The sequence below is a fragment of the Rhizobium sp. C104 genome (genome assembly GCF_022354505.1).
GTDB classification, from domain to species: Bacteria; Pseudomonadota; Alphaproteobacteria; order Rhizobiales; family Rhizobiaceae; genus Rhizobium; species Rhizobium redzepovicii.
The window spans coordinates 1,137,033-1,367,718 of sequence record NZ_CP092348.1 but is presented as its reverse complement, the minus strand read 5'-3'; the positions used below and the strand labels follow the sequence as shown (position 1 = coordinate 1,367,718).

The following is a 230,686-nucleotide window of genomic DNA, read 5'->3' as shown; positions in this document are numbered from 1 at the left end:
GGGCTGCCTGGCGCCGCATCGCGTGCAGAAGGCAAAACCACTTTGAATATCGAAACCGCAGCCGGCGCACTCCATCGCACCCGTCCCACGAAAGGCCAGATATGCGACGGGTATCCCGGTCGCAACCGACGGGCCTTAACAGAAACAAGCATGAACCTGCTACGTGAGGCCCGCAAGCAGGATTTCAGTTGGGGTGAAGGATCATCAGTCCGATAGCGCTCATAAACGCCAGCGCGAGCATCGACAGCACCCCGGCCAGCAGCACGCGCCCGCCGGAGGCAAGTACCGTCCGCATGTTCACCGACAGGCCAAGGGCAGCCATCGAGACGAGGGTGAGCACGGACGAGGATTCCCTCGCCACCGTTGCGGCTTGCGGCGGGATGAGATCGAAGCTCCGCAAGCCCATCATCGCCAAGAAACCGACAATGAACCACGGCAGAAGATGTGCAAGCGAGATTTGGGTGGGATGCTCCGCATCCCTCTTGAGTTGCAGCAGCAGCACGACCGGACCAAGCATCAGGACCCGCATGAGCTTCACGATGGTGCCGACCTGTACGCTGACGGCGCCGACAGGCGTGGTCGCTGCAAGCACCTGCGGAACCGCGTAGACGGTCATGCCGGCAAGAACGCCATATTGCCATTCCGTGAGATGTGTTACCGCAAAAAGCGGCGGCAGCACCAGGACGACGACTATTCCGAGCGCCGCCGTGAAGGCGATCGACGATGCAACGTCGTTCGCGCGGGCGCCGATTACTGGTGCTGCGGCAACGATCGCAGAATTCCCGCAAATGGAATTGCCGCAGGCGACAAGAGTTGCCAGCTGGTCGTGAAGGCCAAGCATCCTGCAGATCCCATAACTTGTCACCAGCGAGAGAAGCACTGTTCCCATGACGATCACGATCATGGTGGTGCCGGCCGCGGCGACGGTCGCTATGCTGACGGATGCGCCGAGTAGCAGGATGGCAAATTCCAGAAGGACCTTGCTCGAAAAGGCGATCCCTGCATGAAAACGGGCCGGCAGGCCCACGAAGGTCTGCAGCATCGTGCCCAGGAGGATGGCGAAGACCAGCCCATCGATGATTTCGAAGCCGATGACGGCTTTCTCCATAGAAACCATGCCCCACGCCAAGATGGTTATCGCGACGGAGGCGGCGATGCCGGGAAGGATTTCCAACAATCTCGAGGAAGGCGACATGAAATATCCAAAAGAAATTCTATTTGTAGGATAGTCCTCCGTTTTGTGCTCATCCATCGAATAATTATTGACATTTCATTCGGTGTAAGAGAACGATTTTCGATGACGTTCGAGCAGCTTTCGATCTTTGTGGCAGTGGCCGAGCGGCAGCATCTCACGCAGGCGGCTTCCGCTCTTCGACTGACACCCTCCGCAGTCAGCGCGTCCGTCAAGGCGCTGGAGACGTTCTATTGCGTGAAGCTCTTCGACCGGGTTGGCCGCGGCATTCAATTGACCAGGGAAGGGGCCGTCCTTTTGCGCGAGGCCAAGGAGACGCTGGCAAGAGTCAAAGCAACCGAGGCGGTTCTCGCCGAGCTTGGCAGGCTGAAGACCGGTACGCTCGACATCCATGCCAGTCAGACCATCGCCAACTATTGGCTGCCCTCGCGGCTCCTCGGCTTCTCCCACGCTTATCCGGGCATCGATATCGATCTGACGATCGGCAACACGATGACCGTGGCTGCGGCGGTCAAACAGGGCGACGCGGAACTGGGATTCATCGAAGGCATGGTCGACGAACCCACGCTTTCGAACTCCATGATCGCCAGCGACAGGCTGGTTCTTGTCGTCGGATCCGAAAACCGCGACGATATTGAAGCAGGGGACCTCGGCCGCCTCAAATGGATCATGCGGGAAGCGGGTTCCGGAACACGTTCGGTGCTCGAACAGTCGCTGCGCGAGCTTCACATCGATCCTTCCAAGCTCGACGTCTCGCTGGTGCTTCCCTCGAACGAAGCGGTATTGTCGGCCGTGAGAAGCTGCGGCTGTGTCACGGCGCTCTCCGAGGTGATCGTCATGCCCTTCGTCGAGAATGGCCAGTTGCGAATGCTCGAGGTCGAGCTTCCGCCGCGACGGTTCACCTTGCTCAGACATAAGGAGCGCCATCGAACTGCGCCCGCACGAGAATTCGAGGCATTCTGCCGTGCCCACGCCTGATATGCCGGATTCCGTGGACAGCAGCCGTTAGAGCGATAACTTCGAGAGCTCTAAACTCGAGAGCGATGTGGCGGTCGTTGGATCGCCTCCCGCTGTGATGGCGATCGTCGAGGCAGGGGACTGCCCTGAACCCACGGCATTGCCATTCGGATTGACGATCGCTCCGCTGGGCCATCAGCAGATCGATCGACTGACGAAACTGCGGCCCGGTGCCTACCATGGAGGCTTCAGGAGCTTGTCCGCCGCCCTTGAGCGGGCTCTCGCGGCTGCGTCTGAACCGGATGATTTTAATCCGATCCGGCCTCAAATCATCCGATTCTAGGCTGGTGTGATTTCGCGCATCAGCCTGCTTTCGTCAGTCCCTTGTGCTTCACGCGGCAAAATTCGATCAGCTGCTCCGACGTCATTGGCCGCGCCAGAGCATAGCCTTGCAGCAAATGGCAACCGAGATCTTTTAAGATCTTCGCGTGCTCCATTGTCTCGACGCCCTCGGCAACGATGTCGATGTTCTGTGACCGGCCGATTTCGATAATGGAGGAAACCAGGCGGCGTTGAGACGGAGAGGCTATGATCGGCTTGATAATTTCGCGGTCGATCTTAAGTCGTCGCGGCTCAAACCGAAGCAGACTGATGATGCTGGCATGTTCCGTGCCGAAATCGTCGATCTCGATTTCAATGCCGAGCGCTTTGATTGCCGGAATGACCTCGTTGAGGGCAGGCTGAAGCTCGTCGAAGGAAATTGTCTCGAGCAGCTCGAAACAGAGGCGACCCCTCGCTGCGGGAAGCCCGGACAGTTCGGCGAGCAAATTTGCCTGCGCCAGTCGGCGCGCCGATATATTGACGGAGACACGCGGGATCTGCATTCCCAGGCTGTCCCATCTCGTCAGCTCGAACAGGGCCTTGTGCAGGATCAGCCTATCCATATCGCCGCTACGCCCCAGCCTTTCCGCGGCGCCGAGAAAATTGTTCGGGCCGAGCAGACCTTTTCGCGGGTGATCCCAGCGGGCGAGGGCCTCGACGCCTGATATAGCCAGCGTATCCGCATGGAATTGCGGCTGGAAGAATGCAACGAGCTCATCGCGGTCGAGCGCCAGATTGAACTCATCCGCCAATTCTTTTGAATGGATTGCGGCGCTGCGAAGCTCTTCGGTGAAAATGGCCGCGCGGCCGCGCCCTGCCTTCTTCGCTTCGTAGAGGGCCAAATCGGCATTGAGAAGCAACTGGCCGAGATCCCGCCCGGAGGCATGTTCAGTCTCCCAGGCGACACCGACGCTTGCTCCGACCACATACTCCGCCCCATCGATGAGGAGGGGCTGCTGGAGCGTGGCGACGATCTGCTTGGCCAATTCGGCTGCCTCAGGCTCGGGGTTGGCGCTCCACCTGGCGAAAATGAACTCGTCCCCACCGATCCGAGCCGCGACGTCGGTTGGGCCGGTCAAATCGGCGAGGCGCGAAGCGGTTGTTTGAAGGACCATGTCACCGCCGGCATGCCCTTTCGTATCGTTGATCTCTTTAAATCGGTCGAGGTCGATATGAATGAGGATCAGACAGTCTTCGCCATCGGGTCTCTGTGGTTGCGAGATCATCTGGTCGACGAACCGTCGGTTAGCCAGCCCCGTCAGGGCGTCGCGCAACGACAGATATTCCAGACGTTGCCGCGCTCGAACGAGCTTCTTCTTGTGAAGGCGAAGCTTCTCGATCGTTCGTTGGCGTGATTTGGTCAGGAAGCCGATCCAAATGATCGGCGCAACGACACAGAGGCCCAACAAGCTCGCATAAAACTCAAAAACGCCGATTCCGTTATTTTGGCCCCATCCGTGCTTGGGCACGGCGCCGAAAGTCCACCGGCCATAAGCCATGTCAACGGATGTCGCGACCGGCTGCTTCGAAAAGGTTTCCAGACTTCCGAGGAAAACCTGTTTCGGCGAATTTGGCTCCGGCACGGTACTGATGGCAATCTCAAGCTCGGTCGATCCAAGGCCGCTATCACTATAGAGCCTTGGGATATCAATAATTCCGGAGAGCAGCCCCCAAAAGATCTGGCTGTTTCCGTCATCGATATAGATCGGACATCTGACGACGAAAGCGGTTCCGCCTTGGACGAGTTCCACTGGCCCTGTCAGAACGATATTGTGGGTGTTGCGCGCCAGCATCGCGGCAGCCCGTTGCTTGTCATTCTTTCGGTAATCGAGCCCGATGGCCTTTTCGTTTCCTTTCTCAGGATAAACCCATTTGACCACCATGTCGGGCGCCGCAGCGAAACTGCGCAATTGTGAAATCGGGCTGCAGGATCTGCGCGGCGAGTTTGGAAAATCCGTTCTGGCCCATTGCCGGGTCGACTGCGATGCCAGCCGCCAGACCTTGCAGCAGCTTCACATTGCTATTGAGGTTCGTCTGAAGCCGAGATGATATTGTGGCAAGCTCGCCCGCAACAATCGAGCGCTCCTCTGCCAGCGATCGCTCCAGCCGCCAGTTCGTTGCGACCCAGACGACAATAACTGCAATAACCGCCGCAAATAGTGCCGGAGCAAATGCGGTTGCATGGCTGGCTGCGGAGGCAGCAAGGCCACGGAGTATCTTTGGATTTCTTCGAAACTTCATTAGTTTGCCGGCGCGGATGGACACAGATGCATCCTCGCACAGTTTCTTTAAGGCAACGCTAAACCGGCTAGCCTGCGAGAAAAGCCGATCCGGTAGCGCGTCAAGACATCGTTTTGGTTGGAACGTTGGTCTGCCACGGCACGATGGCCTGGCACAATCTGACTGGCTGCTCCTGGTTGCTGGGCAGATCGGGCAGGTGAGGGTGCACACATCGGCTTCAGCTTCCTAAGTTTCTATTCTCATGATCCTGGTGGATGGATATCCGCTTTATGCTCCAGCGTTTGAACGGGACCTCAGCGTGCTTCCAAAAATCGAATTGCTTGCCGACATTGACGTCGCTGGTCGCTGAACGACCTAGTGAACGAGTGATACCCGGCTGAGCACGCAGAAATGACTGCGGAACCTTGGACGATGCAGCGAGAGCTTCGCGAAGAAATTCGCCGTCCCGTGTGCTAGCTCGGATCGCTGCGCGACCATCGCGACGGGCTCGACATTCTACAGGACGAAACCTCCTGTAAGACGCCGCTATGGGAGGCTTGCCTCCAGCTTTGTTCTCAGGGATTGCCAGACAGCTGGCTTGTCATCTCGTCTCCCACGTAATCGAAAACGCGGGGAGTGTGCCATTCAAACTTTACAGAAACAGGACACTTCAACTTTGCGGCCACACAAAAATCGCATAAGACAGATTATGGAACAACAGAATGCCTTTTTATTACAATGGCATATAGCGTCGCCACTCTCGCCGAGCTTGTCTTGTGCTCTGCGCAGTTACTCCTGAAGTGTTGGGATCACTTTTGCCGGTCTTTGTAGCTCCGTAGCGGCGGCGGAAGCTGCTGCATCGGCCGTCCCGCTGGAAACATGAACCGTCGGAGTTGCAAACTGGATCCCTTTTTCCGCGAATGTCTTCTTGAGCATGGCCAGTGCCTTTCGGCGAACGCCGAATTGCTCGCCGGGTTTGGCCATGAACTTCAGGCGGATCTGCACACCGTAATCGGCCATCTGCTCGATCCCTTGCATTTTCAAGGGCTCGATGATGTTGGGCCCGAGTTCGGGATCGTCCAGCAGCTCGACGCCAATGCGCTTGATGGTCTTGCGGACCTCCTCAAGGTCGCTGTCATAGTTCAGGGTCAGCGTAATGATATCGATCACCCAGTCGCGGCTCAGGTTCTGCACCGCGCCGAGTTCGCCGAAAGGAACGATGGTGACCGGACCGCGGTGGTGCCGAAGGCGGATCGATCGCAGCGAGAAACCTTCGACTGTCCCTTTATATTTTGCCGCCTGAATATACTCACCGATGCGAAAGGCATCGTCGAACAGATAGAAGACGCCTGAGATGATATCCTTGACGAGCGTTTGCGCGCCGAAGCCGACGGCGATGCCGACGACACCGGCGCCGGCCAGCAACGGTCCGATCTGAATGCCGACGGCATCCAGGATCATCAGGAAGCCGACAGCGCCGATCGCCAGAAACAGCACGTTGCGAAGGATCGGAAGCAGGGTATTTAACCGCTGGCGCCGGCGCGCTTCGGGTCCGTCCAGATGCCCCGCCTCCGCACTTCGCGACGCCACCGCCATCTGACTGTCGATCAGCGTGCTTGCGAGCTTCCAGATGACGTCGGTCACCAGCAGCACGATAACGATGCGGATGCCTGCACGGATCAAACGGGTGGTCACCGTTTCGGCAGCGGCAAGGTCACTGAGATTGACATTCCAAGCGCGGGCAATCAGCAGCGCGGCGACCACGATCAGGCCGTTCCGGAGCGTTTGCATGATGACGACGGACCATCCGACGATAGCCGGATCTTCGACGGCGTGTTCGCCGCCGGATCGTACGATGCGACCGATGACATCACGCGCCACGGAAACGGTAAGCGGCAGAAGCGTCAGGACGATCAACGTCCAGAATACTCCGCGCAGCCCGGACACCCATAACAGCCACGATAATACGATGCTCGCGCTGAAGCCGACGCAGACTAACCGGTTCACCGGCGGCCCGTCGGAACGGAAATGCCGCAGCCAAATCATCGTAATCAGCGTGATCGAAACGACACCGAGCCACGCGGCGGTAAAGAGATCGACCAGGATGGGCGAAGCCCCGATGGTCTGGAACACTTCGATGATCGCCCAGCCGGCCGCCAGCACGGCGACGATTGCGAGAAGCCAGTAATACCAGAACCAGGCAAGCGAGGTGACAAGCGTCAGAAGCCGCATATGCGGCAGCCGGGCGCCGGGCGCAATCACGATGCGGCCGACAAGCACGCCAAGGCGCACCATCAGCGCCGCTGATAGCAGAATGAGCGCGATATCGCGAAACACGGCAGGCCAGGGAAAGAGGATAAAGGCGCCGAGGCTGCCGATGAGATAACCGACCAACGCGAGAAGGCCCATTGAAAGCCGGGCCGCATGGAGCTTGATCCGCTGCCGGACGGTGTCGGCAGGCGCGGTCAACACAAAATGAAGCAGCCCTCGCCCGGACCACCAGGCAAGGCGCTGCGCAGCGAATCCGCCTGCAATGAAGAGTGTCACCGCCAGGATCAGTCCGACAGCATCGATGCGATCATCCGTTTGGAAGACCCGGATCGCCGTTTGAACCTGTCCCGGAAGCGTTGGGACTGCATCGACGAGCGTGAGCAACCTTTGGCGTAGATCCTGCAATGCGGTGGCAATCGACGGCGGTGCCACCTCTTGCGGGGCCGCTGCCGGCTGCGCCGGTTCCTGAGTGCCGGGAACGATCCGGTTGACCAGCGCGCGTCCGGCATCATCGTTGGGCAATTCGATGATAACCCGGATCGGTGCCGAGGAATTGGTCGGTTCGGCCGCTGGGGCGACGGTTACGCTCGCGAACACAAGCGTCGAAAATACCACCGTCAAGAATATCGACACTCTACCAAAAAAATGACGGTCGTCATTGATGCGCATATAGCCCTGGTCCCCAAGAAGCTGGCGTTGTTTCTAGCAACTTCGGACGTTGTGAAGCGTTGCGTAATCGACGTCAATCGACGACCTGTCTGGCGGGCGTAAAGCTCGCCGTGCCGCCGCCCCTGAAAACACGCCGGTCGGTTAACGGCGGTTGCTCATGATCGCACCGTTTTGAACCCTGCCCTGATCTCCTGACTGAAGAGTTCCGGCTCCTCCCAGGCCGCGAAGTGGCCGCCCGTGGGCGCGCGGTTATAGTAGACCAGCTTCGGATAGGCCTTCGACAACCAGTGCTTTGGCGGTTTGTAGACCTCTCCGGGGAATATGGTGACGGCGACCGGCACTTTGACCTCCGTGAGCTTTGCGCCCGCCATGGCGTTTTCGAAATAGATGCGGCCACTCGAGGGGCCGGTGTTCGTCAGCCAGTACAGCGTGATATTGTCGAGGATGACATCCTTGCCAAGCGCCTGTTCCGGATCGCCTCGGGTGAACACCCAGTCGGCGATCTTGTCGTAAAGCCAGGCGGCAAGGCCAACTGGCGAATCCGCAATGCCGTAACCGACTGTCTCCGGACGTGTGCTCATGATCGCGGCATAGCCGAAGCCGTTGTTGAGGAAGTTCCGCGCCTCATCGAAGACGACCTTCTCGTCCGCAGACAGATTGTCGGGAGCCGGCCCTCCATTTTTAAGAGCCTGGGCTGCATCCGATGGGAACGTCGTGGCCCGCTCGATCCTGTTGACATGGATGGCGAGCAGCCCATCGGGTGCCTGGCGACCCAGGGCGTCGCTGATGATGGCGCCCCAGTCGCCGCCTTGCGCGACATAGCGGTCATAGTCGAGCCGTTTCATCAGCACGTCCCAGGCAGCCGCTATCCGCTGCGGGTTCCAACCCGTCGTCGACGGCTTCCCGGAGAAACCGAATCCCGGGATCGAAGGGATCACCAGGTGGAAGGCATCCTCGGCCGTACCGCCATGCGCCGTCGGGTCCGTGAGCGGCCCGATGACATCGAGCAGTTCGAACACCGAACCCGGCCAGCCATGGGTCATGATCAGCGGCAGCGCGTTTTCATGACGGGAACGGACATGGATGAAATGGATGTCCACACCGTCGATATTGGTGAGAAAATGCGGAAAGGCATTCAGCCTGCTCTCTGCCTTGCGCCAGTCGTAGGAGGCCTGCCAGTAGGCCACCAGCTCCTTCAGCCTGTCGGGCTCAACACCCTGCGAACGATCCGTGACGGTTTCACCGTCGGGCCATCGGGTTTCGGCAAGTCGCCGCCTGAGGTCCGTCAGCGCTGCCTCGGGGATCTCGGCCTTGAACGGTCGGATCTCTCCGATGGTTGCGCCGATGACGTCGGCGGCTTCCGACACCAGCGGAAGCAGAACGGCGGATAAGCCGGCCGCGGCACCCGATGACAGCAGCGTGCGTCGCGATAGAAGCCTTTGGTTCAAAGAGGTCAGCAGTGCCATGACGTGTGTCCTTTCATGACAATGAGAGTCAACGGACAGGTTCGGCAAGGGGTGCCATTGGTGACCGCATAGGGTTCAATGTGATGTCAGTCATATCAGTTCTTCCTTATGTTGTCGCCGCTGCGCTCCGCCATCCCCCGCGAGCTGTCTCAAATCGGCGGCTGGTGATTATTTGGGTGGCGCGACGCAGGGCCGGCACCCGGAGAAACTGAGAGGCAGCCTCTCGTTGGAAACTCAGCCTTGGCCAGCGCCGTCACAGCGACCACGATCAAGAGGCTGCCTCTCAATTTTTCCAGCTACTGCGCGGTGACGGCGTGGCTACTTATGGACCTGTCGTTCAGGAAAGGAACTCACATGTCCGAAGACAAAACCGAAAATAGGGCTGCATCGGCCGCAGCCACGCCATCCCTCCCCGTCGGAAAAATCTTCGCGTCCGCTGAAGCCCAGCACGGTGACGTTGATTTCATCAAGGTCGACGAGATGCTCACGCTGAGGAGAATGATTGTTCGCGCGCCGGCGCCAAAAGGCACCGTGCTTTTCCTGCACGGGTTTCCGGAAACGCTGTTGGTCTGGAGGGACATTGCGAGCACGCTTGCTCGCGACTACGACGTCCACGCCTTTGATTGGCCGGGCTACGGCCAGTCGTCGCGCCCCGCGTTGCAATGGTTTTCCTATGCGCCCCAGGACTACGCGGCGGTGTTGAAGGCCTATATCGAGACGGCAGGCATCGACCGTTCGAACCTCGTGATCTATGCGACCGATATTGCCGCCCTCCCCGTTTTGCTGCTTGCTCTCGATGAGCCGGCGATCGCCAGGCGGATCATCGTCGGAGACTTCGCGCCATTCGACCGGCCGCAATACATGTGGGAGAACCTGCAGAATCTCAAAGCCGAGCCGACGGCCTCGCCGACCCGCGCCTATATGAACAAGACAAGCGACGAGATCCTTCAGAACGTGCACAGGCGCGGCCTGTCGCCGGCGGAACAATTCGATCTGCCGACCGACGTTCAGCAGGACTTGGTCCGTTCGTGGAACTTGGGCGGAATGACGTCGGCGGACGCCTTTGCCCATTACTACGCTCATTTCACGCGCGACCAGAACGTCCTCGAGGCCAACCTTGACCGGTTGAAGACGCCGGTCAAAGTCATCTGGGGCGAAAAGGACCTCTACATCAACAAGGAAATGGGCATCGAATTCGCCGCCAGGATCGGTGTTGAAATCAATATCCTGCCGGGTATCGGCCACTTTCCCCATCTGCAGAATGCGAAACAGACGGTTGAAGAAATCCGCGCATCATTCGGATAATGTTTTATTATCGTCGTTCTGATAGCGCGCGCAACCGGGGTAGAGCCCAGTCGACAAACGCGCGTACCTTCAGCGCCAGAATCCCCTGGCGAGCGTAAACGATATGAATAGGCTGCGGCGGTCCATCGAAATCCCGCAGGATGGGCACCAGCGCGCCCGACGCCAGCTGGTCGGGAACCTGGTAGTCGAAGAGCCGCGCGATCCCCGCTCCGCCGACGGCCGCCGCGACGCAGTTCGCCGCGGTATTCACTTCCAGCCGGTTGCGAGGCATCGCCTCGATCGGCTTTCCCTCAACGTCGAATGTCCAGAAGAATGCCGGCTTGTTGAAGAAGATCCCGTCGCGATCGACGAGATCGCCTGGGCGCTGAGGTTCGCCATGCCGCGCGAGATAGGCAGGGCTCGCGCAGGTCAGCAGGCGGAATTCGCCGGTTTTGACCGCATGGAGGGAACTGTCGGCAAGGTCGCCGAGACGGATCGCGATATCCACCAGCTCGGACACAAGATCAACCGTGCGGTCGAGCGACAGGAGCTTCAGCGACACCTCCGGATATTTGTCCATGAAGCTCAGCGCGACGGGCAGCACATACCGGCTCCCATATTCGATCGGCATCGTGATCGTGAGCGCGCCTCTGGGCGTCTGGTATTCGCCCGACGCCCTTCGCTCCGCCTCATCGAGATCCGCAATGATCTTTCGGGCGGCGTCGACATAGTCGCGGCCGGCGTCGGTGAGCTGAAGATTGCGGCTGGTGCGGACGATGAGGTTTGCGCCGAGATGGCGTTCAAGCTCGGCCACCTTGCGGCTGACGCTGGGCAAAGGCGCGTTCAGCCGCCTGCTGCCGGCCGAGATGCTTCCGGCGTCGACAACGGCCAGCAATATGCGCATCGCTTCGAGACGATCCATTGGCACCCGACCGTAAGATATCGCTTCTGCTCATCATCGGCCGGCAGACTATGACGTTGCCCAGAACCGCAGGCAATCCTAATCCAGCAGCCTGCGTATGGCCATGATCCCCTTTGCAGCATCCGACCAGGATTGACGCCAGATCAAAACGCCGACGCTGAGGATGGCTGCGACAATGAAGGGGATCGGCCCGATGAACCAGAAGGCGGCAGCGACGGTGAAGTAGTAGGATCGGACGCCGACGCTGAACGAGCGAAGAGCCGGGTTCAAGACCAGAGTGAGCGCGTTTGTCCAGCTGACGATGTCCCTGTCTTCATCGCGCGACGGACTCGCCCCGATCGCCGCAAGGCAATAGTTGATCTGTCGGACCGCCCATATGAAATCGGACAGGCCGCGCAGCAGCGTCGCCATGATCAGGAGCACCTTGCACTGGAAGAACCAGGCGGGATCCTGCGCCGCAAACAGCGCGATCAGCCCGCCGCCCGATCCATAATTCGGCTCCATGAACAGCGCACCGCTGAGCCCGACGATGACGATGAGGTTGGCAGATCCGAAGAAGGATGCCGAATTGATCGTATGCCCGAGGATCGCCGCGTCGCCGATGAAGTTATTGTCTCGGGTCAGCACCTCGCGCATCCAGGCCGCGCGAATGCGCACCATGTCGACGGAAAGGCTGTCGTTTCGCCGCGGCCACCCTATTGCCATCAAAGGCTCGAGTGCCACCCAGACGAGAAGGAAGAATACGATCGCCGCGACGTTCAAAAAATCCATGGTGTCCCCCGAATTGAATGGCGTTTTTCCGAACACTACGTCGAGCGAACGGCGGCTCCAAGCGTCAATCGCCGTCCGCGGCTTCCTTTGGTGCGCAAGGGCGGGAGGCCGCTACCGGCTGCGCGTCGCGAGCTTGTACGGCGGTCTCAAGCCGCATGCACGAGCAAGATTGGAAACGTCGATATTGCGTCCCATTGAAAGGCGACTAAGATTGGGTGTCACCAGCCGCGTGACGTGGTCAACCGGCAGGTCAGACTTGGGGATACGGGAATGGACCTTGCCGAAGAGCCTGGCATCTTCACGTGGGACTTGGCGACCGACACGGTTTACGCGGATTCGGCACTAGCGAACCTCTTTGGGCTTGATCCGGAGCAGACCATCGCGGGGCTGCCGATCATAAAATATCTCGACAGGATTCATCCGGACGACAAGCCATCCGTGGCCAAGGCGATTTCAGAACTCGGTGGTGACAGGAGATCCCTACCGCCATGACTATCGGGTATTTGATCGAAGCGGACAAATCGTAGCCGTGGCCGCCTTCGGCCGCTGCTTCAGGGATGCAGCCGGAAACCCATCGCACTATGCGGGCATCGTCTTTCGGACGAATGATCAAAGCCAGCAAGACGAATTGTCTGCGCATTGCAGCGCGGCGCTCAAAATTGCGAGGTCATCCGGGCTGCAGGCGACGGCCGACGCGCTTGAGGCGATTCTGAAAGAGCTTGCGACGCCGATGGCTTCCGGCATCGCGCCGCTTCATTGATTTTCTTCGACGCATCGAGCGACGCGCCTGCCCTTGTGCAGCGATTTCAAAGCTCGCCGGTCAACGCCATCTCGCCTCGGAGAGATGACTGGGAAATCCGGCAAGCATGACCCCCAGCGGCACATTTCGAACCAGCCTGGCTGCAATGAAGGTTGCGCAGATCGCTGCGGCAAGCTTCGCCCAGGGATAGCTGCCAAGTTGGACATGGGCGTTTGCATCAACCGATGTGGCCTTTGCCTTCAGCGCCGCCTCCGCGTCCTCGCGCAGCATGCCTATCCGAGCCTTCAGCAGCCTGAGTTCCTGCTGCAGGCCGCTCAAATCTTCGTCGACTTTTTCACGCGTGCTTACAACGGCGGCATCGGCAAAAGGCGGTTCACCTTCGGCGATCAGTTCATCGGGGTCAGGAAGGCGGCCGTCGCGATTGATGGATGATTGCATGGACATATCCTCAAATAAAGAAGCGGGATGAGATGAAGGCCCGGCATCGCGGCCGCGCCTTCCAATGCAGGTCAGAGGATCAGTGGTCGCGCCGGAAACCCTGGCTTTGCTGCGATCCGCCCTGCGACTGGTTCTGCGATTGGCGATTGGCATCGTCCGACGGCGTGGGGGCGCTATAAGTGTAGGCACGCACCTTGGCGCTTCCATGCACGGTGTCGCGCGTCGCTACGGGGCGCGTATCGTCGAATGCACTCTCGGACACGGCGAGGTCTTCCGATGCTTTGCCGCCGGAGGGTTTGCCGGCAAAACCGGTATTGGACGCGCCTTGTTGCCTGTCTTCCAGCGACCAGAGGTCCGCCCGCTCGTCCATGTCTATGCTGCCCTCGTCGTCCAGAATATCGTGGACGGTCTCATAGAGCGCGTCATCGATATCGTTGACCTGAACGAGGAAGCCGCCTCGCCGCAACCCCTCTGCGTAGACCGCACGATCCTCGTCGGGAAAGAAGAAGTCGGCCAGCGCGTCGAAGAAGCCGCCGCGGTCGTCGCTCATGGCGCCGGCGGTTTTTTCGTCCGCCTCGTAGCCTGGCATCAACCTTATTCTCGCAACCGGCACGCCCGCGTCTTCAAGACGGGAGACGGCGGATTCGGCTTGCGATCGGTTGTCGAAAAATGCGGTGAGGCTGCTGCCCCCTGTCGGGCCGGAGAAGGCTGGATTGGTATCGTGGTAAATGCTGCTCACGGGAAATCTCCTCTCGATGCATAGACCCACGCCGCGGATCCGGCGGCTGGTTTCCTGATCAGAAAAACAGGTGGGCGAATGGAATGTTCCAAGCCAATGCGTGGGCAGGCGATAGCGGCTTCAGTCGCACCGGCCGCCCCCCACATTGGCGGCTCACCGATATCAAAATGAGGAACGGTTTGGCATCGAGGATCGTTGTCCCGCGCCACCGCAATTCAAGGCGCTCTAGCGGTTGACGTCAAACCGTCGAGACGCTAGCACGGCTTTTGACGCATTGGGGATATTTCATATGGACATCTTTACGGCAGCCGGTCTAACGGCTTTGCTGCAGGTCATTGCTATCGACCTCGTTCTTGCCGGCGACAACGCCGTGGTTATCGGTCTCGCTGCTGCCGGGCTTGAGGCCACGCAGCGCCGAAAGGCGATCATCGTCGGCATAGCAGCCGCGACCGTCCTGCGTATTCTCTTTGCCAGCGTTGCCGTCTATCTCTTGGCGATCGTCGGCCTGCTGCTGGCCGGCGGACTTCTGCTCCTCTGGGTCTGCTGGAAGATGTGGCGCGAGCTTCGCGCCGGCCATGGCGACAACCATGACGCGGCGGGCGCCGAGGGGGCGCCGAAAAAGACCTTTTTCCAGGCGGCGACCCAGATCGTCATTGCCGACGTCTCCATGTCGCTCGACAACGTGCTCGCCGTTGCCGGGGCGGCGCGCGAACACCCAAGCGTGCTGATCATCGGCCTTGCCCTGTCGATCGCGCTGATGGGCATCGCCGCCAATCTGATCGCCCGGTTGCTCAACAACCATCGCTGGATCGCCTATGTCGGCTTGCTGATCATCCTCTACGTTTCGCTCGACATGATCTATCGCGGCGCCGTCGAGATTATGCCCTACATGCAGTGATTTCAGGCTCGATTGTCTTTGTGGTCAGGCTTAAGCCCCGATCCTGACTTCGGTTTCGAAACTCATCTGATCATAGGCCGGGACCACATGGTCCGGCGTCTCGGCCATCACAACGTCATAATCGAGCGGCGTGTGCATATGGGTGAGGATCGCCCGTCTCGGCTTTAGCCGGCCAATCCAGTCGAGCGACTGTTCCAGCGACAAATGGCTCGGATGGTAGGTATATTGCAGCGCGTCGATGATCAGCACGTCGAGATTTTGAAGCTTGTCGACGGTCTGGGGCGGGAAGTCGCTGATATCACTGCAATAGGCCACATCGCCGATCCGAAAGCCGAGCGAGTGGATATCGCCATGCTGCTGAATATGCGGATGAAACCGTATCTTGCCGCCGGGGCCGCGGACTTCGACGGGTTCGTCGAGGTTTTCGATGACAACCGGCAGCACGATGGGCGGATAGTTGCTGCCCGGCGGCGTTTCCAGGCAATAGCCGAAGGCTTCGCGCAGCCTGTCCATCGTATATTGGTCGGCAAAGATCGGCACCCGCCGGCGCGTATTGTGAAAATAGCCGCGCAGATCGTCGATGCCATGAATATGGTCCGCGTGCGGATGGCTGTAGAGCACGGCATCGACATGGTCGGCCCCTGCCCTGATCATCTGCTCGCGAAAATCCGGTCCGGTATCGATAACGACGGTGGTGACACCGCCATCCGGCGCAAATTGCTGCACCATGAAAGCGGCGCGTGTGCGCCGGTTCTTCGGATTGTCTGGATTGCAGGCGCCCCAGTCGCCGGTAATGCGTGGCACGCCGGGTGACGACGAACAGCCGAGAATGGTGAAGCGCCGCCGGTAGAGCACCCTCTCAGATCCTCGGCATTTTCGAAAACAGCCGGAAAGCGTTCTCCGTCGTGATCCGTGCGACCTCCGCGTAGGAGAGGCCGATCGTCTCGGCGAGCACCTCGGCCGTGTTGACGACATAGGACGGTTCGTTGCGCTTGCCGCGCCAGCGCTTCGGCGCCAGATACGGCGCATCCGTTTCAACGAGCAGCCGATCCTGCGGGATCGTCTTGGCGATCTCGCGCAGCTCTTCCGATTTCGGGAAGGTCAGGATGCCCGAAAAGGAGACATAGCCGCCGAGTTCGACGCCGATGCGCGCCAGTTCCGGACCTGCCGAGAAGCAGTGCAGGATGAAGGGGAAAGCCCCCTTCCCCGTTTCCTCGGTCAGGATCGCGGCCATGTCCTCATCGGCGCTACGGCTGTGGATGACGAGTGGCAGCTGTGTGGCCCGCGCCGCCGCGATATGGCGGCGAAAACCGGTCTGCTGGTCCTCGGGCTTCTGCGTATCGTAGAAATAATCGAGGCCCGCCTCACCGATCGCCACCACCTTCTCATGGGCGTTGGCAAGGCGCACCAGCTCTTCCGTCTGGATATCCAGCTCTTCGTCGGCATTGTTCGGATGCGTGCCGACCGAGCAGAACACCGAAGGATATTTCTCGGTGATAGCAAGCAGCCGGTCGAGCTTGCGCACCCGCGTCGAAATCGTCACCATCTGCTTGACGCCCGCCTGATGGGCGCGCGTAACGATCTCGTCGCGCTCCGCCTCGAAGTCGGCGAAATCCAGATGGCAATGCGTATCGATCAGCACAGCCTTAAGCCTCCGGAGCCACGTAGCGCGGGAAGACCGGCGCTGGCGCTTCGAGCGGCGTTCCGGCAACCAGACGGCCGGATTCGCCAAGAGCAGCAAAATCGCGCTTGTCTGCAGGTGCCGCGACCAGATCGAGCAGCTTGACCGATGATTGAGGCATGAAGGGCTGCAGCAGGATGGCGATCTGGCGCACGACTTCCGCGGTGACGTAAAGCACAGTGCCCATCCGCGCCGGATCGGTTTTCTTCAGTGCCCAGGGCGCCTGGCCGGCGAAATAACGGTCGGTCTCGGACACGACCGCGATGATCGAGGCAAGCGCCCGGTGGATCTGCTGCTTGCCCATGTCCTCGCGTGTGGAGGCATGCAGCGCGTCGGCCTGTGCCAGCATCGCCTTGTCCTCGTCGGTTAGCGGCCCGCATTCCGGGATCTTGCCGTCGCAGTTCTTGACGATCATCGACAGCGAGCGGCTGGCGAGGTTGCCGATGCCGTTGGCAAGATCGGAGTTGATGCGGATGCCGATCGCCTCTTCGCTATAGCTGCCGTCCTGGCCGAAGGAGACTTCGCGTAGGAAGAAGTAGCGCACCTGGTCAAGGCCGAAATGGTTCACCAGGTTGACAGGATCGACGACATTGCCGAGCGACTTCGACATTTTCTCGCCCTTGTTGAGCAGGAAGCCATGGGCGAAGACCCGCTTCGGCAGCGGCAGCTTTGCCGACATCAGGAAGGCCGGCCAGTAGACGGCATGGAAGCGAATGATGTCCTTGCCGATGATGTGCACATCGGCCGGCCAGTATTTCGCCCGCGTGCCGTTCCTGTCCTCGATATAGCCTGTGGCGGTGATGTAGTTGGTCAGCGCGTCGACCCAGACATACATGACATGGGCGGGATCGTTCGGCACCTTGATGCCCCAGTCAAAGGTCGTGCGCGAGACTGAGAGATCCTTGAGGCCCGATTTGACGAAGGAGATCACCTCGTTGCGGCGCTCGGCCGGGCCGATGAAATCGGGGTTCGCCTCGTAATGGGCGAGCAGCTTCTCCTGGTATTCGGAGAGCTTGAAGAAATAGCTCGCCTCCTCCACCCATTCGACGGGCGTGCCCTGCGGGCCGTAGCGCACGCCGTCGGCGCGCAGTCTCCGTCTCGTTTTCCTGGTAATAGGCCTCGTCGCGCACCGAATACCAGCCGGCATAGCTATCCTTGTAGATGTCGCCATTCTCGGCCATCAGGTTCCAGATGTTGCGCGACGTCTCGTGATGGCGTTCCTGCGTGGTGCGGATGAAGTCGTCATTCGAAGCGTTGAGCAGCTTGGCCATCGCCTGGAATTCACCGGAGTTGCGGTCGGCAAGCGCCTGAGCGGTAATCCCCTCGGCGCGCGCCGTCTGCTGCATCTTCTGGCCGTGTTCGTCTGTGCCGGTCAGGAAGAACACGTCCCTGCCATCCAGGCGCTGGTAGCGCGCCATCGCATCCGTCGCGATCAGCTCATAGGCATGGCCGATATGCGGCTTGCCGTTGGGATAGGAAATCGCGGTGGTGATGTAGAAGGGTGTCTTGTCTGTCATGGCGGCCAATGTCCGGCTTACTCTATAAAAATGGTCAGCCGCTCTTAGCGCATGTCACCGTCAAGCGAAACATCAAGTTTTGCCGCCGCCAATGATTTCCGGGACGCGGGCAGCGGTGAACTTGACTCCGCTTCTGCCGCAATCTACCCGTCATGGAAAAGAGGGCGAGGCAGAACGAAGTGCCAGTTTTCATCTATCCGGTTTGTCGTGGCCGCGCGCCGTCGGAGGCGCTTGATTGACGTTCGAGCCTCTCTATTCACTTTCGGGCTTGTTTGTCGGCGCGCTCGTCGGAATCACCGGCGTTGGCGGCGGTTCACTGATGACACCGCTGCTGGTGCTGCTCTTCGGCGTCCATCCTGCGACCGCCGTCGGCACCGATCTTCTCTATGCGGCGATCACCAAGACTGCCGGCACCGCCGTCCACGGCATGCACGGGCGCGTCAATTGGAAGATCGTCGGCAGTCTCGCAATCGGCAGCGTGCCGGCCGCCCTGCTGATGCTCTGGCTGCTGGCAGGCGTCGATCGCAAAAGCATCGGTGTCACCAATACCATCACCACGGCGCTCGGCTGGCTTCTTGTCATGACCGCGATCATGCTGGTCTTCCGAGGTCCGATACTCGAGCTGGCACGCCGCGCCATCGGCGACCGCACGCCGCCGCAGCCGAGAACCATCCTTGCCCTCACCGTCATTCTCGGATTCCTGCTCGGCGTCCTCGTCACCCTGACCTCTGTCGGTGCCGGCGCGCTGGGTGTGACGATCCTGCTCGTCCTTTATCCCAGGCTCGATGTGCGCGAGATCGTCGGTTCCGATATCGTCCATGCGGTCCCGCTGACCCTGATCGGCGGCACGGGCTACTGGCTGATCGGCGAAATCGACTGGCCGATGCTGTTTGCCCTGCTGATCGGTTCCATCCCGGGCATTATCATCGGCAGCCTCCTGGCGCCGAAGCTGCACGAGCGCACCATCCGCATCGTCCTTGCCGCGACACTCGCCGTCGTCGCCGTCAAGCTGCTGACCGGCTGATCGGAGAACCAGGACGGAACTAGAGACCCGGCTGCTTGATATCGGCGAGAATGCCGATGATCGTCTGTTTGCGGTCGAGGTTATAGGCATCCGAAATGGTCAGCCGTTCGGTGATTTCGGAATAAAGCCGTGCCAGCCGCTCTGCAGCCGCGATCTGCCCCTCGCCTGCCGCTGCGCGTGCCCGGTTCATGATGTCGTCGCCGACATGGCTGACGAAGAAATCGAAGATCGTGTCACTTTCTTTGCCCGAAAGCGCATCGGCCAGCCGATGCATCGCCTTACGGGCCGTCGGCCCTTCGGCCGACAGCATCTCCTCATAGGCGGCAATGATCTCGCCGCCGCCGTAATTCAGCAGTTTCAGCGCCTCGCCGACGCTGCCCTTGGCGGCCGAAAGCACCGCCGCGCCCTCTCCCGATATGCCGAGATGGGCAAGCGCGGCTATGAGCGCATCGTCTGCAAGCGGTGCCAGTTTCAGCGGCAGGCAGCGCGAGCGGATCGTCGGCAGCAATCGTCCCGGCGCATGCGAGAGCACCAGGAACAAGGCCCGCTTCGGCGGTTCTTCCAGGATCTTCAGGATGGCGTTGGCCGCATTGCGGTTCATGTCGTCGGCCGGGTCGATGATGACGATCCGCCAATTGCCAGTGCCTGATGTCTGCGAGAAAAATTTGCCGGCGCGGCGCACCTCGTCGACGGTGATCGCCGACTTTACCTTGCCGGTCTTTTCATCCACCGGCCGGGCGAGATGCAGAAGGTTGTGCGAGGCGCCGGAGGTGATCTGCCGGCTGACGGACGAGGCAGGATCCGGATCGCCGATCGTCTCCGGCGCAGTGGCAGGATCGGGATAGGAGAGTACGTGATTGGCGAAGCGGAAAGCGAGCGTCGCTTTGCCGATGCCCTCAGGCCCCTCTATCAGGATGGCGTGGTGGCCCTTGCCGGACCGATAGGATTGCGCCAGGAAGGCCTCCGCCTCCTCATGGCCGAACAGCCTGGTATTTTCCCCGGCCAGATGGCGCCGTCGAGCAGTCCAGGCCTTTCTTCACTCATAACGGGCTTCACTCATGATGTGCGGCTTCCGGCATGCGCGCACGGCCTGCAGGCGACATGAGCTGCCGGACGATCGCCACGATCTCGGCGGCGATCGCCTCCTCGCTCTGCATGGCGTTGATCACGTGACAGCGCTCCGGCTCGCGGGCGGCGATATCGAGAAAGGCTTCGCGCCTTTTCTCGTGGGTTTCGAGCCGCTCTTTCTCGAAGCGATCGGGAGCGTCGGCGGCGGCGCGTTTCTGCGCCCGCTCCAGCCCGATCTTGGCGGGGATATCGAGGATCACGGTACAATCCGGCATGACGCCGTTAATGGCGATGCGCTGCAGCGTCTCGATGAAATCGGGCTCGAGATTGCCGGTGACGCCCTGGTAGACGCGGGAGGAATCCATGAAACGGTCGCAGAGCACGATCTTGCCGGCAGCCAGTGCGGGGCGAATCACCTCTTCGACATGGTCGTTGCGCGCCGCCGCAAACAGGATAGCCTCCATCCGCGTGCCAAAGGCCTCGGCGGCCCCCGACAGGAGCACGTGGCGCACGGCCTCGGCGCCCGGCGATCCGCCCGGTTCCCGCGTCACCAGCACATCGTGACCGTCGCCCTTCAGCGCCTCGGCGAGGCGGCGGATCTGCGTGGATTTCCCAGCGCCTTCCCCGCCCTCAAACGTAACGAACAATCCCGTACCGGATGACAATGACAACTTCCCGCATTCCAGGCGCCGCACGCGCCTTGCTTCTTCTATCTATCCGAAGACAGCAGGAAGGAAAACCTTTCGACGCGGCGACATATTCACCTTTCCCGGCAAATTGCATCGGAAAGCCGGCGTTCAGCCCGGCGCGGACTTGTCCCACAGCCAGGAGAAGAAAAGCGATTCGCCGAGTTCCAACATGGCGTCAACAGCCCGGCTGCTGAGCGAGCCTTCGCCGACTCCCTGCACTGTATAGAGCGACACTTCCCTGAGCAGCCGGCTGCCCGCGAAAATCCTGAGTGTGCCTGCCTGGGTGTCCGGCGTCACCGGTGCCGTCAGCGGCCAGCGATAAATGATGCGCGCCGACAGCCGGTCGGGATTGCTGATCGGAATATAGACGCTGACCGGCGCCTTGGCTACGAGATCGACGGTGCGCGCCGTGCCGCCATAGACGCTGGCAGCGCCGATCACTTCGTTCTCGGCGAAGATCTGCCGGTTCTCGAAGGCCGTCAGCCCCCATTCGAGCACCCGCTTGGCCTCCTCCGTCCGCTCCTTGTCGGAAGCAATGCCGGCAAGCGCCAGAAACAGCCGTCTGCCGTCCCGCTCAACCGACGCGACGATCGAATAACCCTCGCCCTCGGTAAAGCCGGTTGCCAGCCCGTCGGCGCCGAGATCGAGCCCGAGTAGCGGATTGCGGTTGCGCTGGAAGATCTTGTTCCACTCGAAATCCGGCTGCGCAAAATAGGGGTAGAGGTTCGGATAGGACTTTTGCAGGGCCGTGGCGAGCGTCACCATCTCGCGCGCCGTCACTTTGCTCTTTCCATCGGGAAGACCGGTGGAATTGCCGAACTCGGCTTTTTCCATGCCGAGCTCACGAGCGCGCCGCGTCATCGACTCGGCAAATTGCTGCTCGCTGCCAGCCATGCCTTCGGCGAGGATAATGCAACTGTCATTGGCGCCCTGGATGGCGATCCCCTTGATCAAGTCCTCGACGCGCACGCGCGATTTGAGGCTGGCAAACATCGTTGCCGTCCTCGACGGCGCGCCGCCGGTTCTCCAGGCATATTCGGAAACGGGATATGCGGTATCGAAGGTAATCTGACCCTTCGTCAACGCGTCGAAGACGAGATCCATCGTCATCAGCTTGGCGAGCGAAGCGGGCGAAAAGCCCTGGTCCTCGTTCTTGGCGAGAAGCACCGTGCCGGTGGCGGCCTCGATCATATAGGCCTGCGCCGCCTTGGTGGCGAAACCAGCGGCCCCGCTATCGGCCGCAAGCGCTCCGGTGGTCAACGGGATGAGGCATGCAAGAGCAATTCCAGCAAAAGTCCGTAGCGGTTTTGCGTCCGGAATTGCGGTGAAACAAAGGCGAAGCACAAGCTTCAGCATCAGGCGCTTCCATCGATCGAGCGGCGTGTCGTCAGGAGGTTAGAGTGAGAGGAAATCCGATGCAATCGCCGCGCTCAGCGGGCGGCGAATTTGGCCTGATGACGCTTGGCCGAGGCCAAGATGGACTCCTGCGTCAGCCCGTCATTGCGCGCCATCACCGCGTCAAAGGCGAGATCAACGGTCACCGTCTTCACGTCGTCGTTCTGGTAGCCCAGCGCGAGGGAGCCGAGCGGCCGTTCATAGGGCATAGGACCGATCTCCGGCAGCACGACCATCTGGTCGAAGGCCTGCGAGGCATTGTTGGCGGACGGTACCTGCGGCGCGACCAAGACATGGGCGCCGGGAGCAACAGCGGGCGCCGTATTATAGCGGGCGCTCGGTGTCGAGCCGGCATAGGAAGTCGCCGACATCGGTACCGGCACGTTGGCCGGCGTCTCGTAATCTTCCGAACTCTGCAGCTGGTCGCGGGTGATCTTGCGGCTGTTGGAGGCGACCATCACGCCGGTTGCGATCTGGCCTTCCGGATTGACGCCGGGAATACGGCTGCCCTTCGGCACGTAGGAAGCCATCAGATAGGGCATGTCGTGGCCGTCCATGCGGGCGCGGCCGACATATTGCACGCGCACCTTGCCGGTGCCGCTGTGCTGCAGATCCAGCATGTCAGCCGTCTTGTTCGACAGGTCGATGATGCGACCTTCATGATAGGGGCCGCGATCGTTGACGCGCACGATGACGGAGGAACCGCTTTCGAGATTGGTGACGCGCGCATAGCTCGGCAACGGGAAGGTCGGATGCGCGGCGGAAAGATGCATCTGGTCGTAGACTTCGCCGTTCGCCGTCAGGCGCCCATGAAAGGCCGAGCCATACCAGGAGGCGACGCCGACCTTGTTATAGGCGAAGTCTTCTTTCGGATAATACCACTTGCCCTTCACCTCGTAAGGATTGCCGACGATGTAGCGGCCGCCGCCCTTCGGGATATTATTGCCTGTGGCGACCCGTGGGCTCGCCTTCACGCCATATTCGGATTCGGAGAAATATTCTTTGCCGTGGCCTTTCTTCTTCGGCACGGCCTGGGTCGTGCCGCACGCCGCAACCGTCGCACACATCGCCGATACCGCCAGCCACCGTGCTGTCGTTGCGAAAGACGCCGCCCCGTATCCCAATTTCATATGTCCCACGCCGCTCAAAGATCGTTATGGTTAAGGAACTTTGCCCCATACTGGGCCAATACGCCTTATCCCCGCCCGCCTAACGAGGGTTTAATCTTGCGAAGTTCGTGGCAAATTTACGAACGATTTCGCAGCGATAGTCATAATTCTAGTGATTATGGTTTACAAATCGCTAATGCGAGCCCTGTCCCCCTGCCCTGCCACTGCCGCAAAGAAGCCTGAAATTCCCGTGCCGATGCGGGGCATATAGTAAACATCCGGCCGCTTCAGACGCCCGAAAAGCTCCATATTGAAACGCCGCCGGCACGGCTCCATCGCCGATCTGCCTCGATCCTCTCCGGGAACGAAATGTCCGCGAAAGGCTTTGAAGGTTATGCCTGTGGAGGATCACTATGAACGATGAAACCATAACGCAGCTCGACACTGTGAGCCGGCAGCTGAATGTTCGGGCGCGTGCGCTTTCCCAGCTGGATCAAGAGAGCGACATCGCAATGCTGATGTCGGCACTTGCGGTGACGATGGAAGCGGTTCGCTCTCTCTGCGAGGATATGAACCAGCTCAATGGTCCGAAAGGCCTCGGATCAGACGGAGGCTAGATCTCATGTCTCCGACATAAGTTTCAAAGAGCTTGCCCGGGAACGAGTTACGCGCCGACCCGCAAATTCCCGCCGGCCTGCGAAGCTCGTCAACACTAAAGAACAGCGATTGCCTCCGTCGCATTGTCCCGCAGCGTTCACCGAAAAGTAGATTTTAGCCGCTATTCCGGCCCCGCTTCTCATCTCATATCGGGTTCCGGCAATGGATCTTGCGACAGTCCTTCTTCTACACAAGTCTTCCTTCATCGTCGGAGCAATCTGCTTCTTCTACGTGAGATGGCGCTCTGGAGCGACGCCAGGGCTTGGCGTACTCGCCGTCGGTTTTTCCTTGCTCGCGATCGCCTCGACGCTGGCAGGTTTGGATGAGCGTCTTCACATGTCCAATAATGCCAGGACACTCTGGAGTTTTTCGCTTGGTGCCAATGGTTACGGGCTGATGGCGGTGGGTCTTTTTGGCCTCAGCCGGCGTCACAGCTCCCTTCGAGACTGGTGGCCGATGCTCCTGCCTGTCACCCTGACGCTTAGTGCGGCGATCACGCCGTGGTATGTGGACAATGGGCTCAGAGCATCCGTGTTCAACGGCAACGCCGCCCTTCTGCTGGCCTTGTCGGGGTTAGTGATCGCCCGCGACTTCTTTCAGGAGCGCCTTACTGCGCGGTTCGGTCTTTCCGTGGCTATTTTTGTCGCGACATCTCTCTCAGCTTTGGTCGTGGTCGGTTTCATCTTTCCGAACGATGCGCCTCTTCCCCCGCGCTACGCATTCTTTTTGCTGATTATCTGTCATTTCGCGGTGGCTCTGTTCGTGCTCGTGCTCGTACAGGAAAGAGCCGAAGAGAAGCTTACCAGACTTGCGAATACCGACATGCTGACCGGCGTTCCCAATCGGCAGCATTTCTTCAGCTCACTTCCCAAAAGCCTCGGGCCCGGAGACGCATTCGTCCTGATCGATATCGACTTTTTCAAGAGCGTGAACGATCGCTTCGGACACGACAAAGGCGATATTGTTCTCGTAAGTGTTGCTCGGACGATTGCTGACAGCATACCCCGGTCCAGCGTCTTTGGTCGGCTGGGCGGCGAGGAGTTCAGCCTCTTCCTTCGCGGCGAAACCGAAGCCTCTGCTTTCGCACTCGCGGAGCAGATACGTGAGGCGGTCAACGCCTTGAGTCTCGTCTTCGACGGAAAACAGGTCTCCCCGACCGTCAGCGCAGGTGTGGCGCTGTGGGAAGCGGGCCTCACGGAACTAGACGTCCAGAAGCGTGCGGATCAGGCGCTTTACAGCGCCAAAAATAACGGTCGCAACAGGGTGGAGTTGTTCACCGGCATGGAGTTGGTCAATAGCACCCCTGCACTGGAACTGCGATCGGCCCGCGCAGGCTGACAAACACCGGAGACTCGGTCACGCTCAGACTGACTGGCACGCCATAACGGAATGCCGGCAAATGCTGCAGAGCACGTTGACGCTGCTATCAAAGCTGCTAAAACCCAGCCATCGAGTGATTGGGGCGCAAACCGGCAGTAACTGCCGGTTGGAAGAAGTCAATGGAATGTGGTTTCTCAACCTTTCAATCAGATGGAAGAGTGTCCGAGTGGTTTAAGGAACCGGTCTTGAAAACCGGCGTGCGGGAAACCGTACCGTGGGTTCGAATCCCACCTCTTCCGCCAGCAACCTGTTGAAAAGCGTGTGTATTTTTCCAAACCTTCCGAGGTGATATTCCAACTCGCTTGCCATACAGTCAACGAAGATCTGCAATAATGCTGCGGCATCCAGACGCGCTGTCGGACCCATCGATAGCGTATAGCTGATGGCGCACAACGGACCGACGGAAGCTTAACGATTTGGGCGGCGCCTTTACACGAATCGCGGTGCTTGTTGTAGTGCTGAAATGATGCCTCGCTTCATTTGCATATGTCTATTGGTGCCCTTCCTCGGCGGCTGCGTCTATAGGTACTATCCGGCTCCTCCGATAAAGCATATGCCCGCATATCCTTCGGGTTGCGTCGACTGCAACAAGGCATCGCGGCCGGAGGAGAAACCATGACAACGCCCGACAGGGTCGCCCTGTGGCTGCCCTTCTGCCTGGTGGGCGGCATCTGTGGCTGGAGTTGGTATTGGTATGTCAGATCGATCATCTTCTATTATAAAAATGGCTTCGATTTCAGCGAAGATTTCGGACCCCAATTTTCGGAATTCCCTGATGATGATCGCTTTACTGCGAAGCCGAAAGAAAAATTCTTGATAGCTTGGCCCGTTTTCGTCGTTGTTAGCACAGCCAATTTGATCCCAATTACTTTAGGTCTGCTGGGGATCCTCAATTGAGGGCGGTAACCGCGCTGGGCGGACTATTCTGCCTCATAACCGCCGGACTATCAGTGTCGCGCAACCGTTTAGATGACGTGTGCCGCAACTTGCCGTCATGCGTCCACGCCCGACAGTCGGTTTCAGCAACAGGGCGCGGATCGACTAGGACCGCGTTTTGCAATCGACAGCAGGCTTGCGATGATCAGCTTTCCATCTTCTCCCGGCGTCCATTCGCGGAACGCTCGTTAAAGCCGGTTCCCACTCCCCGAGAAAGACGAGCTCGTTTCCTTTGCGCGCTGCGAGCAGCATGCCGCCGAATGATTCTGCAGACTAAGTGCGCGAGGCCGACACGCTCATTGTCACGAAGCCCGGCCGCCTCGCCCGTTCGACTGTCGATCTCCTTGCCATCAGCGATCTGTTGAGCCTCGCCCGTATTGCTGCACAGCAATCGCGATGGGGACTGAAGCCACAGCCGCTCACGAAAGCAGCGAATAGATCCAGACGCCAACAGAACCCCAAAAGATAGCCGGCATCACTATCATCCCCAAAATGATGATCTTGGTCACACTAAAAGCTCCGAAATTCGACTCATTCCGCAAAGCTATTGCAACGATCGAAGGTTGGTATGGGGCACGAAGTCCGGGACCGATCGGACCTTGGTCTGAGTTCTACGGCTGAATGCATAATCCCCTGGAGGAGAGCTTACTCGATAGATCCGGTTAGAGCGCTGCGGTTGCGGTTCATGCTCCTGCGGAACTGGTTCGCCGCCGGTAGGTCCCGGCCGCGATGGTCAACGCGATGGCGATCAATGCGGCTGCGACGCCGAAGGTGATCTGCATACCTGAATGAACGGCCTCGGGCCGTGCCGCGGCGATCTCTGAGCTCCCCGATCCATACGCGAACACGGCCCCCATGACGGATGCGCCGGTAATCAGCCCGAGATTGCGCGACAGGTTGAGCACGCCGGAGATGACGCCGCGCTGGTCGGGCTGCACATCCGCCACGACGGCCGTGTTGTTGGCCGCCTGGAACAACTGATAGCCTGATGTCAGCAGAGCGATTCCGGCGATGTAGCCGGCAATTCCGGGCAGCACGGCGAGAGCGATGGAACCGATGGCCATGGCGACGAGCCCTGCAGCAACCACGAAGGGCGTGTCCAGGCGATCGACCAGGCGACCGGCCGGGACACCGCTGAGGATCGAGATCACCGGACCGATCGACATGACGGTGCCAACCAGCGCCTCGTTGAGCCCGAGCGTACGGGAGAGATAGAAGGGCGCGACCACCAGCGTCGCCATCATCACAGTCGAGACGAGCCCGTTCATCGCCAGGCTGGCGGTGCGCACGCGGTCGCGGAACACCGCCAGCTGGATCAGCGGCGATGCCGTTCTCGCCTCGGCGAAGACGAAGAGACCGGCGCCGAAACCGGCAATGAGCAGCAGGGCGAGGTTCAACAGGCCAAAGCTGCCATGCCCGATCGTCATCGCCAGCGCATAGGCCGAAAGCGTCAAGGCAAGCAGCAGCGTGCCCACCATGTCGAAGCCGGCCCGATCCTTCTTCCTTCCGCCGATATCGTCCGGCAGATGGCGATAGGCGAGAACGAAGGTCGCCAAGCCGAGCGGCACGTTGACGAGGAAGATCGCCGGCCAACCGAAACAGGCGATCAGCAGACCGCCGAGCGAGGGCCCAAGAGCGGTGCCGATCGCCGACATCGTTCCGAGCAGCCCCATGGCGCTGCCGGTCCTCGTCTTCGGCACCGTTTCACCGACAAAGGCCATGGTCAGCGCCATCATGATTGCCGCGCCCAGACCCTGCAGCGCGCGCGCCGCGATCATCAGCCACAGCGTCGGCGCGAGGCTGCAGAGGACCGAGGCCAGAGTGAAGAGCAGGATGCCGGTGAGCAGCAGCCGTCGCCGGCCGGTGACATCGCCGAGCCGCCCGACGCTGACGATCAAAGTAGTAATGGCAAGGAGATAGGCGAGCACGATCCACTGGACATCCTGGAAGGCGGCGTCGAACCCCCGCGCCAGGCTCGGCAGGCCGACATTGGCGATGCTGGTGCCGAGCGATGGCAGCAGAATCGAGAGGGAAAGGCTGGCGAGTGCCCAGCGGACGGAATAGGGGCGTTCGGCGGCGGCCTCGCCGCGCTCTGTAATGATCGGTTTCACCGTAGACTCCGTTTTTCTCGCTCCGGAAAGGGAGCCGCCGGCAAACATAGTCCTCCGCGCGGTATGGCGGAACGCGCAGCATTTGCATTCTATTCGTGCGTTGGACGCCATATGAAGCTGTGTTATATCGGATGCATGTCGACACCCGATTTCAACCTGCTCGTCACCCTGGATGTGCTGCTCGTCGAGGGCAGCGTTGCCCGCGCCGCCCACAGGCTGCGGCTCAGCCCGTCGGCCATGAGCCGGGCGCTGGCGCGACTGCGCGAGACGACGGGCGATCCGCTGCTGGTGCGCGCCGGCCGCGGCCTCGTCCCCACGCCCCGAGCGCTCGAACTGCGCGAGCGGGTCGGCCGGATCGTCGAGGAAGCGCAAGCGGTGCTGCGCCCTGCCGAGGCGCTTGATCTCACACGGTTGGTCCGGACGTTCACGCTGCGCATCAGCGAAGGTTTCGCCGAGACCTTCGGACCCGATCTGATCGCCCGCCTCGGTGGTGAAGCGCCGGGCGTGCGGCTGCGCTTCGTGCAGAAACCGGATAAGGACAGCGCCCCGTTGCGCGACGGAACCGTCGACCTGGAAACCGGCGTCGTCGGCGAAACGATGGGGCCGGAGCTGCGGGCGCAGGCCTTGTTCCGCGACCGTTTCGTCGGCGTGGTGAGGATAGGGCATCCGCTCTGCCAGGGCGAGATCACGCCCGCCCGATATGTAGCCGGCCGGCACATCACCGTCTCGCGGCGCGGGCTCGACAAGGGACCGATCGATGAAGCTCTTGATGCGCTCGGGCTCGAACGCCAGATTGCCACCATCGTCGGCGGTTTTTCCACGGCGCTGGCGCTCGCCCGCGCCTCGGATCTGATCGCCTGTGTTCCGGAACGGCACACAGGCGCATTGCGCCGGGAAATGCACAGTTTTCCCTTGCCCGTTCCGATCCCCGAGATCACGCTTTCCTTGCTCTGGCATCCGAGGATGGATGCCGATCCGGGCCATCGCTGGCTGCGCGGCTGCGTTCGGGATGCCTGCGCGGCGACGTGATCGACTGGCGACGGAGCACCGCGGGCAGACGATCGATCCGTTCGTGATAGTTGACTATCCCATGTCGACGTGATTACCCGCCGAAGATCATTGAACGAATTTATCAGGCGGGAACATCATGGCCGACGACATCATCATAAAGGATAGTAACGGAAGCCAGCTTCATGACGGCGATTCCGTGACGCTGATCAAGGACCTCAAGGTCAAGGGAACTTCCGAGACGCTGAAGCGTGGAACATTGGTCAAGGGCATTCGCCTGACCGACAATCCCGGCGAGATCGAATGCAACACCAAGCAGGTCAAGGGTCTGGTGTTGAAAACGGAATTCCTCAAGAAGGCATAGGATCGGCCTTATCAGCCGCTTCCTGCGGCACTTCCTCGGTGATCACCTCGAAGCGGCAAAGCACTGCCGGCCCGAAGGCTGTCGACATTGCGACGTCGGTGGCGTCGCGGCCGGTCCCCATGAGGATCCTGCCGATGCGCGGTGTGTTGTGGCGGGCATCGACCGTATGCCAGTGGCCGCCGAGAAAGACCTCGAACCAGGCGCTGAAATCCATCGGATTGGGATCGATCGGAACGCCGATATCGCCGAGATAGCCGGTGCAATATCGGGCTGGAATATTCATGCATCGGCAAAGCGCGATGGCGAGATGGGCAAAGTCGCGGCAGACACCTGCCTTGTCGACGAAGCCGCCATGCGCGGTCCGCAGCAGGTCGGCCTTCAGGTAGTCGAAGGTGATGTGGTCGTGGACGAAATCGCAGATCGCCTGGACACGCGCCCAGCCAAGCGGCGTCGATGAAAAGGTTGCCCAGGCGAAATCGGCAAGCCTGTCGGTGTCGCAATAGCGGCTGCCGAGCAGGAAGACGAGCACCTCGTCCGGCAGGTCGTTGATCGCGTGCTGGACGGCATCGTCGGGAACGACGTCGGGCTGGCCGCTGTCGTAAATCTCGAACTCGGTGGAAATCGTCGTCACTCCAGCCGGGGCGACGATCCGGCTGCAGGCATTGCCGAAACCGTCGGTATATTCCCAGGCCTCGATCGGCCGGTCGAAATCCAGCACCTGCTCGCTGAGAAGATCGGCGCGGCGGGAAGGATGAATGTTGAGGGCGAGCAGCATCGGCGTCGGCTGTATGCATTCATAGCCCAGATGAAACCCGGCGCGTATTTTCATGGTGGCGTCCTCGCATCCCGCCCAGATGGCGTGACTATGCAACGTCGATCGTGCTGCCCGGTTCCCGCAGCCGCGACCGTCGCCGCGCTCAAATCGAGGATTACTTGGTGGTGACGTTGACCTGCACCGTCATGCTGTCGAAATCCGTCCCATCGCCATCATAGCTGCCGCTTAACGGGACGGCCTGGCGCGGATCGCGGGCGACGGCGACGCGAATGAGATCGCGGTTGCCGACGATCCCGTTGGTCGGATCGAACTCCGCCCAGCCGGCGCCGGGAAGGTAAACCTGGCACCATGCATGGGTGGAGCCGCCGCCGAGCACGGTGGAGCCGTCCCGGTCGGGAACATAGACATAGCCCGTCACAAACCGCGCGGCGAGGCCGAGGACGCGTGCGGCTTCCATCATCAGCAGCGCGAAATCCCTGCAGGTGCCGGAGCGAAGCTGCAAAGTCTGCAGCGGCGTCTGCGTTCCGTGCTCCATCCGGCGGGCATAAGCGAAGCTTTCGCGAATGGCGTAACAGAGCGTCATCAGCATATGCCCGGTTTCCGTCGGACGCCCCTGGCGGACGAACTGGCGCGCCCAGCGTCCGACCTCGTCGTTGGGGTCGGGATAATGGCGCTGCATCGCCGGCGTCAGATCGGCAATCTCGTCCTTGTCGTAGGAGAATGGATAGGTCAGCGCCTGATCGTCGACCTTGAGATCGAGGGCAACCTGGGGCGTATGATCGAGCGTGATCCAGGTTTCGAAACGAAGCTCGGACGCCGGCCTCGAAATATCGATGAGCGCCACGCAATTGCCGAAAACATCGTGGATCCAGCGCACATGGCTTTCCTCGGGATATATCGCCAACGACGCTTCGATCAGCCGCTGGTCGAAACTGTCGCGCGGCCGGAACATCAAGCGATGCTCGCCGAAATCGACATCCCTGACGTAACGATAGGACGTGATGTGGCGGACGGAGAAAATCGTCATAGGCCGGCTATCCTCCGCGTGAGGCGCGCCCTGCCCGCTTCCTGCTTATCCCGATTTCTTGTCATATAAGCACATTCGAAAGATTGCTATTCTGCATCAACCGATCGACGGCAGAGCCCGTCCAACCTAAGAGGATAAAATGCATATCATCTGGGACGTTCTGACGCTTATGCTGACAATCGGCTCGCTCTATGGCGGTCGCGAATACCGGATTATTCGTGCCCGTGCCCGCGCCCAGAACTGGGGCAACTTCTGATCCGATTCCGAAGCCTGATCGTATAGGCTGCTGCTGGAACGGTGGCGGATACGTCGAATGACGTAAAGCCAAGCGCTTAAGGAAGTGCATTATTAGCAGAGACGGCGTCTATCCGTCCATTCCTCCTGTTATTGCCAGCCCGCCTCACCCCAGGCGGGCTTTTTTCGCCGTGATTCTTTTCCCGCGCCATACTTCTTGGCGCCCGCCTTACTTCTTGGCGCCTGCGGAAAGCACCCGATGTGTCGCATTGTCCATGGCGTGGCTCGCCTCCTGTCCATCCTTCTTCAGCCCGTATGCGGTGTTGCCGCAGCCGGAAAGTGTGAGCAGGTAAATGCAGGCGAAGGCGATTGCAGTTTTTGTCATCAAGTTTTCCCCGGATGGAATGGCGATCAGGGAAAGATGATGCAATCCCCGGCAAAATCAATCCGCGGGCGTTTAGCGCGAACCGCATCGGGAACTCAATGGCGCCACCGGCGTTTATGGAAGCCATCCAACCGGGGTTCACGACATGGATTATCAGATTGCCTTCGCCGCGACCGTTGCGACAGCCTCCTTCCTCGTCTTCATGCTCGTCGTCCACCGGACATAGAGGTTGCTGCCGCCAGTCAGCTTCCGCAAACCGCCGAGCGCGATGGACCCGGATCCTTGCGCGCGCACTCTCAAATGACAGACAAGCAACATTTCAATTTCTGCAAGTATTTCAGCATTCGCCAATGTAATACATTTTAGTTAAATGCCATACTTAACTATTCATTAATAATATACTTGCGCGTCGTCCGCTTCCGCTTATGCTTTATGCAAAGGGGGAGAGGAACAATGTTTACCAAAAGCCTGATCATGCCGTTAGGTTTCGCGATGATTGCCATTGCCGGCCTGTTGTTCCAGATTGCTTCATACGCCTTGCACTCCCCTGTTACCGTGCTGCAGCCGTAAGTCACATAAGTCGCTGAAGCGGCAGGCAATCTCGTAACTGGGAGTGGAACTTCCTTTCGTTTCGTGCATTCTGTGACTCGTTTTGCCAGGAGGGAGATAACCATGGAAAACGCAGGCGTGGGTTGGATTGCAGCCATTATCATCGGTGGCATCGCCGGATGGCTGGCGGAAAAGGTCATGAGCAGCAATATGGGTTTGCTCATGAACATATTGCTCGGCATCGTCGGCGCTATCGTTGCCAACTGGATCCTTGGTCTGTTGCACATCCAGCCGCTGGCCGGTTGGCTGGGTTATCTGATCACCGGCTTCGTCGGTGCCTGCATTCTGATTTTCGTCGGCCGCGTCATCCGTCGCTGATTGCCGCAGACATAGTTAAAAGCCGGGCGCTTCGCGTCCGGCTTTTCTCTGTCTCGAATTGTCTTTCAGCGGCGGCTCAACAGGCCGAAAACATAGGCGATGCCTGCCGTCACCGCGAGCGCCATGAGCGGTTCTTCACGAACCTTGTCGCGCAGTTGCTCCGTCATCAACGACGCCTCGTCGGTAACCGCCGACTTTGCCCCCTGCCCGAGCGCGACCACGCTTTCCGTCAGCCGGGAGAGATCGTTGCGAAGGGCTGCGACCTGCGCCGACAGGTCGTCTGCTGCCATATCAGCCTTGACGCGTGCAGCGGTGGATTCGGCGGAAGCGGTTTTCAATTCAGCCATGGTCTGCTCCTGTTGCATGGGATGCCGCTTCAACGAAATGGCGGCCCGAAAGGTTCCGCCGCAGCCGATCTTTTGTTGGCCGCAGGGCCGCCACGCGGCCACCGCCGCCCGGCGCAGCTTTTCGCGCGACAAACTCTTCATTTCCTGTCGGGTTTGTTCTAAGGAACGTCGAATGTCCGCCCGCGCGCGGCTCAATGATACTGCGAGGTTTGCGTTTCTATGTTCCATATCCTGAGAAGAGCCGCTCAGACCTGGGTCGCCAAGCTGCTGATGCTTCTGCTGGTCGCGTCGTTCGGCATCTGGGGCGTCTCCCGGTCGCTGATTACCGGCAGCAACAGCACCACGGTCGTGACCGTCGGCGATCAGCATGTGGACGTCAACGAATTCCACCTCGCCTACCAGCGCCAGGTGGCAAGTCTCGGCCAGCAGTTCGGCACGCGTCTCACTCCGGAACAGGCTCGCGCTTTCGGCGTCGAGCAGCAGGTGCTTTCCCAGCTCGTCGCCGGCGCCTCGCTCGACCAGCTCGCCGAAGACATGAACCTCGGCCTGTCCGAAGATCGCCTCGCCCAGCTGATCGCCGACGATCCGGCTTTCAAGGCTGTCAACGGCAAATTTGACCGAGAACTCTTCATCTCGCGCCTGCGCAACGCCAATATCCGCCAGGACGATTACATCAAGGAGCGCAGCAAGGTCGCTGTCCGCAGCCAGGTCGTCGATGCCATCTCGAACGGCTTCACCGCGCCGAAGACGCTGGTCGACGCTCTGAAGCTCTATGGCAATGAAAGCCGCAGCATCGACTATCTGCTGCTCACCAACGCCAATATCGAGCCGATCAAGGCGCCTGCCGACGACGTGCTGGCGACGTGGTTCGATGGCGTCAAGCAGCGCTACCAGGCGCCTGAATACCGCAAGCTCGTCTATCTCTCGCTGCAGCCCGCCGATATCGCCGACGCCGCGACCGTCACCGACGACCAGATCCACGAAGCCTTCGACAAGAGCAAGGATACCTACCGCACGCCGGAAAGCCGCACAATCGAACAGCTGACCTTCACCAGCAAGGATCTTGCCGCTGCCGCCGAAACCGCACTGAAGAGCGGCACTAGCTTCGATCAGCTGGTCTCCGACCAGGGCAAGACGGCAAGCGACGTGCTGCTCGGCGAATTCACCAAGGACAAGGTTCCCGACCAGGCCGTTGCCGATGCGGCCTTCGCCGTTTCGAAGGACGGCGGCACGACACCTGTCGTCGAGGGCTCCTTCGGCTCCGTCATCCTTCGCATCACCAACATCAAGCCGGAAACCACCAAGAATTTCGACGAGGTGAAGGAAGACATCCGCAAGCAGCTGGCGCTTTCCAACGCTTCGCAGGAAGTGATCAACGTTCATGACCGCATCGAGGATTTGCGCGCCGGCGGCGCCACGCTTGAGGATATTGCCGGCCAGCTGAAGCTCAAGGCCGTGACCGTCGACGCCGTCGATATGACCGGCGCCGACAAGGACGGCAAAGAGGTCAAGGATATTCCCGTCAAGCAGCAATTGCTCGGCGAAGCCTTCAAGACCGAGGTCGGCGTCGATGCGCCGCCGCTGCCGATTGGCAATGACGGCTATGTCTGGTTCAACGTCCGCGAAATTACCCCGACCCGCGAGCGCCCGGTCGCCGAAGTGCGCGAAAAGGCGGTCGAAGACTGGACGGCGGAACAGCAGAAGGCCGAACTTGCCAAGAAGGCCGAGGCGTTGAAGGCCGAAGCCGCCAAGGGCACCGCGCTTGCCGATATTGCAACGCCGCTCGGCATCGCCGTCGAAAGCAAGAGCGGCCTCACCCGCGCCACCGATGATCCGGTGCTTGGCCGCGCCGGCGTCACCGCCGCCTTCTCCGGCCCCGTCGATGCGGTCGCGAGTGCCGTCGGCGCCGATCCGTCGACGCAGATCCTGATGAAGGTCACCGAGGTCAACAGCGAGCCGACTAGCGACGCGCTGAACAACCGCGATGCCCAGATCACCGCCATGGCCAACGCCGCCGGCGACGATATTCTCGATCAGATGGTCAACGTGCTGCAGACGCAGTACGGCGCGCAGATCAACCAGACGCTCGCCGAGCAGGCGACGCTTCGTTAGGAGGCCCTATGACCGATCTGAAGCCGTTCCTGGCCAAGGCCGCAAGCCGCGAGCCGCTGACGCGTGACGAGGCCCGCGCCGCCTTCGACATCCTGATGTCCGGCCAGGCGACGCCCTCGCAGATCGGCGGCTTCCTGATGGCGCTGCGTGTGCGCGGTGAAACCGTCGACGAGATCGTCGGCGCCGTCACCGCGATGCGCTCGAAGATGCTGACCGTCGAAGCGCCGGCCGATGCGATCGACATTGTCGGCACCGGCGGCGATGCCAGCGGCACCTACAATATCTCGACGCTGGCGGCGCTCATCGTCGCCGGCGCCGGAGTCCCCGTCGCAAAACACGGCAACCGGGCGCTGAGCTCGAAATCGGGCGCGGCGGACAATCTCGCCGCACTCGGCGTCAAGCTCGATGTCGGCCCTGAGATCATCTCTCGCTGCATCGCCGAGGCCGGCGTCGGCTTCATGTTCGCGCAGCTTCATCATTCCGCCATGCGCCATGTCGGCCCCTCAAGGGTCGAGCTCGGCACGCGGACGATCTTCAACCTGCTCGGGCCGCTCTCCAATCCGGCCGGCGTTCGCCGCCAACTGCTCGGCGTCTTCTCGCCGCAATGGCTGGTGCCGCTTGCCGAAGTCATGCGCGATCTCGGCTCCGAATGCGTCTGGGTCGTCCATGGCGACGGCCTCGACGAGATCACTACCACCGGCGTCACACAAGTGGCGGCACTCGAAGACGGCAAGATCCGCACCTTCGAGCTTTCGCCCGCCGATTTCGGCGTCAGCCCTTGCGTGCTTGCGGATATCAAGGGCGGTGACGGTGTCGCCAACGCCGCGGCCCTTCGCGAGGTGCTCGGCGGCGCCAAGAATGCCTATCGCGATGTCTCGCTCGCCAATGCCGCCGCCTCGCTCGTCATCGCCGGCAAGGTCGAGACGATCCGCGACGGCATGACGCTGGCCACGCAGTCGCTGGATAGTGGCTCCACCGCGCTCGCCCTCGACAAACTCATCGCCGTTTCCAACGATATCGACTAGGATTGCCCGATGACCGATATCCTGAAGAAGATCGAACTCTACAAGCGCGAAGAGATCGCCGTTGCCAAGGCGACAGTGTCGCTTGCCGATCTGAAGGCGATGCAGACCGGCCAGTCCGCCCCGCGCGGCTTCCACAAGGCGCTCATTGCCAAGCGTGATGCCGGCCGCTTCGGCCTGATCGCCGAAATCAAGAAGGCAAGCCCCTCGAAGGGCCTCATTCGCCCGGATTTCGATCCACCGTCGCTGGCCAGCGCCTATGAGGCCGGCGGTGCCGCCTGCCTTTCGGTGCTGACCGACAGTCCGAGTTTCCAGGGCGCGCCGGAATTTCTGACAGCCGCCCGTGCTGCCTGCGCGCTGCCGGCGCTGCGCAAGGATTTCATGTTCGAGACCTATCAGGTGCACGAGGCCCGCGCCTGGGGCGCCGATTGCATCCTCTTGATCATGGCCTCGCTGTCCGACGATGAAGCCGAACGCCTGCAGGACGAGGCCTTCGCCCTCGGCATGGACGTGCTGGTCGAAGTCCACGACGCAGAGGAGATGGAGCGGGCGCTGAAACTCTCCTCGCCGCTCATCGGCATCAACAACCGCAATCTGCGTACTTTCGAGGTCAGCCTCACCGTCAGCGAGGCGCTTGCCCCCATGGTGCCTGATGACCGGCTCCTGGTTGGCGAAAGCGGCATCTTCACCCATGCCGATTGCCAGCGCCTGCAGGCCGTCGACATCAATACCTTCCTTGTCGGGGAGAGCCTGATGCGCAAGGAGGACGTCGCCGCCGCCACCCGCGCACTGCTCTTCGGCGAAGCCGCCATCGCGGCCGAATGATATGAGCGGCGCAAAGCCCGGTCTGACCCATATCGGTGCCTCCGGCGAGGCACATATGGTCGATGTCTCCGATAAGGCCGAGACGGTGCGCATCGCCACTGCCGAGGGCCATGTGAAGATGGCGTCGGAAACGCTTGCTCTCATCGTCCAAGGAAATGCCAAGAAGGGTGATGTGATCGGCACGGCGCGCCTTGCCGGCATCATGGCGGCAAAACGCACCGCCGATCTCATCCCGCTCTGCCATCCGCTGATGCTGACGAAGGTCACGGTCGAGATCGAGGAAGATGCCGCCCTGCCCGGCCTGCGCGTTACGGCGACCGCCAAGCTGACCGGCAAGACCGGTGTGGAGATGGAGGCGCTGACCGCCGTCTCGGTCGCTTGTCTGACGATCTACGACATGGCCAAGGCCGCCGATAAGGCAATGGAGATCGGCGGCATCCGGCTTCTTGAAAAGTCCGGCGGAAAATCCGGCGATTTCCGTCATCCGGAGGCAAGATGAACCTTCTCCCGGTCGCCGACGCCCTGAACCGCTTGCTCTCTCGCGCAAAACCCACTGCTGCGTCCGAGACGCTGCCGCTCGCCGAGGCCGAAGGCCGCGTCCTGGCCGTCGATCTCAAGGCCGGGATAACCCAACCGCCCTTCAACGCCTCGGCCATGGATGGTTATGCGCTGCGCCGTGACGATGCGCCGGAGCCGGGCGCCGTGCTGAAGGTCATCGGCACATCTTCAGCCGGCCATGCCTTTGAAGGAAGCGTCGGCAAGGGCGAGACCGTCCGCATCTTCACCGGCGCGCCTGTTCCGTCGGGCGCCGACAGCGTCCTGCTGCAAGAGGATGCCGAGAAGATCGAGGGCGGCATCCGAACCAATTTCCCGGTGCGGAAGGGCCAGCACGTGCGTCCCCGCGGCCAGGATTTTGCCGAGGGCGAAGCGGTGCTGCCGGCTGGCACCGTGCTCGATTTCTCGCGGCTGACAGTCGCTGCCGGCATGAACCGGCCTGATGTCGAAGTGCTGCGGCGCCCGCTGATCGCCATCCTCGCGACCGGCGACGAACTGCTGCCGCCCGGAAGCACGCCCGGCCCTTCACAGATCATCGCATCCAATACGTTTGGTATTGCAGCCCTTGCCCGCAAAGCCGGCGCCGATGTGCTCGATCTCGGTATCGTGCCTGACGACAAGGCCAGGATCACCGCGGCGATCGACACGGCCCGGGATGCCGGGGTCGATGTGATCGTCACGCTCGGTGGCGCTTCGGTCGGCGACCATGATCTGGTGCAGGCCACGCTGATCGAAGCCGGCATGCAACTGGATTTCTGGCGCATCGCCATGCGTCCCGGCAAACCGCTGATGGTCGGCAGCTTCGGCGAGACCCATGTGCTCGGCCTGCCCGGCAATCCGGTCTCGAGCCTCGTCTGCTCGCTGCTTTTCCTGGAACCGCTGATCCGCAAACTCGCCTCCCTGCCGCCGGTGCAGCGCGAGACAACCGTCGAGGCGGCCACCCCGCTGCGCGCCAACGACCACCGTCAGGACTATATCCGGGCAAAACTGTCAAAATCCGCCGCCGGCCACTGGCTCGCCGAGCCTTTCGGCAAGCAGGATTCCTCGATGATGAAGGTCTTCGCCGCAGCCGATTGCCTCGTCATCCGCCCGCCACATGCGCCGGAGACTGCTGGCCGGAGCGCCCTGCCCGGTCATGCTGTTGCGGCCGGACCTTCTGGCCTGATATTACAGTGTAATTTATTTCCACGTTTGAGCGTATACCGCTTCTGCCTGATGATGAACGCGCAGGAGCCACGTTTGTAGGTGATGCCAATGTTATCTAGCTGCATGATGTCGGCTGTCGTCCTTCTCACGGCCTATTCGTCCGCCGTTGCGGCGGTAGAAGGAGGCCCCGCACTGGAGCCCCCTGCTAACACCAACGCTCCCTGGGCGATTGACTGGTTAAGCTCCGATTTGAAAGACGCAGCGACGCCAAGAACTCTGGTACTTTGCTCGGATCGTATGGACGAGCAGCTCAGACGATATCGGTCGCTGATTGAAAAACTCAGTGTGCTGAAAGGCCATACGATCCTGGATGGAAGCAAGCCTATGGCACGCAAGCAACAAGCCGGATCCATCGGTTACATCATCATCGCGCATCGGGGCAACGAGGACCTTGCCGTAAACAGTTGCGCTACGAACTACCCTGAAGTTCGAGCATTTGTGACCGATTTCATGGAAAAGGAGCTATTGGCTCAACAAAATGACGTTCAAGACCTGATACGACTTGGAATCTTGCCGAAGAGTGCAACGCCGCGTCAATGCTTTGGAAAAACCTATTATCCGCCAGAGGGGACAACGACTTGGCAGGCGGACGTTAACATCGACGGTTCCACCGATGATAGATGTCTCGACGAGTTCGTTCCGGTCACTTTCGGCATCAATCCCAATTACTGTAGTTCATCCGCTGCCTGCCGCTGATGCAAAAAAATAAAGGCCAGCCCGCAGGCATCGGCCACGCGGTCATTTGTCTGCTGACGATGAGGTAATGCGGGCAGCTAGGCTAAATGTTGATCTCGCCTTTCAGCTATTGCCGGAGAGCGAGAAGACGACCGCCTGCACAGCCTTGCCCCCCTTGCCCGCCCCGAAATCCGCAACCGCATGGGTGGCGATTCGCCTGAATTCGTCCTGCGGTAGGTAGGCCCGCTCGGGATCGCCGATCAGCACCTCGATGCCGCGCGCCTGGCAACGCCGCAGGAAGGCCATCACCCGCAAGGCTAGCCCTGGATCGTAGAACAGATCGCCGACAACGAGGAGGTCTGTCTCTGGCGGCGAATCCCCAATGATATCCGCGGCGACGGCAACGATGTTGACGCCGTTAGTCGCTGCGTTGAGGCCGATCGCGGCAATGGCATTAGCATCGATGTCGACCGCCGTCACCGTAGCTGCTCCGGCCTTTGCCGCCGCGATAGCGACGAGCCCGGAGCCGGCGCCGAGATCGAGGACACGGCGACCCACGACTATTTCCGGCCGGTCGAGCAGATGGCGGGCAAGCACGGCGCCGCCGGCCCAGGGATAGGCCCAGTAAGGCGGCGGATCGGCCTCTCTGCGGCCGGAAAGCCGCCAGAGCCCGCTCGCAGGCCCTGCCGTATGAAGGCAAATCTCCGGGATAGCGGGAACCGGTGATATCGGCAGGTTGGCCTTGATGAAGGCGGCCGGATCGGGATTCGGCATACCGGGGCGTTTCATCGGCATCTGCTCCTGCCGCCGAAGCTCAGTAGTTCTTCATGGCAAGGTGCGGCATCCCGCCGTCAAGAAATTCCGCGCCATAGGCAACGAAGCCAAAACGCTCGTAGAGCGGCAACTTGTCCGCCTGCGCTGTCAGATAGAAGCGGTTGTCGCGGGCAGCGCGATGCAGGTCCATCGCTTGCCCGATCATTGCGGCTGCAACGCCTTGGCCGCGCCATTGGCTTGCAACCGCAACCCGCCCGATCTTCACATGTTCCTCGGCGTAGATGATCCGCAACGTGCCGGAGACCTCGCCTGCCGTGACGGCAACGAGATGATGGGCGCTGAGATCGTCGGCATCGAATTCCTCGGCTTCGGGAACCTTCTGCTCATACACGAAAATAGCGCGCCGCAGCCGGAAGGCCTCATTGCAGAGCGTACTGAAAACCGGGACGCTGAGGATCGCCGTTTCCATCACCATCCTTGCCTCCCTCAGGGATACGGCCCAAAGCCCTCCGCCGGACCAGCGTAGGGCTGCCGGCATAATCAGCCGGGCTTCTTCTTCGAGAACTTAGCTTTTGGTCCGGCGCCGCCCTTACCCTCATATCTTGGGGCGTCGGATCTTGGGCCTTCGTATTTCGGCTTGTCGGACTTCGGGCCATCGAACGCGGGCTTGCCCGGCTTCTTGCTCCAGGGCTTGCTATCCCGTTTGTCCCCGCCGCTATTATCGGCCGCGGCATATCCGCCGCCCGGACCCTTGCCGAACTTGTTCTTCGGCCGCTCGCCGCGGAATGTGTCGTCCGGCCGCTCGTCGCGAGATGGCTTGCCGGCATAGGGTTTTGGCGCAGGCGCCCGGCTGAAATCCGGCGTGCCGGAGAGCTTGGTCACGCGGATGCCGCGTTCGAGCGCCTTGTTCGGGCCGATCGCCGCCAGGAAGCTTTCGGCGCTCGCTGCCGCGATCTCCACGAAGGTTTCCTCGGGCTGCATCTTGATCGCGCCGATTTCGCGCTTCGTGACATTGCCGTTGCGGCAGAGCATCGGGATCAGCCAGCGCGGCTCGGCATTCTGCTTGCGGCCGACCGAAACGGAGAACCAGACGCTGGCGCCGAAATCCTCGCGCGGTCCCTTCTGCGCCGGCTCGTAAGGCTCCGCATTGTCGCGACGCTTGCGGCTGCCCCCGTCCTGCACGGTGACCTCGATCAGGTCCTCCGGCGCCGAATGGTTAGTGCGGTAGAGACGCAGGAAGGCGGCGGCGAGCTTTTCGGCGCCGTGGCTGGAAAGCAGCTGCTGCACCAGCCCCTGTTCTTCCTCCTGCGGCGCTTCGCTGAAGATCGGATCGGCAAGCAGCCGTTCGTCGTCGCGCTCATTTACCTCTTCGGCCGACGGCGGCCGCGCCCAGGCGGCCGAAATGCCGGCATTCTCAAGCAGGCGCTCAGCCTTGCGCCGTGCATTCAGCGGCACGATCATGGCGCTGATGCCCTTGCGGCCGGCCCGGCCGGTGCGGCCGCTGCGGTGCAGCAGCGTGTCCGGATTGGTCGGCAGGTCGGCATGGATGACGAGATCGAGACCCGGCAGATCGATACCGCGAGCAGCGACGTCGGTCGCGATGCAGACGCGGGCGCGCCCGTCACGCATCGCCTGCAGCGCATGGGTGCGTTCATTCTGCGTCAGCTCGCCGGAAAGCGCTACGACGGAGAAATTGCGGTTGTTGAAGCGCGCGGTCAGATGATTGACGGCAGCGCGCGTCGAGCAGAAGACGATGGCGTTGGTCGCCTCGTAATAACGCAGCACGTTGATGATCGCATTCTCGCGGTCGCTCGGCGCCACCATCAGCGCGCGATATTCGATATCGACATGCTGTTTTGCCTCAGCCGCGGTGCTGATCCGCACGGCGTTGCGCTGATAGCTTTTGGCAAGCTTGGCGATCGCCGCCGGCACTGTTGCCGAAAACATCAGCGTCCGGCGCTCGTCCGGCGCCGAATCGAGAATGAATTCCAGATCTTCGCGGAAGCCGAGATCGAGCATCTCGTCGGCCTCGTCGAGCACGGCGGCCTTCAGTTCCGACATGTCGAGCGCCCTGCGGCGGATATGGTCGCAAAGACGGCCGGGCGTGCCGACGACGATATGGGCGCCGCGTTCGAGCGAGCGGCGCTCGCTGCGGATGTCCATGCCGCCGACACAGCTGGCGATCACCGCGCCGGTCATCTCATAGAGCCATTCGAGCTCCCGCTTCACCTGCAGGGCGAGTTCGCGCGTCGGGGCGATGACAAGCGCAAGCGGCGCGCCGGCATTGCCGAAGCGTTCCCCGCCCTCAAGCAGCGTCGGCGCCAGCGCCAGGCCGAAGGCGACGGTCTTGCCCGAACCGGTCTGGGCCGAGACCAGCGCGTCGGAGGCGGCGAGGTTGGGATCGAGCATCGCCTTCTGCACCGGGGTGAGTTCGGCGTAACCGCGCTTCTGCAACGCCTTGGCGATCGCCGGAACGACGCCGTTGAATTCTGTCATGAGTTCGATCTTTCGGAGCTGTCAGGCGCGAACTGCGCCATGGCCGGAGCCAGCCGGCGGGGTATTTGCGCCGTTCCTAGCCGCTCCGGCGGCGATTGTCAAAGCGTGCGGCTGCGCCACAGCCAGGTGTCGATATGGCTTGCCCGGCCGCGCAGCGCCGTTTCCAACGGACCCTCCATCCGGCCGACCTGCAGCAGCGCGCTGTCGTGGCCTGCCGCACGGACGATTTCGGCGCTCAGCGCCAGCTCGACGCCATGGAGGGCTGCCACCTCCATCAGCCGGCTGCCGACATTGATGGTGTCGCCCGCTGCCGTGATCTGCTGCCGATCGCCGGTGCCGAGCCGCGAAGCGACGATCGGCCCGCAATGGGCGCCGACCTTGAAGCCGATCTTCTTCTCGGCAAAGCCCGCATGCGCTTGAAGCCAGGCCCGGGTGCGCTCGCACAGGCTGACGGCGCAGGCAGCGGCGCGGGCGGCATCGTCATCGGCAGGCTCCGGCAGGCCGAACAGGATCATCGCCCCGTCGCCCATGAAGCTGGTGATGGCGCCGCCGTGAGCGCGTGCCTCCTCGTCGATCAGTTCGAAGAAGCCGCTGAGCACCTCGCTGACCTTGACCGGCCCAAGCTTTTCGCTGAGGCCGGTGAAACCCGAGAGATCGATGAAGATGACGGCCGCGTTCTGGCGCACCGGCTGGGCAAGGAAATTCGGATCCCGCGCCAGCCACTCGCCAAGGCCCGGCGCTTCGATGCGCTGCAGCCGCGCGCTCTGCTCGGCGAAATGGCGGGCGCGGCCGCGGTCGAGCCAGAGCTCGGCGGCACCGAAAATCAGCGCCGGCGGCAGCGCCGCGGCCATCGGCAGCGCCGCACTCAGCCAGTAGCCATGCGCAAAAGCCGACAGATTGAGCAGCGCCCAGACGATCAGCGTCAGCACGATGATGATATAGCCAGCCGCACTCCGCCGCCAGGCGATCAACGAGACGAACACCAGCGGCAATCCGACGGCCGTGGCGGCATCGATCAGCCTCATCCTGTGATCGCGCACCATGCCGTCGCCGGTGACGAGATGGGTGATCGCCGTCGACATCACCTCGACGCCGGGCATGACCGGATCGAACGGCGTCGGGAAGACGTCACCGCCGCCAGCGACCGTCGAGCCGATGACGACGATCCGTCCTGCGACCGCATCCGCCGAAAGCTTGCCGTCAAGCGCATCGGCGGCGCTGAAGGTGGCGATGCTGCCGCGCCCACCATAGAAGGTCACCGGCAGGCGCTGGCCGATATCGGTGGGAATGCGCAACGCGCCGAGCATGATGGCATCACGTTCGATGGTCGGATCGACGCCGAGCGCCACCGACGCGGCGCGCAGCGGAAAGGCCGGATCCAATCGGTCTGCGCCGCGCGAAATCAGCGGAATGAAGCGCGGCGTGCCGGTTTGGTCGGTTGCCACATTGACGATGCCAACGGCGGCTGCTTCGGCGAAGCGGGCAAGCGGCAGCAGCAGCTGGTTTGCCTCGGGGATAGCGGCAAGCGGATCGTTAGCACCATCGGTAACCTCTTGGCTGCTCCTGGCAAAGGTGGCCGCGGCCGCAATCACGCTTGGGACCTCTGCAAGGGCCGCCGTCAGCGCCGCATCGCCCTCCTCTGGCCCCGGATCGACGAGCAGAATGTCGAGCGCCAGCGCCTTCGGCTTCAAGGCGGTGATCGCGCTGACGAGGCGCGCAAGCGTTGCCCGGTCAAGCGGATAACCATAGGCGGCGGCGGTGCGGTCGTCGATCGCAACGATCGAGACGACGGGAGGCGGTGGCGTCGCCCCGATGACGACGCTGCGGATATCGGCAAGCGATGCCTCCATCCGATCGAGCAGGCCGCTTCCGCCGTTCAGATTGGCATAGCCGAGCGCGGCCCCCAAAAACCGGCGAGCAACAGCGCGATCACCGTTTGCAGGCGATGGTTCATGGATTATTGGCCGAGGCGGGCAAGAAGGGCGGCGGCGCGTGGCGCCGGCCAGCGACGCACGATGAGGGGGGCCGTTCCGCTGCTGACGTCGACGCCCTCGCCCGGCGACAGCACCACCGGATCGCCGGCCGGCCGGCGGACGGCGACGCTGCCTCTGACGACAAGCACCGAAGTCTTGCCACTGGCGACGTCGACAGCCCATTGGGTACCGCGCACGGCAGCGATCGCCTGCGGCGTCACTACCTGGAAACCGCCGACATGCTGACTGCTGTCGACATCGACGAGGATCGCCTTGCGCCGCAGCGATGCCGAATCGGGGCTGCCATCACGGTTGCGGTCGGCAAGGCGGAAGGAAGCACCCGCCTCCGCCGTGATCTTTACCCCGCCGGGACAAGTGAACACCTGGCGGGCGCTGGCGTCGCGCGCGATCGTGCAGCCGGCAGACTGCGCCAAGGCCGTTCCATGCGGAAAAAGGCCGACGGCAAGTGCGGCGGCAAGCAGGCTGCGAAAGGTCGTATGCATGGAAAGCCCCCATGACCGTGCGGACAATATTTTCGAAAGCGCCCGCCAACCGTCTTCTTCCATGTCGGCATGATAGCCGAATTCGGATATTTCTCTAACCAATTCTTAAGGGTTGATGGTGGTTTCGGGCGACGGCCCGGCATAACGGGCCCGCGGCCGGATCAATTCGCCGCTGTCGATCTGCTCCATCGCATGCGCCAGCCAGCCGGTGGAACGGGCAAGCGAGAACATGATGATCGGCGCCTCCCGCGGCAGATCGAAGGCAGCGGCCATCGCGGCAAGCACGAAATCGACGTTGACCTTCTCACCGACCATGTCCTCGCCAGTTTCCCGGATTTCGGCAAACGGCTGCGGCAGGAGAAAGTGCGAAAGCAGCGCCTGAGCCCTGATATCGCCATCCGGATAGAGCGGATGGCCAAAGGCCGACAGGCGATAGCCCTGGGCAAGCGTGCGGCGAACCGCCTGCTCCGCTCCAACAGCTGAAGCCGCCTCGATCAGGGCGTTGACGCCCTGCCAGGCGGCGCCATGCAGAGGTCCGGTCAGCGTCGCAAGGCCGGAAAGCACGGCGGCCGAGAGGGCAGCGCCCGCAGATGCCGTTACCCGTGCCGCGAAGGTCGAGGCGTTGAGTTCGTGATCGGCAAGCAGCACCAGCGCCCGGCGCAGGCAATCGGCGGCATTCGGCCGCTGCCAGCTTTCCGCAAGCCGAAGATGCAGCGGCCTATCCGAAGACCCTGGCGCCAGCGCATCGGCGACCGTGCAGAGCACTCCGCTTGCTTCTCGTCGCAGGGCTGCCTGCGAGCGGCCGAGCGACGGCAGATCCGATGTCACTCGCCCTGCCAGCGCTAGGAATGCAGCCTGAAGCGACGGAGCCGCATGTCCAGCCGCAGTGCGGGAAGCAAGTGCTTCCGCACCGTTCCAGAGCAGTGCCGCCGTCTGTTCGAGCGTCGCCGTCTCGGCGAAATCGGCGGCATCCCGCCCGCGATAGAAAAGCCGTCCGCCGATGATGGTGGAGATCGCCGAGGAGAGCACCGGGTCGCCCCAGCGGATCGTCTCGGCGGCAACCGTTTCGGCTTTACGCCGGCCGGCATGGCGTTCGGCGAGCCGCTGCACGTCGGCAGCCTGGTAGAGGCTGCGTCGTGGGTCGGCGGGATCGGGCTTGGCGCGGATGCGCCCGCGGCTGACATTGGCGTAGAGCGTCTGCGGCTTGGTCTTCAGCGCCTGCAGCGCCTCCTCGGCGGTCAGCCACGGCATTGGAGCCTCATGTTGATCAATAGCGTCAAGATTGACGTCAATGAAACTAGGCCGGATCATCCTGGCGGTAAAGGAGAAACAACATGAAAAATGGCTTGGAAGACGTCATTGCCGCCGAAACGCAGCTCTCGGATGTCGATGGCGAAGCGGGACGGCTGATCATCCGCGGCGTCTCGCTGGACCATCTCGTTGCAGACTGCAGCTATGAGGGTGTCGCCGCATTGCTGCTCGACGGGCTGATGGAGCGAAGCTTCGATCAAGCGCAATTGCGCGAGTGGTTGGCGAATGCGCGAACACGGGTTTTCGACCACGTCGAGGCCGCCGATGCCACCCTGCTGACGCTGCCGCCGGTTGATGCGATGCGGGCGCTGATCGCCCGGCTGCCCGACGGCGAGGATCTCGATACCGCGCTGAGCCTCTTGGCGGCGCCGGCGGTCTTCCTGCCGGCGGTTCTGCGCCTCCAGCGCGGTGAAAGACCGATCGCGCCCGACGCCTCACTGCCGCAAGCGACCGATATCCTGCGCATGCTGACCGGACAATTGCCGCGCAAGGAGCAGACGGCCGCACTCGACGCCTACCTCGTGACCATTTCGGATCACGGCCTCAACGCCTCGACCTTCGCATCGCGCGTCATTGCCTCGACGCAGGCCGGCCTCACCTCTTCAGTCCTAGCCGCGCTGAGCGCCCTGAAAGGGCCGTTGCATGGCGGTGCGCCCGGCCCGGTGCTCGACATGCTGGATTCCGTGGGAATTGCAGAGAATGCCGGCCAATGGCTCGGCGAAGCGCTCGATCGCGGTGAAAGACTTATGGGTTTCGGCCACCGCATCTACCGCGTCCGCGATCCGCGCGCCGATGCGCTGAAGGGCGCACTGAAGCCGCTGATATCAACCGGGCAGGTCGACCCCGCCCGCGGCGCGCTGGCGGAAGCGGTGGAAGCCGCCGCCTTGGCAATCCTGAAGGCGCGTAAGCCGAACCGACCGCTCGACGTCAATGTCGAGTTCTACACTGCGCTGCTGCTCGAAGCGCTCGGCTTCCCGCGTGACGCCTTCACTGGCGTCTTTGCGATCGGCCGCACGGTCGGGTGGTTGGCGCATGCCCGCGAACAGGCGCTCGACGGCCGGCTGATTCGCCCGCGCTCGGTCTATATCGGGCCGCTGCCGGCCGCAGCCTGACGATCAAACTCGGCGGCGGGGCATGCCCGGCCGCCACGCATCAACCGCCAACGAAAGCGGAGAGGTTGCCGAGCGTCAAACGGCAGCCTTCCTCATTGTCTTCAAGGCGAATGCCCGCCGGTATGTCGTCGCAGACCATCGTCACATCGGTGCCGCCATTCACAGGCGACAATGTTGTGCTGACCGTCATCTCGCCGGCAAAGCTGTCGTCGTCGGACTCGAAGGCCGTCGCCCAGACGATCCGTTCGTCGGGCACGAGCCGTGCGAAACGGCCCTCGAACCTGTCGGTCTTGTCGGATGTCTTGCCTGGCTGCGACGTCTCGTTATCGGGATAGACGAGTGACATGCTAAAGGCGCCGCCCTCCCTGCCCTCGAAGGCATGGACGATCCCCCGCATCGAGCCGGGCGGAAGCCAGGTGGCAACCGCCTCGGCATCCAGAAAGGCACGGTAGATACGCTCAGGCGGCGCGGCGATGAAGCGTGAAACGGTCGTGCTGCGTCGGGTGGCCATGCCGGCGATATAGAGCACCATAAGCACTTGCCCAGATCGCGCTTGAAATCGCGCGATCTGGATACCCATCATGGCTAGACGAGGCGGCTCTGTTCCGTCGCCGCTTCGATGAAGCTGGCAAACAGCGGATGCGGGTCGAGCGGCCGGCTCTTCAGTTCCGGGTGGTACTGCACGCCGATGAACCACGGGTGATCGGGATATTCGATCGTCTCCGGCAGCACGCCATCCGGCGACATGCCGGAGAAGACGAGGCCGCAGCTCTCGAGCCGGTCCTTATAGTCGACATTGACCTCGTAGCGGTGGCGATGACGCTCGGAAATGTCGGTCGAGCCGTAGATATCCGAGATCTTCGTGCCCTTCTTCAGCGCCGCCTTGTAGGCGCCGAGGCGCATCGTGCCGCCGAGATCGCCGGCTGCCGTGCGCTTCTGCAGTTCGTTGCCCTTGACCCATTCGGTCATCAGGCCGACCACCGGCTCCTTGGTCGCGCCGAATTCGGTCGAGGAGGCGCCGGACACGTCGGCGAGATTGCGCGCCGCCTCGATGACCGCCATCTGCATGCCGAAGCAGATGCCGAAATACGGCACCTTGCGCTCGCGGGCGAAGCGGGCTGCGTGGATCTTGCCTTCCGAACCGCGTTCGCCGAAGCCGCCGGGCACGAGGATGCCGTGGACCTTTTCGAGATAGGGCGCCGGATCTTCCTTTTCGAAGACCTCGGACTCGATCCATTCGAGCTTGACCTTGACACGATTGGCGATGCCGCCGTGATGCAGCGCCTCGATCAGCGATTTATAAGCGTCCTTGAGGCCGGTATATTTGCCGACGATCGCAATCGTCACCTCTCCCTCCGGCGTGCGGATGCGGTTGCAGACTTCTTCCCAGGGGTCGAGACGCGGCTTCGGCGCCGGCTCGATGCCGAAGGCTGCCAGCACTTCGTCATCAAGGCCTTCCTTGTGGTAGGCAATCGGCACGTCGTAGATATTGGCGACGTCGAGCGCCTGGATGACGGCCGACGGGCGCACGTTGCAGAATAGCGAAAGCTTGCGCCGCTCGGCTTCCGGAATTTCGCGGTCGGCGCGCACCAGCAGGATATCGGGATGAATGCCGAGCGCCTGCAATTCCTTGACCGAATGCTGGGTCGGCTTGGTCTTGAGTTCGCCGGCGGCCGGAATATAGGGCATCAGCGTCAGGTGGACGTAGACGGCGGTGCCGCGCGGCAGGTCATTGCCGAGCTGGCGGATCGCCTCCATGAACGGCATCGCCTCGATGTCGCCGACCGTGCCGCCGATCTCGCAGATGACGAAATCGTAGTCGTCATTGCCCTCGATAACGAAATCCTTGATCTCGTTGGTGACGTGCGGAATGACCTGCACCGTCGCGCCGAGATAGTCGCCGCGCCGTTCCTTGTCGATGATATTCTTGTAGATGCGGCCGGTGGTGATGTTGTCGGTCTTGGTCGCCGAACGCCCCGTGAAGCGTTCGTAGTGACCGAGATCGAGATCGGTTTCCGCGCCATCGTCGGTGACGAAGACCTCGCCGTGCTGGGTCGGGCTCATCGTGCCCGGGTCCACGTTCAGATAGGGGTCGAGCTTGCGAAGCCGAACCCGATATCCACGGGCCTGCAGCAACGCTCCGAGAGCCGCGGCCGCAATTCCTTTTCCGAGAGAGGAAACCACGCCGCCAGTGATGAATACGTATCGCGCCATGGGATTCACCGGATACCTTTTCAAAAACGATTCCACCAGCCCCAAAAATTCTTTTCCGGAACTTTCGGAGCGTGGCGCAGGAATCTGAACAAAAGAAAACCGGCAGACCCTGGGGCCTGCCGGCGGTTTATGTCGAAGCCCGGTTTACTGTCCCGTCGGGACGCCGGAAGGCTGAGCCGGCGCAGGCGTGGCCGGAGCTGCAGGCGCAGTCGTCGCCGGAGCGGTGGCAGCCGGAGCCTGAGTTGCCGGAGCAGTCGTTGCCGGCGCTTGAGCGGCGGGAGCCTGCGGTGCGGGCGTCGCCGCCCCGCTGCTCGGTACGCCGTTGCCGGTCGGCTGACTTGCCGGAGCCTGTGCGCCGCCGCCGAGCGAATCGAGAATGCCGTTGCCCTGGCCGCCTGTTGCCGGAATCCGGTCGAGAATATCGCTCGGACGGCCCTGGTAACGCGTCAGGATGCCGAGGCCGAGCGAGGTCAGGAAGAACAGGGTTGCAAGGATCGCGGTGGTGCGCGTCAGTGCATTGGCCGTGCCGCGGGCCGACATGAAGCCGGAACCGCCGCCGATGCCGAGGCCGCCGCCTTCAGAGCGCTGGATGAGCACGACGCCAACAAGGGCGAGCACGATCATGAGATGGATGACAATCAATACTGTCTGCATGGGTCCAGTCCTGCCCGCCTGGAGACGGACATAAGTAAGAATTCTGGCGGCTCTTTACATGAGGCTTTCATCTATTCCAAGCCCTTCGGCTCGGAATAAACCCGGGAATAAACCCAGGAATAAAAAATGCCTCAGGCGAGCAGCGCCTCATAGGCCCGGTAGATGGCGAGGAAGTCGGCCGCTTTCAAGCTCGCTCCGCCGATCAGCGCGCCGTCGACATTGGCGATGCCCATCAGTTCATGGGCATTGGCCGGCTTGACCGAGCCGCCATAGAGAAGACGCATCTTGCGGCCTTCATCGCCGAAGCGGGCCACAAGCTCTGCCCGCATGAAGGCATGCGCCTTTTCGACATCACCTGATGTCGGCGTCACACCGGTGCCGATCGCCCAGATCGGCTCGTAGGCGATAACGGTATTTTCGGCCGTCGCGCCATCGGGAACGGAGGCGGAAAGCTGGCGTTTGATAACGTCAAGCGCCTGGCCTGTCCGGCGTTCATCCGCCGTCTCGCCGATGCAGATGATCGCCGTCAGCTCTGCGGCGAAGGCCGCCTCCGCCTTGGCGCGCACCAGATGATCCGTTTCGGCATGGTCGGTGCGCCGCTCGGAATGGCCGACGATGACGTAGGTGCCGAAACAATCGGCAATCATCTCCGCCGAGATGTCGCCGGTATGCGCACCCGACGGATTCTGATGGCAGTCCTGAGCGCCAATCGCCAGCGGGCTGTCGGTGCACAGCGCCGTCGCCACGTAGAGCAGCGTCGCCGGCGGGCAGATCAGCGCTTCGACCTTGTCGGCCAGCGGCGAGCGAGCACCCTCGGCGATCGTCTTGATCTGATCCAGGGAGGCACGCATGCCATTCATTTTCCAGTTCCCCGCCACAAGCGGGCGCACATCAGGTGTCATGCTGGCCTTCCACAATCTGCTTATGCCTTGGGCAATATCAAAAGCTTGCAGCAAAGAAAAGCATCATGCCCTTGACGTAAGGGGAATCTCTGCGATCCCGCGCATATTTCTGCCGAATATCGTTCGCTATAGCGCCGCGCGTCTTTTGAGACACGCAAAGGTAGTATTTTGAATTCATGCATCGTGTTTCTAAAAATAGTCTCCGAATTTCCGACCGATGCGCTAGCCGGCAAGAATCCAGTTCACCACCCTGCGCCAGTCGATCATCCGGATCGGTGTCCCATGATTGCCGGTCTGAAACAGCGTGAAACGCGCCGGATATTTTGCCTTGTGCAGGCTTTCGAATAGCGCCTGCTGGTCGGAGGCGGCATAGACCGGGTCGCGGCTGCCATGGGCGAACCAGAGCGGCAGCTTTGCCTTGTAGAAGGCGCTCTTGATGAAATCCGGATCGGTGACCCCGCTCATGATCAGCATGCCCTTCAGCCGCTTGACGCTGTCGCCATCGCGCGCGATGCCCCAGCAGACCTGGCTGCCCATGGAGGCACAGGAAAGGATGATCGGCCGGCCGGGTGATTGCACGCTTGCATAGCGGATCAGGCCGGCGATCGCCGCAACGCCGCTGCTGTCGAAGCTCTTGACGGTCGGCGAATAATAAACGCCGCCATTGCCGGCAACGAGGTTCTTCAGCCGGTTGAAATTGCCGCCGAAGCTGTAGTCGTTGGCGCCGAGCCGCCGGTCGCCGTCGCGCCCATGGATGAAAATCACCGTGAAAGCAGCACTCTGAGCCGGTCCCACCCTGGTGACATCGAGCTTGATGCCGTCGAGAGACAGTGTTTCGTCCGCTTGAGCCTTGCGGATGCCGAGCGCCACATATTTCTGCTGCACCCGTTTTTGCGGGATCTGGTCGCGGCCGTTGATATCGCGCGTCTCGTCATAGTCGATGACCTCGGAGGCGCCGTCATCGCCCGTCTGCAGCACGGTCTGCTTCGAAAACAGATCGTCCTTGAAGGGCGCCAGCACATCGGCTGCCTGTACCGGGCCGACAGCGGACAGCATGGCCGCAGACAAGAAAAACGCCGCAATTGCGGTGATGATGGTGCAATGACTTGTGGACATTCGCATTCGGATGGTTCCTGAAGCCTGCCGCCGCTTGCCATTCCGCGCCCGGCAACGCAAATCATTTGGGAAAAACCCGCCAAAACAGGCGGTGTCGCGTATAGAGGTGCTTTCTGGCAAAATCTGCCTGATTCGCAAACGTGGCATGAAATGCGGTGATTTTGGGTCGGCGGCGGATGCCCGCCCAAGCCAGACCTAAGACAGGATGAAGATCTGAACGGCTCCATGGACGATAGCAACGACCTCTTTTCCGGAATACCCCTCTCTGAAAAACGCGAGGAGGCGCAGAAGCCTGCCGCTCCGGCCGAGCGGCCGCCGGTGACGGCTGCGCCCGTCGCCGCCGCAGCACCCCCTGCTGCTGGAGCCTCAGCGCGTCCGGCGCCCGCCGCCTCGAACTCGGATGATTACGGCGCCTCGTCGATCCGTGTCCTCGAAGGCCTCGAGCCGGTGCGCATGCGTCCTGGCATGTATATCGGCGGCACCGATGAAAAGGCGCTGCATCACCTGTTTGCCGAAGTCATCGACAATGCGATGGACGAGGCGGTCGCCGGGCACGCCAATTTCATCGAGGTCTATCTTGACCTCGAGGGTTATCTCACCGTCTCCGACAACGGCCGCGGCATCCCGGTCGAGAACCATCCGCAGGTGCCGGGCAAGTCGACGCTCGAAGTCATCATGACCAAACTGCATGCCGGCGGCAAATTCGACGGCAAGGCCTACGAGACCTCTGGCGGCCTGCACGGCGTCGGCGTTTCGGTCGTCAACGCGCTTTCCGACGACCTCGAGGTCGAGGTAGCGCGAAACCGCAAGCTCTACCGCCAGCGCTTCTCCCGCGGCCTGCCGCAGGGCGGTCTCGAAGAGTTGGGTGACGTTCACAACCGCCGCGGCACCCGCGTGCGCTTCCATCCCGACCCCCAGATCTTTGGGGATCACATGAAGTTCGATGCCGCCCGGGTCTTCCGCATGGCGCGCTCGAAAGCCTATCTGTTCGGCGGCGTCGAAATCCGCTGGAGCTGTGAGGCGGGCGTGCTGCCCGAAGGCTCCGAGGTCCCTGACAAGGCCGTCTTCCACTTCCCCGGCGGCCTGAAGGACTATCTCCAGGCGACGATGGGCAAGGAGTTCACCGTCACCCGCGAGATCTTTGCCGGCAAGACGGAGAAGGTGAGCGGCCACGGCTCGATGGAATGGGCGATCACCTGGTATGGTGGCGATCCGCAGGTGCATTCCTATTGCAACACCATCCCGACGACCGAAGGCGGCACACATGAAGCGGGGCTGCGCATCGCGCTGACCAAGGGCCTGAAGGCCTATGCCGAGCTGACGCAGAACAAGCGCGCCGCGCAGATCACCACCGACGACGTGATGATCTCGGCGGTCGGCATGCTGTCGGTCTTCATCCGCGAGCCGGAATTCGTCGGCCAGACCAAGGACAGGCTTGCGACCGTCGAGGCCCAGCGCATCGTCGAGAACGCGCTGCGCGATCCCTTCGACCATTACCTTGCCGACAATCCGAACGAGTCGGCCAAGCTGCTCGACTGGGTGATCGAGCGCGCCGAGGAACGCCTGCGCCGCCGCAAGGAAAAGGAAGTCAACCGCAAGACGGCGGTGCGCAAGCTGCGCCTGCCCGGCAAGCTTGCCGACTGCTCGCAGAACACCGCCGTGGGTGCCGAACTCTTCATCGTCGAGGGCGATTCGGCAGGCGGTTCGGCCAAGCAGGCGCGCAACCGCGCCAACCAGGCAATTCTGCCCCTGCGCGGCAAGATCCTCAACGTCGCCAGCGCCGGTCGCGAAAAGCTCGGCGCCAACCAGCAGCTTGCCGATCTGGTTCAGGCGCTCGGCTGCGGCACGCGCTCGAAATACCGCGACGAAGACCTGCGCTACGAGCGCATCATCGTCATGACCGATGCCGACGTCGACGGCGCCCACATCGCCTCGCTGCTCATCACCTTCTTCTATCAGGAGATGCCGGAGCTGGTGCGTGGCGGCCATCTCTTCCTCGCCGTGCCGCCGCTCTACAAAATCACCCAAGGGGCGAAATCCGCCTATGCCCGCGACGACAATCATCGCGCCGAGCTGATGCAGACGGAGTTCAAGGGCAAGGCCAAGGTCGAGATCAGCCGCTTCAAAGGTCTCGGCGAAATGATGCCCGCCCAGCTCAAGGAAACCACCATGGATCCGTCCAAGCGCACCCTGCTCAAGGTGCTGATCGACGAGGTGGATTTCGAAGGCACCCGCGCCGCCGTAGACGATCTGATGGGCACCAAGCCGGAAGCCCGCTTCCGCTTCATCCAGGAACGCGCGGCCTTCGCCGAGAACCTCGATATTTAAAGCATCTGCGGCCCGCGCCGAACTGGAGTAGAGATACCGTTCGGCGCGGCCGCCATTTTAGCATCTGCGATTTCACGGAACTGACGAAGAACCGTAACAACTCCGTAAAACAACCGGCGCATGAAGCGGTCGGCGTGCGGCCTCCCCTTGGGAAGAGCGGCAGCGCCGGTTCGAGCAATCGGCCTCGTCCCCGACAATATCGAGGCCACGTCGCTCGGCAAGGCCAAGGATGGAACCGACGTCTTCATTCTCGGCTCCGACAATAATTTCTCGGCCGCCCAGAAGACGCAGTTCTACGCTTTCAAGATTTTGCGCCGTCCGCAACAGTAAGATATCGGCTCTGACGGCCGAATAGCGACGCTTTGTATACGCTTTCATGGTGCGGACCTTGAAACCGCCGGGTTCATAGCCCATAACCAGAAGACAAGAATAAGAAGAGGCGCGCGTGGGTGTGTTCGACCGTCAGAAAAGCAATCATGAACCACGATGGCTCGGATCATCGGCGCCGACACGCACACCGCTGATTCCTTCCATTTCGGCGGCGCGCTGGCTGTTGGTTCTGATCGTCGCGGCCGGCGTTTACTTCTTCTACGGTTTCCTCGTGCCGGTGCTGGCAGCCCTGGTCATCGGTTTCGCCAGCTGGCCGCTCTACCGCAAGCTTCTTGCCCGCGTCGGCGGCAATACGACGGTCGCCGCGACGATCGCCATCATCATGATCGTCACTTTCCTGGTCATCCCGATCGGGCTTGCGGTCACCTATACGACGGGTGAAGTGCGTACCTGGGTTGCCTGGGCAATCCATGCCAACCGCTCCGGCGCCCCGACACCGGCCTGGATCGTCGCCCTGCCTTGGGCCGGCGCCTATCTCGATGAAGTCTGGACCAAATATATCGGCAGCCCCGGCGCCTTGGGCGAAGTGATACAGGCCGTCAGCGGCGCCAATATCGGCAATATCTACCGTGCCGTGCTTGCGGCCGGCGGCGGTGCATTCCACCTCCTGCTGACACTTCTCTTCATGCTGATCGCGCTGTTCTTCGTCTATCGCGACGGTTTTTCCTTCTCCAAGCAGATCGACATGCTCGGCGAGCGCATCCTGCCGAACCGCTGGGAGCGCATTTCCCGCGTCGTGCCGGCGACGATCAGTTCCACCGTCATGGGCATGACGCTGATTGCGATCGGCGAAGGCATCGTGCTTGGCGTGGCTTACTGGATCGCCGGCGTGCCGTCGCCCGTCACGCTCGGCGTGTTGACGGGCGTGATGGCGCTGATACCGGGCGGTGCGCCGCTTTCCTTCACGCTGGTCTCAATCTATCTCCTGGCAAGCGGCTCGCATGTCGCCGGCATCGGTCTTTTCGTCTGGGGAACGGTCGAGCTCTTCATCGTCGACAAGACGTTGCGGCCGAAGCTCGTCGGCGGTCCGATCAAGCTGCCCTTCCTGCCGACCTTCTTCGGCCTCGTCGGCGGCGTCAAGACGATGGGCTTCCTCGGCCTCTTCATCGGCCCGGTACTGATGGCGCTGATCGTCGCCATCTGGCGCGAATGGATCCACGAGGCCCGCAATGCCGATAAGGGCGAAACGGGACCGCAGATCCTTATCGACGAACAGGCGCCGCCGCCGTCGCCCGGAACGCCGAAAACGCTTCCCCGTATCGCTGAAGGCTGAACCGACCTTCGTAAACCGTCATCCCAGCCGCTTTTCCATAAACAGGCTGAGCGGATCCGACAGATAAGCGCCGAAGGCTTCGATGTCCTGGTAACCGTATTTGCGGTAGAGCGCGATCGCCTCGGGCTGGTAGATGCCGGTTTCGAGCCGGATCGCCGTCAGCCGCTTTTCGCTGGCGATCGTTTCAAGCGCATTCATCAGGCCGCTGGCGATCTTGAGCCCCCTCGCCTCGGGATCGACGAACATCCGCTTGATCTCCGCCGTGCCGTCGCCGGCCTCGACCAGCGCGCAGCAGCCGACGATCGCATCGCCGTTGCGCGCGACCAGGAAGCTTACCGAAGGCTTCTCGAGCAAGGAGAGGTCGACCAGATGGTTGCTCTCGGCGGGATAGAGCGACCCTGCATAGGCATCGGAAAGATCGAGAAGCCGGACGACGCCGTCCTGACGCGGCGGCTCCAGGGCGATGGTGACGGACATGCTCCCTCTTTCTGCTGGCGCAGCGCACAATTTTTCCCGACATGACCAAGAGTTAATGCCCCTGCCTTCATTCGGTTGGAATTGCGCCCTCTAAGACGATGACATGCTCAATAGCCAAGGAGGCAAAATATGCAAGCGGTGCTGATCGCGATGACCATTCTCGGTTGCGACGATTCCATCAGCCAGTGCAGCTATGTCGCGACGGTCGACAAACGCTGGGAGACGGTTGCCGCCTGCGATGCCGAAGCCGAACGTCGCCTGAAAACCTATGCCAATGTCAGCTATCCCTCGGTTATTGCAGTCTGCGAGGCGCCGAAAGCCATTGCTGCCACCGAACCGCCAAAGCCGGCGCCCGTGCCGCCGGCCGTTCCCGAAACGGCCGAACAGCACCCGCAGGGGCTGCGTGGCTTTGCCGACGACATTGCAGGAAAGGTCCGCGACCATCTGCCCACCGGCCGGAGCGTCAAGGACACGCTCGCCAAACCGGTGCATTTCGTCTCTGCCAGCTACTCCTGGGTCGTGACACGGCTGGCCGACTAAGCCGCCGCAAGCGCCGCATAGACACGAGCCGATTGCCGCTGTTCGGCGACCCCAAGCTTTTCCACCATGTCGAGCAGCTCGCCGACCGCGCCATGTGCGCCGTCATGATGGCGGAATTTTTCCAGAAGTCGGCCGCAGACAGTGCCGAGCACGCTGCCCGGCGCTCTTCTGGCGGCCTCACGCCACAGGAGCGTCGCCTCGACGAAGATTACGCTAATATCCCTGGGCAGGCCGGCGGATTCGTAGAGCGCACGCACCGCATGCATGCGCCCGGTTGCCAGGATCGAGCGCACCCGGCGCTCGCCGCAACCCGTCAGATCGACGATCGCGCCCGCGAAAAAATCGACCTTGCCGGCGCAGAGCGTATGCATGAGGAAGGACGGCGTCAGCTGGCCGTTGAGGCGCAGATGTTCGACGAGGTCGGGGATTTCGCGCGGCGCAATGTCGCCGGCGATCGAAACAATGGCAGCCTCGGTCGCCTCGCGGCTGATGCGCTGCAGCCGCTGCAGACCGATCGCCGCCTGGGCGAGCGGCAGGCCGACCAGTGCATTGCTGACATGCTGAGTGAGCAACTGGCGGGTATCGGCGGGAAGATCGCTGCGGTCGAGAAGCAGGTTGCGGATGTCGCAGCCGTCGCCGAGTCGCTCGGCGATACGTTTCAGGGATTGGCCGGAGATCACCGCGCCGTCGTTTTCGAGCAGGCAGAGCAGCTCTTCCTCGTCGCCGACTTCCGCAAGCGCTGCGGAAACCGGGCGCGTCACATGCGCCCTCGCCGCGATCAGCATGCGGGTGGCGCCGTTGCCGCGCGCGGCAAGATCGACGAGATCGGCATCGCTCAAAAGCGGCGAACAGGTCACCGCATGGCAGGCGACTTCGGGCTGGTCTTCGGCAAGCGAAAGAATCAGGCTGCGCGGCGCATCGGGCGACCAGGCTATCGCCTCGGCTAGTGCCAGCCGGACGCGCGGCGACGGATCGTCGAGCAGAAAGGTCATCGCCATCTCGGCTGCCGACCGCTCGTCTCCCGTCATCTCCGACTGCAGATAGGCCCGCCCGAGCGCGTTTGCGGCCCGGGCCCGGTCACCGGTTTTGGCCGTTTCGATCCACCGAAGGAAAGCTTCTATGATCACGCGACGCCCCAGCACTTGAACGCGATTCCCTTGCGTTTCATTCAATGCTGCGACCGTAGCGGCAAAAGGTTTAAGATTGGTTCACCATATTTCTTAAGCCTTTGTATGCCTTGCGACCGATCTAAACCTTCGGCAGATGCGGCCGGAACATCTCGAAAACATCGCTGCCTTCGCTGTAATCCATGTAACCCATGCGGGCCACAGGCCGGGCGATCGACATGTCGAGGCGGCCATTTCTGACGATCGTCTCGTCGATGCGGATACCGACCACCTCGCCGAAGACAAGGACGTTTTCCGACGGCGCGCCGGACAGCGTCTTCGGCTCCATGATCTCGGTGACCCTGCATTCGAGCACCGCGAAAGCCTCGCCGACATAGGGCGCGTCGATGAGTTCGGCCTGCTTCGCCGTCAGGCCGGCAAAGTCGAATTCGCTCTCGCCATAGGGCAGCGCCGCCGAGGAGAGGTTCATCTTCTCGGCGAGATCGCGACCGACGAAATTGCAGGTGAAGACGCCGGTCTCGGCCGCGTTGCGCTGGCTGTCCTTGCGTCCGGCGGATGAAAACATCACCAGCTTCGGCCGGTCGGCGACGGCATTGAAGAAGGAATAGGGGCAAGGTTGATCGAACCGTCCCTGCCCTTGCTGCCGATCCAGCCGATCGGGCGCGGCGACACGATCGCCTTGAATGGATCATGCGCCAGTCCGTGCCGGTTGTCGTCGGTGGTGTAAAACATCATTCCTCACCGCCGACCCAGGTCACGGTATCGGCAAGCTCCGGCCGCGGCCGCTCGATCGCCGGAAATGTCGTCGAGCCGATATGGATGAACCCCGCCACCTTTTCATCAGGCCCGACGCCGAGCAGCGGATAGGCGCGCTCGTCATAGGCGAACCACTCCGTCAGCCAGTTGGCGACATAACCGCTGGCATTGGCGGCGAGGATGACGTTGAGGCAGAGCGCGCCGGCCGACATCAGCTGCTCCCATTCGGGAATCTTGATATGCGGCCCCGCCTTGCTGACGACGGCGACCACCACCGGCGCGCGGGTGAAACGCGCGCGTTCCACCTGGATCATCTCTTCGGAAAGCTCAGGTTTCGTCTCGAGCGCCAAGGCCAGAAGTTCCTCACCGAGGCGAGCGCGCTCGCCTCCGCGATAAACGATGAAGCGCCAGGGCGCGATCTTGCCGTGATCGGGAACACGCGAGGCAAGACGCAGAATTTCCTCGATTTCGGCCTTTTCGGGGCCTGGTTCGCACATCTGGAAAGCGGGGATGGAGCGGCGTACGGCGAGGTAATCAATCAGCTTGATATCGGATTTCATGCGGGAGAAACTCTCATTTTTATGCTGCTGCAAAAGGCTGGGTCTTGAATTTGCCATCGCGTTGGTCTTGAAGTGGCCTTTGCGATTTCAGAAGTCAATCGGTTCACGAAACAGATGTTTGGCATTTCGCCTTTTGCACGCATCGGCCTTGCCATTGCCCTGACGATCCTGACGCCTCCAGGCGCCGGCGCTCAGGATGCCTTCAAGGAATTCAAACAGCTTGAATCGACGCCGAAGATGCCGAAGCTCGATGCCTTTATCGCGCCCGGCACGGCGCCTGAAGGGGTCAAACTGCGCGATGTGCCGATGGAAGCCAAGCTGACGGCGGACGGCACACCGGTCGAAGAAGGCCTCTCCTGGTATGTCTTCAGCCCGATCGCCGGAACCGACGGCAAACTGCCGCTGATCGCCAGCGCCAAGGGTGGACCCGCCGCCTTCCAGCTCGCGCCCGGCGATTATTTCGTCAACGTCTCCTTCGGCCGCGCCGGCGTCACCAAGAAACTGACAGTGCCCGCCGACGGCGAGGTCGACAAGCAGGTAATGGTGCTCGATGCCGGCGGCCTGCTGCTCAATGCCGTTTCCGGTACCGACGCTCGCATCCGCCCCGATCAGCTGAGTTTTTCGATCTATTCCTCGGAAGTGCGCGAGGACGGCGAGCGTGGCCTCGTCGTCGCCGATGTCTCGCCGAACACCGTCGTCCGCCTCAATGCCGGCACCTATCATATCGTTTCCGAATATGGCAGCGTCAACGCCGTCATCCGCGCCGACATCCAGGTCGAGGCCGGCAAGCTGACCGAAGCAACGATCCAGCATCGGGCCGCGCAGGTCACCTTCAAACTGGTCTCCGATGCCGGCGGCGAGGCGATCGCCGATACTGCATGGTCGATCCTGACGGCGGCCGGCGACAGCGTCGGCGAAAGCGTCAGCGCCTTCCCGACCATGGTCCTCGCCGAAGGCGGATATTCCGCCGTCGCCCGCAACAAGGACAAGATCTACCAGCGCGATTTCACCGTCGTCGCCGGCAGGAACACCGATGTCGAGGTTCTGATGAAGGACCAGCAGCCGCAGCCGCCGGTGAACGACGCGGCCCGCACGGTACAGCAAGTGCCTGTGGGAACACCGCCGCCGCCAGGCGTCCAGCCGGCTCCGGTGGCGCCGCTCCCTTCCTATGAACAGCTCGCGCCGCAGGGCGGCGACACCAGTCTCGATTGATTTACCGCGAGCGGTTTCGCCTTAGCCGGGAGCTTTGGGGCGCGCGCTTCGGCGGTGCCATCGAGAAGACGGCCTCATAGAGGCGGGCCAGCAGACCCTTGCGGTCGCCGCCGCTGTTCAGCGCTTCCCAGGTCCTCCGACAGCGCTGGTGGCGCTGTCGGATGGAGGCGTTTTCAGGCCGCCCTGGCTTTTTTTGCTTCGGCCTTGCGACGGACGTCTGGCGGCGTTGCTTCCAAGGCAAGGCTTTCGACGGCGGCGCCGAGCCCTATCGAAACCTGGTCCTGGCTGCCGAGACGGCGGATATTGACCGTGCGCTCCTCGGCTTCCTTCCTGCCGCAGACGATGATGACGGGCACCTTGGTGACCGAGTGTTCGCGGACCTTGTAGTTGATCTTCTCGTTGCGGAAATCGGTCTCGACGTTGAGACCGGCCTCGCGCAACGCCTCGGCCACTTCAAGCCCGTAAGCGTCGGCTTCCGAAGTGATTGTCGCGACCACCACCTGCAGTGGCGACACCCAGAGCGGCAGATGGCCGGCGAAGTTTTCGATCAGGATACCGAGGAAGCGTTCCATCGAGCCGCAGATGGCGCGATGGATCATCACCGGCTGCGTCTTTTCGGAGTTGCTGTCGATATAGAAGGCGCCGAAACGTTCCGGCAGATTGAAATCGACCTGCGTCGTTCCGCACTGCCATTCGCGGCCGATCGCATCCTTCAGTGTATATTCGAACTTCGGCCCGTAGAAGGCACCCTCGCCCGGCAGGATGCCAGTCTTGATGCGGCCCTCGGACTGAGCCTCGATCGTATTCAGCACGTCGGTCATGACGGCTTCCGCCCGATCCCAGAGGGCGTCGGAACCGACGCGCTTTTCCGGCCGGGTGGAAAGCTTGACGACGATTTCCTTAAAGCCGAAGTCCTCATAGACAGACAGGATGAGATCGTTGATCTTCAGGCATTCGGCAGCCATCTGCTCGTCCGTGCAGAAAATGTGCGCGTCGTCCTGCGTGAAGCCGCGCACGCGCATCAGCCCGTGCAACGCGCCCGAAGGCTCGTAGCGATGCACCAGCCCGAATTCGGCGAGGCGGATCGGCAGTTCGCGATAGGACTTCAGCCCATGTTTGAAGATCTGCACGTGGCCGGGGCAATTCATCGGCTTCAGTGCAAAGACGCGATTATCCGCTTCCTTGTCTTCCGGATGCGTCATCGCATGCGCCGATTTCACGGCGAACATGTTTTCCTGATACCAGCCCCAGTGACCCGAAGTTTCCCAAAGCGCGGTATCGAGCACCTGCGGCGCGTTGACTTCTTCGTAATCGACCGCGAGCCGGCGACGCATGTAGGAGACGAGCGACTGGAAGATTCGCCAACCCTTGCCATGCCAGAAGACGACGCCCGGGCCTTCTTCCTGGAAGTGAAACAGGTCCATCTCGCGGCCGAGCTTGCGGTGGTCACGCTTTTCGGCTTCCGCCAGCATGTGCAGATAGTTGTCGAGATCGGCCTGGTCGGCCCATGCCGTCCCGTAGATGCGTGACAACATGGCGTTGTTGCTGTCGCCGCGCCAATAGGCGCCGGCAACCTTCATCAGCTTGAAGGCCGTGCCGACCTGGCCGGTGGAGGCCATGTGCGGACCGCGGCAAAGATCGAACCAATCGCCCTGATTGTAGATCTTCAGATCCTGCCCTTCAGGGATCGCGTCGACGAGCTCTACCTTGTAGTTTTCGCCCTTGGCCGTAAAGACGTCCTTGGCCTTTTCGCGCGACCAGATCTGCTTGGTGAAGGGCGCGTTGCGGGCAATGATCTCCTTCATCTTCTTTTCGATCTTCGGCAGATCGTCGGGCGTGAAGGGTTCGTTCTTGGCGAAGTCGTAATAGAAGCCGTTTTCGATGACCGGGCCGATCGTCACCTGCGTGCCGGGCCAGAGCTCCTGCACCGCTTCGGCCATGACGTGCGCGGCATCATGCCGGATAAGCTCCAGCGCACGGCCGTCCTTGCGGGTGATGATCTCGATCTTGCCGTCGGTGACGGTATCGGAAAGGTCTTGCACGGTGCCGTCGAGTGCAATGGCGACCGCGCTCTTGGCGAGCGACTTGGAAATGGATTCGGCGACATCCCTGCCGGTCGCGCCAGCCGGGAAGCTGCGCACGGAACCATCGGGAAATGTCAGGGAAATGTTTTCAGACATCGAAATTCTCCTTGTCCAGTCCCGCCAACGAATGCGGGTGGTTGAAACGGAGCGCCTCCGCTCTTTGGAAGCGCTGCCGCCTGATACTCAGATTTGCCTTGGGAGTAAAGAAGCAGCAGGCCTACATGATCATTTGGGCGAGGCCGCAAACCGTGTTCCAGTTGCGCATCGTGCCGATGCCTATCCGCTTGGTCGTCAGCGCCGAAAGCAGCTTGGACTGGCTCGGCTTGCCGGCGAAATCGATCCAGAGATCGCCGCCGACGACGGCAATGCGCTGTCCCTCCGTCATCAGCGCTCTCAGCGCCTCCACCTTCTCCGGATCGACCGGCAGGCGCATCACCCGGACGATGACCTGGTCGCCGTTGCCGTCCCTGAAGGGATTGGTGCCGCAAAGCGCCATCCAGGTGCAGTCGCTGCGCACGATGATATCGACATGTTTGCCGAATTTCTCTTCGAACCCCTCTTCCAGCGCGACCTCGAGTTCGTGCGGCCTGACATCGTCGGCCTCGAAGACGAGATTACCCGTGGAAACCAGCGTGCGCGGTTCGCGATAGCCAAGATCTTTGGCGAGCGCGCGCAGATCTTCCATGATGACGCGCCGGTCGGGCGTCAGGACAATGCTGTGCAGGAGGGCAATGAAGGTGCTCATGCTCATCCTCTCTTGCGCCCGAGGGAGAAATAGCGCCACGGCATCCACCAGCGGAAGTCGTCGCCGAGTATCTCCGGCACCTGGTCGAGGCCGCTGGTGCCGCCTGGGCCGCAGCGGCCGACGCGAAACAGCGTCATCCAGCCGCCGGCCCACAATCCGTGGCGGGCGATCGACTCGTAGCCATATTCGGAGCAGGTCGGGATATGGCGGCAGGAATTGCCGACAAAGCCGGAAAACGTCAACTGGTAAAGGCGGATGAACCCCATGCCGAGCAGGCGGTCGGGAGTTCTTGCGGAACGGACCGGTATAATTGCGCGAAGCGCGTGCGATCTTTTCACGCGGCTTCTCGGGTCCGGCGGCACCACGGTCCTCCTCATCGCTGGCCTGCAGGGCGCAGAACTCGCACATCCAGTTACGCCTCGACAACCTCAGCCCGTTTCGCCTCGATCTGGCCGATCGCATCGACGACGGCATCGAAGGTCAGCATCGTCGAGGCATGGCGGGCCTTGTAGTCCCGCACCGGCAGCAGATAGCGCATGTCTTCGAACCGTCCATCGGGCCCTGCTCCATCCGCCTTCAACATGGCGAGCATATCCTGCCGAGCCTGGCGCAATTCACCCGATGTGGCGCCGACGACATGCCGCGCCATGATCGAGGACGAGGCCTGGCCAAGCGCGCAGGCCTTCACGTCATGGGCAAAACCGGTGACGGTGTCGCCATCCATCTTCAGCCAGATCCGCACCTTCGAGCCGCAAAGCTTCGAATAGGCCTGGGCGCTCGCATCGGCATCCGCCAAGGTGCCGGTCAACGGAATATTGCCGGCGAATTCGAGGATCTTGCTGTTGTAGATATCGTCCATGTTGGATTTCCGCTCCAAAATCGCTGCGGATCGGCCTCAATAAGGGCGGTTATTGTTGTTGAAACAAAAAACACACCGTGTCATCTGAGGATACTTACATACGATGGCCGTCTTCCTATATGTATGTCGTTCGAAGGCCATTAAAATGCAATGGCCTCGTGTAAGTTTGATTGGGAAACCGTGCCGGAGGGGTGTTGAATTCGCCTCGAAAGCCCCGGAGCCTGCCAAAGGTGCATGAATTCCCGCATGGGATTGACCAGTGGCGATTCCGACAGATCGGTCCGCGGTGCGGACCAGGAGACCATTGTTCATGGACGCCATCGTAAAGAACTTTCCGCAGACGAACCGCGACTCTGATCGCCCCTCCCAGCAGGAGGCGGAGGAAGCCGTTCGTGTCCTGCTGCGCTGGGCCGGTGAGAACCCGACGCGCGAAGGCCTGATCGAAACGCCGGCGCGTGTCGTCAAATCCTACCGCGAGCTTTTTTCCGGCTACGACATGGCGCCGGAAGACGTGCTCGGCCGCACCTTCGAAGAAGTCGCCGGCTACGACGATATGGTCCTCGTCAAGGACATTCCTTTCTTCTCGCATTGCGAACACCACATGGTGCCGATCATCGGCAAGGCTCACGTCGCCTACATGCCGGACGGTCGTGTGCTCGGCCTGTCGAAGATTGCCCGTGTCGTCGAGATCTATGGCCGCCGTCTGCAGACCCAGGAAACAATGACGGCGCAGATTGCCCGGGCGATCGACGATACGCTTAACCCGCGCGGTGTCGCGGTGATGATCGAGGCCGAACATATGTGCATGGCGATGCGCGGCGTTCAGAAGCAGGGCTCGACCACGTTGACGACCACCTTTACCGGAACGTTCAAGACCGAGCCGGCCGATCAGGCCCGTTTCATGACCATGGTGCGGAGCCGCTGAGACCGGCTCCCTCAGGAGGGCCGCGATGAGCCAATTGATCTTCAGTCAACCATCCGAGGACAAGTCGGCGCTGGAAGACGCCGGCGATTTCACGCCGCGTTTCGACGACCGTGGCTTGATCACCGCGATCGTCACCGACGCAGGCGACGGCGAGCTGCTGATGGTGGCGCACATGAACGCCCATGCGCTGGCGCTGACCATCCAGACCGGCACAGCCCATTATTTCAGCCGTTCGCGCGGCAAGATCTGGAAGAAGGGCGAGACCTCGGGCAATCTCCAGACGGTGAAGGAAATTCGCACCGATTGCGATCAGGACGCCATATGGCTGAAGGTCGAGGTCGCCGGCCATGACGCCACCTGTCACACCGGCCGCCGCTCCTGCTTCTATCGGACGATCACGCTTCGGGATGGAAAGCCGATGCTTGATATCGTCGACGACGAGCGTCATTTCGATCCGCAGGACGTTTACGGAAAATAGGCCGGGAAGATGGAGCCGGAATTTCCCGGGATCTGCTCCTTATTGCGCCAGAAATCGCCGCTATATACCATTTGGAAACTGATCGGGCACACTATCGGAAACCATGTGTTCTGCTGGGAGGGGAGAGCGCCATGCTGAGCTGGAATTTGCATCGTCAAAGCTCTGAAGGCGAGGGTTCCGGTTCTGGCATGTCGACCACACTCGAGACGATCCCGCCTCCCGCACCCGTCAAGAGAATCAAGATCGCGCTGGCGCTCGGCGGTGGAGCGGCCCGCGGCTGGGCCCATATCGGCGTGCTGCGCGCCCTCGACGAGGCAAAAATCGAGATCGGCATGATTGCCGGCACCTCGATCGGTGCGCTGGTCGGCGGCTGCTATCTCGCCGGCAAACTCGATGAACTCGAAAGTTTCGCCCGCTCGCTGACGATGCGCCGGATCGCCAGTCTCCTCGATCTCACCATCGGCGGCAGCGGCCTGTTCGGCGGCATGCGGCTGACAAAGCGCATGCAGGAACATCTTCGAAGGCCTGAACGTCGAGGATCTCGACCGGCCCTTCGTCGCCGTCGCCGCCGAGGTCAATACCGGCCATGAAGTCTGGATCGCCAATGGTTCGCTGATCACGGCGCTGCGCGCCTCCTATGCCCTGCCCGGGATTTTCGAGCCGGTGCGCAGCAATCACCGCACGCTGGTCGACGGCGCATTGGTCAACCCCGTCCCCGTCTCCGTCTGTCGCGCCTACGAGCAGCCGTTGGTCGTCGCCGTCAATCTCAATTACGATCTCTATGGCCGCTCGGCCGTCGTCCGGCACAATGCCAGCCTCTCGCCGCAGGAGGTGCAGAAGCAGGAAGAGGCGCCTTATGCCCGTCTCGGCATGACCGGCGTCATGGTGCAGGCTTTCAATATCATCCAGGACAGGATCGCCCGCGCCCGCCTGGCCGGCGACCCGCCGGATATTTCGCTGCAGCCGCGCCTAAGCTATATCGGCCTTTCCGAATTCCACCGCGCCGGCGAAGCGATCGAACGCGGCTACGAGGAAGCCAGAGCCAGGCTCCCCGAAATCAAGCGCATGCAGGAAGTCTACGCCAGCTCCCCTGATCGGCATCATCCGCAAGCCCGTAGCCGTTTCGCGGCGACGGCATCCCTCGAACGAGGACGAAAACCTCAGCCGGCGATATAGGCCTTGATCTCCTCGGCCTCGCGCTCGACTTCGGCGATGCGCGATTTCACCACGTCGCCGATCGAGATGATGCCGGCAAGCTTACCGTTGCTTTCCACCGGCACGTGGCGGAAACGGCGGCTGGTCATCAGTTCCATCAGTTCGTTGACGGTCGTCTCCTCGTGGCAGCGGTAGACCTTCGCGGTCATCACCTGACCCAGCGGCTGGTCGAGGCCGTCCTTGCCGTGTTTAGCGATCGCATGCACGAGGTCGCGCTCGGTGAACATGCCGGAAATCCGGTTCTCCATACCGACGACGACGATGGCGCCGATCTTCTTCTTGCTGAGGATGACGGCCGCCTCTGCGACGGTCGTGTTCGGCCCGGCGGTGACGACGTCCCTGCCCTTCAGGTCGAGGATTGCTTTGACTGACATTCGAACCTCCTATGTCCGTGAAACACTTGTCACAGGCACCCGCGGCGGTTTCTCCCCCAGCGCGGATAGGACAATCGTGCACCGCCCGGCTCAGGATTGCAACAGATCCTTCTCCGTTCCGGCAGGTTCTGCAATAGGCGGGCGCGATATCCGATCGAACAACGAAAACAGCAGGAAACCGAAGACGAAACCGCCGATATGCGCGTCCCAGGCAATGGGCTGGTCGCTGTCGCCGACAAGCGGGATGCCGACGGCGATCAGGGCGTTGCCGACCAGCCAGAGCAGCATGAAGATGACGACGGTGCGGCTCTGCAGCGCCTCGGCGATGGACAGCCGGGCATTGAGATGCGCAGGCAGCATCGGCCGCCGTTCGGCGGGAAAGGCGAATCGGCAGGCAGCCCCCATCAGCCCGGAGATGACGCCCGACGCGCCGATCAAAAGCGTCACATCCCCCCAGTTCAACACTGCGTGCAGGGCGGCGGAGGCGGCGGCTGAAAAGAGCCAGAAAAGCACGAATCGCAGCGTCCCGATGCGGCGCGCGACCGGCGCGCCGAAGGCCATCAACCAGAAGCCGTTGAAGACGATATGCTGGACGCTGCCATGCAGCAGTGAATAGGTAACCGGCGTCCAGAACAGCTCCGGCCCCTGCTGCGACAGCGGAATCACATAGCGGGCGGGCACGAAGCCGAAGGTGAAGAACAGCCAGCTCAGCGCATCATCGGAGAGCACGAGCTCTTGCGCCGCATAGATGACGACAATCAGGCAAAGGCTGAAGAACAGCGCCGGTGGAAGGTTGAAGACCGGCACGCGCGGCCGCTTTGCCGGCGGCTGGACCTCGGGAGGTTCGGGCGCCTTATGGGGCTCGGCCGTCTGCTCATTCATTTCAGTATCGCCTCGTTGAGGCCTCAGCCATACAGGAGCACCTGTCAAAAAAAAGCCGTCCGAAGTGCCGGACGGCATACCGGTGTCCAAGGAAAGACCTCGGCCCGGGCAGGTTGTGCTGAACTTCGAAAGTCGAAGCGATGGCCGGACAGTGCCACGGCAGGCACCGCACCTCAACCGAAACCCTTTCTTAACCTTAACCGCCGCGAGTTGGCATGAAATCCGCAAGGTTGAGCCTGTAGGGGCAATGAGTGCCCGAAAATGACCCGGAATGGGACAGGTTGGTGAAAAATGCGTGTGCAAACGACCATCGAAATTTTTGACTACTGGAACCGTATCCGCGGCGCAGCCGATGCGCCGCTGAAAGCGCAGATCGAACCCTCCGCTGTCCCGCATCTGCTCCAGAGCCTGTTCATTCTCGAGACCCGCGAGGAAGGCGATATCGGCTTCCGGCTCGCCGGCACCCGCATCTGCGATCTGTTCGGGCGGGATCTGCGCGGCGCACGCTTCTCCTCACTCTGGGCAAACGGCCAGCACGCCGACATCGAACGCACCGCGATGGGCGTCATGGACCATGTCCTGCCGGCCCTGTTCAACGCCACCGGCTACAGCACCGTCGGCCATCAGGCCTCCTTCGAGATCATCATGATGCCGCTGCGCTCGCCGGGCGGCGCCTGCGACCGGCTGCTCGGCGCAATCGCACCCACGGCGGCTGCGAGCTGGCTGGAGATCGTGCCGCTCGAATTCCTGGCTCTCGACCGCAGCCGTCTTCTGCCCGGCAAATTCGGCAACGCTGAAGCCGCCGAGCTGCGCCCCATCAACGAAATCGTCGCCGCCAAAAGCGCCGGTTTCGGGCAGGTCATGCGCCGCATGGTGTCGCAGCTGCTGACGAGTGCGGAGGCGCGCTGACAGTCCCGTTTCGGGACATCGGTCATACTCGTTTTCGGCTATATGAGAATGAGGCAAAACAACCTTCTGTTAATGGATTGCGGGTAATGATCGGTCTCTCAGATTTCATAAAGAAGCCTTTTGATGCACTCGTTCCAGCCAGCTCAGACGCAAAGACCTGCGCCGCGCCCTGAACAGGGCGTTTTTCAGCGTGTGCCCATCAATATGCAGGGCCGGCTGATGCTTGCCAGTTACGAGGAGTTCGAATGCATGGTGATCGACATGTCGCCTGGCGACATGTATGTCACCTGCCTTGGCCGGCCACGCGCCAACGAACGTGTCGTCGCCTATATCGACCATCTCGGCCGCGTCGAAGGTTATGTCCAGACGCTCGACGGCCGCGGCTTCACCATGTCGATCAACGCCACCGAGCGGAAGCGGGAGAAGCTCGCCGCCCAGCTTACCTGGCTTGCCAACAAACATGAGCTCGGTCTGCCGGAAGATCGTCGCCATGACCGTCTGACGCCACGCGATACGAATACCGAACTAACCCTCGAGGACGGCACCCGTTATACCTGCCGTATCATGGACCTTTCGCTGTCGGGCGCTGCCGTTGACGTTGAGATGCGCCCCTCGATCGGAACTGCGGTGCGGCTCGGCAACATGCGCGGCCGCGTCGTCCGCCATTTCGTCGAAGGTGTGGCGATCGAATTCCTGTCGATCCAGTCCCGCGAGACGCTGCGCGAATTCCTCTGAGACACCGTTGATTACGTGACGGTGCCGCCGATGCGCTTGCCGGGCGCGCACCCGGTCAGGTCCTGTTGACAAGCCTGGGTTTCACGGCAAGAGATCTGCCAGCGGCAATAAAATCGGGCTTCGGAAAGCAGGAGCGAAATCCTGTCGCAAGTCGTTCCTACCATTCAGCCATAGATATTATGAGTGGAACAACCTTCGACAGGCACAACGATGTCGGCTCTCTATCCGGAAATCGAACCCTATGATCATGGCCTGCTCGACACGGGCGACGGCAACCTGATCTATTGGGAGGCCTGCGGCAATCCGGCTGGCCGGCCGGCGCTGGTGCTGCACGGCGGGCCGGGCTCCGGCTGCTCGACGACGGCGCGGCGCCATTTCGATCCCGACGCCTATCGAATCATTCTGTTCGATCAGCGCAATTGCGGCCGCAGCCTGCCGAGCGCTGCCGATCGCAAAACCGACCTCTCCCTCAATACCACCTGGCATCTTGTCGGCGATATCGAGCGGCTGCGGCTGTTCTTCGGCATCGACGCCTGGCTCGTTTTCGGCAATTCCTGGGGCTCGACACTGTCGCTCGCCTATGCCGAGACCCATCCGCAGCGCGTCGTAGCGATCGTCATATCAGGCGTAACCACCACAAGGCGCTCGGAAATCGACTGGCTCTGTCGCGGCATGGCGCCGCTCTTTCCGGAGGAATGGCACCGTTTCCGCCAGGCGGCTTCTGCGGACAGCCAGGAGCGAGATGAGGACATAGTTGCCGCCTATCATCGCCTTCTCAACCATTCCAACTCCGAGACGCGCCTGAAAGCGGCCCGCGACTGGCATGACTGGGAGGCGGCCTCCATCCTGCTCGCCGATCCTCAAGGACTGCCACGCCGCTGGGCCGATCCGGCCTATCTGCTGACGCGCGCCCGCATCATCACTCACTATTTCGTCAACGGCGCCTGGCTGGAGGACGGCCAGCTTTTGAACAACGCCGGGCGGCTGACAGGCATTCCAGCGATCTTGCTACAGGGACGGCTCGATATCGAGGCGCCGCTGGTGACCGCCTGGGAACTGGCCCGCGCCTGGCCGCAAAGCGAGCTGCAACTCCTTCCGCATGCTGCCCATTCCATCGCAAATCCCGATATGAGCGCCGCGATCGTCGCCGCTACCGATCGATTTCGCGATTTCCAGCAAAAATAATTTTGCCGCCGAAAACTGAAATCCGATCGATCATTCGCTTTCGGGCGGGCCGAATCGCCCGATCCCGGCTGCATTGCCAACCTACTGCGCAACGCCCAACCGCCGCCGGCCGTTATCCGGCTCAATGAAAATCCTTAACGGCCAGACGGTAATTCAAGCTTTTCCCACGCGAAAGCCTTGTTGCGGGAATTACAATTTTAATCGATTTCGAGACAAATGCGCGTCGAATTTTACGCGCATTCGAGATTGTTTTTAGCCAGATTTTATCGGCATTTGAAATCAACTAAGCCTCTAATTCTATTACGCAATTTTCCGTGAGATAAAAACGTCCGTGTCATTGTCGCCTCAACTTACGGGGAGACGGCAATGACAACTGCAAACATCTGGAAAGGCGGCCTTCTGGCCGGTGCCCTCATGCTGGCGATGGCGGGTTCGGGACAAGCGATGTCCGCCAGCATGGCCCTGGCGGGCAACGCCAGCCCGCCGATCGGGCACTATGAATTCTGCAAGGCGAATCCGACGGAATGTTCCTTTGCCGGCGGCGATGCCGGGCCGGCCATCCTCACCGAGGATCGCTGGAAGGAAATCCTCAAGGTCAATTACACCGTCAATTCGACGATCCAGCCGGAGACGGATGAACAGATTTACGGCGTCGAAGAACGCTGGGCTTACCCGACAACGGTCGGCGACTGTGAGGATTATGCCCTGCTGAAGCGCAAGATGCTGATCGAAGATGGCTTCTCGCCATCCGACACGCTGATCACCGTCGTGCTGCAGCCCAACGGCGAAGGCCATGCCGTGCTGACGGTCCGCACCGATCACGGCGATTTCATCCTCGACAACATGCGCAACAAGGTGCTGCTGTGGTCGGATACCGAATATACCTATCTGAAGCGCCAGTCCGCCGACAATCCGGCCCGCTGGTCGAAGCTCCAGGACGGCCGCGCTGTTGCGGTTGGTAGCGTCAAGTAAGAACAGCCTGCGGCCCGGTCAGTCCCCGCATCCCGTCCCCGACCGGCGCCCAAGAGCCGTTCCCGCTGTCCCGGGAACGGCTCGCTCTTTTCGGGACAGGCTTTCATTCCAGTGCGACCCACATCCCTGATATCTTAGCGAATTATTAACCGTACCGGTCTGATCATGCCGATCAAATTCATCATCGGCACCGGCGGCTCATGTTCCTCCTGCGGCGGACCGAAACACGAAGCACCGCCATGAGCCACGCCGCGCACAGCGCACCCGACGAGCAGCCGCTTTTTTCCATGGGTTTTCTCCTCCGCACGATGGCGGTGATCGCCATTCTTGCGGTTCTGACCGTCGCCATCAGCGTCGGCGGCCGTTGGTTCGGCCGGCATATCTCGCTTGCCGGCAACACCGACAGCACGGCCGATATCACGCTGGCCATCGGCCGCGACACCGTGAAATTCCCCGAGAATGTGATCCGCTTCCCAAGTCAAAGGCATGACGGTGCGGTCGAGCGTGTCGATCTCTACCTCGCCTGGCCTGAGATGCAGGGCTACGGCAAGGAAAACCGCATTCGATTCGACGATATCGGCCAATCCTCCGGCCTGATCTTTCTGCAACTGACCCAGAGCACCATGTCGCGAGACATGTCCGGGCGGCTGGAGCCGATCTACTCGCACCTGCTCGAAGGATTGGCCGAGCCCTTCCGCGACGGCCTGACGCTGCACCGTCTTCGCGCCGACGCGGGTTACGGCGACGAGGTGCTGCTGACGGCGCCCGCCAAGAACGGGCTGGATTACGTCGTGCGCTGCATACTGCCTTCATCCCCGGATAAGGCGGCGAGCGGTGATTGTCAGCGCGATATCAAAGTCGGCAGGGATCTCAGCGTTCTCTACCGCTTCTCAAGCAGCCATTTGAATGACTGGGAACATATTGATGCCGCTATCCGCACCTTTGTGGAAGCGCGCCTTATGAACCGTTCCGCGACAAGTCCCTAAAATGCTCCCCGGACAGCGAAATAAACGATTCATCATAAACGGATTGGTAACGCCCAATCGGTAAATTCTAAAGACGGGCTGTACTACGGGAGGCGTGCCGTCCCGACGCCGAAATCCGAATGCCAAATATCTGAAATGCAAGCGAAGAGTGGAATAGTGTCAAGGTCAGTCTCCTCCGTATCATCGTCCCGATCCGGCAGCTTTTTTGCAAAGCTCATGGCGATCCTTTCGGTGGCCCTCACGGTCGTCCTGGTCGATTCGGTCAGTGCCGAAGCAGAAGCGGCGAATTCGAAATATGCGGGCATCGTCGTCGACGCCAAGACCGGCAACGTTCTCTACAGTGAGAATGCCGACCGGCTGCAATATCCCGCTTCCCTCACCAAGATGATGACCATCTACATGACCTTCGAGGCACTGGAGCAAGGCCGCATCCGTCTCGATACGCCGGTTCCCTTCTCCGCCCACGCGGCATCTCAGGCGCCGACCAAGCTCGGCGTTCGCGCCGGCGGCACGATCACAGTCGAGCAGGGCATTCTCGGCCTCGTCACCCTGTCGGCTAATGATGCCGCAACCGCGCTCGGCGAAATGCTCGGCGGCGGCAGCGAGGATCGTTTCGCCCAGTTGATGACCGCCAAGGCGCATGCGCTCGGTATGACCCGCACCACCTATCGCAACGCCAACGGCCTGCCGAATACGGCGCAGATGACGACGGCGCGCGATCAGGCCCGTCTCGGCATCGCCCTTCGCCAGCATTTTCCGCAATATTACGGCTATTTCTCCACCCGCGCCTTCAAGTTCGGTACCCGCACGATCCGCAGCCACAATCGCCTCGTCGGTTCGGTGCGCGGCGTTGACGGCATCAAGACCGGATATACCCGCGCTGCCGGCTTCAATCTGGTGAGTTCCGTGCAGGTGGACGGCAAGTCGATCGTCGGCGTCGTGCTCGGCGGCGCCTCGACGCCTGCCCGCGATGCCCAGATGCGCAATCTGATCGCCACCTATCTGCCGAAGGCATCGAGCCGCGGCGGATCGTCGGCACTGATCGCTGAGGCGGCCCCTGCCCCGGCGATGATCGTGACGCCCGCTCCGGTCATGCCGCAGAAGGTCCAGCCGCAAGTGGCAAAGACGATTACCGCAGCACAACCGCCGATTTCGGCAGCCGCCGCCGATCTCAGTCTGCCGCATAAAGGCCCGCTGCCGGATGCCCGCTATCAGGTCGCCGAGACCGAAGTGGCCTATACCGAAACCGCTCAGCCGAAGTCCGACAATCCGCTGGTAGCCCAGCCGATGCCGGCGCCGACCAAGGTCAAGACCATGACCTTCAAGCAGCAGGCATCGCTCGCCGCGCCGAAGCCGGCACCCGCCTCCGCGCGGCCGGAACAGGCCGATACGGCGGTCGACAACGTCACCACCGCTTCGACCACCCCTGCCTCGGCCAGCGCCGCTTCAACCGATAATGGTCCGACCGGCTGGGTCGTGCAGGTCGGCGTCTCGCCGAGCCGGCAGATGGCCATGGATCTTCTGGAGAGCGCCAAGAGCAAGGGCGGCAAGGCACTGGCCTCGGCAAAGCCTTTCGCCGTCGCCTATGCCGCCGGCGGTGACCAGTTTTACCGCGCCCGCTTCGGCGGTTTCGACGACCAGCGCGATGCGGTCAATGCCTGCAAGGCCCTGAAGAAGGCCGGTATCAAGTGCTGGGCGGCTGCCCAATGAGCTATTCGATGCTGCCTGCGAGATGGCCGGCGGTATCGCTAACGGCCGGAATCGGTGTTTGCGTTTCCGGCCATCGTTCTTGAACTCGATCAGTATGGCGTACGGGGAAGACAATGGCGATCAATGAGAATGTTCCGGGAATGCCTTCAGACCGCCGCATGGCGGCCAAGGGGCGTTCATCGCTGCATCCGTTGCACGAGGCGGCGATGCGGCTGGCCGAGATCGGCCTGCAGCGACCCAAGGCGAAGTCTCCGAAGACCCGCGATCTCATCAATCTGCTGCTTTGCCACGGCGCCCGCGCCTGGCGTTATTCCCAGCCCGAAGCCCGCATCCATCTGCATGTGACCTCGCCTGATGGCAGCGCGCCGGTGCAACTGCGCCTGCGCTGAAGCTGGTGCCGCCGCCTGGACCCGACAGGCGTTTTCGGGCGGCAGGCACTAGAGCAGGCCAAGTTCTGTCAGCTCGCGGCGAAGGTCCGCGGGCATTTCGACGATACCGGTACCGAGGCTCGTCAGATCGCGCGGCACATCGTCTTCAGTGTAATAACGCCAGCCCTGGAAGGGACGCTTCGGCTGCGCAGCCGTCTCGATGACCTCCGGGCCGAGCATCAGCCGGCAGCGCGAGATGCCCTCGCCGTCGGTAAAGGTCTCGATGCCGAGCAGCTTCTGCCGCGCCTGCACCTGCCCCTTGATCACCCAGTAAAGCGAGCCGCCATCGAGCAGCTCCTCCATGCGTTTCGGTACCATGCGCGTCGTGTGCACCGAATGCGGCTCGAGCCCGGCGGCGATGGCGCGCAGCGACCGCTCCGCCACCCATTCGCGCAGATCGTCTATCGAGTCGGCGCCGACACAGAGTTTGATGAGATGCAATGCCATGCCGCCGTTGAAATCCTTTTGGCGGCAGGCGTCAAGCGAGAACCATCACGAGTCCACAAACTCAGCATTCGACGACATTGACGGCCAGGCCGCCCGTCGACGTTTCCTTGTATTTCTCGCTCATGTCATTGCCGGTCTGGCGCATCGTCTCGATACAGGCGTCGAGCGGCACGAAATGCTGGCCGTCGCCCTTGACCGCCAGCGATGCCGCAGTGACCGCCTTGACGGCGCCGAGCGCGTTGCGCTCGATACAGGGAACCTGCACCAGGCCCGCGACCGGATCGCAGGTCATGCCGAGATGATGTTCGAGCGCGATTTCGGCGGCGTTCTCGATCTGCTCCGGCGTGCCGCCCATGACGGCGGCAAGGCCGGCGGCCGCCATCGCCGCAGCCGAGCCGACCTCGCCCTGACAGCCAACCTCGGCGCCGGAGATCGAGGCATTGTGCTTGATGATGCCGCCGATGGCCGCGGCCGTCAGCAGATAATCGCGGATGCCGTTCTGATCCCAGTCCTCGTGGAAATGCTCGTAATAGCGGATCGTCGCCGGAATGACCCCGGCCGCTCCGTTGGTCGGCGCCGTGACGACGCGCCCGCCGGCGGCATTCTCCTCATTGACGGCCATCGCATAGACGCTCAGCCAGTCGTTGGCGAGCAGCGGGTTGACGCGGTTGCTCCGCCACTCCTCCTCCAGCTTGTCGTGGATCCGGCGGGCGCGGCGCTTGACGTTGAGGCCGCCCGGCATGATGCCCTCGACCTTGAGCCCGCGCTCGATACAGGAGCGCATAGCCTCCCAGATGCGGTCGAGACCCTGATCAAGCTCCTCCGGGCTGCGCTGGCTCTCCTCGTTCGCCCGCTTCATCTGGGCGATCGACAGCCCGGAGCGCTCGGCCATCTCGAGCATCTGCCTGGCGGTGGCGAAGGGATAGGGCACGCGTGTGCCACCTGCTGCATTCTTCTTCGCCCGCATCTGTTCCAGCTCGGTGTCGGTAACGACGAAACCGCCGCCGACCGAATAATAGATGCGCTTGACGAGCAGCCGGCCGTCCCGGTCAAAAGCGGAAAAGATCATGCCGTTCGCATGGCCGGGCAGCGGCTGTTTCTTGTCGAAGATCAGGTCGGTCTTTGGCTGGAACTGATAGCCGGGATGCCCCTCCGGCGTGATGCGGCCGGTGCGCTCCACCGTATCGACGATACCGTCCATCTTGTCGGGATTAACGCTGTCGGGCGCCTCGCCCATCAACCCGAGAATGACGGCCCTGCCCGTGCCGTGGCCGATGCCGGTATGGGCGAGCGACCCGTGCAGGCTGACCGTGATCGCCACGACCTGCGCGCCCGAGGACGGGCGCGGCCATTCGTTCGACAGGATCAGCGCGAGAAACCGGTTGGCGGCCGACATCGGACCCATCGTGTGCGAGCTCGACGGCCCGACACCGATCTTGAAGACATCGAATACCGAGAGAAACATGAATGTGCCTTCTGATTACGAGGATGCAAGCTTAAGCGACGCCGGTTTTCAATCCGCGCGGGCCACCGACATCGCATGCAGCCGGTGCGACATTGGAGCTGCACACTAAAACGATGACGCCCGCCTTACCAGTCATTGCAGCATTTCGATGCATATGTAAGGTGGCCGCACTTCATGCGGAGACTGAATCACTGATGACGACGGCGGACTATATCGCTCTGGCCTTCTTTGCCTGTGTCTGGATGGGCTATTCCTGGCTGCTGCATGGCCGCACCTTCTTCGGACGCACCAGCCTCACTCATGCGATGATCGAACGGCGCCGCGAGTGGATCTATAATTCGCTGCGCCGCGACCTGAAGATGATCGACACGCAGATCATGGCGGGCCTGCAGAACGGCACCGCCTTCTTCGCGTCGACCTCGATCTTCGCCTTGGGCAGTTGCTTCGCGCTGCTCGGGGCGACCGAGAAGGTCGACGCCGTCTTCGCCGACCTGCCCTTCGTCTTGCACGGCGGCCATGCGGTCTTCGAGATGAAGGTCGGCGGGCTGGCAGCGCTTTTCGGTTATGCCTTCTTCAAGTTCGGCTGGTCCTACCGGCTGTTCAACTATTGCACCATCCTGTTCGGCTCGATCCCGATGCTGCGCGACGCCGAGAGCGACATCATCGCTGCCGAGCGGGCCGCCGAACGCGTCATCCGCATGAATGTCATCGCCGGCAGCAATTTCAACGAGGGCCTCCGGGCGATCTTTCTGTCGATCGGCTATCTCGGCTGGTTCATCAACCCCTATGTCTTCATGGCGACGACGGCGATCGTCATCTTCGTGCTGGCGCGGCGGCAATTCTTCTCGCAGGCGCGGCTGGCGATCATGGATGCCGGCCCGCCATCGAATCTCAACCTTTCCGCCATTCGCCGCGACATGCCGTCGAGCGACGGACGTGATTTGCCCGAGGGACTGTGATGACATTGCCGGCAATCGAAGCCGATGCGGCGGCAAGACCGCCTCGCATCGGCCTGTTGGACACGGCGCGCGGCGCCGCGCTGATCGCCATGGCGAGCTACCATTTCAGCTGGGACATGGAGTTCATGAGTTATCTCGCGCCGGGCACGGCCGAGACAGGCTGGCTGAAGATCTATGCCCGGGCGATCGCCACGACGTTTCTCTTCATCGTCGGCATCAGCCTCGTGCTCTCCAGCAAGCCGGAGGTCCGCTGGCCTTCCTTCTGGAAGCGTTTCGGCATGATTGCCGCGGCCGCTGCCAGCATCTCGATCGCCACGCGAATCGCCATGCCGGACACGTGGATCTATTTCGGCATCCTGCATTGTATCGCGGTGCTGACGCTGATCGGTATCGTTTTCATCAGGCTTCCGCTCGCCGTCACGCTGATCGTTACAACAGCGCTCCTGGCCGCCTGGCTCATCGACAATTTCGGCACGCCCGGCCTGCTGCGCTCGTCCTTTTTCGATCCGAAATATCTCGCTTGGATCGGCCTTGCCGTCATGCCGGATCGGTCGAACGACTACGTGCCATTGTTTCCCTGGGCAACGCCGTTCTTCGCTGGGTTGAGCATCGCCTCGATCGCCATCAGAACCAGGCTGCCGCATCGGCTTGCCGCCCTTGGCACCGGCTCCTGGTGGCTGGCGCGGCTTGGCCGCCACAGCCTTGCCTTCTACCTCATCCATCAGCCGGTGCTGATCGCCATCGCCTACGGGCTTTCGCTTCTCGTCCCGCCGCCGCAGCCGGATCCGGCCGAAACTTACCTAAAGCAATGCAACTCCAGTTGCGTCATGCAACAGGGCGAAGCGCTCTGCCAGAGCTTCTGCCAGTGCACGCTCGACAAATTGCAGGCCCAAAGCCTGTTGACTCAGCTGCAGGCAAACGAGATCGACGTACAAAACGATGAGCGGGTCCAGACGATCGCCGGCGAATGCAGCGCCGAGGTGGAATAACGTCAGCTCGGCTCAGGTGGTGACGCCGATTTCGGCGAGACGGCCAAGGCAGGCCTCTTCGATATTGTCGAGTTCCACCAGCGTGTCGTCGATATCCTTGCGCTTCTGACGCAGGTCGTCGCGCTTCTCGTCGACGCGCTTCATCAGGAGCTTCAACTGACCGAGTTCGCCCGGCGGCTCCTTGTAAACCTGAATGATCTCGCGAATCTCCGCAATAGTGAAACCGATGCGCCGGCCGCGCAGGATCTCCCCAATAAGCCGTCGGTCGGCCTGCCGGAAGAGACGGGTACGCCCGCGCCGTTCCGGATGGATCAGCCCCTCGTCCTCATAGAAGCGGAGCGTGCGCGTCGAGACACCGAATTCGCGCGTCAGCTCCGTTATGCTATAATATTTGTTCACCAGCATGTGTTCCCCGTCATGAACCGGCAATAATATTGACTTTTACGTAATAGTCAATTTTTGACAACCTTTCAAATGCCGAACCACCATGTGGCAATGCCGAGGAAGGCGAAAAAGCCGGTACAGTCGGTCACCGTCGTCACGAAGACCGACGAGGCGATCGCCGGGTCGGCGCCCACCTTGTCGAGCAGCAGCGGCAACAGGATGCCCGCAAGGGCCGCCGCCATCAGGTTGATGATCATCGCCGCGGCGATCACCCCGCCGAGCTGATAGTCGTGGAACCAGGTGCCGGCGATCAAGCCCATGATCGTCGCGAAGACGATGCCGTTGAGGATGCCGACACCCGCCTCCCTGCGGATGATGCGGCCGGCATTGTAGATGTCGAGATCGCGGGTGGCGAGCGCGCGCACCGTCACCGTCATCGTCTGCGTGCCGGCATTGCCGCCCATCGAGGCGACGATCGGCATCAGCACCGCCAGCGCGATCATCTTCTCGATCGAGGCGTCGAACAGGCCGATGACGCTCGCCGACAGCATTGCCGTGCCGAGATTGATCAGCAGCCAGAGGAAACGCGATCGCGCCGTCGACAACACATTGTCGGACAGCTCTTCGTCGCCGACGCCGCCGAGGCGCTTGATATCCTCGTCCGCCTCCTCATGGATGACGTCGACGACATCGTCGATGGTCAGCACGCCGACCAGCCGGCCGTTCTCGTCGACGACGGCGGCCGAGAGAAGGTCGTACTGCTCGAAGAGCTGGGCGGCCTCCTCCTGGTCCATCTCGGCCGGGACCGGATGGTTGGTCTCGCGCATGATCTGCTCGATCTTCGTCTGCCGCTTGGTGCGCAGGATCTGGTCGAGATCGACGGCGCCGAGCAGCTTGAAGGTCGGATCGATGACGAAGATCTGCGAGAAGGAATAGGGAAGATCCTCCTCGTCACGCATGTAGTCGATCGTCTGTCCCACGGTCCAGAACGGCGGCACGGCGACGAATTCCGTCTGCATGCGGCGGCCGGCCGAGCTTTCGGGATAATCGAGCGCCCTGCGCAGCCGGACCCGCTCGGTAAACGGCAGCTGCGCCAGGATCTCTTCCCGATCTTCCTTGTCGAGATCTTCGAGAATGTAGACGGCGTCGTCCGAATCGAGATCGCCGATCGCGGCGGCGATCTGCTCGTTCGGCATCTGGTCGACGATCTCGCGGCGGATCGCCTCGTCGACCTCGGTCAGTGCCGTCATGTCGAAATCGTCGCCGAGCAGGCGCACCAGCGCCAGGCGCTGATCCGGCTGGATCGCTTCCAGCAGATCGCCTATTTCGGATTCGTGCAGGCGGGCAACATTCTGGCGCAGGAACAGCGTGTCGCGGTCGGCGATCGCCGCGCCGACCAGCGCCAGGAAATCGCTGCGGACATTACCGTCCTCGTCGTAGATATCGGCTTCCTCGTCCTCGGGACGCCTGCGGATGCGGTCTTCGCCATCGGTCGTCGTCATCTGCCGCCCTCGCATCTGGTTCGAATTTCAACGACTACAGCGCCGCATTCGCGAATGTCGGCGGAAAACATATTGTCAACAAGCAGATAAGCGAATCCCCGCGCGAGGTTTACGCGGCCGGAATCCATAGCTCCTGCTAGCTGAAAGCATCCCTGCCGTAAAGCAGCAAACCTGCCGCTTGATGACAATGCCCGCGGCCGGCGATAGTTTCGCCCCGCATCCGAGCCGAGGAACGCCGCCCCATGCCCATTCGCCCGATCCTGCGTTACCCGCATCCTGGTCTGAAGACCGTCTGCACGCCGGTGACCGTCTTCGATTCATCGCTTGCCGCACTTGCCGACGACCTGCTCGCGACGATGCGCGCCGCGCCCGGCGTCGGCATCACCGCCGCCCATATCGGCGTCTTCACCCGCGTGACGGTGCTGGAACTCGACAAGACCGACGGCGTGCGCCTCTACGTCAACCCGGAGATCACCTGGTTCTCGAAGGAGACGATGACCCATGCTGAAGGCAGCGTCTCGATGCCGGGAGCGACCGACGAGGTCACGCGCCCGCGGTCGATCCGCTTCCGCTATCGGGACGCCGAGGGCGGCATGCATGAGGACGTCGCCGACAATTTCCTCGCCATCTGCATCCAGCACGAAGTCGACCAGCTTGACGGCATTTTCTGGCTGCAGCGCCTCTCGCGGCTGAAGCGCAACCGCCTCGTGAAGAAATGGGAGAAGGCGCCAAATTGAGGATAAAGCCTGACGATCAGGCCCGACAAATCGGCTCCCGCGCCGAACCATTCGCCGCTGCCGGCGTTTCCAGCAAAGAAACCCAGCGTTTCCCCCAAAAAAGAAACTAGGAGCGACTGCAATGGCAAGGACAGGTGACAAGCCCCCCATTTCCCGCGAAGGCGCAAAGCTTTTTGACCAAAAGGCAGGGCTTTCCCGCGAGGAAGATTATCGCGACCTCGAGGAACGCAATCTCGACGACGGCTGGCCCTATGCCGACGGTACCGGCGCCGATCCGGCCAACCGCCCCTATGGCGAGACGGCGGCAAATTTCGACAGCGATCCCAACCAAGGCTTCCGGATCGACGGCACGGATGCAGAGGGCAACGAGAATCGTCTGAAGGATTCGCTGCGAGCCGATACCATCGACCGCGATGAAAGCGACGAACTCGAAGCGCGGGTGAACGACAATCTCGAAAACATTCCCGAGGTCGACATCAACAGCATTGAGGTTCATGCCGACGGGCACGTCGTCACACTGGAAGGTTCGGTAGAGACGATCGGCATCGCCCGCAAGGTCGAACTCGGCGCGCTTTCGGTCGACGGCGTCCACCATGTCCGCAACAAATTGCAGCTGACCGGTGTCGATGCCCATATCCCGAACGAAGACTGATTCACTCGCAAGACATGGATAGTCGGCGGGGGCGGCAACGCGTCCCGCCGCCTCGGTGTGTCGCCCTTCCAACATTACAAAAAGTTAACAATTCCAGATTGCATCGCAACATGATTTCGAACTAGCCATTTCCTGTCATTTTGCTTAGGCGGGCTTCCATAACGCGAACGTCAATTTCAGTGACAAGACTGTGATTTTATTCGGACAAAAGGTCGCGGCTGCGGCGCCGTTCCATCACAAAATTGCCTAAATTGGGGCGCGAACTCGGATGCGCCGAGGGTTGGTTTTATGTTGTGAAATTCAACAGCAGATTGAGGAGATAGACCCATGCGCATCAAATTTGCCCTTGCCGCGTCCGTGTTCGCCGTCAGCCTTGCAGGCGCCGCCTTCGCCCAGCCGACTTATTCCGACGACTACACCAACGATAGCGACGGCTTCGCCCCGAGCCAGATGTCCAAGCCGGCCCCTGTTCACTACACCAACCATAAGGCCCCGGCCTATTCCAGCGACTACACCAATGACAGCGACGGCTTCGCCCCGAGCGCCATGGCCGCCCCTGCCGTCGACAAGACCGCTACGGCGAGCATCAACGCCCTGCCCCCATGCCATAGCATGATTGGCCCGAAGGGCTCCCACACCAAGGGTGCCGACAGCGGCGCCTCCCGCACCGAAGCGTGCCGCGCCACGCATTGATCCAATAAAGAAAGGGCCGGTTAACCGGCCCTTCTCTTTCAATCTGCTTCCCTATCGTATTAGAACACGAATGGAACAAGCCGGTAGCGGGTCGTGGCCATGAAGGCCGTGTAAGCAGGATCCTGCTTCAGCAACCGCTCCTCCGCGAGGAGGCGGAAACATTGCGCGGTCAGCGCCGTCGCATAGATGGCAAAATTCCAAACGCTCGGATGTGTCAGGAAGAAGCCGATATGCATCATCAGATAACCCGCATACATCGGATGGCGGACAAATTTGTAAGGGCCGCCGATCTTGATGCCGCGATTGGCCGGCACCAGGCCAAAGCTTCGCCGCAATGACAGCTTTGCCGCTATCTGCAGGAAGAAACCGAGGACCATCACCGTTCCGCAGACTGCGAGCGGCGCTAGTGGTTCCGATGTGTTGGGTGAGACGAGCAGCGGGAAGAGCGTGCCAACGGCGGTGACCGTCCAGTCATAGAGCCGCAGCGACGCATTTCGCGTCGTCCGGCGCGTCAGAATGAGAAAGGCGGCGGCCCCCTCCGAAAAGAGCAGCAGGCCGTCGATGATCGCCCTGTTGTCCTGCATCTGAGGCACGATACGCATGACGATCGCAACGAATAAGTAGCCGACCAGGACCTTTTCGACGATATCGAGAACGAAATAGACATCGAGGAATGACCAGCTTGTCGCTGCCTGTTTTTTCATAGTTCGCAAGACTTCCACATCACAAAATTGAGGCAAGCTATATATGCGAGACCGCTAATTATGGGTTAAGGCATTCGACCATATCTGACAGAACGGCGTCCTCAGACCAGGGCCGAAACCGGCCATGTCTTCAAATGCAAATTGACGGGGGCGGGGCGCCGTTCCGAACGATCAGCTTTCGCTAATTGTTTCGCCAAAAACCGCCTCGAAGGCGGTGCGCAGCCGCATATCGACATCGGCCATCATCACCGGCAAGCCAAGATCGACCAGGCTTGTCACGCCATAGGCCGAGATTCCGCAGGGCACGATGCCGCCGAAATGATCGAGGTCGGGATCGACGTTGAGCGACAGTCCGTGGAAGGTCACCCATTTCCGCAGCCTGATCCCCAGGGCGGCGATCTTGTCCTCGGCCATCGTTCCATCGGCAAGCAACGGCTTTTCCGGCCGCCGCACCCAGACGCCGACGCGGTCTTCACGCCGCTCGCCGCGCACATTCATCATATCAAGCGTGCGGATGACGACGTCCTCCAGGGCGGCAACGAAGGCGCGCACGTCCTGGCGCCTGCGCTTCAGGTCAAGCATCACATAGGCGACCCGCTGGCCGGGTCCGTGATAAGTATATTCACCGCCGCGCCCGGTCGCAAAGACCGGAAACCGGTCCGGCTGGACGAGATCCTGGGCATTGGCGCTGGTGCCCGCGGTATAGAGCGGCGGATGCTCGACGAGCCAGACGAGTTCGTCACCGCCGTCCGATATCACCGCCACCTCGCGCTCCATCGTCTCCACCGCCTCTTCATAGGCAACGAGGCCATCGGCGATGCGCCAGCGCACCGGGCGGTTGCCGAGATTCGGGAGCATGGAGAATTCGAGATCGGTGCGAAGCATGGCCATTCCTTGCCGCACTCCCCGAAATGCCTGAAAAAGGGGGCGGCAGGAGACCTATATGGACCCGTTTCGGGGGCAATTCAAATGCTGTGACCGGATTTGAAAAAAACTGTCATATCGCCCTTGTGTACCCCAAATGCTTTTGCTACATGCTGCCCCGCCGACGCAAATCGGCACCTACCACGATGCGGTCGTGGCGGAATTGGTAGACGCGCAGCGTTGAGGTCGCTGTGGGGCAACCCGTGGAAGTTCGAGTCTTCTCGACCGCACCATCTCCCTTCAGGGAAACGCTTTCCAAGCGACGATTCCGATTTCCTCGACGCTATTTGCGGTTGCTCGGCTTGATCGGCCGGCCTTCGCATGGTTGATGGCGTCATCCCAGTCATGAAATCGGCCGCCATGTCAGAGCATCCAGCCCATCAAAACTCCCTGCAGGGCATGGCCATCATGTCCGGCGCCATGCTGATCCTGCCGACAATGGACGCCATCGCAAAATATATGGCGACCTTCGAGGCGATGTCGCCCGGCCAGGTGACTTTCTACCGATTCTTCTTCCAGATCGCCTGCACACTGCCGATTCTCGTCGCCGTTTTCGGGCTGAAGGCGCTTTCGGCCAAGCGGCCATGGATGAACCTGCTGCGCGGCGTGCTGCATGGCGCTGCGAGCCTGCTTTTCTTCGTCGCCGTCAAGTACATGCCGCTTGCCGACGTCTTCGCCATCTATTTCGTCGAGCCATTCATGCTGACGGCCATGTCGGCGCTGTTCCTCGGCGAGAAGGTCGGCTGGCGGCGCTGGATGGCGATCGTCGTCGGTTTCGGCGGCGCGATGATCGTCATTCAGCCGAGCTACGAAATATTCGGCCTGAAGGCGCTGCTGCCGGTCGCCTGTGCCTTTCTGTTCTCACTCTATCTGTTCCTCAACCGCGCCATCGGCGAGGCCGATTCGCCGCTGACCATGCAGACGATGGCGGGAATCGGCGGAACGCTCTTCATGGCCGCCGCCCTTTTCGTGGGTAGCGGTTCCGGCAATGCCGATTTCGCCATGTCTCTGCCCTCCTCCGGTCTCGGTCTTGTCCTGCTGCTCGCCCTTGGTTCGATCTCCGGCTATGCGCATCTGCTGATCGTCCGGGCTTTCCGGCTCGCACCGCTGTCGCTGCTTGCGCCGTTCCAATACTTCGAGATCATCTCGGCGACCGTTCTCGGCTATGCGCTATTCAACGATTTCCCGAATTTTTCCAAGTGGATCGGCATCTTCATCATCGTCGCATCCGGTCTCTTCATCATCTGGCGAGAGCGGCTGCAGGCGCGATCGCTAAAATCCTCCTGATCCCGGGAATATCGGATTAACTCCGCTTCTTGAGGGATCGTCAATTCGCAGACGGTAAAACAGTTTCCGGCTTCATGATGAAGCCTGGAGCTAAAACATGAGCGAATTTCGTCTCGCTTTCCCGGCCTGTGTGGTGGCCGGCAAGCATCGGCTGACGGCCGAAGATATAGTCCTGTTGCGCAAACATGCTTTTCCGGAAGGAATCCGGACATCCGACGATGTCGTGGCGATGTTGGCGCTCAACAATTCCTGCCCCGAGAAATGTGCCGCGTGGAACGCGTTCTTCGTCGAGCAGCTCGCCGGCTTCATCGTCCATTACACCTATCCGCAGGGCTCGCTTGATGAGATCAACGTCGCGTGGATCATGCGCATGTTCACGACCGATGGTGTCGTCAACTCGGCGCTGGAACTCGAGCTCATTCTACATGTCATGGAGATTTCAGCCGATGTCCCCGGTGAATTGAGAGCGCTTGCCCTTGATCAGCTCCGCGTGGCGATCACCGACAATATCGGTGGCTACAAGCTGTCGCGCGCTGTCGACCGCCGGGGCATTACCCGCCAGGACGTCGATTTCACGATGCGCATTTTCAGAAGCGTCGCCGAAGGCGGCGTCATTCCCGTCTCGTCGGTCGAATACGGCGTTCTCCAGCAGATCGATCAGGCGACGCTGCCCGGCGCCAATCATCCGCACTGGGCCGGCATAATGGCTGCCGCCGAGCTGCGCGACTATGCCGAGCCGCGGCGCAGCCGTTGGCTGCGCATCGTCGACGAGGAACCCGTCGCGGAAGCGGCCGTCGCCTGAAGCTCCTCAAGCCTGCCACTCCTCAAGCCTGATTGTGCGTTCCGGTGTTTTGTGCGTAAAACTCCGGAACGCATTTCTGGGTGGAGTCTCGATGTTCAAGAAAATTCTGATCGCGAATCGCGGCGAAATCGCCTGTCGCGTGATCAAGACTGCGCGCCGCATGGGCATTTTGACCGTGGCGGTCTATTCGGACGCGGACCGGGACGCGCTGCATGTCGAGATGGCCGATGAGGCCGTGCATATCGGCCCGGCCGCGGCCTCCGAGAGCTACCTGGTTGCCGAAAAGATCATTGCCGCCTGCAAGGCGACCGGCGCCGAGGCTGTTCATCCGGGCTACGGCTTCCTGTCCGAGCGCGCCTCCTTCTGCGCGGAACTGGAAAAGCAGGGCATCGTCTTCATCGGCCCGAAGCCGAAAGCCATCATGGCGATGGGCGATAAGATCGAATCGAAGAAATTCGCGAATGCCGCTGGCGTATCCACCGTGCCCGGCCATCTCGGCGTCATCGAGGATGCCGCCCATGCGGAAGTGATCGCGGGCGGGATCGGTTATCCCGTCATGATCAAGGCATCGGCCGGCGGCGGCGGCAAGGGCATGCGCATCGCCTGGAATGAGGCCGAGGTACGCGACGGCTTCGAGCGCGCCAGCTCGGAGGCGAAGAGTTCCTTTGGCGACGACCGCGTCTTCATCGAGAAGTTCATCGTCGAGCCGCGCCACATCGAAATCCAGGTGCTGGCCGATGCGCATGGCAACGTCGTCTATCTCGGCGAGCGCGAATGCTCGATCCAGCGGCGGAACCAGAAGGTGGCGGAAGAGGCGCCCTCGCCCTTCCTCGACGAAAAAACCCGCAAGGCGATGGGCGACCAATCGGTGGCGCTGGCCAAAGCCGTCGATTATCAGAGCGCCGGCACGGTCGAATTCATCGTCGACCGCGATCGTAATTTCTATTTCCTCGAAATGAACACCCGCCTGCAGGTCGAGCATCCCGTGACCGAACTCGTCACCGGCATCGATCTCGTCGAGCAGATGATCCGGGTCGCCGCGGGCGAGCCGCTTGCCCTCGCTCAAGAGGAGATCAGGCTCGACGGCTGGGCGATCGAAAGCCGGCTCTATGCCGAAGACCCCTATCGCAACTTCCTGCCCTCGATCGGCCGCCTGACGCGCTACCGCCCGCCGGCCGAAGGCCGGACCGGCAATCTGGTGGTCCGCAACGATACCGGCGTTTTCGAAGGCGCCGAGATCTCGATGTATTATGATCCGATGATCGCCAAGCTCTGCACCTGGGCGCCGACACGGCTGGAGGCGATCGAGGCCATGGGGCGGGCGCTCGACGGCTTCGTCGTCGACGGCATCGAGCACAATGTCCCGTTCCTATCGGCGTTGATGAAACATCCGCGCTGGCGCGAGGGCCGGCTATCCACCGGCTTCATCGCCGAGGAATATCCCGATGGCTTCGCGCCGATGAAACCGGACCGCACGGAAGAGGCCACGCTTGCCGCCATTGCGCTGTCCGCCTCGCTGATCGAAACGAACCGGCGCGAGCGTTTCGCCGATCGCCTGCGCGCCGCATCGGGCACGCTGCGCGAGCACTGGGTGGTCAAGACAGGCGACAGCCATGTCGCTGTCAGATTGATCGACGGCCTCGTCACCATCCCCTTCGATATGGAGATGGCGATAGAGGGCGAGAACAGCAGCGTTGTCACGGATTGGAGACCCGGCGATCCGGTCTGGAGCGGCACGGTCGGCGGCCGGAATATCACCGCGCAGATCCGCCCCGTCCTCAACGGGCTGCGCATCGACTGGCAGGGGCTTTCGGTGACGGCCAAGGTCTTGTCGCCGCGTCATGCCGAACTCGACAGGCTGATGCCGGTGAAGCTGCCGCCCGATACCTCAAAGCTGCTGCTCTGCCCGATGCCCGGCCTCGTCGTTTCCATCGCGGTCGCCGAGGGCCAGGAGGTCAAGGCGGGGGAAACGCTTGCGATCGTCGAGGCGATGAAGATGGAAAACGTGCTGCGCGCCGACCGCGACCTCGTCGTCTCGAAGATCAATGCCGCAGCCGGCGAAAGCTTGGCCGTCGATGCCGTGATCATGGAATTCGCCTGAGGGCAAAAGGCCGCCGGGCCGTTTTCGCTTGAGCCCGGCTTACCGGCCATGCCAAGGTCAACCCCAATAAAATTGTCAGGGAGATTGTGAAGATGGACGTTCGCGCCGCTGTTGCCGTTCAGGCCGGAAAACCGCTCGAAGTGATGACCGTGCAGCTGGAAGGTCCGCGGGCCGGCGAAGTGCTGGTCGAGGTCAAGGCGACGGGCATCTGCCACACCGACGATTTCACCCTGTCGGGTGCCGATCCGGAAGGCCTGTTCCCGGCCATTCTCGGCCATGAGGGTGCCGGCATCGTCGTCGACGTCGGCCCTGGCGTCACCTCGGTGAAGAAGGGCGACCATGTCATTCCGCTCTACACGCCGGAATGCCGCGAGTGTTATTCCTGCCTTTCCCGCAAGACCAATCTCTGCACGGCGATCCGCTCGACCCAGGGCCAGGGTGTGATGCCGGACGGAACCTCGCGCTTCTCCATCGGCAAGGACAAGATCCACCACTATATGGGCTGCTCGACCTTCGCCAATTACACTGTGCTGCCGGAGATCGCCCTTGCCAAGGTCAATCCCGACGCCCCCTTCGACAAGATCTGCTATATCGGCTGCGGTGTCACCACCGGCATTGGCGCGGTGATCAATACCGCCAAGGTCGAGATCGGTTCGACGGCCATCGTCTTCGGTCTCGGCGGCATCGGCCTCAACGTGTTGCAGGGGCTCAGGCTCGCCGGCGCCGACATGATCATCGGCGTCGACATCAATCCTGACCGCAAGGCCTGGGGCGAGAAGTTCGGCATGACGCATTTCGTCAATCCGAAGGAGGTGGGCGACGACATCGTTCCCTATCTCGTCAACATGACCAAGCGCAATGGCGACCTGATCGGCGGCGCCGACTACACCTTCGACTGCACCGGCAACACCAAGGTGATGCGCCAGGCGCTGGAGGCCTCCCACCGCGGCTGGGGCAAATCGATCATCATCGGCGTTGCCGGGGCCGGCCAGGAGATCTCCACCCGTCCGTTCCAGCTGGTCACCGGTCGCAACTGGATGGGCACCGCCTTCGGCGGCGCGCGCGGGCGCACCGACGTGCCGAAGATCGTCGACTGGTACATGCAGGGCAAGATCCAGATCGACCCGATGATCACCCACACCATGCCGCTCGACGACATCAACAAGGGCTTCGAGATGATGCACAAGGGCGAAAGCATTCGTGGCGTGGTGGTCTACTGATGCTTTCGATGGCCTACACGACCGACCTCAAGAGCGTCGATGACCTCCTCGCTAGGGAGCTCTACGACCTCTTGAAAATGCGTGTCGATGTCTTCGTCGTCGAGCAGAACTGTGCCTATCCAGAACTCGACGGCAAGGATATCGATGCCCTGCATTTAAGGCTGCTGGAGAGCGGCGAACTCCTGGCTTCGGCGAGAATCCTGAAACCGCACGAGCCGCATGATCCGTCAAAGATCGGCCGCGTCGTCGTCTCACCGGCCCATCGCGGCAAGCGCCTGGGCGATGCATTGATGAGCGAAGCGATCTCTGCTTGCGAACGGCTTTATCCGGCAAATCCCATCGCCCTGTCGGCGCAGGCCCATTTGCGGCGCTTCTACGAAGCCTTCGGCTTTGTCGGGACATCGGCGGAATATCTGGAAGACGGCATTCCCCATATCGATATGGTCAGACAGGCGGCGCGGCCGGCATGAGGATATCGCCATGATCTACGTCGATGCCGATGCCTGCCCGGTGAAGCCGGAAGTCCTGAAGGTGGCCGAACGCCTCGGCCTCGAAGTCACCTTCGTTGCCAATTCCGGCCTGCGCCCTTCCCGCGATCCGATGATCCATAACGTCATCGTCTCCAACGCCTTCGACGCCGCCGACAATTGGATTGCCGAGCGCGCCGGCCCGGGCGATGTCGTCGTCACCGCCGACGTGCCGCTCGCCGTGCGCTGTGTCGCCACCGGCGCCTTCGTCAGCGGCCCCACCGGCCGCGTCTTCGACGAGACCAATATCGGCATGGCAAGCGCAATGCGCGATCTCGGCGCGCATTTGCGCGAAACCGGCGAGAGCAAGGGCTACAACGCCGCCTTCAGCCCGAAAGATCGTTCCCGTTTCCTGGAAACATTCGACCGCCTCTGCCGCCGCGCCAAGAGCCTTTCGACGGAGGCTGGTGGCAAGTAATCCCGCTCAGGCCAGCAAGAAACGGGTGGTATGGCAGCCATGTCGATTCCTACCTTGAAGTCCGCCGTCTCCTCTCGCATATAGACGTCATCGCAGACGACTGCGGCATCTTACCGATGCAACCGTCGCGGGGACGGCCTCGCTCTTGAACAAGGAGAGTCGTATGGCCTGGTTTCTGCTTTTTCTCGCTGGTCTTTTCGAATGTGGCTGGGCGATCGGCCTTAAATATACCGATGGCTTCACACGGCCGCTGCCGACGGCGCTGACCGTCATATCCATGGTGGTCAGCATCGTGCTGCTCGGCCTGGCGGTGAAGCACCTGCCGATCGGGACCGCCTATGCGGTCTGGACCGGCATCGGCACAGTCGGCACCGTGCTCCTCGGCATCTGGCTGCTTGGCGATCAGGCAAGTGTCTCCCGCCTTGCCTGCATCATGCTGATCGTCGGCGGCATCGCGGGTCTCAAGCTCACCGCCTGACGAAGAAAATGCTGCGGGGCATCGCAAATGCCCCGCAGTCTATGTCGGCTCAGGCTGCCTTGCGGTTATCGACGGAAAATGCGCCAGGACCGGAGAAGAACAGATAGAGGAAAACGAAGCAGAACAAGATCGCGGCGTCGCCCTGGTTGACGGCCGGGAAGAAGCTGTTTGGGGCATGCGCCATGAAATAGGCAACCGCCATTTCCCCGGCGAGCAGGAAGGCGACGGGGCGCGTCAGCAGGCCGATGAGAATGAGGATACCGCCGACGAGCTCGAGGAGAGCCGCGAAAAGCATCAGCGGCGGCAGCGAGCCGGACATCTGCGAAGCCGGAAAACCAAAAAGCTTCATCGTGCCGTGTTCGATGAACAGCAGCGCGGTGATAATTCTGAGAGCGGCCAGCCCATAGGGGCGATAGGCAGAAAGACGCTCGAAACTTGACATAAAACCTCTCCTTTAAAATAGTACCAGCCGAGCGTTAGCCTGTCGCCGGCAAGGATTGAACACACGGATCGCTGACGGCCGTTCACATTTTCGACAGCAGCTAAACACTTGACGTACTAGTTTTATTCGCCCGCTAGATTTCACAGTGGAATGTTGTCGTGCTTCTTCCAGGGATTGGCGAGGTCCTTGTTGCGCAGCATCTTCAACCCGCGCGCCAACCGCCGCCGGGTGGAATGCGGCATGATCACTTCGTCGACATAACCACGCTCGGCGGCAACGAAGGGCGAGAGGAACCGGTCCTCATACATTTTCGTATGGGCGGCGATCTTTTCGGGATCGGCGATATCCTTGCGGAAGATGATCTCGACGGCGCCCTTGGCGCCCATCACGGCGATCTGCGCCGTCGGCCAGGCATAGTTCAGATCACCGCGCAGATGCTTCGACGCCATGACATCATAGGCGCCGCCGAAGGCCTTGCGGGTGATGACGGTGAGCTTCGGCACCGTCGCCTCGGCATAGGCGAAAAGCAGCTTGGCGCCGTGCTTGATGAGGCCACCATATTCCTGCGCCGTACCCGGCAGGAAACCCGGCACGTCGACGAAGGTGACGATCGGAATGTTGAAGCAGTCGCAGAAGCGCACGAAGCGGGCCGCCTTGCGCGAGGCATCGCTGTCGAGCACGCCGGCCAGCACCATCGGCTGGTTGGCGACGAAACCGACGGAGGAGCCCTCAACGCGTCCGAAGCCGCAGACGATATTGCCGGCGAAGCTCGCCTGGATCTCGAAGAAATCCCCCTCGTCCGCCACCTTCCGGATCAACTCCTTGATATCGTATGGCTTGTTGGCGCTGGCCGGCACCAGGGTGTCGAGCGAGGCGTCGGTCTCCGTCACCGACTGGTAACATTCGATCTCGGGCAACGGCGCGGTGTTCGAAAGCGGCAGGAAATCGATCAGCCGGCGCACCTGCAGCAGCGTCTCGACATCATTGTCATAGGCGCCGTCGGCAATCGACGAGCGGGTGGTATGCACCTTCGCGCCGCCGAGCTCCTCAGCGGTTACCGTCTCATTGGTCACCGTTTTCACCACGTCGGGCCCGGTGACGAACATGTAGGAGGTATCGCGCACCATGAAGATGAAATCGGTCATCGCAGGCGAATAGACGTCGCCGCCGGCGCAGGGACCCATGATCACCGAGATCTGCGGGATGACGCCGGAGGCGAGCACATTGCGCTGGAACACTTCGGCATAACCGCCAAGCGCCGCCACCCCCTCCTGGATGCGGGCGCCGCCCGCATCGTAGATGCCGACGATCGGCGCGCGGTTCTTCAGCGCCATGTCCTGCACCTTCATGATCTTCTCGGCATGCGCTTCCGAAAGCGAGCCACCGAAGACGGTGAAATCCTTGGCGAAGACGAACACGGTGCGGCCGTTGACCGTGCCCCAGCCGGTGACGACGCCGTCGCCGGCAACCCGGCTCTTGTCCATGCCGAAATCGGTCGAACGGTGTTCGACGAACATGTCGAACTCCTCGAAGGAGCCTTCGTCGAGAAAGAGATCGATGCGCTCGCGCGCCGTCAGCTTGCCGCGTTTGTGCTGGGCGTCGATGCGCGCCTTGCCGCCGCCGAGGCGGGCGACGCCGCGGCGCCGTTCCAGTTCTTCGAGAATTTCCTTCATGCGATCTCCCTCGCCTTTGTTTCTAGCATGTCGACCGCGACTGCTTCAGTGCCCACGCCCGCTGAGTGAGAAAACCGAGCGTATCCTTGCCGCGACGTCCTCGGCCAGGATCTCGTCGGCAAGCTTGGGATCGGCGGCGATGCTGGTCACGTCGAAGGCGCTGACGGCAATGACCGAGCCGTCCTCGACGGAGGCTGCCTCGATACTGACCTTGGCGATGTTGCGGTCCTTCTGGAAGCCGAGACCCTTCTCGATGGCGACGATGCGGATCGTCAGCACCACCCGCGGCAGCACGGTGTCGCGCACCGTGGCGTTGATCGCGGCATTGACGCGGTCGTTGATGCCGGAAAGCAGATCGGCCGGCATATTCGGGCCGGAGACGACGACGGCGCTGCGCACATCATAGACCGGCGCCTCCGGCTTCAGGGCCCGAGAGGTTGACGCAGGCCGTAAGTGCGACACAGACGAGTGCGGCCCGGCAAAAACACGACCTCAGCCAATTCATGACAAATCCCGCACCCCTCTTTGGAGTCGCAGATTTCGTCATAATGCCTGGGAAGGCAATATGTTTCAGGCGCTTACGGCGAAAAAAACGTCGGTCGCCGCCTTGAACTCGGCAAAGCGCTTGGCCCGCCGCTCCTCGGCTTCTTCGTCGCTGCCCCAGTGCTCGATCGTCCAGTCCTCGTCGAGATGGGCAAGCGACCAGGCTTCCTCCATCGCCAAGTGACCCTCGGCCAAGGCCAGCGCCAGGATCGCCGAACCGGTCAGCGTCGTGATCGTGTGGAGGGCTGCAAGCGCCATCGGGTTGTCGTATCTGGTGAGCGTGACGGCGAAGGCGGCCGTCGCCTCGCGCGGCTGCTCACGCGGCATCACCCCTTCGACGAGGATGAAGCGGGCGCCGAGATCGTTTGCCGCCCAGTCGACGACGGGATCCCAGCGCTCGGTCTGACGCTCGATCAGCAGTTCCGGTCCATCGGCGCGGTAGCAAATGAGGTCGCTCGAGGAGAAGCGCAGGATATCTTCAAAGATCGCCTGCCTGTTGGCGTCGACACCATCGAGCGCGGTGTTGACAAGTCGCGTCACCGGCATCGTCACGGGATCGATCTCTTCACCCTGCGCCTGCCATTCGGCGGCGACAAGACGCGCCAGCGCTTGCGTGGGAACGGCGAGAACCTGCCGTGCCGGCGTGCGCACCATCTTGCCGTCGAGCATGATGGCAAAGCCACCCTCATGCTCGGCAATGGCGACGTCGGCGTAGAAACGCTTCGGTAGCGGCTTCTTCATCTGGATCTGCGCCCGGCGGATCGGGTCGGGATGGCTCAGACCTTCGGAAAGGTCGTTAAGCAGGTCGCGCATGGGCTCACCTCAGGAAAAATGGCGCAATAACTCGTTCGGATGATAAGCGATCGCATCGGCGCCGTTGGCGATCAGCTCATCCACGCTGGCATAACCCCAGGCAACGCCGATCGCCTTGGCGCCGGCAGCCTTTGCCATCTGCATATCGTAAATCGCATCGCCGATGACAATGGTGTCGGCGGCATTCATGCCGGTTTCGTCGCAGCATTCCGTCACCATGGCCGGATGCGGCTTGGAAGGGCAGTCGTCGGCGGTGCGCGCAACGGTGAAATGTCGGTCGAAGCCGTGCGTCTCCATCACGAGGTTCAATCCGCGCCTGGATTTGCCGGTCACCGCACCGATCAGCAGATCCTCGCGCCCACTGATCGCGTCGATCATCTCGCGAATGCCGGGAAACAGCGGCTCCTTATAGTCGAGATCCTGGCGCACGACCGAGAACAGCGATTTGTAGTGCGCCGTCATCTCGATATCCTGCTGCTCGACATGCGGCCTGCCCTGCATGCGCGCGATCGCGATATCGAGCGACAGGCCGATAATCCCTTTCGTATCCTCAAATCGCGGTTCCGGCTTGCCGAACTTTTCGAAGGTGCGGCGCATGGTTTCGTGGATCAGACCGGCGCTGTCGACCAGCGTTCCGTCGCAATCGAAAAGCGCGAGTTTCATTCGCTGTCCCTTTCGGCGCCGGCAAGGTCGAGGCCGAGCAGGTTCCAGGTCTGCACCATATGCGGCGGCAGCGGCGCGCTGACGCGCAGACGGCCGCCGGATGGGTGCGGGATGTCGATATGGCGCGCGTGCAGATGCAGCTTCTTCTGGACGCCGCCCGGAAAATCCCAGTTCGGATCGTCGTCGAAATATTTCGGATCGCCGATGATCGGATGGCCGATATGCAGGGCATGGACGCGCAACTGGTGGGTACGGCCGGTATAGGGCTCCATCTCAAGCCATGCGAGATTCTGGGCCGCCGTCTCGATTACGCGATAGAAGGAAATCGCATGATCGGCGCCGTCTTCGCCGTGTTTGGCGATGCGCATGCGGTCGCCGTCGGCTGTCGGTTCCTTGACGAGCCAGGTGGAGATCTTGTCTTCGTGCTTGCGCGGCACACCCTTGACCAGCGCCCAATAGGTCTTCTTGGTGTCGCGCTCACGGAAGGCGGCGGTCAGCTTCTGTGCGGCGCCGCGGGTGCGGGCGATGACGAGAACACCTGATGTATCGCGGTCGAGGCGGTGAACGAGCCGCGGCTTTTCGCCCTTCGGGCTGGTCCAGGCTTCGAGCATCTGGTCGATATGCCGGGCCACGCCGGAGCCGCCCTGCACGGCAATGCCGGGCGGTTTGTTGAGCACAATCACCTTATCGTCCTCATGCAGCACCATGCGCGACAGGAGTTCGAAATCGGACGAATGCTTGAGATCCTTGCCGGCGATCGGCCCGGACTTCTTCGCATCGACATCCAGCGGCGGCACCCGCACCGTCTGGCCGGGCTGCACCCGCGCATCCGATTTGACGCGGCCGCCGTCGACGCGCACCTGGCCGGAGCGCAGGAGCTTCTGCAGCGGGCCGAAGCCGAGCCCGGGAAAATGTACTTTGAACCAGCGATCGAGCCGCATGCCCGCTTCGTCGGCTTCAACCTTGATATGTTCTATGCCAGCCATAAAAAATCTTTCGGAAATTGCAGCACGGGCCAAGCCGGCGTTCTTGCCGCAGGCTTTAGAGCATTTTCACGCAAAACGGAAACCGGAAAAGAAATCAGGCCAAAGCGCGCATGACGGCAAGGCCTGACATGACCGCCACCATCGAAAGCCCGACGCTCGCAACGATATAGATACCGCCAGCCACCGCCTCACCGCGCTCGAATAGCGAGATCGCGTCCAGCGAGAAGGCCGAGAAGGTGGTGAAGCCGCCAAGGAAGCCGGTGATCAGCAACAGGCGCAGTTCCACCGAGGCATTGAACCTGCGCGCGATCGAGCTCGGCGAAGACGCCGATGACGAAGCAGCCGACGACATTGACGGCAAGCGTGCCCCAGGGGAAGGCCGGGCCCATGAGCCTCAGCATCCACTGGCCGACATAATATCTGAGAAGGGAACCGATAGCGCCGCCGACGGCGACGAGAAGAGCTTGGATCATGAGCCGGATTTATCGCAACTGCGCTGGGATTCCAATCGCGACGGAATGAATTCTTACCATCCGGTAAAATGCCAATGATTTTCTTATGATGGCGCCAAGATCATGCCGATACCGTGACGGCATGACACAGCTCCTGTCCATATCGGCCAACACCGCTGCCGTTGCCTTCGAATCGCTGAGGATTCCCCAGCGTGTGGCGACGAGCACCGCCGCGCGCGACGCAAAGCGCCTTGCCGACCGGCAATTGAAGGCCGAGAGCCCCGATCAGGCCGAGGAGCCCTCGAGCATCATCCAGTCGACCGAAGTGGCGCTCGACCTGATGGCCAAAGGCAACCGCCAGCCGCAGGCAGGTCTCAAGCAGGCCCTCCAATCCTACGAAGAGGTCTGAGGCAACCGCCTCCCTGATGAAAGCCCGCGACTGCGCAGAGCCGCGGGCTTTATCGTTTCGATCGGTCGCGCTTATTTGCCTTGCGCCGACAGCACCTGCAGCACCAGATCGACCTTGCCGGCCTTTTCGAAAGTCAGCGTCACCGGCACCGTCTCGCCCTGCTTGAACGGCGTCTTAACCTTCTGGAACATCAGATGCAGGTTGCCGGGCTCGAGCTTGAGCGTCTGGCCGGCAGCAATGCCGATACCGTCCTTCAGCTGGCGCATCCGCATGACATTGTCCTTCGTCACCATCTCGTGGATCTGAACCTCGCCGGCTGCGGGCGATGTCACCGAAAGCAGCCGATCATCCGTCTGGCCGTTGTTCTTCACCGTGAAGAACCCGCCGCCGACCGGCTGGCCGGGCAGCATTGCCTTGGCGAAACCGCCGGAGACTTCGAGATCGCCGGCCTTGACCACTTCGCCAGCCGGCGCCGCGGCACCCATACCGCTCATACCGGACATGTCCATCCCTGCCATGTCGTCATGACCGTGACCATGGTCTTCGCCGGCAACGACCTTCAACATCGGCGCCGGGCTTTTCATCCCGTGGGCGTCGCCGCCTTCCTTCGCCACCTGATCCCAGGCCTCGACCGTGTCGCCGCACATCTGCGTCACCGGAAAGGCGAGCGAGGTGCCGGCTTCTACACCCGATACCTTACCCTGGATGACGAAGTTGTCGTAGAAATCGTCGGAAAGATTGCCATTCTTCCAGCGGATCTCGACCGCGCCCGCCTTCACCTTGTCGCCGTGATTGTCGTAGGTTTTCTGGTAGTCGCCCTTGATCACCTCGAGTTCCCAGCCGGCCTTCGGCTGCGGCTTGGCAAAGACGAAACCTTCGGGCAGCTTGATCCGCACTTCCGTGGTCGCCTTGCCGTCGCAGCCATGCGGCAGCTGCAGCGTGGCGAGAATAGTACTTTCCTGGGTCGCCTCCTTGTTGAGGAAGGTCACATGCGCCTCGGCGCCGGCGATGGCGGTCGCGGAAAGAAGGGCGGCAAGCGCGAATGTCTTGCCAAATGTCTTGCTGATCTTCATCGGATATCTCCTCACCGGCCGTAAACTTTTCTCGGGCGGACCGGCATGCTGCATATTGGATTGCGAAGGCAGATCAGGCGAGGACGGGAGGCGCGCGGGAATTCGGCCGGCTGACGGCTCTTCCCCGGTAAAGGTCGAGGCCTCGGTCGGCGCGTTGATCAGCGAGGCGAGTTTGCGTTCGAGCCAGGAGCCTGCATCCGGCGTCAGCAGGACGATGGAGGCCGACAGCCGGCAGGCTTCGCAAGTCGGCTTGAAAGCGACGCTCTTGCCGTCGGCATCCTTTACCGTGATGCAGAGCGAGGCGAAGGTACCGTCGGGCAGCACATAGGCGCTCGCATCATAACTTTCGGACGCGACAGCCTGCGGCGCCTGATGCGCAAGGCCGAGCAAAGCTAGGCTCAATGCGCAAAGCATGCGCAGAAAGAGCGTCGCTTTCAGTCCGGTCGGCCGCATGAGATCCCCTTCGACAGCAAGTCGCGATAGCCGGTTTCGCCCCCGAATGCAAAAGCAGATTTGCCGCAGTTTAAGGCCCGATTGGAATAAGACGACAAAAATTTGCCCGGCGACGACATTTGCCGCTTGCCAAGAGCCACAGCCGCCGGATAATTGCACCAACCTTGTTGGGAGAATCCGGTGCTTGTCAACCACCGGTGCCGAAGGAGCAACCGCCCCGGAAACTCTCAGGCCAAAGGACCAGCAAGGGGCAGACGGAACTCTGGAGAGAAGCGTTCTCGAAACGCTCGCCGAAGGGATAACAATCTCAGGCGTCAAGGACAGAGGGGGCTCAGGAGAGAAGTGCGCAACCGCGCCTTCAGATTTGAGCCCGCGCCTTCGCAAAAAGGCGCAAACCCCGGAGGCGTCTTTTGGACGATATTGCTGCCCTGAAGAAAACCCCGCTGCATGCCCTGCATCTCCAGCTCGGCGCCCGCATGGTGCCGTTTGCGGGTTACGACATGCCGGTGCAATATCCGGCAGGCGTAATGAAGGAGCACCTTCATACCCGCACCGAAGCCGGTCTCTTTGATGTCTCCCACATGGGCCAGGTCATCGTGAAGGCGAAATCCGGCAGCTACGAGGACGCCGCGCTGGCGCTCGAAAGCCTGGTGCCGGTCGATATCCTGGGTCTTGCCGAAGGCCGCCAGCGCTATGGCTTCTTCACCGACGACAGCGGCTGCATCCTCGACGATCTAATGATCACCCATGTCGACGACCATCTTTTCGTCGTCGTCAACGCCTCGTGCAAGGAGGCCGATCTCGCCCATCTGCAGGCCCATATCGGCGACACGTGCGACATCACCCTTCTCAACCGCGGGCTGATCGCGCTGCAGGGACCGCGCGCGGTCGAAGTTCTCGCCGAACTCTGGGCCGATGTCGCGTCGATGAAATTCATGGATGTGCGTCACTGCCGGCTGCACGACGTTTCCTGTCTGGTCTCGCGCTCCGGCTATAGCGGCGAGGACGGTTTCGAAATCTCTGTCCCGGCAGATAAGGCCGAGGATGTCACCATGCGGTTGCTCGAGCATCCCGACGTCCAGGCGATCGGCCTCGGCGCCCGCGATTCGCTACGCCTGGAAGCCGGCCTCTGCCTCTACGGCAACGATATCGACACCACCACCTCGCCGGTCGAGGCGGCGCTGGAATGGGCAATGCAGAAGGCGCGGCGCGCGGGCGGCGCCCGCGCCGGCGGATTCCCGGGCTCTGGCCGCATTCTCTACGAGCTCGAAAATGGCGCCGCCCGCCGCCGCGTCGGCCTGAAGCCTGAGGGAAAGGCGCCGGTGCGCGGCCATGCCAAGCTCTATGCCGATGCCGAGGGCAAGCTCGAAATCGGTGAAGTCACCTCGGGCGGCTTCGGTCCTAGCGTCGAGGGCCCCGTCGCCATGGGCTACGTACCGGTCTCACATGCTGCGGCCGGCACGCTCGTCTACGCGGAGGTGCGCGGCAAATATCTGCCGATCACCGTCAGCGCCCTGCCCTTCGTCACACCGACCTACAAACGCTAAACCTTTTCCAGAGAGGACGAACAATGCTGAAATTTACCGAAGAACACGAGTGGCTGCAGATCGAAGGCGGCGTTGCGACGGTTGGCATCACCAATTATGCCGTCGATCAGCTCGGCGACCTGGTTTTCGTCGAACTGCCGGAAGTCGGTGCGACCTTCTCCAAGAACGGCAATGCCGCGACCGTCGAATCCGTCAAGGCGGCCTCAGACGTCTATTGTCCGCTTGACGGCGAGATCACCGAGGTCAATCCGGCCATCGTTGCCGATCCGTCGCTGGTCAATTCCGATCCGCAGGGCGCCGGCTGGTTCTTCAAGTTGAAGCTTGCCAATCCCGCGGATGCCGACGGCCTGCTCGACGAGGCGGCCTACAAGGAGCTCACCGCGTAATGACGACGCCGACCGAATTCCAGTTCACCGACTATCAGCCCTACGATTTTGCCAATCGCCGTCACATCGGCCCCTCGCCGGCCGAGATGACCGACATGCTGAAGGTGATCGGTTACAACAGCCTCGACGGCTTGATCGATGCGACGCTGCCGCCCGCCATCCGGCAGAAGGCGCCGCTCGTCTGGGGCGCGCCGATGACCGAGCGCGAGGCGCTCGACAAGCTGCGCGAGACCGCCAACAAGAACAAGGTGCTGGTCTCGCTGATCGGCCAGGGTTACTACGGCACCATCACGCCGCCGGTCATCCAGCGCAATATCCTGGAAAACCCCGCCTGGTACACGGCCTATACGCCTTACCAGCCGGAGATCAGCCAGGGCCGTTTGGAAGCGCTCCTCAACTACCAGACGATGGTTTGTGACCTCACGGGCCTCGACGTCGCCAACGCCTCGCTGCTCGACGAGGCGACCGCTGCTGCCGAAGGCATGGCGATGGCCGAGCGCGTCTCCAAGTCGAAGGCCAAGGCTTTCTTTGTGGATGCCGACTGCCATCCGCAGACCATCGCCCTCATCCGCACGCGCGCCGAACCGCTCGGCTGGAGCGTCATCGTCGGCAATCCCTTCACCGATCTCGATCCGGTCGATGTTTTCGGGGCGATCTTCCAGTATCCCGGCACCCATGGTCACATCAATGATTTCACCGGCCTGATCGCCCGCCTGCATCAGGCCGGCGCCATAGCGATCGTCGCCGCCGACATTTTGGCGCTGACGCTGCTGAAATCACCCGGCGAAATGGGTGCCGATATCGCCGTCGGATCCTCGCAGCGCTTCGGCGTCCCGGTCGGCTACGGCGGCCCGCATGCGGCCTATATGGCGGTCAAAGACGCCGTCAAGCGCTCCATGCCCGGCCGTCTCGTCGGCGTTTCCGTCGATGCCCGCGGCAACCGCGCCTATCGCCTGTCGCTGCAGACCCGCGAACAGCATATCCGCCGCGAGAAGGCGACGTCGAACATCTGCACCGCCCAGGTGCTGCTCGCCGTCATGGCCTCGATGTATGCGGTCTTCCATGGCCCCAAGGGCATCAAGGCGATTGCCCAGCAAGTGCACCAGAAGGCCGTGCTGATGGCCAAGGGCCTGGAAAAGCTTGGCTATAAGGTTGAACCCGAAAGCTTCTTCGACACGATCACCGTCGATGTCGGCCACATGCAGGGCCTCATCCTGCGCGCAGCCGTCGCCGAAGGGGTCAATCTGCGCAAGGTCGGCGAAACCCAGATCGGCATGAGCCTTGACGAGCGCACGCGGCCGGCGAACTCTTGAAGCCGTCTGGCGCGCCTTCGGCGGCAATTTCCAGGTTGCCGATTTCGATCCTTCCTACCGGTTGCCGAAGGGCCTGCTCAGAACAAGCGATTACCTAACCCATCCGATCTTCCACATGAACCGTGCCGAAAGCGAAATGACCCGCTACATCCGCCGGCTCTCCGACAGGGATCTGGCGCTCGACCGCTCTATGATCCCGCTCGGCTCCTGCACGATGAAGCTCAATGCGACGGCGGAAATGCTGCCGATCACCTGGCCTGAATTTTCCGATATCCATCCCTTCGTGCCGGCAGACCAGGCACTCGGCTATCGCGAAATGATCGACGACCTGATCGAAAAGCTCTGCGCCGTCACCGGCTACGACGCTTTCTCCATGCAGCCGAATTCCGGCGCGCAAGGCGAATATGCCGGCCTTTTGACGATCCGCAACTTCCATATCGCCAACGGCGAGGGCCATCGTGACGTCTGCCTGATCCCGACCTCGGCGCATGGCACCAACCCGGCCTCGGCCCAGATGGTCGGCATGAAGGTTGTGGTCGTCAAGGTGCGCGAGAACGGCGACATCGATCTCGACGATTTCCGCGCCAAAGCTGAGGAGCATGCGGCAAACCTCTCCTGCTGCATGATCACCTACCCCTCGACCCACGGCGTCTTCGAGGAGACCGTCAAGGAAATCTGCGATCTGGTGCATACCCATGGCGGCCAGGTCTATCTCGACGGCGCCAACATGAACGCCATGGTCGGCCTGTCCCGCCCCGGTGACATCGGCTCCGACGTGTCGCACCTCAACCTGCACAAGACCTTCTGCATCCCGCATGGCGGCGGCGGCCCCGGCATGGGCCCGATCGGCGTCAAGGCGCATCTGGCGCCCCACCTGCCCGGCCATCCCGAGACCGACGGCCGTCCCGGCGCGGTTTCGGCCGCGGCCTTCGGCTCGGCCTCGATCCTGCCCATCTCCTGGAGCTACTGCCTGATGATGGGCGGCGAAGGCCTGACCCAGGCAACCAAGGTGGCGATCCTCAACGCCAACTACATCGCCACCCGGCTGAAGGGCGCTTACGACGTGCTCTACAAGTCGAAAACCGGCCGCGTCGCGCATGAATGCATCATCGACACTCGTCCGCTGGTCGACAGCTCGGGCGTCACGGTCGACGACGTCGCCAAGCGGCTGATCGACTGTGGCTTCCATGCGCCGACCATGAGCTGGCCGGTCGCCGGCACGCTGATGATAGAGCCGACGGAAAGCGAGACTAAGGCCGAACTCGACCGCTTCTGCGAGGCTATGCTGGCGATCCGCGAGGAAGCCCGCGCCATCGAGGATGGCCGCATGGACAAGGTGAACAACCCGCTGAAGAACGCCCCGCACACGGTGGAAGACCTCGTCGGCGAATGGGATCGTCCCTATAGCCGGGAACAGGCCTGCTTCCCGCCCGGCGCCTTCCGCGTCGACAAATACTGGTCCCCGGTCAACCGCGTCGACAACGTCTACGGCGACCGCAACCTGATCTGCACCTGCCCGCCGGTCGAAAGCTACGCGGAAGCAGCAGAATAACGGCAAATCGGCAAGCCCCTCCCGCGGGTAGGGAGGGGCGGCCTGCGCGTCGACTTTCGCTGTATGGCAAGGGCCGAACTCGGCAATGCCCGTTTCAAGGCAGTGAGTTCAAATTTAACCTTTCTTAGCAAGTCTCTGTTAGCAATTGAAAATGGACGGGTTTTCTCCAGCGGGGATGTTGCCGTCTACCTTTTGTTTTGCGTGCAGGTTCTCATGCGTCCATCGGCTTTGCCAGCAATCCTCCTTGCCGCCCTGGTCCTGTCCGGATGCGCCGCCAGTTCCGGGGCCGAAGATGTGCTCACGCCTGTCCCGTCGGCGGAAACAACCAATGCAATCACCAAGCCGAGCGGCCCGATACCGGCCGCCGCCGTCGGCGACATGGCACAAACAAGCGCGCCGCAGGAAGCGTTGAGCTGGACCGGACCGGTTCCCGAACCTGAGGCGCTCGTGCCCGCCGACAGGCCGGTCGGCATGCCGATGCCGACGGAAAGACCGGTGGCGATGCTGATGCCCGCCAACCCGGATGCCGATCTCGATGCCGGCAGGAAATCGCCGTCACGCGGACAGATCTACGGCCACCGATTCCGCGACGCCAAGCCGATCAATTTTGGTTCCACCTCGCCGAGAAAGCTTGCCGTGCACGGCGTCGACGTATCGCGCTGGCAGGGCGAAATCGACTGGGAGACATTGAGGAAGCAGGGCGCGAACTTCGTCTACATCAAGGCGACGGACGGCGGCGATCACCTTGATCCGATGTTCAAGAAGAACTGGCGCCGCGCCAAGGAAGCCGGCCTCAAACACGGCGCGTATCACTTCTTCTACTGGTGCCGGACGGCCGGCGAACAGGCCGATTGGTTCATCCGTAATGTACCGAGGGAAGCAAACGCGCTTCCGCCCGTCATCGATGTCGAATGGAACGGCGAGTCGAGCTGCAAGCGGCGCATCTCCCCGCCCGCGTCCGGGAAAAGATGCAGGTGTTCATGGACAAGCTGGAGCGCTACTACGGCCAGCGCCCGATCATCTACACCGCGCCGGATTTCTACCGCGACAATTTGAAGGGCCAGATGCTCGACTATCCCTTCTGGCTGCGCTCGGTTGCCGCCCACCCCTCGAAGGTCTATCCGGGCCGCAAGTGGCTGTTCTGGCAATATTCCGGCTCCGGCCTTTCCGAAGGCGTCGAAGGCAAGATTGATCTCAACGTCTTCAACGGCAACGAAAGCGATTGGCACGACTGGGTGGCGTCGCGATAGCGAAGCTGGTTCCGTGCCAATCCGGAACAAGCGGAACGGCAGGACGCACATCCTGTAGGTCGTTGCTAAGGCAACGCCTTCAGCATTCCCTAAATCCTTGCGGATAAAAGACGATCATCCAGTTCTGGGGAAACGGCTGATGAGCATATCGGGCATCACGAGCACCGCCCTTTCGGGCATGCGGGCGCAGACGACGCGGATCGGCGCGATCGCCAGCAACGTCGCAAACAGCAGCACATCAGGTTACGCCAGACTGAACACCAGCATCACTTCAGTAGTATCAGGCAGCGTTCAGGCGACCGTCAGCCCGACCGCGTCGGATGTCGACCCAGCCACCGAACTGACCGACTTGCTCGAAGCCGAACAGAGTTACAAGGCGAACGCCGTGGTCTTCGAGACCGGTGCCGACATGTGGGAAATGCTGATGAGCATCAAGCGCGACTGAGCGCTGCCGTATGATGCTGCGTCGCAGATAATTTAACTCTGGCCGGAAAATTTAAAGACAGCCCGCCGGGTCAGGAATGCGCCGGCTCGCTCTGCCGCTGTGCGGCAAGAGCTGCCAGATCGGCGGGTTTCAGCTCGACGGATTCGCCGCAGCCGCAAGCCGATGTCTGGTTCGGATTGGTGAAGGTGAAGCCGGAGCGCAGCGTCGTCTGCTCGAAGCCCATTTCGGTGCCGAGCAGATAGAGCACCGCCGATGGTTCGACCCAGACCCTGGCGCCGTCGCGCTCGATCAGATCGTCCTTGGCATTCGGCTCGGTCACCAGGTCGATGGTATATTCCATCCCGGCGCAGCCGCCCTTCTTGATGCCGACGCGAACGCCCTTGGCCTCCGGGCCGGAATTCTCGACGATCGCCTTGACGCGGGCCGCGGCCCCATCCGTCATGCTCATCACTGCAAAGCCCATCGGCCCATTCTCCTTCCACAACCGGGGTCAAGATCCGGTGCTTCATGATTCGAATGTAGTCGTCCGAGGTAAACGGATCAATACCGCGGAATGTCAGTACCAGCCGACGGCGACCTGCGCCTCTTCGGACATGCGATCCGGCGTCCACGGCGGATCGAAGGTCATCTCGACCTCGACGCCGGACACGCCTTCGACGGCGCCGACGGCATTTTCGACCCAGCCGGGCATCTCGCCGGCAACCGGGCAGCCAGGTGCGGTCAAGGTCATCATGATCTTCACCATCCTATCGTCCTCGATATCGATCTTGTAGATCAGACCGAGTTCGAAGATGTCGGCCGGGATTTCCGGATCGTAGACGGTTTTCAGCGCGCTGATGACGTCGTCGCTGAGCCGCGCCAGCTCATCGGTCGGAATGCTGGAATGCACGATGCCTTCGCGCACGTCGATCTTCTGTTCGCTTTCGTCCAGGCTCATCACGGACACTCCTCAAGCAAAGAACTTGCGCGCATATTCAAGCGCATCGGCCAGGGCATCGACCTCGGCGCGGGTATTGTACATGCCGAAGGATGCACGGCATGTGGAGGTGACGCCGAAGCGTTTCAAGAGTGGCATGGCGCAATGCGTGCCGGCCCGCACCGCAATGCCCTGCCGGTCGATCACCATCGAGACGTCATGGGCATGGATGCCGGCAAGCTCGAAGGAAAAGATGCTGCCCTTGTCGGGCGCCGTTCCGAAGACGCGCAGCGAATTGACCGACTTCAGCCGCTCGACGGCGTAAGCCGCAAGATCGGCCTCATGGCGGGCGATCGCCTCGCGGCCGACCTTCTCCATATAGTCGAGCGCATAACCGAGCCCGATCGCCTGGACGATCGGCGGCGTGCCGGCCTCGAAGCGATGCGGCGGATCATTGTAGGTGACCGCGTCCTCGGCGACTTCGAAAATCATCTCGCCGCCGCCCTGGAACGGGCGCATCTGCGAAAGCCGCTCCTTCTTGCCGTAGAGCACGCCGATTCCAGATGGGCCGTAGAGCTTGTGGCCGGTCATCACATACCAGTCGCAATCGATGTCCTGCACATCCACAGGCAGGTGCACCGCACCCTGGCTGCCGTCGATCAAGACCGGAATGCCGCGCTCATGCGCAATGCGGCAGACCTCTTTGACGGGAACGATCGTGCCGAGCGCATTCGACATATGGGTGATGGCGACGAGCTTGGTGCGCTCCGTCAGGCTCTTCTCAAAGTCCTCGATATGAAAGGCGCCCTCATCGTCCACCGGCACCCAGACCAGTTTGGCACCCTGCCGCTCGCGGATGAAGTGCCAGGGCACGATGTTGGAGTGGTGCTCCATGATCGTCAGGACGATCTCGTCGCCTTCGCCGATCTCAGGCATGCCCCAGCCATAGGCGACGGTATTGATCGCCTCTGTCGAATTCTTGGTGAAGACGATGTCGTTGACCGAAGGCGCATTGAGAAAACGGCGCACCTTCTCGCGCGCCGCCTCATAAGCATCGGTCGCGGCATTGGAGAGATAGTGCAGTCCGCGATGCACATTGGCATATTCATGCGAATACGCATGCGAGATGGCGTCGATCACCACCTGCGGCTTCTGCGCCGAAGCGCCGTTGTCGAGATAGACCAGCGGCTTGCCGTGCACCTTCTCCGCCAGGATCGGAAAATCCCGGCGGATGGCTTCGACATCGTATGGCGTGGCCGGCACGATCTTGTCCATTGCTATATCCGATCAGGCGTGCTTTTCGAGCCACGCCGAAATCACGCCTTCCAGCGCTTCGACCAGGGTCTCGTCTTCCAGTTCCTCGACGATCTCGGCGACGAAAGCGTTGACGAGCATCGCCCGCGCCTTGTTCTCCGGAATGCCGCGCGCCATCATGTAATAGAGATGATTGGCGTCGATATCGGTCACCGTCGCCCCATGGCCGCACTGCACGTCGTCGGCGAAGATTTCGAGCTCGGGTTTGACCGAGAATTCGGCATCGTCGGACATCAGCAGCGTATTGCAGGCCATCTTGGCATCGGTCTTTTGCGCATCGGGTGCCACCCGGATCATGCCCTGGAAAACACCCTTGGCGCGGTCGAAGACGACGTTGCGAATCACTTCGGTCGAGCCGGTGTGCGGCACGTCGTGGCCGAGCACCATCGTCACGTCGGTATGGCTGTCAGCGCCGAGCAGGTTGATGCCGCGCAATGTCAGATCAGCGCCCTCGCCCGTCACCTTGATATGCAGCTCCTGGCGCACCAGCTTGCCGCCGGCATTGATGACGAACAGGCGAAGCTTGGCGTCGGCGCCGAGATCGATGCGGATCTGGCCGAGATGCGTATCCTCGGCTCCGTGCTGTTGCAGGATGATCCAGGTCAGCTCCGCACCTTCGCCGACAGTGATGTCACTGACGTGGGACACGAGTGCCGGATCGCCGGTCACCGCAAGATGACGCTCGATCACCGTCGCTTTGACGCCAGAGGCGAAGGCAACAGGAAGACGCGTATGTGTCTGCCCGCCGGCATGGACGAACTGGATTTCGAGCGGAGCGTCAAGCTCGGTATCGGCAGGCACGTCTATGACATAGCCGTCGCGCACGAAGCTGCCGTTGATGCGGCCGACCGCGTCGTCGCTGCCGAGCGCATCGAGGCCGTCCGCGGCGGAGCCGTCGAGCAGATGTTCGCTATAGGCCGAAACGCCAAGACCGTCGGCGGCAGCCTTCTGGTTGGCATGACCCTGGATCACCGCCAGCACCGTAGAGCCGTCGACAAGCGGCTCAAGCGCGTCGGAGCCGGCGTCACCGACCTGCGGCGGCAAGGTGCGCAGCAGGTTTTTCAGATCGGTGTAGTGCCAGGCTTCAATGCGGCGCGTCGGCAGGCCGGCCTTCTTCAGATCATCGAGAAGCCGGTCGCGCAGCGCCGTCACCGCGCCATTGCCCGGCAGATCGCCGATCTGATGGTTGAAGGCCTCGATCAGCGCAGTTTCCGCCGCGGTCAGGCGGCTCGTCGTCTGCATGTTCATGGACGTCGTCCTTTCCACCCGAGATCAGGCCGCCGCGCCGATGATGTCGGCATAGCCGTTGGCCTCAAGCTCATGCGCCAGCGTCTTGTCGCCAGACTTGATCACCTGGCCCTTGTAGAGCACGTGGACGGTATCCGGCACGATATAGTCGAGCAGGCGCTGGTAGTGGGTGATGACGACGACGGCGCGGTCCGGCGAACGCAACGCATTGACGCCGTCGGCAACGATCTTCAGCGCGTCGATGTCAAGGCCGGAATCGGTTTCGTCGAGCACGCAGAGCTTCGGCTCCAGCAGCGCCATCTGCAGGATCTCGGCGCGCTTCTTCTCGCCGCCGGAGAAGCCGACATTGAGCGGCCGCTTCAGCATCTCGGTGTTGATCTGCAGTTTGCCGGCGGCATCCTTGACCCGGCGCATGAAATCCGGCGTCGTCAGTTCGTCCTCGCCGCGCGCCTTGCGCTGCTCGTTCATCGCCACCTTCAGGAACTGCATGGTGGCGACACCCGGAATTTCCACAGGATACTGGAAGGCGAGGAACACGCCCTTGGCGGCGCGTTCGGCCGGATCGAGCTCAAGAATGCTCTCGCCATTATAGAGAATGTCGCCCTCGGTGACTTCATAATCGCTGCGGCCAGACAGCACATAGGAGAGCGTCGACTTGCCGGAGCCGTTCGGCCCCATGATTGCGGCAACTTCGCCGGCCTTTACCGTCAGGTTCAGGCCACGGATGATCTCGGTGCCGTCTTCGGCAATGCGAGCATGGAGGTTTCTGATTTCAAGCATCTTGGTTCCTGCGTTTTCTCTGCGTAGCTCATCGGAGCCTCGCGTAATTTCTAAGGACATCGACATGTTGTGCTCGGCGCTATCGCCCCAAAAAACGGAAAACGCGGAAAACCGCGACCGTTACGAGCCAAACCCATTCGAGAAATTCCGGGATCCCCTGAATGATCTCTCCCGGTTTTTCCATGCGCTGCCGGAGAAACACATAAGGCCGCTCCGGCGGCGTTTCCGTCTCGTTTCTTTGCTCGCGGGGGCGAATTTTCGCCAATATCTCCCCGCGCATATTCTCCAGACGTTCAAGAATACGCTTCTTGTCCGCCTCGCTCATGTCAGCCCACTGAGCCTTCCAGCGAAATGCTGATCAGCTTCTGCGCCTCGACGGCGAATTCCATCGGCAATTCCTGCAGGACTTCCTTGACGAAGCCGTTGACGATCAGGGCGATCGCCGCTTCGGTCGGGATGCCGCGCTGCAGGCAGTAGAACAGCTGATCCTCGGAGATCTTCGAGGTTGTCGCCTCATGCTCGAACTGCGCCGTCGAGTTCTTCGCCTCGATGTAGGGCACGGTATGGGCGCCGCACTTGTCGCCGATCAACAGCGAGTCGCACTGGGTGAAGTTGCGCGCATTCGAAGCCTTGCGGTGGGCCGAGACCTGGCCGCGATAAGTATTGTTGGAAACGCCGGCGGCGATGCCCTTGGAGACGATGCGGCTCGACGTGTTCTTGCCGAGATGGATCATCTTGGTGCCGCTGTCGATCTGCTGATGGCCGTTAGAGACGGCGATCGAATAGAACTCGCCGCGGCTGTCGTCGCCGCGCAGGATGCAGGACGGATATTTCCAGGTGATCGCCGAGCCGGTTTCGACCTGCGTCCAGGAGATCTTCGACCGGTCGCCGCGGCAGTCGCCGCGCTTGGTGACGAAGTTGTAGATGCCGCCCTTGCCTTCCTTATCGCCCGGATACCAGTTCTGGACGGTGGAATATTTGATCTCGGCATCGTCGAGCGCAACGAGTTCGACGACAGCCGCATGCAGCTGGTTTTCGTCGCGCTGCGGCGCCGTGCAGCCTTCGAGATAGGAGACGTAGGCGCCTTCTTCCGCAATGATCAGGGTGCGCTCGAACTGGCCGGTGCCCTTCTCATTGATGCGGAAATAGGTGGACAGCTCCATCGGGCAGCGAACGCCCTTCGGCACGAAGACGAAGGAGCCGTCGGTAAAGACCGCCGAATTGAGCGTCGCATAGTAGTTGTCGCTCGTTGGAACGACGGAGCCGAGGTACTTCTGTACCAGCTCCGGATACTCGCGGATGGCTTCCGAGATCGACATGAAGATCACGCCGGCCTTCTTCAGCTCTGCCTTGAAGGTGGTGACGACCGAGACGCTGTCGAAAACGGCATCGACGGCGATCTTCGGCTTCTCGACGCCGGCAAGGATCTCCTGCTCACGCAGCGGGATGCCAAGCTTCTCATAGACCTTCAACAGCTCCGGATCGACCTCGTCGAGCGATTTCGGGCCCGGCGTGCTCTTCGGCGCGGCGTAATAATAGATGTCGTTGAAATCGATCTTCGGATAGTCGACGCGCGCCCAGGTCGGCTCTTCCAGCGTCAGCCAGCGACGATAGGCCTCGAGACGCCATTCCAGCATCCACTCCGGCTCCTGCTTCTTCGCCGAAATGAAGCGGATGATATCTTCGGACAGGCCTTTCGGCGCTTTGTCCATCTCAATGACGGTCTCGAAACCGTATTTGTACTGGTCCACATCGATCAGGCGCACCTGGTCGATTGTTTCCTGCACCGCAGCCATCTCATTCTCCAATCTCGCCGGATACAAGGTCCGGCAGCTTGTAGTGTTTGGGCATTTCTCTTGCCCTTTATGTAAGAGGCCAAAAGGGACTTTTCAGCCCGATTGGCAAGCAGAAATTTGCGTTTCCGCAAGTTTTGACACGGGGCAAGCCGCCTCGCCCGCCGACCTGCGCCGGTTGGCGATCTTGGCGAAAGCCGCAATCGCCCTGTCGATATCTTCTTCCGTCGTCGAAAAGCCGAGCGAGATGCGCAGCGCTCCGAGCTTGGCGTCGCGGCCCATCGCCGTCAGCACATGGCTTTCGCCAAGCCGACCCGATGAGCAGGCCGAGCCTGCGGAAAGTGCAACGCCTTCGAGATCGAAGGCGATCTGTCCGGTCTCGGCCTTCAGCCCCGGCAGGGTGAAGAAGATCGTATTGGCGACACGCTCGCCACCCTCGCCGTGGATCATCACGTCGGCTGCGGCCTGACGCATGCCGGCTTCTAGCCGCTCGCGCAACGCGCCGATCGCCGCGTTGCGCGCCTCGAGTTCGTCGACCGCCGCTTCTGCTGCCGCGCCGAAGCCGATCAGCGCCAGCGAATTCTGTGTCCCTGAGCGGTGACCCCGCTCCTGTCCGCCGCCCTGGATCAGCGGCCTGGGCATCAGCGCCTCGCCGCGCGCAATGAGCGCGCCGGCACCCTTCGGCCCGCCGATCTTATGCGAGGAAACGATTATGAAATCGGCACCGATCTTTTCGATATCGAGCGCGATGCGGGCCGCCGCCTGCACGGCGTCGACCACGAAGAGCCCGCCGTGGGCGTGGACGATCTTTGCCGCTGCCTCGACAGGCTGCACGATTCCCGTCTCGTTGTTGACGAGCATGATAGCGACCATCGGCAGACCCGCAGCCTTGTCATGCGCTTCGAGCAGGTGGCCGAGCGCATCGAGAGCGACGATGCCGGCTTCCGTCACCGGGATCTCCGTCATACTCTCTCTGGCGAAGCGCCCGCCTTCGCGCACAGCCGGATGCTCGATCGCCGAAAAATAGAGATGGCCAAGCCGAAGCGGCGTGCGGCCCATGCGGAAATCCGACGTCAGCACCAGATTGGCGGCCTCGGTCGCGCCGCTGGTAAAGACCACATTGCCGGCATCGGTGCCGGCAAGTGCTGCCACCTTGCGCCGTGCGCCTTCGATGGCGGCGCGAGCGGCCCGGCCCTCGCCGTGAACGGAATTTGGATTGCCGAAAATGTCGATGGCGCGCATGATCGCCGCGCGTGCTGCGGGGTGCAGCGGCGCTGTGGCGTTCCAGTCGAGATAAAGGCGTGGCGGCGCCATGATCTTCAGTCCTGCGCTTGACGAGCTTGCTTCAGCATCCGCGGTTCATTTTTCTTGAAATTTCCGCCGGGCTTGCCTTATGACACATTCCACGATGCGTGGATCGCCATGCAAGTTTCGAATTGTTCTAAACTGCGTTTTAGAAAAGCTGACAACACTAGTCAAGTCATGTTGTCGTCCGACGCAGCGCGAACGCGAAATAAAACCCGGAGTACCAATGCCCGAAGTTATTTTCAACGGCCCAGCCGGCCGTCTTGAAGGCCGCTACCAGCCCTCCAAGGAAAAAAGCGCGCCCATCGCCCTGATTCTGCATCCGCATCCGCAGTTCGGCGGCACGATGAATAATCAGATCGTCTACCAGCTCTTCTACATGTTCCAGAAGCGCGGGTTCACGACGTTGCGCTTCAATTTCCGGGGCATCGGCCGCAGCCAGGGCGAATTCGACCACGGCGCCGGCGAACTCTCGGATGCTGCCTCGGCGCTCGACTGGGTCCAGAGCCTGCACCCTGATTCGAAGACCTGTTGGGTCGCCGGTTATTCCTTCGGTTCCTGGATCGGCATGCAGCTCTTGATGCGCCGGCCGGAGATCGAAGGCTTTATGTCGATCGCCCCGCAGCCGAACACTTACGACTTTTCCTTCCTGGCGCCCTGCCCCTCCTCCGGCCTGATCATCAACGGCGAGGCCGACAAGGTAGCGCCGGAAAAGGACGTCAATGGCCTTGTGGAGAAGCTGAAGACCCAGAAGGGCATTCTGATTACCCACCGCACCGTTTCCAACGCCAACCACTTCTTCAACGGCCAGGTGGAAACGCTGATGGGCGAATGCGAGGACTACCTCGACCGCCGCCTGAACGGCGAGTTGGTGCCAGAGCCGGCCGCCAAGCGGATCCGCTGACCTCATAGCGCCGAAACCATCCCGCTCGGCACGATCCAGGTCGCTTGGGTCGATTGTGCCGGAACAGATCACCTACCGTGTTGCAATCTATATTGCAGTGCGGTAGGTTCCTCGCGATCCTAACTAAAGCGAGGTCCGCAATGACCAAGTCGTTCGGGGAAGTCCTGGATAAGTATAGGGGTATCGGTCCGGGGTTCGACTTTCTTCGAATTGGGCTCGCCTTTTCTATCGTATTGACCCATTCCTTTTTGCTGACAAGGAATGATGCCTTCATCAGGGGCTCGGTACTCTGGTTTACCGAATATGCTCTTGTTCCGATGTTTTTCGCGTTGAGCGGATTTCTGATCGCCGGCAGTGCCCAACGCCTGAGCCTGCGGAACTTCCTGATCAATCGCGGCTTGCGAATCGTCCCCGCACTGGCCGTCGATATCGTCGTTTGTTCGCTGATCATCGGGCCGATCATCACGGTCGTCTATCATGCCGACTATTTTACCGATCCGCGATTTTTCAAATACTTCCTGAATATCGTCGGCTGGATCCATTACGAGCTGCCGGGTGTCTTCCAGGACAATCCCAGCCAGCGTGTCAACGGCGCGCTCTGGACGGTTCCCTGGGAAATCTTCTGCTACATCATCATGTCGTTCCTGATGATCACCGCCATCGTGAAGACCCGCTATAAGCTGCTCGCCGTGACGGCCGCCTATATCGTCCTCGGCCTGATCGTGCAGAAAATGCCCTATCTGTTCCCGGGCTCGATCAAGCCGATCGCGCGCTTTCTGTTCATGAGCCGGGGCTCGCAGCTGATAACGGCATTCATGATGGGCATCGTCGCCTTTCAGTTCAAAGCCGTCATTCCGTATTCCCGCTGGCTATTTGCTGCCGCCTGCCTGGTTTGCGTCGTCGCCATTGTTACCCTCGACAGCCAGGCAGTGGAGTCGGTGATCAACCGGCCGATCGTCATCACCTCGCTGGTTTACATCACAGTCTTCATCGGCCTGTCGGAAGTTCCAATTCCCGCCTTCTTCAGGAAAGGCGACTATTCCTACGGGGTCTATCTCTACCACGATCCGTTCTTGCAGATCTGGATCAGCTCTTTCCCCACGGTCTTTCTCTATCCGAAATATGGTGCACTGGCGCTCTATCTCGTCGGCCTGCCCTCGGCCCTCGCCGTCGCGGTCCTGTCCTGGCATTTCATCGAGAAGCCGATCCTTGGCCTTCGCAAGAAATTCTCATTCATCGCCCAGGTCAGAGGCGTCGAGGATGGCAATCAGGCTGGGCGCGGATCCAATGTCCGGCCAGTCGCCGTAAAGAGTTAGGGCTTTGCCGGCCGCATGGTCGGGACTGAGGAAACCGGGCCGCGTCTTCAGCATCACCCTCTCGCTCATGGCCTTGCGAGCATCCCGCCGCTGACGGGGGCGGTAACGCCCGTCGTGCCAGGAAATGTCAGCGGCAGCCCGTCCAGCGAGCGGACGGCGAGATAGCCCCAGGCCTCGGCCTCCATAGCGTCGCCATCGAAGCCGGCCTGCTCGGCGGTCAACACATGCGATCCCAGTGCTTCGGCCATGGCCGAAAACTCCGCCATCACTGTGGCGTTTAGCCGCCCGCCGCCGCAGACGATATAGATCGACGGGCTCTCCGGTAGGAAACCGGCAGATTTGACGATCGCGGCGGCAGCGACATGCGCGAGCGTCCGGGCGCCGTCTTCGAGACTCGCTTCGCCATCCCGAAGCGGCGCGAAATCGCCGCGATCGAGCGAGCGGCGGACATTGCCGCGGAAGAACGGGTTATCAAGGTAACGCTCCGCCAGGGCGGCCACGACCTTGCCGCGTCCGGCGATCTCGCCGCCGGGATCGTAAGTTTTGCCGGTCTGCATCTCCACCCACTGGTCGATCAGCGTATTGCCCGGGCCGCTGTCGAAGGCCGATATCCGCCCGTCCGTGCCGATGAAGGTCAGGTTGGAAATACCGCCGATATTGACGAAACAGACAGCCTGCCCGGCCTGCTGGAATTTTCCGGCCAGTGCCGCATGATAGGCCGGCACCAGCGGCGCGCCCTGGCCACCATGAACCATATCGTTGGCACGCATGTCATAGACCACCGGTATGCCGGTTTGGCGCGCCAATTCTTGGCCGTCGCCGATCTGGACCGTCAGCCCCTCGTCGGGCCGGTGAAGCACGGTCTGGCCATGGAAGCCGAGGACATCGACGGCATCGGCAGCAAGCCCGAAACGCTCCAGGAATGCCGCAACGGCAATTGCATGCCGTTGGGTCAACTCAAGCTCGATGTCGCGAAGTTCAGCGGAGCGGCCGTTCCTGTCGGTCAGCGGTCGCGCCAGTTCGAGCGCCCGTTTCAGCTGCCCGCGGAAATCGGCCTCATAGGGCACGCCCAGGAACGGCCCGCGGTCGATGAAGCCGCGGCCGTCGGTCCTGATCAGCGCCACGTCGATTCCATCCATCGACGTGCCGCTCATCAGGCCGATCGCGGTTCTGATGACATCCATGAGGCTTGCCTCCCATGCGATTCCCGGATGCACTTTTATAAAAACAGTGCTAAACGCGCCGCGACAGATCAACAACAACGAACTTGCGTGAAGCCATATGGGTCAAGCGCAGACACCAAGAGACGAAAGCCATGTCCGAGTTCAAGTCCGATTTCCTCCGCACGCTGAAAGAGCGCGGCTTCATTCATCAGGTTTCCGATGAACGTGGCCTCGACGATATGTTCGCCAAGGAAACCGTGACGGCCTATATCGGCTACGACCCGACGGCATCCAGCCTCCATGTCGGCCATCTCACCCAGATCATGATGCTGCACTGGCTGCAGGCAACCGGCCACCGCCCGATTTCTCTGATGGGCGGCGGCACCGGCATGGTCGGCGACCCCTCCTTCAAGGAGGAAGCCCGCCAGCTGATGACGATCGAAACGATCGAGCAGAATATCGCCTCGATCAAGAACTGCTTCTCGAACTATCTCGACTACGACAAACCCGGCAATGCCGCGCTGATGATCAACAATGCCGAATGGCTGCGCTCGTTGAACTACCTCGAGTTCCTGCGCGATGTCGGCCGTCATTTCTCCGTCAACCGCATGCTGTCCTTCGACAGCGTGAAGACGCGCCTTGACCGCGAACAGTCGCTGTCCTTCCTGGAATTCAACTACATGATCCTCCAGGCCTACGACTTCGTCGAGCTTGCCAAGCGCTACGACTGCCGTCTGCAGATGGGCGGTTCTGATCAGTGGGGCAATATCGTCAACGGCATCGATCTCGGTCACCGCATGGGGACACAGCAGCTCTACGCACTGACATCGCCGCTGCTGACGACGTCATCAGGCGCCAAGATGGGCAAGTCGGCATCCGGCGCGGTCTGGCTGAATGCCGACCTGCGCCCCGTCTATGACTTCTGGCAATATTGGCGCAACACCGAGGATGCCGACGTGCCGCGCTTCCTCAAGCTCTTCACCACGCTGCCGATGGATGAAATCGCAAGGCTTTCGGCGATCGGCGGTTCGGAGCTGAACGAGGTCAAGAAGATTCTGGCGACCGAAGTTACCGCCATCCTGCACGGCCGTCCGGCCGCCGAGCAGGCTGCGGAAACGGCGCGCAAGACCTTCGAAGAAGGCGGGCTGTCGGAAAACCTGCCGTCCGTCGATATCCCTGCGACCGAACTCGACGGCGGCATCGGCCTGCTGTCCCTGATGGTCCGCGCTGGCCTTGCCGGCTCGAACGGCGAAGCGCGCCGACACGTCCAGGGCGGCGCGGTGCGCATCAACGACGAGGCGATCAGCGACGAACGCCGTCTGATCGGCAGCAACGAAATCACCGCCGACGGCGTCATCAAGCTCTCGCTCGGTAAAAAGAAGCACATTTTGATCCGCCGCGCCGCCTAAGCGGATCCAGTTTCGAATGGATATCTAAAGCGTGCCGCGATCTTTCAGATTCGCTTGTCACGCTTTATGTCTTTGTTTTTTCGCATGTCATTATCGCAAAACCGCTGCACACTTTTGCGAGACATGCTTTAAGGCGGCGTCCGCGCCGGCTTTTCTTTGTCCAACTCCTGAATAGGCGGGTAACCCTCACTCAGCGCCTGGCCGAGAAATCGCGTCCATTCGTTCAGCCTCCTGGAAGACATAGGGAGGCGGATTGGCGTCTGGCGCGCGCGTCACGCGTGACCACCAGCTGATCGAGAAGGTCGGCGGCGTCACCGTCGCGTCGAGAGGAACCGTCAGCACATGGGCGGAACGAATGAGCTCGGTTGGCCTCAGCCTGTCGCTCTTTTCTGCAGAATGCGAAACCTCTCCAGCTGCGGCGGCGATCACCGCGACCGATACGAAAGAGACTGTCCGAGCGCACTGCATGGCATCCTCCGACATCGCGCCGACCATTATTTGCTAGCCGGAAGCTGCATTACATCAGAATTACCTAAAATAGGCAAAGCATCATTGCCCGACTGGACAGTATAGGTCGGAATCAGCGGATAAGCCGTGCGACAAAGACCGCTTTATCGGAACCTTTTCCGCCCGCCGGGATTTGCGACCAGATTGGATTGGAGCTCCGGCATGATCAACGACCTCTGGTATAAGAACGCCGTCATCTACTGCCTCTCGGTCGAGACCTTCATGGATGCGAACGGTGACGGCGTCGGTGATTTTCAGGGGCTGATGCGGCGCCTCGACTATCTCTCCGGCCTTGGCGTGACGGCGATCTGGCTGATGCCATTCCAGACGTCGCCCGGCCGCGACGACGGCTATGATGTTTCCGACTATTACAATGTCGACCCGCGCTATGGTTCGCTCGGCGATTTCGTCGAATTCACCCATGGCGCCAAGCAGCGCGGTATCCGCGTGCTGATCGATCTGGTGATCAATCACACCTCCAAGGACCATCCCTGGTTTCAAGACGCCAGGAGCGACCCGCACTCACGCTATCGCGACTGGTACGTCTGGTCAGACAAAAAACCTGCGAATGCCGATCAGGGAATGGTCTTCCCCGGCGTCCAGAAGACCACCTGGACCCATGACGAAAAAGCCAGGGCCTATTATTTTCACCGCTTCTACGACCACCAGCCCGATCTCAACACCTCCAATCCCGAGGTGCAGACGGAGATCCTCAAGATCATGGGCTTCTGGATCCAGCTCGGCGTCTCCGGCTTCCGGATGGATGCCGCCCCCTTCATAATCGAGACGAAAGGCGCAGACGTTTCCAAGCCCGTCGAGCAGTTCGACATGCTGAGGAAGTTTCGCGAATTCCTGCAATGGCGACTGGGCGATTCCATCATTCTCGCCGAGGCCAACATCCTGCCGAAAGACAATTTCGAATATTTCGGCGATGACGGCGACCGCATGCAGATGATGTTCAATTTCCAGGTCAATCAGGCGCTGTTTTATGCTCTCGCCAGCGCCGATACGCGGCCGCTGAAGAAGGCGATGGAGACGACGAAACCGCGCCCGGCCACCGCCCAATGGGGTCTGTTTCTGCGCAATCACGACGAACTGGATCTCGGTCGGCTGTCGGAAAAGCAGCGCGGCGCGGTCTTTGCCGCCTTCGGACCCGAAAAGGACATGCAGCTTTATGACAGGGGCATTCGTCGTCGCCTGGCGCCGATGCTCGGCGGCGACCGCCGCAGGATCGAGATGGCATACAGCCTGCTGTTTTCGCTGCCCGGAACGCCTGTCATCCGCTACGGCGACGAGATCGGCATGGGCGACGATCTGGCCTTGCCGGAGCGCAATTGTGCCCGCACGCCGATGCAGTGGTCGACGGAACCGGAAGGCGGTTTCACCAAGAGTGGAAAGCCTGTCTCGCCGGTTATCAAGGACGGCCCCTACGGGTTCCAGCATGTCAACGTCGCCGAACAGCGGCGCGATCCCAATTCGCTGCTGAACTGGACCGAACGGATGATCCGGATGCGCAAGGAAGCCCCGGAGATCGGATGGGGCGATTTCTCCGTGGTCGACACGGGTGACGACGGCGTGCTGGCGCTTCGCTACGACTGGCGCGGCAATTCCGTGTTGATCCTGCACAATCTGCATGCGCAACCGGCAGAAGTAACCTTCGATCCCGATGTCGGTGAAGACGGACGACAGCTGATCGACATTGCCGATGGCGCGAGCAGTGAAGCAGACGATAAAGGCTTTCACACCGTCAGGCTCGATGCCTACGGCTACCGCTGGTATCGCGTCGGCGGCCTCGACTATCTCCTCAGGCGCAAGGAGATTTAGGTCTCGGCCCTGCCTATTGGAATTCGAAGATCTGCCGGAATACACCCGGCGCAATGATCGACAGCGGATTGATCTGCAGGTTCGGCTGGTCGAATTTGCCGGTGAGTTTGAAGGTGATGCCGATCAGGCCGCGATCGCTGCCGTTGCCGAGGATGACGCCGATCAGCGGCAATTCGGCAAACAGCCGGTTGAGGCCGTAGGCCGGCATGAAGGTGCCGGTCATGTCCATGTTGCCCTTGCGATCGCGCACAATGCCTTGGAAGGTTGCGCCGATCTGGTCGCCGCGCAGCACGCCGTTCTCGATGCCGACCATGCCATTGCGCGAAACGACGCGGGCAAAGCCGCGCTGGAAGCGTTGCGAAGAGGTATCGATGTCACGCTTGACGGCTTCGTTGAGGCTGCGCTGCTCATTTCCAACCGGCGTCGAGACGATCGAGCGCAGCCGTTGTTCGTTGACGATCGAGAAACGGCGCACGTCGAGCGAGCCGTCCCAGCCGCCCTCTGCCGAAAGCCGGATCGCCAGATTGAGCAGGCCGCCCTGCATGTGCTGGTAGAGATCGGCGAAACGCCACACCGCGCCGGCATCGCCGCTGGTGATGTTGATGACGCCGCCATCCTTCATCTGGCTGACCACGGCTTCGCCGCTGTCGGTCACGGCCGAAAAGTTCAGCGCCTGCAGCTTGTCACCGCGCAGTGACACCTGCGCCTGGAAATTGCCGATCTTCTCGTCGTTGAACCCGATGACATTTTTCAGCCTGGCGCGCACCGATACGCCGGTGTCGCCGCCATCCCCGTCATCATCGCCATCGCCCGAGCCCGATTTCAATCGTGCGATGACAGGCCGCGCATCGGCGCTGTCGCCGGAGACCGAGACGTCGAAATTGCCCTTGCTGCGTTTCACCGACAGGGCAAAATCGTCAAGCGAGGAGAGTTTGACGCTGTCGAAATCGGCCGAGATCAGCCCGCCTTTGCCAATGTTCATCGAACCGTTGGCGCCGAAACCGTCGCCTTTCAGCCGGAAATTCTTGATCTGGGTATTGTCGGCCGGGCCGGATGTTTCGAATTCGGCCGTCGCGGCAATACCGCTGCCCTTCGACCAGCCGATCCATGGCAGGTCGAGTTGCGACTTGGTCAGGTCGAGCTGCACATCCTGCCGGTCGTCGTCGATCCGCGTCAGCACCATCTTGACGCTGCCGCCGATGATGCCGGAAAGGCCGGGTATCAGCTTGTTGCGCTGCTCCTCGGAAAGCGTCGCGGTGATCACCCGCGTCCGCTTCGCGCCATCGGAGGCCTCGACCGGTTCGGCAAGATCGATATCGGCCGGGACGCCGTCGATCTGGGCCTTGGCATCCAGCGTGATCTGTTTCGGATTGCCGTTCAGCGTCCCGTCGAGATTGCTGATCGTGCGGCCGGAGAACGGCTTGGCAAGATCGATATCGGTGAGCTTCATCGCCGCCGTCCATTCGGCCGGCGGCGGATTCTGCGAGGAGAGCAAGCCGAAATGCGCCTTCACATTCGCCTCGATCCGCCCCTTGAGATCGTCGGGCGCAAAGCCGGCGCGCTGCAGCACCCGGATCGGCCTGTAGGTCAGAAGCTCGCCGACGGCATCCGCTGTCCCGGAGATCGCAAGATCGATATCGGCCATCAGCGGCTTGTCGTACGTGGCGGGTAGGGTGAACGTCCCCTGCCCGAGACCGACGGACCGGCCGGAGGGGAAAAACGACGTGCCGCTCTTGATCGCGATCGTCGCAACCGGACCGGTCAGGTCGAAATGGGCCGCCATATCGCGAACCGGCGGAATGTCGCCGGCGATGTTCATCCGCGCATCCGCGATGTCGAAGCCGATGCGGATCTGGTTGGCGTCGAGCTTCAGTCCCTTGCCGCCGGCTGCCTCGTCCAGCCTGCCGAAGGGAATGAAGACCGAGATGGAGGCGTTGGCTACGCTGCCGCCGAAGAGGTTGCCGTGCACCCAGGTGCGCACCTTGGGCGCCATCCAGAACGGCCAGAGCTGCTTGATCGCCGTCGTCTGCAGCTGTGCCGACTGGCCGGCAAAGCTGATCTCCGGCGATTTGCTCCCGAGCTTGACGTGCAGTGCCCCGTATAGCGCGCCGAGCGGACTGGAGACGGTCATGTTGGGAAATAGAAATTCCCGCCCGGCGACCAGGTAGCGCCCGGTCGCCTGGATATCGAAGGAGAGCGGCTGCTCGCCGGAGCCGCCGGGTGCTGCCGAGCCGCCGCTGACCAGAAGATCGATGCCGAAGCCCTTGCCGGCCTGCGGGTCGAGCTTGTCGAGATCGATCAGCGCGCCGTTGATCGGAACCGTGGTCGCGCCGAAGCGGGCGTTCGACCGGGCGATTTCGAGCGTCTGCTTGGCGAAATCATAAACGAGGTTGATCTGCCCGCCCGACAGTTCCTGCGGATCGCCGTCGGCATAGATCTGGCCGGGATCGATGTCGACGGTCGCCGCAAGTGCCGGCTGCACGCCATCGCGTTCCCTGGTGGCCGATACCGTCAAATCGGCAAAGGCACTGAGCCCCTGTCGGATCACGCCCTGATCGTTGCGTTTCAGCGCAAAGGGCGTGAGGTCGGCATGCTTGAGCGTCGCCACCACCTTCGACACGTGGCCGGCTTCCTTTTCGGCCAGCACCTCGAGCTCGGCCACCTCGCCGTTCAGCGCCACTTCGCCGGTCAACTGCAGTGAGGATGGGCCGGCATGGGCAAAGACAAGATCGTCGACGACCAGCGACAGCGGGCCGTTGGCGGTGTCGGCAAGCTTGATGTCGATGCCGGAGATGCGCACGGAGCTGGTCGAGCCGCGCGTGACGACACTGTCGAACATGTCGAACTGCGAGAAGATCTTCTCCATCGCTGCCGGCATGGCGTCGATGCGAAAATCGTCGAGCGTCAGAGGATTGCCGGAGGGCAACAGAGCGGTATCGAGCGCGATATCGTCGGCTTCGATGTCGGTGACGGCGATGCGGCCGCGGAAAAGCTGCAGCGGATCGAGCCCCAGCCGCACCGAGCCCGTCGTCGACAGGTGCTGGCCGCTCTGCTCGTCGATCATGTTGACGTTGCGCGCTTCCAGCGCCAGCCGGAAATCCGAGGTGAAACGGATGACGGTGGAGCCGACCTCGGCGCGGTAGCGCGGTCCGGCCACGCCGTTCAACGCCGCCTGCGCCTGCTGCGACAGCGGCTTGTCGAACATGCCGCTCTCGACGGTGAAGACAATTCCGGCGAGGATAAGCAGAATCACCCCCAGAAATCCGGCCGTCAGCTTCGCCGTGCGCCGCATAGGAGAACGCGGCGGCGGGCAAGAGACGATGATCGGATCCTCGGCCTGGGCGGACGGCAAGCGGTCCAGCGCAACGATATCCTTCTTGCGAAACGTGACCTTTTCGCCGCGGATGGCTGACATGCGCCTTCGGGCTCTCCCTTTAAGTGAAGAATTGAACCCGGCATGCTGGACGGGTTTCCGTCCACTATATAATTCGGGGAGAGAAAGTGTCATCCACAAACCCGGCAAAAGAAAGGTTTTCCCAATGGCGGTTCCCGGCATCGGCGCCACGGCTCCTGATTTCAACCTTCCCCGCGACGGCGGCGGCCGCATCTCGCTGGCCGAATTCCAGGGTCGGCCGCTCGTCCTGTTCTTCTATCCCAAGGACGATACAACAGGCTGCACCGCCGAGTCATTGGCCTTCACCGCGTTGGCAAGCGAGTTCGAAGCCGCGGGTGCAGCCGTAATCGGCATGTCGCCCGATTCGGCCGCCTGCCATGACAAGTTCGTCAGGAAGCACCGTCTTTCGGTAGCGCTCGCCTCGGACGAGGAGAAGACGACGCTGCAGGCCTACGGTGTCTGGAAGGAAAAGAGCATGTACGGCCGTAACTTCATGGGCGTCGAGCGCACCACCTTCCTGATCCGCCAGGACGGCACGATCGCCACGATCTGGCAGAAGGTGAAGGTGCAGGGCCACGCCGAAACCGTGCTTGAGGCCGTGCGGAATCTGGCTGCGTGACCGGCGACCTCGCGATGACCTCGCTGCGCGGCGGCGCCATCGATGCCATCTGCTCCGCTGATCTCGACCGCAAGACGGCGCTTGCGCAGGAAAGCGCCACCCGCTGGTTCGCCCGCCGGGTGTCGCTGCGCTCGCCGCTCGATGCGGCCATGCCGGAGAGGCCCGGTCGTCCCGACCGGCCGTTGCTGACGCCGCCGACCCAGGTGGAAAAGCGCTCACTGCATACGCTGAAAGGTCGGATCGCTCTGCTCCATGCCATCGCCCATATCGAGCTCAATGCTGTCGATCTGGCGCTAGATATCGTTGCGCGATTCGCCACCGAACAGGTGCCGAATTCCTTTTTCGACGGCTGGATGCAGGTTGCCTTCGAGGAGGCCAAGCATTTTCGCTTGGTGCGCGCCCGTCTCAACGATCTCGGCGCCGATTACGGCGATCTCCCCGCCCATGACGGGCTCTGGCAGGCGGCCCATTCGACGCGCAACGACCTGACGGCAAGGCTCGCCGTCGTGCCGCTGATTCTCGAAGCCCGCGGCCTCGACGTCACGCCGTCGCTGCAGGCGAAAATGCGCCAGACCGGCGACCTCGAAAGTGCCGCGGTTCTCGACGTCATCTACAACGACGAGAAAGGTCATGTCGCGGTCGGCGCCAAATGGTTCCGCTTCCTCTGCGCCCGGGAGAAGCGCGATCCGGCAAAGGCCTTTCGGGATCTGGTGCGCGCCAATTTCCGCGGGCCGCTGAAACCGCCCTTCAACGATCTCGCGCGCGCCGAGGCCGGGCTGACGCCGTCCTTCTACCGCTCGCTGGCATCGATCAGCCATGCCTGAAATCGCTGGTATTTTCTACACGGACAGCGACAAAGAAAGCATTCGTTAACCATAAACGTGTCTAATTTTCCGAAAGAGGCGTAGTGCATCAGTCGGGAGAGCCTGCGTGAACAGCGGACATCAGCACCGGGTATTCGGCAAGCGGGCGCAGGAGCACATCCTGATCCTCGCAAGCGGCGACAAGGTCCGCCACATGACGGTCCGGCCGTGGATGGCCGCTCTCGCCTTCTGCTTCATCGGCGTCTTCTCGATCGGCTATCTGCTGGCCACCTCCTATCTCGTGCTGCGCGACGACCTGATCGGCGCCACCATGGCGCGGCAAGCCCGGATGCAGCATGACTATGAGGACCGCATCGCCGCTCTTCGCGCCCAGGTCGACCGCATCACCTCCCGCCAGCTTCTCGACCAGCAGGTGGTCGAGGACAAGGTCGACAAGTTGATGGAACAGCAGATGGCGCTGACGTCGCGCCACGGCAAGCTCGATAATCTGCTCGACCGGGCCGAAAGCTCCGGCCTGACGGAAAAGTCCGGCGCCCTGCCCGAGCCGTCTTCGCCGATTCAGTCCTTTGCCCCTGAGATCAAGGACAAGCGCGCTTCGCTGACCGGCGGCGGCATCGAGGCGATTGAGAAACAGCTGGCGAGCGGCGCGCCCGCCGATGCGACGCCCGACAATTTGACGCTTGCCTATGTGCCCTCCGCCGAAACGGTCGGCGACCGCGCCGACCGCATCTTCTCCAATGTAACGCTGTCGCTGAAGGGTGTCGAACAGGACCAGCGCAACCGTGTCGAACAGCTGACGAGCGACGCCGGCAACGCCGCCGATGCCATCGGCAACGTGCTGACCCGCTTCAAAATTCCGGTGCCTGAGGAGTCTGCGGGGCGGCAGGGCGACGATGCCGTCGGCGGCCCCTATGTCGAGCCTGAAAGCAACGATGATTTCAACAATTCACTGGCAGCACTCGACGGCGCGCTGACCCGGCTGGAGGCCGTGCGCAGCACCGCCGAATCCCTTCCCTTCCGCAATCCCGCCATCGGCAAGGACGTGACCAGTCCCTTCGGCAATCGCCGCGACCCTTTCCTCGGCCGCCTCGCGCTGCATTCCGGCATCGATTTCCGCTTTTCGCCGGGTGAGAAGATCCGCCCGTCGGCGCCGGGCAAGGTCATCGCGGCCGGCTGGACCGGCGGTTACGGCAACATGGTCGAGGTCGACCACGGCAACGGCATCTCGACACGCTACGGCCATATGTCCCAGGTGCTGGTCAAGGTCGGCGACACGGTCGGCCGCAGTGACGTCATCGGCCTCGCCGGCAGCACCGGCCGCTCGACGGGAACGCATCTGCACTATGAAGTGCGCCAGGACGGGCACGCGGTCGATCCAGTATATTTCATGAATGCGGGCCTTAAACTCGCCACCTATATCAAGTAACAGCCGTCAGGTAACCATGGCTTCACTCTGTATGGGGTGCGGCCTCTCTATTTCTTGACTTGCCGGCCATTCGGGGCTATGTCGCGCTGCATTGCGGCATGCAATCCCGCCAACTCGTTCAGAGCTCGGCCGAACCGGAACGGAAACAGTTTTCCCTTTGACGACATTCGCTGACCTTGGCTTGAGCCAAAAAGTGCTATCCGCTGTTACCGACGCGGGCTACACGATACCCACGCCTATTCAGGCGGGAGCCATTCCGTTTGCGCTCGAGCGTCGCGATATTTGCGGCATCGCGCAGACGGGCACCGGCAAGACGGCATCCTTCGTTCTGCCGATGCTGTCGCTTCTGGAAAAGGGCCGGGCCCGCGCCCGCATGCCCCGCACGCTGATTCTCGAGCCGACGCGCGAACTCGCCGCCCAGGTTGCCGAGAATTTCGAAAAATACGGCAAGAACCACCGTCTCAACGTCGCCCTTCTGATCGGCGGCGTTTCCTTCGAGGACCAGGACCGCAAGCTCGAGCGCGGCGCCGATGTGCTGATCTGCACGCCCGGCCGCCTGCTCGACCATTTCGAGCGCGGCAAGCTGTTGATGAGCGGCGTCGAGATCCTCGTTATCGACGAGGCCGACCGCATGCTTGACATGGGCTTCATCCCCGATATCGAGCGCATCGCCAAGATGATCCCGTTCACCCGCCAGACGCTGTTCTTCTCGGCAACCATGCCGCCGGAGATCCAGAAGCTCGCCGACCGGTTCCTGCAGAATCCGGAACGCATCGAAGTCGCAAAGCCCGCCTCGGCCGCAAAGACCGTGACGCAGCGCTTCGTCGCCTCGCACAGCAAGGACTACGAGAAGCGCGCGGTTCTGCGCGAACTCGTCCGCGCCCAGACGGAACTCAAGAACGCCATCATCTTCTGCAACCGCAAGAAGGATGTTGCCGACCTCTTCCGGTCGCTGGAACGCCACGGCTTCTCCGTCGGCGCGCTACATGGCGACATGGACCAGCGCTCCCGCACGATGACGCTGCAGAGCTTCCGTGACGGCAATCTGCAGCTGCTGGTTGCCTCAGACGTCGCTGCCCGCGGCCTCGACATTCCCGATGTCAGCCACGTCTTCAATTTCGACGTGCCGATCCATTCCGAGGATTACGTCCACCGCATCGGCCGCACCGGCCGTGCCGGCCGCTCAGGCGCCTCCTTCACGCTCGTCACCAAGCGCGACAGCAAATTCGTCGACGCGATCGAAAAGCTGATCGGCGAGAAAGTGGAATGGCTGAGCGGCGATGTGAATTCCCTGCCGCCGGCAGAAGAAAGCGCCGACAGCGAGCGCCCGCGGCGCAACAGCCGCGAACGTGGCGCAAAGGGTGAACGCGGCGACAGGGATCGTGGTCGCGGACGCGGCAATCGCAGCGCCGCAGGTCATAAATCTGATAACGACATACAGGATAATGACGTCCAAGTGATCCAGGCAGCACCAGTAAAGGCCGACATCGTGAAGAACGAGCGCAAAGCAGAGCAGAAGCCGCAAAACAATGCGCGCAACAGCCGGCCTTATCCGGCAAACGACGACAGCCGCGACCGCCGCCGCCATCGCGACCATGATGACGGCCCGACCCCGGTCGGCTTCGGCGACGATATCCCCGCCTTCATGCTGATCGCCGGCAGCGCCAAGGTCTGAACGGCCAATGGGTAAGCCCGGTCTCGATTTTCCGGGCTTCGGCGTTGGCTTGGTCATTCTGCGCGACGCCAAAATTCTTCTTTATAAACGCGTGCGCCCACCGGAAGCCGGCTACTGGAATATCGTCGGCGGCAAGGTCGATCATATGGAGCCGGCCGAGCAAGCCGCGCGCCGCGAGGCCGAGGAAGAAACCGGCCTCAAGATCGGCCGCATCGAGCGGATCGCCGTGACCGAACAGATCATCGATACCGACCGCCAGCACTGGATTTCACTTCTCTATCTCGCCCGCGACGTCGACGGCGAGCCGCAACTGACCGAACCGGACAAGCTTTCCGATTTCGGCTGGTTTCCGCTCACGGATTTGCCGGAACCGCTCTCGGCATTCACCAAGGCGGCGATAGCAGCCCTGCCCTCAGCCGAATCCAGTCAGCGATCGGCCCTCAGCGACGCCTCATAGGCAAGCCGCACCCATTTCGCCATCAAATCGGGATCGTCGTAGGCCTCGTCGGGAATCGACCAGTAGGGCATCTTTACCGGCTTGCCCTTCTTGCCCTCGTAGCTCCATTGCGTGGCGCCGGCGGCGGCAAATTCCGGGGCGCTCGTCTCATCGGCCTTCAGCAGCATCTCGTCGCGCACTTCGAGCGCGATGATGCGCCCGAGATGATAAATGCCCTTGCCGCCGAACATGCGCTTGACCGTGACCGGGCCGAGACCTTGAAACATTTCCTCGATGCCGGCATTGTCCATTCGCTATTCCCTCGAAATCCCGGCCGTGGCGGCCATCACAGCGCGTGATAATCCCGGTTCATATAGATGAGCGCCGGATGCTTTTCGCTGAAGCGCACAGCCGCGACCTCGCCGAAGATGACATTGTGCGTCGGCATTTCCTTGATGTCGGTCACCCGGCAATCGAAGGCAGCCAGCGCATCGGCCAGCACAGGCGCGCCGGTGACCAGCGTCTCGAAACGGGCGCTGGCAAAACGTTCGCTATCGGCAAGCGCCGTCCGTCCGGAAAAGGCGTCGGCAACGCCCTGATGATGAGCGCCGAGCGTGTTCAGAACGAAGATGCCGCTTCGGAAAAAGATTTCGTTCTTCGAATTGTTGTTGTTGAGGCAGATCAGCACCGAGGCTGGATTGTCCGAGACCGAGCAGGCGGCGGTGATGGTGACGCCGCGGCGCAACTCGCCCATCGCCGTCGTCACGAGCTGCACATGGCCGGCATAACGGCTCATGGCGTCTCGATAAAGGCCGGGGTCGATATGCTGCCTGTTCAACACCTGCTTCTCCCGTACGCGCTTTGATCCATGGTTCGACTTGCTATCGCGCCAATATGGCGAGCATCGGTTACCTTTTCTACAATAGGACCAGTGAAAAGCACTGCTTCACGCTTGTTTTTCTTTGACGATCGCAGCCTTGCGGATAAAAGGGCATGGACGATGGCTAGGGGATCTCCGCCTTTCATGATCAACCTGCGTGGCATAGCAGCCTGTCTGGTGCTGCTGGGAGCGGCGGCGCAAGGCCATGCGGCCGGCGTGACGATCGGCGTCGTCGCCCCTCAGAACGGCGCGCTCGCCTTGCTTGGCGCCCAGATTGCCACTGGGGCCGGTTTCGGGATCCAGCAATCCGGAAACACCCTCGTCGCCATCAATGAGACCTGCGAGGACAATAGCGGCGCTACGGTTGCCGATGCGCTGGTCGCTGCCAAGGTGCAGGTCGCGGTCGGCTTTCTCTGCAGCGAGACGCTGGAAGGCGCGCTGCCGAAGCTGAAAGACGCGGGCATTCCCGCCATGACCATCTCGGCGCGCTCCCGCATCCTGATGGAGGATGCGCTGAAGAACGGCTGGCCGCTCTTTCGTCTGGCGCCCGCCGACGGCGCCGAAGCGGCAAAGATCAATGAAGTGATCCTGAAGGACTGGGCCGCCGATCCGATCGCCCTGATCGAAGACGGCACCATCCATGGCCGCGAACTGACCGAAGCGGTGCGCAACGCACTGGAACAGAACGGCCTGAAGCCGATCTTTACAGATACTTACCGGCCGGGACAGGAGCAGCAGATTGCCCTCGTCCGCCGTCTGAAGCGCGCCGGCGCCACCCGGGTTTTCATCGGCGGCGACCGCAACGATGTCGCCGTCATCGCGCGCGACGCCAAGGCAGAAAATATTCCGCTCTCCATCCTCGGCGGCGATGCCATGCGCGCCGCCGACCAACCGCTGCCGCTTGACCCCGGCGTGCGCGCCGTCGCCCTGCCGGAATATGCCGTTCTGCCGGAAGGCGCGGCGACAGCCGAGGCTCTCAGCGCCAAGGGCATCGAGCCGGAAGGCTATGTCCTGCCGTCGCTCGCGGCAGCGCTGATCGCCGGCCAGGCGGCGGAAGCTGCGGCCGCCGCGGGCAAGCCGCTGCAGGAGACGCTCCTCGGCACGACATTCCAGACGCCGGTCGGCGCCATCGCTTTCACTGCCGCGCACGAACTTGCCCAAAACCCCTACCGCCTGCTCGAATGGCGGGGCAATGGCTTTTTTCCACCTCGCGCGCCGACGCAATAAGCGGCGGCCGCCAGTCTTGAAATCGGGCACCGCGCTCAAATGGCGGCCCACAGGGAGTAAAACTTGATGACGCTGCCCATTCGCATTGCCCCCTCGATCCTCGCGGCGGATTTCGCCAGGCTCGGCGAGGAGGTGCGCAACGTCACGGCCGCGGGCGCCGACTGGATCCATCTCGACGTGATGGACGGGCATTTCGTGCCGAACATCTCCTTCGGTCCGGATGTCATCAAGTCGCTACGCTCCTATACCTCGGCGACCTTCGACTGCCACCTGATGATCTCGCCGGTCGACGACTATCTCGAGGCCTTTGCCAAGGCCGGCTGCGACCGCATCACCGTCCATGCCGAAGCCGGGCCGCATCTGCATCGCTCGCTGCAGACCATCCGCAATCTCGGCAAGAAGGTCGGCGTGACGCTCAATCCGGCAACCCCGCTCAGCGCCATCGAGAACGTGCTCGACGATGTCGACCTCATCCTCATCATGTCGGTCAATCCCGGCTTCGGCGGCCAGAAGTTCATTCCGGCGATGGGAGCCAAGATCGCGGCGGCGAAGTCGCTGATCGGTGACAGGCCGATCGAACTCGAGGTCGACGGCGGCGTCACGGTGGAAACGGCGCCGGCAATCGCCCGCGCCGGCGGCAACGTCCTCGTCGCCGGCTCGGCGATTTTCAAGGGCGCGACGGTCGAGGATTATCGCCGGACCATCGCCGATCTGCGTCAGGCAGCCGAAGGGGCACGATCATGATGAAGCGTCTACTCATCGGCGGCATGCTTGCCGCCGCATTGCCCGGCCTGTCACTGGCCGGCGACATCGCCAATATCCAGCCGATCGGCTTTTCCGCCGATGGCAAGGTGTTCGGATTTCAGGAATTCGGCATCAAGGAGGAAGGCGGCGCTCCTTACTCCAACACCTATTTCATCGATACTGAAAACGGCCAGTATCTCGAGGGCACCCCCTTCCGCACCGAGATGACCGAGAAGGACGCCAATCTTTCCAAGGCGCGGCGGCAGAACCTGACGGCAGCGCGCAGCCAGATGGACAAATACGATCTGCTCACCAATCCGGGCCTCATCGCCGCCTTCAATCCGCCAACTGAGCTCGGTTCTCCCGCAAAGACCATCCGCTACACCACGCTCGCGACCGATGGCCCGCCGAAATCGCCCTATACGCTGTCGCTCGGTGAGATGCCGGTGCCGACGCCGAAGGATTGCGCAGCAGTCGACAAGCGGGTCCTTGGTTTCAGCCTGCAGATGATCGAAAAACAAGGCGCTCCGAACCGCCAGGCGGCACGGCAGGCGACGGCGATTCCGGCCGAGCGCGCCTGTTCTGTGGAATACCGGATCGGCGGCGCGGTGGTCTATCAGCCGGAAGCCGGAGACCAGGTTCACATCGCCTTGATCCTGGCCTTCGACGCCGACAGGAACGGACGCTGGATCGCCGTTCCGGTTCATCCCTGAACCCGGATCGCCCAGGGATGGATGGCCCGAGCCCGGATCGCCCCAGCACGGATCGCTCTAAGACAGATCGCCCGAAAATGGATCGTCTGAGAGCCGCGCGGCCGCCCTACCCCGATCTGATTGCCGGCGCATTGTTCTGGGGCGCGCAGATGCTCGCTTCCGCCATGCTCGGCCTTTACCTGCGCAACGGCCTGCAGACGAGCCGGCTTGCCGAAGTCGCCGCGCTGTATTTCGCCGGCGGACTGTTCGCGTGGCCCCTTGCCCTGCCGGTTGCCCGCTTCTTTGCCTATGACAGGCCGCCGGAAGCGCGTTTTGCCGCCTTTTTCGTGACGCTGACGGCAGCGACGATCGCCATGACCGCCTTCCTCTTCGCCATGGAATACCGGCTCTTCTATTCGCGCTGGCACGCGCCTTTCGGCAGCGTCGTCTGGGCTTTTCAGTTCGTCTTCACCAGCATCAGCGCCGTCTACCAGTTCCTGGTCATCGGCCTGCGGCTCTTCCTGCCGCTCGGTCTCGTCTGCCTTGTCGTCAGCAGCTATCATCTTGCCAAACGCATGCGTTGAGATTGCCGCCCGTCTTTGCTACAGGGGCGTTGAAGCAATTCAGGCAAGACTGCACAGCGGTTTTGCGCAAAGAAAATCGAAGTAAACCTCTTGAAGTGAAGGCAGCCGCCATGATCCCGCGTTATTCCCGGCCCGAAATGGTCGCCATCTGGTCTCCCGAAACCAAGTTCCGCATCTGGTTCGAGATCGAGGCGCATGCCTGCGACGCGCTGGCCGAGCTCGGCGTCATCCCTAAATCGGCGGCAAAGACGATCTGGGAAAAGGGCGGTGCGGCCACCTTCGACGTCGCCCGCATCGACGAGATCGAGGCCGTCACCAAGCATGACGTCATCGCCTTCCTGACCCACCTTGCCGAAATCGTCGGCCCGGATGCTCGCTTCGTCCACCAGGGCATGACCTCGTCAGACGTGCTCGACACCTGCTTCAACGTCCAGCTGGTGCGCGCCACCGACATCCTGATCGCCGATATCGAGCGCCTGCTCGCAGCGCTGAAAACCCGCGCCTTCGAACATAAGGACACCGTCACCATCGGCCGTTCGCACGGCATCCACGCCGAGCCCACCACCTTCGGCGTCAAGCTGGCGCTCGCCTATGCCGAATTCGAGCGTTGCCGCCAGCGTCTCGTCGCCGCCCGCGAGGAAGTCGCGACCTGCGCCATCTCGGGCGCCGTCGGCACCTTCGCCAATATCGACCCGCGCGTCGAGGAACATGTCGCCGAGGCGCTCGGCCTGAAAGCCGAGCCGGTCTCGACCCAGGTCATCCCGCGCGACCGCCACGCCATGTACTTCGCCACCCTCGGCGTCGTCGCCTCGTCGATCGAGCGCCTGGCGACCGAGATCCGCCACCTGCAGCGCACCGAGGTTCTGGAAGCCGAGGAATATTCTCCCCGGCCAGAAGGGCTCCTCGGCCATGCCCCACAAGCGCAACCCGGTGCTGACTGAAAACCTCACCGGCCTCGCCCGCATGGTCCGCTCCTACGCCCTGCCGGCCATGGAAAACGTCGCACTCTGGCACGAGCGCGATATCTCCCACTCCTCGGTCGAACGCATGATCGGCCCCGACGCCACCGTGACTCTCGACTTCGCCCTCTCGCGTCTCGCCGGCGTCATCGAAAAGCTGCTGGTCTACCCTGAGAACATGGAGAAGAACCTCAACAAATTCCGCGGCCTCGTCCACTCCCAGCGCGTGCTGTTGGCGCTGACCCAAGCCGGCACCTCCCGCGAAGACGCCTACCGCCTTGTGCAGCGCAATGCCATGAAGGTTTGGGAACAGGGCAAGGATTTTCTGGAGGAGCTGCTGGCGGATGCGGAGGTCCGTGCTGCGCTTTCTGAAGAAGATATTCGCGAGAAGTTCGACCTTGGCTACCACACGAAGCATGTGGACACGATTTTCCGGCGGGTGTTTGGCGAAGCGTGAGTTCTCCAAATCGACAATATTGCGGCGCCTTTACGGCGCCGTTTTTATGTTTGATTATATTCTGTTATCGCAGTTGTCGCGCCTGCGCTCGCCAATATTTCTCTATCTCCTTTCAAGCGGCCGTTGTTTTTGCTTCGGCGCTTTGCCAGCCATAGCGCGCTTCCTCGTCTCCGTCTTTTTCGGCGCAACAGCTTCCGCGGCCTCCGTCGTCCTGCAAGCCTCCGTCTCGCCCCTGCCCTTGGCAGCCTTGGCGACCAGCTGGTCGAGGTGTTTCAGTTCCTCCTCGTCGAGATTTTCGATGCCGATGAAGCGGTTCTCGGCATGGCTCGTCAGGATCATTTCATTGAGCTTGGCCTGGATTGCCCGCGTGTCGCGCGTTTGGGCGTTCTGCAACACGAAGACCATCAGGAAGGTGATAATCGTCGTGCCGGTGTTGATGACCAGCTGCCAGGTTTCCGAATAATCGAAGAAGGGGCCGAGTGCCGCCCAGATGATGACGGCGGTCAGCGCCAGGATGAAGATGACGGGTTTGCCCGCCCATTCCGATATCTTGGTTGCGAAGCGGGCGAACAGATGCTTCATCGAAATCCTCCCACAAGCATGTGCTGAATAACGCGGCGAGAGGTCCCGAGGTTCCGGGAATCGGCGAAGCTTTAACCTCCGGGGATCGCGAGAGTTCGCGATCCCCGGAAACCTTCGATTACGCGGGCTCCCGCGCAATCAGTTTGCGATAAAGATGCCAGGTCGCATGGCCGAGGATGGGAATGACAAGCGCAAGCCCGGCAAAGACCGGGATCGTGCCGATGACGAGCAGTGCAGCGACGATCAGGCCCCACAGCAGCACCGGCACCGGATTGGCGATCGTCGCGCGGATCGAGGCGACGACGGCGGCTACCGCGCCGACATCGCGGTCGAGCAGCAGCGGAAAGGTGATGACGGTCGTCGCCAGCACGACGAGCGCGAAGACGAAGCCGATCAGGTTGCCCCAGATGATCAGCTGCATGCCCTCGGGCGTGCCGAAGACCTGGCGGAAGAAATCCGCCATGCTGCGCGGAAACACTTCGCCGAGCAGATTGCTGTAGAGCGTCTGCGCCGTCACCAGCCAGACGACAAAAATGCCGCAAAGCATCAGCCCGACTGCGACGATCGAGGGCAGCGCCGGCGAATGGCGTACCTCGAGCGCATGCGTCCAGGAGCTATCGAGGCCGGCTTCGCGCCGGCGGCTGATCTCGTAGAGGCCGATCGCCGCGATCGGGCCGATCAGCACGAAACCTGCCATTAGCGGAAAGACCATCGGCAAAAGGTTGGCACCCGACGTCCATAACGTCAGGAAGACGCCGGCAATCGGGTACATCAGGCACAGGAACACGTAGTGGGACGGTTTCTCCATGAAATCGTCGTAACCGCGCTTCAGCGCGTCGAAGACGTCGGCGATACCGATGCGATTGACAACGGGCCGTGCGAAGCTTTCGCTAGAACCCGTCATGACATGAAATGCCGCCATGGCTTTCTCCTCCTCAGCCGAGACCTTGTCGGCTGCGGACACGCAATCGGCGGGAACGCCGACACGAAATCCGCAACCGGCACTGGAGCAATATAGCAAACCAAATCGCCCGTGTCGCTCTCTCCCTTCACATCCCCTCTTGACATCTCGGGCGCGCCTTCTCACATCGGCGGCACTATGAAAGCCTCAGACGCAGATATCCTCATTATCCCCGGCTACACCAATTCCGGCCCGAGCCACTGGCAGAGCCGCTGGGAGGCAAAGCTCAGTACGGCGCGGCGCGTCGAACAGGCCGAATGGACAAAGCCAGTCCGCGAGGACTGGATCGCCCGGATTGCCGAGGAAGTGAACGCCTCGACCCGCCCGGTTATCCTCGTCGCCCATTCGCTCGGCGTGACCTCGGCAATCCACGCCATCCCGCATTTCCGCAAGCCGGTGGCCGGCGCCTTCTTCGTCGCCCCGCCCGATGTCGCCAATCCCGATATCCGCCCGAAGCACCTGATGACCTTCGGCCCCTACCCGCGCGATCCGCTGCCCTTCCCATCGATCACGGTGGCGAGCCGCAACGATCCGTTCGGCAGCTACGAACATGCCGACGATATCGCCAGCAGCTGGGGCTCCTTCCTCGTCGATGCCGGCGAGGCAGGACATATCAATGCCGATTCCGGCCACGGCCCCTGGCCCGAGGGCACAATGGTCTTCGCTCAGTTCCTCAGCCGGCTCTCCGCCTGATAGAGGAAACCGGCCCTTCTCGATAATTCAGAAAGTGCTTTCTAAGTCTTTCTTAATGGAATGACAGCAAACTGCACCGAGATGAAATAAGCGAGAATGCCCGTGAAGAAAGCCCATCCAGAGGCCGATGATTCCACGGCGGCTGAGGCAGGCGTCGGCAGCGTGGCGGATGACGATTCCGACCTGGCGGAACGGGAGAGCCGGTGGAACCATGCGCTCGTCGGCTCCGGCCTCGGCGTCTGGGATCACAACTATCGTCTCGACCGGAAATATTATTCGCAGACGTGGAAGACCATGCGCGGCATGGCGCCCGACGAGGAGGCCGCCGGCGACTACGATGCCTGGCTGGCCCTCGTCCATCCCGATGATCGCGATTTTGTCGTCCATGCCATCGACCGGCAAAATGCCGGCGATCCGGATTTCCAGATCTTCGAATATCGCGAGCGCCACAGGGACGGCCACTGGATGTGGATCGACTGCCGCGGCGCCTGCGTGGAATGGGACGAGAGCGGCGTGCCGACGCGCATCGTCGGCACGGATACGGATATTACCGCCCGCAAGGAGGCCGAAGATACGCTGTCGCGCCTGTCGCGCCGGCTCGACCTGGCGCTGGAGATTTCCCGCATCGGCGTCTTCGAGGCGGATATCGAGAATGACACCGTCGAATGGGACGAGCGTCTCATCGCCATTTACGGGCTGAAGGGCGCCTCGCGGCCAATCGCCAGCGACATCTGGGCAAAAAGCCTGCATCCCGACGATCGCGAGCGCGTGCTCGGCTTGTCCGATCGCAGCGTCGAAAGCGGCAGTGATTTTCAGCAGGAATACCGCATCATCCGCGGCGACGGCGCCGAGCGCGTCATCCGTGCCCGCTCGGCCTTCTTCGTCGACGGCAACGGCCACCGCAAGCTGATCGGCGCCAATTGGGACGTCACCGAGGAGGTCGCGCTCCGCAACGAGCTGCAGCGCGCCAAGGATCAGGCCGAGGCGCATAACCGCGAACTCGAAGCCGCCAAGGAGAGCATCGAGCGCCTGGCGCTGCACGATTATCTCACCAGCCTGCCGAACCGCCGCTATCTCGACAAGATGCTGGACGAGCGCTCGGCTGAATGCCGGGCCAAGGGCTTGGGCCTTGCGATCCTGCATATCGATCTCGACCGCTTCAAGCAGATCAACGATACGCTCGGCCACCGGGCCGGCGACGCCATGCTGCAGCATGCAGCAAGCGTGCTCAGAAACTCCGTCCGCGCCGCCGATTTCGTGGCCCGCATCGGCGGCGACGAATTCGTCATCCTCTGCACCGTCGATCCCGCCTCGAAGAAGATCGCCAGCCTTGCCGAACGGATCATTCGTGAATTGCGCAAACCGGTCAGATATGAGGGGCACGACTGTCGTTTCGGGGCCAGCATCGGCATTGCCGTCGACAGCGGCCCGACACTCGACGCCAAACAGATGCTGCTCGATGCCGATATCGCGCTCTATCGCGCCAAGGGCCTGGGCCGCAACCGTTTCGAATTTTTCTCCGCATCCGACCGCCGCGACGTCATCTCGGCCAAGCACCTTGCCGACGAGATCCTGATCGGCCTCGAGCGCAACGAATTCGTGCCCTTCTATCAGCTGCAGTTCGATGCCCGCACCCTTGATGTCGTCGGCGTCGAAACACTTGCCCGCTGGCAGCACCCGGTGCACGGGCTGCTGGCACCAGACCGTTTCCTCGATATCGCCGAGGATCTCGACGTCGTCTCGACCATCGACGCTCTGATCCTGGAGCGCGCCATCGCCGATCGCCGCGCCTGGATCAAGGACGGGCTGTCCGTTCCGAAGATATCAGTCAACGTTTCCGCCCGGCGGCTTGCCGATCCCGATCTCGGCAAGAAGCTCCGCGCCCTGAAGATTGCGCCCGGCACCTTCGCCTTCGAATTGCTGGAATCGATCTCGCTCGACGATTGCGATGAGGCGGTCGCCGCCAACCTGAAAAAGCTGCGCAAACTCGGCATCGACATTCAGATCGACGATTTCGGCACCGGCCATGCATCGATCGTCAGCCTGCTGCGCCTGAGCCCGAAGACGCTGAAGATCGACCGCGAGCTGATCCGGCTGCTGCCGCAATCGGCTGAGCAGCGCAAACTCGTCGGCTCGATCATCGATATCGGCCGCTCGCTGAACATCCTTGTCATTGCCGAGGGTGTCGAGACGTCAGATCATATCCGCATTCTCGAAGAACTCGACTGCGACACGCTGCAGGGCTACGCGCTCGCCCGGCCGATGCCGGCGATGCAGATCCCCTCCTTCATCCGCGCCGGCAGCTGGCGCCACGGGCAGGTCGCCGCGCGCGCCTTGCAGACGCAGCTTCGCCGCGAGCTTCGAAGCAGATCCGCCAAATAAAGACCTGCACAAGCAGCCCGCCATTTCGTCGTCATTTCACCGTATCGGAAAAGGCGCTAGACTCGTCTTGCGAATTCATTCGATTCTCTTGGCGGTATTCCGTAAAATCTGGAAACCGGGGAAGGAAGGATAGGCGGATTGTGAAACTCACTCTTTTCCTTTAAGGGGACGCCACGAGATCGATCCACTCGCGCTATCCCAAGAGCGCCAACAACAGAGAATGACCACGATGAACCGTCGCCGCCGTATCTACGAGGGCAAGGCAAAGATTCTGTATGAGGGCCCGGAACCGGGCACTTTGATCCAGTTCTTCAAGGACGATGCCACTGCCTTCAACAAGAAGAAACACGAAGTCATCGATGGCAAGGGCGTCCTCAACAACCGCATTTCCGAATATATCTTCAGCCATCTGAACAAGATCGGCATCCCCACGCATTTCATCCGCCGGCTCAACATGCGCGAGCAGCTGATCAAGGAAGTGGAGATGATCCCGCTGGAGATCGTCGTGCGCAATGTCGCCGCCGGGTCGCTCGCCAAGCGTCTCGGGATCGACGAAGGCGTGGTACTGCCGCGCTCGATCATCGAATTCTACTACAAATCCGACGCGCTCGACGATCCGATGGTCTCCGAAGAGCACATCACTGCCTTCGGCTGGGCCAATCCCGCCGAGCTCGACGACATCATGGCGCTTGCCATCCGCGTCAACGACTTCATGACCGGCCTCTTCCTCGGCGTCGGCATCCAGCTCGTCGACTTCAAGATCGAATGCGGCCGCCTATTCGAAGGCGATCTGATGCGCATCATCCTCGCCGACGAAATCTCACCGGACAGCTGCCGGCTCTGGGATATCGAGACCCACGAGAAGATGGACAAGGATCGTTTCCGCCGCGATCTCGGCGGGCTGCTCGAAGCCTATTCCGAAGTTGCGCGCCGTCTCGGCATCATCAATGAAAACGAGCCTGTGCGTGGCACCGGCCCGGTTCTGGTCAAGTAAGGCAGGAAAGACAAAGTGATCAAGGCTCGTGTCACCGTCACGCTGAAAAACGGCGTTCTCGATCCGCAGGGCAAGGCTATCGAAGGCGCGCTCGGCGCCCTCGGCTTCTCGGGCGTCGGCCACATCAGACAGGGCAAGGTCTTCGACCTGGAACTGGAAAGCACCGACAAGGCCAAGGCCGAAGCCGACCTAAAAGCCATGTGCGAGAAGCTCCTCGCCAACACGGTCATCGAGAACTACGCGATCGCGATCGACTGACGATCACCGACCCGTCGTCCGGCGGACCTTGAGGATTTGGCGTCATGACGCAGGCAAAGCTGGAGACAGACGTCTCGAAATATATGAGCTATGTTTTGCGTCATGCGCCTGAGGCCGCAGGTTTGACGCTCGATGCCGAGGGCTGGGTATCGTTGGATGAACTCGAAAAGGCGGTGACGTCGAAATACGACGTTTCCCGCGCCGATATTATCGCCGTCGTCGAAAACAATCCGAAGAAGCGCTTCACCCTTGCCGACAATAGAATTCGCGCCAATCAGGGTCATAGCGTCGACGTCGATCTCGCATTGACCCCGGTGGAACCGCCAGCGGTTCTCTATCACGGCACGTCTTCCGCCAACTGGCATTCGATCGAGCGCGAAGGCTTGAAAAAGATGCAGCGTCATCACGTTCATCTGTCGGCGGACATCGAAACCGCAAAAATCGTCGCAACGCGCCGCAAGGGTGAATATCTCATCCTGCGTGTCGATGCGGCTCGCATGTTTTCAGAGGGTCATTCTTTCTTTGTCTCCGACAATGGAGTATGGCTCGCCGAAAGCGTTCCAAATCAATATCTTTCGCCAGACGCGGGGACCCCATGAAATCAGCCGTCGTTCAACTTCCGGGCCTCAACCGCGACCGAGATATGATCGCCGCCCTGACGAAAATTTCCGGCAAGCCGCCGGTGACGATCTGGCAGACGGAAACCGAGATCCCCGATGTCGACCTGATAGTCATCCCCGGCGGTTTCTCCTATGGCGATTACCTGCGCTGCGGCGCGATCGCCGCCCGTATGCCGGTCATGCAGGCGATCATCGACAAAGCCGAAAAAGGCGTGAAGGTACTCGGCGTCTGCAACGGCTTCCAGATCCTCGTCGAGGCCGGCCTGCTGCCCGGCGCGCTGATGCGCAATGCCTCGCTGAAATTCGTCTGCCGCGAAATCAAGCTCGAAGTCGTCAATGCCGAGACGGATTTCACCCGCGCCTACGCGCAGGGCCAGATCATCCGCAGCCCGGTCGCCCATCACGACGGCAATTATTTCGCCGATGAAGCGACGCTGGCGGCAATCGAAGGCAATGGCCAGGTGGTGTTCCGCTATGCCGAGGGCACCAACCCGAACGGCTCGGTCAACGACATCGCCGCCGTCATGAACGAAAAGGGCAACGTGCTCGGCATGATGCCGCATCCCGAAAACCTGATCGAAGCCGCCCATGGCGGCTCGGATGGCCGCGGCCTGTTCGCCTCGGCGCTCGATGTCATTGCCGCCTGAAATCCTCTCATCCGGATCTGGAGCAAGATCGATGCGCCCTCGCCTTTCCGTCGCAAATGCCGCCCTGCTTGCCGCTCTCGCAGCCATGGTCGCGGCCTGCCAGTCGACGCCGGCGCCAACGGGTCCGAACCGCGCCGCGCTGCCGACGATGGAGCGCGTGGCGCTCGGCGCCAATGCCTGCTGGTTCAAGTCGGGCGATCCGGCTTTTGCCGCCTATAAGCTTGCGCCGGAGCTCAATTCCTTCTCCGGCCGCCCGCGCATCCTTCTCGTCCACAAGGGCAGCCCGGAAAGCCGACCGCTGCTCGTCGTGCAGGCCGAGGGAAGCCCGTCGCATGTCCAGGCCTTCGGTCCGATGATGTCGGAGCCGGTCGCCGGCCGCATCGCCGCCGACGTCAATCGCTGGTCCGGCGGCAGCAAGGCCTGCAGCTGATCGCGGCAATCGCTTTCCGCACCGTCAGTCCCAGAAGAACGACTTGCCGACTTCGCGCGCAGCATCGGACTGCGACACCCCGATATCCTTGAGCTCGCTCGCCGTCAGGTTTCTGAGTGCCCGACGGCCTTCCCGCTTCTGATGCCAGAGAAGCACCGCCGCCCAGACCCGACCCAAGCGCGTCGTCGCCTCGGCAGGTGCGTCGGGAACGACGATTTGTCTCCTATCCTCGTAAGAGACAATAGGTACAATCGGCATTTTGATCTCAGGCAAGGCAGACATTCCAGGAATCCTCTCGGTTATCCGTTGGAATTGACTCTTAATCTTGACAGAGACAATGTGACAATATAGGCAATTGTCACCATGACAAATTGGCTTCCTGATCTTTCCCGCGGCTCCGGGCCGGTCTATCTCCGGCTCGCCGACAGCATTGAATCCGCTATTTCGAGCGGGGCCCTGCCCGCCGGCAGCAAATTGCCGCCGCAGCGCAATCTCGCTTACGATATCGGGGTGACAATCGGCACGATCGGCCGCGCCTATGCGCTGGTGCATGAGCGTGGCCTGGTCGCCGGCGAAGTCGGGCGCGGCACCTATGTGCTGAACCGCTCGGAGACCCCGCCCGGCGAACAAGCCGACCCGTTGACGGTTTCGCTCGGCAGCACCCGCCTCCGCGATGCGCCGGCAGACAAGATCCGTTTCGACACCACCGCCGCTCCCGATCTTGGCCAGGGCAAGATCATAGCGGGCATCCTTTCCGAGATCGGCGAGGAGCATCTTGCCGAAATCTCCTCCTATTCCCGGAGTTTTCCGGGCAACTGGTTCGAGGCGGGCCGCCGCTGGCTTGCCCGCAGCGGCTGGACGCCGGAAGCCGAAAACATCGTGCCGACACTCGGCGCCCACGCGGCCGCGGTCGCCGTCATCGCCGCCGTCTCGGCGCCGGGCGACAAGATCGTCTTCGAGGACCTCACCTACACGCAGGTCAGCCGCAGCGCCCGCCTGCTCGGCCGCCGCACGCTGACGGTCGATTCGGATGAAGACGGCGTGATCCCGGAGGATTTCGAGCGGCTCTGCCAGCAGCAGCATCCGAAGCTCGCCTTCCTCATGCCGACCATCCACAATCCCACCGTGACGATCATGCCCTATGAACGGCGCGCGGCAATTGCTGCAATCGCCAGGAAGCACGGCGTCTGGCTGATCGAGGACGATCTCTACGGTGGCATGGCCGACGATGACACACCGCTCATCGCCTCGCTTGCGCCCGATCGCACCTTCCTCGTCAGCGGCCTGTCGAAATCCGTCGCCGCCGGCGTGCGCGGCGGCTGGGTCGCCTGCCCGCCGCATTTTGCCCAGCGCATCAGGGTGACGCACAGGATGATCACAGGTGGCCTGCCCTTCATCCTGGCGGAAACCTGCGCACGTCTCGTCGAAAGCGGCACGGCGCACGAAATCCGCAAGCAGAGCGTCGAAGAACTCTCCCGGCGCGTCGGGCTCGCCCGCGAGCAACTGCAGGGCTTCGATTTCCAATCGCACCCGCACGCGCCCTTCCTCTGGCTGAAACTGCCGGAGCCGTGGATGTCCGGCACGTTCAAGAATGCCGCTTACCGCGATGGCGTGCTGGTCGATGACGAGGATGAGTTCAAGGCGGCGCGCGGCGAGAAAATCTATCACCGCGTTCGCATCGGCTTCTCGTCGCCCAAGTCGCAACAGGAACTGGTCTCCGGCCTGATGATCCTGCGCCGGCTGCTGGAAAACGGCGGCTCCGCCTATGATGGTGAAATATGATGTGTTGCAAATACACGTCATAAATTAGAAAAACCGCCGGGGCCTATTCGCGGTGCTTTACCGACCGAACCTCCATGCTACCTCTTTGTTATTCCCGCCTGACGCGAATCAAAGGACAGCAAATGAGGGTCGACTTCGGAAGAATCGCGTTGCGTTTTTTGAATAAGGCATCAGTGGCAGCGGTAGCCGGCACCTTGGCGGCAGGCTCGGCGAATGCCGGCGAGCAGATATTCGACGAACTGCGTTTCGGGCTCTCGACCTCGGTGCAATCTGGCCATTCCAGGGAAGACGGCGTCTTTACCGAGATCACCGCTCTTTTCGATCCTTTCGGCTACGAGTTCTTCAGTCGGCTGGCAGCAGCAGTTGTTGCACCCCCGTGTTCATCTCGGCACCTCGATCGGCACATCGGGCGAGGCCAGCCAATTCTTCACAGGCTTCACTTGGACGGTCAATTTCAACGAGAAGCTCTTTGCCGAAGCCGGCTTCGGCGGCGTCATCCACACCGGCGATCTCGAGGGCGATGATGACGGCCCGGAACTGGGCTGCCGCGTCCTCTTTCACGAATATGCAGGCGCCGGCTACCGTTTCACCCCGCATTGGAACGTGATGGCTCAGATTGCCCACTCCTCGCATGCCAATCTCTGCGACGGCCCGAACGACGGCATGACACGCGCCGGACTGCAGGTCGGCTACAAGTTCTGACCGATTGCCGCTTTGTGAAAACAGTCTGCCCGCCCTGTGAACTGACCGCCGAAGTTGGGTGTCCAACTTTGGGAGTCAGTTCACTGTGTTGACAGCGGGCTTTTTTCTGTCGCGCGCCGCCGCTACATACGCTAAAGACAGCGCAAAACGCGCCAGGGACTTTCCGCTCATGACCATTCCAAACACCATCCCGATCACGCCGGAACTCATTGCGGGCCATGGCCTGAAGCCGGACGAGTATCAGCGCATTCTGGATCTGATCGGCCGCGAACCGACCTTCACCGAGCTCGGCATCTTCTCGGCCATGTGGAACGAGCACTGCTCCTATAAATCCTCGAAGAAATGGCTGCGCACGCTGCCGACCAAAGGGCCGCGCGTCATCCAGGGCCCGGGCGAAAATGCCGGCGTCGTCGATATCGATGACGGCGATTGCGTCGTCTTCAAGATGGAGAGCCACAACCACCCCTCCTATATCGAGCCATACCAGGGGGCTGCAACCGGCGTCGGCGGCATCCTGCGCGATGTCTTCACCATGGGCGCGCGCCCGGTCGCCGCGATGAACGCCTTGCGCTTCGGCGACCCGGATCATCCGAAGACCCGCCACCTCGTTTCCGGTGTCGTCTCCGGCGTCGGCGGCTACGGCAATTCCTTTGGAGTGCCGACGGTCGGCGGCGAGGTCGAGTTCGATGCCCGCTATAACGGCAATATCCTTGTCAACGCCTTTGCAGCCGGCATCGCCAAATCCAACGCCATCTTCCTGTCCGAAGCCAAGGGCGTCGGCCTTCCGGTCGTCTATCTCGGCGCCAAGACCGGCCGCGACGGCGTCGGGGGCGCGACGATGGCCTCGGCCGAATTCGACGAATCGATCGAAGAAAAGCGCCCGACCGTGCAGGTCGGCGACCCCTTCACCGAAAAGTGCCTGCTCGAAGCCTGCCTCGAGCTGATGCAGACCGGCGCCGTCATCGCCATCCAGGATATGGGTGCGGCCGGGCTCACCTGCTCGGCCGTCGAAATGGGCGCCAAGGGCGATCTCGGCATCTTGCTCGAACTCGACAAGGTGCCGGTGCGTGAAGAGCGCATGACCGCCTATGAGATGATGCTGTCGGAAAGCCAGGAGCGTATGCTCATGGTGCTGCAGCCGGAGAAGGAACAGGAAGCCAAGGCGATCTTCGTGAAATGGGGCCTCGATTTCGCTGTCGTCGGAAAGACGACCGATGATCTGCGCTTCCGCGTCATGCATCAGGGCGAGGAAGTCGCCAACCTGCCGATCAAGGATCTCGGCGACCAGGCGCCGGAATATGATCGTCCCTGGCGCGAATCCGGCAAGCAGGCTCCGTTGCCCGCAAATCTCATCGCAGCCCCTCAGGATTACGGCCAGGCGCTGCTGCAACTCGTCGGCTCCGCCAACCAGTCGAGCCGCCGCTGGGTCTATGAGCAATATGACACGCTGATCCAGGGCAATTCGCTGCAGCTTCCGGGCGGCGATGCCGGCGTTGTGCGGGTCGACGGCCATCCGAGCAAGGCGCTCGCCTTCTCCTCCGACGTGACGCCGCGTTATGTCGAAGCCGATCCTTTCGAGGGCGGCAAGCAGGCGGTCGCCGAATGCTGGCGCAACATCACCGCAACCGGCGCCGAGCCGCTTGCCGCCACCGACAATCTGAATTTCGGCAATCCCGAAAAGCCCGAGATCATGGGCCAGTTCGTCCAGGCGGTGAAGGGTATCGGCGAGGCCTGCCGGGCGCTCGATTTCCCGATCGTCTCAGGCAACGTCTCGCTCTACAACGAGACCAACGGCGTCGCCATCCTGCCGACCCCGACGATTGCAGGCGTCGGCTTGCTGCCGGATTGGCGCAAGATGGCCCGTATCGGCGCCGCCAACGACGGCGACAAGGTGATCATGATCGGCGTCGACGGCAGCCATCTCGGCCAGTCGGTCTATCTGCGCGATGTGCTCGACAGTCGCGAAGGTCCCGCCCCCGAAGTGGATCTGTTTGCCGAACGCCGCAACGGCGATTTCGTCCGTTCCGTCATCCGCAACGGCCAGGCGACCGCCTGCCACGATATTTCCTCGGGCGGCCTTGCGGTCGCGCTCGCCGAAATGGTCATGGCATCGGACAAGGGTCTGGCGATCGATCTCGGCGAAGGCAAGGGTGCGCCGCATGCGCTGCTCTTCGGTGAGGATCAGGCGCGCTACGTGCTGACGATCCCGGCCGATGTCGCCGATTTCGTCTGCGCCAATGCCGAAGGTGCGGGCGTTCCGTTCCGCCGCCTCGGAACGGTCGGAGGGACGGCTCTTACCGTCGGCGATCTCATCTCGCTGCCGATTCAGCAATTGCGCGAAGCCCATGAATCGTGGTTCCCTGATTTCATGGAAGGCCGCGGCGAACTGGCCGCGGAATGATGCGCAAGGAGTAACGATCATGGCCATGAAACCCGGCGATATCGAAGACATGATCAAGGCTGGGATTCCCGGTGCAAAGGTGACGATCCGCGATCTGGCGGGCGACGGCGATCACTACGCCGCCGAAGTCGTCGCCGAAGCCTTCCGCGGCAAGAGCCGCGTGCAGCAACACCAGATGGTCTACGAGGCGCTGAAGGGCAATATGGGCGGCGTCCTGCACGCGCTGGCGCTGCAGACCTCGGCGCCGGATTGACCGGCTGCCGTTGGTCGGTTGAAAGTTTGCGATGAACCGGCCCGGCAGGAAGACTTACTTTCTGCCGGGCTTTTTCGCCGACGCGCGGTGATTCCAACTCACCAAAGCGTGTGGACTTAATGGCGCGCCCTGTCTCAACTTCCCTCATTCCTGTGCTCGTCACAGGAATCCAGCAACCGCGCGTCGGCGCTGTGAATGACTCACCTGTTTCGAAGGAAAGAGTTTTCCGCGCCTAAGGACTTGGGCGCACTCGATTCCTGTGACGAGCACAGGAATGAGGAGTGCAGGGCAGCGGGCCTACCCTAAGTCGAGCACTTCACGTGAGAACTGCTCTTACCTTCTGAAAAGGTTCGACGTGTCTCCCAGCATCTCGCTACCCTGATACCACAGCCCTCAGCCTGGCATCCTCTCAGCGTCTGGGCTGGCAAACACCAAGGCGGGCATCGGACCCGACGTCATCAGCGTAAAATCGAAGGGCGCCTTGAGATCGGGGCCCAGCACATATTGGCGGTGGACGCGCAGCTGGTCCTTGCGGATCCTGCGGTAGCGCTCGCGCGTCAGCATCTGCTTGACGCGAATCTGGATCATCTTTGCCGAAGGTGCATCCGCATGGCCGGCAACGGCGACGACCGGCACCTTGTAGAAATTGATCGAATCCGTCAGGCACTGCACGTCGAGCCAGGAAATCTCCGGACAGCGGGCGATCAAGCCGACGCGGGCGCGAAGCAGCGTCGCCGTCGACAGCAGCGCACATTGCAGGATGGCGCTGCCGAGGGTGGCGAACACCACGCGCTTGCCCTTGAAGATCTCCGGCTCCCTTTCCAGCAATATACCGATGACATGGGCGGCAACGCTCGATCCCATGCTGTGCGAGGAGATCACATATTCCTCCGCCTCCTCAGCCAGCGCCTTGCGCACGGCAGCGGCCCGATCTTCCAGCCAGCGGTTGAAATCGGCCCGGTCCATGCGGCCGAGCGCAACCGCCATTTTCCAATCGGCAAAAAGATGCAGCGTGTGAAAGCGTTCGGAAAACGGCAGGAAGGCGAAGATGAAGAAGCAGAGCGCGAGCGGCCCGCTCCAGAGCATGTGCCAGGGCGAAAAGCCGAGACTATAGGGCATGATGGCGATCTGCGCCGTTAACGCGATCGCCAGCGCCGTCAGCAGGAACGGAAAGAGGAAGAACAGTCCGAAGCGCCAGGCGTGGCGGAAATATCCGCGCATGCCGCCGTCCAGCACGATCTGGGCGCAACTGCGGAACCCCACGATGATCTGGCTCAGCGTATTACCGCTGCGCAGCCGGCCTACCAGCACGTCGTGATCGACCATGTGGATCCGGCTCTTCGTCTGCCACCCAGGGGAATCGGTCCCTGCCTCAGGCGCCGCGCCGCCGGCTGCCTCAGGTGCCGCGTCGCCACCGCCCGTCGTGACCTCGAAACAGAGCGGATCGTTTCCCGCCGACGCACCCACGTCGATCGAATAGCCCCAGACGGCAGCGCTCTGTTTGGCAGAACGCTCGTAGCGCGCCCTGTGGGCGGCGCCATCGAGCGGCTCGAAGCCGGGGAAATGCACGACGACCCGCGTCTCGATGAGTTTCATTCCACCTTCCAGCCGGCCAAATGGCCGGCATGTTGCTGCGATCCGATTGCTCCGCCGCAAATATCGGCAAAAAAGCAGTCCTGGTCTCGAAGCCGTCTTGCTAACCGAACTCTTCCGGAATTCAATAGCAGGCATGTCATTTCCACCACGAACGGAGGGGTTTTGTGGCCGATCTAGTCAAAGAATTGATATCAGGCGTCGTCGACAGCGTGCTGAAGGAAATCCTGAAGAAAACCACCGGTCGCGCCACGACGAAGCGCAAGAAGCGTAAGACGCGCAGTTCGTCGACGACGGCTGCAGCGCGCAAACCAGCCTCGACCGCCCGCAAGACGGCTGCGGCGACACGCAAGCCCGCCCGCAAACAGGTCAGCAAGCGCCGGACCGCCGCCGGCCGCAGCCGCCAGCGCCGCAGCTAGCTGGCAGTTGGTGCCTTTGCCGGCGCCGACCTTGCAGATTTTCATATCCCGCGCCGGCTCGATGCCGCGGCAACAAAAGCCGGCGCGCCTGTGCCGATGTCAAACGGATTGTCACGATGGAGCGCGGCGCATCTGCCTCCACAAGGTCTTTGGGGGCCCGGACCGATGAAACGCATTCTAGAAATCGTCCTCGCGGCGCTGGTTGCGATCTGTCTTATTGCCGTTGTCGGCATTTACGCCTTGTCGGAGATGCGCCTTTCCAGGACCTATGAGGTGGCGGCCGCGGATTTTACCGTCAAGACGACGCTGCCCGCTGAGGAAGCCGAACGCCGCGCCCGCACGCTGATGTGCGGCGGCTGTCATCACGATGCCGGCTACATCCTGCTCGACGAGCCGGGCGTCGGTCGCATCGTCGCGCCGAACCTGACCCGTCTGGCGCCTATGTACAGTGATGCAGAACTCGTGCGCCTCATCCGCCATGGCGTCAAGAAGGACCGCACCGGCGCCGTGATCATGCCGGCTGGCAATTTCGCCAATATCACCGACGACGACATGGCAGCACTCATCGCCTGGCTGCGCAGCCTGAAGCAACTTCCCGACGCCGTGGCGGGAGGAACGCAATGGGGACCGCTCGGCCGAGTAGGCCTGGCGCTCGACAAGATTCCCTTCGAGGCCGATCTGGTGCCCGCCGACCTCACCCCCGCCGCCACGCGCCCGGCCGATATCGGTGAATATGCCTTCAGAACCGACTGCAGTCATTGTCACAATCTCGATACGGCAAAGCAGTCCGAAGCTTTTCTCGCTCCGGCACTGAAGCCCTTGGCGCAATCCTATTCGGCTGCGGATTTCAAGACGCTGCTGCGGACCGGCAAGGGTATCGGAGGACGCGATCTCGGCGTGATGACGCAGGTCTCGCAATGGGATTTCCGCTATTTCACGGATATCGAAATCGAACAGATTCAGGCCTATCTCACCCGGCAACCGTAACGCGACGGCAACAATGCCGGAGTGGTCTGACCAAATTGTCTTTTTTTGATTGGGGCGGCTGGAATTCCTGCCGTCGCATGCTATCTAAAGGCAACGATTGAAACGGCGGGCCTTTAACCCGCCTGTTGAAAGGATCAGGTCCCATGAGCGGCATTCACGAATTCATCGACAACGAAATCAAGAGCAACGACGTCGTCCTCTTCATGAAGGGCACGCCGCAGTTTCCGCAGTGCGGTTTCTCCGGACAGGTCGTGCAGATTCTCGATTATATCGGTGTCGACTACAAAGGCGTCAACGTGCTCGCCGATTCGGAGATCCGCCAAGGGATCAAGGAATATTCCAACTGGCCGACGATCCCGCAGCTCTACATCAAGGGTGAGTTTGTCGGCGGCTGCGATATCGTCCGGGAAATGTTCCAGGCCGGTGAGCTGCAGCAGCATCTCCAGGAAAACGGCATCACCGTGCGCGGCGCCGCCTGACCGGTCACCGGGCGTCCGCCCGGTTTCCAAATCTGTAATCTCGAGACCGAGGCGCTGCGGCTAGCAGCGCCTTAGCCTGTTTATGGGAATTTCATTGTGACAGATTCATCACAAGCCGTGTCCGCGGGCCGCTTGCCCATGGGCAAGCGAGAATTTATCGCGCTCGCTGCCTTCCTGATGGCCGTCAACTCTCTGGCGATCGACATCATGCTGCCGGCTCTGCAGCAGATCGGTGCGAGCCTCGGCGTCGAGAGCGAAAATCATCGCCAGTTCGTTGTCTCAACCTATCTGCTCGGCTTCGGCTGCGCCCAGTTGTTCTACGGCCCGCTGTCTGACCGCTTCGGTCGCCGCACGCCGCTGTTGATCGGTCTCGTCATCTACATTCTCTCCGCCATCAGTATCGTTTTCGTCCCCTCCTTCGCAGGCTTGCTTGCCCTGCGCTTCGTCCAGGGCGTCGGTTCGGCGGCAACCCGCGTCATCACCGTCTCCATTGTCCGCGACATCTATGGGGGCCGGCAGATGGCCGAAGTCATGTCGCTGATCATGATGGTCTTCATGATCGTGCCGGTGATTGCACCAGGCACCGGCCAGATCGTCATGTTCTTCGGCAACTGGCACCTGATCTTCCTCTTCATCGCCGCCATGGCGACTGGTATCGCCGTCTGGGCCTATCTTCGCCTGCCGGAAACCCTGCATCCCACCAATGTCCGCCCCTTCACCGCCCGCTCGATCTTCGGCGCTTTCAAGCTGGTGCTGACCAATCGCATCGCGCTTTGCTACACCATCGCCAGCACCTTCATCTTCGGCGCGCTGTTCGGCTTCATCAATTCGGCCCAGCAGGTCTATGTCGGCATCTACGATCTCGGCGTCTATTTCCCCTTCGCCTTTGCCGGCGTGGCGATCTTCATGTCGCTGTCGTCCTTTTTCAACTCACGCTTCGTCGGCAAGCTGGGCATGCGCCGCCTGTCGCACGGCTCGCTCATCGGTTTCATCACCATCAACACCATCTGGCTGATCGTCCAGATGGCGAGTTCCGAGCCGATGCCTTTCGCTCTGTTCATCTCCTTCTTCGGCCTTGCCATGTTCCAGTTCGGCTGGATCGGCTCGAACTTCAACTCGCTCGCCATGGAGCCGCTCGGCCACGTCGCCGGCACCGCCTCTTCTGTCCTCGGCTTCATGAGCACGGTCGGCGGCGCCCTCATCGGCGCCGGCATCGGCCAGGCTTTCGATGGCACTGCGCTGCCGATGGTCGCCGGTTATTTCATCGTATCGATCATCGGGCTGATCGTCGTGCTGATCGCCGAAAAGGGCCGCCTCTTCCAACAGCAGAATCCTGCCGTCTGAACGGCCGACCTCCTCCGCATCCAGGATTTCACCACATGACGCCGCCGCATAAGCCGCACCAGGAAAACCAGGGCTCCCGTCGCATCGGCATGGGTTTCGGCGAGTTCGTCGTCACCATCGCCATCATGACCGCCAGCATCGCCATGGCCATCGACAGCATGCTGCCGGCATTGCCCAATATCGGCCATTCCCTCGGCGTCACCAATACCAATGACGCGCAGCTGATCATCGGCGTGTTTTTTCTCGGCTTCGGCGTTTCGCAGATATTCTTCGGCAGCCTGTCGGATACGTTCGGCCGCCGCAACATCCTGCTCGGCGGCCTGGTTTGCTACGTGATCGGCATGTTTGCCGCCGCAGCAACCGGCAGCTTCGAAATGCTGCTCATCATGCGTTTCGTTCAGGGTGTGGGTGGTGCGGCGGTGCGCATCACCACGATGGCCATCGTCCGCGATTGTTTCGGCGGCCGCGAGATGGCCCGTGTCATGTCCTATGTCATGATCGTCTTCATGATCGTGCCGATCGTCGCCCCTTCCGTCGGCCAGCTCATCATCCTTTATGCCAACTGGCACTGGATCTTCATCCTGCTCGGCGTCACCGCCACCATCCTGTTCGTCTGGGCCCTTCTGCGGCTGAAGGAATCGCTGCCGCCGGAAGAGCGCCTGCCGCTGTCGGTCGGTTCCGTCGTCGACGGCTTCAAGACCGTGCTTACCAACCGCATCACCTGCGGCTACATGATCGGCCTCACGATGTTCACCGGCGTCATCAGCGCCTATGTGATTTCGGTGCAGCAGGTTTTCGGCGAGGTCTATGGCCTCGGCGACTGGCTGCCGATCGCCTTTGCGGCGACCGCCGGCGGCATCGCCGTTGCCAATTTCGCCAACGGCTTCTTCGTCCGCAAATTCGGCATGCGCCGCATCTCGCACGCCGCTTTGCTGATCTTCACGGCGCTGTCGGCTGTCGGCTTCTTCATTTCGCTGGCCGCCAAACCGGACTTCGCCGTCGCCTACAGCATCTTCACCATCGTGCTGATGATGTTTGCCGTCATCGCCACCAATTTCACCGCCATCAGCCTTGAACCTATGGGCAATCTCGCCGGCACCGCCACCGCCGTCACCGGCTTCGTCTCAACAACATTCGGAGCCATTCTCGGCGGCCTGGTCGGCCAGATGTTCAACGGCACGGTCCAGCCCCTCTTCGGCGGCTTTGCGCTGTTCGGGGTGGTGACGATCGCCGCCACCCTCTGGGCTGAAAACGGCAAGCTCTTCACCCACCCGGGCGATAGCCCACAATTGGATCCGGGTGCCGCCCACTTCTGACGGTGACAACTATCTTAGGCAGTGCGCGAAAGGCATGACGATGAACGACCCGGTTCTGATCAGGCCTTACGCGCCAAGCGACGCGGACGCGACGATTGAGATCTTTCTGCGCGCCATCCGGGAGGTCTCGTCGAAAGACTATTCGCCTGCTCAAATCGAAGCTTGGGCAAAGGTCGAAGATCGCGGTCTTTGGGCGGAGCGAAGGATAAGCAGGCCAGCCTAGGTCGCGGAAATCGATGGAGTGCCGGTGGGCTTTTCCGATCTGACCGGCGACGGATGTCTGGACATGATGTTCGTCCACCTGAGTTCCAGGGACTCCGAATAGCAAGCCTCCTCTTAAGCAGGGTGGAGGAGCAAGCTCTGAAGCTCGGCTTCAAGCGAATTTATACGGAAGCCAGCAGAACCGCCCGCCCGTTTTTCGAACGCAAGGGTTTCCGTGTGATAGCCAGGCAAACCGTCGAGAAACGTGGGCAAAGCCTGGAGAATTTCCTTATGGAAAAGCTCTACGCGGAATAGGGTGAGCCACCGATACGCGTCATCGAACGAAGCCGGCAGTCCCCGTCGCAGGCTGCCTCAGCAAAATCAGCGTCCTGCGGCCGGTTGCACGCCTTCAGACCGTGACGACCTCACGGCGCAGCAGCTCCCATGAGGCCTTGTCGGGCGCAACCAGCAGCCCGCCATCGAGATGGTGCGGCAGGTACGGAGAACCGTCGAAACGCGCGACATAGGCGCCGGCCTCCTGCGAGATCAGCGTGCCGGCCAGATGATCCCAGGGCATCAACTTGTTGTATATGAGGTAATGCACATGGCCGCCCGCAAGGGTGCGGTATTCATGGGCCGCACAGCGGTAGTTGGTGAGAAAACGCACCTTGGCGAGATTGCCGAGGATCTCGGCACGCTTCTCCTGCGGCAGGTAGCCTGTCGAGGCCATGCCGACCATCTGGTCGAGCGCGACAGGCTCTGCCGCGCGCAGCCGCCGTGCTTCGCCATCCGGCCGCCGCAGCCAGGCGCCGGCGCCCTTTTCCGCCATCACCCAATCATCGCCCATCGGATCGTAGATGATGCCGGCAATCGTCTCGCCACCTGAAATGACTGAGGCCATGACGCCGAAGGCCGGGATGCCGGCGGCGAAATTGAACGTGCCGTCGACCGGGTCGACGACGATGGCGAGATCTGCATCTGCGAGCCTGCCGAGCAATGCGGGCTCGGCTGCGACCGATTCTTCGCCGAGGAACAGCGCCTGCGGCCAGAGCCGCTCCGCTTCCGCCTTGATCATCCGCTCGGCCTGCTCATCGGCCTCGGTGACGAGATCGGTCGCCTCGCTCTTGGCGCGCACCTCGTCCTGGCCGAGCCGGCGGAAGCGCGGCAGGATTTCCGTCTTCGCCGCGCGGCGCAACAGGTCGGCAAGAACGGTCACGTCGACAGTCGCAGTCATGTCAAATCCTTTCGGTCCGGCCTCTTAGTGAGGAGCTAAATCAGATGCCGATGATCTCGCGGCGGATCAGCTGCCAGCTTTCCCTGTCGGGTGCGGAGATGATGCCGCCCGTCGTCTCACCGGGGCGATAAGGCGTGCCGTCGAATTTCGCCGTATGGCCACCCGCCTCCTGATGTGCGAGCACGCCAGCCAGGTGATCCCAGGGCATCAGCTTCGCATGGCCGATGAAATGCAGCTTGCCGGAGGCGACCATCCAATATTCATAGGCCGAGCAGTTGAAAGCGAAGGTCATTTTGATCTTCGCCATGTTGGCTGCGATGCGCGAGCGATCCGGGTCATCCATATGACCCCAAGAGATGCCGCCGACCATCTGGCTCAAGGAGGCGGGCTCCGCCACCCTCAGTCTGTTCGATTGCCCGTCCTGCCGCGTCAGGAAAGCGCCCGCTCCCTTGATCGCCGTCACTGTATCGCCAAGGACGGGATCATGTATGATGCCGGCGACCGTCTCGCCCCTGATGGTGACCGCCAGCATCGTCCCGAAGACCGGAAGTCCGGCGGCGAAATTGAAGGTGCCGTCCACAGGATCGATGACGAAGGCGAGCTCGGCATCGGCAAGGGCCGGCACGACGGACCGGTCGGCGTCATAGGCTTCCTCGCCGACGACGAGGGCTGCGGGAAAGCGCTCTTTCAGCGCCGCGGTAATCCTGTGTTCGGCGAGCAAATCCGCCTGCGTCACCACGTCGATTGCCGAGGTCTTTTCCGAAACGTCGGCAGTGCCGAGATTGCGGAAACGCGGCAAGATTTCCACGCGCGCCGCCTCCTTCACGCAATCGCCGAGAAAGAGAATATCCTGATCTGCAATGGTCATGCGAATTCCTGCGCTTCATCCAATAGCCAGCTGCTTAGCCGGACTTTCATGAAGGATCGGTGACACCAAGGGTGGAAAAGTCGAAGAGTTTCGGATCGAGCAGATGCGACGGGTTCACATGCGAAAGCGCCCGCAGCATCGTGTCCTTGCGCCCCGGCATGCGCCGCTCGATATCGGCAAGCATATCCTTCATTGCATTGCGCTGCAGCCCATCCTGCGAGCCGCAGAGATCGCAGGGAATGATCGGAAACTGCATGGCAACGGCGAACTTAGCGAGGTCGTCCTCGGCAGCATAGGCAAGCGGGCGAAGCACCATAAGGTCGCCCTCATCGTTCAAAAGCTTCGCCGGCATGGAGGCTAGCCGTCCGCCGTGGAAGAAGTTCATGAAGAAGGTTTCGAGAATGTCCTCGCGGTGGTGGCCAAGCACCAGCGCATCGCAGCCCTCTTCCCGGGCGACGCGATAGAGATTGCCGCGCCGCAGCCGCGAACAGAGCGAGCAATAGGTCGCACCTTCCGGCACCTTCTCCTTCACGATCGAATAGGTATCCCGATACTCGATGCGGTGCTGCACGCCGATGCTTGTAAGATAATCCGGCAGCACATGTTTGGGAAAGTTCGGCTGGCCCTGATCGAGATTGCAGGCAATGAGTTCGACCGGCAGCAGCCCGCGCCATTGCAGGTCGAGCAGCAGCGCCAGCAGCCCGTAGGAATCCTTGCCGCCGGAAAGGCCGACCAGCCAGCGCTTCTGTCCCTTCAGCATATCGAAATCGTCGAAGGCCTGGCGCACCTGCCTGAGCAGCCGCTTGCGCAGCTTGTTGAAGGAGACCGAGTGCGGCGCATCGGCAAACAGCGCATGGCCGACGCTGCCGTTGGCTTCGCCGTTTTCCAGATCATTCGCAATATTGGCTGCGATATTCATTGCGTCGTCCCATCGAGGTCTGTCTGCCTTAGCAGAAACGAGTTCGCCAACACAGCGTCAATCGCCGAAAACCGACCAGCCGGTACGCGCCGCCAGCATTTCCAGCGCTACGGCGCCGAGCTGCGAGTTGCCGACCTTGTTCAAGCCCGGCGACCAGACAGCGATCGAGGCAATGCCCGGCGCAACCGCGAAGATGCCGCCGCCCACACCGCTCTTGCCGGGCAGGCCGACATGATAGGCGAAATCGCCTGAGCCGTCGTAATGGCCGCAGGTCAGCATCAGCGCATTGATGCGCCGCGCCCGCTTCGGAGACACGACGGAATGGCCGGTCATCGGATTGCTGCCGCGCGCTGCGAGGAACAGCCCGGCGCGGGCCAGCTGTTCGCAGCTCATCGACAGCGCGCATTGATGAAAATAGACGCCGAGCACGTGGTCGACCGGGTGATCGAGATTGCGGTAGGCGCGCATGAAGTTGGCAAGCGCGACATTCCGATATCCCGTCTGCGTTTCCGAACGCGCCACCTTGTCGTCGATGGTGATCGATTCGTCATCGGCGAGATAACGCACGAAGCGCAACAATTCGCCGATCGCTTCACGCGGCGCGTGGCCGGCCATGACGACATCGCTGACGGCGATCGCGCCGGCATTGATGAAGGGATTGCGCGGGATGCCGCTCTCATGCTCGAGCTGGACGATGGAATTGAACGCCGATCCTGACGGTTCTCGCCCGACGCGCTTCCAAAGACCCTCGCCGACCTTGCCAAGCGCCAAGGTCAGCATGAAGACCTTGGAGATGCTCTGGATCGAGAAGGCAATGTCCGCATCGCCGACACGGTAGACCTTGCCGTCGACGGTGACGATCGCCATGCCGAACTGCCGTGGATCGACCTTGGCAAGCTCGGGAATATAGTCGGCGACCTTACCCTCGCCGATGCGCGGCAGGATATCGGTATGGATACTATCGAGGATTGCCTGCAGATCCGCCATCGCTTCTCTCCGGATAACAAAAAAGCCGCCCGAAAGAGCGGCTTTTCCATAAGCGAAAACGCCTGGTTCTTATTAACGCGAATAGAATTCGACGACCAGATGCGGTTCCATGACGACCGGGAACGGAACGTCGCTGAGCGTCGGGACGCGGCCGAAAGTAGCGACCATCTTGTTGTGATCGACTTCGATATAATCAGGAACGTCGCGCTCAGCGAGGCTGACGGCTTCCAGAACGGTCACCAGCTGCTTCGACTTCTCGCGAACTTCGATAACGTCGCCAGCCTTGCAGCGGTAAGAACCGATGTTGACGCGCACGCCGTTGACGGTGACGTGGCCATGGTTGACGAACTGACGGGCAGCAAAGACCGTCGGAACGAACTTGGCGCGATAGACGATCGCGTCGAGGCGCGATTCCAGCAGGCCGATCAGGTTTTCAGACGTGTCGCCCTTGCGGCGGTCGGCTTCAGCGAAGATCGCGCGGAACTGCTTTTCGCGCAGGTCGCCGTAGTAGCCCTTGAGCTTCTGCTTGGCGCGCAGCTGCACACCGAAGTCCGAAAGCTTGCCCTTGCGGCGCTGGCCGTGCTGGCCCGGGCCATATTCGCGGCGGTTCACCGGGGACTTCGGACGGCCCCAGATGTTTTCGCCCATACGGCGGTCAATTTTGTACTTGGACGATTCGCGCTTGCTCATCGTATTTCCTTTCAAAGGTTTATGCCGGTTTGTTGCCAAACCGCGCAAAGGAAACACGCCCTCCTCTGATCTCTGCCGAGATCTGACAGGATGTTCCGGTTACGCGAACAGAAACGATCCACGGGACATGTCAAATGAAACACCGGACATTGCTGCCCGGTGCTTGGCGCGGTCTTTAGAGGCCCGTCATGAAAATGTCAACTGCGCCAAAGCCCGAAAGCGCCACTATTCCGCAGCCAGCGGCTGATCACCCGTATCGGGCGCATTCGCGTCGCCCGGCGCGGTCTGGCAATTCATGTCGGGGAATGCCACGATGCGTTTGCCGGAGAAATCCGTGTGGACGACGACGATCCCCTGCTCCTCGAAATAACCGAGCAGGCGCCGCGCGCGCCGCGCCGAGTGGGTGCCATAGGCGCGGGCGATGCGGGCGTCCGACGGGCACGGCTCACCGCAGGCGGCAGCCTTGGCGAGCATCAGGAACACACCCTGCAGGTCGTCGGTAACGCCAGATGACAGCGACAGCGCCGTCGCCCACTCGTCGGTCGCCGCTGTCGCGGTATCGACACCGGAGCGGGAGATCGCCACACGCCGTCGAAAATCCGGCAGCGCGATCGGCGGTCCCGGCACGCGGCGCATGCGCAGCCGCACGAGAAAGTCCTGGTAGAGTACCGAATCGGTACGGAAGGCGGAGGTGGGATCGTCGAGGATTTCGGCAAGCACGCCTGCGAGGCGCTCTTCCCGCTCCTCGGCGGAGACCTCCATCTGGCTCGCCCTCGCCTCGACAGATGCGGGTGACGCCGCCGGCGTCGAGCGTGAGAGCTCCGCCAGTATATCGGTGGTCGGCCGCGGCGCCGGCGGCGCGCGGCGCACGAGCGGACGCTGGAATTCTTCCGGATCGGGCGTGAAGATCAGATCCTCGACATCCTGCGGCGCATCCGGCAGCGGCATCAGCTTCGGGCTGGAGGAGCGCGCTGAGGTTTCCACCGCGCCGATCTGGATTGGAAGCGGCCGACGCGACAGCGCCGGGCCGAGGGCGACGAAATTGCCGCGCTTCAGGTCTCTAAACATCTCCGCCTGGCGCCGGTCCATGCCGAGCAGGTCGGCAGCGCGCGCCATGTCGATATCGAGGAAGGTACGGCCCATCAGGAAGTTCGAGGCCTCGGCCGCGACGTTCTTGGCGAGTTTGGCGAGACGCTGCGTGGCAATGACGCCGGCAAGCCCGCGCTTGCGGCCGCGGCACATCAGATTGGTCATCGCGCCCAGCGACATCTTGCGCGCATCTTCCGAGACGTCGCCACCGACGGACGGCGCAAACATCTGCGCTTCATCGACGACGACAAGAACGGGATACCAGTATTCGCGGTCGGCATCGAACATGCCGTTGAGGAAGGCGGCAGCGGCACGCATCTGCTGCTCGATGTCGAGTCCTTCCAGCGTCAGCACGCAGGAAACGCGATGCTGGCGAATGCGGTTGGCAATACCAGCCAACTCCGCCTCGGTGCGTTCGCCGTCGACGACGATATGGCCGAACCTGTCGCTGAGGGTGACGAAATCACCCTCGGGATCGATGATGACCTGCTGCACCCATTGCGCCGATTGCTCGAGCAGACGGCGCAAGAGATGCGACTTCCCCGATCCGGAATTACCCTGCACGAGCAGACGGGTCGCCAGCAGCTCCTCGATATCGAGCGTCGCCGGGCTGCCGGACGCCAATCCCATATCGATGCCAACTTGCAATGCCGATCCTCGCGACGAAGAGACTCACATGAACGAAACGCCATTCTTCCGAAACGGCAACGCCCCGTCTATCAAAGAATCTGCTGATGTTCAGGGCCGGATTTTGCCAACCCACAGGACAATTCCCTCAAGCCCTCAGGCCGAATCCCTGCATCAGCCGCCGCGTCGCGAAATCCTGCTGGCCTGAGGTAAACACGGCGAAGTCGAAATTGTCGGGATGCACGGCATCGGCAACCAGCGGAACCAGCGTGCGGGCGCGCCGTGCGATTGCTTCGGCCGGATCGAGCCAATCGACCGGCCACGGGGCAATCCGCCGGAACAGATTGGCCATGAAGGGATAATGGGTGCAGGCCAGCACGACGATATCGGTCTTCTGGCCGTCCCTCTCGACGAAACACTGGTCGATTTCGGCAAGCACGGCGTCATCGGAGACGGCGTCGCCGCGGATATAGGCTTCGGCCATGCGCGCGAGGTTCTCAGAGCCGACGAGGCGGACATGGCATTGCTGCGCGAAGGATTGGATGAGATCGCGCGTATAGGCCCGCCTTACCGTGCCGGGCGTCGCGAGCACCGAGACCAGACCTGAGCGCGTGCGCTCCGCCGCCGGCTTGATCGCCGGCACGGTGCCGACAAAGGTCATCTGGGGAAAGGCGGCGCGCAGGTCGGCGCCGACCAGAGTGAAGGCGGTATTGCAGGCGATGATGCACACTTCAGGGTCATAATCCGCCAGCAGCTTGGCGAAGAGCCCGATAACCCGCTCCTTCAGCGCCTGTTCCTCCCAGCCGCCATAGGGAAAACCAGCATCGTCGGCGACATAGATGAAGCCGCGCTCCGGCATCAAGACGCGCGCCTCGCGCAAGACGGTCAGCCCGCCGATGCCGGAATCGAAGAGAAGGATAGGTTTCAGCTCACGCGTCGTCGCTGTCATCTGGCGGTGTTTCCTTGGCCGGTGTCGGGAACCTGCCGCCGCGCGGGCTCTTGCGCGAGAAGCGGTCGAGAGATGAGATGACGCCGCGCAACACGCTGATTTCCTGCTCCGTGAAAGCCCGGCGGGATAGAACTGCACGCAGATTGTCGACCATTTTGGGCTTTTTCCCGGCAGGATGGAAATAACCGCGCGCATCGAGCGCCTCTTCCAGCTGATCGAACAGGCCGAACAACTGCTCCTTGGTCGAGGGTGTCTGCCCGATCGCCTGGAAGGGCACGGCGCCAATATCCTCCATGCCGGACTTCATCCATTCATAGGACATCAGCAGCACGGCCTGGGCGATATTCAGCGAGGCAAAGGCCGGATTGACGGGAAAGGTGACGATCTCGTCGGCCAGCGCCACTTCCTCATTGGTCAACCCCCAGCGCTCGCGCCCGAAGAGAATGCCGGTGCCCTCGCCCGCACGGAATTTCGCCCTCAGCATCTCGGCGGCGATGACCGGGGAGCGCACCGGCTTATAACCGTCGCGCTCGCGTGCCGTCGTCGCATAGACGAAGTTGAGATCGGCGACCGCCTGCTCCAGCGTGTCGTAGACCTTCGTTGCCGCGATCACATGATCGGCCTTGGAGGCGGTCGCCAGCGCCTTTTCGTTCGGCCAGCCGTCACGCGGATTGACGAGGCGCAGTTCTGCCAAGCCGAAATTCGCCATGGCGCGCGCCACCATGCCGATATTCTCGCCCATCTGCGGCTCGACCAGAATGACGGCCGGCCCCTCGGCCAGAAGTTGACGCTCGCTGTTCGTGCCTGCCATGGTCTTATCCTTGTTTCGAGCGCGCAATAGCCTCGCCCGTCGCAAACGGCAAGACGTCGGCCTGCGGATAGAGCCTTTCCAGCGCCGAACCGATCATTTCGAGCCCGAGCCTGGCGCCCTCGCGCGACAGCGGCAGGTGTCGTCCTGTCGTCCGCGATGCCTTGCGCTTGATCAGGAAGCAGCTGGATCCGCGCGGGGCAGCATCGTCGATCAGCGCCAGATCCGCCGCAATCAGCCCTTTCAGAGTGTCGGCGGCCGGCGCTTGATAATTCTTTGCCAGGATACGCGCCCAATAGGTGCAGGACAGGAAGATCGCCAGCGTCTGGCGGATCTGGCCCGGCCGCGTCACCACCGACCACGACGAGCCGAGCGGCCGCGCCGCCACCGTCACGTCGCGGTAGCAGGCATCGATCTTCTGTGACAGCGCCATCAGCTCGAAACCGCTCTTACCCTCGCTAAGCGCCCCGAGCAGGTCGCGCAGCGCCTGGAACCAGCGGGCAAGCGCGGAATCGAGCGCGCCACGCGTGCGTGTCGGAAAGACGATGAAGGCGACCGCCGTTCCGGCCGCAGCCCCAATCATGGTCTCGCCGATGCGCAGCTTCAACAGATCGAGCGTCAGCACGCCCGTCATGCCGTAGACCAGGCAGAGCACGATCGAGATGAAGAAGGTCATCGTCGCATAGGAAACCTGCAGGAAATAGAAGGCGAGGAAGATACAGACGGCGGCAACCGGAATGGCAATATCGGGCTCGCCTGAAATCAGCGTTGCCAGCACAAGGCCGATGGCAATCCCGAACACGGTGCCGAGCGAGCGCGACAGCGCCCTCATCGCAGTGTCGCCGCGCGAATTGGTGTTGGTAAAGACGAGGAAGGAAGCAAGCACCGCCCAGAACCAGCGTTCGCGTGACAAGAGCAGGCCGAAGCTCATGGCGATCGCCGACGCGATGGTGATCTGCAGTGCCGAACGCAGCAGAGGATTGGCGAAAGAAAAGTCGATCGCCTGGGATTGCGCCGTATCCTTGATCGCGTCGATCTCGGAGAAACCGGAGGCCTGCCCCTCGCCGATCGCCTGCGTCAACTGCTGCCGCGCCTCGCCGAGCCAGAGAAGGGCCCGCAGGGTTTCTCCCTGCGGCTGATCCCTGATGGCGTCGGCCATCCCTTCAAATCTTGCAACTTCCGCCGTATCCGCCTCGATAACGGCATGGACGAGCGCAAAAGGCGGCGGGCTCTGGAAGCTCAGCACGATCGCGCTCTCGGCGGCAAGATGAGCGTCGAAAAGCCGGATCGCCAGTTCGGCGGCTGGGTCGGCGGCGCCGTCGAAAACACCGGCCGGCGGGCGCGGGATGAAGGTCTCCGCCATCAGCACCACTTCCTTCAGCCGGTCTTCCAGCTGGCGCAGTTCCTGCCGGTCGGCTTCGCCGATCTCGGCGCCGCCGGCGATGGCGGCGAGCTTGAAGAGGATCTGGTTGATCCGACCCCTGACGCTTTCGAGCGAACGCAACAGATCGCGCCGCCAATCGTCGGGCAGCAGAACCGCCCTGACCAGATGGCCGACGAGCACCGCGACGACAGGGCCGATCGCCACTTCAGGCAGCTCGGCAAGCGGAGGCCGGAAATAGGCGCCCATGAAATAGGAGGTGAAGGCGAACATGCCGATGGCAAAACCGCGCGGCCCGAACACCCGTCCCGCCGATGCGAGCGCGATCACCACCAGGAAGACGAGATCGGAGAGAAAGCGGCGATCCTCGAGCCCCGCGGCAATGCCGACGACGGCGAGGCTTGCCACACAGCCGAAGAGCCGCGTCACCAACTGGCGGGAATTGCCCTTGTCGCGCACCGCCACGCCGCCTTCGATCGACAGCACAATGCCGAGGCCAAAGGCCGCGGTCGGCAACGACAGGATGAGCATGTGGATGGCAAGAAGGACCAAAAAGGAGAAAACGATCGTCAGCGTCACCCGCAGGGCCATGCGCAGACGCGAAAGCGCCGGATCATTGGCAAGCAGCCAGTCGCGAGCCTGAAAACCGGAAAACAAATGCAGGCCTCCTCATGCCGCGGAAGGATCGACAGATAATGCCATGCCGGGCGAAGCAAATCGCCCGCGATCGAATCTCGACGCTCGCGACTGTCGCGCGCCTATTGGCCCTTGGCAATCAGCGCCATCGTCGCCTTCAGGGAATCGCGGCCCTGCGTTTCGATATTCTCGGTGACGATATCATCGATGACGGCTTGGCCAGCCTCCTCGACCACCTCGAAGCGAACGGTTGTGTAGTCCTTGGCGTCAGGAGTGTCCGCGCAGGCGGATTTCTTGAAGCGCACCGTGACCTCGGTCGTCCCGTTGACCGGGGCGCAGCCGCCATCGTCAGATCCTCCAGCGGGCATGCATCCTGGCCGTTGACGATGACATCGTAATCGAAGGGCGATATGCCGTCGTCGTCGTCGCCGGCGGGAAATTGCGCGGCCGCCTGATATTTTGCGATGAAGTCCTTGCTGTAGAGTTGGTCGAGCCGGCTCGCATCGAAGATGTCGGTCCAGTCGCTATTGTTGTCGGCCCAGTTGCTCCTGGTTGCGTCCATGATCTCCTTCACGGGAGCCGTGGCATCGGCCGCGTGGGCGGCGCCTGAAAAGGCGATAAGGCTTGCGATAACAACGGCGATTGTCTTCATGATCGAATGTTCCGGGGCGGGCAAATCAACGCGGACACTAGCCAGATTTCAGCGCTTGGCAATGCCGGCAAAAACGCATTGTGAAACCCGTTGCAGCTTTGCGTTCCCGGTTCACAGTGCTATAGCGCTCCTCATCAGGTCACCCACCCGGGACGCTTGTCCCCTTCAAGCTCGAACGAGGCAGATACATGAACAAGATCAAGGTCGCCAATCCCGTCGCCGATCTCGACGGCGATGAAATGACGCGCATCATCTGGCAGCTCATCAAGGATAAGCTGATCCATCCGTATCTCGACCTCGATATCGACTATTTCGACCTCTCCGTCGAAAACCGCGACGCCACCAACGACCAGGTGACCGTCGACGCCGCCAATGCCATCAAGAAGTACGGCGTCGGCATCAAGTGCGCGACGATCACGCCGGATGAGGCCCGCGTCAAGGAATTCAACCTCAAGGAAATGTGGAAGAGCCCGAACGGCACGATCCGCAACATCCTCGGCGGCGTCATCTTCCGCGAGCCGATCATCTGCAAGAACGTGCCGCGCCTGGTTCCCGGCTGGACCCAGCCGATCGTCGTCGGCCGCCACGCCTTCGGCGACCAGTACCGCGCCACCGACTTCAAGTTCCCCGGCAAGGGCAAGCTGACGATCAAGTTCGTCGGCGAAGACGGCACCGTCATCGAGAAGGAAGTCTTCAACGCGCCGGGCGCCGGCGTCGCCATGGCCATGTACAACCTCGATGAATCGATCCGCGAATTCGCCCGCGCCTCGATGATGTACGGCCTGATGCGCAAATGGCCGGTCTACCTGTCGACCAAGAACACCATCCTCAAAGCCTATGACGGCCGCTTCAAGGACATCTTCGAGGAAGTCTACGAGACAGAATTCAAGGATCAGTTCAAGGAAGCCGGCATCACCTATGAACACCGTCTGATCGACGACATGGTCGCCTCGGCGCTCAAGTGGTCGGGCGGTTATGTCTGGGCCTGCAAGAACTATGACGGCGACGTCCAGTCTGACACGGTTGCCCAGGGCTTCGGCTCGCTCGGCCTGATGACCTCGGTGCTGCTGACGCCGGATGGCAAGACGGTGGAAGCCGAAGCCGCCCACGGCACGGTTACCCGCCATTACCGCCAGCACCAGAAGGGCCAGGAAACCTCGACGAACTCGATCGCCTCGATCTTCGCCTGGACCCGCGGCCTCGCCCATCGCGCCAAGCTCGACGACAACGCCGAGCTTGGCCGCTTCGCTTCGACGCTCGAAAAGGTCTGCGTCGATACCGTCGAATCCGGCTTCATGACCAAGGACCTGGCGCTCTTGATCGGCCCCGACCAGCCGTGGCTGTCGACCACCGCCTTCCTCGACAAGATCGACCAGAACCTGCAGAAGGCGATGGCGTAAGCCTCCTCTTTCGGGATAGCATCGGAACGGCGGGGATTTCCCCGCCGTTTTCATTTTGGGAGAACAGCTGATGACGGCGACCGTACGCCCGCTGGAACCATCCGACCGCGCCGCTTGGGAAACCCTGTGGGAGGCGTATCAGCGCTTCTACGAAGTGGTCATCCCACCCGAAACCACCGATCTCACCTGGGGCCGTTTCCACGATCCCAGCGAACCGATGCATGCGCTCGGCGCCTTCGATGGAGACGGCCGCCTCGTCGGCATCGTCCATGCCATCTTTCACCGCTCCTGCTGGCTGCCGCAATGGACGTGCTACCTGCAGGATCTCTATGTCGAAAACAGCCAGCGCGGGCTCGGTACCGGCGCCGCGCTGATCGATGCGGTCGCCGATCTTGCCCGTCAAAACGGCGCAGGCAGGCTTTATTGGATGACGCATGAAACGAATGCCACGGCGAGGCGGCTCTACGACAAGATCGCCGAGCGCTCAGGCTTCATCCAGTACCGCAAGGCTCTTTGAAGATCGGGGGTTGCACAAAGACCTCCCCGCGCTATTGATTCCGAGCGACGCAACAGGAGGAGGATGTCATGACCGAAGAATTGGTATTCTACACGAACCCGATGTCACGCGGCCGCATCGCGCGCTGGATGCTGGAGGAAATCGGTCAGCCCTATCGCACCGAACTCCTGACCTTCGGCGAACGCATGAAGGCGCCGGAATATCTGCGCATCAACCCGATGGGCAAGGTTCCGGCGATCCGCCATGGCAACACCGTCGTCACTGAATGCGCAGCGATCTGTGCCTATCTCGCCGAGACCTTCCCCGAAAAAGGTTTGGCCCCCAAGCAGGAAGAGCGCGCCCGCTACTACCGCTGGATGTTCTTTGCCGCCGGCCCGCTGGAATCGGCGGTGACGATGAAGGCGCTCGGCTTCGAAATTCCAGCAGAACGCCTCCGCATGGCCGGCTGCGGCGGTTTCGGCGACGTCATGAACACACTCGAAATGGCCGTCTCCGGCTCGACCTACGTCGCCGGCGAGCGCTTCACCGCCGCCGACGTCTATGTCGGCTCGCATATCGGCTGGGGTCTCGGCTTCGGCAGCATCGAAAAGCGCCAGGCCTTCGTCGATTACTTCGGCCGCATCAGCGAACGTGAGCCCTATAAGCGCGCCAATGCGCTGGATGATGAGGCCGGCAAGACGATGCAGGCCGCCTGATCGTCATCGCCGCGCCGCGCCGGGATGTCAGCCCTCAGGCAAGCGGCATATGGATATCCGTCATCAGCTCGGTCGGCGGCACGTCGCGCGGGTTGTTGAGATATTCCTCGAACATGACGCTGTCCTTCAGTTGCCGCCCGGATTTCGGCAGCCACTCCGCATAGAGCCACTGGTAGGCCTTGTGCATGTCGGCATAGGGGCCTTTATGGCGCAGCACGGCGTAGTCGCCGCCGTCGATCGTGCGCCGCTCGAACGGCGCTTCGGCCGACCCCGCGGAAACGCCGGTGACGCAGGCGATCGAGCGCAGCTGTTCGGCCGGCACGATATCAGGATCGTCGAGATAGACACCGATCATCCGCATGTCGGGCCTGGCGAGACCACGCGCGTAAAGCGTGCCGAACAATGTTTCGAAGGCTTTGCCGATCTCCATATAGGAGCCGGCATGGGCAACACCGATCAGTTCGGTGGGTGCGATCTCACGTATGGTAACGTCGAACATGGCTTTGATCTTTCCGTTAGGTGAGGGTTGGAAGGCTGTGTGGCTTCCCTCTTTCCGATAGCGTGCCGGCGGCATGCCGTAGACCGACTTGAAAATGCGGTTGAAGGATTGGAGATTGGGATAGCCTGATCGCTTCGCAATCTCACGGACGGCAAGCTCCGTGCGGACGATTTCGCCCGCCGCGCGATGCAGCCGCAGCCGCTTGACGGTGGCCGCCAGCGTCTCGCCGTAAATCGCCCGATAGATCCTGTGCCAGTGATAGCTGGACATGCAGGCGATCTCGGCCAGGCGCGCCATATCCAGCTCCTCGTCGAGGTGGTCGTGAATATAAGCCGATACCCGTCTCAGACGGGTTTCATAAAGTGCCCATGCCGTTTCCCCGTTCATGTCAAACCTCCTGCAAATCGATCGGATGCAACAAAGCATAGCCCGATTTGACAAATCCTGCGGACTTGCCGGCTCCGGAGCGCCAAAGTTCAAGAGAGCCTTATCCTTGCTGACGTGCCGAGCAGGTGCCTCGAAGGACGAGGCGGGTACACCGGCATCACGCCAACGTCCCTCATTCCTGTGCTCGTCACAGGATTCCATTCACGGCGCGTCCGCGCCGTGAATGAATCAGTACCGAAAGAAAAAAGATCTTTCGCGCCCAATGACTTGGGCGCACTGGATTCGTGTGACAAGCACAGGAATGAGGGAGGAGAGCCGACGTAACCCGGCAGCTCAGCCCGCGAGTGCTACGGCCACCGCTTCGATCGCCTCGTCGGCCTTCGAGCCGTCGGGGCCGCCGGCCTGGGCCATGTCGGGGCGGCCGCCGCCGCCCTTGCCGCCGAGGGCGGCCGAGGCGACGCGCACCAGATCGACAGCACTGAAACGATCCACGAGATCCGGCGTCACGGCGACGACCGCACTCGCCTTGCCGTCGTCGGAGACGCCGATCAGCGTCACGACGCCGGAGCCGATGCTGGTCTTGCCGTCATCGGCAAGCCCTTTGAGGTCCTTGGGATCGACGCCCGATATCGACTTGCCGAGGAACTTGACGCCGGCGACTTCGCGCACGGCATCGGCCGAGCCGCCCTGCCCGCCGCCCATGGCAAGTTTGCGCTTGGCGTCGGCCAGTTCCCTTTCGAGCTTGCGGCGCTCGTCCATCAACGCTTCGACACGCGACAGAACCTCCGAAGGCTGAACCTTCAGCGAGGCAGCCAGCGTCTTCACGCGATCGTCCTGCTCAGCCAGATATTCGCGCGCCGATTCACCGGTCAGCGCTTCGATGCGGCGAACCCCGGCGCCGACGGCACTTTCGCCGAGAACGCGGATCAGGCCGATCTGACCGGTGGCCGACACATGCGTGCCGCCACAAAGCTCGACCGAGTAAGGCTTGTTGCTCTTTGCGCCATGAACGCCTGTGCCCATCGAGACGACCCGCACTTCATCGCCGTACTTCTCGCCGAAGAGCGCCATGGCGCCTTCCTCGATGGCGTCGTCGACGCTCATCAGCCGGGTCGTGACATGAGAATTCTGCAGCACGATCTCGTTGGCCATATCCTCGACGATCTTCAGCTCCTCGGTCGACATCGGCTTCGGATGCGACACGTCGAAACGCAGGCGCTCGGGCGCGACCAGCGAACCCTTCTGGGCAACATGGGTGCCGAGCACTTCGCGCAGCGCCTCGTGCAGCAGGTGTGTTGCCGAGTGGTTGGCGCGCAGCCGCGAACGGCGGGCGTGATCGACGGTGAGAACAACCGCATCGCCGCTCTTGAATGCGCCTTCGACAACGACGCCGGAATGCACGAAGAGGCCTTCGCCCTTCTTCTGCGTGTCCGATATCTCTATTCTGCCGTGGTCGGACGAAATGATGCCGGTATCGCCCATCTGACCGCCGGATTCGCCATAGAACGGCGTCTGGTTCACGACGATCTGCACCTTGTCGCCGGCCTGGGCTTCTTCAGCAGCAGCCCCGTCCTTGACGATCGCCTGCACCACGCCTTCGGCGGTTTCGGTGTCGTAACCCAGGAATTCGGTTGCCCCGTTCTTTTCCCTAAGCTCGAACCAGATGGTTTCGGTTGCCTTCTCGCCGGAACCGGCCCAGTGCGAACGGGCTTCGGCCTTCTGGCGCTGCATGGCATCGGTAAAACCGGAGATATCGACGCCGATCTCACGGGCGCGCAAAGCGTCCTGCGTCAGGTCGAGCGGGAAGCCGTAGGTGTCGTAGAGCTTGAAGGCGGTCTCGCCGTCCAGCATGTCGCCCTTGCCGAGATCCGTGGTCGCATCCGACAGCAGCGACAGGCCACGCTCCAGCGTCTTGCGGAAGCGGCCTTCTTCGAGTTTCAGCGTCTCCGAGATCAACGCTTCGGCACGCACGAGTTCCGGATAGGCGCGGCCCATCTCCTGCACCAGCGTCGGCAGCAGCTTGTACATCAGCGGCTCCTTGGCGCCGAGAAGCTGGGCGTGTCGCATGGCGCGACGCATGATACGGCGCAACACATAGCCGCGGCCTTCATTCGACGGCAGCACGCCGTCGGCGATCAGGAAGGCCGAGGAGCGCAGATGGTCGGCGATGACGCGGTGGCTGGCGCTGCCCTCAGCCTTGGCGCCCATCGTCTCTTCGATGGCGCCGATCAGCGTGCGGAACAGGTCGGTGTCGAAGACGCTCTGGACGCCCTGCAGGATGCAGGCCATGCGCTCTAGACCCATGCCAGTATCGATCGACGGACGCGGCAGCGGATTGCGCACGCCGGGTTCGATCTGCTCGAACTGCATGAAGACGAGGTTCCAGAATTCCAGGAACCGGTCGCCATCCTCCTCCGGCGAACCGGGAGGGCCGCCCCAGACGTTCTCGCCCTGGTCTATGAAGATTTCAGAGCATGGGCCGCAGGGGCCGGTATCGCCCATCTGCCAGAAATTGTCGGAGGTCGGGATGCGGATGATCTTGTCGTCGGACAAGCCGGCGATCTTCCTCCACAGCGTCGCGGCTTCCTCGTCTTCGGAATAGACGGTGACCAGCAGGCGATGTTTCGGCAGATCGAAACCTTCGGTGACGAGCTTCCAGGCAAGCTCGATCGCATTCTCCTTGAAATAGTCGCCAAACGAAAAGTTGCCGAGCATTTCGAAGAAGGTCAGGTGGCGGGCGGTATAGCCGACATTGTCGAGGTCGTTATGCTTGCCGCCGGCGCGCACGCATTTCTGCGAGGTGGTCGCCGTGGAATAAGGGCGTTTCTCCAGGCCGGTGAAGACGTTCTTGAACTGCACCATGCCGGCATTGGTGAACATCAGCGTCGGGTCGTTGCGCGGCACGAGCGGGCTCGACGAGACGATCTCATGACCGTTCTTCTTGAAATAGTCGAGGAATGTCGACCGGATATCGTTCACACCGCTCATGCTATGCCCTTCAATGCTGCCGGAGGCAGGTAAATCTAAATCCATCGGCTTTTAACGTTCACCTCCGCCACTGTCCAGCAGACAAACAAAACCGGCCGCATTCTGATCAGGGAATGCAGCCGGCTTGGATTTTCAAAGGGACTGGCGGAAAACCGATCGCGAAAATTACATTTCCGCGGCAGCGTCACCATCATCGGGATCCGGTCCGCCGTTCTGCAGGAAGCGGTCGGCGATCAGGCCGGCATTCTGGCGCAGCGACAGCTCGATCTCACGGGCGAGATCCGGATTGTCGCGCAGGAAGGTCTTGGCGTTTTCGCGGCCTTGGCCGAGACGCTGGCTGTTATAGGAGAACCAGGCACCGGATTTCTCGACGATGCCGGCCTTGACGCCGAGATCGACCAGTTCGCCGGTCTTGGAAACGCCCTCGCCATACATGATGTCGAATTCGACCTGCTTGAAGGGCGGCGCCATCTTGTTCTTGACGACCTTGACGCGGGTCTGGTTGCCGATCACCTCTTCGCGCTCCTTGACCGCGCCGATGCGGCGGATGTCGAGGCGCACGGAGGCGTAGAACTTCAGCGCATTGCCGCCGGTTGTCGTCTCAGGCGAACCGAACATGACGCCGATCTTCATGCGGATCTGGTTGATGAAGATCACCATGGTGTTCGACTTGGAAATCGAAGCCGTGAGCTTGCGCAGCGCCTGGCTCATCAGGCGCGCCTGCAAGCCGGGAAGACTGTCGCCCATCTCGCCTTCGATTTCGGCGCGCGGCGTCAGTGCGGCGACCGAGTCGACGACGAGAACGTCGACGGCGCCAGAGCGCACGAGCGTATCGGTGATTTCGAGCGCCTGCTCGCCGGTATCGGGCTGCGAGATCAAAAGGTTCTGCAGATCGACGCCAAGCTTGCGGGCATAGACGGGATCGAGCGCATGTTCGGCATCAACGAAGGCGCAAATGCCGCCCTTCTTCTGCGCTTCCGCAATGGTCTGCAGCGCAAGCGTCGTCTTACCCGAGCTTTCCGGCCCGTAAATTTCGATGATACGGCCCCTCGGCAGACCACCAACGCCAAGTGCGATATCGAGGCCAAGCGAGCCGGTCGAGATCGTCTCGATCTCGACAACATTCTCGTTGGAGCCGAGTTTCATGATCGAGCCCTTGCCGAACGACCGCTCTATCTGTGAGAGTGCCGCTTCAAGCGCTTTGCTTTTGTCCACCGATTTGTCCTCTACCAGCCGCAATGAATTCTGAGACATCCGATCCACCTTTAGGTTATTGAAGCCGCCCAAGCAATGTCGAGTTTGTACCCCATTTGTTCTATTTCCGCAATAGGCGATCAAACGATTGAAAGAAAAAGGTAAAACAGCCTGTGTTCTATATTTGTTTTATCGATGCAAAGCAACGGCTTAGGCCTTATGCACCGGCTTTGCCGCGGCTGCTAGCACCGTCTCGATTCGCGCTTCGGGCATCGGAAGGCGGTTGAAGTGAAGAAAAGATTCTTGTTCTCGGCGGCGCCCATATCGACCGGCGCGGCCGGATCTCCGGCGAAACGGCGCCGGGCGCCAGCAATCCCGGCACCTGGTTCGAGGAGCCGGGCGGCGGCGGCTTCAATGCGGCCCGCAACCTGGCAAGGCTCGGTTTTCAGGTGACGATGATTTCGCCACGCGGCGGCGACTCCATCGGCGAGATGGTCGGCGAAGCCGCCGATTTCGCCGGCATCGACGACCGGCCTTTCGTGTTCCTCGACCGCAAGACCCCGAGCTATACGGCGATCATCGAGAAGGACGGCAATCTGGTGATCGCCCTTGCCGACATGGATCTCTACCGATTCTTCGTGCCGCGGCGTCTCTCCATCCGCTGGGTGCGCGAAGCTTTCGCCGCCCATGATCTCATTCTTTTCGACGCCAACCTGCCGGAGGAGACGATCGCAGCGATCGTTGCCAAGGCGCATTCCCTGGCGAAGCCGGTCGCGGCGATTGCCATCTCGCCGGCCAAGGTCGTCAGGCTGAAACAGTGCATCGCGGATATCGACTACCTGTTCCTGAATGAAGCCGAGGCCGCTGCCCTTGCCGGTAAACAGCCGGAAGACGCTGCCGGCTGGCCGCCGCTTCTGAACCAGATCGGCATCAGGAACGCCGTCGTCACCCGCGGCCGCCGCGAGCTCGTGGCACTTTGCAAGGGCCGCGCCGTGACGCTGCAGCCGCCGATCGCCGACACGGTCGCCGACGTCACCGGAGCCGGCGATTCTCTTGCGGCCGGCACGCTTGCCGCCCTGATGCTCGGTCTGCCGCTCGAAGAGGCCGTTCGCCACGGCACGGCTGCCGCAACGCTCACCGTGCAGTCGCGGCACGCCGTCAACGAAAATCTGACGCCGGATCTCTTGAATGCGGCGCTTGCCCTTGTTCCCGAGGTCAGAATTCTGCATTGAAGCCGCTATATTAAATAGTCGAGCATGAGGTGCGAAAACCGCTGACACGCTTCGGCATCATGCTCATCGACGACAGGACAACATCATGACCAAGCCCATTTCGCCCCTTCTGCCGATTGCCTATTCGAAAGAGGTTGCCAGCGCCAAGCAGCGCGGCGCGCCGCTGGTGGCGCTAGAATCGACCATCATCACCCATGGCATGCCCTATCCCGGCAATATCGAGATGGCCCGCAGCGTCGAGACGATCATTCGCGAACAGGGCGCGGTGCCGGCAACCATCGCCGTCATTCATGGCACGCTGCATATCGGCCTTGAAGCCGGCGAACTGGAGCAGCTTGCCAAGGCGACCGAAGTGATGAAGGTATCGCGCGCCGATCTCGCCTTCGCGATCGCCGAGCGCCGCACCGGCGCCACCACGGTGGCCGCGACGATGATTGCCGCCGCCCGCGCCGGCATCCGCGTCTTTGCCACAGGCGGCATCGGAGGCGTGCACCGAGGCGCCGAGGAAAGCTTCGATATATCGGCCGATCTCGAGGAACTCGCCCGCACCGGCGTCATCGTCGTCTGCGCCGGCGCCAAGGCGATCCTCGACATTCCGAAGACGCTGGAAGTGCTGGAAACCCGCGGCGTTCCCGTCGTCACCTATGAGAGCGAAGAATTCCCCGCCTTCTGGTCACGCGCCTCGGGCATCCGCAGCCCACTGTCGCTGAACAGCCCGGCCGCCATCGCCAATTTCCAGACGGTGCGCGAACAGCTCGGCATCGACGGCGGCATGCTCATCGCCAATCCGGTGCCGGAAGCCGACGAGATCGCCCGCGAAGAGATGGAGATCTACATTGAGCGGGCACTCGACAGCGCCGAGCGCGACGAGATCACGGGCAAGGCGGTGACGCCTTATCTGCTCTCGACCATCTTCGATCTGACGGACGGCCAGAGCCTGAAGACGAATATTGCGCTGGTCGAGAACAATGCGCGGCTGGCGGCTGAGATTGCCGTGGCGTTGGGTGAGTGAGGCCTACGGGGCAGGCCGGAATCGCCTTGCCAGACAGCTGCTGCCGTTCCAGCCCCCTCTGCCCTACCGGGCATCTCCCCCACAGGTGGGGAGATTGGCTGAGACGCAATGGCTTCCCCCAACAATTGGCGTCGCAGCTCGCCGAAACGTTGATGTGGCGAGAAGGTTCCGCCGCTTGTGATCTCCCCACAGGTGGGGGAGATGCCCGGCAGGGCAGAGGGGGCGGCCGCGGCACGCCCTGTCTACTAAGGCGATGCCGGCTGCCCTCACCCGTCCAGCGTCTCCTTCACCACCACAGCTAATTGCTTCAGCGAAAACGGCTTCGGCAAAAACCCGAATTTCGCGTCCGGCGGCAGGTTCCGGGCAAAGGCATCTTCGGCGTAACCCGAGACGAAGATGAATTTCATGTCGGGATAGGTCTTGCGCAACTCGCGCAGCAGCGTCGGGCCGTCCATCTCGGGCATGACGACGTCGGACACGACGATGTCGACCTTGCCTTCCAGCTCTTCCAAGATGGCGAGCGCCTCGACGCCCGAGCCGGCTTCGTGCACGGTATAACCGCGCGTTTCCAGCATGCGCTTGCCGCCGCGGCGCACCGCCTCCTCGTCTTCGACGAGAAGGATGACCGCCGATCCCGTCAGGTCCTCCGGCTGTTGCGCCGTTGGCGCCTCCGGCCGAATGCCGATCTCGGCGACGGCGCTGTCGATCGCACCCGCTTCCGCGGCCACCGCCGGCTCCGGGATGTGGCGCGGCAGGAAGACCCGGAAGGTCGTGCCCTTGCCGACTTCGGATTCCGGCTGGATATAGCCGCCCGATTGCTTGACGATGCCATAGACCATGGCGAGACCAAGCCCGGTGCCCTTGCCGACATCCTTGGTGGTGAAGAAGGGCTCGAAGATCTTGTCCATGATTTCGGGCGCGATACCGGTGCCGTTGTCGGCGACTTCGATCAGCACCATGTCCTCAGCCGGCATGTAGGAATAGTTGAAGGCGGAGACCTCGGAAGCAGTCAGGTTTCGGGTGCGCAGCGTCAGTGTGCCACCCTCGGGCATGGCGTCGCGCGCATTGACGCAGAGATTGATCAGCACCTGTTCGAATTGCGAAAGGTCGGTTTTGACGGGCCAGAGGTCGCGGCCATATTGCACGTCGAGCTTGACATTGGTGCCGGAGAGCAGCCGGTCGACCAGCATGCGCAGGTCGCCGACGACATCGGTGAGGTTGAGCACCGAGGGCCGCATCGTCTGCTTGCGCGAGAAGGCGAGCAACTGGCGCACCAGCACCGCGGCGCGGTTGGCGTTGCGCTTGATTTCCATCAGGTCGGCAAAGCTCGCATCGGCCGGCCGTGCCTGCAGCAGCAGATGGTCGGAGGAAAGCAGGATCGCCGTCAGCACATTGTTGAAATCATGCGCGATGCCGCCGGCGAGCGTTCCGACGGCATTCATCTTCTGCGTCTGCGCCATCTGCGCTTCCAGCGCCTTCTGCTCGGTCACCTCGACGGCGTAGACGATCGCCGCCTCCTCGGGCGCCTCGTCGCTCTGGTCGATGACGGCGTTGACGTAGAAACGGAAATAGCGCGCTTCGTCGGTCGGCGTGCGGGTATCGAGGGGCGCAATGTCGCCCTGCCGGTCCTTGGCCGCTGCCAGCGCCTCGGCGAGCTGCGGCCGGTCGCTTTCCTGCACGATGGTTTCGAGATGCGGCGCCTTTTCGAGATCGTCGCGCGAGACGACGCCGGAGAACATCTTCAGGAACGGTGCGTTGGTCCGCAGGATGCGCCCGTCCCCGTCCACCGAGGCGATCGCCATCGGCGTATTGTTGAAGAAGCGGGTGAACCGCATGGCGGCGGCCGAAGCGGACTGGCCGCCCGCCTCGCTCTTTTCACGCCCCAGCACGATCGTCCGGCTTTCGCCGGGTGCGCCGTCGCGCATCGAGGTGACGCTGTGGATGATCTGCACCGGCAGGCTCTGGCCGTTGGTCTTGCGCAGGTCGAGATCGAGCGTCACCGTCTTCTTCAGGCCGGGTTCGGCCTGCACCGACTGGATGAGCGCCAGCCCCTCGCCCGCCACCACGTCGCCGATGGTCATCGAGCCCGGCACGAATTTGGTGAGATCGAGGCCTAGCCACTCGGCAAGCGTGGCGTTCAGATAGAAGATCTCGCCCTTCCTGCCGGCTGAGAAGAAACCGGCCGGCGCATGGTCGAGATAGTCGATCGCGTTCTGCAATTCCTTGAAGAAGCGCTCCTGGTCGTCCCGCTCCGTGGTGATATCGGTAATCTGCCAGATCTGCAGCGGCTTGCCGCCGTTTTCCTCCGGCTGCAGCAGCCGCGCCTTCAGCCGATACCAATGGGCGCCTGAGCTGTTGCTGCCGGGGCCGACGGCGCGCAGCAGGCGGAATTCCTCCCGGCCTTCCTTGCCCTCGCGCAGGCCGTTGACCAGCCGATAGAGCGCCTCATTCGATTCGCGGTGGCGCGACAGCAGGCTTTCCAGCGTCTGCACCTCGGTCGCCTTGCGCGCGCCGGTCAGCGCACCATAGGCGGCGTTGGCATATATGATCCGGCCCTTTTCGTCGGTGATCAGCGTGCCGTCGGGATGGCTGTTGAGGAAGGCGCGCGCCAGGCTGTCGGACTGACGCTGCGGCATCACCTCGATGAAGCCGATGACCGAGGATACCAGGAAGAAGATGCCAACCATGGCAAGCACGCCGAGACCGCCGAGCACGATCTCATTGTCGAGCGATCTCTTGAAGACGACGAAGCCGCCGGCGGCTGCAATCAGCACAAGGGCCAGCAGAAGAATGCGCAAAACCGTGCCAGAACGCCCCCACGATCCACAAGCGGTGCGTTATAATCGTCGGCCTGACGCGGTTTCGTCATGTATTCCTCACATAAGTCCCTCCAGCTTCGTAGCACGAACACGAAGCGGGAATCAGGCACTCTTTCCTTCTTAGCAATTTGCCGCGTTGGCAAAAACACCGGTGGTCGGCAAGACTGCTTGAATTCACAGGCAACAGCGCCATCTGCCCCTGAACCCTGACGCGGCCGACCGTGCGCAACATCGGCGAGCGCCCAATCCGCGGAACACGAAAACGCGTTCTCCCGTGACTGGACAGCACCGGCGGCCCTTGCCTAAGGAACGGAAAAGTCGTCAATATGTGCCGAATATGAAATGGAGTGAGTGACTATGTTGGATGATGTTGTCGGAGCTTATGGCAGCCGTTTTCTGCTTGCCGCCGGTGGCGTCGGTCTGGCGCTTCTCCTGCTCATCCTCGTGCTCTGGGTGATCCGCAGCCGGGCGCCCTCGCCCTTCGTGCGCGGCGGCCGCAACCGCCAGCCGCGTCTGCAGGTCCTGGATGCCGCCGCTGTCGATGCCCGTCGCCGGCTGGTGCTGGTGCGCCGCGACGACGTCGAGCATCTGATCATGATCGGCGGCCCGAGCGATATAGTCATCGAAAGCCGTATCCTGCCCGCAGCGGCCGAACAGCCGGAAATCGCCGGCCTTCCACAACCTGTCGAACAGCGTCCAGTATCACCCCCGGCGCAGCCGGAACCGTCCCCGTTTCTCCGCCCCGCGCTGCAATTGCAGCTCCGGCCTCACCGCCTGCCGCAGCCCGCGTCGAGCCGGCCGCCGAGCCTTCCTTCTCCGCACCGGTTTCGCCCGAGCCGCGCCCGCGCCCCGAACCGCAGGCCCAGCAGGCCGCAGCACCGCCGGTGGCGACCAGCCCTCTTCCGGCAAACCGGGTGATAGCGCCCCTGTCGGCCGAACGCGACATTCCTCCACCTGCCCCACCCCAGCCGCGCCCGCCGGAGCGTCCTGTTGCTCCCCCGGTCGCGCCCGCAGCGTTCCACGATACCGCAAGTGCGGCCGAGATCCTCGATGCCGCCCGTCAGCGCGTGCTGCCGCAGCAGCGCATTGAACCCGAGATCTCCGCACCGCCTGTCCAGCACATGCCGCCCGCCGCCCCCGGCCCAGCCGAAGACGATGCGGCTGCGCAATCGGCAGCGGCGACCCGCCATGATTTCCAGCGGGTGCTGGAAGAGGAGATGTCGAACAATCTGACGGCCGAACGCATCGTGCCGGCGCCGGCAAACCAGGCCCCCCGCCAAGCCATACCGCAGCCGCAGCCGAGCAACCTGCCGCGCCGCGATCCCGACCTCGCCCCAATCACCGGCGCCGATACGGAACTGCAGAAAGAAGTCGCCCGCATCTTCGGCGAAATGAGCGTCAATCGCGACAAATGAGGGCAAAGGCCCCCGCGTCACGCCGGGTTGCCGCGCCCTCTCCTTCACCATGAAGTTGCACAAAAGCCGCATACCGCGGCTTTTTCAGTGTCCGAATGTCTTTGGCCTCCCCATCATGCCGATCATTTGCTATCGATCGGGGTGAAGAGCGTTGGCGCATCCGAGGTTGCATTTTGCCTAAGTAAACACCGGTCTCACTCCAGTTTCACCCGTACTGCCGTCTAGCGACATGCTGGCGGCATGCGACCATGTTCATCGGGTGGTGGCGAGAGACCGGTTTGGCATTGTTCCAATGTGCCATGTGCAGTTCCGCTGTCTCAGCTCTTCAGCCGCCCACAACATCGCCACACCGCGCCCGCAAGGGTTTCTCCTGCACCATCTCGATGGACTTCCGAACGGAAGACCAAGACGATATGTGCAAGACGCTTCAGGTCCGATGGACCATTATTCCCAAGACAGCTCCCCAGCCCTGGATCGCATGCGGCGGATGCGGAGGCATGAGAGCCTTCCAATCCAGCGGCAAGATTCGGCTGAACGCCAACGGCCGCAAACTGGATGCCTGGCTGATCTACAAATGCCTGACCTGCGAAAGGACATGGAACCGGCCGATCTTCGAGCGCCGCAATGTCCGCGACATCGATCCTGCGGTCCTTGACGCGCTGCAGGCCAACGATCCGGACTGGATCCGGGCAGAGACCTTCAACCTCGATGCTCTCCGACGCAAATCGCTGCGTATGGACGAGTTTGCCGAATTTGAAATCACCAAGGAGATGCGGCACGAAACCGCAAATTGGACGACATTGGCAATCGAACTGACGGTCCCTGTCCCAACAAGCACCCGCCTCGACCGTCTGCTGGCCTCGGAACTGAAGCTTTCACGCTCGAGACTGCAGGCCCTTCACACTGAAGGCATGGTTCGGACGGATCCTGAGAAGGCGGACATCCTGCGACACCGCCTGAGGAACGGCACCCTTGTGACGATCGACCTCTCCATGGAGGCCGAGCGAGAGCAATCGTGGAAAGCTCTGGCGATAGGCATTTGTGCAGCGGAGCAGTGATCAACGAACAAGCGCCGCGATCCGATCGCGGCGCTTGCTCTCACCTCTGCATGAAAACCATTATTCGTCGCGATAGACTTTTTCGCGGCGTTCGTGGCGCTCCTGCGCCTCGATCGACAGCGTCGCGATCGGGCGGGCGTCGAGACGCTTGAGGCCGATTGGTTCGCCGGTTTCCTCGCAATAGCCGTAAGTACCGTCTTCGATGCGCTGCAGTGCCGCGTCGATCTTGGAAATCAGCTTTCTCTGCCGATCACGGGCGCGAAGTTCGATCGCCCGGTCGGTTTCCGAGGACGCCCGGTCGGCGAGGTCGGGATGGTTTGCGCTTTCCTCGGCCAGGTGGTCGAGGGTTTCGCGCGCTTCTCGAAGGATATCATTTCTCCATGCAACCAGCTTGGTCCTGAAGTAGGCACGCTGGTTTACGTTCATGAACTCTTCCTCTTCCGAGGGAACGTAATTGCTAAGATCGATCTTCTCACTCAACGCGATTCTCCTGAAGAACATCTCATCTGGGCGGGTGTATATCCCAAGCGCTAGCCGCGATTCAAGCCAAATACGACAGGTAAACAGATTTTTAAATCTGTTACAATTTTAGGCTAACGATCTATTTTGTCATGGTTATTCCGGCTACCGTTTTCTTCTTCGCCTTCAAAACGCCGTGTTGTCAGCCACGTTTTGCGCCGTCGCAGCATGGCCAGCGATTGACGGCGGCCAAGCGCAACCGCTACTGAAAAGACCCGCCCGATCCTGGATTTGCCCATGACCGTACCGCTGCCTCCGCCGAACCGCATCTATCTCCTGCGTCATGCCGAGGCGGCCTGGGCCGAACCCGGACAGCGCGATTTCGACCGGCCGCTCAACGAAAAGGGCTTCGGCGATGCCGAGATCATTGCCGACAAAGCCGCCGACAAGGGCTACCGTCCCGATCTGCTGATCAGTTCGACGGCGCTGCGCTGCCGCGGCACTGCCGATGCGGTCCATCGGGCGATGGGCCTTACGCTCGACATCCGTTATGTCGATGCGCTCTACAACGCCACGGTCGATAACTACCTGGAAATCGTCGATTCGCAGGAAGAGGCGGCCGTCATGCTGGTCGGCCACAATCCAACCATGGAGCAGGCGCTGGAGGCGCTGATCGGCCATGAGGCGATGGCAAGCGCCCTTCCCGGCGGCTTCCCGACGGCGGGCCTTGCCGTCGTCGATTACGACGCTTCAGCCGGCGGTTGGCGTCTCATCGATTTCGTGGTTGTCTGAAAGCTTTCGCGCCGCGTCTTTTTCAGGCGGCACGTCCTTCCTATATTGCCGGCAGTCACCAACCGGAATTGCGCCTTGCCGCCACGCCTCACATCCTTTACCGACGACGCCCGCATCGCCCTCGACAATCTCGCCGATCGGGCAAGCGGCCTCGTCAATCCGACCGTGCGGCTCGGCGTCACGGGCCTCTCCCGCTCCGGCAAGACGGTCTTCATTTCCTCGCTGGTACACAATCTTCTGCATGGCGGCCGCCTGCCGCTGTTCGAGCCGGTGCAGTCCGGCCGCGTCTCGGCGGTGCGGCTGGAGCCGCAGCCCGACGATGCCGTACCGCGCTTCCAATACGAGGATCATATCCGCGCGCTGGTGAAGGATCGTATTTGGCCGGATTCGACCCGCGCCATCTCTGAGCTGCGCATCACACTGGATTATCAGAGCGCCAGCGGCTGGAACCGGCTTTTTTCGCCCGGCCGTTTGTCGATCGATATCGTCGACTATCCGGGCGAATGGCTGCTCGACCTGCCGCTGCTCGGCAAGGATTACCGCACCTTTAGCGAGGAAACGATCGCGCTAGCGAAAACCGGCGTCCGCTCCGAACTGTCGCGCGGATGGCTGGCGCTGACCCATGCCGCCGATATCCAGGCCCGCGCCGACGAGATGATCGCCCGCGGCCTCGCCACCGCCTTTGCCGATTATCTCAAGGCCTGCAAGGCCGACGAACGCTCGCTCTCCACCCTGCCGCCCGGCCGCCTGCTGCTGCCCGGCGATCTCGACGGCTCGCCGGCGCTGACCTTCGCACCGCTGGCCTTGCCGGCGGACGGCCGTCCCGGGCGCAACTCGCTCTGGACGATGATGGAGCGGCGCTACGAGGCCTATAAATCAGTCGTCGTCAAACCCTTCTTCCGCGAGCATTTCGCCCGGCTCGACCGCCAGATCGTGCTGGTCGATGCGCTTCAGGCGATGAACCGCGGCCCCGAAGCCGTCCAGGATCTGGAACGCGCGCTGACCGATGTGCTCGCCTGTTTCCGCCCCGGCACCAATTCGCTGCTCTCCTCGCTGCTCGGGCGCCGCATCGACCGCGTGCTGGTCGCCGCGACCAAGGCCGATCATCTCCACCATGAAAGCCACGACCGGCTCGACGCGCTGACCCGCCGCCTGGTCGATCGCGCCATCGACCGCATCGGCATGGCGGGTGCGGGCATCGACGTCATGGCGCTCGCCTCCGTGCGCGCCACCCGAGAGGCATCCGTCAAGCGCGACGGACATGACCTGCCTGTCATCGTCGGCACGCCGATGGAGGGCGAAACCATCGCCGGCGAGCGTTTCGACGGCCAGAGAAAGACCGCGATCTTTCCCGGCGACCTGCCGGCGGATCCAGAAAGCCTGTTCGACCGCATCGCCGCGGGCGAGAGCGGCTTGCGGCTGCCCGATGTCAATGTCGTCAGGTTCCGCCCGCCTCAGCTTGAGGAAACCGGCGGCGGCATCAAGCTGTCGGTCCCGCATATCCGCCTCGACCGCGCCATGCAGTTCCTGTTCGGAGATCGTCTCGCATGAGCCAGCCCCCCTCCGATCCGCCACGCCGCCCGCCCGCGGCTTTCATCTACGAGGACGAGGCCACCGAGCGCCTTGACAACGGCCGCCAGGCAGAGCAGCGGCGCAAGCCGGAAAGCTTCTCCGAAAACATCGTCGTGACGGCGGATGAGGACGATCCCTTCCTCAATCCCGACAAGGATCTGAGCGCAGTGCCCGTGGCAACGCCGCTGAGACGCCGAACCTCCTTCGGCAAGATCGCCGCCGGCGCCTTCGGCATTCTGCTGTCGCTTGGCATCGGCCTCTGGACCGATAGGCTGATCCGCGATCTCTTCACCCGTGCCGACTGGTTGGGCTATGCGGCGCTGGCCGTGCTTGCGGTCGGCATCCTCGCCGTGCTTGCGCTCATCATCCGCGAAACATTAGGGATGATGCGCCTTGCCGCCGTCCAGGCGATCAAGGCCGAAGCGGAAGCCGCGATGGTCGAAACCCGGCCGGCACGGGCGCGCGCCGTCGTCGCCCGCCTGAGCACGCTGCTGTCGGCCAATCCCGAGACATCGAAGGGCCGCGCCACGCTGAAGGCGACGGAAAGCGAGGTCATCGATCCCCCGCATCTGATTGCGCTCGCCGAACGGGAATTGCTCACGCCCCTCGACCGCAAGGCCCGTGCCCTGATCGTCAACGCCTCCAAGCGCGTCTCAATCGTCACCGCCGTCAGCCCGCGCGCCGTGGTCGACCTGCTCTACGTCCTCTATGAGGCCGTGCGTCTTATCCGCGCCATGGCCGAGCTTTACGGCGGCCGTCCCGGCACGCTCGGCATGTTCCGTCTGCTGCGCGACGTGCTGGCGCATCTGGCCGTCACCGGCTCGATCGCCGTCGGCGACAGCCTCGTCCAGCAGGTGCTCGGCCATGGGCTGGCCTCCAAGCTCTCGGCCCGGCTCGGCGAAGGCGTCATCAACGCCCTGATGACCGCCCGCATTGGAATCGCGGCAATGGATCTCTGCCGCCCGCTCGCCTTCCATGCCCTGAAGCGGCCGGGAATCGGCGATTTCATCGGCGACCTCACGCCCTCCATGTCGCCGCGCGGCAACACTCCTTGAGAGTCGGAGCAATTCCGCACACTTTGCCATCCCTAACGGAATGTTGGCGAAATTACAGCAGATTCAAGGCTCTAATAGCGACAAGCTAAAATCTGGACCGCGCGAAACCCCTGTATTCCAGCGCATTTCGGCACGATTGAAAGGAAGGATTAACCATTCCCAGGCAAAACTTGCAGCCAGTTCGTGAGTGGTGTTTGCCAAGGAAAATCCATGTATTCGCGCAAGTTTCTCATTATATGCGGTCTGGCCGCCGCGGCATTGTCTCCCGTCGCAGACGTCGCTCCGGCAGCTACCGCCGCAACCCGTGACAAGGCCTTCTTCGATTCCGTCGCCGGCTCATGGAAGGGCCCGGGCGAAATCGTCGCCGGCAAATACAAGGGGACGAAATTCACCTGCAACCTGATCGGCGAGCCCACGGGCGACAGCGGCGCCGGCATCAAGCTCGACGGCACCTGCCGCGTCGGCGTCTTCAAGCAGCCGATGACAGCCGTCATCTCGCAGTCGGGCTCGACCTACAAGGGCAAGTTCCTTGACGGCGCCGCCGGCAAGGGTCTTGACGTCGTCTCTGGCGCCGTCAGCGAAGATACCGTCGTCGTCGGCATCAACCGCGCCAAGCTGAACGGCGCGATGATCGCCCGCGTGCGTGATGACAAGACGATGAACGTCACTGTTTCGGTCAAGGTCGAAAGCCAGATGATCCCGGTCATCGGCCTGACGCTGACCCGCCAGGTCGACGAGATGGCCGTCGGGTCCATCCAGTAGATCAATCGCACCGCGGATTTTCCTGAAGCTACAGCGCATTTTCCTAAAGCGGCGGGTTTCCCGCCGTTTTCCGTTTCAGGATCTCTGCCTCAGGTTTGGAGCCACCAGTCGCGGCTGTTGTTGGCGACTTCGATGCCCGCTACCTCTGCATCTTCAAGCCAGTCGCTGACCGCCCTGCCCTTGACGATAAGGTCCGGCGCGATATCGGCAAGCGGCATCAGCACGAAACCGCGATCGGTCATGCGCGGATGCGGCAGTTCCAGCCGCGGCGCCTCCTGGATGACGTCGCCATAGGTCAGCACGTCGATGTCGAGTGTGCGCGGCCCCCAGCGCTCGATACGCTCGCGTTTCATCTCCCGTTCGATCGACAGACAGACATCGAGCAAGGTCTCCGGCTCCAGCCGGGTTTCGACGGCAGCGCAGGCGTTGAAGAAGAAGGATTGGTCGGTCTTGCCCCAGGGTGGCGTGCGGTAGAGCCGCGAGACCGCCGTAACCCGGCAGTCATCTCGTCCGTCCAGCCGCTGCAGTGCGACGGCCATCGCCTTGACGGGATCGCCGATGTTGCCGCCGAGGCCGAGTGTGGCCGATTGCAATGCAGTCTCAGGCAAAGTGTTCAACGCTCACCTGCACGAAATCGAGCACGCCGGGCACCGGCGCATTCGGCTTGCGCACCGTGATCTTTGCGCGCCGGACCTGCGGGAATGTATCGCAGAGTCCCTTGGCGATATCGAGCGCCAGGGCCTCGATCAGGTAACGCCGTTTGCCGGTGACGATCCCCTCGATCACCGTGAAGGCGATGCCGTAATTGACGGTATCGTCGATCGAATCGCTTTTCAGCGCCTCGCCGGCAACGACATCGAGCTCGGCATCGACGAAGAAGCGCTGGCCGAGGAATTCCTCCTCGTCGTGCACGCCGTGGCGCGCAAAGAAGGCGCAGTTCTGCAGCGTGATCGTGTAGGTGGTCATGTCGGCCGCTTCCTCTCGAATTCCTGGCGCGCATTCAGCATAGCATCGGCGATATCAAGCGCATCCCTGTTGATTGCGACATTGTGCACCCGGAAAACAGCAGCCCCTTGAAGCCTGAGCAGGGCGCTGGTGACGGCCGTCGCCGCATCCCTGTCTGCCGCCTCACGCCCCGTCACCGCGCCGAGGAAGCGCTTGCGCGACGTCCCGGCAAGCAGCGGCAGTCCGAAGCGGGAAAGTTCGGAAAATCGCGCCATCAGTTCGAGGTTCTCCTCCGCCGTCTCCTTGGCAAAACCGAAGCCCGGATCGAGCACGATGCGGTCGCTGTTGACGCCGGCGGCCTGAGCGATCTCAAGCGACCGCTTGAGAAAATGCACTTGGTCGGCAATCACGTCCGGAAGCTTCGCCCTGTCGCGGCCGGTATGCATGATGCAGAGCCCGGCCCCGGTCGCCGCGGCGATGTCGGCGATATCGGGCTCCTTCTGCAGCCCGAACACATCGTTGACGATATGGGCGCCGGCACTGACCGCCAGCCGCGCCGTTTCGGCGCGATAGGTATCGATCGAGATCAGCGCCTGGGTGCGCCCGCGCAGCGCCTCGATGACCGGCAGCACGCGCGCCTGCTCCTCGGAAGGACTGACGGCAGCGGCGTTCGGGCGGGTCGATTCCCCGCCGATGTCGACAATCCCGGCACCCTCGCTCACCGCGCGAAGCGCGTGCTCGACAGCAGCATCGACGGTTTCGAAGCGTCCGCCGTCGGAAAAGGAGTCCGGCGTCACATTGATGATCGCCATGATGAGAGAACGACGGCCGAGTTCGATCTCCCGGCCATGGCCCACACGCCATAAACTGCCTTCGAACCCTGTCACCAGACTTATCCTATCGATCGCGAAAAAAGCGCCATCCGATATTGCGCTTGCGGTGGCTATGCCCCAAGCTCCGGTCGATTTCAACACGGGTTGCGTTCAGAATGCCGCTTGCAGTGCGTTATATGGTCCTTCCTATCGCCTTTTCCATTGCTCTTTCCGTCTGCAGCCCAGTGGCAGCAGAAGTGATCGCATCGAAAAGCTATTCCTATTTCGACATCCGCGGCAAAACCGCGGATGAGCTCGACCGCGAACTCAGCCGGCGCGGCCCGACCTCGAGCGGCTCCTCGGCGCGCCACCCCGGCGCCACCAAGATCCGCTTCGGCGGTGAAGCCACCTATATCCAGGATAACGGACGTTGCCGTGTCGGCAACGTCAAGGTCACGGTCCACACCCAGATCATCCTGCCGCGCTGGAACAGCCGCAAGGGCGCCAGCAAGGAGCTGTCAATGATCTGGGACGCCCTGTCGAGCGATATCAAGCGCCACGAGGAGCGCCATGCCGAAATCGCCCGCGATCAGGCCCGCGCCATGGAACGCGCCATCCGCACCTTGCCTCAGCAGCGCAGCTGCGAGGCCATGCAGGAACTCGTCTCAGGCGAATCAGCTCGCGGTATAGAGGAGCACGATCGGCAGCAGGCGCGATTCGACCGGGTCGAGGCGGTCAATTTCCAGAAGCGCATGCTGAGATTGTTGAACAATCGAATCAACGGCCGAGCCGGCGCAAAATAAGGCTTTTTCAGTCTGGTTGCGAGCGGAAAACCTTAGCTGCACAACGAAACTTGTGCGAAACTTGCACCCTCCCCAGTGATTGAATGGTCATTTTTCATCCTGGCAGACTCAACCGGGACGCGTTAATATGAACACATTCGAAAGTGCAGCTACGGCATCTGCTCTTTCATCGCTGGGTTCTCCTGGCGCGTTCCGAAGCCGCGGATGTTCCTCCCTCATCCGTAGGTAATGCGCCCGCCTCGCCTCGCTCGCACCAGCGCGCGAGGCGTCTTTTTTGTGGATCCCATTCCGGCGAAGTGTGCAGCTCGGCGCTTAAGCCTGGCGTTCCGGCACGTGCACCACGAGCCCGTCATAGGCAGCCTTCATGCGGATCTGACAGGACAGCCGCGAGGTCGGGCGCACATCGAAGGCGAAGTCGAGCATATCCTCTTCCATCGCTTCCGGCTGGCCGACTTGCTCGGTCCATGCCTCATCGACATAGACATGACAGGTCGCGCAGGCGCAAGCGCCGCCGCATTCAGCCTCGATGCCGGGCACCGAATTGCGCACGGCATTCTCCATGACGGTGGAGCCTTGGTCGACATCGAGGTCGAAGCGCGTGCCGTCGAAGGCGACGATGGTAAGTTTTGGCATCAGGACTATTTCCGGTCTTCAAATGATGGGCGGATTTTCTTCCGACAATTCGACGCTTCAGTCAACATCGGGAAAGTCGCCATAACCTCGCAGATCGGGCCTCCGCCCGCCGTCTTCAAAGCGTCATGGAAGACGTCGCAAAAAGACCCGCGGTTCCGCAATGGAACAACGGGCCTCATTCAAACTATCTCAAACAAGGCTCAGCCGCGGCAGAGCTTGAGGATGAAATTCTCGGCGTCGATGACGGCGGCACCGAGCGCTGCCGTCGCCCCGGCGTCACCGCCGGTTTCCTCGACGGCTTCGGCCGTCTGCGACACGCGGAACGCCCCCACCGAGCTTGCCGCGCCCTTCAGGCGGTGTGCGGCCGCGCCGACGCGGATGGTTTCGCCGCTCGCAATATCCTGCAGGCATGCGCGAGCCTGGCGCGCAAACATCTGAAGGACTTCGATTTCCAGCGACTTGTCGCCCATCGTCTGCTTGGCGAGATGGACGAGATCGATCGGCCGGACCTTGGAGGGACAGGGTCCCTTTGCATTATCCGGCGCCTCGAATACGATGTTCAAAGCTGCCATCTGAGCTGCCATTGCCAATTCTCCCGTCTCGTGTCGTGCGCAGTTGCAACAGTTCTGCGACAGGAGGGTGGCCATCGCGTTAAATTCCGACACATGCAGGGCGGAAATCTCGCCATATGGTTAACATCCGTTAAATATCGCTAAATTATTGGTTTTTAAGCGGTGCCGCAGATTTAAAGATGTTAACAACGGGTTAACGAGCTTGGAATCTCAAGCCTTCATTAATTGTGTGAAGAGCCCAGATGTGTCACTACGATACTGGTGGAGCGGGTTTACGGTACGCGCCTTTGCCGAGCGAGTGGATAATGGTAGTGTTTTGATACCTTCCGTTTGAAAAAGCGGCTATCTACTCTGAAATAACATGCTTATCCGTCCGTCGTTGGGATGGAAGGCTGGAACGGCAAAGTTGTTCCCCGGCGAGGCGGAAGCCCGGGATTGCGCTGCCGGACCGGCCGACAGTAACGAGGCATAACCAATGGCGAACAACAAATATAACGAGTCGATTGAGGACAAGGCGTTCAAGGCATTGGACGAGGCGCTCCAGATCGACTTCGGCAAAGATAACGTGCCGTCTCGCCGCGGCGATGCGCCAGAGGCCCCGGAGGCTAATGTGTCTGATCCAGTGAATGCGCGTAACCAGCAGGCCCAGGAAGAAGCGCAGCGCCGCAACCGCCGCAGCGCCGGGGCCGAGCAGGCTTCCAGGGGGCCGGCTTTCACGCCCGCCAACGATGCCAGCCGCAACACGCCCGCCTCGATTCTGAAATCCTTCGACGGCGCCTCCAGCCGCTCGGCGGTGCGCACCGCCACGCTGTTCTCAGTGCTTTGGGTCATGGGCGGCCTCGGCCTGATGTCGCTGCTTTATGCCCCGCAGATCTGGCAGATCCGTTCGCTCGCCGATCTCGTCGCCCTGCCTGGCGTCATCGCCGGCCTCGTCGGCATCATTATCCCCGTCATGATGTTCTATGCTTTCGCCATCATGATCGCCCGCGCCCAGGACATGCGCAACGCCGCCCGTTCCATGGCGGAGGTCGCATTGCGACTGGCGGAGCCGGAAACCATCGCCTCCGAGCGCATCATGACCGTCGGCCAGGCCGTGCGCCGTGAGGTCTCGGCCATGAATGAAGGCATCGAACGCACCATCGCGCGTGCGTCCGAACTCGAAACGCTTGTCCATTCCGAAGTTAATGCACTTGAACGCTCCTATGCCGACAACGAGTTGCGCGTCCGCGGCCTCGTCCACGAACTCGGCTCGGAGCGCGAGGCGATCGTCAACCATGCCGATCGCATCCGCACCTCGATCGGCAGCGTCCATGACCAGTTGAAGGAAGAGCTCTCGCTGGCAACCGAAGAGATCGCCGTGCGGCTTTCCACATCGGGCGAAGCCTTTGCCTCGCTGATCGATACGCGCGCCGCGACGATTCTGGAAAAATCGGACAATGCCCTGCAATCGATCGGCAGCCTGCTCGCCGCCAAGACCGATAGCCTGCTGCAGACGCTGAACGCATCGGGTTTCGCGCTCGCCACCGAATTCGACAACCGCCTCGAAGCGCTCTCCGTCAACCTCAATGACCATGGCGAAAAACTGCTCAGCCAATTCGAGACGCGCGCCTCAACCATGGACAGCAGCACCGAGAAACTGAATGCCGCGCTGCACGAGCGCACGCAGCAGCTCAGCGAGATACTGATCGCCCGCACCCGCGAGATCAATGAGAGCCTCACTTCAGGTGAACGCACCATCGGCGGCACGCTTGACGACGTGCTGTCGAAGCTGAACAGCGCCCTCGATGAAAAGGGAGCGAGCTTCCGCCAGAGCCTGCAGAGCACCGCCGACGACGCCGTCATGGATCTCGACGTCCGCTCCGGCTTCTTCGAAGAACGGCTCCAGACGACCGTCGCCCAGCTGTCTACCGCCTTCGACGAACGGGTCGCTGAATTCACTAGCGCCTTCGACAAGCGCACCGGCTCGCTCGACACCAAGCTGATGGAGAGCCTCGCCCGCATCAACGAGACGCTGACCGGCGGCTCGGATTCGATCGACGGCATCCTAAGTTCCGGCATCGACCGGCTGAGCTCCTCGATGACCGACCAGTCGCTGGCACTCGCCACTGCGCTTTCCACCGGCCACGAAGTGCTGGAAAGCGCGCTCGGCACCCGGGCGGACGAAATCACCGCGGCGCTCACCAACCGCACCGGCGAACTGACTTCGGCGCTGCAGAGCGCCACTTCGGAAATCGCGCTGACGCTTGCATCCGGCACCTCCGATCTCCAGAACAATCTTCAGGCCCGCTCGGCCGAATTCCGCGACACGCTGCGCACCACCACCAGCGATCTGACCACCGCCGTTGCCGCCGGCACCGAGCAGGTCACCGCAGCCTTCGGCGGCCGCGGCGAGGAGCTGAGCGGCATGCTGACTGCCCGCGCTGCCGAAATCAGCGAGGCGCTCGGCACGGCCCACGGCCGCATCGACAACGTCATGGCCGAGCGCGGCGGTGCGCTTGTCGATGCGCTTACCACCCATCACGGCCGCTTCGAAGAAGCGCTGACATCACGCGCCGATGCCATCATCGATGCCGTCTCCGGCACCCATGACCGTCTGGCCGAGACGCTCGACGAAAAGGCGATGGCCCTCGCCATCTCCCTCAACGAGAGCCAGGCCCGCATCGAGGATACGCTCGAGACCCGCTCGGAAGCGCTGCTGAACGCGGTATCGGGCACGCATGACCGCCTCTCCGAGACACTCGATGAAAAGGCCATGGCGCTCGCCATTTCGCTCAATGAAAACCAGGCCCGCATTGAAGATACGCTCGAGACCCGCTCCACGGCCCTGCTGAACGCCGTCTCCGGCACCCATGACCGCCTGTCCGAAACGCTGGACAGCAAGGCCGCCGCCCTGACCACCTCGCTCGATGAGCGCCATGCCCGCATCGACAATGCGCTTGGAACCCGTGCCGAGGCATTGCTGAACACCGTGTCCGGCACGCGCGACCGACTTGCCGAGACCCTCGACGAAAAGGCGGCGGCCTTCGCCATCTCCTTGAACGAGAGCCAGGCCCGCATCGAAGAGACGCTTCAGACCCGCTCGGCGGCTCTGTTGAACGCTGTCTCCGGCACGCATGATCGTCTGTCCGAAACGCTGGAAGGCAAAGTGGAAGCTTTTGCCACCTCGCTCAGCGAAGGCCAGGCTCGCATCGAGGAGACGCTCGAAAGCCGCTCCGCGGCCCTCTTGAATGCGGTCTCCGGCACCCATGAGCGCCTGTCCGAAACGCTGGATGAAAAGGCGATGACGCTCGCCATCTCGCTGAATGAGAGCCAGTCACGGATCGAAGACACGCTCGAAGCGCGCTCCGAAGCCTTCCTCAAGGCCGTGTCCGGCACGCATGAGCGGCTTTCGGAAACGCTCGATGAAAAGTCGGCAGCCCTCGCCGCCTCGCTCAACGAAGGTCAGAGCCGCCTGCAGGACACGCTTGACAGCCGCTCGGAATCCTTCCTCAGTGCGGTCTCCACTACCCACGACCGCCTGTCCGAGACACTCGACGACCGGGCAATGGCGCTTGCCATTTCGCTGAACGAGAGCCAGAGCCGGCTCGAGGAAACCCTGACCTCAGGCGCCGATGCCATCACCCAGGCGGTCTCCGGCACGCATGACGGCCTGAACGGTGTGCTCGACCGGAAAGCTGCGGCCATCGCCTCCTCGCTGAATGAAGGCCAGGCCCGCCTCGAGGAAGCCCTGGTGCACCGCACCGCCGCGATCATCGGTGCCGTAACGGCAACGCACGACAGGCTGACCGACACGCTCGACGAAAAGACCATGGCGCTCGCCATTTCGCTCGACGACAACCAGAGCCGCTTCGACAGCGTGCTCGAAGCGCGCAGCAACGCCATCATGGAGGCCGTCTCCGGCGCCGAGTCGCGCGTCGCCAGCGCCTTCACCGACAAGACCGATGCTATCCGCGCCGCTTACACCGACAATCAGCAACGGCTCGAAAATGCGCTTTCCGAGCATAGTGCCGCCCTTTCCGGCGTTCTCGATGCCGGCGGCGCTCGCTTCGAGGATCTCGTCGGCGGCCTGACCGGCCGCATCGAAGGTCGTCTGAGCGATGCCCATGCGCGGCTCGGAGGCCTCGCCGACGAGGCCGCGGCGCGTATCGAAGGCGGGCTCACCTCTGCCCATGAGCGCATCCGCACGACGCTTGAAGATCGCGCCAATGCCATCGATCTGTCGCTGAACCAGGCCCATACGCTTATCAACGATACGCTGACGGAACACGCGACCAGCATCGGCACCTCGGTGGCGACGAGCGTCAGCATGCTCGAAATGTCGCTGGAGGACCGTGAAGCCTCGATCCGCCAGGCTATCGATGCCAGCGCCCAGACGTTGGAAGAGCGCATGCATGCCGGCGCCGGCCAGATCGCCGGCCGCTTCCAGGAGGCGGCAAATGCGATTTCCACCTCCACGCAGAATTTCTCCGCCCAACTCGATCAGTCTGTCGAAAGCCTGACCGGCCGTTTTGAAGAAACCGGATCGCGGGTGGAATCCGGTCTAGCGGCGATCGAGACCCGCATCAGCAACGGCGTCGGCGGTGTCGCCGAAAGGGTCGAAGCCGCCAGCGGCCAGCTCTCCGGCGTGCTTGCCGACGGCATCTCCCGTATCAGCGCGCTTAGCGACGACGCCAACCGGCGTATCACCGCGACGCTCGAAGGCAGCGCCGCAAACCTCACCCAGGCGATCGACAGCCGCGCCGCCAATCTGGCCGAGACGCTCGACAGCCGCGCTACAACCCTGACCGGCGCCATCGACGGCCGCACCGCCAGCCTTGGCGAAACCCTCGACCGCGGCAATGAACGCATCGAGGAACGTCTGTCCACCATGGATCGTGCGTTGACCGTCGGCCTCGATGCCGTCAACCGCACCATCGAAGGCAAGGCCGCCGGCCTCGCCTCGACGCTGCGCAGCGCGGTTGCCGAGGCGGCCCAGGGAATGGAAGGCGAAGCGACGAGAACCACCGAGCTGCTCGGCAAGACCGGCCAGCAATTCGCCGTCGATCTCAATGCGAAAAGCGACGAATTCACCCGCACCATGGATGAGCGCTCGTCGCAGATCGTCACCCGCGTCGCCGAAGCCCAGAGCCGGCTGGCAAGCCAGGCCGCCGCCGTCGCCCAGACCTTCTCGGAAGCCGGCAACGCCATCGTCAACAAGGTTGCCGAGGCCGAGACCATCGTCGGTACGCAGGTCAATGCCATCTCCAAGGCGCTGTCGGATGCCGGCCAGTCTCTGGAGACGCGCGGCGATGCCATCCGCTCAACGTTGTCGGGAGCCGGCAACGAGATTTCCGCCACCATGGCGGATGTCGATCGGGCGCTCGAAGCCCGCAGCAACGCTATCCGCTCCAATCTCGAGGAGCGCGCCCGCGAGATCGATACGACCTTTTCCGGCATCGACCGGGCGCTCGAAGCGCGCGGCAATTCGATCCGCGCGACACTCGACGAGCGCACCCGCGACCTCAACTCGATGCTCGCTGGCCGTTCGGTCGAATTGACGCGCATCCTCGACGAAACTGCCCGTCCGATCATCGACCGATATACCGATGCCGGCGAACAGGCCGCCGCCCGCATCACCGCAGCAGCCAACCTCAGCGCCGACCGTCTGCGTACCGAAAACGAAGCGCTCGCCAGCGCCGTTGCCGCCCGCACCGAGAATGTCGCCAACGCCGTCAGCGCCATCGAAAACAGCCTGGTCGGCAACGTCAACGGCCTCGTCGAGCGCATGTCGGAAAGCAGCGCGGCGATGGCGATGATGATGAACCGCGCCGTCGAGCAAGCTGACCAGCGTCGACAGCCGTCTCGGCGAAACCACGACGCGCTTTGCCGACTCCACCACCAAGGCTGCCGAAATGGTCAACGCCTCGACCCGGCTTCTCGAAGGCAAGGTCGACCGCCTCTCCGACATTTCGGGGCAGACGCTGTCACAGGTCGGCGGCATCATCGGCCGGTTCGACGAACACTCCAAGGTCCTGACACAGGCCTCGCAGCTTCTCGGCGCCGCCCAGTCCAACCTTGCCTCGACGCTCGAAGAGCGCGAAGGCGCGCTGCAAGCGCTCTCCGTCAGCCTGGTTCAACGCTCCGACGAGATCGAGAAGACCATGCGCGGCCTCGGCGGCATGATCGAGACCGTGTTCGAGCGAGCCGAACAGCGCTCCAGCCAGGTCACCGGCAATCTGCGCCAGGGCGTGCAGTCCTCCTTCGCCGATATCGGCCGCATTCTTACCGAAACCGAGAAACGCGCCCAGGAAGCCGCCGAGACGATGCGCGAGGCGATCACCCGCGCCGGCGACGAGGCCAATACGACGATCGACGGCACCTTCGCCAATGTCGAGCGTCGCTCCGGCGACCTCTCCAACCGCATACGCGGTGGCCTGACGGCGTCGCTGTCGGAAGTCGAGCGCATGCTCGGCGAAGCCGGCCGCGCCTCCGACGGCGCCGCCCAGCACATGCGCGAAGCATTGCGCGAAGCGATCGATGATGCCGTCGGCCGCTTCTCCGGCGCCACCGATGATATCCGCCGCTCCGCCGCCGACATCCGCAACGAGCTCGACGCCACCCGCGCCGAACTGAAGCGCGGCGCCTTCGACCTTCCCGAGGAAGCCAAGGAAAGCGCCTCGGCCATGCGCCGGGCCGTCGCCGAGCAGATCAAGGCGCTGCAGGATATCTCCCAGCTCGTCGGCCGCTCCAGCCAGCAGCTCGAGATCTCTGAGCCCGTCGCCCGCACGCTCGCCCAGACGCAGCCGGCCCCGCGTGCCGCCCAGCCGATCCCAAGTCAGCCGACCGCAAGTCAGCCGGTGACGCCCCCGCCGCCACAGCCGGCAGCGCCCGCGCCGATCGAAGCGACGGGCCTGCGCGGAACGATCGCCCCGCCGGCACCTGCTGCCGCTCCGCAGCCTGCGCCTGCCCGTCAGGAACCAGGCCGCCAGGAACCGGCTCGTGCCGAAAGCGGCGGCTGGATCAGCGATCTGCTGCGCGGCGCATCACGTGAGGAGGCCGCCGACGAGGCGCCTGCCCGTGCCCCGGCTCGCTCGGCGGAAACCGCCACACCGGCCGCACGCAGCAGTGACATCCGCAATCCGCGCCATGTCGTCGAATCGCTGAACTCGCTCTCTGTCGATATCGCCCGCGCCATCGATCACGACGCCTCGGTCGATCTGTGGCGCCGCTATCAGCGCGGCGAGCGCGACGTCTTCACCCGCCGCCTGTACACGCTGAAGGGCCAGCAGACCTTTGACGAGATCAAGCGCAAATATGACCGCGAACCGGAATTCCGCACCGCCGTCGATCGCTATATCGGTGATTTCGAAAAGCTGCTGGCCGACGTCGCCCGCACCGACCCGAACCAGATCGTCTCGCAGTCCTACCTGACCTCAGATACGGGCAAGGTCTACACCATGCTTGCCCATGCCGCAGGCAGGCTCAGCTGAGTTTGCCGATTTGAATTGACGTTGAGGGAAAGCCGCTTGACCATGTGTCAGGCGGCTTTTCTCGTAAGATGCCGGTGCGACTAAAACCTCTCTTGCAGCCATTGGCGAGTACCGAGCCCCCTTTGTCCAGCCACGGAAAACCGCCCCGAATGACCCAGGCCCTTCTGATCATCGACGTGCAGAATGCGATCCTTTCCGGAAAAGCCTTGCCGGAGCGCCAGCCCGAGATTGATGCCGCACTCGACGAGACCGTCGCGCGGCTGGCGTCGCTTCAGGAGAAAGCTCGGAATGCGGGCGCGCCGGTCGTGCTGATCCAACATGACGGCGACAGTGGTCACCGCTTGGCCGTCGGCACGGAAGGATGGGCGCTGCGCCAGGAGATTGCGCCGGAACCAGGCGAGGTCGTCGTGCGCAAGAAAAGCGCCGATTCTTTCTTCGAGACCGACCTTGCCGAACGCCTGAACGAACGCTCGATCACTCACCTCGTCATCGGCGGCTGCATGTCGCAATTCTGCGTCGACACGACGGTCAGGCGCGCCGTTTCTCTTGGCTATAACGTGACGCTGGTGGCGGATGGCCACACCACCGGCGATACGGCGACCCTTACCTTCTCCGAGATTGTCGCCCACCACAATGAAACGCTCGACGGTTTCGACGCCGGCAGGGCGATCGTCGATATCCGTCCCACCGCCAACATTGATTTTTCATAAGGCTCCGGCAGCAACAGCCAACATCAAATCGGAAGCAGGCGATCGGTCCTCAACTTGACGATCAGCGCCTCGACGACCTCCGGCACATCCCTCGCAGCCGTATCGACAATGATCGGCCTCCGCCCCCAATCGTCATATTCTCGCTCGACGGTTTCCTGCCACGTCGGCTTCACCAGACCTTCCACATCCGTTTTCCGCGTCTCGGCCCGACGGCGGTGCTCGATCTTGTCGGAACAGATCACTTCCACTTCGACCGCGAGCACGCCGGACCGCGCCGCGACCGCCAGCCAAGCGTCGCGGGTTATGTCAAGCGGATTGACCGAGTCGGCAATCACCACGCGGCCGAGGGTGAGATTGTCCTCGGCAACCCCATAGGCGACGACATACCCTGCCGGACCGACGTCTCTTGCAGGGTCACCACCGGACACTCTGATCGCCTGCTCGATGGTGTCCACCCGGACGTATAAGGCACCCAGCCGTTTCGCGAGCGCGCGGGCAACAGTCGTTTTCCCGCTCCCCGGCAAGCCGCCAAAGATAATCAGCATGGCTTCTCATCCCATTGTTCGATGAATGCATGTAGGCCCGAGGAGATATACAATCGTGTCCTTGTCGCTGATCCTATTCATAGCAACGGGACGCCCGAACGTTCAACGCCGGCAAACGACGACAGCTCGCTACCAACCGCACCATGTGCCATGGAAAGCCGGGACCGCCGCAGCGACCCCGGTTCCCTTTCTCACCGATCGGCCGCTATGCCCCAATTGTAAACGCACCGATCGAGACCGATGGCGATTTCCAGCACGAGGACGCCATGGTCGACAGCAGGTCCTTTTTTTGGTTGCGACCGATAGCGTTGCGGAAAGTCCGTGCGTCGCGAGATCGAGCAGACCTCCATCCATTTGTCGCCATTGTCGACCTCGATATCCATCGTCACCTCGGAATAGGCCGGCAGCCGGTCGGAGGGCACGATCCGCGTCGGTAGATGGATCAGCGAGGCGATCATGCGGCGCACCGGTTCGAGGCAGGCGGCGTGATAGTCGTTGCCGCTGTCGGTCGTGAAGGCGCATTGGAATTCCAGCTGCCAGAACTCCTTCAGCCGGATGTGTTTGGTCGCCTGCTCCTGCTCGCGGCGATAGGACCGGCCCGCCTGCCAGACGCAGAGCGGCAGCCGCGTCTTCGAGTGGTTGCCGAGAATATACTGCATATAGGCATAGGTTGACGGCGTGGTCTCAGGTCTCAGCACCAGCGCGGTATCGCCGGCGGAAAGCTGTTCTTGGACCCAAATATCGACGTTCGAATAGGCGCTGGAAACCATCTCCAGCGGCATCAGCGCCGGCGCCTCGACCCTTCTGACATCCCAGGCCGGATTGACCGATTTGAGAAAGCGGCCGACCTCTTGCGAGAAGAAGCCGATCATATGATCGCGCAGATGGATCTCGCGCTCCTCCCAATGGACGAGCGAATTGACATGATAAAGATTGAGCACGGCGCCTGTCTCCCTGGCAGCCTTGATTGACGTGGTGAGGGGCTTTACGTCCAGCAGCGCGCCGGACGCCCGGAGCGCCCAACGTCACAGCGGGACGCGGAGACCTCGTCCGTCAAATGCGCGCACACTCGCGACCTGCAGGCAGGTGCTGAAATGGCGAGAGAAAGGGGCGCGCTTCATGGTCATGATCGAATTTTCTACGTGCCGCCCGTGCCTTTGCCAAAACCCCAATTCGCTGAGACAAAATGAATCAGCTGTGGATGGGCTTTTTTATTGCCGCCCGTCCTTCATTTGGTCACAAACTTTCTCGATCGGCTTGCGTTTAGCTAACGGCTGACCCGACCTTCCAACGCTCGACCTTCCAACGACAGAGACAGTAACATCGATGACCAAGACGACCTCCCGGCTCCTTGCCACCGCGCTCTCTTCCGCCGTTCTGCTGGGCGCGTTCACCCTGGCCGAGGCCGGCCAGGCGAGCTTCGTCGTCGATGCGCAATCCGGTCAGGTTCTCGAAGCCTCCAATCAGGACGACCTGAACTATCCGGCGTCGCTGACCAAGATGATGACGCTCTACCTCGCCTTCGAGGCCCTGCATGAGGGACGCCTCACCTGGGACCAGAAGCTCACCATGTCGGAAAATGCCGAGAGCAAGGAACCGTTCAAGCTCGCCGTCGGCGCCGGCCGCCAGGTGACGCTGCGCGAAGCGGTCGAAAGCATCGTCGTCTTGTCCGCCAACGATTCTGCCGTGGCGATCGCCGAACAGCTCGGCGGCTCCGAACAGGCTTTTGCCAAAGCGATGACCGACAAGGCGCGCCAGCTCGGCATGACGAATACGGTCTTCAGGAATCCCTCGGGCCTTCCCGATCCCGAGCAGGTCACCTCGGCGCGAGATATGGCAACTCTCGGCATTTCGCTGATGCGGGACTTTCCCGAGGAGTTCAAGCTCTTCTCTATGCGCGGCTTCCAGTTCCGCGGCATGAAGCTGCGCGGCCACAACAACCTCATGTATCGTTATGACGGCGTCGACGGCATCAAGACCGGTTATACCGACGCATCGGGCTATAATGTCGTGACATCGGCGCTGAAGGACGGCCGCCGCGTCGTCGGCGTCGTCATGGGTGAAAAGACAGCGAGCCTGCGCGACGACAAGATGGCAGGCCTGCTGGACAGCACCCTGTCTCCCTCATCAAGCGCGACAGCTTCCACAACGCCGAGCAACCAGCCCGGAGCGACGATGACGGATGCGCAGCCGACAAAATAGGCTGCTATTCTATCTGAAAGCCACTTCCAGGTGTTGCCGGTCCTGGGCGATCACCCGGCAATTCGTTTCGAATCCTTCTCCCTTGATGGCAAGAATGAACTCGGAAGGAATGCCGGCCGAACTGGACACCGAAATGCCGGCGCTTTCCGAGCCGATGGATTTGACGGTGCAGTCGATGGTCGAGCGTCGATCGTTGAACAGGATCGAACCTGCCTTCAGCACCCGCCGCCGCGCACCAATTGCGTGATCGGCGTGGATGGAACTCCATGACACGCAACGATTTCGTCCCGCATGTTTGGCCTGATACATCGCGGCATCCGCCTGAGCCAACAGCGTCTCGATCTCCTTGCTGACGATCGAAAGCGCCGACGTTCCGAAGCTCGCCGTGACATTCAAAGAACCGTGATCACCGCGAATGGGCTGCGCGGCGATGGCGGCTCTGAGCTTTTCGGCGACGGCGAAAGCCCCTTCCCGGTCGACATGCGGCAGGACGACGGCAAATTCCTCGCCTCCGATACGCCCGAACAGATCGCCGGCGCGAAGGGTCGCCTTGCAAATCGAGGCAACCGCCTTGAGAACCGCATCTCCCGCGGCATGCCCATAGGTATCGTTCACCTTCTTGAAATGGTCGATATCGAAGGCGATGCAGGACAGGTCATGCTGGTGCCGCAAAGCGAGCGAAATCAGCTGATCGGCTTCCTGCTTGAAAGCGCGCCGTGTCATCGCCTCGGTCAGACTGTCGGTGGCGGCCGACTGTACGAGCTCGATGCGGTCCATCGCCGCCCCCGCCAGTTCCTGGAGAATGTCGAGATCTCTGCTGCCGAACGATCTCGGCCGGCGGTCGATCGCGCAGACCGTTCCGATCAAATGCCCGGCCTTCGTTCTCAACGGCACGCCGGCATAAAAGCGGATATGGTCTTCGCCGGTCACCGCAGAATGTTTTGAAAAGCGCGCGTCCTTGGTCGCATCCTGCACGATAACGGGTTCGTCGCAGTCCACCACGCAGCGGCAGAATGTGTCGTCGAGCGACACTTCGTCGGCGGAGAGGCCGGAACAGGCCTTGTACCATTGCCGGTGCGCATCGATCAGGGAAACGATGCCGATGTCGATGGAAAAGATTTGCTTTATCAGGCGGACGATCCGCTCAAAACCTTCGTCCCGCGGCGTGTCGAGAAGATCGAGACTGCTGCAGCGCAGCCAGGCGGTCGTTATCGCGCTGGATCGCCTCCGACGACGACTTTCCGAATACTCTTACGACCACCATGCAGCATGCCTCCTGACAGCGATAACATGATGCGTTCCACAAATTCGTGAAGAATTTGAATACGATGACAGCCCCGACTTCATGGAGCCGCATATTTTTCAGAATCGGCAACCCTTGATGTCGACGCAGCGGTCGCCAAACGCCATCTCAGATTGAACGCAGCGTCCAGTTGACGATCTCGGAGACAACCGTGGAGAAGGCGCGGTCTAGGCCCTTGACGAAGCCGGCATTGTCGCCGCCGGCCGGCGCCATGGCGCGGAACACCTTTTGTGCGCGCACCGAGCCGTTGCGGTCGTTGAGGATCTTGGCGGAGATTTCGACCACCGCCTGATTGCCGTTGGAAGCGTCGATCTCGAAGGAGCGAATATCGGTGACGACCTGATAGTCGATCGCCAGTCCCTGCCCCGGTATGCCGACGCCACCGAGTTTGCCGGAGTTCTCGAAGGCTTCCACCAGTTTCGACTGCACCATGCGCGGCAGCTTGTCGCCCCATTGCGCCCGCGAGAGATACTGAATTTCCGAAGGCGAAACGCGGATGACGATCTGCTCGCTGCCGATCGCACTCAGCGCCGTTGGCGAAGCGATCAGGATCTGGCGAGATTTGGCCGCGGGTCCGTCACCGTCAGCGGCGGCGGATAGGTCATAGGTATCGTTCTTGGCCGCGGTGCCGCACCCCGAAAGGATCAGCGCCGTCAGCGGCAGCGCGATCACCGTTCCCCTGATCCATGAACGGCGCGACAAGAGATGCGATGCGACCATATTAGGCTACTCCTGACTTCCCAGTTAACGCCGCGTCCGGCCGTCATATTGCTTGACCGTGTCCCCGCCGAAGATCAGGCGTTGCGGATTGCGGTCGAAGTTGGTGATCGTGTCGTTGAGATTGTTGACGGTTCCGCGCATGTCGTTGACGAGAGTCTGCACGTCGCGCAAGCCGCCGCTGGAGAATTTCTGCAGATTGTCGGCGATCGGCCCGATGCGTGCATTCAGATTGTCGGCGACCTTCTTGAAGGATTCCAGCGTATCGCGCGCTTGTGCGAACATCGATTGTGTATTGTCGGTGCCGAGCAGCGCATCGACTTTGATGAGAATGCCGTCGATGCGGGTCGAGGCCGAATTCAGCTTGTTGGCAAGCTGCGAGACGTCCTGGATCGTCTGGTCGATATCTTTCTGGCGCGACGAAACCGTGTTTGCGACATCCCGGATCGAGGCAACGGCTGCACGCGCATCCTTGGTCGCCTGCGCGATGTCGTCGACAGAGCCCTTCACCTTGGCGGGGTCGATCTGGGCGACGAGCGTGTCGACGCGGTCGAGCGTCGCCTGGGCCTGCTTGCCGAAATCGTTGAAGGTGGTGGCCGTCTGGTCGAACTTCTGGATCGCCCCCTTCAGATCTCCAGAGGCATCGGCGACATTGGCAGTGATCTTTTCGGCGTTGGAAACGATATTGTCGATTTTCTGGGCGTCGACCGCCTTGACCAGCGATTCCACCGCTTGAAGCGTCGAATCGACACGGCCGGAGACCGCCTTCACCGTATTCGACAGCTCGCCGACGCTCTGTAGGAAGGCGTCGATATTGCCGGAATTCTTGGCAAGCGCATCCGAGAAGGTCTCGGCATTCTTGAACGTCTGAGTGAGGGGCGCGCGTGAAATCTTCGATGAATCCCTGAAGTTCGCCGACCGCGTCATTGGCGCGATCGAGGATCTTGTCAGCGGTCGCCAGTAGATTGGTGACGCTCGACTGATCGGCGACGATGACGGCGCGTTTGCCGTTGTCGATCGCATGCTGGAGGATGCTTTCCTCGCCCTTGCGGCCGCCCGACAGTTCGATATAGGCAGCCCCGGTCAGGCCCTGAATTTCAAGAGCAGCCTTGGTCGACGGATAGATCGGCGCATCGGTGCGCACCTGGGTGAACGCCAGTGAATATTGCGGATCGTCGGCATCGATCGACAGGGTCTGCACCGAGCCGATCTGAATGCCGTTGAAGCGCACCGGCGAGCCGACGCTGAGGCCGTTGGCCGAACCCGGAATACGCACGATCAGCTCGGTCATCGGGCCGCCACGGCCATATTCGGCCATCCAGTAGACGAAGCCGAAGGCAGCCGCGATCACCAACACCGTGAAAAAACCGACAATCGTGTAATTGGCTTTGGTTTCCATTTATCCGATCACTTCCCGCTGCTGCCGTGCCGCGCGCCATCATCCTGCGGCACGATCGCCCGTGCCCGTTTACCCTTGAAATAGGCCTGCACCCAGGGATCGTCATAGGCCAGCATGTCGTCGATCGTGCCTTCCACCATTACCCGTTTCTTTCCGAGCACGGCAATACGGTCGCAGACCGAAAATAGGCTGTCGAGGTCATGCGTCACCATATACACGGTCAGTCCCAGACTATCGCGCAGGTTGGCGATCAGCTCGTCGAATTCGGCAGCGCCGATCGGGTCGAGACCCGAGGTCGGCTCATCCAGGAAGACGAGTTCGGGATCGAGTGCCAGCGCCCGGGCAAGGGCGGCGCGCTTGATCATGCCGCCGGACAGTTCGGACGGATATTTGTCGGCGGCATCGGCCGCGAGCCCGACCATGCGGATCTTCAGATGCGCCAGTTCGTCCATCAGCGAGCGCGGCAGGTCGAGATATTCGCGCATCGGCACCTGGATGTTTTCCTTGACCGTCAGCGACGAGAACAGCGCCCCCTGCTGAAACAGCACGCCGAGCCGCATGTCGAGCGCGTTGCGCTGCGGCTCATCGAGTTCGTCGAAATCCTGGCCGAGGATCTTGATCGTGCCGGAACGCCGCGGCAGCAGCCGGAGCACAGTGCGCATCAGCACCGATTTGCCGGTGCCCGACGCGCCGACGAAGCCGAGGATCTCGCCGCGATAGATATTCAGGTTGAGATTGTCGAGCACCACTTTGGAGCCGAAGGCAACGGTGACGTCGCGCGCCGAGAGCACGATGTCCCTCTCGTTCTTGTCGTCCCTGTCTTCCGTATCGATCGGTTTTTCCACGCGATTCGCCATGCTAGAAGTCGATCGCTGCATAGAACATCGCAAAAAGCCCGTCCATCAGGATGACCACGAAAATCGCCTTCACCACCGCAGCCGTCACATGCTGGCCGAGCGATTCCGCGCTGCCGCCGACCTTGAGCCCTTCGACGGCGGCGACGATGCCGATGACCAGCGCCATGAACGGCGCCTTGATCATGCCGGAGAGCACCGTCGACAGCGTGACCGCCTCGTGCAGGCGCGACAGGAAGTTGGCGAAGGTGATGCCGGAATAGCCCCAGGCGACGGCGGCCGCGCCGGCGAGCGAGGCGAAATTCGCCAGCACCGTCAAAAGCGGCAGCGCGATGGTCAGCGCCACCAGCCGCGGGAAGATCAGCACGCCGATCGGGTTCAGTCCCATCACCTTCAGCGCGTCGATCTCCTCGCGCATCTTCATTGAGCCGATTTCGGCGGTGATCGCGCTGCCCGAACGGCCGGCGATCATGATCGAGGTCAACAGCACGCCGATTTCGCGCAATTGCAGGATGCCGACGAGATCGACGACGAAGACTTCAGCACCGAAGTAGCGCAGTTGGAAGGCGCCCTGCTGGGCAATGATCGCCCCGATCAGAAATGACATCAGAAGAATGATCGGAACGGCGCGAACACCCATGTGGTCGATCTGGTTGACGATCGAGGCCGGGGAAACGCCGCTGCCGCGGCCGAACTTCATCTGCGCGCCGCGCACTGCCGAACCGAGGATATACATGGCGGCGGCAAAATTGTCCCAGATGTCGTAGGTCATCCTGCCGATCGGCGCGAGGACGCGCGCGGCAAGCGAGACCTTCTCTTTCTGCTCCGGCTCCGGTTTGGCCGGCTCCTCGGAAAACATCTCCAGCATTTCATCGATATGCGGATTGGTGCCTTCGAAGCGGACGGTTCGGCCGGCAGCCTCCTCTTCCTTCTTCAGCCGGCACAGCAGCCAGATCCCAGCCGTATCGATATCGGTGATGTCGGAGAGATCGACCGTCAGGTCCCCGGCCTTCTGATGCAGCAGCTTCTCGAAGTCGCGCAGCACGAAATGCACATAGGCGCTGCGCCAGTTGCCCTTGAGACGCACATGCTGCCCCGAACCACCGGATTGGTCGTCCACGTCAAGTGAGGCAACGTTGCGATTTTCGGCGTTCAAGATACTTATGTCTTTCAAGGCTTAAGGGCGACATTGCCGACTCGGCGGATCCTTTGCCGCCCGGCGCGTCAATATACAGAAGCAACGTGCGATTTCCATGCTCACAGGACAGCAATAATGCCGCGCACCCTCAATATCCAGATGAATTCCTTTCCGATTGCCGGAGCCTTCACTATCTCGCGCGGCGCCAAGACCGAGGCCGAGGTGATTACCTGTACGCTCGCCGAAGACGCTGCGCGGGGGCTTGGCGAATGCGTGCCTTATCGCCGCTACGGCGAGACCATGGAGAGCGTGTTCGCCCAGATCGAAGCCGCGCGTCCGCTGGTCGAGGCCGGGATCTCGCGCCGCGACCTGTTGTCGGCGATGCCGCCTGGCGCTGCCCGCAATGCCGTCGATTGCGCCCTTTGGGACCTCGAGGCCAAACGAACGGGTGAAAGCGTTGCGACCCGCCTCGGCCTTGCCGATCTGAAGCCACTCACCACCGCCTATACCATTTCGCTCGGGGAACCGGAGGTGATGGCCGCAAAGGCGCGTGAACATGCCGGCCGCTCGCTGCTCAAGGTCAAGGTCGGCACCGGCGACGATGAAAGCCGCATCCGCGCCGTCTGCGCCGCCGCGCCCGATGCCACAATCATCCTTGACGCCAATGAGGGCTGGCCGGAAGCGGTGTTGGAACGTCATCTTGATATCGCGGCGCAAGCCGGTGTGGCTCTGGTCGAGCAGCCGCTGCCGGCCGGCCGCGACGCACTGCTTGCTGAAATACGCCGCCCGCTCCTCGTCTGCGCCGACGAAAGTGTCCACCATACCGGCGATCTTGCGAGCCTTGCCGACCGCTATGACGCGATCAACATCAAGCTCGACAAGACAGGCGGCCTGACGGAAGCCCTGGCGATGAAGGCGGAAGCTGAGCGGCTTGGTTTCAGCATCATGATCGGCTGCATGGTCGGCACCTCGCTTGCCATGGCGCCGGCGGTGCTGCTCGCCCAGAATGCCGATTTCGTCGATCTCGACGGCCCGCTGCTGCTTGCCCGCGACCGCGAACCCGGCCTGCGCTACGCCGCTTCCCTGGTCTTTCCGCCCGAAAGCACGCTCTGGGGCTGAAGGTAATAGGCCGATATGACGAGGCCGAGGCCGGTAAACGCGACCAGCGCCATGACGTAATAGCTGACGACGCCGAGCCAGGCATAGAGATAACCCGACGCCAGCGTCATCAGCGCCATCGCCATGCCGACATAGAAGAAGTAGGCGCCTTGCGCCGAGGATTCCTGCGTCTCCTGCACCGTCGCCATGATCCGCCGCTGCACGCCGGTATGGACGAAGGCATAGGTGAAGCCGTGGAAACACTGCAGCAGGAAAAACCCGGCAAACCCCGCATTCATGGGAAACAGGATCCAGCGGCAGACGCTGACGGCACAGCCGAAGCGGATCAGCGTCCAAGCGTCGAAGCGCCGGTTGAGACGTTTCGACAGGAAGAACACCGTCACCTCGGAAGCAACGCCGGCGCTCCAGAGCAAGCCGACCTCCGTGCCGGAAAAGCCGAGATGATGCCAATAGATCGACGAGAACGCGTTGAGCACTGCATGGCTCGACTGCTGGATGGCGACACCGATCAAGAGCAGCAGCAAATGCGGCTCGCGCAGTCCGCTGCCGGTGGCGGCCGGAATGTTGATCGGCTGGCCACGCCGCCGCGTCGGCCCGATGCGCGGACAGAAGATCGCCATGACGACCGTCATGGCAAAGCCGAACACCATGACATCGAGCACCAATCCGCCGCCCCACCGGCTGATCAGTTGGCCACCGACCAGCGTCGAGACGATGAAGGCAATAGAGCCCCAGACGCGCATCGATCCGTAATCGAGCCCCCAGCGGCGCACACCCGAAATGACGATCGATTCGACGACGGGCACATAGGGCGCGAAGGTGGCGCCCTGCAGCGCATAGACGATCGTCACCGGCCAGAAGCTCGTCGTCCAGAAAAGCGCGATAGCCGTCAGCAGCGACAGGCTGCCTGACCAGAGCAGCACGTCGGCGCGCTCCTTCAGACGGTCGGCAATCATCGCGACGACGGGCGCCACCAGCACGCGCACCACCATCGGTATGGCAAGGATGATGCCGATCTCGTGGTCGCTGAAACTGTGGGTCGCAAGCCAGACCGGAAAGAACGGCAGAACGATGCCGTTGACGAGCAGCGGTGCGCAATAGGAAAGCGCGCTGAGCAGCCGGAAGCGCGGGGGCGCTCCCTCACTCGGGGAATGTTGGGCGGGAATCATTGGTGGACCTGAAGGAAACTGGTCGTTGTCCTAACACACCACCCTGGAGGCGCCTATTGCGAGAAATAGCCCTACTGAAACGTTTTAGAAAATAAATACAGCCTGTCGCCCGACGGTAACGGGTAAGTCGGTGGAGTGCGGACGCGCCGATGCCGAAATCAGGCCGCCTGCGGGGCCAGTTCGCCTTCATCGTGCATTTCAATGGCGGAAAGCGTCGGCACGCTGCTGGCGAGCGCTCGCCAGGTGATCAGTTCGAAGGCGCCATCCTCATGTTCGGCGACCGCCGTGCAGCTTTCCACCCAATCGCCCGTATTGATGTAGCGGATGCCGTCCATGTCCTGGATGATGGCGTGATGGATGTGTCCGCAGATGACACCGTCGGCGCCGTTTTTGCGAGCTTCCTCCGCCACGACGCGCTCGAACTCGCCGATGAAGTTGACGGCATGTTTGACCTGCAGCTTCGCCCAGGCCGAAAACGACCAATAGGGCATACCGAGGCGGCGGCGCACGGCCGCGAGCAGGAGGTTGATGCGGATCGCCGTATCGTAGGCCCAGTCGCCGAGATAGGCGAGCAGGCGGGCGTTGCGGACGACGACGTCGAATTCGTCGCCGTGCAGGATCAGATATTTCTTGCCGTCGGCGCCGTTATGCATCATGCGCTCGACAACCTCGATGCCGCCGAAATGCATGCCCGGGAAGTCGCGCAGAAATTCGTCGTGATTGCCGGGAATATAGACGACGCGCGTGCCCTTGCGCGCCTTGCGCAACAGCTTCTGGACCACGTCGTTGCAGACCTGCGGCCAGTACCAGCTGCGCTTCAGGCGCCAGCCGTCGACGATGTCGCCGACGAGCACGATCGTATCGGCCTCGTGGTGGCGCAGGAAATCCAGGAGGAAATCAGCCTTCGCGGCCTTCGAGCCGAGATGGACATCGGAAATGAAGAGCGTGCGGAAATGTCTGGGTTCCATCATGTCTATCACGAGCGTCGCTCATGCCCCATCTTTCATCTAGCCTTCCAAAACCAGACTCGTGTTTCAGGAAGATGACAGGTTGCGGAAAAGCCGGCGCGGTGGCGATGTTGCCCTCTCCATCGGGCACGTTCATGATGGCGGCGATTCCAGATCCGACACTGCGGGATGGCTGATGCGCCTCTTTCTCGTTCGCCACGGCGAATCTCTCGGCAACCTCAACGAACAGGCCTATCGCCAATTCGGTGATCACAACGTGCCGCTGACACAGTGGGGCCACCGTCAGGCGGTCGAAGCCGGCAGCGCCATCGCCTCCTATCTGAAGGCATTGCCACGCGCCGATTTCGGCAAGCTGCAGATCTGGTACTCACCATTCCTCAGGACACGGCAGAGCAAGGATGCCTTGCTGACAGCCTTGCCGGAAAGCTTCATCGGCGAGATCCGGGAGGATTACCTGCTGCGCGAGCAGGATTTCGGTCTTTTCACCGAAATCTATGACCATGCCGAACAGAAGCAGAAATTCCCCGAAGAATTCGAAAAATGGGCGAGGCTGCGCAGCAACAGCGGCAAGTTCTACGCGCGGCCGCCGGATGGCGAGAGCCGGGCGGATGTGGCCCAGCGGGTGCGCCTCTTCCTGCAGACCGTCATGCGCGACGCCGAAAACAGCAGCCACAACGTCGTGATCGTCGGCCATGGCGTCACCAATCGGGCAGTCGAAATGAATTTTCTCCACCGCCCCGTCGAGTGGTTCGAGCGTTCCGACAACCCCGGAAATGCCGATATCACACTGATCAAGGGGACGCGCCTGCAAGGATACGAGTCGATCCTGCTGCATCAGGCGGCCGACCGGCAGCCGGGACAGGAAAATGAACTGCGCGATGCCTATGGCGCCGACGTGACGATCGCGCCGAAACCTGAGGGATAGACCCACAAAGGGACGAATGCAAAGCATCGGCAGCAGCATCAAGCCCCTCCCTTGTCGGGAGGGGTTTTCACTGCAGCCAAGTTCCGTTTCGATCCACTCACGCAGCTCGCACAGCCGCCATCGGTTTGACGTTCTGATTCATCCGGAACAGATTGTCAGGATCATAACGCCGCTTGATTTCGGCAAGCCGGGCGTAATTGGCGCCATAGGCCATTTCCACCCGATCGGCCTCGTCATCAGGCATGAAGTTGATATAGGCGGTTCCCACGGCATGCGGCTTGGTTGCCTCGAAAAGTTCGCGCGCCCAGCCGGTGCAATTTGCATCCATCCCGGCCTCCCGCCAGCGCGCATGCACGTTCATGACGAAATGCGAACTGCGCTGCGGAAATGCGGTGGCCTCGGTGGCAATACGGCCGGCCGCGCCACCGACATGGCCGACGAATATCTCGCATTCCGGTCCCGGCAGCTTGCGCACGGCGTTGAGCAGCACCTCGATCGCCGCATCCGAGAGCGAGGCGAAATCCTGGCTCTTCCAGTAATTGCGCGCACCTGGCGTCAGCAACGGATCGAATGCCTGCTGCCAGCCGGTGAACGGCACCGGACCGACGACATCGGCAATCGGCTTTCCGATCGCTCGCAATCTTTCCGTCGCTTTTTCTCCCGCCGCGATATCTCCGCAATAGCACATGGCGAGCACCACGACCTCCTTGCCGTGCCACTCGGCCGGAAGGAAGGGCAGCGGCGGCGCCTGGCGCATCACCACCCAGCAGGTCAGTTCATCGGGTGCGGCTTCCAGCGCCTGCCGATATTCCCGCAGCACTCTCTCCGCGTCAGCGAAGGGATGTACGACCAGCCCGGCAAGAACATCGGAATGCAGCGGGTTCAGCTGAAACTCGAAGGAGGTGACGACACCGAAATTGCCGCCGCCGCCGCGCAAGGCCCAGAAGAGGTCCGGCCTTTCCGTCTCGCTCGCCTTGACCAGTTCCCCATCGGCCGTCACCACATCGACCGAGACCAGATTGTCGATCGTCAGCCCGAATTTGCGGGTCAGCCAGCCAAAGCCGCCGCCAAGCGTCAGGCCGGCGATGCCGGTGGTGGAATTGATGCCGGTCGGCAGCACCAGCCCGAAGGCCAGCGTTTCCTGGTCGACATCGGCAAGCGTTGCCCCCGGCTCGATCCTGGCGCGGCGCGTCTCCGGGTCGACCCGCACCGATTTCATCGCCGACAGGTCGATGACGACGCCGCCCTCGCAGACCGCGTTGCCGGCAATGCCGTGCCCACCGCCGCGCACCGAAACGAGAAGATTGTTGTCGCGGGCAAACCGCACCGCGCGCATGACATCTGCAGCACCGGCGCAACGCGCGATAAGCCCGGGCCGCCGGTCGATCATCGCATTCCAGATCGACCGCGCCTCGTTGTAATCCAGATCCTTGCCGGTTAGGAGCTTGCCGCGAAATCCGGCAGAAAATGCATCAATGGCCACATCATTGACCATCGTCTGCCCCTTTTGCAGGGTCGTCAGGTTCAAATTGTCCATGATTTCCTCCATGCGACCGGCGCCCCGCACCGTCGCGGCGGCATATTGCGCCTGCGGTGATCGCCAAACAAGTTTTCCAAAAGGATTAGCTAATCGCCTGAAGCCACCGGGCGCCCACTTCTCGAAAACTTCGCCCATCCCCCATTTCCATACTGTCGCCCGTATCCGATTGATGTATGGAGGGAACTCCCAAAAAGACGTGCACGGAGGCGGCAATGGATAACCAGGAAAAATCCAAGACGGACAAGAACCTGACAAGCGGCGATCTCGACGAGCAGGCGCTGTTTTTCCACCGCTATCCCCGTCCCGGCAAGCTGGAGATCCAGGCAACCAAGCCGCTCGGCAACCAGCGCGACCTGGCGCTCGCCTATTCGCCGGGCGTTGCCGCCCCTTGCCTTGCCATCCGCGACAATCCTGAGATGGCGGCTGAATATACCTCGCGCGCCAATCTCGTCGCCGTCATCTCCAACGGCACCGCCGTGCTCGGCCTCGGAAATATCGGTCCGCTGGCCTCGAAGCCGGTGATGGAGGGCAAGGCCGTGCTCTTCAAGAAGTTCGCCGGCATCGATGTCTTCGATATCGAGATCGACGCGGCAAGCGTCGAGCAGATGGTCTCGACCGTCAGCTCGCTGGAGCCGACCTTCGGCGGCATCAATCTCGAAGACATCAAGGCGCCGGAATGTTTCGAGGTCGAGCGACGCCTGCGCGAGAAGATGAAGATCCCGGTCTTTCACGACGACCAGCACGGCACGGCGATCATCGTCGCCGCCGCGATCCTGAACGGGCTGGAACTTGCCGGCAAGGCGATCGAGAACGTCAAGATCGTCGCCTCCGGCGCCGGGGCCGCCGCCCTTGCCTGCCTCAACCTGCTGGTCATTCTCGGCGCAAAACGCGAAAACATCTGGGTCCACGATCTCGAAGGCCTCGTCTATGAGGGCCGCACCGAGCTGATGGACGAATGGAAATCCGTCTACGCCCAGAAGAGCGACACGCGCACGCTCGCCGAAAATATCGGCGGCGCCGACGTCTTCCTCGGCCTGTCGGCCGCCGGCGTGCTGAAGCCGGAGCTGCTGGCGCAGATGGCCGACAAGCCGCTGATCATGGCGCTCGCCAATCCGACGCCCGAAATCATGCCTGGTCTTGCCCGTGCCGCTCGCCCCGACGCGATGATCTGCACCGGCCGCTCGGATTTCGCCAACCAGGTCAACAACGTCCTCTGCTTCCCCTATATCTTCCGCGGCGCGCTCGATTGCGGCGCCGAGACGATCAACGAGGAAATGAAGATGGCGGCCGTGCGCGCCATCGCAGCCCTTGCCCGCGAAGAGCCGTCCGACGTCGCCGCCCGCGCCTATTCCGGCGAAACCCCGGTCTTCGGCCCGGATTACCTGATCCCCTCGCCCTTCGATCCGCGCCTGATCCTGCGCATCGCGCCTGCCGTTGCCAAGGCCGCCGAACAGAGCGGCGTGGCGCGCCGCCCGATCCAGGATTTCGACGCCTATCTCGACCAGTTGAACCGCTTCGTCTTCCGCTCCGGCTTCGTCATGAAGCCGATCTTCACCGCGGCCAAGGCCGCCGAGCGCAAGCGCGTCATCTTCTCCGAGGGCGAGGATGAGCGTGTGCTGCGCGCCGCCCAGGTGCTGCTGGAGGAAGGCCTTGCCGACCCGATCCTCATCGGCCGCCCGCAGGTCATCGAGACGCGCCTGAAGCGCTACGGTCTGCGTATCCGGCCGCTGCAGGATTTCGAAGTCATCAACCCGGAAGACGATCCGCGCTTCCGCGAATATGTCGATCTGTATTTCTCCCTCGTTGGCCGCCGCGGCGTCATTCCCGAAGCCGCCCGCACCATCGTGCGCACCAACACCACCGTCATCGGCGCACTGGCGCTGAGGCGCGGCGAAGCCGATGCGCTGATCTGCGGTCTGGAAGGCCGCTATGAAAAACATCTGCGCGACGTCCGTCAGATCATCGGCAAACGCAAGAATGTCCGCGATTTCTCCGCCCTCAGCCTGATGATCTCGCAGCGCGGCGCCACCTTCTTCACCGACACCTACGTCACCTTCAATCCGAGCGCCGAGGAGGTTGCCGAGGCAACGGTGCTGGCGGCCGAGGAAATTCGCCGTTTCGGCATCACCCCGCGCGCCGCCCTCGTCTCGCATTCCAACTTCGGCTCGCGCGAATCCGAGAGCGCCACGAAGATGCGCAACGCCCTGCAGCTCGTGCGCGAGACTGCCCCCGATCTTGAGGTCGACGGCGAAATGCATGGCGAAAGCGCCATCACCGAAGCACTGCGCAAACGCGTCATGCCGGATACGACATTGCACGACGAGGCGAACCTGCTGGTCTTCCCAAATCTCGACGCCGCCAACATCACGCTCGGCGTGGTCAAGTCGATGACGGACGGCCTGCATGTCGGCCCGATCCTGCTCGGCACCGCCCTGCCCGCCCACATCCTGGCGCCTTCAGTCACCTCCCGCGGCGTCGTCAACATGGCCGCCCTCGCCGTCGTCGAGGCATCGCAGCCGGCGTAAGCCGGTTGCCGCCAACGTCAGCCATCGGCTATCGACAGGCGTCCCCTATCCGCGAGCGCGTCCGCGCGCTCGTTGCCGGCAATCCCCGAATGTCCCTTGCACCAGGCAATGGTCACCAGGGCGTTTTGGGATAGCTGAAGATCGACGGCTTTCCAGAGGTCCGCATTGTCGATCGTTCGCCGTCGCCCATGTCCATTCGGGCTGCTTTTCTTCCAGCCGTTGTTCTTCCAGATATGTCGGCGGCTGTTGCAGCCTTTGACGGCATAGACGGAATCGGACCAGATGATCGCGGGTTCTCCGGCTGTTTGGCTGTTGATCCACATGGCGGCCCTGAGAACGGCGGTCAATTCCATGGCATTATTGCTGGAATCGTCGACGCCACCGAAGTCGGAGGCGATTTCCACCGCATCGCGATAAGCGACAAACGACCAGCCTCCATGCCCGGAACCGGGCTCATAACAACCGTCCGCGAAGAGGTGAAGGCCGTGTTGGGCTTCCGTCACGCCTGATGTCGGTGCAAAGGAAGGGATCTCGTCGGGGATGCTTGTCATTTTCACCGCGTCTCTGGCGATTGCTGGATAAGATCAGGAAAATACGCTAATATTTTCTTTGAGCTTATTAAGAGAAATCCGTTAAGGGAAAACGCGCGGCCGATTGAAGTCGCATTCGACCCACCGACCGTTTGCTCATTCCGGGACGACGCCGTGAAACGCCGAAACCTGTCTCTCGCCCTTCTCCTCGCCTTCGCAGCGCCCGCCGTCGCGCAGACCAATGCCATCTGTGAGGACCTGCGCGGCCGTCTCGCCGACCTGCCGCGCTCGATCGGCAATGGCAACGGCCCGGAAGCACGCCAATATGCCAGTGCCATGGCCGAGCAGAACCTCGAGCTTCGCAAGGTGCGTAACGATCTGCGCAACTACGGCTGCACCTCGGGCAGCATGGTGGTGATCGGCGGCGAGAATGCCGATTATTGCACCGAGCTGTCGCAGGCCGAAGGCCGGATGATCGACAATATCGCTTATCTCCAGGACCGCCGCAACGAGCTGGCCGGCCGGAACGGCGCCGATGACGACCGCCGCGAACTGATGGCCGCGCTCGACAGCAACGGCTGCAACAGCGAGAACTTCTATGCGCCTTCCGAGCGCAATGCCAACGACCCTGCCCCGAGCGTCGAGGAGCAGGCGATGCGTTCGGACACTTTCATTCCGCTCGGCGGCAAAGAGGCCGATCCGCGCTACGGCCTGCCGCGGGCCGATATGCTGTCGCCGGTCAGCACCATCTGCGTGCGCAGCTGTGACGGCGGCTTCTTCCCGATCAGTTCAAACACCACCTCGGTCGATTTCGGCCGCGACGCCCAGACCTGCGCCAAGATGTGCCCCGGCATCGAAACCCAGCTTTTCTATCGCGACGTGACGAGCACGGAAGCCTCGAACATGATCTCGGTCGCAACCGGCACGCCCTACAGCGCCATGAAGAACGCCTTCGCTTACAAAAGCCGCGCGCCCGGCGAGAAAAACGCCTGTGCCTGCAATCTCACCGCCTATTACGACGAGATGCGCGGCAAGCAGGCGATAAGCCAGCCGCCGCCACAGGGCTCGATCACCACCATCCGCACCAATCCGCCGGCGAAGGATACAGCGGCCGCCGCCGCGCCGCAGCCATCGGTTCCAGAGCGTCCCTACGACCCCACGCAGAACAAGGTCCGCCAGGTCGGCCCGCAATTCCTCGCCGGCGACCAGGGCTCGATCGACCTTGCCAATCCTGCCGCACCTGGCCCGCAGCCGCAGCAGCAGTGATCGCTACCTCTCGTTCCTTCCCCAGCCATCGTGGAAGACGAGTTCCTCAAGCGGTAGCCGCTGCCGCCAGCCTTTGACCGAGAGTTCCGGCTGGTCGTAGAGCCGGTCGACGAAACCGGCGCAGAGCCAGGCAACCGCTTCGATATGCTCGGGGATGCCGAGAATGGTCTTCAGGTCGGCTTCGTGAAAGATGCTGACCCAGCCAATGCCGATCCCTTCGGCGCGGGCCGCCAGCCAGAGATTCTGGATGGCGCAGACTGTCGAATAGCTGTCCATTCGCGGATTGTGCGTGCGCCCCAGCACCACGCTGCCGCTGCGGGTGGGATCGCAGGTTACGCAGATACCGAGCGGCGCCTCCACGATGCCTTCCAGCTTGAGGGAGCGATAGACCTGCCGCCGCTCGCCCTCAAACATCAATGCCGCTTCCTCGTTGGCCTTGGCAAAGGCATCGCGGATGCGCGCTCGCACCGTTGGACTTCTCACCAGAATGAAATTCCACGGCTGCATGAAGCCGACGGAGGGTGCGTGGTGCGCGGCGGTCAGCAGCCGTTCCACCACGTCGTCGGGCAAGGGCTCGGGCAGGAACTGGCTGCGAACGTCGCGCCGCGTCATGATCGCGTGATAGACGGCCTCGCGTTCGGCCAAGGAAAAACCGGACGCCACGGACAGGGCATCCTCATCAAAGGGTCGCATCGTCAAATCCCCAACAACGCAACCGCCCGCCGTCCGCGCGGGTTGGGTCTATCTTGCCAGGCCGGTCTTCTGACTTGGCGTCATCCGTCTGCCGCAGCCTTCCCGGCGAAAGCCAGTGGCATGATAAAGCGGCAAACGTCGGCCTTACAGCGTTGGGCACGTTTCGGTCTCGCACCGAATTCCCGATTCTCCCGCTTGAAAAGCGGGCACCTGACGGCGCATCTATTTCAGCAAACCGGCCCTGCGGCAAGCGGCCTCATGCCGCATTCACCCGTATGTGACATCGATCGCGTGGACAGGTGTGCATCGCTGCCGTAGAACCGAACAGATCCTAACCGACGCCTGTGGCGCCGCAATTTTCCTCTTTGCACCCAGTTGCCCGTGCCCCGCCTGACACCCATGATCCTTGCGGTCGCCCTGTTCATGGAACAGATGGATTCGACCGTCATCGCCACCAGCCTGCCGGCGATCGCAGCCGATCTCGGCACCTCGCCGATCGCGCTGAAGCTTGCCGTCACCAGCTATCTCGTGGCATTGGCGATCTTCATCCCGATCAGCGGCTGGATGTCGGATCGTTTCGGCGCGCGCAACATCTTCCGTATGGCGATCTTCGTCTTCATGATCGGCTCAGTCGCCTGCGCCTTTTCCAATTCGATTGCGGCCTTCGTCGTCGCGCGGCTGATCCAGGGCGCCGGCGGCTCGATGATGACGCCGGTCAGCCGTCTGCTGCTGGTCCGGGGAACGCCGCGCCACGAACTCGTCGATGCCATGGCCTGGCTGACCATCCCCGCGCTGATCGGCCCGATCATGGGGCCGCCGATCGGTGGTTTCCTCACCACCTATCTCACCTGGCACTGGATCTTCTGGATCAATGTCCCGATCGGCGTGCTCGGCATCATCCTCGTCACGCGTTTCCTGCCGGCGGTCGAGCCTCGCAGTCCACGGCCGATGGATTTTCCGGGCTTCTTCCTTTGCGGCATCGGCTTTTCTGGCTTCGTCTTCGGCCTGTCGGTGATCAGCCTGCCGGCCGTGCCCGTCATCTACGGCTATGTCACGGTGGCCGTCGGCATCCTTGCCGGCCTCCTCTATCTCCTGCATGCCCGCCGCGCGCCCTATCCGCTGCTCGATCCGAAAATGTTCCGTTATCCGATGTTCCGGGCGGCGATCCTCGGCGCCTCGAATTTCCGCATGGGCCTCGGCGCCCTGCCCTTCCTGATGCCGCTGATGCTGCAGCTCGGCTTCGGCCTGACGCCGCTGCAATCGGGCTCGGTCACCTTCGTCAGCGCGCTCGGCTCCATGGGGTCGAAATTTGCCGCTTCACGCACCTTCAATGCCTTCGGTTTCCGCACCGTGATATCGATCACCACCTTGCTGGCGGCAATCTTCCTCGGCATCAACGGCCTTTTTACCAGGGAGACGCCGCTGCCGCTGATCATGGCCTGCCTGCTGACCGGCGGCCTGTTCCGCTCCATGGCCTTCTCAGGCGTCAACGCCATGGCCTTCGGCGATGTCGGTGAGGCCGACAGCAGCCAGGCGACCGCGATCAACGCCGTTGCCCAGCGTATATCCATGGCAATGGGTGTGGCGATCGCCGGCGGCATCCTCGAAATTTCGAGCAGCCTCCACGGCGGCAGGCTTCTGGTCTCGGATTTTCACACCGCCTTCTTCAGCGTCTCGGCGATTTCGGCGCTGGCCTGCATCACCTTCCTGCGCCTGCCGCGCGATGCCGGCGCCGAACTGACGACGCGCCGCCGCAAGCACCGCCAGGCCGAGCCGGAAGAGGCCATGGCGGAAAACAGCCCTTGATCCCGCTGGCCGCCGTTTCGCTATCCCATTCCACTTTATGATTTCTTCACACATCGAAGACAGACTGCGTTTGCGCGTTTTGGGTCGCACAGGGGACATGGGCATGAGTGCTCATGCTGCGACCGCCGGCGTGGATGCCTGTATTGATAGGCTGGTCGGAAACATATCTGACCGAGCCCGCGTTTCGAGGCCCCCGCGGCATGTTCCATTTTTTGAAAACGATGCCTCTGACAGCCAAGCTGGCGGCGATTATCGTGACCGTCAACCTTTGCGGCATCTCCGCCTTTGCCACCTACACCTGGATGTACGAAACCAGGGCGTTGATCGATGGCGCCAAGGCGAACTGGTCCAAGGATGTGGAGCAGTTTGCGTCTCTGGCCGCCGGCGGCGTGAAATGGGGCAAGGCGAATGCTGTGCGCGACGCCTATTCGCTTTACCGCGACGACCCCTCGCTTGATCTTGTGCAGTTTGCCGCCTTCAACGCCGAACCTGCCGCCGTCGATACGTGGACACGTGACGGCATCAGCGGTTTGCCGGCACCCGCCGATCTCGCAAAGAGCCTCAGCACCAAGCCTGAGAAAACGACGATCGATGACAGCGGAATATCTGCCGGCGTTGTTACGATCATTGCGCCGCTTCCGTTGGATAAATCAGGCAAGGCGACCGGCTACGTCGTCACCAACTGGTCGGTCGAAAAAATCGCTGCCGAAGTCAAGCAGAAGGTCCTGATTTCGCTGCTGACGCAGTTCGTCATCACCGCCATCGCCGTTGTCGCCTTTCTTCTCGCCATGCGCAGCCTCGTCGGCCGCCCCCTCAGGGTTCTCAGCGAGCGGATCAGCGCGCTGCAGAAAGGCGATCTGGCCTCTCCCGTTACCTACAGGGAAAACGGCGACGAGATCGGTTTCCTCGCACGTGCCTTGGAAGTCTTCCGCAACGAGGCGATTGCCAAGGTCGAAAGAGAGCAGGCCGCGGCCGAGCAGAGCGCCTCATTCGACGCCGAACGGGCGCGCAACGCATCCTTGACGGAGGAAGCCAGCAATGCTCAGCGGCAGGTCATGACAGCGCTCGCAAATGAATTGGAAAAGCTCGCCGCCGGCGACTTCTCGATACACCTCGCCGATCTCGGTCCTGAATTCGATAAACTGCGGCAGGATTTCAACCGCATGGTCGAAGCGGTTGCGGCCGCATTGACCGAGATCAAGATCGCTTCAGTCGCAGTGGAAGGAGGATCGAGCGAGCTTGCCTCCTCCGCCGATCAGCTCGCCAGGCGGACCGAGCAGCAGGCAGCAGCCTTGGAACAGACCGCCGCCGCATTGGATGAGGTGACCACCACGGTCAGAATGTCATCGCAACGGGCTGAGAGTGCCGGGAAGCTGGTCGAGGAAACGAAGCGCAGCGCGCATGTCTCGGCGACCGTGGTACGCGACGCGATCGGAGCGATGGACAGGATCCAGACCTCGTCGAGCCAGATCGGCCGCATCATCGGCGTCATCGATGAAATCGCCTTCCAGACCAACCTGCTGGCGCTGAACGCTGGCGTCGAGGCGGCGCGTGCTGGCGAAGCCGGCAAGGGTTTTGCCGTCGTCGCACAGGAAGTGCGGGAACTTGCCCAGCGGTCCGCCAATGCGGCGAAGGAAATCAAAAACCTGATCAGCGTCTCCGGCCAGGAAGTGGCAGCCGGCGTCGGGCTGGTGAACGAAACCGGCGATGCCCTCTTGAAGATCGAAGAGCAGATCAACCGCATCAGCGACAGTATCGCTTCCATCGTCCAGTCCTATCGCGAACAGGCGACCGGCCTGCAGGAAATCAATGGCGCCATCAACCAGATGGATCAGGCCACCCAGCAGAACGCGGCAATGGTCGAAGAGACCAACGCGGCCTGCCAGGAGCTGCGCACACAGGGACGCCTTCTGCAGGATTCGGCCGGCAGGTTCACTGTCGCAGCCTCTGCCGCCAGCCAGCCCAAAGCCACTCAACCCGTTCGTCAATCTCGTCCGGAACAGAGGGCCTTGTCGCAGCGGCATGCGGGCAACACCGCCATCGCCGCTTCTCCCGATGCCTGGGAAGAGTTCTGACGCAAACGTCGTTCAATAAGCTTTCAATCCTCAACACCCCAAAAATCGGGAAGGGAACAGTTATGAAGAAAGTCGTGACCGCATTTCTTTTGGCCTGCACCGCAGTCGCCGTGCCTATGGGCGTATCCATGGCGCAGGATGCGAAGCTCGCCCCGATCTCCGACTACGTGACAAGCGACATAAAGCCCTGGCTGAACGATCCGGTTATCATCGAGGCCATCAAGGCGCAGAATGCCGCAAACGCCAATCTGGGCCAGGCCGATATCGACGCCCTCGACAAGAAGTGGCGCGCCGAGGTCGATGGTTCCGACCATTCGATGATTGACGGCGTGCTCGGCAATGCGCTGTCGAAATTCCTTCAGGAAAAGAAGGCTGCCTCCAATGGCAAGATTGCCGAGATCTTCGTCATGGATGCAAAGGGGCTGAATGTCGGCCAAAGCGATCCCACCTCCGACTACTGGCAGGGCGACGAAGGCAAGTTCCAGAAATCCTTCGGCGCCGGCAAGGACGCCGTCTTCGTCGACGATATCGAAAAGGACGAATCGACCCAGGCGCTGCAGTCGCAGGCAAGCGTCACGATTTCCGATGACAAGGGAACGCCGATCGGCGCCATCACCGTCGGCGTGAACGTCGACGCCCTCTGATCTCGGCTTCTCCTTCATATCGCCCTGAAGCCCCGCGCTTTTGGGCGATATGCTTTCTGCTCCCTGCGGGAAGGGTACCGCGCCCTGGTTTTTAAGCCGCAAATTCTGCGTGACAAAATGCTGCCGCGACGATACACACGCCCGATGTCGACCACTTCGATCTACGCCTCGCGATTTTATTGGTACCGCTGCTCCCAGCGGATGCGGGTCTATGCGTAACTGAAGTCGACGCGACGACAACCCGAACAGCCGCTAGTCTACCTGGCGGCTTTTTTGTTCCGCACGGTATGACCAAACAGGAGCCATACCGTGTCTGATACCATTGACGATCTCCGCATCCTCGAGATCACACCGCTGACCAAACCCGCTGATATCATCGCGGAAATCCCCCGAACCGTTGCCGTCAGCGAGACGGTAACCAGCAACCGCCATGCGATCCATAAGATTCTCGAGGGAGAAGACGACCGCCTGATCGTCGTCATCGGCCCTTGCTCCATCCATGATCCTGCTGCGGCACGCGAATATGCCGAGCGGCTGGCGGAACAGCGGCAGCGCTTCTCCAGCGATCTCGAAATCGTCATGCGCGTCTATTTCGAAAAGCCTCGCACTACGGTCGGCTGGAAGGGCTTGATGAACGACCCGCATCTCGATGGCAGCTACCGCATCGAGGAGGGGCTTCGGATTGCCAGGCGCCTGCTGCTCGACGTCAATGCCATGGGGCTGCCCGCCGGCGTCGAATTCCTCGAGACGATCACGCCGCAATACATTGCCGACCTCGTCAGTTGGGGCGCGATCGGCGCCCGCACGACGGAAAGCCAGATCCATCGCCAGCTCGCTTCCGGCCTCTCCTGCCCGATCGGCTTCAAGAACGGCACTGACGGCGGCGTCCGTGTCGCGCTCGACGCCATCCTGGCCGCCTCGCAGCCGCATCATTTCCCCGCCGTCACCAAGGACGGGCAAGCCGCCATTGCCTCGACGAAGGGCAATGAGGACTGCCACATCATCCTGCGTGGCGGCAAACAGCCGAACTATGAAGCAGCCGATGTCGAAGCTGTCGTGGGCGAAGCCGTCAAACTGGGTGTGACCCCACGCATCCTGATCGATGCCAGCCATGCCAACAGCAGCAAGGATCCCATGAACCAGCCGCGCGTCGTCAAATCCGTGGCCTCGCAGATCGCCGCCGGCAACAGGCATCTCAAGGGCATGATGATCGAGAGCAACCTCGTCGCCGGTCGCCAGGATCTCGTGCCCGGCAAACCGCTGGTCTACGGCCAGTCCATCACCGACGGCTGCATCGACTGGGACATGTCGGTCGACGTGCTCGATAATCTGGCCCACGCCGTCCGCGATCGTCGCAAGGCCGCCGTCGCGGCCTGAGCGGCTCTATCAAGCGCGGCGGGCAGATATCCCGCCGCCCATTCGCATGTCAATCTTCGTCCAAAAGATGCAGGCCCTTATCGGTCCAGAAGCCGCCCCATGGTTCCGGTTTGACCAGGCCATAGGAAGCCAGCACTTCGACCGCGTCCGCCGGTAGGGCTTTTCACGACGTGCGCCTGTGCAGGCACTTAGAGGCGACGACCATATTATAAGCGGTCACGGTTCGAATAGAGTCGAGATATTCATTATCGTCATAAACGACGTCACTCAAAAACAGGAGTGCAATCTTGTCCTGTGACTGAAGCATGATCTCCTCGTCCGGCGAAAGCGGCAGGTCATCGAAAAAGCTCATGGCATTATAATTCCTGAAGTACGTCTCGTTACCGCAAGCATATCTCATATCATTCTGTATATAGAATCTGGCGATCGGGACCGCCATCCGATTGAGAGCATGAGAGTGCTCGTATTTTCCGAGCCTCCGAAGATACTCGACCGGAAACGTGATAAACAGTAGAACAGGGCAGCAGATCATGAAGGCTAAGGTCGCGATCAATACTTTACGCACGACTGAGTAATTTCCTATTTGAAACGCTGTTAGCTGGGTCTATCTAGGCCGATTAGCATGTCAGAGTGGCGAAGGTGCTATAGAAAACGCACAAACCCACTGCCCCATCATCAAAGGATCGGCTACATCGTGCTAGAAGCGGCCTTGCTCAATTGAAAGGACCCCATAAACACGTTTAGCTAGACAACGGGGCTACCGATGCGCTTGTTGAAAATTCTGGGCGGATTTTGCCTGTCATGCCTGATTGTCTTCGTTATCGCGATAGTTTGGTCAGGCCTTGCCGCCGATGCCATGATCTCGAATTGTCACGACAATTCCGCTGGCGAATACATTAGCGATTACGAGGCCCGGAAAGCTTACTGCGGAGAATTCGGCGCAAGTACGGCCGACAAAATGCCTTACGGGTATTGATAGAGTCCGCGGACCAACTGCCCCCCGCTCCCCATCATCAAATAGTGGCCGCCCGCCAGCCCTAAGCGAGTTGACTTGAGGATTAGATCAGAGCTTTGTGAAAATGCATATCGTCGCAACAGCCGCGCCCATAGGTGCAAGATGAGTTTCGTTTTGTTAAAATACTAAGTCGTCCCATAGTATTATTCTTTACATTCTATACTTTTTATATACTCCTATGGAGAAACCCTCCAGTCACACAAGAGCCCGGAAGAGCAGACGAGGGATATATTAAATAAATACCTTACTGAATCCCAGGAAATGGATCGAATACGATATGCGAGTTGTTCCAGAATCGAAGTATCAGAAACCGAGCGGCTTGCAAACGTGAGCTTTTACGTGGGGTGCGAGGTTAAGAAACCGCTTTCGGCAGATCCCATTTTTCTCTCCGTGGCGTTCGGTGGTCGCGGTCAAGTTGAATTTATGGATGTATCGAGGAGTGACAAATGAAGCGCTAGGCGCAACCAAACCGGCAACTATGTGCCGGACGTCGCGTCAAGTTGGTCAGGCGCACAAGGTTCAATCGTGCCAGACAGGCCACCACCACCCCATAAAAAAATGGCGGTGCGCCGCTCTCAAGATCTCACCGGGAAATACCGCACATAGGCAAACTCGTCACCGTCTGGTGACCAGCAGGGCACGTTGATCGTGCCCTGCCCGCCGAACAGCTCGAACAACGTCTTCAGATTGCCGCCATCCATGTCCATCAGCCGCAGCCGCACATCGAGATCGCGCGGATGGTCGAAAACCGACGGGTCATAGGACAGGAGCAGAACCTTGTCATTGCTGGGCGATGGATGGGCGAACCAGTTACCCTGATTGTCCGACGTCACTTGCTCCAGCCCGCTGCCATCGGGGTGGATGCGCCAGATCTGCATCAGCCCGGTGCGGCTGGAATTGAAATAGATCCATTGTCCGTCAGCGGAATAATCCGGCCCGTCATTGCGGCCCTCGCCATGCGTCAGCCGCGTCTCGGCGCCGCCGTCGACGGAGATCGTATAGATGTCGAAGAGATCGTCGCGGATGCCGCAATAGGCAAGCTGGCGGCCATCGGGCGACCAGCCGTGCCAGTAGGACGGCTGGTTCTCGGTGACGAGCCGCGGCTTGCCGCCCTCGATGGGCAGGATATAGATCGTCGACTTGCCGAATTCGGTCTTGTCAGAAATGACGATCTCGGTGCCATCGGGTGAAATGCCGTGATCATTGTTGCAGTTGACGGCAAAGCCGGTATCGACCTTGACGACTTCGCCGCCATCGAGCGGCAGTCGCCAGAGCAGCCCGTCGCCGTTCAAGAGCAGGTAGGAACCGTCGGGCGAGAAGTTCGGCGCCTCGACGAGCTTGTCCGTCTGCCAAACCTCGCGAGCTCTGCCCGTCCTGACATTGTAGATCTCGACCGAGACTGCGCATGTTTCCTCCCTCGCATTTCTAGAGCGATAGCGTCAGCAATCCCGACAGCGCTAGCGATCCCGGAACCGGTTGGTGATCGGATAGCGCCGATCACGCCCGAAATTCTTCTTGGTGATCTTCACGCCCGGCGCCGATTGCCGCCGCTTGTATTCGGCGAGATAGAGCAGGTGCTCGATGCGATGGACGGTCGCCACATCATGGCCGCGCGCGACGATCTCCTCGACCGCCATCTCCTTCTCAACCAGGCATTCGAGAATATCGTCGAGCACCGGATAGGGCGGCAGCGAATCCTGATCCTTCTGGTCGGGACGCAGTTCGGCCGACGGCGCCTTGTCGATGATATTGTTCGGGATCACCTCGCCCGACGGCCCCAGCGCACTTGGCGGCACATTCTCGTTGCGCCAGCGGGCCAGCGCATAGACCTGCATCTTGTAGAGGTCCTTGATCGGATTGAAGCCGCCGTTCATGTCGCCGTAAAGCGTGGCGTAGCCGACCGACATTTCCGATTTGTTACCCGTCGTCACCACCATCGCGCCGAACTTGTTGGAGATCGCCATCAGGATGACGCCGCGCGCCCGGCTCTGCAGGTTCTCCTCGGTGATGCCGCTCTCCGTGCCCGCGAAGAGATCGGACAGCGCGCTGCTGAAGCCCGTCACCGGCTGCTCGATCGGCACGATGTCATAGCGGCAGCCGAGCGCCTTTGCGCAATCGGCCGCGTCCTTCAACGAGTCTTCCGATGTGTAGCGGTAGGGCAGCATGACGGTGCGCACCCGCTCCTCACCCAACGCATCGACGGCGATTGCCGTGCAGATCGCCGAGTCGATGCCGCCGGAAAGGCCGAGCACCACCGTCTTGAAGCCGTTCTTGTTGACGTAGTCGCGAAAGCCGAGCAGGCAGGCGCGGTAGTCGGCCTCCTCGCCTTCAGGAATATGCGCCATCGGCCCTTCGGCGCAATGCCAGCCGGTTTCGCCGCGCTTCCATGTCGTCACCGCCAGCGCGGTCTCGAACTGGCTCATCTGGAAGGCGAGCGACTTGTCGGCATTGAAGGCGAAACTGGCGCCATCAAATACCAGTTCGTCCTGGCCGCCGAGCTGGGCGGCATAGACCAGCGGCAGGCCGGTCTCGATCACCTGCTTCAACACCACCTGATGGCGGATATCGACCTTGCCTCGATAATAGGGCGAACCGTTCGGCGACAGCAGAATCTCGGCCCCGCTTTCGGCCAGCGTCTCGCAGACGCCGAGGTCGCCCCAGATATCCTCGCAGATCGGAATGCCGATGCGCACGCCGCGGAAATTCACCGGCCCCGGCATGGCGCCCTGGTTGAAAACGCGCTTCTCGTCGAATTCGCCGTAGTTCGGCAGATCGATCTTGTCGCGCACCGCGATCACCGTGCCGCCGTCGAGCACGGCGACGGAATTGTAGCGTCCGGTCTCGTCCTGCCGGGGAAAACCAATGAGAACACCTGGCCCGCCATCGGCAGTGTCGGCGGCAAGATTCTCCACAGCTTTCCAGCAGGCGCGGATGAAGGCCGGCTTCAGCACCAGATCTTCAGGCGGATAGCCGGAGATGAAAAGCTCGGTCAGAACGAGCAGATGCGCCCCTTCGCGAGCCGCATCGGCGCGCGCTTCGCGTGCCTTGGCGAGATTGCCGGCGACATCGCCAACCGTCGGGTTGAGCTGGCCGATGGCAATGCGGAAGATATCAGAAAGAGCGTTTTCCTGTGTCATGTCATTTATTTAGCCTGCACCTTCCGCAACCGCAACATGTCCGCGGCAAAAGCCGCACCTTGCGGCGACGAAATTTTTGTGAACGGACACGCAACCGCCTCGCGGCATAGACACGCATTGCAATTTGCCGGAGGAGCGGAATACTGCGCCCGATAGCGACTGCATCGATAACGGGCACCGGAAACAGGCCATGTCTAATCTTTCGAACTTCATGCACCATCATTTCGACAAGCCGGCCGACGAACTCGGCGATATTGAAAAACGCGTGCTGGCAAAGGCGCACGCGCGCAAAGTCATCTCGACCGATGTCAACGCCGCTCTTTCCGCCGAGTCCTCGTTCGGTGAGCGTGTCGCCGACGGCATCGCCCGCGTCGGCGGTTCCTGGTCGTTCATCCTCGCCTTCCTGGCCTTCCTTGTGGTCTGGACGCTGATCAATACCATCATCCTGGCAACAGGCGCTTTCGACCCCTACCCCTTTGTTTTCCTCAATCTGATCCTGTCGATGCTCGCCGCCATCCAGGCGCCGATCATCATGATGTCGCAGAACCGCCAAGCCGAACGCGACCGCTTCGAAGCCGCCAAGGATTACGAAGTCAATCTCAAGGCCGAGCTCGAAGTGCTCTCCCTGCACCAGAAGATCGACATGCGCGTGCTGACCGAGCTTACGGCGCTTCGCGAGGACGTCGCCCGCCTCAGCGCCGATCTTGCCGCCAGGGGCTAAAGCATGTCGCGCAAAACTGTGCAGCGGATTTCCCAGGCAAAGCGCGAAGCGGTTTTCCCCGGGCAAGCCGCTAGGCGTTTCGCCGCAACGACGTGCGTAAAAACAAGAAACTAAAGCCCGAGGAGCGTATCTGAAAGATCGCGACGCGCTTTAGACCGGATACCTGTCATATTGCGGCAGGCCATCGGTGATCTCATAGAAATCGCCCTTGTCGGCGCAGTAGATGTGATGGCTGAAGGCAAGGCCGCTCGGTTCATCGAAAGTTCCGGCCATGACGGAAACCTCCGGCGATTGGTCTCCTTGCCAGAACAGCGCCGAACCGCAATTCGAGCAGAAGCCGCGCTGGGCTTCGGCGCTCGACCGATACCAGCGGATCGCGCCGGCATCTTCCACCGAAAGGGCCGTGCGCGGCACATTGACCGCAGCATAATAGAACCCGGTCTGCCGGCGGCATTGCGAACAATGGCAGCCGACGACGGGTCCAGGCTTCGCCCCAATCGAATATCGCACGGCGCCGCAAAGACAGCCGCCTGTATGCCGTTCGGTCATGATCGCTCTCCCCTTTTATGAGTGAAACTTGCCGCCGATCGCGATTGCCGTCAAATCCATTCCGTTCAACAAAATCATCAGAAATCTTGACGCCCGCAGGCGTTGCCGTGTCCAGTTGTTGCGGTCACCGCTGTTGCTTGTCGACAACACCCGCCCATCCCGTCACATGCCGGCATTGAATCAGTCGCTGTAGTCGGCGATACTGCAGCTCCAATTTCATTCAACCTCTGGGAGACTGACATGAGAGCGACCCTGTCCAAACAGAAAGGAAACATCGCCCACAGGGACATTCTGCCTCATGAATATTCGGTTCTCCCGCGCGAGGAAAAGCTCGCGACGCCATAACGCCTTCCTGAAATTCTTTCTGGACGATTCAACCGTCGACCGCGGTCGGCGTTGGTCGCGTATGCGAAAATTTCTCTCCTATTATCGCCCGCATCTGCCTTTGCTGCTGGCGGATCTGCTGTGCGCCATCCTCGTCGCCGGTACGGCGCTCGCCCTGCCGCTCTGCGCCAATATCGTCACCAGCCGTCTTCTGGCTCTGCCTAACGCCCCGGAGGCCTTTGCCCAGATCCTGGGGATGGGCGGCATCATGCTGGCCGTCCTGGCGGTCCAGATCGCCGCCATCTTCTTCGTCGATTATCGCGGCCACGTCATGGGCGCCCGTATCGAAGCGACGGTGCGGCAGGAACTCTTCGAACACTACCAGCAGTTCTCCTTCAGCTTCTACGACCGCCAGCGCACCGGCCAGCTGATGAGCCGTATCACCAACGACTCCCTATGGCTGGGCGAGCTCTTCCATCACGGACCCGAGGACCTCTCCATCGCTGTGCTGAAATATGGCGGCGCCATGCTGGTACTGTTCTTCATCGATCCGCCGCTGGCCGGCCTTATCCTGCTGCTGACCCCTGTCGCGGTGATCTATGCGCTCTATTTCAACCGGCGCATGAACCGCGCACTGGAAGCCAGCAAGCATCAGATCGCCGTCGTGAACGAGCGGGTCGAGGATGCGCTCGCCGGCATCCGCGTCGTCCAGTCCTTCGCCAACGAGGCGCTGGAAAGGGAACGCTTCGCCGAGCAGAACCGGCGCTTCCTGCAAAGCCGCGCCGACGGCTACCGCAGCGAGGCATGGTTTTCGGTCGGCACGGAAACCTTCGCCCAGCTCGTCACCATACTGGTGATCGTCGTCGGAGGCCTGCGTATCCTGACAGCGGACCTGACCGTCCCGGATATGCTGACCTTTCTGCTCTGCGTTGCCGTGCTTGTCGATCCGGTCCAGCGGCTCGCCAATTTCGTGCGTCTCTGGCAGGAAGGCTACACCGGTTTCATCCGGGCGATGGAAATCCTGGAGATCGACCCTGATATCACCGATCGGCCCGCCGCCCGGCCGATGCCGGCGCCGAGGGGAGAGATCAGTTTCTCCAACGTCGCCTTCGGTTACGAGGCCGATGGCCCGCGCGTGCTGGAGCGGCTTTCCCTCACCATCGCGCCCGGCGAGTTCGTTGCCCTCGTCGGTCCTTCAGGGGTCGGCAAGAGTACGCTTTGCGCGCTCATACCGCGCTTCTACGATGTCGAGGCCGGAGCGATCCGCATTGACGGCACTGATATCCGCGATGTGACGCTGGCCTCGCTGCGGCGCCATGTCGGGGTGGTGCAGCAGGATGTCTATCTCTTTGCCGGCACCGTGGCGGAGAACCTTCGCTACGGCAGGCCCGATGCCGGCGATGCGGAGCTGGAGGCGGCGGCCCGCGCCGCCAATGCGCACGACTTCATCATGGCCCTGCCTCAAGGCTATGACACCGATATCGGCCAGCGCGGCGTCAAGCTCTCGGGCGGGCAGCGCCAGCGCCTCACCATTGCCCGCGCCTTCCTCAAGGATCCGGAGATCCTGATTTTCGACGAAGCGACCAGCGCGCTCGACAATGAGAGTGAACGGGCGGTGCAGCAGGCGCTGCTGAGCCTGGCGAATGGCCGGACCACCCTGGTCATCGCTCATCGCCTGTCGACCGTCCGCCATGCCGACCGCATCCTGGTTCTGACGGCAGAGGGCATCGTCGAACAGGGGACCCATGACCAGCTGATGGCGCAAGACGGCATCTATGCCAATCTCCATAGCGTCCAAGCCAGCATTTGAAGGCAATAAAAAACCCGGCATCACGCCGGGTTTTCTTCATCCGTATCGGGCTGGTCTCAGCCGTGAGCGACCATACGCTTCTCGTCGCGTCCGCCCTTCATGCGCTCGGCAAGCAGGAAGGCGAGCTCGAGCGCCTGGTCGGAGTTGAGGCGCGGATCGCAATGGGTGTGGTAGCGGTCCTGCAGATCGTCGGCGGTGACGGCGCGGGCGCCACCGGTGCATTCCGTCACGTCCTTGCCGGTCATTTCGACATGGATGCCGCCGGGATGCGTGCCTTCGGCGCGGTGGATCTGGAAGAAGCTTTCGACTTCCGACAGAATCCGTTCGAAAGGACGGGTCTTGTAGTTGTTGAGCGTGATCGTGTTGCCGTGCATCGGGTCGCAGGACCACACCACCTTGCGGCCCTCGCGTTCGACGGCGCGGATCAGCCGCGGCAGGTTTTCAGCGACCTTCTCATGGCCGAAGCGGCAGATCAGCGTCAGGCGGCCGGCTTCGTTCGCCGGATTGAGAATATCGATTAGCTGCAACAGATCGTCGGCCTGCAGCGACGGGCCGCATTTCAGACCGATCGGGTTCTTGATGCCGCGGCAATATTCGATATGTGCATGGTCGGCCTGGCGCGTGCGGTCACCGATCCAGATCATGTGGCCTGATGTGGCATACCAGTCGCCGGAGGTGGAATCGACGCGGGTCAGCGCCTCCTCGTAGCCGAGCAGCAGCGCCTCATGGCTGGTGAAGAAATCAGTCTCGCGCAGACTCGGGTGGTTTTCCGAGGTGATGCCGATCGCCTTCATGAAATCCATGGTTTCGCTGATGCGGTCGGCAAGTTTGCGGTAACGCTCGCCCTGCGGGCTGTCCTTGACGAAACCGAGCATCCACTGATGCACGTTTTCGAGGTTGGCGTAACCGCCCATCGCAAAGGCGCGCAGAAGGTTCAGCGTTGCGGCCGACTGGCGGTAAGCCATGGCCTGACGCTCCGGGTTCGGAATGCGCGACTCTTCGGTGAACTCGATGCCGTTGATGATGTCGCCGCGATAGGCCGGCAGCGTCACGTCGCCCTGCTTCTCGACGTTCGACGAACGCGGCTTGGCGAACTGGCCGGCGATGCGGCCGACCTTGACGACGGGCAGCTGCGCGCCGAAGGTCAGCACGACGGCCATCTGCAGGAAGGCGCGGAAGAAGTCGCGGATATTGTCGGCGCCGTGTTCGGCGAAGCTCTCGGCGCAGTCACCGCCCTGCAGCAGGAAGCCGTTTCCGTCTGCGACATTGGCGAGATGCTTCTTCAGGCGGCGCGCCTCACCGGCAAAAACCAGCGGCGGATAGCTGGCGAGCGTGGCCTCCGTTGCCGCCAAAGCGGCTGCATCCGGATATTCGGGAACCTGCAGGATCGGTTTCTGCCGCCAGCTGCTCGGGGTCCAATTCTCTGCCATGTCACTCACCTCATTCACACCCGTCCCTGGGATGTACCTGTCCTTGATTGCGGCGGCTTATAGCCCTTTAGATCGGGCTTGCAAAGGCCAATCGCCCCGATGCTCCATGCCACGCTACCGCCATCGACCAACGCTCGCATACAGGTAGCAAAAATCCCCGTTTCCATCGTTAAACCGGCATATACCACGTCGGTTTCCCCATATTTTAGACTTTGAATGTAGAACCGGGAAGAGTTTCAACATCGGGGACACATCATGGCGATCCTTCCGCCGGGATTCATATCGGATCGTTCGGGCAATTTCGGCATCATGACGGCGTTGCTGATGGTGCCGC

The 230,686-nt window shown here is 61.8% G+C and carries 196 protein-coding genes, 2 tRNA genes, 24 pseudogenes and 3 riboswitches (2 of these 225 only partly in view); of the genes and pseudogenes, 111 read left to right on the top strand and 111 right to left on the bottom strand.

Annotation, left to right across the window (positions count from 1 at the left end; all coding sequences use genetic code 11):
* Both MF410_RS07920 and MF410_RS07915 read right to left on the bottom strand, forming a co-directional pair.
* Positions 1-75 carry the beginning of an adenylate/guanylate cyclase domain-containing protein gene (locus tag MF410_RS07920; RefSeq protein WP_097628878.1) on the bottom strand. 3,171 nt of this gene lie to the left of the window's left edge, so the window shows 75 of its 3,246 coding nt (coding positions 1-75); its start codon is at positions 73-75; its stop codon lies off the left edge, out of view.
* Between the two features lie 109 nt (positions 76-184).
* Positions 185-1,195 carry a putative sulfate exporter family transporter gene (locus MF410_RS07915; RefSeq protein ID WP_097628877.1) on the bottom strand — a complete coding sequence of 337 codons (1,011 nt, stop codon included), beginning with the start codon at positions 1,193-1,195 and terminating at the stop codon, positions 185-187.
* A 102-nt stretch (positions 1,196-1,297) separates the two neighbouring features.
* Here MF410_RS07915 and MF410_RS07910 point away from each other — a divergent pair, with 102 nt between their 5' ends.
* A complete protein-coding gene (locus tag MF410_RS07910; RefSeq protein WP_097628876.1) occupies positions 1,298-2,170 on the top strand; it encodes a LysR substrate-binding domain-containing protein in 873 nt (290 codons plus the stop codon).
* A 341-nt stretch (positions 2,171-2,511) separates the two neighbouring features.
* Here the strand turns inward: MF410_RS07910 and MF410_RS07905 are convergent.
* The 3 genes and pseudogenes from MF410_RS07905 to MF410_RS07895 form a co-directional block, all read right to left on the bottom strand.
* Positions 2,512-4,771 (bottom strand): annotated as a pseudogene (locus MF410_RS07905) (EAL domain-containing protein).
* 768 nt (positions 4,772-5,539) lie between these two features.
* Positions 5,540-7,690: a mechanosensitive ion channel family protein gene (locus tag MF410_RS07900; RefSeq protein ID WP_097628873.1), complete on the bottom strand. Its 2,151-nt coding sequence runs from the start codon at positions 7,688-7,690 to the stop codon at positions 5,540-5,542.
* A gap of 155 nt (positions 7,691-7,845) precedes the next feature.
* A complete protein-coding gene (locus MF410_RS07895; protein WP_097628872.1) occupies positions 7,846-9,156 on the bottom strand; it encodes an epoxide hydrolase family protein in 1,311 nt (436 codons plus the stop codon).
* Between the two features lie 354 nt (positions 9,157-9,510).
* Here MF410_RS07895 and MF410_RS07890 point away from each other — a divergent pair, with 354 nt between their 5' ends.
* Complete coding sequence (locus tag MF410_RS07890; RefSeq protein ID WP_097628871.1) at positions 9,511-10,461, top strand: alpha/beta hydrolase; 951 nt, start codon at positions 9,511-9,513, stop codon at positions 10,459-10,461.
* Between the two features lie 7 nt (positions 10,462-10,468).
* Here MF410_RS07890 and MF410_RS07885 read toward each other — a convergent pair whose 3' ends face one another.
* Both MF410_RS07885 and MF410_RS07880 read right to left on the bottom strand, forming a co-directional pair.
* Entirely contained in the window at positions 10,469-11,362 is an 894-nt protein-coding gene (locus MF410_RS07885) for a LysR family transcriptional regulator (protein WP_097628870.1), read from the bottom strand.
* Positions 11,363-11,440: 78 nt separating this feature from the next.
* Positions 11,441-12,133, bottom strand: coding sequence for a DUF599 family protein (locus MF410_RS07880; protein WP_097628869.1), 693 nt, complete (start codon positions 12,131-12,133; stop codon positions 11,441-11,443).
* A gap of 270 nt (positions 12,134-12,403) precedes the next feature.
* On the opposite strand from MF410_RS07880, the pseudogene MF410_RS07875 reads away from it, so the two are divergent.
* Positions 12,404-12,893 (top strand): annotated as a pseudogene (locus MF410_RS07875) (PAS domain-containing protein).
* A 60-nt stretch (positions 12,894-12,953) separates the two neighbouring features.
* Here the strand turns inward: MF410_RS07875 and MF410_RS07870 are convergent.
* Together MF410_RS07870 and MF410_RS07865 are read right to left on the bottom strand one after the other, a co-directional pair.
* Complete coding sequence (locus MF410_RS07870) at positions 12,954-13,331, bottom strand: hypothetical protein (protein ID WP_097628867.1); 378 nt, start codon at positions 13,329-13,331, stop codon at positions 12,954-12,956.
* A 79-nt stretch (positions 13,332-13,410) separates the two neighbouring features.
* Positions 13,411-14,070: a hypothetical protein gene (locus tag MF410_RS07865; RefSeq protein WP_097628866.1), complete on the bottom strand. Its 660-nt coding sequence runs from the start codon at positions 14,068-14,070 to the stop codon at positions 13,411-13,413.
* Between the two features lie 289 nt (positions 14,071-14,359).
* On the opposite strand from MF410_RS07865, the gene MF410_RS07860 reads away from it, so the two are divergent.
* Positions 14,360-14,968 carry a TerC family protein gene (locus tag MF410_RS07860; RefSeq protein WP_097628865.1) on the top strand — a complete coding sequence of 203 codons (609 nt, stop codon included), beginning with the start codon at positions 14,360-14,362 and terminating at the stop codon, positions 14,966-14,968.
* Between the two features lie 30 nt (positions 14,969-14,998).
* Here MF410_RS07860 and MF410_RS07855 read toward each other — a convergent pair whose 3' ends face one another.
* From MF410_RS07855 to metG, 3 genes and pseudogenes are all read right to left on the bottom strand, one after another.
* A complete protein-coding gene (locus MF410_RS07855) occupies positions 14,999-15,823 on the bottom strand; it encodes an MBL fold metallo-hydrolase (RefSeq protein ID WP_097628864.1) in 825 nt (274 codons plus the stop codon).
* A 4-nt stretch (positions 15,824-15,827) separates the two neighbouring features.
* A complete protein-coding gene (locus MF410_RS07850) occupies positions 15,828-16,610 on the bottom strand; it encodes a TatD family hydrolase (protein ID WP_097628863.1) in 783 nt (260 codons plus the stop codon).
* Between the two features lie 4 nt (positions 16,611-16,614).
* Positions 16,615-18,166, bottom strand: a pseudogene (gene metG, locus MF410_RS07845) (methionine--tRNA ligase).
* Positions 18,167-18,401: 235 nt separating this feature from the next.
* Here metG and MF410_RS07840 point away from each other — a divergent pair.
* A complete protein-coding gene (locus MF410_RS07840; RefSeq protein WP_003586405.1) occupies positions 18,402-19,190 on the top strand; it encodes a sulfite exporter TauE/SafE family protein in 789 nt (262 codons plus the stop codon).
* A gap of 19 nt (positions 19,191-19,209) precedes the next feature.
* Here the strand turns inward: MF410_RS07840 and MF410_RS07835 are convergent.
* The 4 genes and pseudogenes from MF410_RS07835 to MF410_RS07820 all read right to left on the bottom strand — a co-directional run bounded on the left by MF410_RS07835 (position 19,210) and on the right by MF410_RS07820 (position 23,472).
* Positions 19,210-20,234: pseudogene (locus MF410_RS07835) on the bottom strand (DNA polymerase III subunit delta').
* Between the two features lie 8 nt (positions 20,235-20,242).
* The gene (gene tmk, locus MF410_RS07830; protein ID WP_097628860.1) at positions 20,243-20,923 is read right to left on the bottom strand and encodes a dTMP kinase; all 681 of its coding nucleotides are present in this window, start codon (positions 20,921-20,923) and stop codon (positions 20,243-20,245) included.
* A gap of 132 nt (positions 20,924-21,055) precedes the next feature.
* Entirely contained in the window at positions 21,056-22,213 is a 1,158-nt protein-coding gene (locus MF410_RS07825) for a D-alanyl-D-alanine carboxypeptidase family protein (RefSeq protein WP_275593032.1), read from the bottom strand.
* 164 nt (positions 22,214-22,377) lie between these two features.
* Positions 22,378-23,472 carry a septal ring lytic transglycosylase RlpA family protein gene (locus MF410_RS07820; RefSeq protein WP_097628859.1) on the bottom strand — a complete coding sequence of 365 codons (1,095 nt, stop codon included), beginning with the start codon at positions 23,470-23,472 and terminating at the stop codon, positions 22,378-22,380.
* Between the two features lie 392 nt (positions 23,473-23,864).
* Between MF410_RS07820 and MF410_RS07815 the strand changes: the two genes are divergently transcribed.
* The 4 genes from MF410_RS07815 (at position 23,865) to MF410_RS07800 (ending at position 26,385) form a co-directional block, all read left to right on the top strand.
* Positions 23,865-24,068, top strand: a complete 204-nt coding sequence (locus MF410_RS07815) for a hypothetical protein (RefSeq protein ID WP_097628858.1) — start codon at positions 23,865-23,867, stop codon at positions 24,066-24,068.
* A 202-nt stretch (positions 24,069-24,270) separates the two neighbouring features.
* The gene (locus tag MF410_RS07810) at positions 24,271-25,446 is read left to right on the top strand and encodes a GGDEF domain-containing protein (protein ID WP_131710952.1); all 1,176 of its coding nucleotides are present in this window, start codon (positions 24,271-24,273) and stop codon (positions 25,444-25,446) included.
* Positions 25,447-25,640: 194 nt separating this feature from the next.
* A tRNA-Ser gene (locus tag MF410_RS07805) sits at positions 25,641-25,730 on the top strand.
* Positions 25,731-26,103: 373 nt separating this feature from the next.
* Positions 26,104-26,385 (top strand): hypothetical protein, encoded by a 282-nt coding sequence (locus MF410_RS07800; protein WP_097628857.1) that lies wholly within the window; start codon positions 26,104-26,106, stop codon positions 26,383-26,385.
* Between the two features lie 722 nt (positions 26,386-27,107).
* Here MF410_RS07800 and MF410_RS07790 read toward each other — a convergent pair.
* Entirely contained in the window at positions 27,108-28,583 is a 1,476-nt protein-coding gene (locus MF410_RS07790) for an MFS transporter (protein ID WP_097628856.1), read from the bottom strand.
* 87 nt (positions 28,584-28,670) lie between these two features.
* Here MF410_RS07790 and MF410_RS07785 point away from each other — a divergent pair, with 87 nt between their 5' ends.
* Together MF410_RS07785 and MF410_RS07780 are read left to right on the top strand one after the other, a co-directional pair.
* Positions 28,671-29,564, top strand: a complete 894-nt coding sequence (locus MF410_RS07785; protein WP_097628941.1) for a LysR family transcriptional regulator — start codon at positions 28,671-28,673, stop codon at positions 29,562-29,564.
* A 118-nt stretch (positions 29,565-29,682) separates the two neighbouring features.
* The gene (locus MF410_RS07780) at positions 29,683-29,907 is read left to right on the top strand and encodes an alkylphosphonate utilization protein (RefSeq protein WP_097628855.1); all 225 of its coding nucleotides are present in this window, start codon (positions 29,683-29,685) and stop codon (positions 29,905-29,907) included.
* On the opposite strand, the gene MF410_RS07775 is transcribed toward MF410_RS07780, so the two are convergent.
* The 3 genes from MF410_RS07775 to MF410_RS07765 form a co-directional block, all read right to left on the bottom strand.
* Positions 29,894-30,736 carry a transglutaminase family protein gene (locus MF410_RS07775; protein WP_097628854.1) on the bottom strand — a complete coding sequence of 281 codons (843 nt, stop codon included), beginning with the start codon at positions 30,734-30,736 and terminating at the stop codon, positions 29,894-29,896. The genes MF410_RS07780 and MF410_RS07775 overlap by 14 nt on opposite strands.
* Before the next feature lie 100 nt (positions 30,737-30,836).
* Complete coding sequence (locus MF410_RS07770) at positions 30,837-31,709, bottom strand: transglutaminase family protein (RefSeq protein ID WP_097628853.1); 873 nt, start codon at positions 31,707-31,709, stop codon at positions 30,837-30,839.
* A gap of 463 nt (positions 31,710-32,172) precedes the next feature.
* Positions 32,173-32,328, bottom strand: coding sequence for an entericidin (locus MF410_RS07765; protein ID WP_097628852.1), 156 nt, complete (start codon positions 32,326-32,328; stop codon positions 32,173-32,175).
* A 672-nt stretch (positions 32,329-33,000) separates the two neighbouring features.
* Here MF410_RS07765 and MF410_RS07760 point away from each other — a divergent pair.
* A complete protein-coding gene (locus MF410_RS07760; protein ID WP_131710997.1) occupies positions 33,001-33,255 on the top strand; it encodes a GlsB/YeaQ/YmgE family stress response membrane protein in 255 nt (84 codons plus the stop codon).
* Positions 33,256-33,320: 65 nt separating this feature from the next.
* On the opposite strand, the gene MF410_RS07755 is transcribed toward MF410_RS07760, so the two are convergent.
* Positions 33,321-33,602 (bottom strand): hypothetical protein, encoded by a 282-nt coding sequence (locus MF410_RS07755; protein ID WP_003573046.1) that lies wholly within the window; start codon positions 33,600-33,602, stop codon positions 33,321-33,323.
* A 219-nt stretch (positions 33,603-33,821) separates the two neighbouring features.
* Between MF410_RS07755 and MF410_RS07750 the strand changes: the two genes are divergently transcribed.
* From MF410_RS07750 to MF410_RS07725, 6 genes and pseudogenes are all read left to right on the top strand, one after another.
* A complete protein-coding gene (locus MF410_RS07750) occupies positions 33,822-35,714 on the top strand; it encodes a peptidylprolyl isomerase (RefSeq protein ID WP_131710998.1) in 1,893 nt (630 codons plus the stop codon).
* A gap of 8 nt (positions 35,715-35,722) precedes the next feature.
* Positions 35,723-36,739 carry an anthranilate phosphoribosyltransferase gene (trpD, locus tag MF410_RS07745; RefSeq protein WP_239620305.1) on the top strand — a complete coding sequence of 339 codons (1,017 nt, stop codon included), beginning with the start codon at positions 35,723-35,725 and terminating at the stop codon, positions 36,737-36,739.
* Between the two features lie 9 nt (positions 36,740-36,748).
* Entirely contained in the window at positions 36,749-37,561 is an 813-nt protein-coding gene (gene trpC / locus MF410_RS07740; protein ID WP_017994115.1) for an indole-3-glycerol phosphate synthase TrpC, read from the top strand.
* Position 37,562: 1 nt separating this feature from the next.
* Positions 37,563-38,060, top strand: a complete 498-nt coding sequence (gene moaC / locus MF410_RS07735; protein WP_012757521.1) for a cyclic pyranopterin monophosphate synthase MoaC — start codon at positions 37,563-37,565, stop codon at positions 38,058-38,060.
* A pseudogene (glp, locus tag MF410_RS07730) lies at positions 38,057-39,281 on the top strand (gephyrin-like molybdotransferase Glp). The gene moaC and the pseudogene glp overlap by 4 nt, the downstream one beginning before the upstream one ends.
* A 104-nt stretch (positions 39,282-39,385) precedes the next feature.
* A complete protein-coding gene (locus tag MF410_RS07725) occupies positions 39,386-40,018 on the top strand; it encodes a hypothetical protein (RefSeq protein WP_313903795.1) in 633 nt (210 codons plus the stop codon).
* Between the two features lie 102 nt (positions 40,019-40,120).
* Here the strand turns inward: MF410_RS07725 and MF410_RS07720 are convergent, their stop codons facing one another.
* The 6 genes and pseudogenes from MF410_RS07720 to MF410_RS07695 form a co-directional block, all read right to left on the bottom strand.
* Complete coding sequence (locus MF410_RS07720) at positions 40,121-40,786, bottom strand: 50S ribosomal protein L11 methyltransferase (RefSeq protein WP_012757524.1); 666 nt, start codon at positions 40,784-40,786, stop codon at positions 40,121-40,123.
* A gap of 25 nt (positions 40,787-40,811) precedes the next feature.
* The gene (locus MF410_RS07715) at positions 40,812-41,246 is read right to left on the bottom strand and encodes a GNAT family N-acetyltransferase (protein WP_012757525.1); all 435 of its coding nucleotides are present in this window, start codon (positions 41,244-41,246) and stop codon (positions 40,812-40,814) included.
* A gap of 65 nt (positions 41,247-41,311) precedes the next feature.
* The gene (locus MF410_RS07710) at positions 41,312-43,267 is read right to left on the bottom strand and encodes a DEAD/DEAH box helicase (RefSeq protein ID WP_239620303.1); all 1,956 of its coding nucleotides are present in this window, start codon (positions 43,265-43,267) and stop codon (positions 41,312-41,314) included.
* Between the two features lie 98 nt (positions 43,268-43,365).
* Positions 43,366-45,221, bottom strand: a pseudogene (locus MF410_RS07705) (adenylate/guanylate cyclase domain-containing protein).
* A gap of 3 nt (positions 45,222-45,224) precedes the next feature.
* Positions 45,225-45,743: a FecR domain-containing protein gene (locus MF410_RS07700; protein ID WP_097628842.1), complete on the bottom strand. Its 519-nt coding sequence runs from the start codon at positions 45,741-45,743 to the stop codon at positions 45,225-45,227.
* A 105-nt stretch (positions 45,744-45,848) separates the two neighbouring features.
* A complete protein-coding gene (locus MF410_RS07695; protein ID WP_097628841.1) occupies positions 45,849-46,994 on the bottom strand; it encodes a citrate synthase in 1,146 nt (381 codons plus the stop codon).
* A gap of 83 nt (positions 46,995-47,077) precedes the next feature.
* Here MF410_RS07695 and MF410_RS07690 point away from each other — a divergent pair, with 83 nt between their 5' ends.
* Positions 47,078-48,166: a citrate synthase/methylcitrate synthase gene (locus MF410_RS07690; protein ID WP_097628840.1), complete on the top strand. Its 1,089-nt coding sequence runs from the start codon at positions 47,078-47,080 to the stop codon at positions 48,164-48,166.
* A gap of 40 nt (positions 48,167-48,206) precedes the next feature.
* Here the strand turns inward: MF410_RS07690 and MF410_RS07685 are convergent, their stop codons facing one another.
* The 4 genes from MF410_RS07685 to tpiA all read right to left on the bottom strand — a co-directional run bounded on the left by MF410_RS07685 (position 48,207) and on the right by tpiA (position 51,936).
* Positions 48,207-48,677 carry an SRPBCC family protein gene (locus tag MF410_RS07685; RefSeq protein WP_097628940.1) on the bottom strand — a complete coding sequence of 157 codons (471 nt, stop codon included), beginning with the start codon at positions 48,675-48,677 and terminating at the stop codon, positions 48,207-48,209.
* Between the two features lie 74 nt (positions 48,678-48,751).
* On the bottom strand, positions 48,752-50,380 hold the full coding sequence (locus tag MF410_RS07680; RefSeq protein WP_239620301.1) for a CTP synthase: 1,629 nt from the start codon (positions 50,378-50,380) through the stop codon (positions 48,752-48,754).
* A gap of 144 nt (positions 50,381-50,524) precedes the next feature.
* Positions 50,525-51,034 (bottom strand): preprotein translocase subunit SecG, encoded by a 510-nt coding sequence (secG, locus tag MF410_RS07675; RefSeq protein ID WP_239620298.1) that lies wholly within the window; start codon positions 51,032-51,034, stop codon positions 50,525-50,527.
* A gap of 131 nt (positions 51,035-51,165) precedes the next feature.
* Positions 51,166-51,936, bottom strand: a complete 771-nt coding sequence (gene tpiA / locus MF410_RS07670) for a triose-phosphate isomerase (protein ID WP_239620296.1) — start codon at positions 51,934-51,936, stop codon at positions 51,166-51,168.
* Here tpiA and MF410_RS07665 point away from each other — a divergent pair.
* A complete protein-coding gene (locus tag MF410_RS07665; RefSeq protein ID WP_199788833.1) occupies positions 51,884-52,108 on the top strand; it encodes a hypothetical protein in 225 nt (74 codons plus the stop codon). The genes tpiA and MF410_RS07665 overlap by 53 nt on opposite strands.
* Before the next feature lie 50 nt (positions 52,109-52,158).
* Here MF410_RS07665 and MF410_RS07660 read toward each other — a convergent pair whose 3' ends face one another.
* Positions 52,159-53,058 carry a phospholipase gene (locus tag MF410_RS07660; RefSeq protein WP_105006075.1) on the bottom strand — a complete coding sequence of 300 codons (900 nt, stop codon included), beginning with the start codon at positions 53,056-53,058 and terminating at the stop codon, positions 52,159-52,161.
* Between the two features lie 219 nt (positions 53,059-53,277).
* On the opposite strand from MF410_RS07660, the gene parE reads away from it, so the two are divergent.
* The 3 genes and pseudogenes from parE (at position 53,278) to MF410_RS07645 (ending at position 57,043) form a co-directional block, all read left to right on the top strand.
* On the top strand, positions 53,278-55,380 hold the full coding sequence (parE, locus tag MF410_RS07655) for a DNA topoisomerase IV subunit B (RefSeq protein ID WP_239620295.1): 2,103 nt from the start codon (positions 53,278-53,280) through the stop codon (positions 55,378-55,380).
* 171 nt (positions 55,381-55,551) lie between these two features.
* Positions 55,552-55,710 (top strand): annotated as a pseudogene (locus tag MF410_RS07650) (esterase-like activity of phytase family protein); the annotation flags it as partial.
* Positions 55,711-55,825: 115 nt separating this feature from the next.
* Complete coding sequence (locus MF410_RS07645) at positions 55,826-57,043, top strand: AI-2E family transporter (protein WP_097628834.1); 1,218 nt, start codon at positions 55,826-55,828, stop codon at positions 57,041-57,043.
* Between the two features lie 18 nt (positions 57,044-57,061).
* On the opposite strand, the gene MF410_RS07640 is transcribed toward MF410_RS07645, so the two are convergent.
* Entirely contained in the window at positions 57,062-57,520 is a 459-nt protein-coding gene (locus MF410_RS07640) for a GNAT family N-acetyltransferase (protein ID WP_097628833.1), read from the bottom strand.
* Between the two features lie 129 nt (positions 57,521-57,649).
* Between MF410_RS07640 and MF410_RS07635 the strand changes: the two genes are divergently transcribed.
* Positions 57,650-58,060, top strand: a complete 411-nt coding sequence (locus tag MF410_RS07635; protein WP_097628832.1) for a hypothetical protein — start codon at positions 57,650-57,652, stop codon at positions 58,058-58,060.
* Here MF410_RS07635 and MF410_RS07630 read toward each other — a convergent pair.
* The 3 genes and pseudogenes from MF410_RS07630 to MF410_RS07620 all read right to left on the bottom strand — a co-directional run bounded on the left by MF410_RS07630 (position 58,057) and on the right by MF410_RS07620 (position 60,503).
* A complete protein-coding gene (locus MF410_RS07630; protein WP_097628831.1) occupies positions 58,057-59,202 on the bottom strand; it encodes a DUF2336 domain-containing protein in 1,146 nt (381 codons plus the stop codon). The genes MF410_RS07635 and MF410_RS07630 overlap by 4 nt on opposite strands.
* Positions 59,203-59,308: 106 nt before the next feature.
* Positions 59,309-59,919, bottom strand: a pseudogene (locus MF410_RS07625) (flavin reductase family protein).
* Positions 59,919-60,503 (bottom strand): nitroreductase, encoded by a 585-nt coding sequence (locus tag MF410_RS07620; protein WP_097628829.1) that lies wholly within the window; start codon positions 60,501-60,503, stop codon positions 59,919-59,921. The pseudogene MF410_RS07625 and the gene MF410_RS07620 overlap by 1 nt, the downstream one beginning before the upstream one ends.
* Before the next feature lie 114 nt (positions 60,504-60,617).
* On the opposite strand from MF410_RS07620, the gene MF410_RS07615 reads away from it, so the two are divergent.
* Positions 60,618-61,715, top strand: a complete 1,098-nt coding sequence (locus MF410_RS07615; protein ID WP_097628828.1) for a hypothetical protein — start codon at positions 60,618-60,620, stop codon at positions 61,713-61,715.
* A gap of 1 nt (position 61,716) precedes the next feature.
* Here MF410_RS07615 and MF410_RS07610 read toward each other — a convergent pair.
* The 5 genes and pseudogenes from MF410_RS07610 to MF410_RS07590 all read right to left on the bottom strand — a co-directional run.
* Positions 61,717-61,848, bottom strand: a pseudogene (locus MF410_RS07610) (glycerol acyltransferase); the annotation flags it as partial.
* A 40-nt stretch (positions 61,849-61,888) separates the two neighbouring features.
* Positions 61,889-63,895 (bottom strand): threonine--tRNA ligase, encoded by a 2,007-nt coding sequence (thrS, locus tag MF410_RS07605; protein ID WP_097628827.1) that lies wholly within the window; start codon positions 63,893-63,895, stop codon positions 61,889-61,891.
* A gap of 121 nt (positions 63,896-64,016) precedes the next feature.
* The gene (locus MF410_RS07600) at positions 64,017-64,544 is read right to left on the bottom strand and encodes a DUF1697 domain-containing protein (RefSeq protein WP_097628939.1); all 528 of its coding nucleotides are present in this window, start codon (positions 64,542-64,544) and stop codon (positions 64,017-64,019) included.
* Positions 64,545-64,546: 2 nt separating this feature from the next.
* A pseudogene (gene yidD, locus MF410_RS07595) lies at positions 64,547-64,952 on the bottom strand (membrane protein insertion efficiency factor YidD).
* A 4-nt stretch (positions 64,953-64,956) separates the two neighbouring features.
* On the bottom strand, positions 64,957-65,403 hold the full coding sequence (locus tag MF410_RS07590; protein ID WP_097628825.1) for an iron-sulfur cluster assembly scaffold protein: 447 nt from the start codon (positions 65,401-65,403) through the stop codon (positions 64,957-64,959).
* Between the two features lie 310 nt (positions 65,404-65,713).
* On the opposite strand from MF410_RS07590, the gene folE reads away from it, so the two are divergent.
* The 3 genes and pseudogenes from folE to MF410_RS36570 form a co-directional block, all read left to right on the top strand.
* Positions 65,714-66,328, top strand: coding sequence for a GTP cyclohydrolase I FolE (gene folE / locus MF410_RS07585; RefSeq protein WP_003572990.1), 615 nt, complete (start codon positions 65,714-65,716; stop codon positions 66,326-66,328).
* Between the two features lie 25 nt (positions 66,329-66,353).
* The gene (gene hisI, locus MF410_RS07580; protein WP_003586336.1) at positions 66,354-66,806 is read left to right on the top strand and encodes a phosphoribosyl-AMP cyclohydrolase; all 453 of its coding nucleotides are present in this window, start codon (positions 66,354-66,356) and stop codon (positions 66,804-66,806) included.
* 131 nt (positions 66,807-66,937) lie between these two features.
* Positions 66,938-67,898, top strand: a pseudogene (locus MF410_RS36570) (patatin-like phospholipase family protein); the annotation flags it as partial.
* Between the two features lie 68 nt (positions 67,899-67,966).
* On the opposite strand, the gene MF410_RS07565 reads toward MF410_RS36570, so the two are convergent.
* Positions 67,967-68,395, bottom strand: a complete 429-nt coding sequence (locus MF410_RS07565; protein ID WP_007629157.1) for a CBS domain-containing protein — start codon at positions 68,393-68,395, stop codon at positions 67,967-67,969.
* A 90-nt stretch (positions 68,396-68,485) separates the two neighbouring features.
* Positions 68,486-69,277, bottom strand: coding sequence for a rhomboid family intramembrane serine protease (locus MF410_RS07560; protein WP_097628824.1), 792 nt, complete (start codon positions 69,275-69,277; stop codon positions 68,486-68,488).
* Between the two features lie 291 nt (positions 69,278-69,568).
* Between MF410_RS07560 and MF410_RS07555 the strand changes: the two genes are divergently transcribed.
* The 7 genes from MF410_RS07555 to MF410_RS07525 all read left to right on the top strand — a co-directional run bounded on the left by MF410_RS07555 (position 69,569) and on the right by MF410_RS07525 (position 76,163).
* On the top strand, positions 69,569-70,186 hold the full coding sequence (locus MF410_RS07555) for a PAS domain-containing protein (protein ID WP_097628823.1): 618 nt from the start codon (positions 69,569-69,571) through the stop codon (positions 70,184-70,186).
* Positions 70,187-70,309: 123 nt separating this feature from the next.
* Complete coding sequence (locus tag MF410_RS07550; RefSeq protein ID WP_097628822.1) at positions 70,310-70,921, top strand: PilZ domain-containing protein; 612 nt, start codon at positions 70,310-70,312, stop codon at positions 70,919-70,921.
* Positions 70,922-71,131: 210 nt separating this feature from the next.
* Positions 71,132-72,106 (top strand): prolyl aminopeptidase, encoded by a 975-nt coding sequence (gene pip / locus MF410_RS07545; RefSeq protein ID WP_239620292.1) that lies wholly within the window; start codon positions 71,132-71,134, stop codon positions 72,104-72,106.
* Between the two features lie 366 nt (positions 72,107-72,472).
* Positions 72,473-73,078, top strand: coding sequence for a transglutaminase-like cysteine peptidase (locus MF410_RS07540; protein ID WP_097628820.1), 606 nt, complete (start codon positions 72,473-72,475; stop codon positions 73,076-73,078).
* Between the two features lie 200 nt (positions 73,079-73,278).
* Positions 73,279-74,064 carry a hypothetical protein gene (locus MF410_RS07535; RefSeq protein WP_097628819.1) on the top strand — a complete coding sequence of 262 codons (786 nt, stop codon included), beginning with the start codon at positions 73,279-73,281 and terminating at the stop codon, positions 74,062-74,064.
* A 135-nt stretch (positions 74,065-74,199) separates the two neighbouring features.
* Entirely contained in the window at positions 74,200-75,774 is a 1,575-nt protein-coding gene (locus MF410_RS07530) for a D-alanyl-D-alanine carboxypeptidase (protein ID WP_097628818.1), read from the top strand.
* Positions 75,775-75,887: 113 nt separating this feature from the next.
* Positions 75,888-76,163, top strand: a complete 276-nt coding sequence (locus MF410_RS07525) for a hypothetical protein (RefSeq protein ID WP_003586322.1) — start codon at positions 75,888-75,890, stop codon at positions 76,161-76,163.
* A 48-nt stretch (positions 76,164-76,211) separates the two neighbouring features.
* Here the strand turns inward: MF410_RS07525 and MF410_RS07520 are convergent, their stop codons facing one another.
* The gene (locus tag MF410_RS07520) at positions 76,212-76,649 is read right to left on the bottom strand and encodes a DUF1489 family protein (RefSeq protein ID WP_097628817.1); all 438 of its coding nucleotides are present in this window, start codon (positions 76,647-76,649) and stop codon (positions 76,212-76,214) included.
* Between the two features lie 61 nt (positions 76,650-76,710).
* A complete protein-coding gene (locus tag MF410_RS07515; protein WP_097628816.1) occupies positions 76,711-78,114 on the bottom strand; it encodes an L-serine ammonia-lyase in 1,404 nt (467 codons plus the stop codon).
* 194 nt (positions 78,115-78,308) lie between these two features.
* Between MF410_RS07515 and MF410_RS07510 the strand changes: the two genes are divergently transcribed.
* Positions 78,309-79,073, top strand: a complete 765-nt coding sequence (locus MF410_RS07510; RefSeq protein ID WP_097628815.1) for a DUF599 family protein — start codon at positions 78,309-78,311, stop codon at positions 79,071-79,073.
* A complete protein-coding gene (locus MF410_RS07505) occupies positions 79,073-80,062 on the top strand; it encodes a DUF1624 domain-containing protein (RefSeq protein WP_097628814.1) in 990 nt (329 codons plus the stop codon). Before MF410_RS07510 ends, MF410_RS07505 begins: the two co-directional genes overlap by 1 nt.
* 12 nt (positions 80,063-80,074) lie before the next feature.
* Here MF410_RS07505 and MF410_RS07500 read toward each other — a convergent pair whose 3' ends face one another.
* Together MF410_RS07500 and mgtE are read right to left on the bottom strand one after the other, a co-directional pair.
* Positions 80,075-80,467, bottom strand: coding sequence for a MerR family DNA-binding transcriptional regulator (locus MF410_RS07500; protein WP_037073057.1), 393 nt, complete (start codon positions 80,465-80,467; stop codon positions 80,075-80,077).
* A gap of 65 nt (positions 80,468-80,532) precedes the next feature.
* The gene (gene mgtE, locus MF410_RS07495; protein ID WP_097628813.1) at positions 80,533-81,948 is read right to left on the bottom strand and encodes a magnesium transporter; all 1,416 of its coding nucleotides are present in this window, start codon (positions 81,946-81,948) and stop codon (positions 80,533-80,535) included.
* A gap of 242 nt (positions 81,949-82,190) precedes the next feature.
* Between mgtE and MF410_RS07490 the strand changes: the two genes are divergently transcribed.
* From MF410_RS07490 to MF410_RS07480, 3 genes are all read left to right on the top strand, one after another.
* Positions 82,191-82,685 (top strand): peptide deformylase, encoded by a 495-nt coding sequence (locus MF410_RS07490; protein WP_097628812.1) that lies wholly within the window; start codon positions 82,191-82,193, stop codon positions 82,683-82,685.
* A gap of 121 nt (positions 82,686-82,806) precedes the next feature.
* A complete protein-coding gene (locus MF410_RS07485; protein ID WP_097628811.1) occupies positions 82,807-83,337 on the top strand; it encodes a BON domain-containing protein in 531 nt (176 codons plus the stop codon).
* Positions 83,338-83,664: 327 nt separating this feature from the next.
* Positions 83,665-84,030: a hypothetical protein gene (locus MF410_RS07480; protein WP_097628810.1), complete on the top strand. Its 366-nt coding sequence runs from the start codon at positions 83,665-83,667 to the stop codon at positions 84,028-84,030.
* A gap of 59 nt (positions 84,031-84,089) precedes the next feature.
* On the opposite strand, the gene MF410_RS07475 is transcribed toward MF410_RS07480, so the two are convergent.
* Both MF410_RS07475 and lipB read right to left on the bottom strand, forming a co-directional pair.
* Positions 84,090-84,734, bottom strand: a complete 645-nt coding sequence (locus MF410_RS07475) for a methyltransferase (RefSeq protein WP_239620290.1) — start codon at positions 84,732-84,734, stop codon at positions 84,090-84,092.
* 171 nt (positions 84,735-84,905) lie between these two features.
* Positions 84,906-85,625 carry a lipoyl(octanoyl) transferase LipB gene (gene lipB, locus MF410_RS07470; protein ID WP_097628808.1) on the bottom strand — a complete coding sequence of 240 codons (720 nt, stop codon included), beginning with the start codon at positions 85,623-85,625 and terminating at the stop codon, positions 84,906-84,908.
* 181 nt (positions 85,626-85,806) lie between these two features.
* Here lipB and MF410_RS07465 point away from each other — a divergent pair.
* The 8 genes from MF410_RS07465 to sugE all read left to right on the top strand — a co-directional run bounded on the left by MF410_RS07465 (position 85,807) and on the right by sugE (position 92,491).
* Positions 85,807-85,891: transfer RNA gene (locus MF410_RS07465), tRNA-Leu, on the top strand.
* Between the two features lie 127 nt (positions 85,892-86,018).
* Complete coding sequence (locus MF410_RS07460; protein WP_097628807.1) at positions 86,019-86,945, top strand: DMT family transporter; 927 nt, start codon at positions 86,019-86,021, stop codon at positions 86,943-86,945.
* A gap of 97 nt (positions 86,946-87,042) precedes the next feature.
* Positions 87,043-87,747: a hypothetical protein gene (locus MF410_RS07455; RefSeq protein WP_097628806.1), complete on the top strand. Its 705-nt coding sequence runs from the start codon at positions 87,043-87,045 to the stop codon at positions 87,745-87,747.
* Between the two features lie 91 nt (positions 87,748-87,838).
* On the top strand, positions 87,839-89,848 hold the full coding sequence (locus MF410_RS07450) for an acetyl/propionyl/methylcrotonyl-CoA carboxylase subunit alpha (RefSeq protein WP_097628805.1): 2,010 nt from the start codon (positions 87,839-87,841) through the stop codon (positions 89,846-89,848).
* 92 nt (positions 89,849-89,940) lie between these two features.
* Entirely contained in the window at positions 89,941-91,068 is a 1,128-nt protein-coding gene (locus MF410_RS07445; RefSeq protein WP_131711002.1) for an S-(hydroxymethyl)glutathione dehydrogenase/class III alcohol dehydrogenase, read from the top strand.
* A complete protein-coding gene (locus MF410_RS07440; protein WP_097628649.1) occupies positions 91,068-91,538 on the top strand; it encodes a GNAT family N-acetyltransferase in 471 nt (156 codons plus the stop codon). The genes MF410_RS07445 and MF410_RS07440 overlap by 1 nt, the downstream gene beginning before the upstream one ends.
* 10 nt (positions 91,539-91,548) lie before the next feature.
* The gene (locus MF410_RS07435) at positions 91,549-92,013 is read left to right on the top strand and encodes a YaiI/YqxD family protein (RefSeq protein ID WP_097628648.1); all 465 of its coding nucleotides are present in this window, start codon (positions 91,549-91,551) and stop codon (positions 92,011-92,013) included.
* Positions 92,014-92,176: 163 nt separating this feature from the next.
* Positions 92,177-92,491, top strand: coding sequence for a quaternary ammonium compound efflux SMR transporter SugE (gene sugE / locus MF410_RS07430; protein ID WP_097628647.1), 315 nt, complete (start codon positions 92,177-92,179; stop codon positions 92,489-92,491).
* A gap of 49 nt (positions 92,492-92,540) precedes the next feature.
* Here the strand turns inward: sugE and MF410_RS07425 are convergent, their stop codons facing one another.
* From MF410_RS07425 to crcB, 7 genes and pseudogenes are all read right to left on the bottom strand, one after another.
* Positions 92,541-92,933 (bottom strand): DoxX family protein, encoded by a 393-nt coding sequence (locus MF410_RS07425; RefSeq protein WP_097628646.1) that lies wholly within the window; start codon positions 92,931-92,933, stop codon positions 92,541-92,543.
* A gap of 140 nt (positions 92,934-93,073) precedes the next feature.
* Positions 93,074-94,606, bottom strand: a complete 1,533-nt coding sequence (locus tag MF410_RS07420; RefSeq protein WP_097628645.1) for an acyl-CoA carboxylase subunit beta — start codon at positions 94,604-94,606, stop codon at positions 93,074-93,076.
* 45 nt (positions 94,607-94,651) lie between these two features.
* A pseudogene (locus MF410_RS07415) lies at positions 94,652-95,111 on the bottom strand (hypothetical protein).
* A 65-nt stretch (positions 95,112-95,176) separates the two neighbouring features.
* Positions 95,177-95,962, bottom strand: coding sequence for an ATP12 family chaperone protein (locus MF410_RS07410; RefSeq protein ID WP_097628643.1), 786 nt, complete (start codon positions 95,960-95,962; stop codon positions 95,177-95,179).
* A 9-nt stretch (positions 95,963-95,971) separates the two neighbouring features.
* Positions 95,972-96,625 (bottom strand): HAD-IA family hydrolase, encoded by a 654-nt coding sequence (locus MF410_RS07405; RefSeq protein WP_097628642.1) that lies wholly within the window; start codon positions 96,623-96,625, stop codon positions 95,972-95,974.
* Positions 96,622-97,611, bottom strand: a complete 990-nt coding sequence (locus tag MF410_RS07400) for an RluA family pseudouridine synthase (protein WP_003586294.1) — start codon at positions 97,609-97,611, stop codon at positions 96,622-96,624. The genes MF410_RS07405 and MF410_RS07400 overlap by 4 nt, the downstream gene beginning before the upstream one ends.
* Positions 97,612-97,705: 94 nt before the next feature.
* A pseudogene (gene crcB, locus MF410_RS07395) lies at positions 97,706-98,084 on the bottom strand (fluoride efflux transporter CrcB).
* Positions 98,085-98,205: 121 nt separating this feature from the next.
* On the opposite strand from crcB, the gene MF410_RS07390 reads away from it, so the two are divergent.
* A complete protein-coding gene (locus MF410_RS07390) occupies positions 98,206-98,472 on the top strand; it encodes a hypothetical protein (RefSeq protein WP_097628640.1) in 267 nt (88 codons plus the stop codon).
* Positions 98,473-98,543: 71 nt separating this feature from the next.
* Here MF410_RS07390 and MF410_RS07385 read toward each other — a convergent pair whose 3' ends face one another.
* Positions 98,544-99,545, bottom strand: coding sequence for a DUF1775 domain-containing protein (locus MF410_RS07385; RefSeq protein ID WP_097628639.1), 1,002 nt, complete (start codon positions 99,543-99,545; stop codon positions 98,544-98,546).
* Positions 99,546-100,156: 611 nt separating this feature from the next.
* A riboswitch (glycine riboswitch) is annotated at positions 100,157-100,247 on the top strand.
* A 3-nt stretch (positions 100,248-100,250) separates the two neighbouring features.
* Positions 100,251-100,332, top strand: a riboswitch (glycine riboswitch).
* Between the two features lie 76 nt (positions 100,333-100,408).
* On the opposite strand from MF410_RS07385, the gene gcvT reads away from it, so the two are divergent.
* The 5 genes and pseudogenes from gcvT to MF410_RS07360 all read left to right on the top strand — a co-directional run bounded on the left by gcvT (position 100,409) and on the right by MF410_RS07360 (position 106,491).
* Complete coding sequence (gene gcvT, locus MF410_RS07380) at positions 100,409-101,545, top strand: glycine cleavage system aminomethyltransferase GcvT (RefSeq protein ID WP_097628637.1); 1,137 nt, start codon at positions 100,409-100,411, stop codon at positions 101,543-101,545.
* A 23-nt stretch (positions 101,546-101,568) separates the two neighbouring features.
* Positions 101,569-101,931 (top strand): glycine cleavage system protein GcvH, encoded by a 363-nt coding sequence (gcvH, locus tag MF410_RS07375; RefSeq protein WP_097628636.1) that lies wholly within the window; start codon positions 101,569-101,571, stop codon positions 101,929-101,931.
* Positions 101,931-104,796 (top strand): annotated as a pseudogene (gcvP, locus tag MF410_RS07370) (aminomethyl-transferring glycine dehydrogenase). Before gcvH ends, gcvP begins: the two are co-directional and overlap by 1 nt.
* 213 nt (positions 104,797-105,009) lie before the next feature.
* A pseudogene (locus MF410_RS07365) lies at positions 105,010-106,046 on the top strand (GH25 family lysozyme).
* A 139-nt stretch (positions 106,047-106,185) separates the two neighbouring features.
* A complete protein-coding gene (locus tag MF410_RS07360; RefSeq protein ID WP_097628634.1) occupies positions 106,186-106,491 on the top strand; it encodes a flagellar basal body rod C-terminal domain-containing protein in 306 nt (101 codons plus the stop codon).
* A 70-nt stretch (positions 106,492-106,561) separates the two neighbouring features.
* Here MF410_RS07360 and sufA read toward each other — a convergent pair whose 3' ends face one another.
* From sufA to MF410_RS07320, 8 genes are all read right to left on the bottom strand, one after another.
* The gene (sufA, locus tag MF410_RS07355; RefSeq protein WP_003586280.1) at positions 106,562-106,954 is read right to left on the bottom strand and encodes a Fe-S cluster assembly scaffold SufA; all 393 of its coding nucleotides are present in this window, start codon (positions 106,952-106,954) and stop codon (positions 106,562-106,564) included.
* A 93-nt stretch (positions 106,955-107,047) separates the two neighbouring features.
* A complete protein-coding gene (locus MF410_RS07350; protein ID WP_097628633.1) occupies positions 107,048-107,428 on the bottom strand; it encodes an SUF system Fe-S cluster assembly protein in 381 nt (126 codons plus the stop codon).
* Between the two features lie 12 nt (positions 107,429-107,440).
* Entirely contained in the window at positions 107,441-108,682 is a 1,242-nt protein-coding gene (locus MF410_RS07345; RefSeq protein WP_097628632.1) for a cysteine desulfurase, read from the bottom strand.
* 12 nt (positions 108,683-108,694) lie between these two features.
* Complete coding sequence (gene sufD / locus MF410_RS07340; protein ID WP_097628631.1) at positions 108,695-109,969, bottom strand: Fe-S cluster assembly protein SufD; 1,275 nt, start codon at positions 109,967-109,969, stop codon at positions 108,695-108,697.
* A gap of 24 nt (positions 109,970-109,993) precedes the next feature.
* The gene (sufC, locus tag MF410_RS07335; RefSeq protein ID WP_037073856.1) at positions 109,994-110,749 is read right to left on the bottom strand and encodes a Fe-S cluster assembly ATPase SufC; all 756 of its coding nucleotides are present in this window, start codon (positions 110,747-110,749) and stop codon (positions 109,994-109,996) included.
* Positions 110,750-110,828: 79 nt separating this feature from the next.
* The gene (locus MF410_RS07330) at positions 110,829-111,074 is read right to left on the bottom strand and encodes a hypothetical protein (RefSeq protein WP_003586275.1); all 246 of its coding nucleotides are present in this window, start codon (positions 111,072-111,074) and stop codon (positions 110,829-110,831) included.
* A 1-nt stretch (position 111,075) separates the two neighbouring features.
* Entirely contained in the window at positions 111,076-112,545 is a 1,470-nt protein-coding gene (gene sufB / locus MF410_RS07325) for a Fe-S cluster assembly protein SufB (protein ID WP_097628630.1), read from the bottom strand.
* A gap of 93 nt (positions 112,546-112,638) precedes the next feature.
* Positions 112,639-113,856 (bottom strand): cysteine desulfurase family protein, encoded by a 1,218-nt coding sequence (locus MF410_RS07320; RefSeq protein WP_097628629.1) that lies wholly within the window; start codon positions 113,854-113,856, stop codon positions 112,639-112,641.
* 217 nt (positions 113,857-114,073) lie between these two features.
* Here MF410_RS07320 and MF410_RS07315 point away from each other — a divergent pair, with 217 nt between their 5' ends.
* Together MF410_RS07315 and MF410_RS07310 are read left to right on the top strand one after the other, a co-directional pair.
* Positions 114,074-114,751 carry an alpha/beta hydrolase gene (locus MF410_RS07315; RefSeq protein WP_003568896.1) on the top strand — a complete coding sequence of 226 codons (678 nt, stop codon included), beginning with the start codon at positions 114,074-114,076 and terminating at the stop codon, positions 114,749-114,751.
* A gap of 140 nt (positions 114,752-114,891) precedes the next feature.
* Positions 114,892-116,067, top strand: a complete 1,176-nt coding sequence (locus tag MF410_RS07310) for an acyltransferase (protein WP_097628628.1) — start codon at positions 114,892-114,894, stop codon at positions 116,065-116,067.
* A gap of 65 nt (positions 116,068-116,132) precedes the next feature.
* Here MF410_RS07310 and MF410_RS07305 read toward each other — a convergent pair whose 3' ends face one another.
* Positions 116,133-117,251, bottom strand: coding sequence for an anhydro-N-acetylmuramic acid kinase (locus tag MF410_RS07305; RefSeq protein ID WP_097628627.1), 1,119 nt, complete (start codon positions 117,249-117,251; stop codon positions 116,133-116,135).
* Between the two features lie 131 nt (positions 117,252-117,382).
* Here MF410_RS07305 and tyrS point away from each other — a divergent pair, with 131 nt between their 5' ends.
* Positions 117,383-118,639 (top strand): tyrosine--tRNA ligase, encoded by a 1,257-nt coding sequence (gene tyrS / locus MF410_RS07300; protein WP_097628626.1) that lies wholly within the window; start codon positions 117,383-117,385, stop codon positions 118,637-118,639.
* Between the two features lie 186 nt (positions 118,640-118,825).
* Here tyrS and MF410_RS07295 read toward each other — a convergent pair whose 3' ends face one another.
* Positions 118,826-119,107: a hypothetical protein gene (locus MF410_RS07295; RefSeq protein ID WP_097628654.1), complete on the bottom strand. Its 282-nt coding sequence runs from the start codon at positions 119,105-119,107 to the stop codon at positions 118,826-118,828.
* 201 nt (positions 119,108-119,308) lie between these two features.
* Here MF410_RS07295 and MF410_RS07290 point away from each other — a divergent pair, with 201 nt between their 5' ends.
* Positions 119,309-120,970 (top strand): alpha-amylase family protein, encoded by a 1,662-nt coding sequence (locus tag MF410_RS07290; protein WP_097628625.1) that lies wholly within the window; start codon positions 119,309-119,311, stop codon positions 120,968-120,970.
* Between the two features lie 13 nt (positions 120,971-120,983).
* Here MF410_RS07290 and MF410_RS07285 read toward each other — a convergent pair whose 3' ends face one another.
* Positions 120,984-124,385: an AsmA-like C-terminal domain-containing protein gene (locus MF410_RS07285; protein ID WP_097628624.1), complete on the bottom strand. Its 3,402-nt coding sequence runs from the start codon at positions 124,383-124,385 to the stop codon at positions 120,984-120,986.
* A 124-nt stretch (positions 124,386-124,509) separates the two neighbouring features.
* Here MF410_RS07285 and MF410_RS07280 point away from each other — a divergent pair, with 124 nt between their 5' ends.
* From MF410_RS07280 to MF410_RS07260, 5 genes are all read left to right on the top strand, one after another.
* Complete coding sequence (locus MF410_RS07280) at positions 124,510-124,983, top strand: peroxiredoxin (protein ID WP_003586264.1); 474 nt, start codon at positions 124,510-124,512, stop codon at positions 124,981-124,983.
* Complete coding sequence (locus MF410_RS07275; RefSeq protein ID WP_097628623.1) at positions 124,980-125,807, top strand: ferritin-like domain-containing protein; 828 nt, start codon at positions 124,980-124,982, stop codon at positions 125,805-125,807. Before MF410_RS07280 ends, MF410_RS07275 begins: the two co-directional genes overlap by 4 nt.
* 106 nt (positions 125,808-125,913) lie before the next feature.
* A complete protein-coding gene (locus tag MF410_RS07270) occupies positions 125,914-127,233 on the top strand; it encodes a peptidoglycan DD-metalloendopeptidase family protein (RefSeq protein WP_097628622.1) in 1,320 nt (439 codons plus the stop codon).
* A gap of 157 nt (positions 127,234-127,390) precedes the next feature.
* Complete coding sequence (locus tag MF410_RS07265) at positions 127,391-128,908, top strand: DEAD/DEAH box helicase (protein ID WP_097628621.1); 1,518 nt, start codon at positions 127,391-127,393, stop codon at positions 128,906-128,908.
* 7 nt (positions 128,909-128,915) lie between these two features.
* Complete coding sequence (locus MF410_RS07260; protein ID WP_097628620.1) at positions 128,916-129,365, top strand: NUDIX domain-containing protein; 450 nt, start codon at positions 128,916-128,918, stop codon at positions 129,363-129,365.
* Here the strand turns inward: MF410_RS07260 and MF410_RS07255 are convergent.
* Both MF410_RS07255 and MF410_RS07250 read right to left on the bottom strand, forming a co-directional pair.
* Positions 129,335-129,655, bottom strand: coding sequence for a TfoX/Sxy family protein (locus MF410_RS07255; protein WP_097628619.1), 321 nt, complete (start codon positions 129,653-129,655; stop codon positions 129,335-129,337). The two genes, MF410_RS07260 and MF410_RS07255, sit on opposite strands and share 31 nt — an antisense overlap.
* 35 nt (positions 129,656-129,690) lie before the next feature.
* Positions 129,691-130,185: a flavin reductase gene (locus MF410_RS07250; protein WP_097628618.1), complete on the bottom strand. Its 495-nt coding sequence runs from the start codon at positions 130,183-130,185 to the stop codon at positions 129,691-129,693.
* Positions 130,186-130,368: 183 nt separating this feature from the next.
* On the opposite strand from MF410_RS07250, the gene MF410_RS07245 reads away from it, so the two are divergent.
* The 5 genes and pseudogenes from MF410_RS07245 to purB all read left to right on the top strand — a co-directional run bounded on the left by MF410_RS07245 (position 130,369) and on the right by purB (position 134,887).
* Entirely contained in the window at positions 130,369-131,451 is a 1,083-nt protein-coding gene (locus MF410_RS07245; protein ID WP_097628617.1) for an ABC transporter substrate-binding protein, read from the top strand.
* 66 nt (positions 131,452-131,517) lie between these two features.
* Positions 131,518-132,195, top strand: coding sequence for a ribulose-phosphate 3-epimerase (rpe, locus tag MF410_RS07240; RefSeq protein ID WP_097628616.1), 678 nt, complete (start codon positions 131,518-131,520; stop codon positions 132,193-132,195).
* Positions 132,192-132,908, top strand: coding sequence for a DUF2259 domain-containing protein (locus MF410_RS07235; RefSeq protein ID WP_097628615.1), 717 nt, complete (start codon positions 132,192-132,194; stop codon positions 132,906-132,908). The genes rpe and MF410_RS07235 overlap by 4 nt, the downstream gene beginning before the upstream one ends.
* 77 nt (positions 132,909-132,985) lie before the next feature.
* Positions 132,986-133,471, top strand: coding sequence for a hypothetical protein (locus MF410_RS07230; RefSeq protein ID WP_097628614.1), 486 nt, complete (start codon positions 132,986-132,988; stop codon positions 133,469-133,471).
* Between the two features lie 110 nt (positions 133,472-133,581).
* Positions 133,582-134,887: pseudogene (gene purB, locus MF410_RS07225) on the top strand (adenylosuccinate lyase).
* A 102-nt stretch (positions 134,888-134,989) separates the two neighbouring features.
* On the opposite strand, the gene MF410_RS07220 reads toward purB, so the two are convergent.
* Together MF410_RS07220 and MF410_RS07215 are read right to left on the bottom strand one after the other, a co-directional pair.
* Positions 134,990-135,469 carry a low affinity iron permease family protein gene (locus MF410_RS07220; RefSeq protein ID WP_097628612.1) on the bottom strand — a complete coding sequence of 160 codons (480 nt, stop codon included), beginning with the start codon at positions 135,467-135,469 and terminating at the stop codon, positions 134,990-134,992.
* 118 nt (positions 135,470-135,587) lie between these two features.
* The gene (locus MF410_RS07215) at positions 135,588-136,391 is read right to left on the bottom strand and encodes a DUF2189 domain-containing protein (RefSeq protein WP_097628611.1); all 804 of its coding nucleotides are present in this window, start codon (positions 136,389-136,391) and stop codon (positions 135,588-135,590) included.
* Positions 136,392-136,568: 177 nt separating this feature from the next.
* Here MF410_RS07215 and MF410_RS07210 point away from each other — a divergent pair, with 177 nt between their 5' ends.
* The 7 genes from MF410_RS07210 to MF410_RS07180 all read left to right on the top strand — a co-directional run bounded on the left by MF410_RS07210 (position 136,569) and on the right by MF410_RS07180 (position 142,454).
* Positions 136,569-137,123: an alpha/beta hydrolase gene (locus tag MF410_RS07210; protein ID WP_097628610.1), complete on the top strand. Its 555-nt coding sequence runs from the start codon at positions 136,569-136,571 to the stop codon at positions 137,121-137,123.
* 96 nt (positions 137,124-137,219) lie between these two features.
* Positions 137,220-139,505 (top strand): EAL domain-containing protein, encoded by a 2,286-nt coding sequence (locus tag MF410_RS07205; protein WP_097628609.1) that lies wholly within the window; start codon positions 137,220-137,222, stop codon positions 139,503-139,505.
* 229 nt (positions 139,506-139,734) lie between these two features.
* Positions 139,735-140,499, top strand: a complete 765-nt coding sequence (gene purC / locus MF410_RS07200; RefSeq protein WP_003568927.1) for a phosphoribosylaminoimidazolesuccinocarboxamide synthase — start codon at positions 139,735-139,737, stop codon at positions 140,497-140,499.
* Between the two features lie 15 nt (positions 140,500-140,514).
* Positions 140,515-140,757 (top strand): phosphoribosylformylglycinamidine synthase subunit PurS, encoded by a 243-nt coding sequence (gene purS, locus MF410_RS07195; protein WP_003568928.1) that lies wholly within the window; start codon positions 140,515-140,517, stop codon positions 140,755-140,757.
* Positions 140,758-140,801: 44 nt separating this feature from the next.
* Positions 140,802-141,356, top strand: coding sequence for an RNA 2'-phosphotransferase (locus MF410_RS07190; RefSeq protein WP_097628608.1), 555 nt, complete (start codon positions 140,802-140,804; stop codon positions 141,354-141,356).
* Positions 141,353-142,024 (top strand): phosphoribosylformylglycinamidine synthase subunit PurQ, encoded by a 672-nt coding sequence (gene purQ, locus MF410_RS07185; protein ID WP_003586242.1) that lies wholly within the window; start codon positions 141,353-141,355, stop codon positions 142,022-142,024. Before MF410_RS07190 ends, purQ begins: the two co-directional genes overlap by 4 nt.
* A 31-nt stretch (positions 142,025-142,055) precedes the next feature.
* A complete protein-coding gene (locus MF410_RS07180) occupies positions 142,056-142,454 on the top strand; it encodes a hypothetical protein (protein ID WP_097628607.1) in 399 nt (132 codons plus the stop codon).
* 24 nt (positions 142,455-142,478) lie between these two features.
* Here MF410_RS07180 and MF410_RS07175 read toward each other — a convergent pair whose 3' ends face one another.
* Complete coding sequence (locus MF410_RS07175) at positions 142,479-142,736, bottom strand: DUF1127 domain-containing protein (RefSeq protein WP_097628606.1); 258 nt, start codon at positions 142,734-142,736, stop codon at positions 142,479-142,481.
* An 81-nt stretch (positions 142,737-142,817) separates the two neighbouring features.
* Here MF410_RS07175 and MF410_RS07170 point away from each other — a divergent pair, with 81 nt between their 5' ends.
* The 4 genes and pseudogenes from MF410_RS07170 to MF410_RS07155 all read left to right on the top strand — a co-directional run bounded on the left by MF410_RS07170 (position 142,818) and on the right by MF410_RS07155 (position 147,592).
* Positions 142,818-144,236, top strand: a complete 1,419-nt coding sequence (locus MF410_RS07170) for a PLP-dependent aminotransferase family protein (protein WP_097628605.1) — start codon at positions 142,818-142,820, stop codon at positions 144,234-144,236.
* A gap of 122 nt (positions 144,237-144,358) precedes the next feature.
* Positions 144,359-144,938: pseudogene (locus MF410_RS07165) on the top strand (acyloxyacyl hydrolase).
* A 169-nt stretch (positions 144,939-145,107) separates the two neighbouring features.
* Entirely contained in the window at positions 145,108-147,339 is a 2,232-nt protein-coding gene (gene purL, locus MF410_RS07160) for a phosphoribosylformylglycinamidine synthase subunit PurL (RefSeq protein ID WP_097628603.1), read from the top strand.
* 19 nt (positions 147,340-147,358) lie between these two features.
* The gene (locus tag MF410_RS07155) at positions 147,359-147,592 is read left to right on the top strand and encodes a BolA family transcriptional regulator (RefSeq protein ID WP_004676237.1); all 234 of its coding nucleotides are present in this window, start codon (positions 147,359-147,361) and stop codon (positions 147,590-147,592) included.
* 393 nt (positions 147,593-147,985) lie between these two features.
* Here the strand turns inward: MF410_RS07155 and MF410_RS07150 are convergent, their stop codons facing one another.
* The gene (locus MF410_RS07150) at positions 147,986-149,188 is read right to left on the bottom strand and encodes a hypothetical protein (protein WP_097628602.1); all 1,203 of its coding nucleotides are present in this window, start codon (positions 149,186-149,188) and stop codon (positions 147,986-147,988) included.
* Positions 149,189-149,352: 164 nt separating this feature from the next.
* Between MF410_RS07150 and MF410_RS07145 the strand changes: the two genes are divergently transcribed.
* The 6 genes and pseudogenes from MF410_RS07145 (at position 149,353) to MF410_RS07120 (ending at position 154,246) form a co-directional block, all read left to right on the top strand.
* Entirely contained in the window at positions 149,353-149,604 is a 252-nt protein-coding gene (locus MF410_RS07145; protein ID WP_097628601.1) for a hypothetical protein, read from the top strand.
* 165 nt (positions 149,605-149,769) lie between these two features.
* Entirely contained in the window at positions 149,770-150,591 is an 822-nt protein-coding gene (locus MF410_RS07140) for a c-type cytochrome (protein WP_097628600.1), read from the top strand.
* Positions 150,592-150,734: 143 nt separating this feature from the next.
* The gene (grxD, locus tag MF410_RS07135; protein WP_003586231.1) at positions 150,735-151,070 is read left to right on the top strand and encodes a Grx4 family monothiol glutaredoxin; all 336 of its coding nucleotides are present in this window, start codon (positions 150,735-150,737) and stop codon (positions 151,068-151,070) included.
* A gap of 138 nt (positions 151,071-151,208) precedes the next feature.
* On the top strand, positions 151,209-152,414 hold the full coding sequence (locus MF410_RS07130) for a multidrug effflux MFS transporter (protein ID WP_097628599.1): 1,206 nt from the start codon (positions 151,209-151,211) through the stop codon (positions 152,412-152,414).
* Between the two features lie 35 nt (positions 152,415-152,449).
* A complete protein-coding gene (locus MF410_RS07125) occupies positions 152,450-153,730 on the top strand; it encodes a multidrug effflux MFS transporter (protein ID WP_097628598.1) in 1,281 nt (426 codons plus the stop codon).
* Positions 153,731-153,770: 40 nt separating this feature from the next.
* A pseudogene (locus tag MF410_RS07120) lies at positions 153,771-154,246 on the top strand (GNAT family N-acetyltransferase).
* A 94-nt stretch (positions 154,247-154,340) separates the two neighbouring features.
* Here the strand turns inward: MF410_RS07120 and MF410_RS07115 are convergent.
* The 10 genes and pseudogenes from MF410_RS07115 to MF410_RS07070 all read right to left on the bottom strand — a co-directional run bounded on the left by MF410_RS07115 (position 154,341) and on the right by MF410_RS07070 (position 164,771).
* Positions 154,341-155,165 carry an inositol monophosphatase family protein gene (locus MF410_RS07115; RefSeq protein ID WP_097628597.1) on the bottom strand — a complete coding sequence of 275 codons (825 nt, stop codon included), beginning with the start codon at positions 155,163-155,165 and terminating at the stop codon, positions 154,341-154,343.
* A gap of 40 nt (positions 155,166-155,205) precedes the next feature.
* Entirely contained in the window at positions 155,206-156,033 is an 828-nt protein-coding gene (locus tag MF410_RS07110) for an inositol monophosphatase (protein ID WP_097628596.1), read from the bottom strand.
* 46 nt (positions 156,034-156,079) lie between these two features.
* Entirely contained in the window at positions 156,080-156,952 is an 873-nt protein-coding gene (gene ttcA / locus MF410_RS07105; protein ID WP_097628595.1) for a tRNA 2-thiocytidine(32) synthetase TtcA, read from the bottom strand.
* A gap of 57 nt (positions 156,953-157,009) precedes the next feature.
* Positions 157,010-157,939 carry a glutaminase gene (locus tag MF410_RS07100; RefSeq protein ID WP_097628594.1) on the bottom strand — a complete coding sequence of 310 codons (930 nt, stop codon included), beginning with the start codon at positions 157,937-157,939 and terminating at the stop codon, positions 157,010-157,012.
* Positions 157,940-158,011: 72 nt separating this feature from the next.
* On the bottom strand, positions 158,012-158,629 hold the full coding sequence (gene rpsD / locus MF410_RS07095) for a 30S ribosomal protein S4 (protein WP_004676212.1): 618 nt from the start codon (positions 158,627-158,629) through the stop codon (positions 158,012-158,014).
* Between the two features lie 225 nt (positions 158,630-158,854).
* Positions 158,855-160,366, bottom strand: coding sequence for an ATP-binding protein (locus MF410_RS07090; protein WP_097628593.1), 1,512 nt, complete (start codon positions 160,364-160,366; stop codon positions 158,855-158,857).
* Between the two features lie 127 nt (positions 160,367-160,493).
* Complete coding sequence (gene murI, locus MF410_RS07085) at positions 160,494-161,294, bottom strand: glutamate racemase (RefSeq protein WP_097628592.1); 801 nt, start codon at positions 161,292-161,294, stop codon at positions 160,494-160,496.
* On the bottom strand, positions 161,275-162,105 hold the full coding sequence (locus tag MF410_RS07080) for an RNA methyltransferase (RefSeq protein ID WP_097628591.1): 831 nt from the start codon (positions 162,103-162,105) through the stop codon (positions 161,275-161,277). The genes murI and MF410_RS07080 overlap by 20 nt, the downstream gene beginning before the upstream one ends.
* Before the next feature lie 4 nt (positions 162,106-162,109).
* Complete coding sequence (locus tag MF410_RS07075; protein ID WP_179867168.1) at positions 162,110-164,146, bottom strand: FUSC family protein; 2,037 nt, start codon at positions 164,144-164,146, stop codon at positions 162,110-162,112.
* A 95-nt stretch (positions 164,147-164,241) separates the two neighbouring features.
* Positions 164,242-164,771, bottom strand: a pseudogene (locus MF410_RS07070) (hypothetical protein).
* A 188-nt stretch (positions 164,772-164,959) separates the two neighbouring features.
* On the opposite strand from MF410_RS07070, the gene MF410_RS07065 reads away from it, so the two are divergent.
* From MF410_RS07065 to MF410_RS07055, 3 genes are all read left to right on the top strand, one after another.
* Positions 164,960-166,171 (top strand): NADP-dependent isocitrate dehydrogenase, encoded by a 1,212-nt coding sequence (locus MF410_RS07065; RefSeq protein WP_088396493.1) that lies wholly within the window; start codon positions 164,960-164,962, stop codon positions 166,169-166,171.
* 70 nt (positions 166,172-166,241) lie between these two features.
* Entirely contained in the window at positions 166,242-166,688 is a 447-nt protein-coding gene (locus MF410_RS07060; protein WP_088396494.1) for a GNAT family N-acetyltransferase, read from the top strand.
* A 68-nt stretch (positions 166,689-166,756) separates the two neighbouring features.
* Positions 166,757-167,383, top strand: a complete 627-nt coding sequence (locus tag MF410_RS07055) for a glutathione S-transferase family protein (RefSeq protein WP_097628589.1) — start codon at positions 166,757-166,759, stop codon at positions 167,381-167,383.
* A gap of 34 nt (positions 167,384-167,417) precedes the next feature.
* On the opposite strand, the gene MF410_RS07050 is transcribed toward MF410_RS07055, so the two are convergent.
* The 3 genes from MF410_RS07050 to recA form a co-directional block, all read right to left on the bottom strand.
* Complete coding sequence (locus MF410_RS07050) at positions 167,418-168,269, bottom strand: AraC family transcriptional regulator (protein WP_097628588.1); 852 nt, start codon at positions 168,267-168,269, stop codon at positions 167,418-167,420.
* A gap of 333 nt (positions 168,270-168,602) precedes the next feature.
* On the bottom strand, positions 168,603-171,257 hold the full coding sequence (alaS, locus tag MF410_RS07045; protein ID WP_097628587.1) for an alanine--tRNA ligase: 2,655 nt from the start codon (positions 171,255-171,257) through the stop codon (positions 168,603-168,605).
* 165 nt (positions 171,258-171,422) lie between these two features.
* Entirely contained in the window at positions 171,423-172,511 is a 1,089-nt protein-coding gene (recA, locus tag MF410_RS07040; protein ID WP_003586201.1) for a recombinase RecA, read from the bottom strand.
* Between the two features lie 239 nt (positions 172,512-172,750).
* Between recA and MF410_RS07035 the strand changes: the two genes are divergently transcribed.
* The gene (locus tag MF410_RS07035) at positions 172,751-173,683 is read left to right on the top strand and encodes a carbohydrate kinase family protein (protein WP_239620410.1); all 933 of its coding nucleotides are present in this window, start codon (positions 172,751-172,753) and stop codon (positions 173,681-173,683) included.
* Positions 173,684-173,768: 85 nt separating this feature from the next.
* Positions 173,769-174,695: a pseudouridine-5'-phosphate glycosidase gene (locus tag MF410_RS07030; RefSeq protein ID WP_054183126.1), complete on the top strand. Its 927-nt coding sequence runs from the start codon at positions 173,769-173,771 to the stop codon at positions 174,693-174,695.
* 266 nt (positions 174,696-174,961) lie between these two features.
* Here the strand turns inward: MF410_RS07030 and MF410_RS07025 are convergent.
* Positions 174,962-177,564 (bottom strand): annotated as a pseudogene (locus MF410_RS07025) (ATP-binding protein).
* Between the two features lie 307 nt (positions 177,565-177,871).
* Here MF410_RS07025 and MF410_RS07020 point away from each other — a divergent pair.
* Both MF410_RS07020 and MF410_RS07015 read left to right on the top strand, forming a co-directional pair.
* Positions 177,872-178,929, top strand: a pseudogene (locus MF410_RS07020) (flagellar biosynthetic protein FliO).
* A gap of 413 nt (positions 178,930-179,342) precedes the next feature.
* Positions 179,343-179,987 carry a DUF1062 domain-containing protein gene (locus MF410_RS07015; protein WP_131711038.1) on the top strand — a complete coding sequence of 215 codons (645 nt, stop codon included), beginning with the start codon at positions 179,343-179,345 and terminating at the stop codon, positions 179,985-179,987.
* Positions 179,988-180,047: 60 nt separating this feature from the next.
* Here MF410_RS07015 and dksA read toward each other — a convergent pair whose 3' ends face one another.
* A complete protein-coding gene (gene dksA / locus MF410_RS07010; protein ID WP_003569003.1) occupies positions 180,048-180,467 on the bottom strand; it encodes an RNA polymerase-binding protein DksA in 420 nt (139 codons plus the stop codon).
* Between the two features lie 276 nt (positions 180,468-180,743).
* Between dksA and MF410_RS07005 the strand changes: the two genes are divergently transcribed.
* From MF410_RS07005 to MF410_RS06990, 4 genes are all read left to right on the top strand, one after another.
* Positions 180,744-181,238, top strand: coding sequence for a histidine phosphatase family protein (locus tag MF410_RS07005; protein ID WP_097628582.1), 495 nt, complete (start codon positions 180,744-180,746; stop codon positions 181,236-181,238).
* Positions 181,239-181,313: 75 nt separating this feature from the next.
* On the top strand, positions 181,314-182,789 hold the full coding sequence (locus MF410_RS07000; protein WP_222134654.1) for a YcjX family protein: 1,476 nt from the start codon (positions 181,314-181,316) through the stop codon (positions 182,787-182,789).
* The gene (locus MF410_RS06995) at positions 182,786-183,865 is read left to right on the top strand and encodes a TIGR01620 family protein (RefSeq protein WP_097628580.1); all 1,080 of its coding nucleotides are present in this window, start codon (positions 182,786-182,788) and stop codon (positions 183,863-183,865) included. The genes MF410_RS07000 and MF410_RS06995 overlap by 4 nt, the downstream gene beginning before the upstream one ends.
* A gap of 210 nt (positions 183,866-184,075) precedes the next feature.
* Positions 184,076-184,627, top strand: a complete 552-nt coding sequence (locus MF410_RS06990) for a hypothetical protein (RefSeq protein ID WP_003579600.1) — start codon at positions 184,076-184,078, stop codon at positions 184,625-184,627.
* 89 nt (positions 184,628-184,716) lie between these two features.
* Here the strand turns inward: MF410_RS06990 and folK are convergent, their stop codons facing one another.
* From folK to folP, 3 genes are read right to left on the bottom strand one after another with little or no spacing between them, the layout of a single operon-like run.
* Complete coding sequence (folK, locus tag MF410_RS06985) at positions 184,717-185,235, bottom strand: 2-amino-4-hydroxy-6-hydroxymethyldihydropteridine diphosphokinase (RefSeq protein WP_183781938.1); 519 nt, start codon at positions 185,233-185,235, stop codon at positions 184,717-184,719.
* On the bottom strand, positions 185,228-185,593 hold the full coding sequence (gene folB, locus MF410_RS06980; protein ID WP_097628577.1) for a dihydroneopterin aldolase: 366 nt from the start codon (positions 185,591-185,593) through the stop codon (positions 185,228-185,230). Before folB ends, folK begins: the two co-directional genes overlap by 8 nt.
* Positions 185,590-186,459, bottom strand: coding sequence for a dihydropteroate synthase (gene folP / locus MF410_RS06975; RefSeq protein ID WP_097628576.1), 870 nt, complete (start codon positions 186,457-186,459; stop codon positions 185,590-185,592). The genes folB and folP overlap by 4 nt, the downstream gene beginning before the upstream one ends.
* A gap of 101 nt (positions 186,460-186,560) precedes the next feature.
* Between folP and MF410_RS06970 the strand changes: the two genes are divergently transcribed.
* Positions 186,561-187,187, top strand: a complete 627-nt coding sequence (locus MF410_RS06970; protein ID WP_097628575.1) for a DUF922 domain-containing protein — start codon at positions 186,561-186,563, stop codon at positions 187,185-187,187.
* Positions 187,188-187,499: 312 nt separating this feature from the next.
* Here the strand turns inward: MF410_RS06970 and MF410_RS06965 are convergent, their stop codons facing one another.
* Both MF410_RS06965 and MF410_RS06960 read right to left on the bottom strand, forming a co-directional pair.
* Positions 187,500-187,820: a 2Fe-2S iron-sulfur cluster-binding protein gene (locus MF410_RS06965; protein ID WP_085737415.1), complete on the bottom strand. Its 321-nt coding sequence runs from the start codon at positions 187,818-187,820 to the stop codon at positions 187,500-187,502.
* A gap of 200 nt (positions 187,821-188,020) precedes the next feature.
* On the bottom strand, positions 188,021-188,404 hold the full coding sequence (locus tag MF410_RS06960; RefSeq protein WP_003569019.1) for an Hpt domain-containing protein: 384 nt from the start codon (positions 188,402-188,404) through the stop codon (positions 188,021-188,023).
* A 463-nt stretch (positions 188,405-188,867) separates the two neighbouring features.
* Here MF410_RS06960 and MF410_RS06955 point away from each other — a divergent pair.
* Both MF410_RS06955 and MF410_RS06950 read left to right on the top strand, forming a co-directional pair.
* Positions 188,868-195,861 (top strand): annotated as a pseudogene (locus tag MF410_RS06955) (hypothetical protein).
* A 149-nt stretch (positions 195,862-196,010) separates the two neighbouring features.
* Positions 196,011-196,571: a cysteine hydrolase family protein gene (locus MF410_RS06950; protein WP_131711008.1), complete on the top strand. Its 561-nt coding sequence runs from the start codon at positions 196,011-196,013 to the stop codon at positions 196,569-196,571.
* Positions 196,572-196,594: 23 nt separating this feature from the next.
* Here the strand turns inward: MF410_RS06950 and MF410_RS06945 are convergent, their stop codons facing one another.
* Together MF410_RS06945 and MF410_RS06940 are read right to left on the bottom strand one after the other, a co-directional pair.
* Entirely contained in the window at positions 196,595-197,116 is a 522-nt protein-coding gene (locus tag MF410_RS06945; RefSeq protein ID WP_131711009.1) for an AAA family ATPase, read from the bottom strand.
* Positions 197,117-197,307: 191 nt separating this feature from the next.
* A complete protein-coding gene (locus MF410_RS06940; RefSeq protein WP_131711010.1) occupies positions 197,308-198,057 on the bottom strand; it encodes an aminoacyl--tRNA ligase-related protein in 750 nt (249 codons plus the stop codon).
* A gap of 385 nt (positions 198,058-198,442) precedes the next feature.
* Here MF410_RS06940 and MF410_RS06935 point away from each other — a divergent pair, with 385 nt between their 5' ends.
* Positions 198,443-199,318: a D-alanyl-D-alanine carboxypeptidase family protein gene (locus tag MF410_RS06935; protein WP_131711011.1), complete on the top strand. Its 876-nt coding sequence runs from the start codon at positions 198,443-198,445 to the stop codon at positions 199,316-199,318.
* Between the two features lie 9 nt (positions 199,319-199,327).
* Here the strand turns inward: MF410_RS06935 and MF410_RS06930 are convergent.
* The 5 genes and pseudogenes from MF410_RS06930 to MF410_RS06910 all read right to left on the bottom strand — a co-directional run bounded on the left by MF410_RS06930 (position 199,328) and on the right by MF410_RS06910 (position 204,765).
* Positions 199,328-200,582, bottom strand: a pseudogene (locus tag MF410_RS06930) (sensor domain-containing diguanylate cyclase).
* Between the two features lie 147 nt (positions 200,583-200,729).
* Complete coding sequence (locus MF410_RS06925) at positions 200,730-201,341, bottom strand: ABC-type transport auxiliary lipoprotein family protein (protein WP_131711013.1); 612 nt, start codon at positions 201,339-201,341, stop codon at positions 200,730-200,732.
* Between the two features lie 24 nt (positions 201,342-201,365).
* Positions 201,366-202,737, bottom strand: a pseudogene (locus tag MF410_RS06920) (MlaD family protein).
* An 8-nt stretch (positions 202,738-202,745) separates the two neighbouring features.
* Entirely contained in the window at positions 202,746-203,594 is an 849-nt protein-coding gene (locus MF410_RS06915; protein ID WP_097628567.1) for an ABC transporter ATP-binding protein, read from the bottom strand.
* A 1-nt stretch (position 203,595) separates the two neighbouring features.
* Positions 203,596-204,765: an MlaE family lipid ABC transporter permease subunit gene (locus MF410_RS06910; protein ID WP_179867166.1), complete on the bottom strand. Its 1,170-nt coding sequence runs from the start codon at positions 204,763-204,765 to the stop codon at positions 203,596-203,598.
* 99 nt (positions 204,766-204,864) lie between these two features.
* On the opposite strand from MF410_RS06910, the gene dgcA reads away from it, so the two are divergent.
* Complete coding sequence (dgcA, locus tag MF410_RS06905) at positions 204,865-205,848, top strand: N-acetyl-D-Glu racemase DgcA (protein WP_131711015.1); 984 nt, start codon at positions 204,865-204,867, stop codon at positions 205,846-205,848.
* On the opposite strand, the gene MF410_RS06900 is transcribed toward dgcA, so the two are convergent.
* Positions 205,800-207,017: an MFS transporter gene (locus MF410_RS06900; RefSeq protein ID WP_097628564.1), complete on the bottom strand. Its 1,218-nt coding sequence runs from the start codon at positions 207,015-207,017 to the stop codon at positions 205,800-205,802. The genes dgcA and MF410_RS06900 overlap by 49 nt on opposite strands.
* Before the next feature lie 158 nt (positions 207,018-207,175).
* Positions 207,176-207,988, bottom strand: a complete 813-nt coding sequence (locus MF410_RS06895; protein WP_131711016.1) for a UDP-2,3-diacylglucosamine diphosphatase — start codon at positions 207,986-207,988, stop codon at positions 207,176-207,178.
* 172 nt (positions 207,989-208,160) lie between these two features.
* On the opposite strand from MF410_RS06895, the gene MF410_RS06890 reads away from it, so the two are divergent.
* Entirely contained in the window at positions 208,161-208,910 is a 750-nt protein-coding gene (locus MF410_RS06890) for a phosphoglycerate mutase family protein (protein ID WP_097628652.1), read from the top strand.
* 97 nt (positions 208,911-209,007) lie between these two features.
* Here the strand turns inward: MF410_RS06890 and MF410_RS06885 are convergent, their stop codons facing one another.
* Positions 209,008-210,447 (bottom strand): FAD-binding oxidoreductase, encoded by a 1,440-nt coding sequence (locus MF410_RS06885; protein WP_097628562.1) that lies wholly within the window; start codon positions 210,445-210,447, stop codon positions 209,008-209,010.
* A 215-nt stretch (positions 210,448-210,662) separates the two neighbouring features.
* Here MF410_RS06885 and MF410_RS06880 point away from each other — a divergent pair, with 215 nt between their 5' ends.
* Complete coding sequence (locus tag MF410_RS06880; RefSeq protein WP_131711017.1) at positions 210,663-212,975, top strand: NADP-dependent malic enzyme; 2,313 nt, start codon at positions 210,663-210,665, stop codon at positions 212,973-212,975.
* A 17-nt stretch (positions 212,976-212,992) separates the two neighbouring features.
* Here MF410_RS06880 and MF410_RS06875 read toward each other — a convergent pair whose 3' ends face one another.
* Complete coding sequence (locus MF410_RS06875; protein ID WP_097628561.1) at positions 212,993-213,526, bottom strand: ribonuclease H; 534 nt, start codon at positions 213,524-213,526, stop codon at positions 212,993-212,995.
* Positions 213,527-213,679: 153 nt separating this feature from the next.
* On the opposite strand from MF410_RS06875, the gene MF410_RS06870 reads away from it, so the two are divergent.
* The gene (locus tag MF410_RS06870) at positions 213,680-214,771 is read left to right on the top strand and encodes a DUF2865 domain-containing protein (protein WP_097628560.1); all 1,092 of its coding nucleotides are present in this window, start codon (positions 213,680-213,682) and stop codon (positions 214,769-214,771) included.
* Positions 214,772-214,774: 3 nt separating this feature from the next.
* Here MF410_RS06870 and bluB read toward each other — a convergent pair whose 3' ends face one another.
* Positions 214,775-215,464, bottom strand: coding sequence for a 5,6-dimethylbenzimidazole synthase (bluB, locus tag MF410_RS06865; RefSeq protein ID WP_097628559.1), 690 nt, complete (start codon positions 215,462-215,464; stop codon positions 214,775-214,777).
* A 41-nt stretch (positions 215,465-215,505) separates the two neighbouring features.
* Positions 215,506-215,693, bottom strand: a riboswitch (cobalamin riboswitch).
* A 170-nt stretch (positions 215,694-215,863) separates the two neighbouring features.
* On the opposite strand from bluB, the gene MF410_RS06860 reads away from it, so the two are divergent.
* From MF410_RS06860 to MF410_RS06845, 4 genes are all read left to right on the top strand, one after another.
* The gene (locus MF410_RS06860; RefSeq protein ID WP_097628558.1) at positions 215,864-217,270 is read left to right on the top strand and encodes an MFS transporter; all 1,407 of its coding nucleotides are present in this window, start codon (positions 215,864-215,866) and stop codon (positions 217,268-217,270) included.
* 200 nt (positions 217,271-217,470) lie between these two features.
* Positions 217,471-219,345 (top strand): HAMP domain-containing methyl-accepting chemotaxis protein, encoded by a 1,875-nt coding sequence (locus MF410_RS06855; protein WP_097628557.1) that lies wholly within the window; start codon positions 217,471-217,473, stop codon positions 219,343-219,345.
* Positions 219,346-219,407: 62 nt separating this feature from the next.
* The gene (locus tag MF410_RS06850) at positions 219,408-219,989 is read left to right on the top strand and encodes a hypothetical protein (RefSeq protein WP_097628556.1); all 582 of its coding nucleotides are present in this window, start codon (positions 219,408-219,410) and stop codon (positions 219,987-219,989) included.
* A 309-nt stretch (positions 219,990-220,298) separates the two neighbouring features.
* Positions 220,299-221,366 (top strand): 3-deoxy-7-phosphoheptulonate synthase, encoded by a 1,068-nt coding sequence (locus MF410_RS06845; protein WP_097628555.1) that lies wholly within the window; start codon positions 220,299-220,301, stop codon positions 221,364-221,366.
* 163 nt (positions 221,367-221,529) lie between these two features.
* Here MF410_RS06845 and MF410_RS06840 read toward each other — a convergent pair whose 3' ends face one another.
* The 3 genes from MF410_RS06840 to MF410_RS06830 all read right to left on the bottom strand — a co-directional run bounded on the left by MF410_RS06840 (position 221,530) and on the right by MF410_RS06830 (position 225,518).
* Positions 221,530-221,718 (bottom strand): hypothetical protein, encoded by a 189-nt coding sequence (locus tag MF410_RS06840; RefSeq protein WP_239620288.1) that lies wholly within the window; start codon positions 221,716-221,718, stop codon positions 221,530-221,532.
* Between the two features lie 1,238 nt (positions 221,719-222,956).
* Complete coding sequence (locus MF410_RS06835) at positions 222,957-223,769, bottom strand: hypothetical protein (RefSeq protein WP_239620409.1); 813 nt, start codon at positions 223,767-223,769, stop codon at positions 222,957-222,959.
* A 69-nt stretch (positions 223,770-223,838) separates the two neighbouring features.
* Positions 223,839-225,518, bottom strand: coding sequence for an NAD+ synthase (locus MF410_RS06830; RefSeq protein ID WP_097628552.1), 1,680 nt, complete (start codon positions 225,516-225,518; stop codon positions 223,839-223,841).
* 190 nt (positions 225,519-225,708) lie between these two features.
* Here MF410_RS06830 and MF410_RS06825 point away from each other — a divergent pair, with 190 nt between their 5' ends.
* Positions 225,709-226,239, top strand: a complete 531-nt coding sequence (locus MF410_RS06825) for a DUF1003 domain-containing protein (protein ID WP_064838705.1) — start codon at positions 225,709-225,711, stop codon at positions 226,237-226,239.
* Between the two features lie 150 nt (positions 226,240-226,389).
* On the opposite strand, the gene MF410_RS06820 is transcribed toward MF410_RS06825, so the two are convergent.
* Positions 226,390-226,788 carry a GFA family protein gene (locus MF410_RS06820; protein ID WP_097628551.1) on the bottom strand — a complete coding sequence of 133 codons (399 nt, stop codon included), beginning with the start codon at positions 226,786-226,788 and terminating at the stop codon, positions 226,390-226,392.
* A 298-nt stretch (positions 226,789-227,086) separates the two neighbouring features.
* Here MF410_RS06820 and MF410_RS06815 point away from each other — a divergent pair, with 298 nt between their 5' ends.
* On the top strand, positions 227,087-228,922 hold the full coding sequence (locus MF410_RS06815) for an ABC transporter ATP-binding protein (RefSeq protein WP_239620285.1): 1,836 nt from the start codon (positions 227,087-227,089) through the stop codon (positions 228,920-228,922).
* A gap of 56 nt (positions 228,923-228,978) precedes the next feature.
* On the opposite strand, the gene MF410_RS06810 is transcribed toward MF410_RS06815, so the two are convergent.
* Positions 228,979-230,352: a 3-deoxy-7-phosphoheptulonate synthase class II gene (locus MF410_RS06810; RefSeq protein WP_097628549.1), complete on the bottom strand. Its 1,374-nt coding sequence runs from the start codon at positions 230,350-230,352 to the stop codon at positions 228,979-228,981.
* A 255-nt stretch (positions 230,353-230,607) separates the two neighbouring features.
* Between MF410_RS06810 and MF410_RS06805 the strand changes: the two genes are divergently transcribed.
* Positions 230,608-230,686 carry the 5' end (the start) of a vWA domain-containing protein gene (locus tag MF410_RS06805; protein ID WP_097628548.1) on the top strand. 1,211 nt of this gene lie beyond the right edge of the window, so the window shows 79 of its 1,290 coding nt (coding positions 1-79); it begins with the start codon at positions 230,608-230,610; the stop codon falls past the right edge of the window.

Excerpts from the sequence above, each read along its gene's own strand:
- dgcA (WP_131711015.1), top strand. The coding sequence starts at position 204,865 with ATGCCGCGCACCCTCAATATCCAGATGAATTCCTTTCCGATTGCCGGA.
- MF410_RS06970 (WP_097628575.1), top strand. The coding sequence starts at position 186,561 with ATGCCGCTTGCAGTGCGTTATATGGTCCTTCCTATCGCCTTTTCCATT.
- MF410_RS07635 (WP_097628832.1), top strand. The coding sequence starts at position 57,650 with ATGCAAGCGGTGCTGATCGCGATGACCATTCTCGGTTGCGACGATTCC.
- sufC (WP_037073856.1), bottom strand. The coding sequence starts at position 110,749 with ATGCTTGAAATCAGAAACCTCCATGCTCGCATTGCCGAAGACGGCACC.
- MF410_RS07445 (WP_131711002.1), top strand. The coding sequence starts at position 89,941 with ATGGACGTTCGCGCCGCTGTTGCCGTTCAGGCCGGAAAACCGCTCGAA.
- tyrS (WP_097628626.1), top strand. The coding sequence starts at position 117,383 with ATGTCCGAGTTCAAGTCCGATTTCCTCCGCACGCTGAAAGAGCGCGGC.
- MF410_RS07100 (WP_097628594.1), bottom strand. The coding sequence starts at position 157,939 with ATGGCGGATCTGCAGGCAATCCTCGATAGTATCCATACCGATATCCTG.
- MF410_RS07480 (WP_097628810.1), top strand. The coding sequence starts at position 83,665 with ATGCGCATCAAATTTGCCCTTGCCGCGTCCGTGTTCGCCGTCAGCCTT.
- MF410_RS07550 (WP_097628822.1), top strand. The coding sequence starts at position 70,310 with ATGCACTCGTTCCAGCCAGCTCAGACGCAAAGACCTGCGCCGCGCCCT.
- MF410_RS07800 (WP_097628857.1), top strand. The coding sequence starts at position 26,104 with ATGACAACGCCCGACAGGGTCGCCCTGTGGCTGCCCTTCTGCCTGGTG.
- MF410_RS07175 (WP_097628606.1), bottom strand. The coding sequence starts at position 142,736 with ATGTCTGCCTTGCCTGAGATCAAAATGCCGATTGTACCTATTGTCTCT.
- MF410_RS07015 (WP_131711038.1), top strand. The coding sequence starts at position 179,343 with ATGTGCAAGACGCTTCAGGTCCGATGGACCATTATTCCCAAGACAGCT.
- MF410_RS07860 (WP_097628865.1), top strand. The coding sequence starts at position 14,360 with ATGGACATCTTTACGGCAGCCGGTCTAACGGCTTTGCTGCAGGTCATT.
- sufA (WP_003586280.1), bottom strand. The coding sequence starts at position 106,954 with ATGGGCTTTGCAGTGATGAGCATGACGGATGGGGCCGCGGCCCGCGTC.
- MF410_RS07820 (WP_097628859.1), bottom strand. The coding sequence starts at position 23,472 with ATGAAATTGGGATACGGGGCGGCGTCTTTCGCAACGACAGCACGGTGG.
- MF410_RS06960 (WP_003569019.1), bottom strand. The coding sequence starts at position 188,404 with ATGGCAGCTCAGATGGCAGCTTTGAACATCGTATTCGAGGCGCCGGAT.
- MF410_RS06855 (WP_097628557.1), top strand. The coding sequence starts at position 217,471 with ATGTTCCATTTTTTGAAAACGATGCCTCTGACAGCCAAGCTGGCGGCG.
- bluB (WP_097628559.1), bottom strand. The coding sequence starts at position 215,464 with ATGCGACCCTTTGATGAGGATGCCCTGTCCGTGGCGTCCGGTTTTTCC.
- MF410_RS07565 (WP_007629157.1), bottom strand. The coding sequence starts at position 68,395 with ATGTCAGTCAAAGCAATCCTCGACCTGAAGGGCAGGGACGTCGTCACC.
- MF410_RS07515 (WP_097628816.1), bottom strand. The coding sequence starts at position 78,114 with ATGTTTCTCTCGGTATTCGATGTCTTCAAGATCGGTGTCGGGCCGTCG.
- MF410_RS06810 (WP_097628549.1), bottom strand. The coding sequence starts at position 230,352 with ATGGCAGAGAATTGGACCCCGAGCAGCTGGCGGCAGAAACCGATCCTG.
- MF410_RS06945 (WP_131711009.1), bottom strand. The coding sequence starts at position 197,116 with ATGCTGATTATCTTTGGCGGCTTGCCGGGGAGCGGGAAAACGACTGTT.
- MF410_RS07305 (WP_097628627.1), bottom strand. The coding sequence starts at position 117,251 with ATGGATGTCATCAGAACCGCGATCGGCCTGATGAGCGGCACGTCGATG.
- folE (WP_003572990.1), top strand. The coding sequence starts at position 65,714 with ATGGACGCCATCGTAAAGAACTTTCCGCAGACGAACCGCGACTCTGAT.
- MF410_RS07880 (WP_097628869.1), bottom strand. The coding sequence starts at position 12,133 with ATGGATTTTTTGAACGTCGCGGCGATCGTATTCTTCCTTCTCGTCTGG.
- rpe (WP_097628616.1), top strand. The coding sequence starts at position 131,518 with ATGACGCTGCCCATTCGCATTGCCCCCTCGATCCTCGCGGCGGATTTC.
- MF410_RS07180 (WP_097628607.1), top strand. The coding sequence starts at position 142,056 with ATGCGCCCTCGCCTTTCCGTCGCAAATGCCGCCCTGCTTGCCGCTCTC.
- MF410_RS07385 (WP_097628639.1), bottom strand. The coding sequence starts at position 99,545 with ATGAAGATCAGCAAGACATTTGGCAAGACATTCGCGCTTGCCGCCCTT.
- MF410_RS07050 (WP_097628588.1), bottom strand. The coding sequence starts at position 168,269 with ATGAACGGGGAAACGGCATGGGCACTTTATGAAACCCGTCTGAGACGG.
- MF410_RS07490 (WP_097628812.1), top strand. The coding sequence starts at position 82,191 with ATGCCCATTCGCCCGATCCTGCGTTACCCGCATCCTGGTCTGAAGACC.
- MF410_RS07640 (WP_097628833.1), bottom strand. The coding sequence starts at position 57,520 with ATGTCCGTCACCATCGCCCTGGAGCCGCCGCGTCAGGACGGCGTCGTC.
- pip (WP_239620292.1), top strand. The coding sequence starts at position 71,132 with ATGTCGGCTCTCTATCCGGAAATCGAACCCTATGATCATGGCCTGCTC.
- MF410_RS07170 (WP_097628605.1), top strand. The coding sequence starts at position 142,818 with ATGACAAATTGGCTTCCTGATCTTTCCCGCGGCTCCGGGCCGGTCTAT.
- MF410_RS07910 (WP_097628876.1), top strand. The coding sequence starts at position 1,298 with ATGACGTTCGAGCAGCTTTCGATCTTTGTGGCAGTGGCCGAGCGGCAG.
- MF410_RS07425 (WP_097628646.1), bottom strand. The coding sequence starts at position 92,933 with ATGTCAAGTTTCGAGCGTCTTTCTGCCTATCGCCCCTATGGGCTGGCC.
- hisI (WP_003586336.1), top strand. The coding sequence starts at position 66,354 with ATGAGCCAATTGATCTTCAGTCAACCATCCGAGGACAAGTCGGCGCTG.
- MF410_RS06815 (WP_239620285.1), top strand. The coding sequence starts at position 227,087 with ATGAATATTCGGTTCTCCCGCGCGAGGAAAAGCTCGCGACGCCATAAC.
- thrS (WP_097628827.1), bottom strand. The coding sequence starts at position 63,895 with ATGTCTGAAAACATTTCCCTGACATTTCCCGATGGTTCCGTGCGCAGC.
- MF410_RS06965 (WP_085737415.1), bottom strand. The coding sequence starts at position 187,820 with ATGCCAAAACTTACCATCGTCGCCTTCGACGGCACGCGCTTCGACCTC.
- grxD (WP_003586231.1), top strand. The coding sequence starts at position 150,735 with ATGAGCGGCATTCACGAATTCATCGACAACGAAATCAAGAGCAACGAC.
- MF410_RS07295 (WP_097628654.1), bottom strand. The coding sequence starts at position 119,107 with ATGCAGTGCGCTCGGACAGTCTCTTTCGTATCGGTCGCGGTGATCGCC.
- MF410_RS07255 (WP_097628619.1), bottom strand. The coding sequence starts at position 129,655 with ATGGACAATGCCGGCATCGAGGAAATGTTTCAAGGTCTCGGCCCGGTC.
- MF410_RS07065 (WP_088396493.1), top strand. The coding sequence starts at position 164,960 with ATGAACAAGATCAAGGTCGCCAATCCCGTCGCCGATCTCGACGGCGAT.
- MF410_RS07715 (WP_012757525.1), bottom strand. The coding sequence starts at position 41,246 with ATGGTGATGGAAACGGCGATCCTCAGCGTCCCGGTTTTCAGTACGCTC.
- MF410_RS07210 (WP_097628610.1), top strand. The coding sequence starts at position 136,569 with ATGAAAGCCTCAGACGCAGATATCCTCATTATCCCCGGCTACACCAAT.
- MF410_RS06830 (WP_097628552.1), bottom strand. The coding sequence starts at position 225,518 with ATGACACAGGAAAACGCTCTTTCTGATATCTTCCGCATTGCCATCGGC.
- MF410_RS07695 (WP_097628841.1), bottom strand. The coding sequence starts at position 46,994 with ATGCCGTGGCTGACCGCCGAGGAGGCGCTGCAGGCGCTGAAGACCAAG.
- MF410_RS06950 (WP_131711008.1), top strand. The coding sequence starts at position 196,011 with ATGACCCAGGCCCTTCTGATCATCGACGTGCAGAATGCGATCCTTTCC.
- MF410_RS07540 (WP_097628820.1), top strand. The coding sequence starts at position 72,473 with ATGACAACTGCAAACATCTGGAAAGGCGGCCTTCTGGCCGGTGCCCTC.
- MF410_RS07125 (WP_097628598.1), top strand. The coding sequence starts at position 152,450 with ATGACGCCGCCGCATAAGCCGCACCAGGAAAACCAGGGCTCCCGTCGC.
- trpC (WP_017994115.1), top strand. The coding sequence starts at position 36,749 with ATGACCGATATCCTGAAGAAGATCGAACTCTACAAGCGCGAAGAGATC.
- MF410_RS06850 (WP_097628556.1), top strand. The coding sequence starts at position 219,408 with ATGAAGAAAGTCGTGACCGCATTTCTTTTGGCCTGCACCGCAGTCGCC.
- MF410_RS06860 (WP_097628558.1), top strand. The coding sequence starts at position 215,864 with ATGATCCTTGCGGTCGCCCTGTTCATGGAACAGATGGATTCGACCGTC.
- MF410_RS07280 (WP_003586264.1), top strand. The coding sequence starts at position 124,510 with ATGGCGGTTCCCGGCATCGGCGCCACGGCTCCTGATTTCAACCTTCCC.
- parE (WP_239620295.1), top strand. The coding sequence starts at position 53,278 with ATGGACGATAGCAACGACCTCTTTTCCGGAATACCCCTCTCTGAAAAA.
- MF410_RS07665 (WP_199788833.1), top strand. The coding sequence starts at position 51,884 with ATGCCATTCATTTTCCAGTTCCCCGCCACAAGCGGGCGCACATCAGGT.
- MF410_RS07660 (WP_105006075.1), bottom strand. The coding sequence starts at position 53,058 with ATGCGAATGTCCACAAGTCATTGCACCATCATCACCGCAATTGCGGCG.
- MF410_RS07440 (WP_097628649.1), top strand. The coding sequence starts at position 91,068 with ATGCTTTCGATGGCCTACACGACCGACCTCAAGAGCGTCGATGACCTC.
- MF410_RS07205 (WP_097628609.1), top strand. The coding sequence starts at position 137,220 with ATGCCCGTGAAGAAAGCCCATCCAGAGGCCGATGATTCCACGGCGGCT.
- MF410_RS07780 (WP_097628855.1), top strand. The coding sequence starts at position 29,683 with ATGGCCGACGACATCATCATAAAGGATAGTAACGGAAGCCAGCTTCAT.
- MF410_RS07770 (WP_097628853.1), bottom strand. The coding sequence starts at position 31,709 with ATGACGATTTTCTCCGTCCGCCACATCACGTCCTATCGTTACGTCAGG.
- MF410_RS06885 (WP_097628562.1), bottom strand. The coding sequence starts at position 210,447 with ATGGACAATTTGAACCTGACGACCCTGCAAAAGGGGCAGACGATGGTC.
- MF410_RS07755 (WP_003573046.1), bottom strand. The coding sequence starts at position 33,602 with ATGGCTGAATTGAAAACCGCTTCCGCCGAATCCACCGCTGCACGCGTC.
- MF410_RS07765 (WP_097628852.1), bottom strand. The coding sequence starts at position 32,328 with ATGACAAAAACTGCAATCGCCTTCGCCTGCATTTACCTGCTCACACTT.
- ttcA (WP_097628595.1), bottom strand. The coding sequence starts at position 156,952 with ATGAATATCGCAGCCAATATTGCGAATGATCTGGAAAACGGCGAAGCC.
- MF410_RS07080 (WP_097628591.1), bottom strand. The coding sequence starts at position 162,105 with ATGGCAGGCACGAACAGCGAGCGTCAACTTCTGGCCGAGGGGCCGGCC.
- MF410_RS07285 (WP_097628624.1), bottom strand. The coding sequence starts at position 124,385 with ATGTCAGCCATCCGCGGCGAAAAGGTCACGTTTCGCAAGAAGGATATC.
- MF410_RS07615 (WP_097628828.1), top strand. The coding sequence starts at position 60,618 with ATGTTTGGCATTTCGCCTTTTGCACGCATCGGCCTTGCCATTGCCCTG.
- MF410_RS06995 (WP_097628580.1), top strand. The coding sequence starts at position 182,786 with ATGAGCCAGCCCCCCTCCGATCCGCCACGCCGCCCGCCCGCGGCTTTC.
- MF410_RS07140 (WP_097628600.1), top strand. The coding sequence starts at position 149,770 with ATGAAACGCATTCTAGAAATCGTCCTCGCGGCGCTGGTTGCGATCTGT.
- MF410_RS07815 (WP_097628858.1), top strand. The coding sequence starts at position 23,865 with ATGAACGATGAAACCATAACGCAGCTCGACACTGTGAGCCGGCAGCTG.
- MF410_RS07890 (WP_097628871.1), top strand. The coding sequence starts at position 9,511 with ATGTCCGAAGACAAAACCGAAAATAGGGCTGCATCGGCCGCAGCCACG.
- MF410_RS07690 (WP_097628840.1), top strand. The coding sequence starts at position 47,078 with ATGAAAAATGGCTTGGAAGACGTCATTGCCGCCGAAACGCAGCTCTCG.
- MF410_RS06895 (WP_131711016.1), bottom strand. The coding sequence starts at position 207,988 with ATGATGGAACCCAGACATTTCCGCACGCTCTTCATTTCCGATGTCCAT.
- MF410_RS07475 (WP_239620290.1), bottom strand. The coding sequence starts at position 84,734 with ATGAAAAAACAGGCAGCGACAAGCTGGTCATTCCTCGATGTCTATTTC.
- MF410_RS07390 (WP_097628640.1), top strand. The coding sequence starts at position 98,206 with ATGACACAGCTCCTGTCCATATCGGCCAACACCGCTGCCGTTGCCTTC.
- MF410_RS07030 (WP_054183126.1), top strand. The coding sequence starts at position 173,769 with ATGACCAAGCCCATTTCGCCCCTTCTGCCGATTGCCTATTCGAAAGAG.
- MF410_RS07150 (WP_097628602.1), bottom strand. The coding sequence starts at position 149,188 with ATGAAACTCATCGAGACGCGGGTCGTCGTGCATTTCCCCGGCTTCGAG.
- MF410_RS06825 (WP_064838705.1), top strand. The coding sequence starts at position 225,709 with ATGTCTAATCTTTCGAACTTCATGCACCATCATTTCGACAAGCCGGCC.
- lipB (WP_097628808.1), bottom strand. The coding sequence starts at position 85,625 with ATGGCCATGCTTCGCACCGATCTCGAATTCTCCATGCTCCCGAATCTC.
- MF410_RS06900 (WP_097628564.1), bottom strand. The coding sequence starts at position 207,017 with ATGATTCCCGCCCAACATTCCCCGAGTGAGGGAGCGCCCCCGCGCTTC.
- MF410_RS07700 (WP_097628842.1), bottom strand. The coding sequence starts at position 45,743 with ATGCATACGACCTTTCGCAGCCTGCTTGCCGCCGCACTTGCCGTCGGC.
- MF410_RS07720 (WP_012757524.1), bottom strand. The coding sequence starts at position 40,786 with ATGAAACGCCCCGGTATGCCGAATCCCGATCCGGCCGCCTTCATCAAG.
- mgtE (WP_097628813.1), bottom strand. The coding sequence starts at position 81,948 with ATGACGACGACCGATGGCGAAGACCGCATCCGCAGGCGTCCCGAGGAC.
- MF410_RS07245 (WP_097628617.1), top strand. The coding sequence starts at position 130,369 with ATGATCAACCTGCGTGGCATAGCAGCCTGTCTGGTGCTGCTGGGAGCG.
- MF410_RS07560 (WP_097628824.1), bottom strand. The coding sequence starts at position 69,277 with ATGAATGAGCAGACGGCCGAGCCCCATAAGGCGCCCGAACCTCCCGAG.
- MF410_RS07235 (WP_097628615.1), top strand. The coding sequence starts at position 132,192 with ATGATGAAGCGTCTACTCATCGGCGGCATGCTTGCCGCCGCATTGCCC.
- purC (WP_003568927.1), top strand. The coding sequence starts at position 139,735 with ATGAACCGTCGCCGCCGTATCTACGAGGGCAAGGCAAAGATTCTGTAT.
- MF410_RS07725 (WP_313903795.1), top strand. The coding sequence starts at position 39,386 with ATGATGTCGGCTGTCGTCCTTCTCACGGCCTATTCGTCCGCCGTTGCG.
- tpiA (WP_239620296.1), bottom strand. The coding sequence starts at position 51,936 with ATGACACCTGATGTGCGCCCGCTTGTGGCGGGGAACTGGAAAATGAAT.
- MF410_RS07685 (WP_097628940.1), bottom strand. The coding sequence starts at position 48,677 with ATGGCCACCCGACGCAGCACGACCGTTTCACGCTTCATCGCCGCGCCG.
- MF410_RS07900 (WP_097628873.1), bottom strand. The coding sequence starts at position 7,690 with ATGCGCATCAATGACGACCGTCATTTTTTTGGTAGAGTGTCGATATTC.
- MF410_RS07005 (WP_097628582.1), top strand. The coding sequence starts at position 180,744 with ATGACCGTACCGCTGCCTCCGCCGAACCGCATCTATCTCCTGCGTCAT.
- MF410_RS07360 (WP_097628634.1), top strand. The coding sequence starts at position 106,186 with ATGAGCATATCGGGCATCACGAGCACCGCCCTTTCGGGCATGCGGGCG.
- murI (WP_097628592.1), bottom strand. The coding sequence starts at position 161,294 with ATGACAGCGACGACGCGTGAGCTGAAACCTATCCTTCTCTTCGATTCC.
- rpsD (WP_004676212.1), bottom strand. The coding sequence starts at position 158,629 with ATGAGCAAGCGCGAATCGTCCAAGTACAAAATTGACCGCCGTATGGGC.
- MF410_RS07060 (WP_088396494.1), top strand. The coding sequence starts at position 166,242 with ATGACGGCGACCGTACGCCCGCTGGAACCATCCGACCGCGCCGCTTGG.
- MF410_RS06880 (WP_131711017.1), top strand. The coding sequence starts at position 210,663 with ATGGATAACCAGGAAAAATCCAAGACGGACAAGAACCTGACAAGCGGC.
- MF410_RS07055 (WP_097628589.1), top strand. The coding sequence starts at position 166,757 with ATGACCGAAGAATTGGTATTCTACACGAACCCGATGTCACGCGGCCGC.
- MF410_RS07620 (WP_097628829.1), bottom strand. The coding sequence starts at position 60,503 with ATGAAATCCGATATCAAGCTGATTGATTACCTCGCCGTACGCCGCTCC.
- MF410_RS07710 (WP_239620303.1), bottom strand. The coding sequence starts at position 43,267 with ATGACAGAATTCAACGGCGTCGTTCCGGCGATCGCCAAGGCGTTGCAG.
- MF410_RS07315 (WP_003568896.1), top strand. The coding sequence starts at position 114,074 with ATGCCCGAAGTTATTTTCAACGGCCCAGCCGGCCGTCTTGAAGGCCGC.
- secG (WP_239620298.1), bottom strand. The coding sequence starts at position 51,034 with ATGCAGACAGTATTGATTGTCATCCATCTCATGATCGTGCTCGCCCTT.
- MF410_RS06935 (WP_131711011.1), top strand. The coding sequence starts at position 198,443 with ATGACCAAGACGACCTCCCGGCTCCTTGCCACCGCGCTCTCTTCCGCC.
- MF410_RS07450 (WP_097628805.1), top strand. The coding sequence starts at position 87,839 with ATGTTCAAGAAAATTCTGATCGCGAATCGCGGCGAAATCGCCTGTCGC.
- MF410_RS07555 (WP_097628823.1), top strand. The coding sequence starts at position 69,569 with ATGCGTGTGCAAACGACCATCGAAATTTTTGACTACTGGAACCGTATC.
- sugE (WP_097628647.1), top strand. The coding sequence starts at position 92,177 with ATGGCCTGGTTTCTGCTTTTTCTCGCTGGTCTTTTCGAATGTGGCTGG.
- MF410_RS07535 (WP_097628819.1), top strand. The coding sequence starts at position 73,279 with ATGTTCCTCCTGCGGCGGACCGAAACACGAAGCACCGCCATGAGCCAC.
- MF410_RS07525 (WP_003586322.1), top strand. The coding sequence starts at position 75,888 with ATGGCGATCAATGAGAATGTTCCGGGAATGCCTTCAGACCGCCGCATG.
- MF410_RS06915 (WP_097628567.1), bottom strand. The coding sequence starts at position 203,594 with ATGGCGAATCGCGTGGAAAAACCGATCGATACGGAAGACAGGGACGAC.
- MF410_RS06875 (WP_097628561.1), bottom strand. The coding sequence starts at position 213,526 with ATGACAAGCATCCCCGACGAGATCCCTTCCTTTGCACCGACATCAGGC.
- MF410_RS07520 (WP_097628817.1), bottom strand. The coding sequence starts at position 76,649 with ATGGCATTGCATCTCATCAAACTCTGTGTCGGCGCCGACTCGATAGAC.
- MF410_RS07155 (WP_004676237.1), top strand. The coding sequence starts at position 147,359 with ATGGCCATGAAACCCGGCGATATCGAAGACATGATCAAGGCTGGGATT.
- sufD (WP_097628631.1), bottom strand. The coding sequence starts at position 109,969 with ATGAACATGCAGACGACGAGCCGCCTGACCGCGGCGGAAACTGCGCTG.
- moaC (WP_012757521.1), top strand. The coding sequence starts at position 37,563 with ATGAGCGGCGCAAAGCCCGGTCTGACCCATATCGGTGCCTCCGGCGAG.
- MF410_RS07310 (WP_097628628.1), top strand. The coding sequence starts at position 114,892 with ATGACCAAGTCGTTCGGGGAAGTCCTGGATAAGTATAGGGGTATCGGT.
- MF410_RS07230 (WP_097628614.1), top strand. The coding sequence starts at position 132,986 with ATGGATCGTCTGAGAGCCGCGCGGCCGCCCTACCCCGATCTGATTGCC.
- MF410_RS07400 (WP_003586294.1), bottom strand. The coding sequence starts at position 97,611 with ATGGCTGGCATAGAACATATCAAGGTTGAAGCCGACGAAGCGGGCATG.
- MF410_RS07775 (WP_097628854.1), bottom strand. The coding sequence starts at position 30,736 with ATGAAAATACGCGCCGGGTTTCATCTGGGCTATGAATGCATACAGCCG.
- MF410_RS07260 (WP_097628620.1), top strand. The coding sequence starts at position 128,916 with ATGGGTAAGCCCGGTCTCGATTTTCCGGGCTTCGGCGTTGGCTTGGTC.
- MF410_RS07215 (WP_097628611.1), bottom strand. The coding sequence starts at position 136,391 with ATGGCGGCATTTCATGTCATGACGGGTTCTAGCGAAAGCTTCGCACGG.
- MF410_RS07130 (WP_097628599.1), top strand. The coding sequence starts at position 151,209 with ATGGGCAAGCGAGAATTTATCGCGCTCGCTGCCTTCCTGATGGCCGTC.
- MF410_RS07530 (WP_097628818.1), top strand. The coding sequence starts at position 74,200 with ATGCAAGCGAAGAGTGGAATAGTGTCAAGGTCAGTCTCCTCCGTATCA.
- MF410_RS07410 (WP_097628643.1), bottom strand. The coding sequence starts at position 95,962 with ATGCGCGACCTGCTTAACGACCTTTCCGAAGGTCTGAGCCATCCCGAC.
- MF410_RS07600 (WP_097628939.1), bottom strand. The coding sequence starts at position 64,544 with ATGAGCACCTTCATTGCCCTCCTGCACAGCATTGTCCTGACGCCCGAC.
- MF410_RS07505 (WP_097628814.1), top strand. The coding sequence starts at position 79,073 with ATGACATTGCCGGCAATCGAAGCCGATGCGGCGGCAAGACCGCCTCGC.
- MF410_RS07345 (WP_097628632.1), bottom strand. The coding sequence starts at position 108,682 with ATGGACAAGATCGTGCCGGCCACGCCATACGATGTCGAAGCCATCCGC.
- MF410_RS07590 (WP_097628825.1), bottom strand. The coding sequence starts at position 65,403 with ATGGACGATATCTACAACAGCAAGATCCTCGAATTCGCCGGCAATATT.
- MF410_RS07885 (WP_097628870.1), bottom strand. The coding sequence starts at position 11,362 with ATGGATCGTCTCGAAGCGATGCGCATATTGCTGGCCGTTGTCGACGCC.
- MF410_RS06820 (WP_097628551.1), bottom strand. The coding sequence starts at position 226,788 with ATGACCGAACGGCATACAGGCGGCTGTCTTTGCGGCGCCGTGCGATAT.
- MF410_RS07510 (WP_097628815.1), top strand. The coding sequence starts at position 78,309 with ATGACGACGGCGGACTATATCGCTCTGGCCTTCTTTGCCTGTGTCTGG.
- MF410_RS06990 (WP_003579600.1), top strand. The coding sequence starts at position 184,076 with ATGTATTCGCGCAAGTTTCTCATTATATGCGGTCTGGCCGCCGCGGCA.
- recA (WP_003586201.1), bottom strand. The coding sequence starts at position 172,511 with ATGTCTCAGAATTCATTGCGGCTGGTAGAGGACAAATCGGTGGACAAA.
- MF410_RS07405 (WP_097628642.1), bottom strand. The coding sequence starts at position 96,625 with ATGAAACTCGCGCTTTTCGATTGCGACGGAACGCTGGTCGACAGCGCC.
- MF410_RS07915 (WP_097628877.1), bottom strand. The coding sequence starts at position 1,195 with ATGTCGCCTTCCTCGAGATTGTTGGAAATCCTTCCCGGCATCGCCGCC.
- MF410_RS07680 (WP_239620301.1), bottom strand. The coding sequence starts at position 50,380 with ATGGCGCGATACGTATTCATCACTGGCGGCGTGGTTTCCTCTCTCGGA.
- MF410_RS07750 (WP_131710998.1), top strand. The coding sequence starts at position 33,822 with ATGTTCCATATCCTGAGAAGAGCCGCTCAGACCTGGGTCGCCAAGCTG.
- MF410_RS07455 (WP_097628806.1), top strand. The coding sequence starts at position 87,043 with ATGAGCGAATTTCGTCTCGCTTTCCCGGCCTGTGTGGTGGCCGGCAAG.
- trpD (WP_239620305.1), top strand. The coding sequence starts at position 35,723 with ATGACCGATCTGAAGCCGTTCCTGGCCAAGGCCGCAAGCCGCGAGCCG.
- gcvH (WP_097628636.1), top strand. The coding sequence starts at position 101,569 with ATGCTGAAATTTACCGAAGAACACGAGTGGCTGCAGATCGAAGGCGGC.
- MF410_RS06890 (WP_097628652.1), top strand. The coding sequence starts at position 208,161 with ATGCGCCTCTTTCTCGTTCGCCACGGCGAATCTCTCGGCAACCTCAAC.
- MF410_RS07870 (WP_097628867.1), bottom strand. The coding sequence starts at position 13,331 with ATGCAATCATCCATCAATCGCGACGGCCGCCTTCCTGACCCCGATGAA.
- MF410_RS07320 (WP_097628629.1), bottom strand. The coding sequence starts at position 113,856 with ATGGCGCCGCCACGCCTTTATCTCGACTGGAACGCCACAGCGCCGCTG.
- MF410_RS07115 (WP_097628597.1), bottom strand. The coding sequence starts at position 155,165 with ATGACTGCGACTGTCGACGTGACCGTTCTTGCCGACCTGTTGCGCCGC.
- MF410_RS07330 (WP_003586275.1), bottom strand. The coding sequence starts at position 111,074 with ATGAGCGAGGCGGACAAGAAGCGTATTCTTGAACGTCTGGAGAATATG.
- sufB (WP_097628630.1), bottom strand. The coding sequence starts at position 112,545 with ATGGCTGCGGTGCAGGAAACAATCGACCAGGTGCGCCTGATCGATGTG.
- MF410_RS07895 (WP_097628872.1), bottom strand. The coding sequence starts at position 9,156 with ATGGCACTGCTGACCTCTTTGAACCAAAGGCTTCTATCGCGACGCACG.
- MF410_RS07420 (WP_097628645.1), bottom strand. The coding sequence starts at position 94,606 with ATGAAGGAAATTCTCGAAGAACTGGAACGGCGCCGCGGCGTCGCCCGC.
- MF410_RS07190 (WP_097628608.1), top strand. The coding sequence starts at position 140,802 with ATGACGCAGGCAAAGCTGGAGACAGACGTCTCGAAATATATGAGCTAT.
- alaS (WP_097628587.1), bottom strand. The coding sequence starts at position 171,257 with ATGAGCGGTGTGAACGATATCCGGTCGACATTCCTCGACTATTTCAAG.
- MF410_RS07220 (WP_097628612.1), bottom strand. The coding sequence starts at position 135,469 with ATGAAGCATCTGTTCGCCCGCTTCGCAACCAAGATATCGGAATGGGCG.
- MF410_RS07810 (WP_131710952.1), top strand. The coding sequence starts at position 24,271 with ATGGATCTTGCGACAGTCCTTCTTCTACACAAGTCTTCCTTCATCGTC.
- MF410_RS07785 (WP_097628941.1), top strand. The coding sequence starts at position 28,671 with ATGTCGACACCCGATTTCAACCTGCTCGTCACCCTGGATGTGCTGCTC.
- MF410_RS07500 (WP_037073057.1), bottom strand. The coding sequence starts at position 80,467 with ATGCTGGTGAACAAATATTATAGCATAACGGAGCTGACGCGCGAATTC.
- MF410_RS07790 (WP_097628856.1), bottom strand. The coding sequence starts at position 28,583 with ATGTTTGCCGGCGGCTCCCTTTCCGGAGCGAGAAAAACGGAGTCTACG.
- MF410_RS06840 (WP_239620288.1), bottom strand. The coding sequence starts at position 221,718 with ATGAGCTTTTTCGATGACCTGCCGCTTTCGCCGGACGAGGAGATCATG.
- MF410_RS07290 (WP_097628625.1), top strand. The coding sequence starts at position 119,309 with ATGATCAACGACCTCTGGTATAAGAACGCCGTCATCTACTGCCTCTCG.
- MF410_RS07435 (WP_097628648.1), top strand. The coding sequence starts at position 91,549 with ATGATCTACGTCGATGCCGATGCCTGCCCGGTGAAGCCGGAAGTCCTG.
- folB (WP_097628577.1), bottom strand. The coding sequence starts at position 185,593 with ATGACCACCTACACGATCACGCTGCAGAACTGCGCCTTCTTTGCGCGC.
- MF410_RS07350 (WP_097628633.1), bottom strand. The coding sequence starts at position 107,428 with ATGAGCCTGGACGAAAGCGAACAGAAGATCGACGTGCGCGAAGGCATC.
- MF410_RS06925 (WP_131711013.1), bottom strand. The coding sequence starts at position 201,341 with ATGGTCGCATCGCATCTCTTGTCGCGCCGTTCATGGATCAGGGGAACG.
- MF410_RS07110 (WP_097628596.1), bottom strand. The coding sequence starts at position 156,033 with ATGACCATTGCAGATCAGGATATTCTCTTTCTCGGCGATTGCGTGAAG.
- purQ (WP_003586242.1), top strand. The coding sequence starts at position 141,353 with ATGAAATCAGCCGTCGTTCAACTTCCGGGCCTCAACCGCGACCGAGAT.
- purL (WP_097628603.1), top strand. The coding sequence starts at position 145,108 with ATGACCATTCCAAACACCATCCCGATCACGCCGGAACTCATTGCGGGC.
- MF410_RS07760 (WP_131710997.1), top strand. The coding sequence starts at position 33,001 with ATGGAAAACGCAGGCGTGGGTTGGATTGCAGCCATTATCATCGGTGGC.
- MF410_RS07460 (WP_097628807.1), top strand. The coding sequence starts at position 86,019 with ATGTCAGAGCATCCAGCCCATCAAAACTCCCTGCAGGGCATGGCCATC.
- MF410_RS07485 (WP_097628811.1), top strand. The coding sequence starts at position 82,807 with ATGGCAAGGACAGGTGACAAGCCCCCCATTTCCCGCGAAGGCGCAAAG.